Source organism: Methylobacterium carpenticola, from assembly GCF_042748905.1.
Taxonomy (GTDB): domain Bacteria; phylum Pseudomonadota; class Alphaproteobacteria; order Rhizobiales; family Beijerinckiaceae; genus Methylobacterium; species Methylobacterium carpenticola.
Window position 1 is genome coordinate 1,623,988 of sequence record NZ_JBHZEO010000001.1, and the last position, 225,381, is coordinate 1,849,368.

211 protein-coding genes, 4 pseudogenes and 2 riboswitches (2 of these 217 cut by a window edge) are annotated in these 225,381 nt (G+C 71.8%); of the genes and pseudogenes, 112 read left to right on the plus strand and 103 right to left on the minus strand.

Features of this window, described 5'->3' with window-relative positions; translation table 11 throughout:
• On the minus strand, positions 1–1,068 hold the 5' portion of the coding sequence (locus tag ACE101_RS07840) for an NAD(P)H-dependent oxidoreductase (RefSeq protein WP_379127586.1). 264 nt of this gene lie to the left of the window's left edge; 1,068 of the gene's 1,332 nt are visible here — the first part of the coding sequence; the start codon lies at positions 1,066–1,068; its stop codon lies beyond the left edge, outside the window.
• 766 nt (positions 1,069–1,834) lie between these two features.
• Complete coding sequence (locus tag ACE101_RS07845) at positions 1,835–2,467, minus strand: hypothetical protein (RefSeq protein ID WP_379127588.1); 633 nt, start codon at positions 2,465–2,467, stop codon at positions 1,835–1,837.
• A 171-nt stretch (positions 2,468–2,638) separates the two neighbouring features.
• Between ACE101_RS07845 and ACE101_RS07850 the strand changes: the two genes are divergently transcribed.
• The 7 genes from ACE101_RS07850 (at position 2,639) to ACE101_RS07880 (ending at position 9,292) form a co-directional block, all read left to right on the plus strand.
• The gene (locus ACE101_RS07850) at positions 2,639–3,106 is read left to right on the plus strand and encodes a transcriptional regulator GutM (RefSeq protein WP_379127589.1); all 468 of its coding nucleotides are present in this window, start codon (positions 2,639–2,641) and stop codon (positions 3,104–3,106) included.
• Between the two features lie 381 nt (positions 3,107–3,487).
• The gene (gene srlA / locus ACE101_RS07855) at positions 3,488–4,288 is read left to right on the plus strand and encodes a PTS glucitol/sorbitol transporter subunit IIC (RefSeq protein WP_441005375.1); all 801 of its coding nucleotides are present in this window, start codon (positions 3,488–3,490) and stop codon (positions 4,286–4,288) included.
• A 113-nt stretch (positions 4,289–4,401) separates the two neighbouring features.
• The gene (gene srlE / locus ACE101_RS07860) at positions 4,402–5,400 is read left to right on the plus strand and encodes a PTS glucitol/sorbitol transporter subunit IIB (protein ID WP_379127590.1); all 999 of its coding nucleotides are present in this window, start codon (positions 4,402–4,404) and stop codon (positions 5,398–5,400) included.
• 29 nt (positions 5,401–5,429) lie between these two features.
• Positions 5,430–5,810: a PTS glucitol/sorbitol transporter subunit IIA gene (locus ACE101_RS07865; RefSeq protein WP_379127591.1), complete on the plus strand. Its 381-nt coding sequence runs from the start codon at positions 5,430–5,432 to the stop codon at positions 5,808–5,810.
• Between the two features lie 51 nt (positions 5,811–5,861).
• Positions 5,862–7,817 carry a phosphoenolpyruvate--protein phosphotransferase gene (gene ptsP / locus ACE101_RS07870; protein ID WP_379127593.1) on the plus strand — a complete coding sequence of 652 codons (1,956 nt, stop codon included), beginning with the start codon at positions 5,862–5,864 and terminating at the stop codon, positions 7,815–7,817.
• A complete protein-coding gene (locus ACE101_RS07875) occupies positions 7,814–8,506 on the plus strand; it encodes an HAD family hydrolase (RefSeq protein WP_379127596.1) in 693 nt (230 codons plus the stop codon). The genes ptsP and ACE101_RS07875 overlap by 4 nt, the downstream gene beginning before the upstream one ends.
• 15 nt (positions 8,507–8,521) lie before the next feature.
• Entirely contained in the window at positions 8,522–9,292 is a 771-nt protein-coding gene (locus ACE101_RS07880; protein WP_379127598.1) for a hypothetical protein, read from the plus strand.
• 99 nt (positions 9,293–9,391) lie between these two features.
• On the opposite strand, the gene ACE101_RS07885 is transcribed toward ACE101_RS07880, so the two are convergent.
• Positions 9,392–10,903 carry a PAS domain-containing protein gene (locus tag ACE101_RS07885; RefSeq protein ID WP_379127600.1) on the minus strand — a complete coding sequence of 504 codons (1,512 nt, stop codon included), beginning with the start codon at positions 10,901–10,903 and terminating at the stop codon, positions 9,392–9,394.
• Between the two features lie 189 nt (positions 10,904–11,092).
• On the opposite strand from ACE101_RS07885, the gene ACE101_RS07890 reads away from it, so the two are divergent.
• From ACE101_RS07890 to atpC, 8 genes are all read left to right on the plus strand, one after another.
• On the plus strand, positions 11,093–11,494 hold the full coding sequence (locus ACE101_RS07890; RefSeq protein ID WP_379127602.1) for a response regulator: 402 nt from the start codon (positions 11,093–11,095) through the stop codon (positions 11,492–11,494).
• A 297-nt stretch (positions 11,495–11,791) separates the two neighbouring features.
• Positions 11,792–12,652: an outer membrane protein gene (locus tag ACE101_RS07895; RefSeq protein WP_379127604.1), complete on the plus strand. Its 861-nt coding sequence runs from the start codon at positions 11,792–11,794 to the stop codon at positions 12,650–12,652.
• Between the two features lie 334 nt (positions 12,653–12,986).
• On the plus strand, positions 12,987–13,961 hold the full coding sequence (locus ACE101_RS07900; RefSeq protein WP_379127606.1) for a phosphate acetyltransferase: 975 nt from the start codon (positions 12,987–12,989) through the stop codon (positions 13,959–13,961).
• A 2-nt stretch (positions 13,962–13,963) separates the two neighbouring features.
• The gene (locus tag ACE101_RS07905) at positions 13,964–15,223 is read left to right on the plus strand and encodes an acetate/propionate family kinase (protein WP_379127608.1); all 1,260 of its coding nucleotides are present in this window, start codon (positions 13,964–13,966) and stop codon (positions 15,221–15,223) included.
• Positions 15,224–15,327: 104 nt separating this feature from the next.
• Complete coding sequence (locus ACE101_RS07910) at positions 15,328–15,825, plus strand: hypothetical protein (protein ID WP_379127611.1); 498 nt, start codon at positions 15,328–15,330, stop codon at positions 15,823–15,825.
• A 100-nt stretch (positions 15,826–15,925) separates the two neighbouring features.
• The gene (locus ACE101_RS07915; protein WP_379127614.1) at positions 15,926–18,244 is read left to right on the plus strand and encodes a DUF3141 domain-containing protein; all 2,319 of its coding nucleotides are present in this window, start codon (positions 15,926–15,928) and stop codon (positions 18,242–18,244) included.
• A gap of 19 nt (positions 18,245–18,263) precedes the next feature.
• Entirely contained in the window at positions 18,264–19,046 is a 783-nt protein-coding gene (gene fabI / locus ACE101_RS07920) for an enoyl-ACP reductase FabI (RefSeq protein ID WP_379127617.1), read from the plus strand.
• 5 nt (positions 19,047–19,051) lie between these two features.
• A complete protein-coding gene (gene atpC, locus ACE101_RS07925; RefSeq protein WP_379127620.1) occupies positions 19,052–19,453 on the plus strand; it encodes an ATP synthase F1 subunit epsilon in 402 nt (133 codons plus the stop codon).
• A 169-nt stretch (positions 19,454–19,622) separates the two neighbouring features.
• Here atpC and ppk2 read toward each other — a convergent pair whose 3' ends face one another.
• The 6 genes from ppk2 to ACE101_RS07955 form a co-directional block, all read right to left on the minus strand.
• Positions 19,623–20,465 carry a polyphosphate kinase 2 gene (gene ppk2, locus ACE101_RS07930; protein ID WP_379127623.1) on the minus strand — a complete coding sequence of 281 codons (843 nt, stop codon included), beginning with the start codon at positions 20,463–20,465 and terminating at the stop codon, positions 19,623–19,625.
• A 34-nt stretch (positions 20,466–20,499) separates the two neighbouring features.
• Positions 20,500–23,685: an efflux RND transporter permease subunit gene (locus ACE101_RS07935; protein WP_379127625.1), complete on the minus strand. Its 3,186-nt coding sequence runs from the start codon at positions 23,683–23,685 to the stop codon at positions 20,500–20,502.
• Positions 23,686–23,689: 4 nt separating this feature from the next.
• Entirely contained in the window at positions 23,690–24,805 is a 1,116-nt protein-coding gene (locus tag ACE101_RS07940; RefSeq protein ID WP_379127628.1) for an efflux RND transporter periplasmic adaptor subunit, read from the minus strand.
• A gap of 98 nt (positions 24,806–24,903) precedes the next feature.
• Positions 24,904–25,473 (minus strand): hypothetical protein, encoded by a 570-nt coding sequence (locus tag ACE101_RS07945; RefSeq protein WP_379127631.1) that lies wholly within the window; start codon positions 25,471–25,473, stop codon positions 24,904–24,906.
• A 25-nt stretch (positions 25,474–25,498) separates the two neighbouring features.
• A complete protein-coding gene (locus ACE101_RS07950) occupies positions 25,499–26,185 on the minus strand; it encodes a helix-turn-helix domain-containing protein (RefSeq protein ID WP_379127634.1) in 687 nt (228 codons plus the stop codon).
• Positions 26,186–26,452: 267 nt separating this feature from the next.
• The gene (locus ACE101_RS07955; RefSeq protein WP_379127637.1) at positions 26,453–27,310 is read right to left on the minus strand and encodes a DUF4344 domain-containing metallopeptidase; all 858 of its coding nucleotides are present in this window, start codon (positions 27,308–27,310) and stop codon (positions 26,453–26,455) included.
• A gap of 198 nt (positions 27,311–27,508) precedes the next feature.
• On the opposite strand from ACE101_RS07955, the gene ACE101_RS07960 reads away from it, so the two are divergent.
• Together ACE101_RS07960 and ACE101_RS07965 are read left to right on the plus strand one after the other, a co-directional pair.
• A complete protein-coding gene (locus tag ACE101_RS07960) occupies positions 27,509–27,871 on the plus strand; it encodes a hypothetical protein (protein WP_379127640.1) in 363 nt (120 codons plus the stop codon).
• 205 nt (positions 27,872–28,076) lie between these two features.
• Positions 28,077–29,099 carry an AraC family transcriptional regulator gene (locus ACE101_RS07965; protein WP_379127642.1) on the plus strand — a complete coding sequence of 341 codons (1,023 nt, stop codon included), beginning with the start codon at positions 28,077–28,079 and terminating at the stop codon, positions 29,097–29,099.
• An 82-nt stretch (positions 29,100–29,181) separates the two neighbouring features.
• On the opposite strand, the gene rclC is transcribed toward ACE101_RS07965, so the two are convergent.
• From rclC to ACE101_RS07990, 5 genes and pseudogenes are all read right to left on the minus strand, one after another.
• Positions 29,182–29,820, minus strand: a complete 639-nt coding sequence (gene rclC, locus ACE101_RS07970; protein WP_379127645.1) for a reactive chlorine resistance membrane protein RclC — start codon at positions 29,818–29,820, stop codon at positions 29,182–29,184.
• A gap of 15 nt (positions 29,821–29,835) precedes the next feature.
• Complete coding sequence (locus ACE101_RS07975) at positions 29,836–30,183, minus strand: carboxymuconolactone decarboxylase family protein (protein WP_379127647.1); 348 nt, start codon at positions 30,181–30,183, stop codon at positions 29,836–29,838.
• 88 nt (positions 30,184–30,271) lie between these two features.
• The gene (locus ACE101_RS07980; RefSeq protein ID WP_379127649.1) at positions 30,272–30,598 is read right to left on the minus strand and encodes a hypothetical protein; all 327 of its coding nucleotides are present in this window, start codon (positions 30,596–30,598) and stop codon (positions 30,272–30,274) included.
• Between the two features lie 180 nt (positions 30,599–30,778).
• Positions 30,779–31,000, minus strand: a pseudogene (locus tag ACE101_RS07985) (response regulator); the annotation flags it as partial.
• An 81-nt stretch (positions 31,001–31,081) separates the two neighbouring features.
• Complete coding sequence (locus tag ACE101_RS07990) at positions 31,082–31,765, minus strand: response regulator transcription factor (RefSeq protein ID WP_379127652.1); 684 nt, start codon at positions 31,763–31,765, stop codon at positions 31,082–31,084.
• Positions 31,766–31,956: 191 nt separating this feature from the next.
• Here ACE101_RS07990 and ACE101_RS07995 point away from each other — a divergent pair, with 191 nt between their 5' ends.
• Positions 31,957–34,491: an MFS transporter gene (locus ACE101_RS07995; protein WP_379127655.1), complete on the plus strand. Its 2,535-nt coding sequence runs from the start codon at positions 31,957–31,959 to the stop codon at positions 34,489–34,491.
• 20 nt (positions 34,492–34,511) lie between these two features.
• Here the strand turns inward: ACE101_RS07995 and ACE101_RS08000 are convergent, their stop codons facing one another.
• The 4 genes from ACE101_RS08000 to ACE101_RS08015 all read right to left on the minus strand — a co-directional run bounded on the left by ACE101_RS08000 (position 34,512) and on the right by ACE101_RS08015 (position 39,072).
• Positions 34,512–35,318 carry an SDR family NAD(P)-dependent oxidoreductase gene (locus ACE101_RS08000; RefSeq protein ID WP_379127657.1) on the minus strand — a complete coding sequence of 269 codons (807 nt, stop codon included), beginning with the start codon at positions 35,316–35,318 and terminating at the stop codon, positions 34,512–34,514.
• Positions 35,319–35,352: 34 nt separating this feature from the next.
• Positions 35,353–37,656, minus strand: a complete 2,304-nt coding sequence (locus ACE101_RS08005; RefSeq protein WP_379127660.1) for a xanthine dehydrogenase family protein molybdopterin-binding subunit — start codon at positions 37,654–37,656, stop codon at positions 35,353–35,355.
• 11 nt (positions 37,657–37,667) lie between these two features.
• Positions 37,668–38,114, minus strand: coding sequence for a (2Fe-2S)-binding protein (locus tag ACE101_RS08010; RefSeq protein ID WP_379127663.1), 447 nt, complete (start codon positions 38,112–38,114; stop codon positions 37,668–37,670).
• A gap of 157 nt (positions 38,115–38,271) precedes the next feature.
• Positions 38,272–39,072 (minus strand): SDR family NAD(P)-dependent oxidoreductase, encoded by an 801-nt coding sequence (locus ACE101_RS08015; protein WP_379127666.1) that lies wholly within the window; start codon positions 39,070–39,072, stop codon positions 38,272–38,274.
• A gap of 116 nt (positions 39,073–39,188) precedes the next feature.
• Between ACE101_RS08015 and ACE101_RS08020 the strand changes: the two genes are divergently transcribed.
• Both ACE101_RS08020 and ACE101_RS08025 read left to right on the plus strand, forming a co-directional pair.
• Complete coding sequence (locus tag ACE101_RS08020; RefSeq protein ID WP_379127669.1) at positions 39,189–40,133, plus strand: GlxA family transcriptional regulator; 945 nt, start codon at positions 39,189–39,191, stop codon at positions 40,131–40,133.
• A gap of 164 nt (positions 40,134–40,297) precedes the next feature.
• A complete protein-coding gene (locus ACE101_RS08025; RefSeq protein ID WP_379127672.1) occupies positions 40,298–40,810 on the plus strand; it encodes a hypothetical protein in 513 nt (170 codons plus the stop codon).
• Positions 40,811–41,006: 196 nt separating this feature from the next.
• Here the strand turns inward: ACE101_RS08025 and ACE101_RS08030 are convergent, their stop codons facing one another.
• The 6 genes from ACE101_RS08030 to ACE101_RS08055 all read right to left on the minus strand — a co-directional run bounded on the left by ACE101_RS08030 (position 41,007) and on the right by ACE101_RS08055 (position 45,621).
• A complete protein-coding gene (locus tag ACE101_RS08030; protein ID WP_379127675.1) occupies positions 41,007–41,261 on the minus strand; it encodes a hypothetical protein in 255 nt (84 codons plus the stop codon).
• A 69-nt stretch (positions 41,262–41,330) separates the two neighbouring features.
• The gene (locus ACE101_RS08035) at positions 41,331–41,621 is read right to left on the minus strand and encodes a hypothetical protein (RefSeq protein WP_379127678.1); all 291 of its coding nucleotides are present in this window, start codon (positions 41,619–41,621) and stop codon (positions 41,331–41,333) included.
• Between the two features lie 80 nt (positions 41,622–41,701).
• On the minus strand, positions 41,702–42,193 hold the full coding sequence (locus ACE101_RS08040; RefSeq protein ID WP_379127680.1) for a Ros/MucR family transcriptional regulator: 492 nt from the start codon (positions 42,191–42,193) through the stop codon (positions 41,702–41,704).
• A 470-nt stretch (positions 42,194–42,663) separates the two neighbouring features.
• Positions 42,664–43,293: a GDSL-type esterase/lipase family protein gene (locus ACE101_RS08045; RefSeq protein WP_379127683.1), complete on the minus strand. Its 630-nt coding sequence runs from the start codon at positions 43,291–43,293 to the stop codon at positions 42,664–42,666.
• A complete protein-coding gene (locus ACE101_RS08050) occupies positions 43,290–44,270 on the minus strand; it encodes a hypothetical protein (protein WP_379127686.1) in 981 nt (326 codons plus the stop codon). The genes ACE101_RS08045 and ACE101_RS08050 overlap by 4 nt, the downstream gene beginning before the upstream one ends.
• Positions 44,257–45,621: an MBOAT family O-acyltransferase gene (locus ACE101_RS08055; RefSeq protein WP_379127689.1), complete on the minus strand. Its 1,365-nt coding sequence runs from the start codon at positions 45,619–45,621 to the stop codon at positions 44,257–44,259. The genes ACE101_RS08050 and ACE101_RS08055 overlap by 14 nt, the downstream gene beginning before the upstream one ends.
• Positions 45,622–45,856: 235 nt before the next feature.
• Here ACE101_RS08055 and ACE101_RS08060 point away from each other — a divergent pair, with 235 nt between their 5' ends.
• Complete coding sequence (locus ACE101_RS08060) at positions 45,857–46,402, plus strand: PaaI family thioesterase (RefSeq protein WP_379127692.1); 546 nt, start codon at positions 45,857–45,859, stop codon at positions 46,400–46,402.
• A gap of 45 nt (positions 46,403–46,447) precedes the next feature.
• On the opposite strand, the gene ACE101_RS08065 is transcribed toward ACE101_RS08060, so the two are convergent.
• Both ACE101_RS08065 and ACE101_RS08070 read right to left on the minus strand, forming a co-directional pair.
• Positions 46,448–46,939 (minus strand): Ros/MucR family transcriptional regulator, encoded by a 492-nt coding sequence (locus ACE101_RS08065; protein ID WP_379127694.1) that lies wholly within the window; start codon positions 46,937–46,939, stop codon positions 46,448–46,450.
• Between the two features lie 411 nt (positions 46,940–47,350).
• Complete coding sequence (locus ACE101_RS08070; protein WP_379127696.1) at positions 47,351–48,286, minus strand: SMP-30/gluconolactonase/LRE family protein; 936 nt, start codon at positions 48,284–48,286, stop codon at positions 47,351–47,353.
• A gap of 107 nt (positions 48,287–48,393) precedes the next feature.
• Between ACE101_RS08070 and ACE101_RS08075 the strand changes: the two genes are divergently transcribed.
• Genes ACE101_RS08075 through ACE101_RS08090 form a run of 4 tightly spaced genes read left to right on the plus strand, consistent with a single transcriptional unit; the run spans position 48,394 to position 51,891 of the window.
• Positions 48,394–49,221: an NAD-dependent epimerase/dehydratase family protein gene (locus tag ACE101_RS08075; RefSeq protein WP_379127699.1), complete on the plus strand. Its 828-nt coding sequence runs from the start codon at positions 48,394–48,396 to the stop codon at positions 49,219–49,221.
• A 49-nt stretch (positions 49,222–49,270) separates the two neighbouring features.
• Entirely contained in the window at positions 49,271–49,855 is a 585-nt protein-coding gene (locus tag ACE101_RS08080; protein WP_379127701.1) for a metallophosphoesterase, read from the plus strand.
• 56 nt (positions 49,856–49,911) lie between these two features.
• Complete coding sequence (locus tag ACE101_RS08085; protein ID WP_379127704.1) at positions 49,912–50,181, plus strand: helix-turn-helix domain-containing protein; 270 nt, start codon at positions 49,912–49,914, stop codon at positions 50,179–50,181.
• Between the two features lie 30 nt (positions 50,182–50,211).
• Positions 50,212–51,891, plus strand: a complete 1,680-nt coding sequence (locus ACE101_RS08090) for a SulP family inorganic anion transporter (protein WP_379127706.1) — start codon at positions 50,212–50,214, stop codon at positions 51,889–51,891.
• Between the two features lie 66 nt (positions 51,892–51,957).
• Here the strand turns inward: ACE101_RS08090 and ACE101_RS08095 are convergent, their stop codons facing one another.
• Positions 51,958–52,839, minus strand: coding sequence for an NAD(P)H-binding protein (locus ACE101_RS08095; protein WP_379127709.1), 882 nt, complete (start codon positions 52,837–52,839; stop codon positions 51,958–51,960).
• 78 nt (positions 52,840–52,917) lie between these two features.
• On the opposite strand from ACE101_RS08095, the gene ACE101_RS08100 reads away from it, so the two are divergent.
• The 3 genes from ACE101_RS08100 (at position 52,918) to ACE101_RS08110 (ending at position 55,671) form a co-directional block, all read left to right on the plus strand.
• The gene (locus ACE101_RS08100) at positions 52,918–53,346 is read left to right on the plus strand and encodes a winged helix-turn-helix transcriptional regulator (RefSeq protein WP_379127712.1); all 429 of its coding nucleotides are present in this window, start codon (positions 52,918–52,920) and stop codon (positions 53,344–53,346) included.
• Between the two features lie 127 nt (positions 53,347–53,473).
• Positions 53,474–53,573: riboswitch (glycine riboswitch) on the plus strand.
• A gap of 3 nt (positions 53,574–53,576) precedes the next feature.
• A riboswitch (glycine riboswitch) is annotated at positions 53,577–53,672 on the plus strand.
• 60 nt (positions 53,673–53,732) lie between these two features.
• Positions 53,733–55,013 carry a D-amino acid dehydrogenase gene (locus ACE101_RS08105; RefSeq protein WP_379127715.1) on the plus strand — a complete coding sequence of 427 codons (1,281 nt, stop codon included), beginning with the start codon at positions 53,733–53,735 and terminating at the stop codon, positions 55,011–55,013.
• Between the two features lie 391 nt (positions 55,014–55,404).
• Complete coding sequence (locus tag ACE101_RS08110) at positions 55,405–55,671, plus strand: hypothetical protein (RefSeq protein WP_379127717.1); 267 nt, start codon at positions 55,405–55,407, stop codon at positions 55,669–55,671.
• 44 nt (positions 55,672–55,715) lie between these two features.
• Here the strand turns inward: ACE101_RS08110 and ACE101_RS08115 are convergent, their stop codons facing one another.
• Entirely contained in the window at positions 55,716–56,393 is a 678-nt protein-coding gene (locus ACE101_RS08115; protein ID WP_379138537.1) for a sigma-70 family RNA polymerase sigma factor, read from the minus strand.
• Positions 56,394–56,789: 396 nt separating this feature from the next.
• On the opposite strand from ACE101_RS08115, the gene ACE101_RS08120 reads away from it, so the two are divergent.
• The 3 genes from ACE101_RS08120 to ACE101_RS08130 all read left to right on the plus strand — a co-directional run bounded on the left by ACE101_RS08120 (position 56,790) and on the right by ACE101_RS08130 (position 58,548).
• Positions 56,790–57,044, plus strand: a complete 255-nt coding sequence (locus ACE101_RS08120) for a hypothetical protein (protein ID WP_379127720.1) — start codon at positions 56,790–56,792, stop codon at positions 57,042–57,044.
• A gap of 101 nt (positions 57,045–57,145) precedes the next feature.
• On the plus strand, positions 57,146–57,607 hold the full coding sequence (locus ACE101_RS08125) for a VrrB protein (RefSeq protein WP_379127723.1): 462 nt from the start codon (positions 57,146–57,148) through the stop codon (positions 57,605–57,607).
• Positions 57,608–57,924: 317 nt separating this feature from the next.
• Positions 57,925–58,548 carry an FkbM family methyltransferase gene (locus tag ACE101_RS08130; protein WP_441005376.1) on the plus strand — a complete coding sequence of 208 codons (624 nt, stop codon included), beginning with the start codon at positions 57,925–57,927 and terminating at the stop codon, positions 58,546–58,548.
• 7 nt (positions 58,549–58,555) lie between these two features.
• Here ACE101_RS08130 and ACE101_RS08135 read toward each other — a convergent pair whose 3' ends face one another.
• From ACE101_RS08135 to ACE101_RS08150, 4 genes are all read right to left on the minus strand, one after another.
• Positions 58,556–59,221: a response regulator gene (locus tag ACE101_RS08135; protein WP_379127729.1), complete on the minus strand. Its 666-nt coding sequence runs from the start codon at positions 59,219–59,221 to the stop codon at positions 58,556–58,558.
• Between the two features lie 132 nt (positions 59,222–59,353).
• Positions 59,354–59,806: a secondary thiamine-phosphate synthase enzyme YjbQ gene (locus ACE101_RS08140; RefSeq protein ID WP_379127731.1), complete on the minus strand. Its 453-nt coding sequence runs from the start codon at positions 59,804–59,806 to the stop codon at positions 59,354–59,356.
• On the minus strand, positions 59,803–61,509 hold the full coding sequence (locus tag ACE101_RS08145) for a cisplatin damage response ATP-dependent DNA ligase (protein WP_379127734.1): 1,707 nt from the start codon (positions 61,507–61,509) through the stop codon (positions 59,803–59,805). The genes ACE101_RS08140 and ACE101_RS08145 overlap by 4 nt, the downstream gene beginning before the upstream one ends.
• The gene (locus tag ACE101_RS08150; RefSeq protein WP_379127736.1) at positions 61,506–62,591 is read right to left on the minus strand and encodes a ligase-associated DNA damage response exonuclease; all 1,086 of its coding nucleotides are present in this window, start codon (positions 62,589–62,591) and stop codon (positions 61,506–61,508) included. Before ACE101_RS08150 ends, ACE101_RS08145 begins: the two co-directional genes overlap by 4 nt.
• A 71-nt stretch (positions 62,592–62,662) precedes the next feature.
• On the opposite strand from ACE101_RS08150, the gene ACE101_RS08155 reads away from it, so the two are divergent.
• The 5 genes from ACE101_RS08155 (at position 62,663) to ACE101_RS08175 (ending at position 66,940) form a co-directional block, all read left to right on the plus strand.
• Positions 62,663–63,601, plus strand: coding sequence for a class I SAM-dependent DNA methyltransferase (locus tag ACE101_RS08155; RefSeq protein ID WP_379127738.1), 939 nt, complete (start codon positions 62,663–62,665; stop codon positions 63,599–63,601).
• A gap of 176 nt (positions 63,602–63,777) precedes the next feature.
• Positions 63,778–64,500, plus strand: coding sequence for a UMP kinase (gene pyrH, locus ACE101_RS08160; protein ID WP_379127740.1), 723 nt, complete (start codon positions 63,778–63,780; stop codon positions 64,498–64,500).
• A gap of 118 nt (positions 64,501–64,618) precedes the next feature.
• The gene (gene frr, locus ACE101_RS08165) at positions 64,619–65,182 is read left to right on the plus strand and encodes a ribosome recycling factor (protein WP_379127743.1); all 564 of its coding nucleotides are present in this window, start codon (positions 64,619–64,621) and stop codon (positions 65,180–65,182) included.
• 109 nt (positions 65,183–65,291) lie between these two features.
• Positions 65,292–66,065 carry an isoprenyl transferase gene (locus tag ACE101_RS08170; protein ID WP_379127746.1) on the plus strand — a complete coding sequence of 258 codons (774 nt, stop codon included), beginning with the start codon at positions 65,292–65,294 and terminating at the stop codon, positions 66,063–66,065.
• Positions 66,065–66,940, plus strand: coding sequence for a phosphatidate cytidylyltransferase (locus ACE101_RS08175; protein WP_379127749.1), 876 nt, complete (start codon positions 66,065–66,067; stop codon positions 66,938–66,940). Before ACE101_RS08170 ends, ACE101_RS08175 begins: the two co-directional genes overlap by 1 nt.
• A gap of 157 nt (positions 66,941–67,097) precedes the next feature.
• On the opposite strand, the gene ACE101_RS08180 is transcribed toward ACE101_RS08175, so the two are convergent.
• Positions 67,098–69,095 carry a methyl-accepting chemotaxis protein gene (locus ACE101_RS08180; RefSeq protein WP_379127752.1) on the minus strand — a complete coding sequence of 666 codons (1,998 nt, stop codon included), beginning with the start codon at positions 69,093–69,095 and terminating at the stop codon, positions 67,098–67,100.
• Positions 69,096–69,409: 314 nt separating this feature from the next.
• Between ACE101_RS08180 and dxr the strand changes: the two genes are divergently transcribed.
• The 8 genes from dxr to lpxB all read left to right on the plus strand — a co-directional run bounded on the left by dxr (position 69,410) and on the right by lpxB (position 79,509).
• Positions 69,410–70,573 (plus strand): 1-deoxy-D-xylulose-5-phosphate reductoisomerase, encoded by a 1,164-nt coding sequence (gene dxr, locus ACE101_RS08185; protein WP_379127755.1) that lies wholly within the window; start codon positions 69,410–69,412, stop codon positions 70,571–70,573.
• Between the two features lie 168 nt (positions 70,574–70,741).
• Positions 70,742–71,902, plus strand: coding sequence for an RIP metalloprotease RseP (gene rseP / locus ACE101_RS08190; RefSeq protein ID WP_379127757.1), 1,161 nt, complete (start codon positions 70,742–70,744; stop codon positions 71,900–71,902).
• A gap of 356 nt (positions 71,903–72,258) precedes the next feature.
• Entirely contained in the window at positions 72,259–74,793 is a 2,535-nt protein-coding gene (gene bamA / locus ACE101_RS08195; protein ID WP_379127760.1) for an outer membrane protein assembly factor BamA, read from the plus strand.
• Positions 74,794–74,943: 150 nt separating this feature from the next.
• Positions 74,944–76,002 carry a UDP-3-O-(3-hydroxymyristoyl)glucosamine N-acyltransferase gene (gene lpxD, locus ACE101_RS08200; RefSeq protein ID WP_379127763.1) on the plus strand — a complete coding sequence of 353 codons (1,059 nt, stop codon included), beginning with the start codon at positions 74,944–74,946 and terminating at the stop codon, positions 76,000–76,002.
• 130 nt (positions 76,003–76,132) lie between these two features.
• A complete protein-coding gene (gene fabZ, locus ACE101_RS08205; protein ID WP_379127766.1) occupies positions 76,133–76,597 on the plus strand; it encodes a 3-hydroxyacyl-ACP dehydratase FabZ in 465 nt (154 codons plus the stop codon).
• Positions 76,594–77,421, plus strand: coding sequence for an acyl-ACP--UDP-N-acetylglucosamine O-acyltransferase (gene lpxA / locus ACE101_RS08210; RefSeq protein ID WP_379127768.1), 828 nt, complete (start codon positions 76,594–76,596; stop codon positions 77,419–77,421). Before fabZ ends, lpxA begins: the two co-directional genes overlap by 4 nt.
• A 10-nt stretch (positions 77,422–77,431) precedes the next feature.
• The gene (locus ACE101_RS08215; RefSeq protein ID WP_379127770.1) at positions 77,432–78,277 is read left to right on the plus strand and encodes an LpxI family protein; all 846 of its coding nucleotides are present in this window, start codon (positions 77,432–77,434) and stop codon (positions 78,275–78,277) included.
• A complete protein-coding gene (gene lpxB, locus ACE101_RS08220; RefSeq protein WP_379127773.1) occupies positions 78,274–79,509 on the plus strand; it encodes a lipid-A-disaccharide synthase in 1,236 nt (411 codons plus the stop codon). The genes ACE101_RS08215 and lpxB overlap by 4 nt, the downstream gene beginning before the upstream one ends.
• Positions 79,510–79,650: 141 nt before the next feature.
• On the opposite strand, the gene gltA is transcribed toward lpxB, so the two are convergent.
• Positions 79,651–80,943 (minus strand): citrate synthase, encoded by a 1,293-nt coding sequence (gene gltA / locus ACE101_RS08225; RefSeq protein ID WP_379127776.1) that lies wholly within the window; start codon positions 80,941–80,943, stop codon positions 79,651–79,653.
• Between the two features lie 267 nt (positions 80,944–81,210).
• Positions 81,211–82,632 (minus strand): glutamate--tRNA ligase, encoded by a 1,422-nt coding sequence (gene gltX / locus ACE101_RS08230; protein ID WP_379138540.1) that lies wholly within the window; start codon positions 82,630–82,632, stop codon positions 81,211–81,213.
• Between the two features lie 139 nt (positions 82,633–82,771).
• Between gltX and ACE101_RS08235 the strand changes: the two genes are divergently transcribed.
• The 7 genes from ACE101_RS08235 to ACE101_RS08265 all read left to right on the plus strand — a co-directional run bounded on the left by ACE101_RS08235 (position 82,772) and on the right by ACE101_RS08265 (position 90,015).
• On the plus strand, positions 82,772–84,991 hold the full coding sequence (locus ACE101_RS08235; RefSeq protein ID WP_379127779.1) for a ComEC/Rec2 family competence protein: 2,220 nt from the start codon (positions 82,772–82,774) through the stop codon (positions 84,989–84,991).
• Positions 84,992–85,744: 753 nt separating this feature from the next.
• The gene (locus tag ACE101_RS08240; protein WP_379127782.1) at positions 85,745–86,158 is read left to right on the plus strand and encodes a hypothetical protein; all 414 of its coding nucleotides are present in this window, start codon (positions 85,745–85,747) and stop codon (positions 86,156–86,158) included.
• Between the two features lie 610 nt (positions 86,159–86,768).
• Complete coding sequence (locus tag ACE101_RS08245) at positions 86,769–87,071, plus strand: (2Fe-2S)-binding protein (protein WP_379127784.1); 303 nt, start codon at positions 86,769–86,771, stop codon at positions 87,069–87,071.
• A gap of 94 nt (positions 87,072–87,165) precedes the next feature.
• Positions 87,166–87,645 carry a response regulator gene (locus tag ACE101_RS08250; protein WP_379127785.1) on the plus strand — a complete coding sequence of 160 codons (480 nt, stop codon included), beginning with the start codon at positions 87,166–87,168 and terminating at the stop codon, positions 87,643–87,645.
• A gap of 111 nt (positions 87,646–87,756) precedes the next feature.
• Positions 87,757–88,884 carry a Ppx/GppA phosphatase family protein gene (locus ACE101_RS08255; RefSeq protein ID WP_379127787.1) on the plus strand — a complete coding sequence of 376 codons (1,128 nt, stop codon included), beginning with the start codon at positions 87,757–87,759 and terminating at the stop codon, positions 88,882–88,884.
• 68 nt (positions 88,885–88,952) lie between these two features.
• Positions 88,953–89,717, plus strand: coding sequence for an RlmE family RNA methyltransferase (locus ACE101_RS08260; RefSeq protein WP_379127790.1), 765 nt, complete (start codon positions 88,953–88,955; stop codon positions 89,715–89,717).
• On the plus strand, positions 89,692–90,015 hold the full coding sequence (locus ACE101_RS08265) for a hypothetical protein (RefSeq protein WP_379127791.1): 324 nt from the start codon (positions 89,692–89,694) through the stop codon (positions 90,013–90,015). Before ACE101_RS08260 ends, ACE101_RS08265 begins: the two co-directional genes overlap by 26 nt.
• On the opposite strand, the gene ACE101_RS08270 is transcribed toward ACE101_RS08265, so the two are convergent.
• From ACE101_RS08270 to ACE101_RS08300, 7 genes are all read right to left on the minus strand, one after another.
• Complete coding sequence (locus ACE101_RS08270; protein WP_379127794.1) at positions 90,003–90,236, minus strand: hypothetical protein; 234 nt, start codon at positions 90,234–90,236, stop codon at positions 90,003–90,005. The two genes, ACE101_RS08265 and ACE101_RS08270, sit on opposite strands and share 13 nt — an antisense overlap.
• A 198-nt stretch (positions 90,237–90,434) precedes the next feature.
• On the minus strand, positions 90,435–91,382 hold the full coding sequence (locus tag ACE101_RS08275; RefSeq protein WP_379127796.1) for a 2-hydroxyacid dehydrogenase: 948 nt from the start codon (positions 91,380–91,382) through the stop codon (positions 90,435–90,437).
• On the minus strand, positions 91,379–92,983 hold the full coding sequence (locus ACE101_RS08280; protein ID WP_379127799.1) for an ABC transporter ATP-binding protein: 1,605 nt from the start codon (positions 92,981–92,983) through the stop codon (positions 91,379–91,381). The genes ACE101_RS08275 and ACE101_RS08280 overlap by 4 nt, the downstream gene beginning before the upstream one ends.
• Positions 92,980–93,822 carry an ABC transporter permease gene (locus ACE101_RS08285; protein ID WP_379127802.1) on the minus strand — a complete coding sequence of 281 codons (843 nt, stop codon included), beginning with the start codon at positions 93,820–93,822 and terminating at the stop codon, positions 92,980–92,982. Before ACE101_RS08285 ends, ACE101_RS08280 begins: the two co-directional genes overlap by 4 nt.
• Positions 93,819–94,790, minus strand: a complete 972-nt coding sequence (locus ACE101_RS08290; protein ID WP_379127804.1) for an ABC transporter permease — start codon at positions 94,788–94,790, stop codon at positions 93,819–93,821. Before ACE101_RS08290 ends, ACE101_RS08285 begins: the two co-directional genes overlap by 4 nt.
• Positions 94,791–94,793: 3 nt before the next feature.
• Entirely contained in the window at positions 94,794–96,344 is a 1,551-nt protein-coding gene (locus ACE101_RS08295; protein WP_379127807.1) for an ABC transporter substrate-binding protein, read from the minus strand.
• An 81-nt stretch (positions 96,345–96,425) separates the two neighbouring features.
• Complete coding sequence (locus ACE101_RS08300; protein WP_379127811.1) at positions 96,426–97,184, minus strand: class II aldolase/adducin family protein; 759 nt, start codon at positions 97,182–97,184, stop codon at positions 96,426–96,428.
• A 119-nt stretch (positions 97,185–97,303) separates the two neighbouring features.
• On the opposite strand from ACE101_RS08300, the gene ACE101_RS08305 reads away from it, so the two are divergent.
• Both ACE101_RS08305 and ACE101_RS08310 read left to right on the plus strand, forming a co-directional pair.
• The gene (locus ACE101_RS08305) at positions 97,304–98,005 is read left to right on the plus strand and encodes a GntR family transcriptional regulator (protein WP_379127814.1); all 702 of its coding nucleotides are present in this window, start codon (positions 97,304–97,306) and stop codon (positions 98,003–98,005) included.
• Positions 98,002–99,027 carry a histone deacetylase family protein gene (locus tag ACE101_RS08310; RefSeq protein WP_379127817.1) on the plus strand — a complete coding sequence of 342 codons (1,026 nt, stop codon included), beginning with the start codon at positions 98,002–98,004 and terminating at the stop codon, positions 99,025–99,027. The genes ACE101_RS08305 and ACE101_RS08310 overlap by 4 nt, the downstream gene beginning before the upstream one ends.
• A gap of 85 nt (positions 99,028–99,112) precedes the next feature.
• Here the strand turns inward: ACE101_RS08310 and ACE101_RS08315 are convergent, their stop codons facing one another.
• Positions 99,113–99,505 (minus strand): response regulator, encoded by a 393-nt coding sequence (locus tag ACE101_RS08315; protein ID WP_379127819.1) that lies wholly within the window; start codon positions 99,503–99,505, stop codon positions 99,113–99,115.
• 315 nt (positions 99,506–99,820) lie between these two features.
• On the opposite strand from ACE101_RS08315, the gene ACE101_RS08320 reads away from it, so the two are divergent.
• Positions 99,821–100,612, plus strand: a complete 792-nt coding sequence (locus ACE101_RS08320) for a class II glutamine amidotransferase (protein ID WP_379127822.1) — start codon at positions 99,821–99,823, stop codon at positions 100,610–100,612.
• Between the two features lie 11 nt (positions 100,613–100,623).
• Here ACE101_RS08320 and ACE101_RS08325 read toward each other — a convergent pair whose 3' ends face one another.
• Positions 100,624–101,955, minus strand: coding sequence for an aminotransferase-like domain-containing protein (locus tag ACE101_RS08325; protein WP_379127823.1), 1,332 nt, complete (start codon positions 101,953–101,955; stop codon positions 100,624–100,626).
• Between the two features lie 111 nt (positions 101,956–102,066).
• Between ACE101_RS08325 and ACE101_RS08330 the strand changes: the two genes are divergently transcribed.
• Positions 102,067–102,279: a DUF1127 domain-containing protein gene (locus ACE101_RS08330; RefSeq protein ID WP_379127825.1), complete on the plus strand. Its 213-nt coding sequence runs from the start codon at positions 102,067–102,069 to the stop codon at positions 102,277–102,279.
• Between the two features lie 52 nt (positions 102,280–102,331).
• Here the strand turns inward: ACE101_RS08330 and polA are convergent, their stop codons facing one another.
• Positions 102,332–105,415: a DNA polymerase I gene (gene polA, locus ACE101_RS08335; protein WP_379127828.1), complete on the minus strand. Its 3,084-nt coding sequence runs from the start codon at positions 105,413–105,415 to the stop codon at positions 102,332–102,334.
• 261 nt (positions 105,416–105,676) lie between these two features.
• Between polA and ACE101_RS08340 the strand changes: the two genes are divergently transcribed.
• The 3 genes from ACE101_RS08340 (at position 105,677) to ACE101_RS08350 (ending at position 107,416) form a co-directional block, all read left to right on the plus strand.
• Positions 105,677–106,150: a hypothetical protein gene (locus ACE101_RS08340; protein WP_379127831.1), complete on the plus strand. Its 474-nt coding sequence runs from the start codon at positions 105,677–105,679 to the stop codon at positions 106,148–106,150.
• The gene (locus tag ACE101_RS08345) at positions 106,150–106,794 is read left to right on the plus strand and encodes a ribonuclease T2 family protein (RefSeq protein WP_379138543.1); all 645 of its coding nucleotides are present in this window, start codon (positions 106,150–106,152) and stop codon (positions 106,792–106,794) included. The genes ACE101_RS08340 and ACE101_RS08345 overlap by 1 nt, the downstream gene beginning before the upstream one ends.
• A 76-nt stretch (positions 106,795–106,870) precedes the next feature.
• Complete coding sequence (locus tag ACE101_RS08350) at positions 106,871–107,416, plus strand: SclB protein (protein WP_379127834.1); 546 nt, start codon at positions 106,871–106,873, stop codon at positions 107,414–107,416.
• Between the two features lie 10 nt (positions 107,417–107,426).
• Here the strand turns inward: ACE101_RS08350 and ACE101_RS08355 are convergent, their stop codons facing one another.
• From ACE101_RS08355 to bchF, 20 genes are all read right to left on the minus strand, one after another.
• Positions 107,427–107,558, minus strand: a complete 132-nt coding sequence (locus tag ACE101_RS08355) for a hypothetical protein (protein WP_379127837.1) — start codon at positions 107,556–107,558, stop codon at positions 107,427–107,429.
• Positions 107,555–108,604: a phytoene/squalene synthase family protein gene (locus ACE101_RS08360; RefSeq protein ID WP_379127840.1), complete on the minus strand. Its 1,050-nt coding sequence runs from the start codon at positions 108,602–108,604 to the stop codon at positions 107,555–107,557. The genes ACE101_RS08355 and ACE101_RS08360 overlap by 4 nt, the downstream gene beginning before the upstream one ends.
• Positions 108,585–110,111 carry a phytoene desaturase gene (locus ACE101_RS08365; protein ID WP_379127843.1) on the minus strand — a complete coding sequence of 509 codons (1,527 nt, stop codon included), beginning with the start codon at positions 110,109–110,111 and terminating at the stop codon, positions 108,585–108,587. Before ACE101_RS08365 ends, ACE101_RS08360 begins: the two co-directional genes overlap by 20 nt.
• Before the next feature lie 95 nt (positions 110,112–110,206).
• Positions 110,207–111,094 (minus strand): alpha/beta fold hydrolase BchO, encoded by an 888-nt coding sequence (gene bchO, locus ACE101_RS08370; RefSeq protein WP_379127845.1) that lies wholly within the window; start codon positions 111,092–111,094, stop codon positions 110,207–110,209.
• A 3-nt stretch (positions 111,095–111,097) separates the two neighbouring features.
• Positions 111,098–112,813, minus strand: coding sequence for a magnesium chelatase subunit D (locus ACE101_RS08375; protein ID WP_379127847.1), 1,716 nt, complete (start codon positions 112,811–112,813; stop codon positions 111,098–111,100).
• A complete protein-coding gene (bchI, locus tag ACE101_RS08380; RefSeq protein ID WP_379138546.1) occupies positions 112,810–113,784 on the minus strand; it encodes a magnesium chelatase ATPase subunit I in 975 nt (324 codons plus the stop codon). Before bchI ends, ACE101_RS08375 begins: the two co-directional genes overlap by 4 nt.
• A 600-nt stretch (positions 113,785–114,384) precedes the next feature.
• Positions 114,385–115,596, minus strand: coding sequence for a 5-aminolevulinate synthase (hemA, locus tag ACE101_RS08385; RefSeq protein WP_379127850.1), 1,212 nt, complete (start codon positions 115,594–115,596; stop codon positions 114,385–114,387).
• Between the two features lie 43 nt (positions 115,597–115,639).
• Positions 115,640–116,434, minus strand: coding sequence for a putative photosynthetic complex assembly protein PuhE (puhE, locus tag ACE101_RS08390; RefSeq protein WP_379127853.1), 795 nt, complete (start codon positions 116,432–116,434; stop codon positions 115,640–115,642).
• A gap of 6 nt (positions 116,435–116,440) precedes the next feature.
• Positions 116,441–117,502, minus strand: a complete 1,062-nt coding sequence (acsF, locus tag ACE101_RS08395; protein ID WP_379127856.1) for a magnesium-protoporphyrin IX monomethyl ester (oxidative) cyclase — start codon at positions 117,500–117,502, stop codon at positions 116,441–116,443.
• Positions 117,499–117,804 (minus strand): O2-dependent cyclase accessory protein, encoded by a 306-nt coding sequence (locus ACE101_RS08400; protein ID WP_379138549.1) that lies wholly within the window; start codon positions 117,802–117,804, stop codon positions 117,499–117,501. The genes acsF and ACE101_RS08400 overlap by 4 nt, the downstream gene beginning before the upstream one ends.
• Positions 117,798–118,250 (minus strand): photosynthetic complex assembly protein PuhC, encoded by a 453-nt coding sequence (gene puhC, locus ACE101_RS08405; RefSeq protein ID WP_379127859.1) that lies wholly within the window; start codon positions 118,248–118,250, stop codon positions 117,798–117,800. The genes ACE101_RS08400 and puhC overlap by 7 nt, the downstream gene beginning before the upstream one ends.
• Positions 118,251–118,307: 57 nt before the next feature.
• Positions 118,308–118,937: a photosynthetic complex putative assembly protein PuhB gene (gene puhB, locus ACE101_RS08410; protein ID WP_379127862.1), complete on the minus strand. Its 630-nt coding sequence runs from the start codon at positions 118,935–118,937 to the stop codon at positions 118,308–118,310.
• A complete protein-coding gene (puhA, locus tag ACE101_RS08415; RefSeq protein ID WP_379127864.1) occupies positions 118,934–119,719 on the minus strand; it encodes a photosynthetic reaction center subunit H in 786 nt (261 codons plus the stop codon). The genes puhB and puhA overlap by 4 nt, the downstream gene beginning before the upstream one ends.
• Before the next feature lie 100 nt (positions 119,720–119,819).
• Complete coding sequence (locus tag ACE101_RS08420; protein ID WP_379127867.1) at positions 119,820–121,232, minus strand: BCD family MFS transporter; 1,413 nt, start codon at positions 121,230–121,232, stop codon at positions 119,820–119,822.
• Positions 121,229–121,930 carry a magnesium protoporphyrin IX methyltransferase gene (gene bchM / locus ACE101_RS08425; RefSeq protein WP_379127870.1) on the minus strand — a complete coding sequence of 234 codons (702 nt, stop codon included), beginning with the start codon at positions 121,928–121,930 and terminating at the stop codon, positions 121,229–121,231. Before bchM ends, ACE101_RS08420 begins: the two co-directional genes overlap by 4 nt.
• Positions 121,930–122,838 (minus strand): ferredoxin:protochlorophyllide reductase (ATP-dependent) iron-sulfur ATP-binding protein, encoded by a 909-nt coding sequence (bchL, locus tag ACE101_RS08430; RefSeq protein WP_379127872.1) that lies wholly within the window; start codon positions 122,836–122,838, stop codon positions 121,930–121,932. The genes bchM and bchL overlap by 1 nt, the downstream gene beginning before the upstream one ends.
• Complete coding sequence (locus ACE101_RS08435; RefSeq protein WP_379127875.1) at positions 122,835–126,554, minus strand: magnesium chelatase subunit H; 3,720 nt, start codon at positions 126,552–126,554, stop codon at positions 122,835–122,837. Before ACE101_RS08435 ends, bchL begins: the two co-directional genes overlap by 4 nt.
• Complete coding sequence (gene bchB / locus ACE101_RS08440; protein ID WP_379127878.1) at positions 126,529–128,049, minus strand: ferredoxin:protochlorophyllide reductase (ATP-dependent) subunit B; 1,521 nt, start codon at positions 128,047–128,049, stop codon at positions 126,529–126,531. The genes ACE101_RS08435 and bchB overlap by 26 nt, the downstream gene beginning before the upstream one ends.
• Before the next feature lie 4 nt (positions 128,050–128,053).
• Positions 128,054–129,316 (minus strand): ferredoxin:protochlorophyllide reductase (ATP-dependent) subunit N, encoded by a 1,263-nt coding sequence (locus ACE101_RS08445; protein WP_379127881.1) that lies wholly within the window; start codon positions 129,314–129,316, stop codon positions 128,054–128,056.
• Entirely contained in the window at positions 129,313–129,813 is a 501-nt protein-coding gene (gene bchF / locus ACE101_RS08450; protein WP_379127883.1) for a 2-vinyl bacteriochlorophyllide hydratase, read from the minus strand. Before bchF ends, ACE101_RS08445 begins: the two co-directional genes overlap by 4 nt.
• 370 nt (positions 129,814–130,183) lie before the next feature.
• On the opposite strand from bchF, the gene ACE101_RS08455 reads away from it, so the two are divergent.
• From ACE101_RS08455 to ACE101_RS08485, 7 genes are all read left to right on the plus strand, one after another.
• Entirely contained in the window at positions 130,184–130,957 is a 774-nt protein-coding gene (locus tag ACE101_RS08455) for a cobalamin B12-binding domain-containing protein (RefSeq protein WP_379127885.1), read from the plus strand.
• A 79-nt stretch (positions 130,958–131,036) separates the two neighbouring features.
• The gene (ppsR, locus tag ACE101_RS08460) at positions 131,037–132,452 is read left to right on the plus strand and encodes a transcriptional regulator PpsR (protein WP_379127887.1); all 1,416 of its coding nucleotides are present in this window, start codon (positions 131,037–131,039) and stop codon (positions 132,450–132,452) included.
• Positions 132,453–132,585: 133 nt separating this feature from the next.
• Positions 132,586–133,476 carry a chlorophyll synthase ChlG gene (chlG, locus tag ACE101_RS08465; protein ID WP_379127890.1) on the plus strand — a complete coding sequence of 297 codons (891 nt, stop codon included), beginning with the start codon at positions 132,586–132,588 and terminating at the stop codon, positions 133,474–133,476.
• The gene (locus tag ACE101_RS08470) at positions 133,473–134,807 is read left to right on the plus strand and encodes a BCD family MFS transporter (RefSeq protein WP_379127893.1); all 1,335 of its coding nucleotides are present in this window, start codon (positions 133,473–133,475) and stop codon (positions 134,805–134,807) included. The genes chlG and ACE101_RS08470 overlap by 4 nt, the downstream gene beginning before the upstream one ends.
• A 38-nt stretch (positions 134,808–134,845) precedes the next feature.
• The gene (locus ACE101_RS08475) at positions 134,846–136,015 is read left to right on the plus strand and encodes a geranylgeranyl diphosphate reductase (RefSeq protein ID WP_379127894.1); all 1,170 of its coding nucleotides are present in this window, start codon (positions 134,846–134,848) and stop codon (positions 136,013–136,015) included.
• Complete coding sequence (locus tag ACE101_RS08480) at positions 136,012–136,512, plus strand: TspO/MBR family protein (protein WP_379127896.1); 501 nt, start codon at positions 136,012–136,014, stop codon at positions 136,510–136,512. The genes ACE101_RS08475 and ACE101_RS08480 overlap by 4 nt, the downstream gene beginning before the upstream one ends.
• Before the next feature lie 148 nt (positions 136,513–136,660).
• A complete protein-coding gene (locus tag ACE101_RS08485; RefSeq protein ID WP_379127898.1) occupies positions 136,661–136,945 on the plus strand; it encodes a hypothetical protein in 285 nt (94 codons plus the stop codon).
• 398 nt (positions 136,946–137,343) lie between these two features.
• Here the strand turns inward: ACE101_RS08485 and ACE101_RS08490 are convergent, their stop codons facing one another.
• The 13 genes and pseudogenes from ACE101_RS08490 to ACE101_RS08550 all read right to left on the minus strand — a co-directional run bounded on the left by ACE101_RS08490 (position 137,344) and on the right by ACE101_RS08550 (position 148,804).
• Positions 137,344–137,520, minus strand: coding sequence for a hypothetical protein (locus tag ACE101_RS08490; RefSeq protein WP_379127901.1), 177 nt, complete (start codon positions 137,518–137,520; stop codon positions 137,344–137,346).
• 242 nt (positions 137,521–137,762) lie between these two features.
• Positions 137,763–138,806: a photosynthetic reaction center cytochrome PufC gene (gene pufC, locus ACE101_RS08495; protein WP_379127903.1), complete on the minus strand. Its 1,044-nt coding sequence runs from the start codon at positions 138,804–138,806 to the stop codon at positions 137,763–137,765.
• On the minus strand, positions 138,803–139,783 hold the full coding sequence (pufM, locus tag ACE101_RS08500; RefSeq protein WP_379127906.1) for a photosynthetic reaction center subunit M: 981 nt from the start codon (positions 139,781–139,783) through the stop codon (positions 138,803–138,805). Before pufM ends, pufC begins: the two co-directional genes overlap by 4 nt.
• A gap of 49 nt (positions 139,784–139,832) precedes the next feature.
• The gene (gene pufL / locus ACE101_RS08505) at positions 139,833–140,657 is read right to left on the minus strand and encodes a photosynthetic reaction center subunit L (RefSeq protein ID WP_379127908.1); all 825 of its coding nucleotides are present in this window, start codon (positions 140,655–140,657) and stop codon (positions 139,833–139,835) included.
• Between the two features lie 214 nt (positions 140,658–140,871).
• On the minus strand, positions 140,872–141,051 hold the full coding sequence (gene pufA, locus ACE101_RS08510; RefSeq protein ID WP_379127911.1) for a light-harvesting antenna LH1, alpha subunit: 180 nt from the start codon (positions 141,049–141,051) through the stop codon (positions 140,872–140,874).
• A gap of 16 nt (positions 141,052–141,067) precedes the next feature.
• The gene (pufB, locus tag ACE101_RS08515) at positions 141,068–141,298 is read right to left on the minus strand and encodes a light-harvesting antenna LH1, beta subunit (RefSeq protein ID WP_379127914.1); all 231 of its coding nucleotides are present in this window, start codon (positions 141,296–141,298) and stop codon (positions 141,068–141,070) included.
• Between the two features lie 123 nt (positions 141,299–141,421).
• A complete protein-coding gene (locus ACE101_RS08520) occupies positions 141,422–141,637 on the minus strand; it encodes a hypothetical protein (RefSeq protein WP_379127917.1) in 216 nt (71 codons plus the stop codon).
• Positions 141,638–141,716: 79 nt separating this feature from the next.
• On the minus strand, positions 141,717–143,180 hold the full coding sequence (bchZ, locus tag ACE101_RS08525) for a chlorophyllide a reductase subunit Z (protein WP_379127919.1): 1,464 nt from the start codon (positions 143,178–143,180) through the stop codon (positions 141,717–141,719).
• 20 nt (positions 143,181–143,200) lie between these two features.
• Positions 143,201–144,622: pseudogene (bchY, locus tag ACE101_RS08530) on the minus strand (chlorophyllide a reductase subunit Y); the annotation flags it as partial.
• Positions 144,623–144,625: 3 nt separating this feature from the next.
• Positions 144,626–145,630: a chlorophyllide a reductase iron protein subunit X gene (locus ACE101_RS08535; RefSeq protein ID WP_379127922.1), complete on the minus strand. Its 1,005-nt coding sequence runs from the start codon at positions 145,628–145,630 to the stop codon at positions 144,626–144,628.
• Complete coding sequence (bchC, locus tag ACE101_RS08540) at positions 145,627–146,565, minus strand: chlorophyll synthesis pathway protein BchC (protein WP_379127925.1); 939 nt, start codon at positions 146,563–146,565, stop codon at positions 145,627–145,629. The genes ACE101_RS08535 and bchC overlap by 4 nt, the downstream gene beginning before the upstream one ends.
• Before the next feature lie 91 nt (positions 146,566–146,656).
• Positions 146,657–147,889: a methyltransferase gene (locus ACE101_RS08545; protein ID WP_379127928.1), complete on the minus strand. Its 1,233-nt coding sequence runs from the start codon at positions 147,887–147,889 to the stop codon at positions 146,657–146,659.
• A gap of 39 nt (positions 147,890–147,928) precedes the next feature.
• Positions 147,929–148,804 (minus strand): polyprenyl synthetase family protein, encoded by an 876-nt coding sequence (locus tag ACE101_RS08550; protein ID WP_379127931.1) that lies wholly within the window; start codon positions 148,802–148,804, stop codon positions 147,929–147,931.
• 83 nt (positions 148,805–148,887) lie between these two features.
• On the opposite strand from ACE101_RS08550, the gene crtD reads away from it, so the two are divergent.
• Both crtD and ACE101_RS08560 read left to right on the plus strand, forming a co-directional pair.
• Positions 148,888–150,414 carry a 1-hydroxycarotenoid 3,4-desaturase CrtD gene (crtD, locus tag ACE101_RS08555; protein ID WP_379127933.1) on the plus strand — a complete coding sequence of 509 codons (1,527 nt, stop codon included), beginning with the start codon at positions 148,888–148,890 and terminating at the stop codon, positions 150,412–150,414.
• A complete protein-coding gene (locus ACE101_RS08560; RefSeq protein WP_379138552.1) occupies positions 150,372–151,265 on the plus strand; it encodes a carotenoid 1,2-hydratase family protein in 894 nt (297 codons plus the stop codon). The genes crtD and ACE101_RS08560 overlap by 43 nt, the downstream gene beginning before the upstream one ends.
• 979 nt (positions 151,266–152,244) lie before the next feature.
• Here the strand turns inward: ACE101_RS08560 and ACE101_RS08565 are convergent.
• From ACE101_RS08565 to ACE101_RS08575, 3 genes are all read right to left on the minus strand, one after another.
• Positions 152,245–153,318, minus strand: coding sequence for an alpha/beta hydrolase (locus tag ACE101_RS08565; RefSeq protein ID WP_379127935.1), 1,074 nt, complete (start codon positions 153,316–153,318; stop codon positions 152,245–152,247).
• Between the two features lie 147 nt (positions 153,319–153,465).
• Positions 153,466–153,840 (minus strand): DUF1476 domain-containing protein, encoded by a 375-nt coding sequence (locus ACE101_RS08570; protein WP_379127938.1) that lies wholly within the window; start codon positions 153,838–153,840, stop codon positions 153,466–153,468.
• 194 nt (positions 153,841–154,034) lie between these two features.
• Positions 154,035–155,816, minus strand: coding sequence for a gamma-glutamyltransferase family protein (locus ACE101_RS08575; RefSeq protein WP_379127941.1), 1,782 nt, complete (start codon positions 155,814–155,816; stop codon positions 154,035–154,037).
• Positions 155,817–155,995: 179 nt separating this feature from the next.
• On the opposite strand from ACE101_RS08575, the gene ACE101_RS08580 reads away from it, so the two are divergent.
• A complete protein-coding gene (locus tag ACE101_RS08580; RefSeq protein WP_379127943.1) occupies positions 155,996–157,834 on the plus strand; it encodes a CocE/NonD family hydrolase in 1,839 nt (612 codons plus the stop codon).
• Positions 157,835–157,840: 6 nt separating this feature from the next.
• Here the strand turns inward: ACE101_RS08580 and ACE101_RS08585 are convergent, their stop codons facing one another.
• From ACE101_RS08585 to ACE101_RS08595, 3 genes are all read right to left on the minus strand, one after another.
• On the minus strand, positions 157,841–158,566 hold the full coding sequence (locus ACE101_RS08585; RefSeq protein WP_379127946.1) for a haloacid dehalogenase type II: 726 nt from the start codon (positions 158,564–158,566) through the stop codon (positions 157,841–157,843).
• A 106-nt stretch (positions 158,567–158,672) separates the two neighbouring features.
• Positions 158,673–159,917, minus strand: a complete 1,245-nt coding sequence (locus ACE101_RS08590) for a metal-dependent hydrolase family protein (RefSeq protein ID WP_379127948.1) — start codon at positions 159,915–159,917, stop codon at positions 158,673–158,675.
• A gap of 120 nt (positions 159,918–160,037) precedes the next feature.
• Complete coding sequence (locus tag ACE101_RS08595; protein ID WP_379127950.1) at positions 160,038–160,670, minus strand: isochorismatase family protein; 633 nt, start codon at positions 160,668–160,670, stop codon at positions 160,038–160,040.
• Positions 160,671–160,786: 116 nt separating this feature from the next.
• Here ACE101_RS08595 and ACE101_RS08600 point away from each other — a divergent pair, with 116 nt between their 5' ends.
• From ACE101_RS08600 to ACE101_RS08635, 8 genes are all read left to right on the plus strand, one after another.
• Positions 160,787–161,449 carry a TetR/AcrR family transcriptional regulator gene (locus tag ACE101_RS08600; RefSeq protein WP_379127952.1) on the plus strand — a complete coding sequence of 221 codons (663 nt, stop codon included), beginning with the start codon at positions 160,787–160,789 and terminating at the stop codon, positions 161,447–161,449.
• An 85-nt stretch (positions 161,450–161,534) separates the two neighbouring features.
• Entirely contained in the window at positions 161,535–162,398 is an 864-nt protein-coding gene (locus ACE101_RS08605) for an ABC transporter permease (protein ID WP_379127954.1), read from the plus strand.
• The gene (locus ACE101_RS08610; protein WP_379127956.1) at positions 162,398–163,471 is read left to right on the plus strand and encodes an ABC transporter ATP-binding protein; all 1,074 of its coding nucleotides are present in this window, start codon (positions 162,398–162,400) and stop codon (positions 163,469–163,471) included. Before ACE101_RS08605 ends, ACE101_RS08610 begins: the two co-directional genes overlap by 1 nt.
• Entirely contained in the window at positions 163,471–164,502 is a 1,032-nt protein-coding gene (locus ACE101_RS08615; protein WP_379127959.1) for an extracellular solute-binding protein, read from the plus strand. The genes ACE101_RS08610 and ACE101_RS08615 overlap by 1 nt, the downstream gene beginning before the upstream one ends.
• A 16-nt stretch (positions 164,503–164,518) precedes the next feature.
• Positions 164,519–165,346 (plus strand): ABC transporter permease, encoded by an 828-nt coding sequence (locus tag ACE101_RS08620; RefSeq protein WP_379127962.1) that lies wholly within the window; start codon positions 164,519–164,521, stop codon positions 165,344–165,346.
• Positions 165,347–165,384: 38 nt separating this feature from the next.
• Positions 165,385–167,004: an amidohydrolase family protein gene (locus tag ACE101_RS08625; RefSeq protein WP_379127965.1), complete on the plus strand. Its 1,620-nt coding sequence runs from the start codon at positions 165,385–165,387 to the stop codon at positions 167,002–167,004.
• Positions 167,001–168,026 carry a CobW family GTP-binding protein gene (locus tag ACE101_RS08630; protein WP_379127967.1) on the plus strand — a complete coding sequence of 342 codons (1,026 nt, stop codon included), beginning with the start codon at positions 167,001–167,003 and terminating at the stop codon, positions 168,024–168,026. Before ACE101_RS08625 ends, ACE101_RS08630 begins: the two co-directional genes overlap by 4 nt.
• 134 nt (positions 168,027–168,160) lie before the next feature.
• Entirely contained in the window at positions 168,161–168,538 is a 378-nt protein-coding gene (locus tag ACE101_RS08635; RefSeq protein WP_379127969.1) for a VOC family protein, read from the plus strand.
• 97 nt (positions 168,539–168,635) lie between these two features.
• Here the strand turns inward: ACE101_RS08635 and copM are convergent, their stop codons facing one another.
• Positions 168,636–168,914: a CopM family metallochaperone gene (gene copM / locus ACE101_RS08640; RefSeq protein ID WP_379138555.1), complete on the minus strand. Its 279-nt coding sequence runs from the start codon at positions 168,912–168,914 to the stop codon at positions 168,636–168,638.
• A pseudogene (locus ACE101_RS08645) lies at positions 168,912–169,685 on the minus strand (glutaredoxin family protein); the annotation flags it as partial. The gene copM and the pseudogene ACE101_RS08645, both read right to left, overlap by 3 nt.
• A 58-nt stretch (positions 169,686–169,743) precedes the next feature.
• On the opposite strand from ACE101_RS08645, the gene ACE101_RS08650 reads away from it, so the two are divergent.
• The 12 genes from ACE101_RS08650 (at position 169,744) to ACE101_RS08705 (ending at position 182,188) form a co-directional block, all read left to right on the plus strand.
• Positions 169,744–170,169, plus strand: a complete 426-nt coding sequence (locus ACE101_RS08650; protein ID WP_379127971.1) for a MerR family transcriptional regulator — start codon at positions 169,744–169,746, stop codon at positions 170,167–170,169.
• A 607-nt stretch (positions 170,170–170,776) separates the two neighbouring features.
• Complete coding sequence (locus tag ACE101_RS08655) at positions 170,777–171,733, plus strand: metallophosphoesterase family protein (protein ID WP_379127973.1); 957 nt, start codon at positions 170,777–170,779, stop codon at positions 171,731–171,733.
• An 18-nt stretch (positions 171,734–171,751) separates the two neighbouring features.
• Positions 171,752–172,147: a cupredoxin domain-containing protein gene (locus tag ACE101_RS08660; RefSeq protein WP_379127975.1), complete on the plus strand. Its 396-nt coding sequence runs from the start codon at positions 171,752–171,754 to the stop codon at positions 172,145–172,147.
• 238 nt (positions 172,148–172,385) lie between these two features.
• Positions 172,386–172,970 carry a sigma-70 family RNA polymerase sigma factor gene (locus tag ACE101_RS08665; RefSeq protein WP_379127978.1) on the plus strand — a complete coding sequence of 195 codons (585 nt, stop codon included), beginning with the start codon at positions 172,386–172,388 and terminating at the stop codon, positions 172,968–172,970.
• Complete coding sequence (locus ACE101_RS08670; protein ID WP_379127980.1) at positions 172,967–173,800, plus strand: anti-sigma factor family protein; 834 nt, start codon at positions 172,967–172,969, stop codon at positions 173,798–173,800. The genes ACE101_RS08665 and ACE101_RS08670 overlap by 4 nt, the downstream gene beginning before the upstream one ends.
• A 127-nt stretch (positions 173,801–173,927) precedes the next feature.
• Entirely contained in the window at positions 173,928–174,488 is a 561-nt protein-coding gene (locus ACE101_RS08675; protein ID WP_379127983.1) for a gluconokinase, read from the plus strand.
• 358 nt (positions 174,489–174,846) lie between these two features.
• Positions 174,847–175,974, plus strand: a complete 1,128-nt coding sequence (locus ACE101_RS08680; RefSeq protein WP_379127986.1) for an efflux RND transporter periplasmic adaptor subunit — start codon at positions 174,847–174,849, stop codon at positions 175,972–175,974.
• Positions 175,975–175,984: 10 nt separating this feature from the next.
• Positions 175,985–179,143, plus strand: coding sequence for an efflux RND transporter permease subunit (locus tag ACE101_RS08685; RefSeq protein ID WP_379127988.1), 3,159 nt, complete (start codon positions 175,985–175,987; stop codon positions 179,141–179,143).
• A gap of 51 nt (positions 179,144–179,194) precedes the next feature.
• Complete coding sequence (locus tag ACE101_RS08690) at positions 179,195–179,947, plus strand: DUF2092 domain-containing protein (RefSeq protein WP_379127990.1); 753 nt, start codon at positions 179,195–179,197, stop codon at positions 179,945–179,947.
• Between the two features lie 128 nt (positions 179,948–180,075).
• Positions 180,076–180,624 carry a hypothetical protein gene (locus ACE101_RS08695; RefSeq protein ID WP_379127993.1) on the plus strand — a complete coding sequence of 183 codons (549 nt, stop codon included), beginning with the start codon at positions 180,076–180,078 and terminating at the stop codon, positions 180,622–180,624.
• 25 nt (positions 180,625–180,649) lie between these two features.
• Entirely contained in the window at positions 180,650–180,895 is a 246-nt protein-coding gene (locus ACE101_RS08700) for a hypothetical protein (RefSeq protein ID WP_379127996.1), read from the plus strand.
• A 12-nt stretch (positions 180,896–180,907) separates the two neighbouring features.
• Positions 180,908–182,188, plus strand: coding sequence for a TAXI family TRAP transporter solute-binding subunit (locus tag ACE101_RS08705; RefSeq protein WP_379127998.1), 1,281 nt, complete (start codon positions 180,908–180,910; stop codon positions 182,186–182,188).
• A 3-nt stretch (positions 182,189–182,191) separates the two neighbouring features.
• On the opposite strand, the gene ACE101_RS08710 is transcribed toward ACE101_RS08705, so the two are convergent.
• On the minus strand, positions 182,192–182,869 hold the full coding sequence (locus ACE101_RS08710) for a GntR family transcriptional regulator (RefSeq protein ID WP_379128000.1): 678 nt from the start codon (positions 182,867–182,869) through the stop codon (positions 182,192–182,194).
• A gap of 97 nt (positions 182,870–182,966) precedes the next feature.
• On the opposite strand from ACE101_RS08710, the gene ACE101_RS08715 reads away from it, so the two are divergent.
• The 18 genes from ACE101_RS08715 to ACE101_RS08805 all read left to right on the plus strand — a co-directional run bounded on the left by ACE101_RS08715 (position 182,967) and on the right by ACE101_RS08805 (position 204,263).
• Positions 182,967–183,971: a TRAP transporter substrate-binding protein gene (locus tag ACE101_RS08715; RefSeq protein WP_379128002.1), complete on the plus strand. Its 1,005-nt coding sequence runs from the start codon at positions 182,967–182,969 to the stop codon at positions 183,969–183,971.
• A gap of 9 nt (positions 183,972–183,980) precedes the next feature.
• Positions 183,981–185,870 (plus strand): TRAP transporter large permease, encoded by a 1,890-nt coding sequence (locus ACE101_RS08720; RefSeq protein ID WP_379128004.1) that lies wholly within the window; start codon positions 183,981–183,983, stop codon positions 185,868–185,870.
• A gap of 12 nt (positions 185,871–185,882) precedes the next feature.
• Positions 185,883–186,221, plus strand: coding sequence for a cupin domain-containing protein (locus ACE101_RS08725; RefSeq protein WP_379128006.1), 339 nt, complete (start codon positions 185,883–185,885; stop codon positions 186,219–186,221).
• A gap of 52 nt (positions 186,222–186,273) precedes the next feature.
• Positions 186,274–187,257 carry an NAD(P)-dependent oxidoreductase gene (locus ACE101_RS08730; protein WP_379128008.1) on the plus strand — a complete coding sequence of 328 codons (984 nt, stop codon included), beginning with the start codon at positions 186,274–186,276 and terminating at the stop codon, positions 187,255–187,257.
• A gap of 634 nt (positions 187,258–187,891) precedes the next feature.
• The gene (repA, locus tag ACE101_RS08735; RefSeq protein ID WP_379128010.1) at positions 187,892–189,100 is read left to right on the plus strand and encodes a plasmid partitioning protein RepA; all 1,209 of its coding nucleotides are present in this window, start codon (positions 187,892–187,894) and stop codon (positions 189,098–189,100) included.
• Between the two features lie 50 nt (positions 189,101–189,150).
• Positions 189,151–190,095 carry a plasmid partitioning protein RepB gene (gene repB / locus ACE101_RS08740; RefSeq protein ID WP_379128012.1) on the plus strand — a complete coding sequence of 315 codons (945 nt, stop codon included), beginning with the start codon at positions 189,151–189,153 and terminating at the stop codon, positions 190,093–190,095.
• Positions 190,096–190,296: 201 nt separating this feature from the next.
• Positions 190,297–191,661, plus strand: a complete 1,365-nt coding sequence (repC, locus tag ACE101_RS08745; RefSeq protein ID WP_441005377.1) for a plasmid replication protein RepC — start codon at positions 190,297–190,299, stop codon at positions 191,659–191,661.
• Between the two features lie 59 nt (positions 191,662–191,720).
• Positions 191,721–192,338, plus strand: a complete 618-nt coding sequence (locus ACE101_RS08755) for a TetR/AcrR family transcriptional regulator (protein ID WP_379128014.1) — start codon at positions 191,721–191,723, stop codon at positions 192,336–192,338.
• Entirely contained in the window at positions 192,335–193,435 is a 1,101-nt protein-coding gene (locus tag ACE101_RS08760) for an efflux RND transporter periplasmic adaptor subunit (RefSeq protein WP_379128017.1), read from the plus strand. The genes ACE101_RS08755 and ACE101_RS08760 overlap by 4 nt, the downstream gene beginning before the upstream one ends.
• On the plus strand, positions 193,432–196,533 hold the full coding sequence (locus ACE101_RS08765; protein WP_379128020.1) for an efflux RND transporter permease subunit: 3,102 nt from the start codon (positions 193,432–193,434) through the stop codon (positions 196,531–196,533). The genes ACE101_RS08760 and ACE101_RS08765 overlap by 4 nt, the downstream gene beginning before the upstream one ends.
• Positions 196,534–196,894: 361 nt before the next feature.
• The gene (locus tag ACE101_RS08770; protein WP_379128023.1) at positions 196,895–197,167 is read left to right on the plus strand and encodes a hypothetical protein; all 273 of its coding nucleotides are present in this window, start codon (positions 196,895–196,897) and stop codon (positions 197,165–197,167) included.
• 307 nt (positions 197,168–197,474) lie between these two features.
• Positions 197,475–198,476: an ABC transporter permease gene (locus ACE101_RS08775; RefSeq protein ID WP_379128026.1), complete on the plus strand. Its 1,002-nt coding sequence runs from the start codon at positions 197,475–197,477 to the stop codon at positions 198,474–198,476.
• Positions 198,470–199,267, plus strand: coding sequence for an ABC transporter ATP-binding protein (locus tag ACE101_RS08780; RefSeq protein WP_379128029.1), 798 nt, complete (start codon positions 198,470–198,472; stop codon positions 199,265–199,267). Before ACE101_RS08775 ends, ACE101_RS08780 begins: the two co-directional genes overlap by 7 nt.
• Positions 199,268–199,301: 34 nt before the next feature.
• Positions 199,302–200,327 (plus strand): ABC transporter substrate-binding protein, encoded by a 1,026-nt coding sequence (locus ACE101_RS08785; protein ID WP_379128033.1) that lies wholly within the window; start codon positions 199,302–199,304, stop codon positions 200,325–200,327.
• A gap of 58 nt (positions 200,328–200,385) precedes the next feature.
• Entirely contained in the window at positions 200,386–201,402 is a 1,017-nt protein-coding gene (locus ACE101_RS08790) for an ABC transporter permease (protein ID WP_379128036.1), read from the plus strand.
• The gene (locus ACE101_RS08795) at positions 201,396–201,770 is read left to right on the plus strand and encodes a copper resistance CopC family protein (protein WP_379128038.1); all 375 of its coding nucleotides are present in this window, start codon (positions 201,396–201,398) and stop codon (positions 201,768–201,770) included. The genes ACE101_RS08790 and ACE101_RS08795 overlap by 7 nt, the downstream gene beginning before the upstream one ends.
• Positions 201,771–201,788: 18 nt before the next feature.
• Positions 201,789–203,615 (plus strand): CopD family protein, encoded by a 1,827-nt coding sequence (locus ACE101_RS08800; RefSeq protein WP_379128040.1) that lies wholly within the window; start codon positions 201,789–201,791, stop codon positions 203,613–203,615.
• Positions 203,616–203,762: 147 nt separating this feature from the next.
• The gene (locus ACE101_RS08805; RefSeq protein ID WP_379128043.1) at positions 203,763–204,263 is read left to right on the plus strand and encodes an Lrp/AsnC family transcriptional regulator; all 501 of its coding nucleotides are present in this window, start codon (positions 203,763–203,765) and stop codon (positions 204,261–204,263) included.
• Positions 204,264–204,329: 66 nt separating this feature from the next.
• Here ACE101_RS08805 and ACE101_RS08810 read toward each other — a convergent pair whose 3' ends face one another.
• Both ACE101_RS08810 and ACE101_RS08815 read right to left on the minus strand, forming a co-directional pair.
• Positions 204,330–205,250 carry an amino acid ABC transporter substrate-binding protein gene (locus ACE101_RS08810; protein ID WP_379128045.1) on the minus strand — a complete coding sequence of 307 codons (921 nt, stop codon included), beginning with the start codon at positions 205,248–205,250 and terminating at the stop codon, positions 204,330–204,332.
• Positions 205,251–205,252: 2 nt separating this feature from the next.
• A complete protein-coding gene (locus tag ACE101_RS08815) occupies positions 205,253–206,536 on the minus strand; it encodes a dicarboxylate/amino acid:cation symporter (RefSeq protein ID WP_379128047.1) in 1,284 nt (427 codons plus the stop codon).
• A 455-nt stretch (positions 206,537–206,991) separates the two neighbouring features.
• Here ACE101_RS08815 and ACE101_RS08820 point away from each other — a divergent pair, with 455 nt between their 5' ends.
• From ACE101_RS08820 to ACE101_RS08830, 3 genes are all read left to right on the plus strand, one after another.
• Positions 206,992–207,642, plus strand: coding sequence for an SWIM zinc finger family protein (locus ACE101_RS08820; RefSeq protein ID WP_379128049.1), 651 nt, complete (start codon positions 206,992–206,994; stop codon positions 207,640–207,642).
• A 416-nt stretch (positions 207,643–208,058) separates the two neighbouring features.
• Entirely contained in the window at positions 208,059–208,772 is a 714-nt protein-coding gene (locus ACE101_RS08825) for a Crp/Fnr family transcriptional regulator (RefSeq protein WP_379128051.1), read from the plus strand.
• 186 nt (positions 208,773–208,958) lie between these two features.
• Positions 208,959–209,234, plus strand: coding sequence for a hypothetical protein (locus ACE101_RS08830; protein ID WP_379128053.1), 276 nt, complete (start codon positions 208,959–208,961; stop codon positions 209,232–209,234).
• Positions 209,235–209,368: 134 nt separating this feature from the next.
• Here ACE101_RS08830 and ACE101_RS08835 read toward each other — a convergent pair whose 3' ends face one another.
• The 4 genes from ACE101_RS08835 to ACE101_RS08850 all read right to left on the minus strand — a co-directional run bounded on the left by ACE101_RS08835 (position 209,369) and on the right by ACE101_RS08850 (position 212,231).
• Complete coding sequence (locus ACE101_RS08835) at positions 209,369–209,983, minus strand: hypothetical protein (protein WP_379128055.1); 615 nt, start codon at positions 209,981–209,983, stop codon at positions 209,369–209,371.
• Between the two features lie 536 nt (positions 209,984–210,519).
• Positions 210,520–210,681 carry a hypothetical protein gene (locus ACE101_RS08840; protein WP_379128057.1) on the minus strand — a complete coding sequence of 54 codons (162 nt, stop codon included), beginning with the start codon at positions 210,679–210,681 and terminating at the stop codon, positions 210,520–210,522.
• 102 nt (positions 210,682–210,783) lie between these two features.
• Complete coding sequence (locus ACE101_RS08845; RefSeq protein WP_379128060.1) at positions 210,784–211,416, minus strand: ABC transporter substrate-binding protein; 633 nt, start codon at positions 211,414–211,416, stop codon at positions 210,784–210,786.
• Positions 211,417–211,619: 203 nt separating this feature from the next.
• Positions 211,620–212,231, minus strand: coding sequence for a PAS domain-containing protein (locus ACE101_RS08850; RefSeq protein WP_379128063.1), 612 nt, complete (start codon positions 212,229–212,231; stop codon positions 211,620–211,622).
• A gap of 193 nt (positions 212,232–212,424) precedes the next feature.
• On the opposite strand from ACE101_RS08850, the gene ACE101_RS08855 reads away from it, so the two are divergent.
• Positions 212,425–212,730 carry a hypothetical protein gene (locus ACE101_RS08855; RefSeq protein WP_379128066.1) on the plus strand — a complete coding sequence of 102 codons (306 nt, stop codon included), beginning with the start codon at positions 212,425–212,427 and terminating at the stop codon, positions 212,728–212,730.
• A gap of 94 nt (positions 212,731–212,824) precedes the next feature.
• On the opposite strand, the gene ACE101_RS08860 is transcribed toward ACE101_RS08855, so the two are convergent.
• From ACE101_RS08860 to garD, 3 genes are all read right to left on the minus strand, one after another.
• Positions 212,825–213,961: an L-talarate/galactarate dehydratase gene (locus ACE101_RS08860; protein WP_379128069.1), complete on the minus strand. Its 1,137-nt coding sequence runs from the start codon at positions 213,959–213,961 to the stop codon at positions 212,825–212,827.
• 80 nt (positions 213,962–214,041) lie between these two features.
• Complete coding sequence (locus ACE101_RS08865; RefSeq protein WP_379128072.1) at positions 214,042–215,361, minus strand: MFS transporter; 1,320 nt, start codon at positions 215,359–215,361, stop codon at positions 214,042–214,044.
• Between the two features lie 74 nt (positions 215,362–215,435).
• Positions 215,436–216,950: a galactarate dehydratase gene (gene garD, locus ACE101_RS08870; protein WP_379128075.1), complete on the minus strand. Its 1,515-nt coding sequence runs from the start codon at positions 216,948–216,950 to the stop codon at positions 215,436–215,438.
• 419 nt (positions 216,951–217,369) lie between these two features.
• On the opposite strand from garD, the pseudogene ACE101_RS08875 reads away from it, so the two are divergent.
• Positions 217,370–217,640 (plus strand): annotated as a pseudogene (locus tag ACE101_RS08875) (DDE-type integrase/transposase/recombinase); the annotation flags it as partial.
• A gap of 336 nt (positions 217,641–217,976) precedes the next feature.
• Complete coding sequence (locus ACE101_RS08880) at positions 217,977–218,786, plus strand: class I SAM-dependent methyltransferase (protein ID WP_379128078.1); 810 nt, start codon at positions 217,977–217,979, stop codon at positions 218,784–218,786.
• A gap of 204 nt (positions 218,787–218,990) precedes the next feature.
• Here ACE101_RS08880 and ACE101_RS08885 read toward each other — a convergent pair whose 3' ends face one another.
• The 7 genes from ACE101_RS08885 to ACE101_RS08915 all read right to left on the minus strand — a co-directional run.
• Positions 218,991–220,241 carry an NAD(P)/FAD-dependent oxidoreductase gene (locus ACE101_RS08885; protein ID WP_379128081.1) on the minus strand — a complete coding sequence of 417 codons (1,251 nt, stop codon included), beginning with the start codon at positions 220,239–220,241 and terminating at the stop codon, positions 218,991–218,993.
• Positions 220,238–221,383 carry a M24 family metallopeptidase gene (locus tag ACE101_RS08890; RefSeq protein WP_379128083.1) on the minus strand — a complete coding sequence of 382 codons (1,146 nt, stop codon included), beginning with the start codon at positions 221,381–221,383 and terminating at the stop codon, positions 220,238–220,240. The genes ACE101_RS08885 and ACE101_RS08890 overlap by 4 nt, the downstream gene beginning before the upstream one ends.
• Positions 221,384–221,388: 5 nt before the next feature.
• Entirely contained in the window at positions 221,389–222,159 is a 771-nt protein-coding gene (locus tag ACE101_RS08895) for an ABC transporter permease (RefSeq protein ID WP_379138561.1), read from the minus strand.
• A 2-nt stretch (positions 222,160–222,161) separates the two neighbouring features.
• Positions 222,162–222,995, minus strand: coding sequence for an ABC transporter permease (locus ACE101_RS08900; RefSeq protein WP_379128085.1), 834 nt, complete (start codon positions 222,993–222,995; stop codon positions 222,162–222,164).
• A complete protein-coding gene (locus ACE101_RS08905) occupies positions 222,995–224,146 on the minus strand; it encodes an ABC transporter ATP-binding protein (protein WP_379128087.1) in 1,152 nt (383 codons plus the stop codon). Before ACE101_RS08905 ends, ACE101_RS08900 begins: the two co-directional genes overlap by 1 nt.
• A complete protein-coding gene (locus ACE101_RS08910) occupies positions 224,143–224,520 on the minus strand; it encodes a RidA family protein (RefSeq protein WP_379128090.1) in 378 nt (125 codons plus the stop codon). The genes ACE101_RS08905 and ACE101_RS08910 overlap by 4 nt, the downstream gene beginning before the upstream one ends.
• A 122-nt stretch (positions 224,521–224,642) precedes the next feature.
• Positions 224,643–225,381, minus strand: the 3' portion of a protein-coding gene (locus tag ACE101_RS08915) for an ABC transporter substrate-binding protein (protein ID WP_379128093.1). It continues 329 nt past the right edge of the window; the window shows 739 of its 1,068 coding nt (coding positions 330–1,068); its start codon lies beyond the right edge, outside the window — the gene reads right to left on this strand; it ends in the stop codon at positions 224,643–224,645.

The following is a 225,381-nucleotide window of genomic DNA, read 5'->3' on the forward strand; positions in this document are numbered from 1 at the left end:
GTCGCGCTTGGCGACCGTGACGCATTCCGCCACCGGCCGGTCGAGCGGCTCCATGTCGGGCGCCCCCGCGATGACGGCGCGGATCGCCGAGAGCGGCACCTCGAGGCTGGTGAGGTGGTAAGGCCGGAAGATCGTGTAGCACGGACCCGGCCCGACCTTCAGGTCGGTCATCCGCTCCAGCACGCGCGGGTGGCGCGGCTTCACGATGCAGAACACGCCCGGGGCCACCCCCTTGCCGATCGAGTAGTCGACGACGCCAGGCCGGCTGAGGATGCCGCCATCCGCCCGGGTGCAGAGCACCTGGGCGAGTTCATCGCGTGTCGCCGCCGGGCCGTGCATGCCCGGCACGTCCGGGACGAGGCCGGTGGCGTTGGCGACCGCCACCATCTCGATCATCGTCTTCGAGCCGTCGACGAACTCGACCAGCATCCGGGCGTTCATGTCGCGCCGCCGGGCCTCCTCCTCGTAGTCCGCCGGCACGGCATCGAACTTCAGCGGGTTGTTCTTGCCCTTGCCGGCCGCGATCACGTCGAAGCCGAGCGCCTGGGCGAAGCCGACGATCTCGATCGTCGCTGCCGGCTCGTCCCCGGCGGCGCCCGTATAGACGACCCCGGCCCGGCGTGCCTCCGCCATGAGGTGGCGCCCGATGCAGATGTCAGCCTCGACGTTCAGCATCACGACGTGCTTGCCGGAGCGGAAGGCCTCGAGAGCGACGAGCGTGCCGACATTCGGGTTGCCGGTCGCGTCAATCACGACGTCTATCCGGCCCGCCGCGCACAGGGCCTTGTAATCCTCGGTGAGCGCGACGCCGCCGCCCTCGATCGCCGCGTCTACGGCCGTGCCGGAGGAGGCCGGGACGCCTTGGCGGTCGACGAGAGCAAGGGCGCGGCTGGCCGCCGCGAGGTTGAGCTCGGACACGGCTCCGAGCCGGACGCCCGGCATCAGCGCCATCTGCACGATCATGTCCGTTCCCATCTGGCCGGCACCGGCGAGACCGACGGTCACCGGTCCGTGCTTCTGGGCGTGCGCGCGCAGGCTCGCGGCGAGTCCGACTGGGGCGATCGACATGAGAAGCTCCTCCCGATAGCCGCGCACGTTCTCAGCTCGTCGCGACGTTGGCGTCTGCATGCCGAACATTTGTCTCTCTGTCAACATAAATGTCTGGGATGGCGGAGCGTCGCACGCGCCGTGGCGGCGCGCCGTCGACCTGCCGTATATTCTGTCTGGACCCCTCCAGGAGCTTGCGCGCATGAATCCGCCATGAGATCATTGCCGCCGTGTGGCACGATCCAGCGCCCGATCCGCGGTGAATATAGTCAAGAAGCCGTGGCGCCTTCTGGTATTCTTCTTTCTAAGATCGCAGCAGTAAGTTTTTTGGTTCGGCAACCGATCCGGCGAAGCATCGATTTCTTACTTTGGGCCCTGCTTGAGCGGCCGGAAATACTCGCCCGATTCAACCAACATTGTGGAAACCAATAGAGACCAGCACGCACAAGTATTTATTAGTAAATAAGAACGCTAAAATAATCAGTTTTAGCATCATCTACAATATGTTCGGATATCAAGAAGCTTCCCATAGCAAAATGATGTCATCATGCCTCGCGTTCTGACACCGGCTAGAAGAATTAGCCTCGATTTTTCAAACTGCCTCAGCTCTTCAAAATCCCAATCCTTGCGCTGAGACGTTCAACATCGCCCCTCGATGAATAATATTTCGATCGATAGCCATTCCGCAGGAATGGCTATCGACTTCAAGAAGCCGGGACAGTGGTGGTATCGGAACACGGCACGGCTCGTCCCGCTAGGCATAACGGGTCCGTCACCGGCGGCGCCGTCAATGTCTGATCCGCCGCGCGAGGCCGCGGATCGCCGGGCGGTCGGCAGCGAGGCAAGGCATGTCCCAGTTCGGCTCAGCACCCACGAACAAGTCGAGGAAGCCGATCGCCCGCGTCGGGTCTTCGAGGACGTTCTCGCGAAACGACCACCACGTCGCCGTCTCGGCGATCAGCGGGCTGAGATGAATCGGCTCCTCTCCCTCCTGGGCTAGAACTGTATCCAGCGTCGTGAGGCAGTATCCCGTGTAGAGGAGACCCTCCGGCCAAAATACCTCCAATCGCTTGACTTCTCCCGCACTCGCCAGAACATGTCCTTGATGCTGAAGGTCGAGTGACGCAGGACGATGGCGGACGAGGTTATACAGCATCAGCGCCGAACTAAAAATCATATAGTCTCGGCGGTTAATATCCGCGACCCTGCTCTGTCCGAGGAACTCGTCCCTCCAGTCGAGAAACGCGCGGGTCAGCAGCACCGGATCGACGACCACGGAGAGGCCAAGGCGGCCGGCGATCGCGTCGGCGTAGCTGAAAAATCCCTCCCGGAAGAAGCCGAGCTTGCGAACCTGATGGGAGAGATCCGGGCTCGGCGCGATTCCTTCCGCAAGGAGGGTCTCTGCGAGGTTCAGGGGCATGGCGTTCACCGTGATGCCGACAATCTATGGTGACGTTGTAGTAGGTGGCAGGGCCGCGCAAGCGGCTGTGCGAAGCCGAGACGTACAAATTGACAGACAGTCGTTCAAGTGTTCATATGCCTGGAACGACGCCCGTCGGCGGAGGCGTGACGAGCGAACCGGGAGGGTAGCGTGATCGATTGGCGCATGGCGTTGGTCGCCCTTGGCATCGCGTGGGTCCTGCAGGGGCTCTGTGGATGGTTGCATCTGCGCCGGTGCCGCGCCGTGCTCGGGGAGCTCGCGGCGAGCCGACCGGACGGCTGGCTCGCCACGGGATCGGCGAGGGGACGCCTGGGCCGCCGCGCCGTCGCGGTTCTGGTCGCCGCGCCAGACGGAACGGTGGACCGCGCGATGGCGATGACGGGCTGGAGCAGCACGGCCGCTTTCCAACCCATTCCGGATCTTGCAGGCCGCGGCCTGACGGGCCTCGCGGCGGAGAGCGCCGCCGGCCTCGTGCAGCGGGCCGTCGTGGATGCGGCCCGCCGCGCTTGCCGCCTGCGCGAGGAGAACAAGACGGCCGGTCGCGGGGCGTCGGCCCCATCTGAGGCAAGCTCCTGGACAAGCTCCGCGCCTGGGGGCCGCCCTCCACAAGATCGGTGAAGTGACGGAGACCGCGTGCCATCGGAGCGGATGACGAGGCTGAAGCACCCCCGAATTTGGCCTGGCATCGGTATCGAAGGCGCAAGTCTTCGTCGTGGTGCATGCTGCCACGCGACTTAACAGAAACGATCTCACATATCGGAGCAGCGATACCGCGACGCGAGCGACGTCCTCCAAATAAAAGAGCAAAAAACGGAGGCAACAACTTGCTAGATTTACATTTCAGTGTCTTTAATTGATCGGCATGGCGGGTTTGTTGGAAGTCATTTCCTGGAACCCAGCCGTCGGTGCAAGCATCGGGATCGCCGCGGCAGTGATCGTGGCAGGGACTCCAACCCGCGGGACTTTTGTCCTGCGCAATCATAACTTGAGGTGAGGAACATGGCCCTGAGCATCATTGCCGCGCAAGGCTTGCTCGATTTTGTTCACAGTATCGCCGGCGCGCATGTCGCCACCGGCTTTGATCACGCGCCGGCACTGGCCGCATCTCACGCCTTCGCCGACATGAATGCGGCGACGCCCCACACCCTGGTCGCGGCAGCTCAGGACATGGTTCCTGGCGGCGCGGCGATCTCGTCCGACGATTACGCCAAGCGGGTGCAGCAGCTGTCCGCGGGCCAGCGCGAGGAGCAGCTGGGCTGGCTCGCCACCGCCGGCCGCCACTTCATCGGCGTGTTCCAGAAGGGCGGCGAGGTCTTCGTCAGCTTCATGACCGGCATCGTCCCGACGCTGATCGCCCTGATGACGGCGTTCTATGCCCTGACCGGCCTCGTCGGCGAGAAGCGGATCCAGGCCGTTGCCCGGTTTGCCGGCCGCACCGCCCTGACCCGCTACACGCTGCTCCCTCTCATGGCGGTGTTCTTCCTCACCAACCCGATGGCCTACACATTCGGCACCTTCCTCGAGGAGAAGCATAAGCCCGCCTTCTACGACTCGGCCGTATCGCTCGTGCACCCTATCCTGGGCCTGTTCCCCCACGCCAATCCTGGCGAGTATTTCGTCTGGGCCGGAGTGCTGGCGGCTCTTCTGGAACTTGAGAAGCGTGGCGCTATTCCTGGCGGATATCACATTACTTTGGCTATTTATTATATCGCGGTCGGCATTGTCGTCTGCTTCCTCAAAGGCGTCTTGACGGAAAGGATTACCGCGATCATGGCGCGCCGCGAAGGCGTGACGCTCTGAACCTGATCCGCCGGACCGGTCTTCGGTCCGGCGGATGATGCACGGCGACCCTAACGAGACTGATCTCGCCGAGATCGGCCAAGAAGAACTTGCCAAGGTACAGGAACGGTCCGATGAGCAGGCAGTACAAGGCAGTGCGCGTCAAGCAGGGATCCGGCGGCTGGGGCGGTCCTCTGGTGATCCAGCCGACGCCAGATCGGGATAAGATCGTCGCGGTGACGGGCGGCGGCGTCCCGCCGGTAGCCGCGCGCCTCGCCGAACTCACCGGAGCGACGGTGGTGGACGGCTTCCGCAACCCGCCGCTCGAGAGCGAGATCGCCGCGGTGGTGATCGATTGCGGCGGCACGGCGCGCTGCGGAGTCTACCCGCGCAAGCGCATCCCGACCATCAACATGACTCCGGTGGGGCAATCCGGTCCGCTCGCCCAGTTCATCACAGAGGACATCTACGTCTCGGGCGTCACGGCGAACGACCTCATCCCCTTGGATGCCGCGGCCGCGGCGGCGGTGGCGACTCCGGCGGCCGAGACCGTCGCGCCAAACGCTCCCGTGCAGGACAACGCGCCCACCTCCGGGTCGCGCGGCCTCGTCGGCATGGTCGCCGCCGTTGGGCGGGTGATGGGCCAGACGGTCAGCATTTTCTTCAATGCCGGCCGACGGACGATCGACACGGTCATCCGCAACGTCCTGCCGTTCATGGCCTTCGTGACCATGCTGATCGGGCTGATCCTCTATACGGGGATCGGCGACGTGCTGGCCGCCCCGATGGGGCCGCTCGCCAACACCATCACCGGCCTGCTCGTGCTCGCGGCCATCTGCTCGCTGCCGTTCCTGTCACCGGTCCTCAGCCCCGGGGCGGTGATCGCGCAGGTCGTGGGCGTCGCCATCATCGGGCCGCAGATCGCCAACGGCACCATCGCGCCCGCCATGGCCCTGCCGGCCCTGTTCGCCTACAACGCCCAGGCCGGATGCGATTTCGTCCCGGTCGGCCTCGCCCTTGGAGAAGCGAAGCCGAAGACGATCGAGATCGGCGTTCCCGCTATTCTCATCAGTCGCCAAATCATGGGCCCGGTGTCTGTGCTCCTGGCCTGGGGTGCGACTTTCTTTCTTTGATGAAGACATCAGATCGATTGGAGATCGTCATGACGATTCTGCTGCGCAGCCGCATCACCGAAGTCGGGCCGGACGCGGCCGAGATGATCAGCGGAGGCGTGCTGATCCTCTTCGCGGACGGCGCGCCGCCCGAGCTCGCCGAGATCTCGGTGCTGCACAAAGTCGAGGATGGCCCGAGCGAAGCCGCCCCCGCCCCCGGCGCCGAGCTGACCATCGGCGCGGTGGGGACCGTACTGACGGGGGTGGGCTCCCGTGCCTGGGCCAAGATCCGGGACATCGGCCACGTCGTGGTGAACTTCAACGGCGAGGACGTGCCGGAGCGTCCGGGAGACCTCTGCGCCGCGCCGGTGAATACCGAGGCCCTCCTCGCCGCCCTCAACTCTGGCGCCGAGATCCGCATCTCGGCCTGACACCGGTCGGGCGGTCCCGAACTCGCCGCAAGAATATCAGGGAGGATCCACATGCAGTGTGAGCGCATCGTGACGGTGGGAGTGCGGGACGGCCTCCACGCTCGCCCGGCCACACAATTCGTCAAGCTCGCCAAGCAGTTCGGCTCGACGATCGAAGTCGGCTGCCGCGGCGTCCGGGCGAATGCCAAGAGTTCCGTGAAGCTGATGCTGCTCGGCATCAAGGAGCGCGAGGAGATCACGCTGCACGCCGTGGGAGAGGACGCCGCCCACGCCGTCGAGCGGCTGGCGGCCTTCATCGTCACCGAGGATGCCGGCCTCGAGATTCAGCGCGACGCGGCCCCGCGCATGGCCGAGCCCGAGTCGGCGCCGCTCGCCCCGCCGCGCCCGCCCACCGCCCCCGCCGGCACGCCGGCGAGCCGGGGCACGGCCCTGGGTCCGGCCCATCCGTTCTTCCCCCCGCCGCTGACCGAGATGTCGCGCGCGATCGTCGGCGCAGAGATCGAGCAGCACGTCGAGGCCTATCGCGCCGCGGTCGTCGAGGTCGGGGAGATCCTCCAGCGGCGGCGCAACGGCCTTCACATGCATCCCGAAGATGCCGAGATCATCGAGGCCTTGATCGACGTCGCGCGCGACGTCGAACTCGCCCAGGCGACCGAGCAGCTGATCCGCTCGGGCCTCGACGCGACCGCCTCGGTGCTGCGGGCAGGGACGGAATTGAGCGACGCCTTCGCGGCAGTCGAGGATCCCTACATCCGCGCCCGCGCCGAGGACATCCGCACGATCACCCGCCGCATCGCCCTGCGGCTCCTCGGGCGCGAGGAAGCGACGCTGACCGGGCTCCCGCCGGGCGCGATCGTTCTCGCCGACGAGCTCGGCATCCTCGACCTGGCGGAGGCCGACCTGTCGGCGGTCGGCGGCATCGTTTGCCGCCAGGGCACCGTGAACTCGCACATCGCCATCATGGCCCGGGCGCACGGCATTCCCCTGGTGGTCGGCTGCACCATCGGCGCGGATCGCCTGAAGGAGGCGCGGCAGGTTGCCCTCGACGGTGCGACGGGGGACGTGCACATCGATCCCGAACCGGACCTGGTCGCACGGATCGAGAGCACGCTCGCGGACGAGCGGGACGAGCGGGTGCGGCTCGAGGCCTATCGTCTGGTCGAGCCGATGACGCGGACGGGCCGGCGCATCGAGGTCGCGGCCAATCTCGGCTCACCGAAGGAAATCGCGGCCGCCCAGGCAGCGGGCGCCATGGGGGTCGGCCTCCTGCGCACCGAGTTCCTGTTCATGGAGCGTCGGAGCCCGCCCGACGAAAACGAGCAGATGCAGGTCTACCGGCGCTTCGCCGAGGCCTTCGCGCCCCACCCGGTGATCGTGCGCACCCTCGACGTGGGCGGGGACAAGCCGGTGCCGGGCGTGCCCTTCCCCAAGGAGGAGAACCCGTTCCTCGGCTGGCGGGGCGTGCGGCTCTGCCTCGACCGACCGGAACTGTTCAAGCCGCAGATCCGCGCGCTCCTGCGCGCCGCCACCATCGGCAACATCAAGGTGATGGTGCCGATGATCAGCGATGTCGGGGAGGTCCACCGGGTCCGGCAGCTGATTGAGGAGTGCCGGGCGGAGCTGGACCGCGAGGGCCTCGCCCACGGCCGCTTCGACCTCGGCATCATGATGGAGACGCCGGCTTGCGCGCTTCTCGCCGACGAGCTCGCCGGTGAGGTCGCGTTCTTCTCGATCGGCACCAACGACCTCACGCAATACGTGATGGCGGCCGACCGGCTGAACCCGCGGGTGGCGGCACTCAACCGGGCGGATCACCCCGCAGTGCTCCGGGCGATCCGGTTGATCTGCGAGGCAGCCGGGAAGGCCGGGATCCCGGTCGGGATCTGCGGCGAGGCTGCAGCGAATCTGGACCTAATCCCGACCTTCATCGGCTTCGGCGTCACCGAACTCAGTATGAGCCCCGGCGCGATCCTGCGGGCCAAGAAGTGCGTGACGGAAATCGGATGAAGCGGTCCATCGACCTGATCATCTTCGATTGCGACGGCGTCCTCGTCGATAGCGAGCCGCTCGCCGCAGCCGCGATGGCGGAGGTGCTAGGCCGGGCCGGCCATGCCGTTCCGCCGTCGATCATCCTGCGCTCGGTCGGCCGCAAGCAGGACGACATCATCCGGGACGTCGAGGGCTTCCTCGGCAGCCCGGTCGCTCCCGCGGCGCTCGCCGACCTCTGGCCGGCGACGCGGGCGGCGTTTCGCGGCCGGCTCCAGCCGACATCCGGCATCACAGCCTTCCTGCGCGAACTCCGGACCGCGCGATGCGTCGCCTCCTCGTCCAGCCACCAGCGGATCGCCTTCAGCCTCGCCGAGACTGGGCTCGCCGAGTTCTGTCCCCCGGAGGTGGTGTTCAGCGGGCATGACGTCGCGCGCGGCAAACCGGCCCCGGACCTGTTCCTCCACGCCGCCGCCTGCATGGGCGTCGCGCCGGAACGCTGCCTCGTAATCGAGGATTCCCGCTACGGCGTGCAGGGGGCGGTCGCGGCAGGCGCCCTTGCCGTGGGGTATACCGGTGGCAGCCATGCCCCTGACGCTGCGGCCCTGCGGGCAGCGGGTGCGACCTGGGCGGCCGGGTCGTGGACGGACATGGCGCGGCAGCTGGCGGAATATGAACTTGGCTCGCCGCGCGGAAACGCCGGCGCCTGACACCGGGAGGACGGGATGGCGGGGCGGCAAGAATTGGAACTGTTGCTCGGGGACGGCGAGACCCTGGTCCGCGACGGCTATCGCGGGGCTCGCCTGCTGCTGCGCACCGGGACGCGCCTGCTGCCGGACGGCGTCCCCCTCGCCCGCGGCGTGTCCCGCTTGGCGCGCCGGGTCGACGAGACCATCACCCGCGCCGAGACGATCGCCCTGTCCGTGCTGCGCCCGCATGCCGGTCGCGAAGGGCTCGCCGAACTTCTGCACGCCCTCACGACCTGCGCCGCCGACCGAGCGGAATTCGCGCGGGTCTTCGTGGAAGTGCAGTACCTCCTGATCGAGTCGGTTCTCCGGCACTGGGGCGCGAAGAATGTCTACATCTCGGAGCACCTGATCCGCCTCGCTCTGCGCACCGTCGAAGCGCGGCATGCCAGTCTGGTCACGCGCCTGCGCGATGGTCGTGAGCCGGATCCCGCCCTGATCGGCACCTTCGCGACCGCTGCGGCGCTCGCGCTGATTGGACGGCAGCCGATCCTTTACGTCTCGGCGGAGGACGGACCAACGCAGCGGCCGATCACGGCGGAGAGCTGCAACGTCCCGTGTTTCCTGGCGGCCGCACTCGCTTTGACCGGATATGCGCGCGAACCGAGTTCCGACTTGGCCCCCTACGTCATGGCCGCCGCCGACATCATCGATGCGCGCCACGAGCGTTTCACTGACCTTTGCCGCCGACCCGAAGCCTTGAGCTTGCTGGACGCTGAATTTTCGAGCATCGCCTCCGCGATGCCCTGAGAGATCGCGCGCGGCGAGACTCGCCGGCGCTGCGCGCAGGCCATCGGGCCGATCAGTGCGGCCGAATCGGATGATATGTCATGGCGCGGGGCGATCCTGCTATCGAGCCAGGTTCTCGATCGGCATGGTGATGCGCATCGTCAGTCCCTCCGATGCCCAATCGTGCTGGATCGTGCCGCCGAGCTGACCGACCGTGCTGCGGGCCACCATCAAACTCCCGAAACCCCGCCGTTGCGGCTGTCCGGGAACGGTCGGGCCGCCGCGCTCCCGCCAGAGCAGCGACAGCGCCGCGCCTTCGCGTCGGCTGTGGATCTCCACCCGTCCCCCCGTGGCCGAGAGGGCGCCGTACTTCACGGCGTTCGTGGCCTGCTCGTGGACGATCAGCGCGAGCGCCGTCGCCGCCTGCTCGCCGATCTCGGCGTCGTCCCCCGCGATCGCGATGCGCTCCCGCCCCTGATCCGCGTAGGGGGCCAGCAGCGTGCGCAGGAGCCCCTGGACGGTCTGGCTCTCGGCGACCGGCCCGTGCGGGCGGACGTAGTCGTGAGCCCGGGCGAGGGCCTGAAGCCGTTTCAGGAAACCCTCGGCGTAGTCCTGTGCCGCCGCGTTGCCCCGCGCCGTCACCGCGGCCAGCCCGCCGACCACCGCGAAGATGTTCTTGATCCGGTGCGACAACTCGCGGGTCAGAAGCTCGCGCGCCTCCTCGCCCGCCCTGCGCTGCGTGATGTCCCGGTGAGCCCCGATCAGGCGCGCGGCGCGGCCATCGGCGTCGCGCTCGATCTGCGCGATCGCGGCGATCCAGCGGACCTCCCCGTCGCTCGGCCGGATGATGCGGTACTCGGCCCGGTAGTCGCGGTCGCCGTTGCGGATGGCGTCCTTGAAATGGCGCTCCGTGGCCTCCCGATCCTCGGGATGGATGCGGCGCACCCAGGCCTCGTGGCTCTCCTGGGCGGCCTCCGGAGGAAGCCCGTGGATCCGCAGGTATTGCGGCGAGCGCCGGTTCCGGAAGCCGTCGCGCAGGTCGACTTCGAGCCCGCCCACGCCCGCGATCTCCTGCACCCGCTCCAGCTCGGCCTCCCGCTGCGCCAGGACGGCCAGGAGCCGGCGATGCTCGAGCTGCGTCATCACCTGACGGGACAGGGCCTGCAGCACCTCGGCCTGTCCGGCGCCGAGGCCATCCGGGCGAGGGGCATGGTCGAGCACGCACAGCGTGCCCAGCGGAAGGCCCTCCGCCGATCGCAGCGGGACGCCGGCAAAGAAGCGCAGAGGCGGGGCACCGGTGACGAGCGGATTGCAGGCGAAGCGCGGATCCTCGGTGGTGTCGGGAACCATGAGGAGATCATGCTGCAGCATCGCATGCTTGCAGACCGAGCCGTCGAGCGGCGTCTCCCGAAGGCCCAGGCCGATCTCGGCCTTGAAGAACTGGCGCGTATCCTCGATCAGGGTGACGACGGCGACGGGCGCTCGACAAACATGGGCCGCGATCTTGCAGATGTCGTCGAAGGCCGGCTCGGGGGGCGTGTCGAGCACGGCGTAGGAGCGCAGAACCGCCAGTCGCTCCGTCTCCGACCAAGGGCACGGAGCCTGTTGACGATCGACGCCGGTGTCCACCATGGGCCACCTCCTTGCGATCCGAGCGGCGCGACCCTCGTACCTTAGCAGGTCCACCATCGGCAATCTCGGCAATGAATCCCGGCCGAGACCGGGCAGCCGGCTGGTTCACGGCGCGATCCGAAGCGACGGACGGCCCATCGCTCACAAAGACGGCGCGAACTTTAACCTGGGTGATGTCGTTGATGGAGCATGCCGCGAACCCCACCCACCGTACTGATCGTCGAGGATGATGGCTTGGTGCGCCTGATGGCCGCCGATATGCTGGAGGATGCGGGCTTCGCCGTGCTCGAAGCCACCAATGCCGACGAGGCCCTGGCCATCCTGGAGCGCCGAGGGGATATCGGCACCCTCTTCACCGACGTGGACATGCCCGGCTCGATGAACGGCTTCGCGCTCGCGCAGCGCGTCGCCGAGCGCTGGCCGCGGATCCGTCTGGTCATCACCTCCGGACGCTTCAGCCCGGATCCGAGCGACGGGCCCGACCACGGCCGCTTCGTCGCCAAACCGTATCGGGCGGCCAGCGTCCTGCAGGCCATCGAGAGCGCGGTCGAGCCACGCCGCCGCGCGTCCGGCCGCGACGCCGGCCGGTGATCCCGGTCATCCTCTCCGCGTCCCCGCCGCGCCGGGCCGCCATCCGTTCCCTGGATTCCCGATCGTGACGTGGCGCGCCGCTCATCCCGCCGGATCGGTCGCCTCATCAGGCCGGCAGGGATTTATGTAGGAAGTCGTACAAACAATTGATAAGCAGATACCGCTTCTGCACACCTTCCTGCGCCGCTCGATTTGTTTTCGAAATCAGTGTTGCGATCTTGCACTTGTACTGCATACTAAGGCCAAGCTTTCTTGGTGCTCCGCCCTGCTGGGAAGGGCGCAGACAGGATCGTTCGAATGCTAAAGAAGCTTCTGCTCGCCACGGCAGCAGCAACCGCCTTGACGGGCGCTGCTTCGGCTGCCGATCTTCCGCGCCGGGCCGAGCCCCCGCCGGTCTTCACGCCGGTGCCGCTCTTCACCTGGACCGGATTCTACGCCGGTTTCAACGCCGGCTATGGCTTCGACACCCGGGGTGACAGCGGCCCGACCGTTCTCGGCCTCGGCCCGCGCACCGGCCTCGTCGTCGTCCCGACGGTCGTCGCCTTCCGGAACGAGAACAATCTCGACGGATTCACCGGCGGTGGCCAGATCGGCTACAACTACCAGTTCACGCCGGGCTCGGGCGTGGTGATCGGCATCGAGGCCGATGCCCAATACGTCGATTTCGGCCGTGACCGGAACCGCTTCATCGCCACCGGCCCGCTGGCGGCGCAGACGGTGTTCAACCCGGCGGGGATTTCCGGTCTCGACTTCTTCGGCACCGTGCGCGGACGCCTCGGCTACGCCTTCGACCGCGTGCTGTTCTACGGCACCGGCGGCTTCGCCTACGGGGCGGGCGGCGGCCGCAACTTCGGCCTGCCGAACAACGACGACTTCCAGACCGGCTGGACCGCCGGCGGCGGCATCGAATACGCCCTGCCCACCGACTCGTTCCTGAACTTCTTCCGGTCGAGTTCGGTGACGCTGAAGGTCGAAGGTCTCTACGTGAACCTCGACCGCGGCCGGGGGCTGAACGGCGCCTTCGCGGTCAACAATGCCGGCACCCTGATCACGGTGCTGAGCCCGGATGTGGTCGTGGTGAATGCGGGCCAGGTCCGCCGCAACACCGAGTTCGCGGTGGTCCGCGCCGGCCTGAACTACAAGTTCGGCACCTGGTAGTCCGGTGGCCGGTCACGGTTCGGCTTGAGCGTCCCCAGACCCCGATCAACTCTGGCCGCTTGGCCGAACGGCGCCCCGGGGCTCGCACCCCGGGGCGTCTGCCGTCGAGGCGCCGGCGGATGCGGCGCCCGTCACGCCGCCCGGCCCCGCTCCGCGGGCGGCAGGTTGATCCAGATCAAGGCTCGCGGCCGATGCCCGCGAGAGGATTTGGATGACGGTCCGGCGCTGTCCCGCCGGATCAAGCGGGGCGTCGGCGGCTCCCCGAGACTGACGGCGACGCGGGTCCGGCGGCTGCGTCCGTCCGCATCGTCCTGCCCGGCCAGGAGTGCATCGCGTGGAGATCGCGACGAGAGATCAGGCGCAAGCCGCCTCCCGCCCGCACGAGAAGTACGACCGCCTGATCGCGGCAGCCCAGGCGCGTCCGCGGCTCACGGTCGCCGTCGTCCATCCCTGCGACGAGGCCTCGCTCGGTGCGGCGCTGGAGGCGGCCTCCCTCGGGCTCGTCACGCCGATCCTGGTAGGACCCCGGGGCCGGATCGCGGCCGCGGCCAGGGCGCTTGACACCGACATCGCGGATCTGCGCCTCGTCGATGCCGCCCACAGCCACGAATCCGCCGCCAAAGCGGTGGCGCTGGCGAATGCGGGCGAGGCCGAGGCGCTGATGAAGGGCAGCCTCCACACCGACGAGGTGATGGCCGCGGTGGTGCGCCGCGAGGGAGGCCTGCGGACCGCCCGCCGCGTCAGCCACTGCTTCGTGATGGACGTGCCGAGCCACGCGGTGCCGCTCATCGTCACGGACGCGGCCATCAACATCGCGCCCACCCTCGAGGAGAAGCGCGACATCGTCCAGAACGCCATCGACCTCGCCCACGCCCTCGGGGTCGCCACGGTGCGGGTGGCGATCGTCTCGGCGATGGAGACCGTCAACCCGAAGGTTCCCTCGACCCTCGACGCGGCGGCGCTCTGCAAGATGGCGGATCGCGGCCAGATCACCGGGGCGGTCCTCGACGGGCCGCTCGCCCTCGACAACGCCATCGACCTCGGCGCGGCGGCCATCAAGAAGATCCAGTCCCCGGTCGCGGGCCGGGCGAACGTGCTCGTCGTCCCCGACCTCGAGGCCGGCAACATGCTGGCGAAGAGCCTGACCTTCCTCGCCCACGCGGACGCGGCCGGAATCGTGCTCGGCGCCCGGGTCCCGATCATCCTGACGAGCCGGGCCGATTCGCGCCTGACGCGGCTCGCCTCCTGCGCCGTCGCCTCCCTGTTCGCCGCGGCGCAGCGGGCGGCCCGGCCCCTGCCGGAGGTCTAGTCATGATCCCGGCCCTGCTCGTGCTCAACGCGGGCTCGTCGAGCCTCAAGTTCCAGGTCTTCGAGTTCCAAGTCTCCGAGTTTCAAGTCTTCGAGCCGCAAGCCTCCGAGCCTCAAGTCCTCGAGTCCGCGGCGCGCGGCGCGCCGCACCGCCTGTTCCGGGGCCTGGTCGAGGATCTCGGCGGGTCGCCGCGCCTGACCGTCCGCGACCGCGCCGGCGCCGTGCTGGCGGATGAGCGCCTCGGCGCGGGTGCCGGGCACGAGGACGCCCTGCTGCACCTCGCCGGCTGGCTGCGCGCGCATCGCGGCGGGCACGCGCTCGCGGCGGTCGGGCACCGGGTGGTGCATGGCGGCCTCGCCTATGGAGGCCCCGTCCGGGTCGACGAGGCCGTGTTGCGGGAACTGGAGCGCCTCGTGCCCCTCGCCCCGCTCCACCAGCCGCACAACCTGGAGCCGATCCGCATCGTCCGGCGCCAGTTCCCGGACCTGCCGCAGGTCGCCTGCTTCGACACCGCCTTCCACCGCGACCAGCCCGAGGTGGCGCAACTCTTCGCGCTGCCGCAGGAGATGACGGCCCGGGGCGTGCGCCGCTACGGCTTCCACGGCCTGTCCTACGCCTACATCGCCTCCGTGCTCGGCGCGTACGGTCCCGCGCTCCCCCGCAGCCGCGTCGTGGCCGCCCATCTCGGCAACGGCGCCAGCCTCTGCGCCCTCGACGGGGGCCGCAGCGTCGCCACCACGATGGGTTTCTCGGCCCTCGACGGGCTGCCCATGGGCACGCGCGCGGGCAGCCTCGATGCCGGCGTCGTCTTCTACATGCTGCGCGAGATGGGGCTCGACCCGGACGAGGCGGAACAGCTGCTCTACACCCGCTCCGGCCTCCTCGGCGTCTCCGGCCTGTCCAACGACATGCGCACGCTCCGCGCCCGCGCGGCGACGCATCCGGGCGCCCGCCGCGCCATTGACCTGTTCGTCTACCGCATCGGGCGCGAGATCGGGTCCCTGGTGGCGGCGCTGGGCGGGATCGACGCCCTCGTCTTCACGGGGGGCATCGGCGAGAACGACGCGGCCACCCGGGCCGAGGTGCTGCGCGCCGCCGCCTGGGCGGGCTTCACCCTCGACGAGGCCGCCAACGCGGCGGGGGGCCCGCGCATCACCCGCGGCCCCGGCCCCGCGGCCTTCGTCATCCCCACCGACGAGGAAGCCATGATCGCGCGCGGGGTGTGCGCGGTGCTCGATGAGGCGCGCCAGCCGGCGCTGTGAGCCTGGATGCGCGCGAGGCCGTGCCCGAGGCTCCGCGGTTTTTGTCGCAGGGTCCGGTCGGAGCGGCGCGCGGCGCTCGTCCGACGCCTGCTGAGGAGGTCACGATGGAAACCCTGACGACCAAGCCCGCCGCGGAACTCGGGAACGAGCCCTTCATGTTCGCCGCCGACCTCGATGCCTACTCGACCCGGATGAAGGCCGCCAAGGCCGTCCGGGAAATGGAGGGCCAGGACCGGGCCGGGCAGGCACGGGCGGAACTGATCAAGCGACTCTCCGAGCCGGTCGCGGTCACGCCCGAGAAGGTGCACGAGATCACCCAGACGCTGCTGCACAAGCTGCGCATCGCCGCCGAGCAGGGCCAGAAGGAGCTGCTCGTGATGCGCTTCCCGAACCTGATGTGCAGCGACAAGGGCCGGGCCATCAACAACGCGGAGGCCGGCTGGCCCGAGACCCTGACCGGGCGCCCGCGCCAAGCCTACGAGTTCTGGCGGGAGCGCCTGCACCCGGCCGGCTACGGCCTGAAGGCGATGATCGTCGACTGGCCGGACGGCGTGCCGGGCGATGTCGGCCTCTTCCTCACCTGGGAGCCGAAGCGCGGCTGATCCGGTTTTCGGACGAGCCGTGCGGAAATCGGCTGCCTTGGCAACCGCCGGGCAAGCAATCGGAAATCGCATGAGCCACGGCCGGCGCGGGACGATCGTCATGACGGATCCTCACACCTCCCCGTCCCCGGTGGACGACGGCCCGCCCACGCTGGCGCGGCTCCACGCACGCATCGCCGAGGTCTACGGGCGCCGCTGCACCGCGGCCCTGGAGAGCTACCTCGACGCGACGGATGCGGCGAACCGCGCCTGGAGCGCGGCGATGACGCCCCGTGCGCCGGCCCAGGCCTGGGACGACGCGGTCACCTACTGGACCGACTTCGCCCAGCGCTCGCTGCTGTTCTGGGACACGATCCGGCGGCGCGGCAACAACTGGCTGGCGCACGAGGCGGCAGGCAAGCCGCCCCTCCTCGCCTTCGACTGGGAGATGGTGGCCGATGCCCGCCGCTTCGAGCGGCCGGCGAACTACGCCCTCGTGCGCATCCTGCCGCCGCCGGAGGTGCGGACGGATCCCGAGAAGCGCCCCTACGTGATCATCGATCCGCGGGCGGGGCACGGGCCCGGCATCGGCGGCTTCAAGCCGGATTCGGAGGTCGGCGTGGCCCTGCGCGCCGGGCACCCGGTCTACGTGGTGATCTTCTTCCCCGAGCCGGTCGCGGGCCAGACCCTCGCCGACGTGGCGCAGGCCGAGGCCGCGTTCCTGCGCCTCGTGCGCGAGCGCCATCCGACCCGCGGCAAGCCGGTCGTCGTCGGCAATTGCCAGGGCGGCTGGGCCGCCATGCTGGTGGGCGCCCTCGACCCGGACGGGGCCGGGCCCATCGTGGTGAACGGCGCCCCCATGTCCTACTGGGCGGGCAACGACGCCGAGAATCCGATGCGCTACGCGGGCGGCATGCTCGGCGGCTCCTGGACGGCCCTGCTCGCCAGCGACCTCGGCGGCGGCACCTTCGACGGTGCCTATCTGGTCGACAATTTCGAGGCCCTGAACCCGGCCAACACGTGGTTCGGCAAGTCCTACAACCTGTTCGCCAAGATCGACACCGAGCCGGAGCGCTACCTCGACTTCGAGCGCTGGTGGGGCGGCTACTTCCTGATGAACCGCGACGAGATCCAGTGGATCGTCGACAACCTGTTCGTCGGCAACCGCCTCGCCGCCGGCACCGCCGCCTGGACCGGCGGCCGGACCTTCGACCTCAAGGCGATCCGCTCGCCGATCATCCTGTTCGCCTCGCTCGGCGACAACATCACGCCACCGCAGCAGGCCTTCAACTGGGTCGCCGACCTCTATCCCACCACCGCGGAGCTGAAGGCGAACGGGCAGGTCATCGTGGGCCTGATGCACCGGAGCATCGGCCACCTCGGCATCTTCGTCTCGGGAAGCGTGGCGCGGCGCGAGCACACCCAGATCGTCGACCTTCTCGACTACATCGAGCATCTGCCGCCCGGCCTCTACGGCATGCGGATCGAGGAGGAGCGCGTCGACGGGAGCGTGCGCTACGACGCCGTGCTGCGCGAAGTCGAGGTCGAGGACCTGCAGAAGCTGCAGACCTACGCCCGCAAGGACGAGGTGCCGTTCTCGGCCGTGGACGCGGTCTCCGGCTGGAACGCCGCCCTCTACGAGGCCTTCGTCCATCCGGTGCTGCGCGCGGTCGTCCCGCCCGCGGTCGGCCCCGTGGTGCGGGCCCTGCACCCGCTCCGGATGCGGCGCTGGGCCCTGTCGGACCTCAACCCCGCCCTCGCCCCCCTGGGCGCGTGGGCGGAGGCCGCCAGGGCCCACCGCGTGCGGCGCGACGAGGCCGGCCCCTGGGTCGCGGCCGAGCACCGGGCCGCCGCCGGGATCATGGCGGGGTTGGATCTCTACCGGTCCCTGCGCGACGCCGCGGTCGAGAACCTGTTCTACACGGTCTACGGCACGATGAGCGTCGTCGCCCCGCATCGGGCGCCGCGGGCCGCTGCCGCCCGGGCGGTCGCGGCTCCCGACACCGCCGCCCTGGCGCGAATCGACGAGGGCGGGTTCACCGACGCGGCCGTGCGGGTGGGCCTCCTCATGGCGCGGGTCGGCCGCCACGAGGGGCGGCTCTCGACCTTCAAGCGCATCCGCACGCTCGTCGGCCGGGAGGTCGGGCTCCTCGCCCTGCCCGCCGCCGAGGCGAGCCGGATCGTGCGGCGGCAGGCCGTCCTCGTCGATCGCGCCCCCGAGGGCGCCATGGCCGCCCTGCCGGCCCTCCTGCCCACAACCGAGGAGCGCGGGCGCCTGCTCGACCTGCTCGACCGGCTGGCGGCCCAGCTCGACCTCACGCCGGAGCAGCGGGACCTGATCCCGCGGTTCCGGGATCTCCTGGCACCCGCCCCCGACGCCATCCTGGCCGCCGACGCGGCGGCTGCCACGCCCAAGCCGCTCCGGCGCAAGGCCGGCTGAGGTTCCGAAGGATCGACCGATGACTCAGATTCCCGACGGCAACGCGCTCGCCGGCAAGCGGGCCCTGGTGCTCGGCGTCGCGAACGAGCACTCGATCGCCTATGGCTGCGCCCGGGTCTTCCGCCGGCTCGGGGCCGAGATCGCCCTGACCTACCTCAACGAGAAGGCGAAGCCCTACGTCGAGCCCCTGGCGCGCGAGCTCGACGCGCCGATCCTCATGCCCTGCGACGTCCGGCAGGAGGGCGACCTCGAAGCGGTGTTCGGGCGGATCGCCGAGAGCTGGGGCCGCCTCGACATCGCCCTGCACGCCATCGCCTTCGCGCCCAAGGCCGACCTGCAGGGCCGCCTCGTCGACAGCTCCGCCGAGGGGTTCGCGATCGCGATGGACGTCTCCTGCCACTCCTTCATCCGCATGGCCCGCCTCGCCGCCCCGCTGATGCCGGAGGGCGGCACGCTGCTCACCATGAGCTATCACGGCGCCAACAAGGTGGTGCCGAACTACAACCTGATGGGCCCCGTGAAGGCGGCGCTGGAGAGCGCGGTGCGCTACCTCGCCTACGAACTGGGGGACCGCGACATCCGGGTCCACGCCGTGTCCCCCGGCCCGCTCAAGACGCGGGCCGCCTCGGGGCTGAAGGATTTCGACCTGCTCCTCGCCGAGGCGGTCTCGCGCGCGCCGATCGGCGAACTCGTCGACATCGACGATGTCGGCCTCACGGCCGCCTTCCTGACGACGCCCTACGCGGCGCGGCTGACCGGCATGACCGTCACCGTGGATGGCGGCCTCAGCATCATGGCGTGAGCGCGATGGCCCGCCTCTTCGCCGAGCTGGTCTCGCCCGGGCGCGTGGTGTTCGCCGGCGAGGTCCGCTGCGTGCTGGTCCCGGGCGTCGAGGGGGACCTGACGGTGCTTCCCGGCCACGCGCCCCTCCTCACGCTGCTCCATGCGGGCCTCGTCTTCGCCACGGATGCCGAGGGCACCGGGCGGCGCGCCTACCTGCGCGGCGGATTCGCCGAGGTGACCGGCACGCGGGTCACCATCCTGGCCGAGCACGTGCTGCCGGTGGAGGAACTGACCCGCGACCGGATCGACGCGGAGATCCTGCATCTCCGGATGGAGCGGGGCCGCACCGAGGATCCGGAGCGCCGGGCGCAATGCGAGGTCTCGGTCGGCCGGCTGGAGGAGTTCAAGGGCAGCCTGGGGCTGTAATACGCAATCCGCTTGATCGAAGCGGATTGCGTATTAGCAAGCCCGCGCGGCGCTTGAGCGAAGCCGATTTCCGCATTGCGAAGCAATCAACCGGAAATCGTATAACGGGGAGCCGCCGGCTCCCCCCGAGCGGCTCGGCGCGTCCGGGGTTCGCCGATCCGACGAGACCTCAATATCGCTCCGGCACGAAGCGGCGGTCGCGCAGGGTGTCGTCGTAGGCTTTGGCCTTGCTGCGCTTGGGCAGCTCCACCGGTTCCGCCGTCAGCTCCTTGTAGGGGATCAGGTGGAGGAGATGCGCGATGCAGTTGAGGCGGGCCCGCCGCTTGTCGTCCGAGCGGACGATGGACCAGGGCAGCCTGTCGCTGTCGGTCGCCGTCAGCATGGCGTCTCGCGCGCGCGAGTAATCGTACCAGCGCCGGTAGGATTCGAGGTCCATCGGGCTCAGCTTCCACTGCCGGAGCGGATCGTTGATGCGGGCCTCGAAGCGGCGGCGCTGCTCGTGCCGGCCGACCTCCAGCCAGAACTTGATCAGCTGGATGCCGGCGCCGACGATGAAGCCTTCCACCTGCGGGCAGAGGTCGAGGAAACGGTCCTGCTCCGCCTCGCTGCAGAAGCCCATCACCGTCTCGACGCCGGCGCGGTTGTACCAGCTGCGGTCGAAGATCACGATCTCGCCGGCGGCCGGGAAGTGCGCCATGTAGCGCTGCATGTAGAGCTGGCCCTTCTCCCGGTCGGAGGGCGCCGGCAGGGCGACCACCCGGAACACCCGGGGGCTGACCCGCTCGGTGAGCGCCCGGATGGTGCCGCCCTTGCCGGCCGCGTCGCGGCCCTCGAACACCACGATGATCCGCGCGCCCGTCGCCTTGACCCAGGCTTGCAGGTGGCAGAGCTGCACTTGGAGCTTGCGCAGCTCGCGCTCGTAGACCTTGCGCTTCAGCCGGCCCGCCTCCGCATCCGGGAGCGCATCGTCGGTGGAAGGCTCGGCCAGAAGGGCTTGGTCGGTGTCGTCCATGGCGGCTCTCCCCTCCCCGATCGAGCCGGCCGGATCACTCGGCCGGCAGATGCCCCGGTGCCCCGGCCGGCGCGCCGGGCCGCGTCGCCGGAGGCTCCTTCCGGCCGCTCATCAGCCGCCAGGCCCGCTCGCGCAGGCTCTGGAACACGACGTAGAGCGGCGGGATCACGAAGATGCCGATGAAGGACGCGGCGATCATGCCGCCGAAGACCGGCGTGCCGACGTTGCGCCGGGCGAGCTGCGAGGCCCCCGTCGCGATGACGAGCGGCAGCAGGCCGAGGATGAAGGCGAAGGAGGTCATCATCACCGGGCGGAAGCGCAGCCGCGCGCCCTCGGTCGCCGCCTCCCGCACGGGGACGCCCTTCTCCCGCTGCTCCTTGGCGAACTCGACGATGAGGATGCCGTTCTTGGCGGCGAGCCCGATCAGCACCACCATGCCGATCTGCGCGTAGAGATCGAGGGTGATCCGGCCCCACACCATCGCCGCGTAGGCGCCCAGGATGCCGACCGTCACCGACAGCAGCACCGGCACGGGAATCGTCCAGCTCTCGTAGAGGCCGACGAGGAACAGGAAGGCGAACAGCACCGCGAAGGCGAGGATGATCGCGGTCTTGCCCTCCGCCCGCTTCTCCTGGAAGGCGGTGTCGGTCCATTCGCCGCCGAAGCCGGTCGGCAAGGTCCGGGCCGCCACCGCCTCCATGGCGGCGAGCGCCTGCCCCGAGGAGACGCCGGGCGCCGGGGAGCCCTGCACCGTCACCGCGCGCAGGTTGTTGTAGCGGATCACCGCGGGCGGCCCGACCACGATCCGCACCTCGGCGAGGCTGCGCAGCGGCACCATCTGGCCGTCCCGGTTGCGCACGTTGATGCGGTAGATGTCGTCGATCTGGGCGCGGTCGGCCGCCTCGGCCTGCACCTGGACCTGCCACGTGCGCCCGAACAGGTTGATGTCGTTGACGTAGTAGCCGCCGAGCGAGGCCTGCAGGGCCTGGAACACCGAATCGAGCGACACCCCGAGGATCTGGACCTTGTTGCGGTCGATGTCGAGGAAGACGGAGGGGTTCGTCGCCGAGAAGGTGCTGAACACCCGGTTGAGCTTCGGCTCCTGGTTCGCCGCCACGACGAGGCCGCGCAGGACCTGGGCGAGTTCCTTCGGATCGGCCCCGCGCAGATCCTCCAGCACGTAGGCGAAGCCGCCGCCGGTGCCGAGCCCGATGATCGGCGGCGGCGCGAGCGGCACCACCGTGCCGCCCGGGATCTCGCGGAAGCGCTGGCCGAGCCGCGCGATGAGCGCCGCCGCCCCGTCGCCCGCTCCCTTGCGCTCCTCGAAGGGCTTGAGCGTCACGACCAGGAAGGCCGCGTTGCTCTGCGAGTAGTTGTCGATGAAGTTGAGCCCGACCACCGCCGTGGTGTCGGCCACCGCGGGCTCCTCGCGCAGGATCGCCTCGGCCTTCGCCGAGACCTCCGAGGTCCGCACCACCGAGGCGCCCTCGGGCAGCTGCACCACGACGAAGAAGGCGCCCTGGTCGTCCTCCGGCAGGAAGCCGGTCGGGGTGATCCGCGACAGGGCGACCGTGCCCCAGGCCGCCCCGAGGGCGAGGACGAGGCCGATCACCGACAGGCGCACGATGCGGGCGACCGCCGCGCCGTAGCCGTCGCGCACCGCATCGATGGAGCGCATCACCACGCCGATGATGCCCCGCCGCGGCCCGTGATGGGGCTTGAGCAGCACGCCGCAGAGAGCGGGCGAGAGGGTGAGGGCGTTGATGGCCGAGAGGAACATCGACACCGCCACCGCCACCGCGAACTGGCGGAAGAGCTCGCCCGAGATGCCCGGCACGAAGGCCACCGGCACGAAGACCGAGAGCAGGACGAGGGTGATCGCGATGATCGGCGCGGTGATCTCCGCCATGGCGCGCTTCGTCGCCTCGCGCGGCGTCAGCTCCGGGTGCTCCTCCATCACCCGCTCGACGTTCTCCACCACCACGATGGCGTCGTCGACCACGATGCCGATGGCGAGCACCATGGCGAGCAGCGAGACGGAATTGGCCGAGTAGCCCACGGCCTTGAGCGCGATGAAGGTGCCGATCAGGCTCACCGGCACGGCGAGCGTCGGGATCAGCGTCGCCCGCAGGCTGCCGAGGAACAGGAACACCACGATCACGACGAGCACGAAGGCCTCGATCAGGGTCTTCTGCACCTCGTGCACGGTCTCGGTGATGAAGGCGGTGGGATCGTAGGTGACCTTCCATTCCAGGCCCTCCGGGAAGGCCTTGGCGAGGGTGGAGACCCGGGCCGTGACCTCCCTGAGGGTCGCGAGCGCGTTGGCGCCGGGGGATTGGTAGATGGCGATGACCGTCGCCGGGCTGCCGTTGAGCCGGGTCTCGCGGTCGAGATTCGCCGCGCCGAGTTCGACCCGGGCGACGTCGCCGAGGCGCAGGAGCGACCCGTCCGGGTTGGTGCGCAGCACGACGTTCCGGAACTGCTCGGCCGAGGTGAGCCGCCCCTGCGTCTGGATGCTGAGCTGGAGCTGCTGCTCGTCGGAGATCGGACGGGCGCCGATCCGCCCGACCGGCGCCTGGACGTTCTGCGCCGCGATGGCGTTGATGACGTCGCCCGTGGTCAGGTTGAGGCCGGTGAGCTGGTCCGTGCGCACCCAGGCCCGCATGGCGTAGTCCTGCGGGCCCCACAGGGTCGCGTCGCCGACGCCCGGCGTGCTCTTGATCCGGTCGAGCAGGTTGATGGTGACGTAGTTCGAGATGAAGAGCGGGTCCTGGATCGCCTTGGGCGAGTAGACGGCGAGCACGCCGAGCAGGGCCGAGGATTTCTTCTTGACCGTGACGCCCTGCTTGCGGACGTCCTCGGGCAGTTTGGCGAGGGCGATCTGGACCCGGTTGTTGACGTTGACGGCGTTGATGTCGGGATCGGTGCCGAGTTCGAAGGAGGCGGTGAGCGTGTAGCTGCCGTCGTTGCCGCTCACGCTCTTCATGTAGATCATCTTGTCGACGCCGACGACCTGCGACTCGATGGACTGCGCGACGGTGGTTTCCACCACGTCGGCGGAGGCGCCCGGATAGGTCGTGGTCACCGAGACCTGGGGCGGGACGATGTCGGGATATTGCGCTACCGGGATGCTGAGGAGCGCGAGCGCCCCCGCGATCGCGGTGACGATCGCGATCACCACCGCGAGCCGCGGCCGGTCGACGAAGACGGCGGAGAGCATCGGGTCAGGTCCTGCTGGACAGGGTGGTGGCCGGGGTCGCCCGCACCAGCACGCCCGGCCGCACGCGCTGAAGCCCGTCCACGATGACGAGTTCGCCGCCCGAGAGCCCCTCCTCGATCACCGCGTCGGTGCCGCTGCCGCCCGAGGCCGGCTTCACGCGCCGGACCACGGCCCTGCCGTCCTCCACGACGAAGACGTAGACGCCGCCCTGGTCGGCGATGAGCGCGGCCTGCGGCACCACCACCTTCTCCTCGGGCGTGCCGGTCTGGAGCGCGACCTGCACGAGCTGGCCGTCGCGCAGGGTCCCGGCCGGGTTCGGCATGCTGGCGCGCACCAGCACGGTGTCGGTGGTGCGGTCGACGCTGATGTTCACGAAATCGACCCGCCCGACCTCGCCGTAGACCGATCCGTCCGGGAAGCGGATCCGCACCGCGATGCGGCTGCGGTCGAGATTCGCCTTGCTCTCCTGGGCGCGCAGGAACTCGCGCTGGCTCACCGGGAAGGTGACGTACATGGGGTCCTGGCTGACGATGGTGGTGAGCACCCCGCTGTCGGGACCGACCACGTTCCCCTTCGTCACGCTGGTGCGGCCGATCCGGCCGGCGATCGGAGAGGTGATCTTCGTGTAGCCGAGGTTGATCTGCGCGGTGCGCAGGCTCGCCTCGTCGCCCGTGACCGCGCCCTTGGACTGGTCGAGGGCGGCACGGGCCTGGTCGCGGGCGACCACCGTGCCGGCGGAGCGGTCGACGAGTTCCTGCGCCCGCTGGAGCTGGATCGCCGCGAGGGTCTGGGCGGCTTGGCTGCGCTGCAACGCGCCTTCCGCCTCCTGCACGGCGGCCTCGAACAGGTCGGGCTCGATGCTGTAGAGGGGCGCCCCCGCCTGGACCGGGTCGCCCTCCTTGAACAGCACCGCGTCGAGGAAGCCGGTGACCCGGGCGCGCACCTCGACCCGGCTCACCGCCTCGACGCGGCCGACGAAGTCGAGCGGCCTGTCGATGGGCTTCTTCTGGGCGGTGACGGTGCCGACGGGCAGGGCCGGAGCGGGCTCGGTCTGCGCGTGGGCCGCGCCGGACAACCCCGCCACGGCGAGGATGAGGAGGATTCGGGGACAGCGGACCATGATCGTCCCTCGCCCCGTCGCGGATCCGACGGGATGGTGCCTCCATCCTGGCAGTTCGGGTCCGCACGGCTTGATCGGACGAGACAGCCCGGCGCCGCTCAATCCCGCCCGGGCGGGCCCGTGCCCGAGACCATCAGGGCCCGGAGCCGCTCGCGGCCGAGCACGCGGCCGAGTTCCCGGTAGGTGAAGTAGGGAACGAGCGCGATGGCCATGATCAGCGTGATCACCACGGGTCCGCGGACGCCCCCGCCGCCGATGGCCGGCAGGCTCCCGGCCAGGGAATGCCCCTTCCAGAGGCCGAGGAGCACCTCCTCCACCGTGTAGGCGCAGACGAGGAGCACCGCGAAGCCGGATGCCCGCACGGCGATCGGGAGGATCAGCGGCCGGCCCTCCCAGCGGGGCCGGACATCCAGGCTCTCGGCCACCAGCATGACCTTGGCGAGGATCCAGGCATTGATGAAGGCGAAGCCGTAGAACCGGACATCAATGCCGTGACGGGACAGCACCGTCGATTCGTGCAGCACCAGGACGCCGAAGACGACCCACAGATAGGCGTAGATCGCGGCCATCCGCCGGATCTCCTCGCCGAGCCGCCGCCCGAGACGCCGCAGGCGGCCGTCCTCCGGGGGAATGCTCTCGGTCATCGGCTGGGCGTGCGGGCCGCTCATCGGCGCGTTCCCGGCAGCGGTCGGATCAGTCGCACAGAACCTGGCGGATCGTCGCGCGGCAGAGCCGCATGCGCCGGGCGCCGGCCCGCAGGAGCGCCCCCTCCGCCTCCAGCTGCGTGACCACCCGGGACACCGTCTCGATCGTCAGCCCGAGGTAATCGGCGATGTCGCGGCGGGTCATGGGCAGCGCGAACCAGCCGGCCTCGCCGGACCGCCGCTCGATCTCCGCCAGGAAGGCCGCCACGCGCTCCAGGGCCGAGCGGCGCCCGAGCAGGAGGACGTGGGCCTGCTTGTGCTCCAGCTGGCGCAGGGCCATGGACCACAGCTCGCAGGCGAGATGGGCGTTGCCCTGCGCGATCGCCTCGAACTGACGGCGCGGATAGACCATCACCCGGGTCTCGACGATCGCCTCGGCCGATTGATGATGGGCCGGCCGCGTCTCCAGGCCGAAGATGTCCCCCCGCAGGTGGAAGGCGTTGATCTGCCGCCGGCCGTCGCTCAGGACGCTGTAGCTGCGCACGGCGCCGCTGACCACGCGGTAGACGCGATCGGCCTCCTCGCCCTCGCCGAAGATCTCCTGCTTGCGCCCGTAGACGGACGGCGAGCCGCTCAGATCCGGCGCGCTCGCCAGGATCGGCAGATCGGGTCTGGGGCGGATGGCGGGCCCGGGAGAGACGGGCGGGATCGGGGAGCGTATCGCCGCGAGCGCCATGAGCGTCCTCCTCGCACGGTCGGACAGGGCCCCCGATCGTCACCGGCGCGACGCCCGCAACCTTTGCACGGCTGTCTTGCTTCGCGCCGCGCCTGCCGGCGCACATGCAGCCGTTCCGGCAAACCGTTACTTTCTATCCGCAAATCGCCAGGCTTTCAAGGTTGAGGAGGAATAATCTCCTCGACATGGCGATGGCGCATCAAAGGTCGGGATGTCGGTTTCCGTCGCGAATACAATCCGACAAGGGCGTCGCGGCCGGCCCGAGGATCATTCGGAGACGGCGTCCCGCGTCGTGCCGCGATCGCGGAAGAGCCCGCGGAAGGCGCGGCGGATCTGCGCGCGCGCCATGCGGCCGCCGGGGAGATGGCCGCGGAACAGCCGCCCCATGGCGAAGGCCGCCTGATCGTACTCCGCCTCGCAATTCTGGGCCCGCATCCGCGGGAGGGAACCGCCATCGACCAGATAGGCGAAGGCGCGCCGGTCGGCGCCGTAGGCGAGGCACAGCAGGTTGTAGAGGCGCTGGAGGGGCAGGCCGTGATCGTCGGCCAGCATCTCCTCGTCGATCCCCTCGTCGGCCGCGCGGCTCCGGAACAGATGCGTGCTGCCGTCGATCACGCGCCGCGCCTGGGCGGGCGGCAGTTGCAGGAGGACGAGGGCGGCGAACTGGTCGGCCGCATCCTCCTCCCGTCCGAGCAGCGGGACCGCGAGCAGGTCGAACAGGGCGTGCCCGGTCTCGTGAAGGAACACCTGCACGATGGGGCCGACGATGGCGTCCTGCCGGGCGCCCCCCGGCGCATCCGGCGGGGCGCGCTGCCGCAGATCCTGGATGTACTCGTAGCAGACGGTGACGGTCCGGTTCTCGGGCGCGTACCAGGCATTCGCCTCGCCGGCGCAGGCTCCCAGCCGCAGGGTGAGCGAGCGCGGCAGGCGCACGCCGCCGACGATCGCGCGGACCCCTTCGAGAAGGCGGCGCGCCTTCAAGGCCCGATGGATCTCGGATGCCTGTGCATCCCGCGGACGCTCGTAGGCGATGCGGATGCGGCTCTCCCGCGCGCCTTCGGCCCAGCCCGGCGCCGTGCACAGGATCGACGCCAGCACCGCCGCGAGACCCGCCGCCTTCCCCATGGCCCGATCCCGTGTCCCCGCTCGTCAGTGTAGGTCCACGGCGGGCCGCCGCTTGATCAAACGAGACCGCCCCGGGCCGCGGCGCGCGACGAATTCCGAGCGTGCTCGCGCCCGGAGAGCGCCGATGTTTGACGCAGATCAAAATTGTCCGATGCCAAACTTGGTAGTTCTTCACCAACGAAACCGAGGGAGGCGACGATGGATGCTGCTTATCGTCACCAGCAAACCCATCAGGCGAGAGGCCGTGCGGATCCGGCTGCCGGGCTCCTGTCGGCCGCCAATCCCATGACCAATGCCATGAGCGCCATTCCCCCGGGTGCCAAGGCGCTCGAACCGTCGCTGCGTCTCGCGGCCGAGATCCTGAGCTTCACCGGCCGGCGCCTGCTCGCGCAATCCGAGCACATGCTCGCTGCCAGCAAGTGCAGCTCGCTTCCCGAGCTGCACCGTCTCAACTCCCTCTACATGGCACAGTTGTTTTCCGATTATCAGTCGGGGATCTCCGAGATCACCAACAGAATATCCGACGCGAGCACGCCGCCGGCGCCCAAGGCCTCGACCTGATGCCTTCGACCTGATGCCTTCGGCCTGACCCGGCCGGTCGCAGCGCGCCGCCTCATCGCCGGTGATCCCATGGGTTGCGGCGCGGCCGCCCCCCGTTCCGTCCGGAGCGCAGCCCTGCACGACGCCGCATGGAGGCAGCGGAATGGCCTGCTCTGGTTTTCACGGGCGAGCATCCGCCTCGGGCGCGATGATCCGCCGCGACCGGATGGGAGATTGCCGGCACGCGAACCCGGTCGACTTCGTCCACATCCAGGCCGCTCAGGGGATCTGCGAGGCGCTCGCCGCGCTGGGCATCGATCCCGCCCCCCTCCTTGAGGAGACCGGGATCGGCGCGCCGCACCTCGACCCGACGGGCGCCATCAGCTTTTCCGCCCTCGGCCGCCTGACGGCGCTCGCCGCCATCCGCAGCGGCCGTCCCGATTTCGGGCTTCTCGCCGGCCAGCGCACCACGCTGGCATCGCTCGGCCTGCTCGGCGTGCTGATGCGGAATTCCGCGACCGTCGGCGATGCCCTGCTGGCGCTGGAGGCGCATCAGGGCCTGCTCAACCGCGGCGCGGTGATCGGCATCGCGGCGAACGGCGCCCTCGCCATCGTCAGCTACGCGCCCTACGAGCCCGGCGCCGAGGGGGTGGCGCTCCATTGCGAGCGCGCGCTCGCGGCGATCATGAGCGTGCTGCGGTCCCTGTGCGGCGGTGATTGCGCCCCCGAGGAGGTGCTGCTGGCGCGGCGCGCGCCCTCGGACACCGCGCCCTATACCGGCTTCTTCCGCGCGCCCGTCCGGTTCGAGCAGGAGATCGCGGCCCTGGTCTTCCCGAAGGCGCTCCTGCAATGCCCGATCGCGGATGGGAACCCGCTGCTGCGCCGGATCGTGGAGCGGCGTATCGGCCGGCTCGAATCGGAGATCCCCTCCGACGTCACCGACGCGCTGCGCCGGCGCCTGCGCGCCACCCTGACCCACAAGCAGCTCAGCGCGCAGCAGGTGGCGCAGACGATGGCGATCCACCGCCGCACCTTGAGCCGCCGCCTGAGGGCCGAGGGCACGAGCTTCCGGTCGGTGGCGACCGAGACCCGCCTCGGCGTCGCCAAGCAATTGCTGGCGGATACCGACCTGAGCCTCGCGCAGATCTCCGCGACGCTCGAATTCTCGGAGCCGGCCGCCTTCACCCACGCGTTCCGGCGCTGGACCGGGACGACGCCGAGCGCGTGGCGGCGGGAGAACCGGGCCTGAGCCTTGGCCCGGCCGGCGGCCGCCCCGTAACCGGAACGGCCCGCGGCGCCGACGCCGCGGGTCGTGTCGGTCGAGGCCGGGTTCAGCGCGTGCCGGCGAGAGCCCGGACCGCGGCGGGCGCCGCGACGAGGCCGGCGCGGGCGCCCCGGTTCTCCAGCACCGCGCGGGCGCTGTCGACGAGGACGAGCCAGGCTCCCGCCAGGAGCGCCACATCCTTGAGCACGAGCCGGCCGGCGCCCGAGAGATACGGGAAGCCGTGCTGCGCGTCGCCGAGCGCCGGGACCCAGGCCTCCGGGGTCGTCGCCAGGAAGGAGAGCGTGACGATCGGCGTGAGGAAGGCGAGCGTGGCGCCCGCGAGCCCGAGGCGGCGCGAGACGAGGCCGAGGAGGGTCAATCCGCCGATCAGCAGTTCCACCACGCCGAGCCCGTTCGAGAAGCGGTAGGTGCCGTTGGCCTCCTGCCACGCGCGCTCGTCCGGCTTCAGCTCGCCCTCGCGGGTCATGTGGGCCTTGTAGGCGTCGGGATGGGCGTAGAACATCCGCATCACCGGGTTGTTGGCCACGAAGGGCGTGATGCTGTCGGCCTCGTAGGCCGCGAACTTCACGCCGCCGATCCAGAGGAAGATGATCGCGATGGCGATCCGCATCCCGTGCAGGCCGATCCGCTCGGAGCGCGCGCTCGCCACGAGCCCCAGCACGGAGCGAAGGCTGAGATTCGTCATGACCGTGCCCTCCCCTCAGAGCGACGCCGAGGCGTCGTAGGCGTCGAGCGCCCGCGTCGAGTAGGTGACCGCGGCCCCCGCATTGACGCTGACCGCCACGCCGAGCGCCTCGGCGATCTCCTCCTTGGTCGCGCCGAGCCGGCGTGCCGCGTCCGTGTGCACGGTGATGCAGCCGTCGCAGCGCAGGCTGATCGCCACCGCCACCGCGATGAGCTCGCGGGTCTTGGCGTCGAGACGGCCGGTCTTCTGCCCGGCGCTGCTCAGGGCGCCGTAGCCGCGGACGGTCTCCGGACTCAGCTTGGCGAAGCCGCCGACGCCGTCCAGGAGCTGCTTGCGGTAGGTGTTCCAGTCGAACATGGGCATGGTTCGTGTCTCCGGCGGGGGCCGCGCGACCCCGGTGCCGGCGGCAGCCGGCAGGGTCGCGGCGCGAGGGTCTGAGGGCGGGGGCCGATCAGCAGATCGGGCAGGACCACCACTGGCCGGGGCGCAGCTCGCCGCGCGGCGCGACGGAAGCGGGCTCGGCCGGGGCCGGCGTCGCGGCGGCGGGCGCGAAGCGGACGTAGCCCCGCGACGGGCGGGAGAGGGCGCCGGTCGTCGGAACCGCCTCGGCCTGCGGCGCACCCGCGAACAGGCCGCCCGGGCCCTGGACGGGAACCCGGAAGTCCTGCCCCCAGGCATTGATCGTGCGCGTCACCGGGGCCGGGCCGGCATCCTGGGCCTGGGCCGAGGCGGTAACCCCGGCCAGCGCGGCCAGGGCGATCAGCAACGTGCGGGTCATGATGATCTCCATCGGATCGTTGGCGCTTCGATTGACTTGCGCTGATGGAGATATCTTAGCTTCAGGCTCTATTCTGGATATTATGGCCTGGTTTTATTTATGACATACTGTCGTTTAGGCGGATATACGAAGGTTTGTGGTTGCGGCCCGCTCACGGGCGAGCCGGATGGGCGGCAAGCCTCAGCGGCCGAGGGACTCGTCCAGGCAGCGGATGAGGTCGTCCGCCATGATCGGCTTGCGCAGCAGGTCGACGGCGCCGCCGGCCAGGGCGCGCCTGCGGATGGTCTCGTCGGTGAGCGCGGTCATCATGACGACCGGCAGAGCCGGATGCCGGGAGCGCAGGATGTGCTGCAGGTCGAGCCCGCTGAGGCCGGGCATGTTCACGTCCGTCAGCAGGCAGGCGACCTCGGCCTGGCCGTCGTACTCAGACCAACGTTCGGGGTCCCGCGGGGAAACCCGCCGCGGGGAAACCCGCCGCCGCGGTCAGCCCTGCGCGCGGGCCTTCAGCAGCTCGGCCTTGCGGACGAGGTCGGCGACCGATCCGGCCTTCATCTTGCGCATGACGTTGCCGCGATGGATCTTCACCGTGATCTCGGACAATCCGAGATCGTAGGCGATCTGCTTGTTGAGCAGGCCCTTGACCACGGCGGCCATGATCTCCGTCTCGCGCGGGGTCAGGGTCGCGGCGAGTTCGGCCACCTCGTCGGCAGCGGCCCCGGCGCGGCGGCGCGCCGCATCCCGCTCGATCGCGGCCGCGACCGCGTCCAGCATGTCCTGGTCGTTGAAGGGCTTCGTCAGGAAGTCCAGCGCGCCCGCCTTCATGGCCCGCACGCTCATCGGCACGTCGCCGTAGCCGGTCATGAAGATCACCGGCATCCGGTTGCCCATCGCGGCGAGCTTGGCCTGGAGGTCGAGGCCGCTCAGCCCGGGCAGGCGCACGTCGAGGACGAGGCAGCCCGGCCGGTCCGGCAGCGTCGCGGCGAGCAGCTCGGCGGTGCTGGCGAAGGCCCGGGTCTCGAGGCCCACGGAGGCGAGGAGGTCCCCCAGCCCGTCGCGCACGCCCGCGTCGTCCTCGACGATCAGCACCAGGGGCGCGGTGCCCGCGGCCGTCTCGGCCGGCTTGCGGGACGCACCCGGCGGCCGACGGTCGCTCGCTGCCGTTGCCATCCGCCCCGCCTCCCGCTCGATCCGACAGGCCATGCCCTCGAAGCATATCGGCGCTGTTTCGCCGACCTAACACGCGGCTTTGTCTCGAACAATCAGCCAAGCTAAGCACGGGCGCGGCGCGGAGCCCGGGATCCATCAATCCACGGCGAAGCGGCGGCCGGGAAAGACGCGGGACGGAGAGAATGCGGGCGATGACGGGGATTGTCGTGCGATCCGCCGGCGGGGCGCCGGGGGCCTCCGGGCGCAGGGACGGGGCGCGGGCGCGGGCGCCCGGGCAGACCACCGCGCGCGTGCTCCTGGCGAGCCTGATCGGCACGGCGGTCGAGTTCTACGACTTCTACATCTACGCCACGGCGGCGAGCCTCGTCTTCGGCCCGCTGTTCTTCCCCGCCTCGCTGCCCTCCGCCGAACTGATCGGCGCCTATGCGAGCTTCGGCATCGCCTTCATGGCCCGGCCTCTGGGCGGCGCAGTGTTCGGCCATTTCGGCGACCGGGTCGGCCGCAAGACGACGCTGGTCGCCTCGCTCCTGCTGATGGGCGCCTCGACCGCCGCCATCGGCTTCCTCCCCACCTTCGCGGTCGCCGGATGGCTCGCGCCGCTGCTCCTCTGCCTGCTGCGCTTCGGGCAGGGCCTCGCGCTCGGCGGCGAATGGACCGGGGCGGCGCTGCTCGCTCTCGAGAACGCGCCGGCCGGCTGGCGGGCGCGCTTCGCCATGTTCGCGCCGCTCGGCGCGCCGGTCGGCTTCATCCTGGCGAACGGCCTGTTCCTGCTCCTCACCGTCCTCCTCACCCCCGAGCAGTTCAAGGAGTGGGGCTGGCGCGTGCCGTTCCTGGCGAGCGCGCCCCTGGTCTGGATCGGGCTCTGGATCCGGCTCAACCTCGTCGAGACCGAAGAATTCGCCGCGGCGCTGGCCGAGGCGCAGCCGCCGCGCGTGCCGCTCATCGAACTCCTGCGGACCCATGCCGGCCAGGTGCTCGCCGGCACGTTCGGCGTGGTGGCGTGCTTCTCGCTCTACTACACAGCGACGGCCTTCGCCCTCGGCTACGGCACCTCGATCCTGGGCTATCCGCGCGCCGCCTTCCTCCTGATCGAACTCGGCGCCATCCTGTTCATGGCCGCCGCCATCGTGGCAGCGAGCTGGCTCTCCGACCGGCTCGATCCAGAGCGGATCCTCATCGTCGGCTGCGTCGGGACCATCCTCTCCGGCATCCTGCTCGCGCCGATGCTGGGGAGCGGGTCGCTGTTCGTGATCTTCCTGTTCCTCGCCTTCGCGCTCACGGTGATGGGCTTCGTCAACGGCCCCCTCGGCGCGTGGCTGCCAAGCCTGTTCCCGGCCCGGGTGCGCTACACGGGCACCTCCGTCGCCTTCAACATCGGCGGCATCCTGGGCGGCGCCTTCTCGCCGATGATCGCGCAGGCGCTGGCCGAGCGCAGCGGATTGCCGGCCGTCGGCTTCTACCTCGCGATCACGGGCGGGATCAGCCTCATCGCCTTCGACGTCAGCGCCCGCCGGCGCGCCCTCGGTGCGCTGGTGCAGAGCGAGCGGCGCTACCGCTCGCTGTTCGAGCAGACCCACGTCTCCCTCTGCGAGGTGGACCTCTCGCCCCTGCGCGAGATCCTCGCGGAGGGGACCGGCCGGCCGGACCTCCTGCCCGCCGCGGCGGCCCGGATCCGGCTCGTCGACGTCAACGACGCGACCGTCCGGCTCCTCGGTGGCACCGCGCGGGATCAGGTGCTCGGGCCCCTCGGCCGCTTCCTGCCGGACCGCGACGCGATCCTCCGGCCGATCATCGAGAGGATCCGGGCGGGCGGGGGCCGGTTCGAGACGCAGGTCCCGCTCACCACGCTCGGTGGGCAGTCCGTCACGGTGATCCTCGTCGCGGCCCTGCCGGAGGACGCGGCGGCCTTCGACCGGGTGGCGGTGGCGATGGTCGACGTCACCGCGCGCGAGCAGGCCAAGGAGGCGCTGCTCGCCGCGCAGGAGGAGCTCGCCCGCGCCGGACGCGTCTCGACGGTGGGGGCGGTCTCGGCCTCGATCGCCCACGAGGTGAACCAGCCGATCGGCGCCATGGTGATGAGCGCCCAGGCCTGCATGCGCTGGCTCCGGCGCGACCCGCCGAACATCGAGGCCGCCGCCACCGCCGCCGAGCGCGCGGTCCGGGACGGCCTGCGCGCGAGCCAGATCGTCCAGCGGACGCGCGAGCAGCTCCGGCAGCAGCGCCGGCACCCGGAGCGGGTGGATCTGCGCCACGCGGTCCAGGACGCCGTGGCCCTGCTCGACCGCGACCTGCTCCTCGCCGCGACCGCCGTCCAGCTGGATTTCGCGGCCGATCCGGCGCCGGTGATGGTCGACCGGGTCGAGATGCAGCAGGTGGTGGTCAACCTCGTGACGAACGCCGTGCACGCCATGGCCGGCCGGCCCGAGGCGGAGCGCCGGCTGTGGATCGGTCTCGACACGAGCGAGCCCGGCATGGTCCGGCTCGCGGTGCGCGACCACGGCAGCGGCATCGACCCGGAGCACCTCCCGAAGCTGTTCGACCCGTTCTTCACCACCAAGCGGGAGGGCATGGGAATCGGGCTCGCCATCTGCCGGACGATCGTCGAGGCGCATGGCGGGGCGCTGCGCGGGCGCAACCACGAGGCGGGCGGCGCCCTCTTCGAGGTCGAGCTGCCGGCGGCGGAGCCGCTAGCCGCGGAGCGGATGCCGGATCCGACCCCGGCCTGAAGCGGGCGGCGGCGATCGCCTCAGGCCGCCGCCGTGCTCCCGTAGCGGGCGGCCGGCCGCTTGTGGGAGAGGTTCGGGGCAAGGCGCAGGCGCGCCGCCTCGAAGGCCTGCCAGTCCGCCGCCTCCGGCAGCGAGGGGATCGTGACGAGTTCCCCCGCATCCAGCCCCGCCAGGGCCGCCCGCACGAGGTCGTCCGCCTCCATGATCATCGCCGCGGGGATCCCCGACAGGTCGGCGCCCGCGCGCTCGAAGATCTCCGTCCGGGTGATGCCGGGCAGCACCGCCTGGAACCGCACGCCCTTGCCGCCGACCTCGCTCGCCAGGGCCTGCGTGAGCGCCAGGACGTAGGCCTTGGTCGCCACGTAGGGCGCGTTGAAGCGCTCGGGCACCAGCGCCACCACCGAGCCGAGATTCACGATCGTGCCGCCGCCCCGCGCCGCGAAGGCCTCGGCCGCCGCAAGGGTGAGGTGCTGGAGCGCCACGACGTTGAGGGCGACCATGGCGTCGTAGCGCTCCGGCGCGCCGCCGAGTGCCGGGCCGGACGGGCCGAGCCCCGCCGCGTTGACGAGGAGCCGGATGGCCGCGTCCGCGGCGAGCCGCCGGCTCACGGCGTCGCGATCCGCCCCCAGGGTGAGGTCCGCCGGGAGGATCTCGACGCGGATGCCGGTCTCGCCCGAGAGCCGGGCCGCCGCATCCGCGAGGCGCGCGCGGTCGCGCGCCACCAGGATCAGGTCGTGCCCCCGGCGGGCGAGCGCGGCCGCGTAGGCGGCGCCGATGCCGGAGGAGGCACCCGTGACGAGGGCGGTGCCGTGCGGGGATGAGGTCATGACGGGCTCCGTTCCGATCGGAAATCGGCTTCGCTCAGGCGCCGGACAGCTTGGTGTTGGCGATCGGCAGGGCCCGCACGCGCTGGCCGGTGAGGGCCGCGACGGCGTTCGCCACGGCCGGGGGCACGCCGGGCAGGCCGGGCTCGCCCACCCCGCCCATCGGCGCCCCGCTCTCGACGATCCGCACGTGAACCGCCGGCATGTGCTCGCGGCGCAGGATCGGATAGGCGTCGAAGTTGCGCGCCTGCCGGACGCCGTCCTGGTAGACCACCTGCTCGAACAGGGCGGAGGACAGGCCGAGGGCGGCAGCCGATTCCACCTGCGCCTTGACGATGGCCGGGTTAACCACGCTGCCCGGATCGAAGGCGATCCAGAGATTGTGGACCCGCGCCTCGCCCTCCGCGACCGAGACCTCCGCGATGGTCGCGGTCTCCGAGCCGAAGGGCGAGGCCATGGCGACGCCGCGGGCGCGCCGGCCCCCTTCCGCCGCGTAGGGTCCCGGCTTCCAGCCCCCCGCGAGATCGGCCACCGCCTCCAAGAGCCGGCGATGGCGCGGCTGGTCCTTCAGCAGGGCCATCCGCAGGGCGAAGGGGTCGTGGCCGCCCGCCTGCGCGATCTCGTCGAGGAAGCCCTCGTAGAAGAAGTCGTTCATCGAGTGGCCGACCGAGCGCCAGAAGGCGATGTTCACCGGATGCGCGAGCTTGGTGAAGGTCATGCGCCGGTTCGGGATCGCGTAGGGCTTGGCGATGATGCCCTCGACCGCCGAGGAATCGACCGGGCTCTTGAACAGCGCACCGAACCAGCGGCCGATGGGGCCCTCGCCCACGGTGCGCACGGTGATCGCGGTCGGCTGCCCGTTCGCGTCGAGGGCGGCGCGGAAGCGGCTGGCGGAGAGCGGACGCAGGGCGTCGTTGAGGAACTCCTCCTCGCGCGACCACAGCACCTTGACGGGCCGGCCGGTCGCCTTGGCGAGGCGGATCGCCTGCGGATAGGGGTTGCCGGGTCCGTAGGCGAAGTGGCGGCCGAAGAAGCCGCCGAGCATCGGCGAGTGGATCCGCACGCGGTCGGGCGTCAGTCCGGCGGCCTGCGCGGAGAGCGCCTGGAACAGCTCCGGCATCTGGTTCGGGGTCCAGACGTCGAGGGTGCCGTCCGGGTTGAAGCGGGCGATGGCGGAGGGCGGCTCCAGCTGCGCATGGGCGAGATAGGGGGCGTGATACTCCGCCTCAATCACCCGGGCCGCCTGCGCGAAGGCCCCGGCCGGGTCGCCCTCCGCCTCCGCCACATGGGCCTCCCCTCCATGGGCCTCCCCCCCATGGGCCTCGGCCATCTCGGCCTTGAGGGCGGCGAGCATGCCCTCCGACGAGAAATCGGCCGCCACCGTGTCGAGGCCGCGGGGCTTGGGCGCGCTCCAGCGGACGCTCAGCGCCTCCACCGCCTTGCGGGCGCGCCACCAGCTGTCGGCCGCCACCGCGACGGCGCCGGGCAGGCGATGGACGGAATGCACGCCCGGCATCGCCCGCACCGCCGCCTCGTTCTCGAGGCCCTCCGGCTCCGTCCCGAAATGCGGCGCATGCTGCACGGCGGCGTAGAGCATGCCCTCGACCTTCTGGTCGATGGCGTAGACGACCCGCCCGGTCGACTTGTCGCGCACGTCGAGCCGCGCCACGGGCTGGCGGATGTAGCGGAAGGTCTTCGGATCGCGCAGCGCCGCGCTCTCGTTGGGCTTGAGCGCCAGGGCGTCGGCCGCGAGGTCGCCGTAGGGAATCGTGCGGCCGGAAGCGGCGTGCGCCACGCTTCCGTCGCGCGTGGTCAGCTCGGCCTCGCGCACCTTGAGGCGTGCGGCGGCGGCGCGGATCAGCATGTCGCGGGCGGTGGCGCCGAGCTGGCGCATCACCGCGTAGCTGGAGCGGGTGGAGAAGCTGCCCCCGGTCATGCGCAGGCCGTTCACCACGGCGTAATCGGGGCCCGGCGGCGCGCATTCGACCACGAAGCGGGCCGGGTTCACGTCGAGTTCCTCGCCGACGATCTGCGCCATGCCGGTGGCGATGCCCTGGCCGCCCTCGACGAAGGGGCTGAGCAGCCGCACGGTGCCGTCGCGGCGGATCTCCAGGAAGGCCGGCACCCGGGTGCCGGGCTTGGGCGCCACGGCGCCCGCTCCCTCGGCGGGTCCCTGCGCCTCGGCGCGCGGGCCGCGGATCGGCAGCGCCACGCCGAGCACCAGGGCGCCGGCGGCGGTGCCGAGGAAGCGCCGCCGCGAGAGGTTGGTGACGCCCGCGGGCGCCACGGCCGGGATCGGGGCGGCCGGAGAGGCGAGGTCGGAGCGCAGATGGTCCATCATGCCCGTCTCCCTCAGGCCGCCGCCTGCCGCACGGCAGCGGCGATGGCGTTGTAGGTGCCGCAGCGGCACAGGTTGGTCATCGCGGCGGCGATGTCCGCGTCGGTGGGCTTGGGCGTCTCCTTGAGGAGGGCGGTCGCCGCCATGACCTGCCCGGACTGGCAGTAGCCGCATTGCGGCACCTGCCCCGAGACCCAGGCTTCCACGACCTTGCGGCCGACCGGATCCTGCTCCACCGCCTCGATGGTCTCGACCTTGGCCGTCCCGACGCTGTCGATCGGCACCTGGCAGGAGCGCGTCGCCTGACCGTCGAGGAGGACCGTGCAGGCGCCGCACTGGGCGATCCCGCAGCCGTACTTGGTGCCGGTCAGGCCGAGCGTGTCGCGCAGCACCCACAGCAGCGGCGTGTCGGGCTCGACGTCGACGCGATGGTCGTGGCCGTTGATCGTGACCTGGAACATCGGATGCTCTCCAATCGTGCCGTCTGATGCCGCCTGATGACGAACGAAGACTATGACATGAGGCGCCGTTCGATAGTATGATCCGGTTTTTGCAAGATCATACTTTGTCTTCGGGTGCCCATACGAAGGTTTGTATGGCGGACCGTGCGGTCCGCGGTCAGGCGGTCCGGCGGTAGCGCGCGGCCGGCTCGGCACGGGAGAGGTTGGGCAGCATCGCTTGTCGGGCGGCCTCGTAGGCCTGCCACTGGGCGGCGTCGGGCAGGGCCGGGATGGTGACGACCTCGCCCGCGTCGAGGCCGGCGAGCGCCGCATCCACCATGTCGGTGGCGCGCATCACGATCTCGCCCGGCAGGTGCTCGACCGGGGTTCCGGCGATGCCCCAGAAATCGGTCGCGGTGGCGCCGGGCAGCACGGCCTGCACCCGCACGCCCTTCCCGGCCAGCTCGTGATGCAGCGACTGGCTGAAGGCGAGCACGAAGGCCTTGGCGCCGCCGTAGACGCCGTTGAGGATCTCCGGCCCGATCGCCGCGATCGAGGCGATGTTGACGATAGTCCCGCGGCCGCGCGCGGCGAAGGCGGGCGCCGCCGCGTAGGTCAGGCGCATCAGCGCCGTGACGTCGAGGTCGATCATCGCCTCCATGGCGTCGACATCGGCGGCGAGCAGCGGCGCGGTGGCGCCGACGCCGGCATTGTTGACCAGCATCGCGATACTCGCATCCTCCGCGAGCAGCCGCTCCACGGCGCGGAGGTCGGCCGCGTCGGCGAGGTCGGCCGCGACGATCTCGACCGAGCGCCCGGTGCGATCGGCGATGCCGGCGGCGAGGTCGGTGAGCTTGCCGCGGCTGCGGGCGACCAGGATCAGGTCGTGGCCGCGGGCGGCGAGGCGGTCGGCATAGACCGCGCCGATGCCGGAGGAGGCGCCGGTGACGAGGGCGGTGCCGTGGGGGGACAGGGTCATGGGACTGCTCCGCGGGGCGGGTCGGCGGGCTGCCGGTGCGGAGAGGGTTACGCTCCCTGGTTCATGGCTCATATGTCGTATATCCCTCGTTTCGGGACGGGCGACGAGAGGGCGCGATGCGGATCGGATTCGTGATCTTCCCGGGCTTCCAGATGATGAGCCTGGCCGCCGGCTCGGTGTTCGAGTTCGCCAATGTCTGCACCGGCAGGGCCGTGTACGACCTCGCGACCGTGTCCGAGCGGGGCGGCGCGGTGCCGAGTTCGACCGGCCCGGAGGTGAGCAGCCGGCCGATGGCCGGGGAGAGCTTCGACACGGTGCTGGTCGGGGGCGGGATCGACGTGCCGCAGCCGAGCGCGGGGCTGACGGCCTGGGTCGCGACCCGCCTGCCCGCGGTGCGCCGGCTCGGGGCGATCTGCACGGGCGCCTTCGTCCTCGCCGAGGCCGGCCAGCTCGACGGGCGGCGGGCGACGACGCACTGGGCCGTCGCGCGCGCCCTCCAGGGCCGCTTCCCGCGGGTGCAGGTGGAGGAGGACCGCATCTTCATCGTCGACGGCCCGGTCTGGACCTCGGCCGGGATGACGGCGGGCGTCGACCTCGCGCTGGCGATGGTGGAGAAGGATCTGGGCGGAGAAGTCGCGCGGTCGGTGGCGCGCAAGCTGGTGATGTATCACCGCCGGGCGGGCGGCCAGACCCAGCATTCCGAGCTGCTCGAACTCGCCCCCAAGTCGGACCGCATCCAGGCGGCCCTGAGCTTCGCCCGCCAGAACCTGCGGCGCCCCCTGTCGGTGGAGGAACTCGCCGCGGCGGCGGCGCTGAGCCCGCGCCAGTTCAGCCGCGCCTTCCGCGCCGAGACCGGCCAATCCCCCGCCAGGGCGGTGGAGCAGCTGCGCGTGGAGGCGGCGCGGCTGATGCTGGAGCAGACCCGCCACCCCGTCGAGATCGTGGCGCGGGAGACGGGCTTCTCCGACCCGGAGCGGATGCGCCGGGCCTTCCTGCGGGCCTTCGGCCAGCCGCCGCAGGGGCTGCGCCGGGCCGCCCGCCCGCTGGCCGCACCGGCCTGATCCTCAGCCGGGCCCGTCGCGGTCTCCGCGCCGCCACACTCCCGGGTGAGTCCTGCTCGGGCGATTCTTGCCCGCGCGAGTCTTGGCGGTGACTCCTGGCACCGCGGCGCATCCCGCGCCGTGCCATCACCGCCCTGACGGGCTTCCCCCATCCCGGAACGGCCATGCCTCAGCCTCGATCGTTGCCCCTGCGTCTTCTCCTCGGCCTCGCCGACATCACGGTCGCCGCCTTCGTCATCGGCGCGGAACTGGCGCGCCCGCTCTACCGCCCTCTCTACGAGGCGCTCTCGCGGCTCGCCCTGGTGCGGCGCCTGGAAGCGGGAATCGCCCGCCTGCCGCGCTTCGCGATCCTGGCCCTCCTCGCCGTGCCCTTCCTCGGCGTCGAGCCCCTGAAGGTCCTCGGCGTGATCTGGATGGCCGAGGGGCATCTGTGGCGCGGGCTGGCGCTTCTCGGCGGCGCCTATCTGGTGAGCTTCGTGCTGGTGGAGCGCATCTATCACGCCGGGCGCGACAAGCTCCTCACTATCCGGTGGCTCGCCGTCGCGATCGGCTTCTCCGTCCGGATCCGCGAGGCGCTGCTGGCTTACGCCCGCGCCACGCGCGCGTGGCAGACCGCCGTGGCGGTGGCTGGCCGGGCTCGCGCCCTTGTGCGGCGGCTGATCGCGCGCGCCGCCTGAGCGCGCCATGGCCCCGATCCGGTCGGTCCGTTCGGAATGACGGAATCGGGCTCCGCTCCAGCGGGCGCAGAGCCGTGCTCCGCGCCGCGCCTCATACGGTTTCCGGATGATCGCTTCGCGATGCGGAAACCGGCCTCGCTCAGGCGCCGCGCGGGCTCGTGATACGGTTTCCGAAAGTGATCGTCCGGAAACCGTATCAATCCTCCGGCTCGGTGCAGGATTTCAGGAAGGTGGCGCGGTCCTCGCCCCTCAGCCGCTTGCCGTCCGCCTCGGTCCGGCATTGCGCGAGCACGGCGGGATCGACGCCCGGCATCGCTTCCTCGGCGGCGGCCGGCCGGGCCGGCTCGGGGGATGGCTTGGTGACCGCCGGCCGCGGCGGATCCTTCGCGGCGGCGGGAAGCGATAGGCTTGCCAGGAGCGCGGTGGCTCCTGCCAGGAGAGCGTGTTTCATCGCCCGGCTCCGAACTGCTTGGCCGGCACTCGTCGGCTCTCTTCGTGGCGAAGGTTCGGCGCCCGCCGGTTACGGCCTCGCGATCCAGGCGATCTCGGATGCCGGCATCGTGCTCGCCTGTGCGGTGTTCCCTTGCGCCGTGCCTGCTGGCGCCGTGCTGCCTGGCGCCCGCGTCCTCGCCCGGCCGTCGCCCGCGGGCGTCGGCGGCGTGACCGCCATGAGCAGCACGCAGAACAGGCCGACGGCGGTGACGCCGAGAACGCCGCCGACGAGGTTGGCCCATCGCTCCAGCCGGGTGATGACGAACAGGCCGGCCGCGAAGACGGCGGTGACGATCAGCGGGAGCAGCGGAGACGACACCAGGCGAGACCTCCGAAAGCGAGAGGGAGCGTGGAAACGCCTCCGCCGGCTCGGGGATCCCGCCGGGCGACGATCTGACCTTATTCCGCCGCGAGGGCCGGGGCGTGGTCGCCCCCGGCGGCTTCCCGCGCGGCCCGCCGCTCCGCCGCCCGCTGGCTCCGGAACTGGCCGAGGCCGAGCGTCCGGGCGAGGTCGGAGCGCCGCTGCGCGTAGGTCTCGGCCACCATCGGATAGGTCGCGGGCAGCCCCCACTTCTCGCGGTACTGCTCCGGGATGAGCCCGCGGGCGGTGAGGTGCCGCTTGAGCGACTTGTAGGGCTTGCCGTCCTCCAGGCTGATGATGGCGTCCGGCGTCACCGTCTTGCGGATCGCGACCGGCGGCACGGGAAGGGCAGCCTCGGCGGGCGGCGGCACGGTGAGCCGCTCCAGCGCGGCATGCACGTTCCGCACGAGATCCGGCAGGTCCGCCACCGGCAATGCGTTGCTTTTCACGTAAGCCGATACGATGCCGGTGGTCAGATCGATCAGGGATCCGTCGCAGGATCGCGAAGGAGCGTCGCTTCTCGTATTCATTTCTGAGACCCCGCTTGCTCGTTGATTGTTTGCTCGGTGAATATCTCGACGTCAATGCTTGGGCGATCGAAACCGCGGCGACCATATCGATCGATCTAGTGATTTAGTCCGATCGATATAGATCGATTGTTCTTCTGGCGGTGGCCGCGGACAGTGCGCCCGGCGGCGCGCCGAGCCCGTGAAGCCAGGGGGCTTCGCGTCTCATACGGTTTCCGGATGATCGCTTCGCGATGCGGAAACCGGCCTCGCTCAGGCGCCGCGCGGGCTCGTGATACGGTTTCCGAAAGTGATCTTCCGGAAACCGTATCACCCCCCCTGCCGGCATGGCCGCCGCGATCCGGCATCGACACCGCTGCCGATGGGGCTCCTGCGCCCCCGCGGGCGCGGTGCCCGCGATCGGGGCGACGGCGTCCGGTGCAGGACGGTGCGGCCGCGCTCGGCCCGAAACAGCACCCGGCGCGACGTCCGGATCACCCGCTTGCCGGCGGCTGCGCCGGGCCGCGCGCCCCGTCCCCCAGCAGCCCGGCGAGGGCCGAGCCGAGCCGGGCATAGCCCGCCTCCGAGACGTGCAGGCGGTCCGCCAGCAGGGCACGGGCCGCTCCCGCCTCCCCGCCGAGCAGCCCGGCCGCATCGAGGAGACGGCCCTCGCGGGCGAGCCCGGCAATGCCGTGATTGACCGCGTTTCGGTCGGCGACCGGGCGCCCGGGGAGCGGCGCGCGCCAGGGCAGCGTCGCCATCACCAGCGTGGCGCCCGGCCAGAGGCCGTGCAGTTCCTCCGCGAGCGCCGCGAGCCCCGCGAGGATCGCCGCCACCGGATCGCCGTCGCCGAGATTGTTGGTGCCGACCCACAGCAGGGCCGCCCGCGGATGCAGGGCTGCGAGATCGACGCGGCGCAGGCGCCAGCGCGTGGTCTCGATGCGGTCGCCCGGCAGGCCGAAATTGAAGCTCGCCGCGGGGAGCCGCGCCGCGGGCCAGCCGGCCGCGAGGGAATCCCCGAGGAGGACGAGATCCGCGGCCGGCGGCAGGCTCGCGGCGAGCCGGGCGTGCCGGCGCAGCCCCGAGGGCTTGGCGGGCGGCGCGAGGCCGAGCGGATCGGTCACGGTGCCCCCGGCCGGCGCAATCCCAAGCTCTCGAGCACGAGGCGCCCGATCAGCGGCGTGTAATGCAGGTTGTCGAGCCAGAACGGCGTCGATCCGGCCTCGGGATCGAACGGATAGCGGGCGCCGAGTTCGGTCAGGTCGCGGACGCTCACCCCGTGCCGGGCGCCGACCGCGATCACCGCCGCCCGCCAGCGCTCGAAATCCTCGCGCAGCCCGAGATCGGCGAGAACCCGGCGCTGGGCGTCGTTCACCGGCGACAGGTAGGCGTCGATGCGCCGGCCCGCGAGCCGGTCGAGGACGCGGTCGAGGCTCTCCAGGGTCTCGGGCCGGAACGGGGCGGTGCTGCGGCGGCGCGCGGCGTCGTTCTCGCGCGTCAGGGCGGGGGGCAGCGGCGGCGTGACCCGGAACCCGTCCCGGGTCCAGTGGCCCGGATCCTCCGCGCCCGCCACGGCGTCGAGGCGGCTGTCCATCAGGGCGTAGCGGCCGAGCACGCTGCCCATCAGGGTGGTCAGCCGCCCGGTCGCGCTCGCGAGGGCGGGATCGAGATGCACCGGCACGCTCGGCCGCGAGAACATGTAGTAGTCGAGCCCGATCACCACCCGGGCGACGCCGCGGCGCGAGGCCACCACGCTCGCCACGAGCGGCAGTTCCTCGGCGATGATCGCCGAGATGCCGGCATTGAAGATCGGGCCGGGCGCATCCTCGACGTCGCGCGGATCGAGCCCGTGATAGACCGTCGAGCTGCCGATCAGCGCGGTGGCGTAGGGCCGGGTGAGGGCCTGGAGCACCTTGGCGCGCCGGGTCTGGCGGTCGAGGAGGCGGCTCGCCCCGCCCGTCGCCGCGCGCCAGGGTGGATCCTCCCGGAAGACCCAGTAGGCATCGAACCACACCACCCGCGCGGCGACGAGGGCGAGGAGCCCCGCGACGGTCAGCCCCGCCAGGGCGAGGAAGCGCCGGGCCGGCTCAGAACTGCGCATAGATGAAGGCCTGGTTGGCGTCGTTGCCGACTTGGAGCAGGAGCGCGGCGAGCAGGAGGGCGGTGGCCGCGGCGAGCGGGCCCGAGAGCCGCAGCCGCGCCGTGAGGTCGTGGGCCGTCGGCCCGGCCAGGGCGAGCGCGCCGGCGAGCGCCGCGAGGGGCCAGAAGTCCGGTGCCGCGCCGGCCGTCCCGCCGCCGAGGCCGAGGAGGCCGCGATAGACCGCGAGCGCCGTCGCGAAATCCGGCGCCCGGAACGGCACCCAGGCGAGGACCACGAAGGCGAAGGTGGCGACCCAGCCGGCCAGCGGCGGCAGGGCGAGGCCGGCGCGCCGCCACAGCACGTGGAGGCCGAGGGCGATCCCGTGCGCCGCCCCCCAGGCCACGAAGGTGAGCCCCGCCCCGTGCCAGAGGCCGCCCAGCGTCATGGTGGCGAGGAGCGCCCCGAGCTGGCGCGCCAGCCCGTGCCGGCTCCCGCCGAAGGGGATGTAGAGATAGTCGCGCAGGAAGACCGACAGGGTGATGTGCCAGCGCCGCCAGAAATCCTGGATCGACACCGCCCGGTAGGGCGCGCGGAAGTTTTCCGGCAGCCGGATGCCGAGCATCAGGGCGAGGCCGAGCGCCATGTCGGTGTAGCCCGAGAAGTCGAAATAGAGCTGGAAGGCGTAGCCGAGCACGGCCTGCGCGGCCGCCTCGGGCGCGAGTCCGGCTCCGGCCCCGGCCCAGAGCGGATCGATGGCGGCGGCGAGCCCGTCGCCGAGCACCACCTTCTTGGCCAGCCCCGCCGCGAACAGCAGGAGCCCGCGCGCGGCGAGATCGGCCCAGGGCGGATGCGCCTGCCATTGCGGCTGGATCTCGGCCGCCCGCACCAGCGGCCCGGCGATCACCCGCGGGAAGAAGGCGACGTAGAGGGCATAGTCGGTGAGCGTCATCGGCGGCGCCGTCCCGCGCCGGAGATCGACCAGATAGGCGATGTGCTGGAAGGTGAAGAACGAGATGCCGAGCGGCAGGACGAGGTCGGGCGCCGAGAATCCGGCCCCGGTCGCGGCATCGATCAGCCCGGCGAAGAAGCCCAGATACTTGAACAGCCCGAGGAGCCCGAGATCGAGCGCGAGCATGAGCGCGATCAGCGTGCCGCGCCCCGAGTGCCGGTAGGCCTCCCCCACCCACCAGTTCGCGCCGATCGAGGCGAGGAGCAGCGGCAGGGCGCGCCAGTCCCACCACGCGTAGTAGGCGAGCGAGAGGCCGGCGAGGAGCGGCACCCGCCAGACCGGGCGCCGCGCCACGCAGAGGGCGTGCAGCCCGAGGGCGAGCGGCCCGAACAGCAGCAGGAAGGTGAGCGCGTTGAAGGGCATCGCGGGCCGCTCCGGCATCCGCCGCGCATCTGGCGGTTCCCGGGCGGACCGGTCAACCGGCCCGAGGGAGCAGCACAGGAAGCGTGCGAACCAAGGGGCCATCGCTTCAGCGGCCGCCCGCGAGTGAACCATCCCATTGTCCGCGTGCGGCGTGTCGATTAGCGTCGCGTCCCGCGGATCCGGAGCCGCCGCCGAGCACGCGGACGAGCGGTCTCCCGCCGGGAGGACGAGAGTGATGACGAGCGAGCCCCGCCCGACCGAGGAAGCCGCTCCGCGGCGGCGCGTCGTCGAGTGGAGCGATCCGCGGATCACCGCACGCTCCGCACGCGGCCGCACGGGCCTCGACTTCCTGCGGGCACTGATGACGGACGACGTGCCCAAGCCCCCGATCGTCAGCCTGCTCGGCATGGAGATGGTCTCGGCCGAATCCGGTCAGGTGATCATGCGGATGGGCGCGGGCGAGCACCTCTACAACCCGATCGGCACCGTGCATGGCGGGGCGCTCGCCACGCTCCTCGACAGCGTGATGGGCTGCGCCGTGCATTCCGTGCTGCCGGAGGGGCGCGGCTACACAACCCTCGAGATCAAGGTGAACTACCTGCGGGCGGTCACGGAGGCGTCGGGCGTGGTCACGGCCGTCGGCGAGGTGGTGCATGCCGGACGCCAGCAGGCGGTGGCCGAGGGCCGCGTGACCGACGCGGAGGGCCGCCTCTGCGCGACGGCGAGCACCACCTGCCTGCTGTTCGACCTGCCCGAGACGCCGCGCCTCGTCACGGCCTGACCGGGCGCGCGTCGTCGCCGGCGTCGCGGACGATCCGGAGCCCGATCAGGCCGCCGGCTCCTTGCGGGGGCGGCCGCGGCGGCCAGCGGGCGCCGCCGCTTCCGCGGCGGCCCGCTGCTGCGCCGCGTGGTCGCGCCGCATCTGGCCGAGGCCGAGGCTCTTGGCGAGTTCGGAGCGCTGGGCCGCGTAAGTCGCCGCCACCATCGGGTAATCCGGCGGCAGGCCCCACTTCTCGCGGTACTGCTCCGGCGTCAGGCCCCGGCCCGACAGGTGCCGCTTGAGCGACTTGTAGGGCTTGCCGTCCTCCAGCGAGATGATCGCATCCGGCGACACCGTCTTCCGGATCGGAATCGGCGGAACCGGCTTCTCCGGCGCCGGCGGCGGCGGCGCGGTCAGGACGCTCAGCGTCTCGTACACGGTCCGCAGGACAGCGGGCAGTTCCGCACTCGCGACGCGATTGTTGGATACGTAAGCGGCGACGATGTCGCTCGCGAGTTCCGTCAGATTGGTCACGTTCTCGTCGCTCGTTGCACGCATGGGACTACCCTACCGCACCATCACGCAACCCTTCTCGCGGTCCTGCTGTCCCGTCAATCGATCGAACTCGCGTCTCTTGCAATAATCACAGCTCTGACGAATGATTTTCGCGTCAAATCGACCTATAGTTGCCGTTCGTTTTCCTGATCCCCGGCTTGCGTGCAGAATCTGATATAGAGCGGATATAGACATGCCATTGCGACACGGCCGGCAACGAGGGTGCCGACACGATGCCGCCGTGTCGTTACCGGGCCGGCCGCGAGTGATGCCCGCTCCGACCTGGAATCGCATGGGGCCCGGTTCCGTGCCGGGGGGGACGGCGTGCGACTTCGCCCTCCGGCCGGGGCCGGGCTTCGTTCGCCGAGGCGGTCACCGGCTCGGCGGCGACGATGATGCCGAAGGCATTCCCGCTCAGCCGCCCGGGCAGCCCTGCGTGTCGACGTAGAGGGCATAGAGCGACTGGCTCGCCGCCATGAACAGGCGGTTGCGGTGACGCCCGCCGAAGCAGAGGTTGGCGCAACGCTCCGGCAGGCGGATGCGGCCGATCGGGCGGCCGTCGGGGGCGAACACCATCACGCCGTCGAGATCCGCGTCCATGCCCCAGCCGCACCAGAGATTGCCGTCGACGTCGCAGCGCAGGCCGTCCGGCGCGCCCGGGCCCGCATCGATATGCACCCGCCGGTTGCCGAGCCGGCGCCCCTCCGCCACGTCGAAGGCGAGGATCCGCCGGGTCGGCTCCGCCCGCGATTCCACGAGGTAGAGGATGCGCTCGTCGGGGGAGAAGCAGAGGCCGTTCGGCCCCGCGAGATCCGTCGCCACCGCCTCCAGCTCGCCCGTCGCGCCGTCGATCCGGTAGAGGTTCTGGGGCAGTTCGGGCGCGGCCCGCTCGCCCTCGTAGAAGCCGCCGATGCCGAAGGGCGGATCGGTGAACCACACCGCTCCGTCCGAGGCCACCACCACGTCGTTGGGGGAGTTCAGGCGTTGGCCCGCGAACCGGTCGGCCAGCACGGTGATCGATCCGTCGTATTCCGTGCGCGTGACGCGCCGCCCGCCATGCTCGCAGGTGACGAGCCGGCCCTGCCGGTCGCGGGTGTTGCCGTTGGCGTTGTGCGAGGGTTGGCGGAAGACGCTCACCGCGCCGGTCTCCTCGTCCCAGCGCAGGATGCGGGCGTTCGGGATGTCGCTCCACAGGAGATAGCGCCCGTCCCCGAACCAGACCGGCCCTTCCGACCAGCGGCAGCCCGTGGCGAGCCGCTCGACGGCGGCGTTGAACACCCGGTAGCGGGCGAAGGCCGGATCGAGGATCTCGATGGCGGGATCGGGATAGGATGCGCTCGGCGTCCACACGGGGCAGGTCTCCTCGCCATTCGTCTCGTTGGACCTTGATCGTCGCTGGCGGAGGGCGCAGGGGCAAGGGCAAGGCAAGGGTGCTGGAGCAGGCGCGGAGGAAGACCATGGCCGGAATCGCGCTCTCGGGAGCGGGCGGGCAGATCGGGGGCGTGCTGCGGCCGCGCCTCCTCGCGGCGGGCCACGTCCTGCGCTCGGGCGCGGGCTTCGCGGTCCTCGCGCCCCTCTCCGAGGCCGAGACGGTGGTGCCCGGCGACCTGCGCGACCCGGACACCGTCGACCGCCTGCTCGCCGGCACCGAGGTGCTGGTGCACATGGCGGGCACCAGCGTCGAGCGGCCGCTCCCGGAGGTGGCCGAGAACAACCTCGCGGCGCTCCACGCGGTCTACGAGGGCGCCCGCCGCCACGGCCTGCGCCGGGTGGTGTTCGCGAGTTCCAACCACGCCTTCGGGATGTACCCGGTGACGGAGCGGCTCGGGGAGGACGCGCCCTTCCGGCCGGACGGGTTCTACGGCCTCAGCAAGGCCTGGGGCGAGGCGATGGGCCGGATGTACTGGGACAAGCACGGCATCGAGGGCGTGGCCCTGCGCATCGGCAGCGCCCTGCCCCGCCCCACCGAGCCGCGCCACCTCGCGACCTGGATCGGCCACGACGACCTCGCCGACTTGGTGCTCTGCGCGGCCACCGCGCCCCTGCGGGGCTACCGGGCGGTCTGGGGCGTGTCGGACAACAGCCGCTGCTACTGGGACACGAGCAGCGCCGCCGCGATCGGCTACCGGCCGCGGCAATCGGCGGATGCCTTCGCGGACGCGATCCTGGCGGGCGCCGACCCGCGCGACCCGGTGGCGCGCCGGTTCCAGGGCGGCAGCTTCGCGGCGATCGACTACACGCCCGAGGAGGAACGCCCCGGCGGCGCGCCGCCGGAGCGGGCGTGACGGCGCGCTCCCCTATCTGCGCAAGGGTCCGTCCCCGCTCCGGATCCGCATGGCCACCTTCTTCACCGCCGACACGCATTTCGGCGACGCGCGCATCCTGCGCCTGCGCCCCCGCTTCGCCTCCCTGGAGGAGCACGACGAGACGCTGATCCGCCTCTGGAACGAGGCCGTCTCGCCCGCGGACGAGATCTGGCATCTCGGCGACTTCGCCGCCGGGGCGAGCCGCGAGCGCTGCCGCGCCATCTTCGCCCGGCTCAACGGCACCAAGCGGCTGATCCGCGGCAACCACGACACCAACCGGGTGCTCTCGCTGCCCTGGGCCGAACCGCCCGCCGAGAGCGCCCGCCTGCGCCTCCCCGACGAGACCGGGGCCGAGTGCCGCTTCTTCCTCGCACATTACGCCCACCGGGCCTGGCCCGGCCTGTGGCGGGGCACGCGCCATCTCTACGGGCACACCCACGGCACCATCCCGGACACGCGCCGCTCCTGCGACGTCGGCGTCGATGCCTGGGCCGACCGGCCGGTCGGCATCGCGGCCCTCGTCGCCCGCCAGCAGGCCGCGCGGCTCCTGCCCGACGAGTTGCAGCGCGACGCGGCGCGTGCCCGCAATTCACGTCCCGAGATGCAGGAATGATGTTATATACATCACTCGTGATGCATGATACGGCTGTCACCCGCGAAGGAACCGAGATGATCACCGCCGCACAGATGCGCGCCGCTCGGGCGCTGCTCGGCATCGACCAGCGCCAGCTCGCCGAGATGTCGGGCGTGTCGCTGCCCACGATCCAGCGGATGGAGGCGAGCGAGGGCAACGTGCGCGGCGTCGTCGACACCCTCACCAAGGTGATCGAGGCGCTCAACCGGGCCGGGGTCGAACTCATCGGCGACAACGCGATCAGCCGGGAGGGCGGCCGCGGCGTGCGGCTCGTCAGCCCCAACCCGCCCGGGCCGCCGCGGTGAAGAGCGGCGCCCAACCCTGGAAGACCAGCCATGATCGCAGAGCGGCGCGCGCCCGGCTTCGCGGATCTCTATACCCCTAAGCTCGTCACCATCCTGCGCGAGCGCTACCGCCTCGCCGACCTCAAGGCCGATGCGGTGGCGGGCCTGACCGTCGCCATCGTGGCGCTGCCCCTCTCGATGGCGATCGCCATCGCCTCGGGGGTCACGCCGGATCGCGGCCTCTACGCGGCCATCGTGGGCGGTTTCGTGGTCTCGGCCCTGGGCGGCAGCCGCTTCCAGATCGGCGGCCCGGCCGGCGCCTTCATCGTGCTCGTCGCCGCCACCGTCGAGCGGCACGGGGTCGACGGGCTGCTGCTCGCCACCCTCCTGTCGGGGGTGATGCTGCTCGCCATCGGCTTCCTGCGGCTCGGCACCTTCATCAAGTACATCCCCTACCCCGTCACGGTCGGATTCACGGCGGGCATTGCCGTGATCATCTTCGCCAGCCAGATCAAGGATCTGCTCGGCCTGACGCTGGCCGGCAAGGAGCCGGGGCCGATCGTCCCGAAGGTCGAGGCGCTGGCCGCCGCCCTGCCGAGCCTCAACGGCGCCGCCCTCCTCGTCGCCGCCCTGGCGATCGGGTCGATCCTGGCCCTGCGCCGATTCCGGCCGCACTGGCCGGCCTTCCTCATCGCCGTGGCGGCGGCCTCGCTCCTCGCCTGGGCCCTGCACCTGCCGGTGGAGACGATCGGCAGCCGCTTCGGCGGCATCCCGCAATCGCTGCCGGCACCGCACCTGCCCGCCTTCTCGCTCGCGACCGTGACGGAGGTGCTGCCCGCCGCGCTCGCCTTCGCCCTGCTCGGCGGGATCGAGAGCCTGCTCTCGGCGGTGGTGGCCGATGCGATGAGTGGGCGCCGGCACCGCTCCAACTGCGAGCTGGTGGCGCAGGGCGTCGCCAACATCGCCTCGGCCCTGTTCGGGGGCATCTGCGTCACCGGCACCATCGCGCGCACCGCCACCAACGTGCGCTCGGGCGCGCGCGGGCCGGTCTCGGGCATGCTGCACGCGGTCTTCCTGCTCCTGTTCATGCTGGTCGCGGCCCCGCTCGCCAGCTTCATTCCCCTGCCGGCCCTCGCGGCGGTGCTGGTGGTGGTGGCCTGGAACATGGCCGAGAAGCACGAATTCGCGGTGCTCCTGCGCGCCTCGCCGGGCGATGCGGTGGTGCTGCTCGCGACCTTCGGGCTGGTGGTGTTCCGCGACCTGACGGAGGGAATCCTGGTCGGGTTCGGGCTCGCGGCGCTGCTGTTCCTGCACCGCATGGCGCAGGCGGTGGACGTGGAGCACCGGCCGCTCGTCGCCGAGGACGCGGCCGACGCAGCGGATGAGCGCGCGCCCTACGATGCCCGCCTCGCCAGCGACCCGGACGTGATCGTCTACCGGATCTCGGGGGCGTTCTTCTTCGGGGCGGCCGGGGCGGTGGGCGCCGCCCTCGACCGGCTCGGCGAGCGGCCGAAGGCCTACGTCATCGACCTCTCGGAAGTGCCCCTCCTCGACTCGACCGCCGCCGCGACCATCGCGGGCTTCGTCCGCAAGGCCGAGCGGCAGGGGGCGTCGGTCACCCTCGCGGGCGCCCGCCCGGCGATCCGGCGGGTGCTGCTGACCCACGGCGTGAGGCCGCCGCAGGTGCTTTTCGCGGCGAGCGTGGCGGAGGCCGCGCGGCCGGCCGCCTGAACTCCCGGCTCCCGCTATGACGCGCGTCCCGTCGCCGAACCGGGATTCACTTCGGCGGGACGCGCTCTATCCCCGCACGGCCGCCGCGATGGTGACCGCGGCCGGGGTGGTCGGCCGGCCGATCAGGCGGCTCAGGCTGTGCGAATCGTCGAACAGCGCGCCCGTCGCGGCTCCCGCATCGGAATCGGCAAGCAGGGAGGCGAAGGCCTCCGGCAGGCCCGCCTCGACCAGGGCCGCGCGGAAGGCCGCCTCCGGCAGGTCGCGGTAGGTCACCGGCTGCCCCGAGGCCCGGGCGATCTCGGCGGCGAACGCGGCCAGCGTGTAGGATTCGTCGCCCGCGAGTTCGTGGATGCCCGCCAGAGCCGTCCCGGCGCTCAGCACGGCGGCGGCGGCCTCCGCGTAATCGGCCCGGGCCGCCGAGGCGATGCGCCCCTCCCCGGCGCTGCCGAGGAGGACGCCGTGGGCGAGGGCCGCCGGGATCGAGGCGGCATAGTTCTCCGTGTACCAGCCGTTGCGCAGCACGGCGAAGGGCAGGCCGGATTCCCGCAGGAGCGCTTCCGTCGCCCGATGCTCCCCCGCCAGCCCGAGCGGCGAGGTCTCGGCGTGCAGGAGGCTCGTATAGGCGAGGAAGCCGATCCCCGCCGCCTTGGCCGCCGCGATGACGTTCGCGTGCTGCGCCACCCGCTGACCGATCTCGCTCGACGAGATCAGGAGCAGGCGGTCGATGCCGGCGAAGGCCGCGGCCAGCGTCTCCGGCCGCGCGTAATCGGCCCGGCGCACCTCGACGCCCTCGGCGCGTAGGGCCTCGCCCGCCTCGCCCTCGGGGCTGCGCAGGCCCGCGACGAGGTGCGCATCGGGCGCCCGGCGCCGCAGGGCGGCGATGACGCGGCGGCCGAGCTGGCCGCTGGCGCCGGTGACGAACAGGCGCGGCTGGGACGACGAGGCCATGCGATGGCTCCCCTGTGGGTCTCTTTCCGATACGTGGTACTTATGCGAGACCGATCATCGGCGGAAGGAGGCAGTTTCATGGGACAGGGTGACGTCGAGGGAACCGACCTGGGCGCCCGCACCGCCCTCGCGCAGGCCTTCGCGTCGTGGACCGAGGCCGCCCTCGACCCGGCCCGCTGCCCGGTCCGCGACGTGCTCGACCACATCGGCGACAAGTGGACGACGCTGATCCTGATCGCGCTCGCGGCCGCGCCGCGCCGCTTCAGCGAACTCGCCCGCAGCGTGCCCGACATCTCCAAGCGCATGCTCACCCAGACCCTGCGCGACCTGGAGCGGGACGGGTTCGTGACGCGCCACGTCTTCCCGACCAAGCCGCCGAGCGTGGAATACCGGCTGGCCCCCCTCGGCCTGTCCGTGCTGGAGCCCGTGGCCGCCCTGGTCGCCTGGGCCGAGCGCAGCCATCCGGCGATCCGCGAGGCCCGGAACCGCTTCGATGTGGGTGCGTGAGGGCGCGGCGCTTCCCATGCGTCAGAGAAGGGCGCACCTGCCCGGTTTTTGACCCAGTCGTGAGAGGATTTTGAGCACCGCACCGCTTGCGGCCCACCCCCCACGAAGGTACATCTCCGGCGTCCAAACACGCGATGCGGGAGAGATCGAGGGGCGTCACCGCCGCCTCGGCGCCGACGGAGCAACCGCCCCGGAAACTCTCAGGCACCAAGAACCGTGTCGCCAGGACGATCTGGAGAGAGGTGGCTGAAACAGGCCATCCACCGAAGGGGACGTTCGCCCACGCTCGCGCGTGGCGAATCAAGCTCTCAGGTACCGTGACAGATGGGGCGCAGGGACCGACCGGAATCGGCTCTCTGCCAACTCATGCTCACAGGACCAGATCGATGACCCATATCGCTGTGATCGGCGCCGGCATCACCGGCGTGACGACCGCCTATGCGCTGGCGGAGCGCGGCTACGACGTCACCGTCTTCGACCGCCAGCGCTACGCCGCGATGGAAACCTCCTTCGCCAATGGCGGGCAGCTCTCGGTCAGCAACGCCGAGGTCTGGAACAAGCTCTCCACCATCGTCCAGGGCTTGAAGTGGATGATGCGGCGTGACGCGCCGCTGCTCGTCAACCCGAAGCCGAGCTGGCACAAGTATTCGTGGATGGCGGAATTCGTGGGCCAGATCGGCCGGTACAAGGCCAACACGATCGAGACGGTGCGGCTGGCGCTGGCCTCGCGCGAGCACATGTTCGCCATCGCGGAGCGCGAGAAGATCGACTTCAACCTCGAGAAGCGCGGCATCCTGCATTTCTACCGGGACAAGGCCGGGTTCGAGAAGGCGATGACGGTCAACGCGCTGTTGCGCGAGGGTGGCCTCGAGCGCGACCCGATCACGCCCGAGGAGATCCGGCAGATCGAGCCGACGCTCCAGGGCGCCTATTACGGCGGCTTCTTCACCCCGTCCGACTCGACCGGCGACATCCACAAGTTCACCCGCGGCCTCGCCGAGGCCTGCGCCCGCAAGGGCGTCACGTTCCGCTACGACGCCGCCATCGCGGCGATCGTCCCGCAGGCGGAGGGCGGCTACCGGATCAGCTGGCAGCCGGCGGCGCGGGTCGACGGCGCCCCGGCGGCGGCCGCGGAATCGATGCCCGTCGACAGCGTGGTGATCTGCGCCGGCTGCGCGAGCCGCACGCTCGCCAGCGCGCTCGGCGACCGCGTCAACATCTACCCGGTGAAGGGCTACTCGATCACGGTGCACCTGCAGACGCCCGAGAGCCAGGACGCCGCTCCGACCGTCAGCATCCTCGACGACGCCACCAAGATCGTCACGAGCCGGCTCGGCCGCGACCGCTTCCGGGTGGCCGGCACCGCGGAGTTCAACGGCTTCAACCGCGACATCCGCCACGACCGCATCGAGCCGCTGGTGCGCTGGACCCGCGAGCAGTTCCCGGGCGTGGCGACCGACCGCGTGGTGGCCTGGAGCGGCCTGCGGCCGATGCTGCCGGGGATGCTGCCCCGCGTCGGCCCGGGTCGCCTGCCGGGCATCTTCTACAACACCGGCCACGGCCATCTCGGCTGGACGCTCTCGGCCGCCACCGCCCAGCTCGCCGCCGACGCCGTCGCCCTGAGCCTGCCCGCCGAGCGGCACTACCCGACGGCCCGCGCCGCCTGAGGCCCGCGCAGCCCGTTTCCCGTCAGGGGCGCGACCGGGGCCGATGGCCTCGGTCCGCGAGGGTCTTTGAAGTCCAAAGAGCCCCAACCGAAAGAGCCCCAACCGAACGCCTCTCCAAATCTTTCCGGATGAGGCGGCGGTCTCCTCTCCCCACGAGCGGGGCGAGGCGATGCTCACGACCCGACATGCCAATCCGAAAGCCGGAGCGGGAGAGGAGATCCCGCGTCCAGGCCGGAACTCGCGAGCCAGACCGCAAACCCGGCGATCGCCGGCCCGATCCTGCGCCGCGGGCCGGATCTGCCATGTCCGGAGAACGGAACGGTCGCCCGCGGACGTCCGTTGTGAGGGCCTGCCCGCTCGCGGGCACCCCGATACCGGAAGGGAGACCATCATGAAGCGTGCCTTGTCCGTCGCGACCGCCTTGGCGCTCCTCGGCACCGCCGCCGTGGCGCAGACCCGCGCGACGAACCCGCAGAACGAGCCGCCCGGCCAGCGGATGCAGGAGCGCGGCAGCGTCAAGGGGACCACCGGCGCCTCCGGCTACACCCCCGGCCACGAGATGCAGAGCACCGGCAGCGTGAAGGGGACGTCCGGGGCCTCGGGCTACGCGCCGGGCCACGATCCCGCCGCGTCGCGGAACACCGGCACCGGCCGCTGAGCACCCCGGAATGAGGCCGGGCGGGCGCATCCCGCCCGGCTCTCTCACCGCAGGGCGTTCTCGAAATAGACCTCGGGACCGCCGAGGGCCTCGACCAGCGCGGACCGGGCGCGGCTGACGCGGCTCTTCACCGTGCCGACCTGGCAGTGCATCAATTGGGCGGCGGCCTCGTAGGTCAGCCCCCGCACCGCCACGAGGAGCAGGGCCTCCCGCTGGAGCGGCGGCAGGCACGCCACCTGACCCCAGACCTCGCGCAGCGCGATCCCCTCCTCCTGATCCGGCAGGGCGATCATCCGCGCGGCCGCGGCATCGTCCACATCCTCCACCTCCCGGCGCCGCTTGCGCGCGACCGTGTAGAACTGGTTGCGCAGGATCGTGAACAGCCATGCCTTGAGGTTGGTGCCGGCCTCGAACCGGTGCTGGTTCTGCCAAGCCCGCAGCAGCGTCTCCTGCACGAGGTCGTCCGCCTGGGCGACGGTAGTGGTGAGCGACAGGGCGAAGGCGCGCAACGCCGGCAGCGTCGCGAGAAGCTCGTCGCGGAAGGAGAAGGCGGGCCTGAGCGCCGCCAGCGCCGCATCCAGGCGTCCGACGAGGTCGACGAGCGGCATCGGCTGCGGCTCGGCGAGCAAGGCCGCGTAGCAGGCCCGGAGATGCAGGCCGAGGTGGTCCCGCAGGAAGGGCGGCAGGTCCGGCCGCGCGTCGAGCGGGCCCTCGGTCGTCAGAAGCGCGGCGGCCCGGGCGGTGGTGGCGAGTCCATCCTCGATGGACGGAACGTGGCTGTCGGTTCGCAAGTGGCTCTACCCCCGGCTTTTGCGTCGGCCAAGCTGTTCGCCAGGAATGTCGTCAGACTGAAACCGTTCCAATCAGGATTGCCATTTTTTCCCGGGCAACCGGTCATATGCAGTCGATCTCCCATGCGGCGGAAGGCAACCGCAGAACTTGTTGTCATAAATGACAATTGACGCGGTCCGGGTGCTCGGGAGAGGGGTTCGATCACGCCGCATAGTCATTAAATTGTGCCCTATTTGATTGCCTTTATCCATCACGGAGCGACCGGAACTGGTCGCTCGGGGGTGGCGTTGAGGGGCCGTCTCTGAACACGACAAGGAGATCGACCGATGCGTCAGACCCTGCTCGCCCTCACCGCTCTCGCTGCCGTCACAGGAATTTCCTCCGTCGCCCTGGCCGAGGAGACCACGGTCATTCGCCGGGACGGTCCGGCGGACACGGTGGTGGACCGCTCCACCACCGGCACGGTCGAGAAGAAGACCGTGACCCGCTCCTCGGACGGCATGGGCTGCGGCTCGAAGACCGTTCACAAGGAGAACGACCTCGGCGAGTCCAAGACCGTGCACAAGGAAGGCTGCGACTGAGGCCCGGCCGCGCCGGCCCCGTCCGGCGGGCCGGCGCGGAACCAACCACGCGGCCTCCCGTTCCTGGCCTCTCCCGCAAGGAGGTCTGCAAGGAGGTCTGAATGCGTCTTGGACGCCTGCTCTTCGCCCTGATGTTGATCTGCGGCTTCGGCTCCGCTCTGCGGGCCGAGCCGATCGCCGACCGGGTCCCGGCGGCCGCTCCCACCGCCTGGACCGGCTGGCATGGCGGCCACGGGTGGCACGGCGGGCGCGGCTGGCACGGGCGCCACCTCGGCTGGCACCGGCACGGCTACGGCCGGCCCTTCGCCTCCCGCACCCTGCGCTACGGCTACCGCCCGGTCGGCTATTATCCGGCCCGCTACGGCTACCGGCACCGCCACTGGCGGCACTCCGGCTGGCACCATCGTCCGCATTGGCGGCACTACGGCTGGCATCACCGGCCGTCCTGGCGCCATGCCGGCTGGCGCCATCGCCACTTCGGCTGGCGCCACCATCACTGGCGGCATCACGGCTGGCATCGCGGCCATCACCACGGCTGGCGTCACGTCCGCTTCGGCTATTGATGCGGGAGCGGCCGGTCCGAGGGACCGGCCGCTGTCCGGTCGCCGGTACGGCTGCCTGGATTGCCGAGCCGGATCACCATGTTTCCATTGTGCGCGCATCGACCGTGCCATATCAGGGGCGGCGCATCGGGAAATGACCGCGGCAAGTCATGGTTCACAGGCAGAACGGCACGATCGTCTCCTTCAATCATGACGGGGAAACGATCCGTTTCTTTGTCAAGGACCCCGCTGAAGAGATCCAGAAATATCATTACCGGGGTGAGTTCTACGAACTCGACGAGCTCAGGATCATCGAGCGGTATTATGAGAGGGGAACCGTGTTCGCCGATATCGGCACGAACATCGGCAACCATGCGATCTTCGCCGAGCGGATCCTCAAGGCGCCGGAAGTGATCGTGTTCGAGCCGAATCCGGTCGCCATCGATTACATGAACATCAACTTCGCCCTCAACGAGTGCCGCAACATCAACCGGCAGTATCTCGGGCACCCGATCTCGGACGTGACCGGGAAGGCGATGCACATCACGCTGTCGCCGGAGAACAACCTTGGGAACACGGTGTTCGGCCTCGACGAGGAGGGGCCGTTCCGGACGATCACCGGCGACCATGCGCTCGCCAAGCGCCCCGTGGGCTTCATCAAGATCGACACGGAGTTGATGGAATTCGAGACCCTGCGGGGCCTCGAGCGCACGCTGGAGCGCTGGCGGCCGACGGTGTTCGTGGAGGTGATGGAGGAGCGCGAGGGCGAGCTCGCCGCCTGGGCGGCCGCGCGCGGCTACCGGATCGCCGAGAGCCAGAAGCGCTACCTGCTGCTGCGCAACTACGTCCTGGTGCCGGTCGATCCCCTCATCCGGCAGGTCCGGCAGCGCCGCCGCAAGGCCCGGATCGGCGCGGCGATGGCGCGGCTCCGCAAGCAGGCGCTGGCCCGGCTCCGGGGCTGAGCGCGCCTCAAGCCACCCCGGCGGGGGGCTTCAGCGTCGCGCCGATGCGCGAGGAGGCGATGACCGCCTGGGTGCGGCTCTCGACCCCGAGCTTCTGCAGGATCGCCGAGACGTGGGCCTTCACGGTGGCCTCGGAGACCGACAGCTCGTAGGCGATCTGCTTGTTGAGCAGCCCCTCGGACAGCATCATCAGCACCCGCACCTGCTGGGGCGTCAGGGTCGCGAGGCGGCGCATCAGGTCGGCGGTCTCCTTGTCCTCGGAGGCCGACAGCGCGATGTCGGGAGGCGACCACGTCCCGCCCGCCAGAACCTGCCGGATGGCCTCGCCGATCTCGTCGATGTCGAGGGATTTCGGGATGAAGCCCGCCGCGCCGAAATCGAGCGCCCGGCGGATCACCACCGGATCCTCGTTGGCCGAGACGATCACCACGGGAATCGCCGGGTGCTGCGCCCGCAGGTAGATCAAGCCGGAGAAGCCCTGCACGCCCGGCATGGTGAGGTCGAGCAGGATGAGATCGACCGCGTCGTCACGGTCGAGATGCGCCGTCAGCGCGTCGAGACCGTTCGCCTCGACGATCCGGGCGTCCGGCAGGATCGTGCCGACCGCCCCGCGCAGGGCGCCCCGGAACAGCGGATGGTCGTCGGCGATGACGATGGTGGTCTCGGAACTCAAAGCGGTACCTCCCGCCTCCGCGCGAAGGAGCCTCGAACCCGGCGACCGGCGGCCCTCTTTAGAAGGACCTTAAGACCTTGCGGCCCTGCCGACAATTTCGGCGCGCTGCGGATTCGTCGCTGTCCCGCCCGATCACGCGCCGAGACAATGCAGGATCACCTCGCGGCGATGCGCGCGGTCGCGGTGCTCGACCAGGTAGAGGCCCTGCCAGGTGCCGAGGACGAGGCGCCCTTCCGCCACCGGCACGGCGAGGCTCGCGTCGGTCAGCATGGTGCGGATATGGCCCGGCATGTCGTCCGGGCCCTCGGCATCGTGCACGTAGGCCGCGTGGCGCGGGGCGAGCCGGTCGAGGGCGGTGAGCAGGTCGGTGCGCACGTCCGGGTCGGCATTCTCCTGGATCGTCAGGGAGGCCGAGGTGTGGCGGCAGAACACGGTGAGCAGCCCGTGGGCGAGGCCGCTCTCGCGCACGAAGGCGGCGGCATCGGCGGTGATCTCGGTGAAGCCCGGCCCCTGCGTGGTGACGGTGAGCCGGCCCGTCGCCTGCCGCGTCACCGCCCCCTCCGCGATCCGCTCGATGCGCCTCATGACACCATCTCCCGTCCCGGCATCACCTCGCGCTCGCCGCGTGCCAGGATCTTCTCCAGGGTCTCGATCCGGTCGGCCTCGGCGGGGGGCTTGTCCCAGCGGATCCGGTTCACCCGGGGAAACCGCATCGCCACCCCCGACTTGTGCCGGGTCGAGCGTTGCAGCCCCTCGAAGGCGATCTCCAGCACCAGCCCGCGGACCGGGCCGTACTCCACCTCGCGCACCGGGCCGAAGCGCTTGACCGTGTGGTTGCGGACGTAGCGGTCGAGCTTCGCCAATTCCTCGTCGGTGAAGCCGTGATAGGCCTTGCCCACCGGAACCAGCTCCTCGCCGCCCTCCGGCGCCTCCCGCCAGACCCCGAACGTGTAGTCGGAATAGAAGGAGGAGCGCTTCCCGTGGCCGCGCTGGGCGTACATCATCACCGCGTCGACGAGGTAGGGCTCGCGCTTCCATTTCCACCACGGGCCCTTGGGCCGGCCGGGCACGTAGGCGCTGCTGCGGCGCTTGAGCATGATGCCCTCGATCGCGTCCGCATCCGCCCCCGCCCCGACCGCGGCCGGGTCGGCCCGGGCGGCGGCCAGCTCGGCCCAGTCGCGGAAGGGCACCAGGGGCGAGAGGTCGATCCGGGCATGGTCGAGCCCGCCCACGAAGGCTTCGAGCCGCGCCCGGCGCTCCGCGAAGGGCAGCGGGCGCAGATCCTCCCCGTCGAGGGCGAGGAGGTCGTAGGCCCGCACATGGGCGGGAAAATCCTGGAGCAGCTTCGGCGTCACCGCCTTCCGGTTCAGCCGCTGCTGGAGGACGTTGAAGCTCTGCACCCGCCCCTCCCGCAGGATCAGCAGCTCGCCGTCGAGGGCGCCCGCGAAGCCGATCGCCTCGGCGAGGTCGGGGAACGCGCCGGAGATGTCCTCGCCGGTGCGGGAATAGATCCGCGCGACCGGCTGGCCGGCGCGGTCGCGCCCGCCGACGAGCTGCACCCGGATGCCGTCCCACTTCCACTCGGCTGAGAAGGCTTCGGGGTCGAGCTTGGCGAAGTCGCTCTCCTCGTCGATCGGGTGCGAGAGCATGGCCGGCCGGAACGGGGCCGGGTTGAGGGTCTCGGGCCGCTCCGCCCGTCCCTCGACCCAGGCGAAGAGCGGCCGATAGGGGGCTTTCAGCCCGTGCCAGACCTCCTCGACCGCATCGGCCTCGAGCCCGCCGAGGCTTGCCACCGCGGTCTTGGCGAGCCGGGCCGAGACGCCGACGCGCAACTCGCCGGTGATGAGCTTGATCAGCGCCCAGCGGCCGGTCTCGTCGAGGACGTCGAGCCAGCCCGCGAGGCGCGCGGGCAGCTCGCCCTTGCCGATGGTGGCGAGCGCCTCCACCACCTCGCCGAGGCTCGGCACGCTGGGCGGGGGATTGTTGTGGCCGATTCCCCCGGCCTGCGGGGCCTCCGGCGCGGGCCAGATCAGCGCCGTCGTCTCGGCGAGGTCGCCCACGTAGTGGTAGGACATCCGGAACAGCACCGGATCGACCCGCTCCTCCACGAGGCCGCGGATCAGGTTGGGCTTGGCCTCCCGGAAGCTCAGCGCCCCCGTCATGGCGGCGAGTGCGTAGCCGCGGTCCGGATCCGGCGTATGGGCGAAGAAATCCTGCAGGAGCCTGAGCTTGGCGTTGCGGCGGGGCTCGTAGGCGAGGCGGTCGAGGAGATGGGCGAAGTCGTTCACGCGGCGCCCTCGGTCGCGGAGCTTCCCTCCGGCGCGGGCTCCCGGGCGGGCTCCTGCTCGGCCTCGCCCTCGTCGCCGTAGCCTAGCATGTGGAGCGGGCGGGCCGCGATGCCTTGCGTCGCGCACCAATGCACCAGAGCGTCCTCCTGGCCGTGGGTGACCCAGACCTCGCCCGCCCCGGTCTCCCGGATGGTGCGGCAGAGGTCGTCCCAGTCCGAGTGGTCGGAGACCACCAGGGGCAGCTCCACGCCCTTCTGGCGGGCGCGGGCGCGCACCCGCATCCAGCCCGACGCGAAGGCGGTGACCGGATCGGGAAACTTGCGCGACCACAGGTCCTGGATGGCGGAGGGCGGGCAGAGCACGATAGCCCCGCCGAGCTTCGGGCGGTCCGCGGCGGCCACCTTCGGCGTCTCGCCGAGGGGAATGCCTTCGCGCTTGTAGAGTTCGGTGAGCTTCTCGAGGGCGCCGTGCAGGTGGATCGGCGCGTCGTAGCCGGCCTGCCGCAGGAGCGCCATCACGCGCTGGGCCTTGCCGAGGCTGTAGGCGCCGACGATGTGGGTGCGCTCGGGGAAGAGCCGCACGGAATCGAGCAGGCGGGCGACCTCCGCCGCCGCGTCCGGGTGCCGGAAGACCGGCAGGCCGAAGGTCGCCTCGGTGATGAAGACGTCGCAGGGCACGACCTCAAAGGGCAGGCAGGTCGGGTCGGCGGCGCGCTTGTAGTCCCCCGAGACCACGATGCGGCGCCCCCCCGCCTCGATGGCGATCTGGGCCGAGCCGAGGACGTGGCCGGCGGGCGCGAAGCGCACCGTGACGGAGCCGGAGCCGGAGCCGAGGCGGATCGCCTCCCCGAGCCGCGCCTCCTGGCGGGCGCCGCAGAAATCCTCGCCGTAGCGCACCGCCATGATGCGCAGGGTCTCGGGCGTCGCCAGCACCCGTCCGTGGCCGGCGCGGGCATGGTCGGAATGGCCGTGGGTGATCAGCGCCCGCGGCACCGGGCGGACCGGATCGACGTGGAAGTCGCCGAGGGGGCAGTAGAGGCCCTCGCGGGTGAGGGTGAGGATGTCGCCGTCTGTGCGTGCCATGCTGGTCCGGGAAATGCGCGACACCGTATATAGGCGCCACGCGTCCCGCTTCCCGTTTCCGCAGCCACCCGATGTCCGTGCCCCTCCGCTCCTCCGGCGACCTCCTCGCCGACCGCCGCTACGTCTGGGCCGAGGCCGCCCTGGCCGAGGGCGACGCCGCCGCCGCCGCCGACCTCGCCGAGCAGGTGATCGAGCGCGTGCCCGGCTACGGGCCGGCCTGGCTGCTGCTCGGCCGCGCTCGCGAGATTCTGGCGGGCGACGACCCGGAGGCGCGCGCGGGGGCCCGGCACGCCTTCGCCCAGGCCCTCGACCTCGATCCGGACGACGCGCTGGGCGCGCGCCTGCGCCTCGCCCAGCTCGGGGCGCCGGACGACGCGGCGGCCCTCTCGCCGGCCTATGTGCGGGCCCTGTTCGATGCCTATGCGGGGCGCTTCGAGCGGCACCTCGTCGAGGGCCTGGGCTACCGCGCCCCGGCGATGATCCGCGCGGCCCTGCTCGCGGCGGCGCGGGGCCGCCCCCTGCCCTTCCGGCGCGCCCTCGATCTCGGCTGCGGCACCGGGCTCGCGGCCCGGGCGCTCGACGACCTCGCAGAGACGATCGAGGGGGTGGATCTCTCGCCCGGCATGCTGGCGCAAGCCCGCCGCCTCGGCCGCTATGCGGCCCTGCACGAGGGTGACCTGACTGCTTTCCTCGCCGGGCAGCCGGAGGGGAGCGCCGACCTCGTGGTGGCGGCGGACGTCTTCGTCTATGTCGGCGACCTCGGGCCCGCCTTCGCGGGCGTTGCCCGGGCCCTGAGCGCGGACGGGCTGTTCGCCTTCACGCTGCAGGCGCAGGCGGGCGAGGGCGCGGTGCTGGGGCCGGACGGGCGCTACGCCCACGCGGAGGCGCTGGTGCGCCGGGAGACCGCGGCGGCCGGGCTGGCCATCGTCACCCTGGAGGCCGCATCGACCCGGCGCGAGCGCGGCGAGGACGTGCCGGGCTGGCTCGCGGTGCTCGCCCCGGCGGCATGAGGCAAGTCTGCCCGGCATCCTGATGTCTGGCGTGTGCCGCGATCGCGATCGGGCGCGTCCGCGAGGCCGCGACGACGCTCCCGCGGATGGGGCGCGATCGCGCCTCGACGGGTCCGGGGTCGCGGGGTAGAACCCGCCCCGCATTCGATTCTTCGATTTCCCTGTCAGGAGGCTCCATGTCGGAGACCACGCCGTTTCGTCGCGTGCTCGTGAAGCTCTCCGGCGAGGCCCTGGCGGCCCCGGACGGCTACTGGCTGCATCCGCCGACGCTCGCGGCCCTCGCCGATGATATCGCCCGCACGGTCGCGGCGGGCTTTCAGGTCGCCCTCGTGGTCGGCGGCGGCAACGTGATCCGGGGCGCGCGGGTCTCCGCCGCGGGCTGGATCGACCGGGCGACCGGCGATTCCCTCGGCATGATCGCCACGGTGATGAACTCCCTCGCCCTGGAGACGGCGCTCAACGCCGCCGGCGTCACCGCCCGCACCATGTCGGCGGTGTCGATGCCGACGATCTGCGAGACCTATGCCCGCCAGCCGGCGCTCCATCACCTCGACAAGGGGCAGGTCGTGGTGCTGGCCGGCGGCACGGGCAACCCCTACTTCACCACCGACACCGCCGCGGTGCTGCGCGCCGCCGAGCTGCGATGCGACGCCGTGCTCAAGGCGACGCAGGTCGACGGCGTCTACTCGGCCGATCCCAAGACCCATCCGGACGCCGTGCGCTACGACCGCCTCACCCACGACGAGGCCATCGCTCGCGACCTCAAGGTGATGGACACCGCCGCCTTCGCGCTCGCCCGCGAGAGCCGGCTCTCCCTGGTGGTCGGCTCGGTCCATCCGCCGAGCTCCGTGACGGCGATCCTGACCGGGGAGGCGCCCGCCACCCGCGTGGTCCCCTGAACCATTTGTCGGCGGAGCCATTTGCGGCAGGTGCGGTTTTGGTCCATTGAAGCCCAAACGGGAGACGGGCTCGGGCGCCCGTCCCCCCGACGCATGGTCCGTCTCGGGAAGAGCAGGAATGGCCACCCCCACCTTCGATCTCGCCGACCTCAAGCGCCGCATGCAGGGCGCGGTGAATTCGCTCAAACACGACCTCGGCTCGCTGCGGACCGGTCGGGCGAGCCCCACCCTGCTCGACCCGATCCAGGTCGAGGCCTACGGCGCCGCGATGCCGATGACCCAGGTCGCGACGATCAGCGTGCCCGAGCCCCGGCTCCTCAGCGTCGCGGTCTGGGACCGCGGCATGGTGAGCGCCGTCGAGAAGGCGATCCGCGAATCCGACCTCGGCCTCAACCCGATGACCGAGGGCCAGACCATCCGGCTGCGCATCCCCGAGATGAACGAGCAGCGCCGCAAGGAGATGGTCAAGGTCGCGCATAAATACGCCGAGGAGGCCCGCGTCGCCGTGCGCCACGTGCGCCGCGACGGGCTCGACCTGCTCAAGAGGCTGGAGAAGGACGGCGCCATCAGTCAGGACGACGAGAAGCGCCAGGCGGATCAGGTGCAGAAGATCACCGATCAACACATCGCCGAGGTGGATCAGACCTTGGCAGCGAAGGAAAAGGAGATCATGCAGGTCTGACCCGGATCGGCATGATTCTTCGGGAGTGCAAGATTCTTCGGAGTCGCAAGATTCTTCAGAGTCGAGAGCAGCGCGGGCCCTGAGGCCCGCGCGCAGGTTTGGGGCCGGAATGGCGGGCGACAGCAAGACGGCACTCCTCGCGGGCGCGGCCAGCGCCGCCGGCTCCGAGCGCGGGATTCCCGCGCATGTCGCCATCATCATGGACGGCAACGGGCGCTGGGCCGCCCGCCGCGGGCTGCCGCGGGCGGAGGGACACCGCCGGGGCGTCGAGGCGGTGCGCCGGGCGGTGCGCGCGGCCATCGACCTCGGCGTGCAATACCTCACGGTCTACAGCTTCTCCTCGGAGAACTGGCGCCGGCCCGCCGCCGAGGTCGCAGACCTGATGGGGCTGCTCAAGCTCTTCGTGCGCCGCGACCTCGCCGACCTGCACGCCAACGGCGTGCGGGTGCGCATCATCGGCGAGCGGCGGGGACTCGCCGACGACATCGCCGCCCTCTTGCGCGAGGCCGAGGAACGCACCGCGCAGAACACGCGGCTCACCCTCGTGGTCGCGTTCAATTACGGCGGGCGCCAGGAGATCGTCCGCGCCGTGCAGGCGCTGGCCCGGGCGGTGCAGGAGGGGCGCCTCGCCCCCGAGGCCATCGACCTCGCCGCGGTGGGCACCGCCCTCGACACCCACGACATCCCCGATCCGGACCTCGTGATCCGCACCTCGGGCGAGCAGCGGGTGTCGAACTTCCTCACCTGGCAGACCGCCTACTCGGAATTCGTGTTCATCCCCGACCTGTGGCCGGACTTCGATCACGCCGCCTTCGCGGCGGCGGTCGGCGAGTACCGGAGCCGCGAGCGCCGCTTCGGCGGGCTCAGCGTGCAGGTCAGCTGATGGCGCCGCGCGGGGACGCCCCCGTCTCCGCCCCACCCGGGCGGCATGCCCCGCCGGAGCGGCGCCGGCCCTGGCCGGCGAGCGAACTCGGGATGCGGGCGGTGTCCGGCGTGGTGCTGGGCCTGCTCGTCCTGGCGGCGACCCTCACCGGCGGTTGGCTCTTCGCGCTGATCTGGCTCGCGGCCGGGCTCGCGGTGGTGGGCGAGTGGCTCGCCATCACCCGCACGGGGCCGCACCGGCTCCTCCTCGCGCTCGCCGGGCTGGTGCTGGCGGGCCTCGTCGCGGGGGCGCGCCTCGCCTATCCGGTGCTGCCGCTCCTGGGCCTCGGCCTCGGCGGCGCAATCCTGCTGGCGCTCCTGGCCCGGCCCCGGGCGGGGCGGCTCTGGGCTCCCTTGAGCCTCGGCTGCGCGGCGGTGGTCGCCCTGGTGCCGGTGCTGCTGCGGGACGATCCCCGCATCGGGCTCGCCGGCCCGCTCTGGCTGTTCGGCGTGGTCTGGACCACCGACATCGCCGCCTACTTCACCGGACGCACCCTCGGCGGCCCCAAGCTGTGGCCGGCGGTGAGCCCGAAGAAGACGTGGTCGGGCTTCGGCGGGGGCCTCCTCGGCGCGACCCTCGTCGGCGGCGCCGTGGCGGCGGGCGCCACGCATCTCGGTGCGGCGCAGAGCCTGCCGGTGGGCCCCGCCCTCCTCCTCTCCGCCCTCGGCTCCGTGCTGAGTCAGGGCGGCGACCTCGCCGAATCCGCCCTCAAGCGGGCCTACGGCGCGAAGGATTCGGGCCGCCTGATCCCCGGCCACGGCGGGGTGATGGACCGCCTCGACGGCTTCTTCGCCGCCGCCCTGCTCGCCGGGCTCCTGCTCGCCGCCGGGTTCTGAGCGCCTGGTCGGCGGCTCTCGGCAGCCCCCACATAATCCTCGTATCGAGCGCTTCGCGCAGGCAGGCGCCGCCGGTTTGGCGGGCCCCGCCGGCCGTCGCCCCGGCTGATCCGGGCCCGAGCGGGCGGCCGGGGGGCAATCCCGGCCGCCGCGCCCGTCACGCCGCCTGGATCTCGGCGAGGAACCGGTCCACCTCCTGCTTCACCGTGAGCGACTGGGTGGCGAGTTCGGCCGCCGCGGACAGGACCTGCCCGGCGGCGCTGCCGGTCTCGCCCGCGGAACTCAGCACGCGGGCCACGTTCGCCGAGACATCCACCGTGCCGCGGGCCGCCTCGCTGGCGTTGCGGGAGATCTCGTTCGTCGCCGCCGTCTGCTGCGCCACCGTCTCGGCGATCGCCCCGGTGATCTCGTTGACGGAGACGATGGTGCCGCCGATCTGCCGGATCGCCGCGGTCGCCTGACCCGTCGCCGCCTGGATCGCGGCGATCTGGCCGGCGATCTCGTCGGTGGCCTTGGCGGTCTGGGTGGCGAGTTCCTTGACCTCGGCCGCCACCACGGCGAAGCCCCGGCCCGCCTCGCCGGCCCGGGCCGCCTCGATCGTCGCGTTGAGCGCCAGCAGGTTCGTCTGGCCGGCGATCGAGGAGATCATCGTCACCGCCGTGCCGATGCGCTCCGCCGCCTCGCCGAGGCTGGTCATCGCCGCGTCGGTGGCCGCGGCCTCGCCCGCCGCCGTGTTCGCGACCTCGTTCGAGCGCACCACCTGCCGCTCGATCTCGCGGAGGGACGAGACCATCTCCTCGGCGGCCGTGGCGACGGTGCGGACATTGGCCGCCGTCTCCGCCGCGGCGGCGCTCGAGGCGGCGGCCTGATGGCTGGTGGTATCGGCCACGCTCGTCATCGACCGGGCGGTGGCGTCGAGCTCGGTCGCCGCCGAGGTGACGATGTCGAGGGAGCGGGCGACGGTCTGCTGGAAGCCGCGCACCAGCTGGTCGACCCGGTCCGCCCGGCGCTGGCGGGCGGATTGCTGCTCGGCCTGCGCGGCTTCGAGGGCGATGCGCGCGAGGGCGTTCTGACGGAAGACCTCGACCGCCCGGGCCATCCGGCCGATCTCGTCGGTGGCCTCCTGCGACGGCACTTCGACCGCGGTGTCGCCCTCCGCCAGCCGGCGCATCGCGGCCGTCATGCCGGAGACCGGGCCGATGATGCTGCGCGCGATCAGCATCGCGAAGGCCGCCCCGAGGAGGACGGCCGCGGCGATCATGGCGATCTGGACTGAGCGGGCGAAGGACACCACCGACGCCGTCTGCTCCGCGAGGCCCGCGGCGGCCTGCCGGCTCTTGCCGATGGCCTCCCGCGCCCCGGCCGAGATGGCGGCCGTCCGCGGCTTGATGCCGGTCTCGTACACGCCGCCGGCTTCGGCCAGCGCGCCGGTCGTCGCCTGGAAGGCCGCCACATAGGTGCCGAGCGCCTCCTCCACCGCCTTGATCGGCTCGGCGAACCGCCGCTCCGGATCGCGGGCGCGCAGGCTGCGCAGGGCGAGCTTGGCCTTGCCGGAATGGATCGCGAAGGTGGACGGCCCCTTGGCATCGAGCGTGGCGAGGTAGCGCCAGTTCGCCACGCGGGTCAGGAGCACCGCGGCTTCGACGAGCGCGCCCTGGGCGATCTGCGCCTCCTCGCCGTGCGCCCGGATCTCGCCGAGGAGCCCGTCGGTCGCCCGGGTGAGGTCGTCCCCGCCCTTGAACAGCAGCGCCCGCTCCGAGAGGATGGAGGCCCCGGCCGCCGCGAGGCGCTTCAGATCGCCTTCGAGCGCCCGGGCCTCGTCCCGCATGCGCTGGTAGATCGGCCGCCCCTCGGCCAGATTGGTCTCGACGAGCATCGTCTCGGCGATCGCCTCGGTGGCGCGGCGGACCTCCTCCATTTCGGCGACCGTCTCGGGGCTCCAGGTGCTCCGGTAGATCTCGGACAGGCCGGCGAGGCGGCTCGCCTGCCGGTCGGCATCCGCGACGATCGCCGCGCGGCGGTCGAATCCCGCCCGCTGCTCGAACTGCGCGGTGATGGAGGCCTGCTGGGTCAGCGCGAACCCGCCCAGACCCGCGGCGAGGAGAACCAAGCCACCGAAGCCGGCGTAGAGGCGAGCGCGAATTCCGATTCTCATCATGGCGTGTCCGTGGCTAGCACGGCCCGGCATGACACAGCACGACACCTAACATATCGTTAGTTCGCGAGGGTTATTTCGGTGATAAACTGAAACGACAGCCGGTCGTGCCGCCCTCACGGCCATCGAAGCCTTTCGGATGCTGCGGAAGGAGCGTGAAAAGACCTGCGTGATCGTGCCCAGAACTGAGGCGCGGTGCCCGTTCCGCAGGCAGGGCATGCCGGGCGGGTGGGCGCTCGCGCCGGGGCCGGACGGATTGCCCATCGCCCCCCGGCTTGGATATGGCTGGGCACGAACAACGAGGATTCTCGACTTTGACGTGCACCGTCACCGTGCTCGGAGCCACCGGCTCCATCGGGCGCTCCACCGCCGACCTCCTCGAGCAGCACCGCGACCGCTTCCGGGTGGCGGCCGTCGCCGGGGGCAGGGACGCCGCGGCGCTGGCCCGCGTCGCGCGCGAACTCGGCGCCGAATTCGCGGCGATCGCCGATCCGGATGGCGGTCCGGCTTTGCGGGACGCGCTCGCGGGCAGCGGCATCGCCTGCGGGGCCGGACCCGGGGCGGTGATCGAGGCGGCCAGCCGGGAGGCGGATCTCGTCGTCGCGGCGGTGAGCGGGGCGGCGGGCCTCGCCCCCACCCACGCGGCGATCCGCCTCGGGCGCACGGTGGCGCTCGCCAACAAGGAGAGCCTCGTCTGCGCGGGCGACGCCTTCATGCGCGACGCCGAGCGCCACGGCGCCCGCATCCTGCCGATGGATTCCGAGCACAACGCCCTCGCCCAGGCCATCGGCGAGGGCCGCATCGACGACATCACCCGCATGACCATCACGGCCTCGGGCGGGCCGTTCCGCACCGCGCCGCGCGAGCGGATCGCGGCGGCGAGCGCGGCCGAGGCCGCCGCGCATCCGACCTGGTCGATGGGGATGAAGATCAACATCGATTCGGCGACCCTGATGAACAAGGGCCTCGAACTGATCGAGGCGCATCACCTCTTCGCCATCGATGCGGGCCGGCTCGACGTGGTGGTGCATCCGCAATCCATCGTCCACGGCCTCGTCACCTGGCGCGACGGGGCGGTGACGGCCGGGCTCGCCATGCCGGACATGCGGGTGCCGATCGCCCATTGCCTCGGCATCGGCGAGCGGCTCAGCGTCGCGCGCGGCCGCCCGGTCGATCTCGCCGCCACCGGCAGCCTCACCTTCGAGCGGCCGGACGAGGAGCGCTTCCCCTGCCTGCGCATCGCCAAGGCGGCGCTGGCGGCGGGCGGTGCGCAGCCGACCGTGATGAACGCGGCGAACGAGATCGCGGTCGCCGCCTTCATCGCCGGGCGGATCGGCTTCTACGACATCGCCGCCCTGGTCGAGCGGGCCTGCGAGGCCTTCGCGCCCCGCTTCCCCGACGCCCCCGCCGATGTCGAGGAGGCGCTCGCCATGGACGACGAGGTGCGGCGCTGGAGCACCCGGGCGCTCGCCGCCTGAGGCCGGAGCGACCTGAGGCCAGAGTTAACCGAACCTGACCGCGGGACGGATGGCCCCACCTCCGCGCCCTGTCATCGGGCGCGGGCCCGCGCTATGACTGTCGGATGGCGTCCTGCGGCCGGACCGCGGCGCCCGAGAGGAACCGGCTTTCGCCGGACGAGACCGCGCATGACCTTTCTCAGCACCCTGACCGAGACGACCGGCAGTCTGCTCTATATCGTGCCGTCGTTCCTGTTCGTGCTGACCGTGGTGGTCTTCATCCACGAACTCGGCCACTTCCTGGTCGGCCGCTGGTGCGGCGTCGGGGTGACGAGCTTCTCGATCGGCTTCGGGCCCGAACTCGCCGGTTTCACCGACCGGCACGGCACCCGCTGGAAGCTCTCGGCCATCCCCCTCGGCGGCTACGTGAAATTCGTCGGCGACCAGAACGGCGCCAGCGTGCCGGATCCCGACAGCATCGCGCGGATGAGCGCGGCCGAGCGCGCGGTGAGCTTCCACACCCAGAACGTCTGGAAGCGCATCGCCATCGTGGCGGCCGGACCCATCGCCAACTTCCTCCTCGCCATCGCGGTCTTCGCGGGCTCGATCTACGCGGTCGGGCGCCACGAGGTGGCCCCGCGCGTCTCCGGCGTGCAGGCGGGCAGCGCCGCCGAGCGGGCCGGCTTCCAGGTCGGCGACGTGGTGCAGGCCATCAACGGCAGGGCGGTGACGAACTTCGCCGACATGCAGCGCATCGTCTCGGGGAGCGGGGGCGAGCGCCTGGTCATCCGGGTCGACCGCGGCGGCGCGCCGGCGACGATCGAGGCCGTGCCCGATACGGTGCAGGAGAAGACGCCCTTCGGCACCCATCGCCTGGGCCGCCTCGGCATCCAGGGCCCGCGCGACGCCGCCGACGTGAAGCTCGTGCGCTACGACGCCCTCGATTCCCTGCGCATCGGCACCGCCGAGACCTATTACGTGGTCGAGCGCACCTTCGACTACATCGGCAAGCTCGTCACCGGCCGCGAATCCGCCGACCAGCTCTCCGGCCCGATGGGCATCGCCCGCGTCTCGGGGCAGGCCGCCAAGGTCGGCGGCCTCGCCGCCGTGGTCGGCCTGATCGCGGTGCTCTCGGTGTCGATCGGATTGATCAACCTGTTCCCGGTGCCGCTCCTCGATGGCGGCCATCTGATGTTCTACGCGATCGAGATCCTGCGCGGGCGGCCGCTCAGCGAGCGCGCTCAGGAGATCGGCTTCCGCATCGGCCTCGCCCTCGTGCTGATGCTGATGCTGTTCGCCACCTGGAACGACATCGTGCAGATCGGCGCCTCCTGGACCCGCGGGACCTGAATCCCGCCCGCCGGATACAGTCAATTCGAGCGATCGGGTTCAGCCTTCCCGAACGGGTCCGGACATAAAACCGTCCGGATCCGCTGCATTCTCTTGCCGGAATCCCGATCTGGGCCTGCGCACGATCGTGCTCCTTCAGGGCTTGCTCACCCTGCCCTGTGAAAAGCCTGGGCGGAGCCCGTGACAGGAAGGCCACGTCCCCCCAAAATCCCCACCTGCCGCGAGCTTGGCGTTTGCTTCGTGGGGGATTCTCAGTAGAAGCGGGCGAGGACCAGATGGTCGCCGCCCCCTCTCGCGAGGGTCTCGGAGACCCGCGGGTGCGAACCCGGACCGATAATAATGAGACGGGCCTATTGATGATGTCGATGACAGGGAAGCGCGCGCGCGTGTCGGCCACTGGCGCCATCGTGGTGGCTGCCGGCCTGGTCGCGGGTAGCGCCCAGGCGCAGCAGGTCGTCGTGCAGGGCAACAGCCGCGTCGATGCCGACACGGTTCGGTCCTACGTGACGGGCGTCTCGCCCGAGGAGGCCCGGCGCAACCTGATCGCCAGCGGCATGTTCTCGGACGTGCGCGTCGCGCAGAGCGGCGGCCGCACGGTCGTGACGGTGCGCGAGAACAACACGATCAACCGCGTCGTCTTCGAGGGGAACAAGAAGGTCGAGAAGTCCACCCTCGAGAGCATCGTCGAGGCGAAGTCCCGGGCCGGCTTCAACCCGACCCTCATCCAGTCCGACGTCGAGCGGATCCGCGAGGTCTATCGCCGCTCCGGCCGCGGTCTCGCCAAGGTGACGTACCGCACGGTCGACCTGCCCAACGGCAGCGTCGACGTGATCTACGTCATCGATGAGGGCGACAAGACCGGCATCAAGGAGATCCACTTCGTCGGCAACGAGGCCTATTCCGAGAGCCGGCTCCGGGATCTGATGAGCTCGACGGAGATGAATCTCCTCAGCTTCATCAAGACCTCGGACGTCTACGATCCCGACCGGATCGCCAACGACCTCGACCTCGTGCGCCGCTACTACCTGAAGAACGGCTATGCCGACTTCCGGATCGTGTCCGCGGATGCGCGCTTCGACGAGGGCGCGGGCGGCTGGATCATCACCGTCACGGTCGAGGAAGGCCGCCAGTACCGCGTCGGCGCGGTGGCGGTGGATTCGCGGCTCGGCGGCGTCGACGGCGGCACCCTGCGCGGCGAGATCCGCACCGAGGTCGGCGACGTCTACAACGCCGAGGACGTGGAGAAGACGCTGACGGGCGTGACCACCGAGGTCGCCCGCCGCGGCTATCCCTTCGCGCAGGTGCGCCCGACCGGCGAGCGCGACCGCGCCTCCGGCACCGTGTCGCTCGGCTTCATCGTCGAGGACGGCCCGCGCGTCTACATCGAGCGCGTCAACGTCCGCGGCAACACCCGCACCCGCGACTACGTGGTGCGGCGCGAGCTCGATTTCTCCGAGGGCGACGCCTACAACCGCGTCCTCGTCGACCGGGCCGAGCGGCGCCTGAACGGCCTCGGCTTCTTCAAGAAGGTCCGCTTCTCGAACGAGCCCGGCTCCGCCCCCGACCGCGTCGTCGTCAACATCGACGTCGAGGATCAACCCACCGGCTCCTTCTCGGTAGCGGGCGGCTACTCGACGGCCGACGGCGTCATCGGCGAGGTCTCGGTCTCCGAGTCGAACTTCCTCGGCCGCGGCCAGTACGTGCGCCTCGGCGTCTCGGCGGGCCAGTACACCCGCGGCGTCGACTTCTCCTTCACCGAGCCCTACTTCCTCGGCTACCGGCTGGCGGCGGGCTTCGACGTCTTCAGCAAGTACAGCGACCTGACCCGCTACTCGCGCTACGTGACCGACGTGACCGGCGGCCAGCTCCGCCTCGGTCTGCCGATCACCGAGGAGTTCGGCCTGACGCTGCGCTACTCGATCTACAACACCGACCTGAAGATCCCGAACACCCTCAAGCGGCCCTACAACGACTGCTCGGTGCCGATCCCGGGCTACACCGAGACTTGGCCGGCCGGCACGGTCATCGGTGGGCAGAATGTCAGCGGCCTCGCCAAGTATCCGAACTGCGCCTATGACGGCGAGGCATCGATCGCGCTCAAGGAATCGGTCGGCTCGACGCTGACGTCGCTCGCCGGCGTCACCCTCGCCTACTCGACCCTCGACAACCTGCAGCTGCCCCGCAACGGCTTCTACGGCGAGCTGAAGCCCGAATTCGCCGGTCTCGGCGGCGACTCGAAGTTCTTCCGCGTCACCGGCGAGGCCCGCTACTACAAGGAGCTGTGGGAGGACGTCGTCGGCTTCGTGAAGGTCCAGGGCGGCCACATCATGCCGACCGAGGGCAACAGCCTGCGGATCACCGACCAGTTCTTCCTCGGCCCGTCGCTGGTGCGCGGCTTCGCCCCGAACGGCATCGGCCCGCGCGACGTCGGTTCGCAGGATTCCCGCTCGAACGCGCTCGGCGGCACCACCTATGTGGGCGGTACGGTCGAGGTGCAGTTCCCGATCTGGGGCCTGCCGCGCGACATCGGCCTGAAGGGCGCCGTCTTCGCCGATGCCGGCACGCTGTTCGGCTACAAGTCCAAGCGCGCCTTCGACGTGAACGGCGACAGCATCATCAACGGCTTCGGTCCCGGCGGCTGCAGCTTCAACACCTTCACGGTCGGCGTCGAGCCGGAATGCGTGAACGTGCGCGACAAGCCGACGATCCGCTCCTCGGTCGGCGCCTCGATCCTCTGGAACTCGCCGCTCGGTCCGATCCGGTTCGACTACGCCTACGCGCTCAGCCGCGACGAGGGCACCAAGGTCTTCGCCACGGACGGCACCTATCTGGGCAAGGTCGGCAAGGATCAGACCCAGGCCTTCCGCTTCTCGGGCGGCTCGCGCTTCTGACGGCGCGACCCTCGCGGGATCTTCAAGGCCGGCTCCTCACGGAGCCGGCTTTTTTCGTTTGTCCCCTCCCCCACGAGCGGTTAGGTCGGGCGCCCATCCAGGCGGCGGCGGGCTCGTCCCGGCCCGCCGCAGGTCCCGCGAGCGCCGAGCATGTCCGACCCGGTCTTCTTCCCCTCCGCCGGCCCGATCGCCCTGAGCGAGGTCGCGACCCTCGCGGGCGCGACCCTGCCCGAGGGCGCCGATCCGGACCTCGCGATCCGCGGCACCGCGCCCCTGGAGAGCGCGGGCCCGGAGGATCTCGCCTACATGGACAACGCGAAATACGCCGAGGCCCTCGGGCAGTCGCGGGCCCGGGCCTGCCTCGTCTCCCCGCGCTTCGCCGCCCGGGTGCCGGAGGGCACGCTCGCCCTCGTCACGCCCCAGCCCTACCGGGGCTTCGCCAAGGTGCTGGCCCGCCTTGTCCCGAGCGCCGCGCGCCCGGCCTCCCTGTTCGGGGCGACCGGGGTCTCGCCGGGCTCCTTCGTGCATCCGGAGGCCCGCCTGGAGCCGGGCGTGGTGGTCGATCCCGGCGTGGTGATCGGGCCGGGGGCCGAGATCGGCACCGGGACCGTGCTGGCGGCGGGCGCGGTGATCGGCCCGGGCACGCGGATCGGGCGGCACTGCGCGGTCGGCCCCGGCGCCTCGCTGCTGCACGCGCTGATCGGCAACCGGGTCATCATCCATGGCGGCGCGCGGATCGGCCAGGACGGCTTCGGCTTCGCCATGGGGGCGGGCGGGCACCTCAAGGTGCCGCAGGTCGGCCGGGTGATCATCCAGGACGATGTCGAGATCGGCGCCAACACCACCATCGACCGGGGCGCCAGTCGCGACACCATCGTCGGCGAGGGCACCAAGATCGACAATCTCGTGCAGATCGCCCACAACGTCGTCATCGGGCGCCACTGCGTGATCGTCGCGCAGGTCGGCATCTCCGGCTCGACCACGCTCGAGGATTACGTGGTGCTGGGCGGGCAGGTCGGCGTCGTCGGCCACCTGCGCATCGGCATGGGTGCGCAGATCGCGGGCTCCAGCAACATCAACAAGGACGTGCCCCCGGGCGCCCGCTGGGGCGGCACCCCGGCCAAGCCCGTCCGCGAGTGGTTCCGCGAGATGACCACCCTCAAGCGGATCGCCGCCCGCGAGCGCGGCGCGGAAGAGACGGCCGAGTAGCCACCGCCGCCGTGCTGCCGCAAATCCCTTGCATCGGCCCCCCGTCTCGCCAAAGACGAGATGACGACCGGTCCCTGCGCCGGCCGGCGACACCCTCTGCCCCTCCGGGCCGTGCATGGAGCCTGACGCGATGACCGAAACGCCCACCGAACTGGGCACGGCCGACATCATGCGGGTGATGGAGCTTCTGCCCCATCGCTATCCGTTCCTGCTGGTCGACCGCATCACCGCGATCAACGGCGACGAGAGCTGCATCGGCATCAAGAACGTCACCATCAACGAGCCGCAATTCACCGGGCATTTCCCGGCCATGCCGGTCTTCCCCGGCGTGCTGCTCGTCGAGGGCATGGCCCAGACCGCGGGCGCGATCTGCTGCGCCCACCGGCTCTCGCAGGACACCAAGCCGAACCGCGTCTACCTGATGACCATCGACAAGGTGAAGTTCCGCAAGCCGGTCGTGCCGGGCGACACCGTCGAGTATCACATGAAGAAGATGAGCAACCGTCGCTTCATGTGGTGGTTCCGCGGCGAGGCCAAGGTCAACGGGGCGCTGGTGGCGGAAGCCGAGATCGGCGCCATGCTGGTGACCGAATGACGACGCCGGCGGACCCGGCCGAGACCCGGATCCATCCGAGCGCGGTGGTCGAGGACGGCGCCGTGCTGGGCGCGGGCGTGCGGATCGGGCCGTTCTGTCACGTCGGGCCGGAGGCGAGCCTCGGCGACGGCGTCGAACTCGTCAGCCACGCGGTGGTGGCGGGCCGCACCCGCATCGGCGCGCGCACCCGGATCTTTCCCTTCGCTTCGATCGGCCATCCGCCGCAGGACCTCAAGTATCGCGGCGAGCCCTCGACCCTGGTGATCGGCGCGGATTGCCTGATCCGCGAGGGCGTGACCATGAACCCGGGCACCGCGGGCGGCGGCCTGGAGACGGTGGTCGGCGACCGCTGCGCCTTCCTGGCCAACAGCCATGTTGGGCACGATTGCCGCATCGGCAACAACGTCGTGTTCTCGAACAACGTGATGCTGGCGGGCCATTGCAGCGTCGGCGACTACGCGATCCTGGGCGGTGGCGCGGCCGTGATCCAGTTCGCCCGGGTCGGCGCGCACGCCTTCGTGGGCGGCCTCTCGGGGCTGGAGAACGACCTCATTCCCTACGGCATGGCGCTCGGCAACCGGGCCTACCTGTCGGGGCTCAACATCATCGGCCTGCAGCGCCGCGGCTTCTCGCGCGAGGACATCCACGCCCTGCGCCGGGCCTACCGGCTGCTCTTCGCCCAGGAGGGCACCTTGATGGAGCGCGTCGAGGACGTGGCGGCGGAATTCGAGACGCATCCCATCGTCCAGGAAATCCTCGCCTTCATCCGCCAGGGCGGCAAGCGCTCGGTCTGCACGCCGCGCGAGACGCCCGGACCGGCCTGAGGTCAGCGCGATGGCCGGCGGCACCGTGGCGATCGTGGCCGGGGCGGGACGTCTCCCGCTCCTCGTCGCGGCGGCCCTCGAAGCGGCGGGGCGCCCCTTCCGCATCCTGGCGATCCGCGGCTTCGCGGATCCGGCCACGCGGCGGCGCGCCCACGCCACCGTGGACCTCCTCGACGTGCGCGGGGCGCTGGCGCGGCTCGATGCGTGGCATCCCTCCGGGGTGACGCTGGCCGGCGCGGTAGCCCGGCCGAGCCCGGCGGCCCTCCTCAACACGCTCGCGGCCCTGCGCAACCGCGACGAGCTGCGCTCCCTCGCGCAGGGAGGGGACGACCACCTGCTGCGCGGCGTGCTGGCGCTGCTCGAAGAGCACGGCCATCACATCCTCGGCGTGCACGAACTCGCCCCCGACCTGATGGCGAAGACCGGCCTCCTCGGTTCCCGCCGCCCGGACGCGGCGGCCGAGGCCTCGATCGCCGCCGGGCGGGCGCTGCTCGCCAGCCTCGCGGTCCACGATGTCGGGCAGGCGGCCGTGGCGGCGAACCGGCGCGTGCTGGCGATCGAGGGCCCGGAGGGCACCGACCGCATGCTGGCCCGAGCGCGCGGCCTCGCCCGGCGGCCCCTCGGCCTCGGGCGCCCGCCCGCCGGCCTCGTGCTCGTGAAGCTCGCCAAGACCGGGCAGGACCTGCGGGTGGACCTGCCGGCGGTGGGCCCGCGCACCGTGCGGGCCGCGGCGGCGGCGGGCTGCGCCGGGATCGCGGTCGGGGCGGGCGACACCCTGATCCTCGACGCGCCCGAGACCGCCGCCCTCGCCGACCGGCTCGGCCTCTTCCTCCTCGGCCTGGAGGCCGCCGCGTGACCGAATCCCGATGGCCCGGCGGCACTCCGCTCAGCATCTGGCTCGTGGCCGGCGAGGAATCCGGCGACCAGCTCGGCGCCAAGCTGATCCGCTCCCTGCGCGGCGCCCATTCCGGGCCGCTCACGCTCGCCGGGGTCGGCGGCGACGCCATGGCGGCGGCGGGCCTGCCCTCGCTGTTTCCTCTCGAGGACGTGGCGGTGATGGGCTACCTCGCGGTGGCGGCCCGCCTGCGGCTGCTGATGCGGCGCATCCGCGAGACCGTGCAGGCCTGCGTGGCGGCCCGGCCCGACGTGCTGGTGATCATCGACAGTCCCGGCTTCACCCACGCGGTGGCGAGCCGGGTGCGCAAGCGCCTGCCCGGCCTGCCCGTCGTCGACTACGTGAGCCCGAGCGTCTGGGCGTGGCGGCCGTGGCGGGCGAAGAGCATGCGGGCCTATATCGACCACGTGCTGGCGCTCTTGCCCTTCGAGCCGGAGGCGCATCGCCGCCTCGGCGGCCCCGCCTGCACCTATGTGGGCCACCCGCTGATCGAGCGCCTCGCCGAGCTGCGCCCGGATGCCGGGGAGGCGCGGCTGCGCGAGGCGGAGGAGCCGGCGCTCGCCGTACTGCCGGGCTCGCGCCGCTCGGAGATCGAGCGGCTGATGCCGGTCTTCGGGGCGACGCTCGGGCGGTTGCGGGCGGAGGGCGCCCGCTTCACCGTGGAACTGCCGGCGGTGACGCGCCACCGGGCGCTGATCGGGCAGCTCGCCGCCGCGTGGCCGGTCCCGGTGCGCCTCGTCGAGGGCGAGGCGGACAAGCTCGCGACCTTCCGCCGGGCAAGGGCGGCGCTCGCCGCCTCCGGCACGGTGACGCTCGAACTCGCGCTCGCGGGCGTGCCGATGGTGGTGGCCTATCAGGTGCCGAAGATCGAGGAGGTGATCGTCCGCCGCCTGATCCAGGTGCCGACGATCGTGCTGCCGAACCTGATCCTGGGCGAGAACGCGATTCCCGAACTCATCCAGGCCGATTGCCGGCCGGACCGCCTCGCCGCCGCCCTCGGCCCGCTCGTCGCGGGCGGTGCGGCCCGGGAGGCGCAGGACCGGGCGCTGCGGCGGCTCGACGCCGCCATGCGGCTGCCGGACGGGGACGACCCGAGCCGCAGCGCCGCGCGCATCGTGCTGGCGGCCGCCCGCCGGGACGAGGCCGTCTTGCGCATGGATGGCGGCCCACGGGCCGCCGGCGCGAAGGGCTGAGGCTCGGGAGACGCCGTCGACCGCCGCACCGGACGATCGGCCTCCCTGCCCGCCTCGCGCCGCGGGCGGCATCCGCAGCGGATTGTCCCGAAAATTCCCCGCGCCCGAGGGAGGGCGCGGGGCTTTGCCAGCGTCGTGCCGTCAGCCCCGCTGGGACATCGACACGTAGTCGCGCTTGGCCGGGCCGACATAGAGCTGGCGCGGACGGCCGATCTTCTGCGACGGGTCCTCGATCATCTCGGCCCATTGCGCGATCCAGCCCACCGTGCGGGCCAGCGCGAACAGCACCGTGAACATCGAGGTCGGGAAGCCCATCGCCTTGAGGGTGATGCCCGAGTAGAAGTCGATGTTCGGGTAGAGCTTCTTCTCGACGAAGTACTCGTCCTTGAGGGCGATCTGCTCCAGCTCGATGGCCACGTCGAGCAGCGGGTCGTCCTTGATGCCGAGTTCGGCCAGCACCTCGTGGGTGGTCTTGGCCATGATGCGGGCGCGCGGGTCGTAGTTCTTGTAGACCCGGTGGCCGAAGCCCATCAGGCGGAACGGATCGTTCTTGTCCTTGGCCTTGGCGATGTATTCCGGGATGCGTTCGGGACGGCCGATCTCCTCCAGCATCTTCAGCGCCGCCTCGTTGGCGCCGCCATGGGCGGGGCCCCACAGGCAGGCGATGCCGGCCGCGATACAGGCGAAGGGGTTGGCGCCCGAGGAGCCCGCCAGACGCACCGTCGAGGTCGAGGCGTTCTGCTCGTGGTCCGCGTGCAGAATAAAGATGCGGTCGAGGGCGCGCGCCAGCACCGGATTGGCGTGGTACTCCTCGCACGGGACCGCGAAGCACATCCGCAGGAAGTTCGACGTGTAGTCGAGGTCGTTCTTCGGGTACACGAAGGGCTGGCCGATGGAGTACTTGTACGCCATCGCCGCCAGGGTCGGCATCTTGGCGATCATGCGCATGGAGGCGACCATGCGCTGCTTCTCGTCCGAGATGTCGGTGGAGTCGTGGTAGAAGGCCGAGAGGGCGCCGACGCAGGCCACCATGATGGCCATCGGGTGGGCGTCGCGGCGGAAGCCCTGGAAGAACCGGTTCATCTGGTCGTGCACCATGGTGTGGCGCGTGACCCGGTAGTCGAAATCGGCCTTCTGGGCCGCGGTCGGCAGCTCGCCGAACAGCAGGAGGTAGCAGGTCTCCAGGAAGTCGCCGTGCTCGGCGAGCTGCTCGATCGGATAGCCGCGGTAGAGGAGGATGCCCTCGTCGCCGTCGATGTAGGTGATCTTCGATTCGCAGGCGGCGGTCGAGGTGAAGCCGGGATCGTAGGTGAACATCCCGGTCTGGGCATAGAGCTTGCCGATGTCGACGACGCTCGGTCCGATCGTGCCGTCCTTCTGCGGCAGGTCCACCTGGCGGCCGTTCACCGTGAGGGTGCTGTTGGGGAAGCTCATGGGGTTTTGGACCCTTTCTTCAACGGAATGAGCGTCGGGGCACGGGGCCGGGAACCCGGCGCGGTTCGCGGGCGCGGGCGCTGCGGCGGGGGCTTTGCTGCAAGTGCTCACTCGCCGACCGGGTTAGCGGATCGACGCTGCGTCTTCAACTGGACCGCCCGAACCGGGTTACAAAATTCACGCTCTGTTCATAGTCCCCCCGGGGCCGGCCTGCGGCGAGCCGGGATTCGGGCGGGGCCGGCCCCGCCCGGACGGGCTTGTGCGCGATCAGGCCGCCTGATCGCGCAGGCGCCCCAGGCTCTCCTCGCGGCCGAGCACCGCCATCACGTCGAACAGGCCCGGCGAGGTGGCCCGGCCGGTGAGCGCGGCCCGGAGCGGCTGCGCCACCTGCCCGAGCTTCACGCCCGCGGCCTCCGCGAAGTCGCGCACCGCCTGCTCGGTGGCGGCGGCGCTCCACTCGGTGAGGGCCTCCAGGCGCGGCAGCACCCGGGCGAGGCGCTCGCGCCCGCCATTGCCGAGGAGCCCCGTGGCCTTCTCGTCGAGGGCGAGCGGGCGCGGGGCGTAGAGGTAATAGGCGCTGTCGAGGAGTTCGATCAGGGTCTTGGCCCGCTCCTTCAGTCCCGGCATCGCCGCGAGCAGGCGCGCGCGCAGGGCCGGATCGAGGCTCGTCGGCAGCCCGCGCGGCGGTCCCTGCACCGGCAGGATCGCCGCGATGGCGTCCACCAGCTCCGCATCCGGGGTCGACCGGATGTAGTGGCCGTTGAGGTTCTCGAGCTTGGCGAAATCGAAGCGCGCCGGCGAGCGGCCGATCTGCTTGAGGTCGAAGGCCCGGATCATCTCCTCGGTGGAGAAGATCTCCTGGTCGCCGTGGCTCCAGCCCAGCCGCACGAGGTAGTTGCGCAGCGCGCTCGGCAGGTAGCCGAGATCCCGGTAGGCATCGACCCCGAGCGCCCCGTGGCGCTTGGAGAGCTTCGCCCCGTCCGGCCCGTGGATGAGCGGGATGTGGGACATGCTCGGCACGCTCCAGCCCAGCGCCTGGTAGATCTGCGTCTGGCGCGCCGCGTTGGTGAGGTGGTCGTCGCCCCGGATGACGTGGGTGACGCCCATGTCGTGGTCGTCCACCACCACGGCCAGCATGTAGGTGGGCGTGCCGTCCGAGCGCAGCAGCACGAGGTCGTCGAGATCCTTGTTCTGCCAGACCACCCGGCCCTGAACCTCGTCCTCCACCACGGTCTCGCCCTCGGTGGGCGCGCGCAGGCGGATCACCGGCTTGACCCCGGCGGGGGCCTCGGCGGGATCGCGGTCGCGCCAGCGGCCGTCGTAGCGCAGGGGCCGGCCCTCGCGCCGGGCGGCCTCGCGCATCTCGGCGAGTTCCTCCGGCGTCGCGTAGCAGTGATAGGCCTTGCCCGCGGCGAGCAGGCTCTCGGCCACCTCCCGGTGCCGGGCGGCCCGGGCGAACTGGTAGATCACATCCCCGTCCCAATCGAGGCCGAGCCAGGACAGGCTGTCGAGGATCGCGTCGATGGCGGCTTGCGTCGAGCGTTCGCGGTCCGTGTCCTCGATGCGCAGCAGCATCCGGCCGCCGGCCTTGCGGGCATAGAGCCAGTTGAACAGCGCCGTGCGGCCTCCGCCGATGTGGAGGAAGCCCGTGGGCGACGGGGCGAAGCGCGTGACGACGGAGGACATCAGCAACGAGAACCGATCATTCAGGTGGGGACGGATGCCGGACTGGAGACACAGGCCCGGTCGACCCGCCGACGAGGCGTCCTGTAGCATGCGCGCGACCGGGCGTTAAGGAATCCGCAGGATCCCGCCATAGGACCCAGCCATGACGCGCGGAGAGGCAAGGCTCGCGGTGCGGGGAGCGGGCCTGCCGGCCCGGCTCGCCCCGCGCGCCCTCGCCCTCCATCTCGGGAGCGGCGCGGCCGCCTGCCTCGCGGAGGAGGCGGCGCAGCGCCGGCTCTTCCCCTGGCTCGCGGTCGCCTTCGGGGCGGGCATCCTGCTGTTCTTCGCCGGCGTCGACGGCCGGCCCTCCCTCGCCGCGCCGCTGGTGGCGGCCGGCCTCTGCGCCGGCGCGGCGGCGGCCTGCCGGGCCCGCCCGGGCGCCCGCGCCGCCGCGCTCGGCCTCGCCGCCCTGTTCCTCGGCTTCGCGGCGGCGACGTTCCGGGTCGCGGACGTCGCCGCCCCGGTCCTCGCGCGCATCACCATCGCTCCCCTCGAAGGCTTCGTGGAATCCCTCGACGAGCGCGAGGAGGGCGCGCGGATCGTGGTTCTGGTGCACCGCCTCGGGGACCTCGCCCCGGCCGAGCGCCCGGCGCGGGTGCGCGTCTCCTACCGCCGGGCCGCCCCCCTGCGGCCCGGCGACTTCGTCGCCGCCAAGGCGCGGCTGCTGCCGCCCCCGGAGCCTGCCCGGCCGGGCGGCTACGATTTCGCCCGCGACGCCTATTTCCGCGGGATCGGCGCGGTGGGCTCGCTCCTCGGCGCCGTCACGGTGCGGGCGCCCCCCGAGCCGCCGCCGCTCTCGATGCGGGTCGCCGCCGCCATCGACGATGCCCGCAACGGTCTCACCCGGCGCATCACCGACGCCAATGGCGGCCAGGCGGGCGCCGTCGCGGCGGCCCTCGTCACCGGCAAGCGGGGGCTCATCGATGCCACCACCAACGACACCCTGCGGGCGGCGGGCATCTACCACGTGGTCTCGATCTCCGGCCTCCACATGGTGCTGGCGGCGGGCGTGGTGTTCTGGATCGCCCGGGCGCTCCTCGCCCTGGTCCCCGGCCTCGCCGTATCCTGGCCGATCAAGAAGTTCGCCGCCGGCCTCGCGATGGTCGGAGTGACCGCCTATTGCGTGTTCTCCGGCTGGGACATCGCGGCGGAGCGCTCGCTGGTGATGACCCTGATCATGCTCGGCGCGATCCTGGTCGACCGGCCGGCGCTCAGCCTGCGCAACCTCGCGCTGGCGGCCCTGATCGCCCTCGCCCGCGAGCCCGAAGGGCTGCTCGGGCCGAGCTTCCAGATGTCCTTCGCGGCGGTGGCGGGGCTCATCGCCTGCGCGCGCCTCCTCGACGGCCGCGTGGTCCGGGCGGAGGGAGCGGGCCCGCTCGGCCGGGCCCTGGGCTGGGCGGCGGGCGCCCTTCTGGGCACGCTCGCCACCACCCTGGTGGCGCAGGTCGCCACCGCGCCCTTCGCCACCTACCACTTCCAGACCGTGCAGCCCTTCGGGGTGCTCGGCAACGCGCTGACCCTGCCCCTCGTCTCCGTGGTGGTGATGCCGGCGGCCGTGCTCGGCATCCTCGCCTATCCGTTCGCCCTCGACCGGCCGGTCTGGTGGGCGATGGGCCTCGCGGTGCGCGGCATGCTCGACATCTCCGCCTGGATCCGCGGCTTCGACCACGCGACCCTGGTGCTGCCGGCCTTCGGCAGCGGCGCGCTCCTCGTCCTCACCCTCGGCCTGCTCCCGCTGACGCTGTTCGCCTCGCGCCTGCGCTGGCTCGGCCTCGCACCGGTGCTCGCCGGCATCGCCCTCGCGGCCCACCCCCGGCGTCCGGACCTCTACGTCGACCGCGAGGGCGCGGGCGCGGCCCTGCGGGTGGCGGACGGGCGGCTCGCCACCCTCGGCCGGCCGCCGGCCTTCGGCCTGGAGCAATGGCTGAAGGCGGACGGCGACGGCCGCTCCCGGGGCGACCCCGATCTGGCCCGGGCCGAGCGCTGCGACGCCCTCGGCTGCGTCGCGACGGCGCGGAACGGCTGGCGCGTGGCGCTCGCCCGGGACAAGCGCGCCCTGGAGGCGGATTGCGCACGGGCGGACATCGTCATCACCCGCGCGGTGGCGCCGGCGCCCTGCGCGGCGCGGCTCGTCATCGACCGCGCCTTCCTCGCCGCCCACGGCGCCACCACGGTGCGGTTCGCCCCCGAGGGCCCGGCCGTCACCACCGCGCGCCGCCCCGGCGAGCGCCCCGCCTGGCGGCTCCCGCCTTCGGCCCCGCCCCCTGCACCGCCGGAAGCGGTGCCGCCGACCGAGCCCGACGGGGCGGAATGGGAGCCGTGACCCGTTTCGGGACGGTGTCCGGGATTTTTCCCTTGCAAAAATCACTCGGCCTGCCAACGGCATAGCTTGGCCCGGCGGCGGCGCGGCACGGCTCTGCCCGCCGCACGGGGTTGCTCCCCGGGCTCAAGCTGCTAAGCTTCCGTTCACCGTACCGTGAGCCCGCAGCCAGCGCGCGACCGGCGGCCGTCGCGCGGCCGTCCGGACGGCATCGGCCATTTGCACCACCGATCGTGGTGCGCACCACAAAACGTGGTGCCTGCCTCCCTGCACCCGGATCGGCGTGGGGAGCCCTTCTCCATCCTGTGCGTCGAGGGCAGGCCGTGGGAGCCGGCCCCGGCGCCGCTCAGACCGGATCGCGCGCGGGCCTCCAGCACCCGCGCCATCCCCTTTGCGCGAGAGGACACGCGATGATCGATCACGAACGCCGCCTGCTTAGCAAGGCCGCCCAGACCACCGAGGGCCGCATCTCGGTGAAACGCGACCCGGACCGGTCCTGGCCGGGCGACCACAGCCGGCTCTGCGCCCTGGAGAACGAGGGCCACCTGCTCTTCGTGGGCGAGCAGGCCGGCCCGCATATCGGCGGGACCTTCGCGATCTGGCAGATCACCGACAGCGGCCGTGCCGCCCTGCAGGTGAAGGAGGCGCGCCGCCGCGTCCCCCCCGCGACGCGGTGCCGTTTGGGGCCGCGGCGCAGGGGCGTTAACATGGAGGGGCCGTCCCTCGCCGGGGGCGGTCCTTCACCGCGGGGGAGCGATGGAATTCGTCTGCGACGCCGACGGCGGCAAGGCCTGGTTCCGCATCGAGACCGAGGCGGAGGCGATCCGCGAATCGGCCCTGATGGGGCACGCCGTCGAGAAGCATTTCCGGCAGGCGGAGGCGCGCGCGCGGGCCTCCTACGTGCCGCCGCCAGGCCCCTTCATCGAGCAGGAGATCGGCCTCAAGGGGCATGTCGAGCGCACGATGCCCCGCTTCTTCACCCTCCGCGACGCGGAGGGCGGGGGGCTTGCCACCGCCATGGTGCCGCTGCGCGAGGATGCCTGCCCGATCATCGTCGGGAGCGGCAACCAGGACCCCTACATCGCGCACGCGGCAGCGATCCGCGCGCTCGGCCACCATCTCGGCCGCGAGCTCGACCGCACGCGCTGCTATCCTTACGGCCGGGGCTGAGGGCCTCGGGCGGACCTGCATGAGTTGGGCGCCGCGGCTGCGTCGACCTTCGGATGACGGCCGCGGCGGCCTTGCCGATCGTCCTGACGGATCCGGCTCGCAAGTTCCGATCCGGGCGCGGGATCCCCTCTCCCGGGTGGGAGAGGCGGGCCGTGGCGGAGCGGCGAATGGATGCGCCGCGCGGCGTCTCTCCCTGCGGATGAGCACGATCAGAGAGCTGGCGCGGAGAGTTGGCGAAGCCGTCGAGTGAAGCGCTGTCGCAACCCGGCCGCGATCGGGCAGCACCTCGCCCGCATCCGGCGGGTGCGGCCTCATACGGTTTCCGGATGATCGCTTCGCGATGCGGAAACCGGCCTCGCTCAGGCGCCGCGCGGGCTCGTGATACGGTTTCCGAAAGTGATCGTCCGGAAACCGTATCAGCCCCCTCCGGCCCGCCCTCGGCGCCGAGGCGCCCATGCGCTACCCCGCCGCAGCCCTGCCCGGACCGCTTGCGAATTCTCGCCATGGGCCATAACTTATTGAAAGTGCTTTAGTTTTCAAAAGTTCTAATCTACGGAGGGTCGGGCGCCAGCGCCGGATGCTCCACGAACCGGGTGCCTCGATCCTCAGCATGATCGTCTGTTCCTGCAACGTCTTCTCCGACGGCCAAGTGCGCGCGTGCCTCCATCCGGGTCCGGGTTGCCCCCGCACGCCGGCCCAGGTCTATGCCTGCCTGGGCTGCAGCCCGAAATGCGGGCGCTGCGCGCGCACCATCCGCGGCATCCTCTCCCGGGCCCTCGCCGAGGCGCACGACAGCTGCACCACCGCCTGCAGCACCGCCTGCCCGCTGAGTGCGGAGCGCACGCATGGCGCAGAGCGCACGCATGGCGCGGAGCACAGGCACGGCGCGGAGCACGCGGCCGAGGCTGCCTGACCGGCTCCCCGCCCCTCGGCGGCTTTGCGGTGATCGCGTTAGGGGAACCGTAGGGAGGCGGTTCTAGGATCGGGGCGTCTCACCCCGGCCCGCCATGATCGCCACCCCGACCTTCCCGGACCTCTCCGCCCTGGTGGTCGATGAGAGCCTCTATCTCCGCCGCATCGTGCGCGACATGCTGATGCGGGTGGGGATCAAGCGGGTGCTCGAAGCGCCGGACGGCGCCGAGGCGCTCGGCGTGCTGGCCGAGAGCAAGCCCGATCTCGTCGTGCTGGACTGGGATCTCGCCATCCTCTCGGGCGAGGAGTTCATCCGCCTCGCGCGCACCCCCGCCACCTCCCCGGCGCCCACCGTGCCGATCATCCTGATGCTGGCCCAGCCCCGCCGCAACATCGTCGACCGGGCGGTCAACCTCGGGGTCAACGAGATCATCGCCAAGCCCTTCTCGCCCAAGATCCTGTGGTCGCGCCTCGACGAGGTGATCAACCGCCCGCGCCCGTTCTCGCAGGTCAAGAGCCTGCTGCGGCCGCTGCCGCGGGTCGCCTTGTCGATGAATCCCAAAGTGGTTGCCTGACATCCGGAATCGGGTGCAACGACGCATTGCGTTCCCAACCGGGCGACGTAAGCTTGGGTCATGACAGCGCTGCCCATGCAACCGTCATGGGCTGGAAGGATTGTTGGCGTCGTGAGGGACGAGACTGCCGCCCCCGTGCCGGCGCGCGCCGCGGAGCGGGCGGAGCCTGCGCGCCAGAGCGTGCTGCTGCGCGAGGCGCGGTCGGCCGGCTACGCCACGTCCCGTCCCGCCGCCGTGTCTCCCGCGCGCCGGCGCCCCTATGCGGCCCTCGACCTCGGCACGAACAATTGCCGGCTCCTGATCGCGGAGCCGGCGCCCTACGGCTTTCGCGTCGTCGACGCCTTCTCGCGCATCGTGCGGCTCGGCGAGGGCCTGGGCAGCACCGACCGCCTCAGCGACGAGGCCATCACGCGCACCGTCGAGGCGCTGAGCGTCTGCCGCGCCAAGATGGAGGCACGCGGCGTCCTCCGCTCCAAGGTCATCGCCACCGAGGCCTGCCGGCTGGCGGTGAACGGGCCGGATTTCGTGGCGCGGGTGCGGCGCGAGGTCGGGCTCGATCTCGAGATCGTCGACCGGCGCACGGAGGCCTATCTCGCGGTCACCGGCTGCGCGGCCCTCGCCGACCGGCAGGCGGAATCGGTGGTGATCTTCGACATCGGCGGCGGCTCGACGGAGATCGTCTGGCTGCACGGCAGCGCGGCGCTCGCCCGCAGCACCGACCCGACCCTGCGCATCCGCGCCTGGGATTCCCTGCCGGTGGGCGTGGTGACCCTGGCGGAACGCTACGGCGGCAGCGACGTCACCCCGGCGATCTTCGAGGGCATGGTCGAGGAGGTCTCGGCCAAGCTCACCAAGTTCGCCCTGATGGCCGGCGCGGCGGCCCACGCGCCGCATTTCCACCTGCTCGGCACCTCCGGCACGGTGACGACGCTGGCCGCCATGCATCTGCGCCTGCCCCGCTACGACCGGCGGCGCATCGACGGGCTCTGGATGAGCGACCGCGAGGTCTCGACGGCGATCGGCGACCTCCTCGACACGCGCCTCGCCGAGCGGGCGCGCAACCCCTGCATCGGGCGCGACCGGGCCGACCTCGTGCTGGCGGGCTGCGCCATCCTGGAGGCGATCCGCCGGGCCTTCCCCTCGGAGCGCCTGCGCATCGCCGACCGGGGCCTGCGCGAGGGCCTGCTCATGAACATGATGCGCGAGGACGGCGTCTGGCGCCGGGGCGGACGGGGTTGAGATCCGCATGACCCTTGCGGTGCCGGCCATTCGGCGTCATTGCCACGGGCAGGTGCGGGAGTGAGGCGATGAGCGATCGGCGGGGCGGGCCCCGGGGCGACCTGAAGCAGCGGGTGCGGACCGCCCGCGGCCGCACGGTCTCGTCCAAGCGCTGGCTGGAGCGGCAGCTCAACGATCCCTACGTGGCCCGCGCCAAGCGCGAGGGCTACCGCTCGCGGGCCGCCTACAAGCTCCTCGAGATGGACGAGCGCTTCCACATCCTGAAGCCCGGTCAGCGGGTTGTGGATCTCGGCGCGGCGCCCGGGGGCTGGTCGCAGGTGGCCGCCGCGAAGGTCGGCGCGCATCCCGGCGCGTCCGGGCCGCGCGGGCGCGTCGTCGGCATCGACCTCCTGGAGATCGAGCCGATGCCCGGCGTCGATTTCATCACCCTCGACTTCCTCGATGCGAGCGCGCCGGCCCGGCTGATCGAGCTGCTCGGCGGACCGGCCGACATCGTGATGTCCGACATGGCGGCGAACGCCACCGGGCACAAGAAGACCGATCACCTGCGCATCATGGGCCTCGCCGAGACGGCCGCCGCCTTCGCCCGCGAGGTGCTGGCCCCGGGGGGCGCCTACCTCGCCAAGGTGCTCCAGGGCGGCACCGAGGGCGGGCTGCTCGCCGACCTCAAGCGCGACTTCGCCACCGTGCGCCACGTGAAGCCGGCGGCGAGCCGGGCGGATTCGAGCGAGCTCTACGTGCTGGCCACCGGCTACCGGGGCGGGCCGGACGAGGCCGGGACGCCCGACGACGAGGAGCCGGAGGAGGATGCGGCGCCGGCTTGGCGGCCCTGACCGCCTGACGCCGCGGGCGGCGCGGGCCCTGGCGTGCGACCTGCTCGTGGGGCACGGCTTCGCGCCCGTGGCCGAGGGCGCGCGCAGCGGCAGCCTCTACCTGCGGGCGCCGGGCGGCCCGCATCAGGTTCGTATCGCCGATCACGCCCGCACGCCGAAGCGGCGGCAGCAATACCCGCAGGTGGTGGCGAGCCTCGTGATCGCGGATCCGCTCTCGGAGGCCGCGGTGCGGGAGCGGGTCGCGTCCGCGCTCCGCGCCGTGGCGGCGGCGGAGCGGGTGGAGGATCAGCCGGTATAGACGGAGGCGGCGACCGGGGTCGCGGGAACGCGGCCCGCATGGGTGCTGCTCCAGATCGCCCAGACGGCGAGCCCCGAGCAGGAGAGCATGACGAGGCCGCGGAGGTAACGGCCGCGATGGATGTCGCGCACCGCGTAGACCGGCAGCAGCATCGCCTTGGCGATGTTCCGCAGCGCCAGAACCATGAGGATCATCAGGAAGGCGGAAACCGTGCCGAGCATGCGTATCGCCCCTTGGATCTGATTCGCCGGACCGAGTGTGGACCCGCAACGCGGCGAAACGAAGTCGCGTCCCGGGGCCGGAGAGCGGCGGCGGATCCGGGCGCCGCCGTGCGTAAGGTTAACTCTGCGGCCGGGATGGTTAACGAATGGCTGCGCGGGGAGCCGCCTGCTTGCCGAATCCGCCGGGACCGCCGATCCTCAGTAGCCCCGCCCCCGGTCCACGGCGTGCGGGATCGGCTCCCCCGCCCGCAGGGCTGTGGCGGTGGCCCGCAACATCGCGGCGACCGCCTGCGGGCTCGCGTCGCAGGCCTCGTGGGGCGTGACCACGATCTTCGGATGCCGCCAGAACGGATGCGCCTCCGGCAGCGGCTCGACCGCGAACACGTCGAGGGCCGCCGCGCCGAGGGGGCCGTCGTCGAGGGCGGCGAGGAGATCGGCCTCGACCAGATGGGCGCCGCGCCCGACCTGCACGAGGGTCGCGCCGGGCTTGAGCCGCCGGAACAGCGACGCGTCGAGGATGCCCTTCGTCTCGGGCGTGAGCGGCAGCAGGTTCACCAGCACGTCGGTGCGCGCCAGCAGCGCCGCGAGGCCCTCCGCCCCGTGATGATGCGCGACCGCCGCCTCGGGCGGCCGCTCGCTCCGGCTCCAGGCCAGGACCGTGAAGCCGAGCGCCGCGAGATCGGCCGCGACCTGCGCCCCCATTCGCCCGTAGCCGAGGAGCCCCACGGTGATCTCGCCGGCCGGGCGCTGGCCCAGCGGCCGCCACGCGGCCCGCGCTTGGTTCTCCGCGTAGGTGCGGAAGCGCCGCTGGTGCCCGATCACGTGCCAGAGCACGAAGCAGGACATGGCCCGGGCCTGATCGGGATCGACCACGCGCACGACGGCGACGTCCGGCGGCAGGCCCGGGCAGGCGAGCAGGCTGTCGACCCCGGCGGCGATGGAGCAGACGGCCCGGAGGTTCGGATACTGCGCGAAGGCGTCCGCGGGCGGGAACCACGCGAGCGCCATCGGCACGTCCCCTGCCCCCTCCGCCACCGGGTGGGGCACGGCCTCGATGACGTCGGCGACCTCCGCGAGAACCGGGCCGAAATGGCGCGCGAGGTCGAGGGTCGTGCTGAGCAGCACGCAGCGCAGGGGCGTGGTCATGCGGCGCTGCGGGTCCGGCCCGGCACGGCGTCGAGGAGGGCGCGCGTGTAGGGGTGCTCGGGATGGGCGAAGAGGGCGGCGGCGGGCTTCAGCTCCACGATCTCGCCCCGGCGCATCACCGCGATGCGGTCGCAGATCTGGGCCGCCACCCGCAGGTCGTGGGTGATGAACAGCATCGAGAGGCCGAGCCGCCGCTTCAGGTCCTCCAGGAGCGCCAGCACCTGCGCCTGGACCGAGACGTCGAGGGCCGAGACCGCCTCGTCCGCCACCAGGATCTCGGGCTCCAGGGCGAGCGCCCGGGCGATGCCGATGCGCTGGCGCTGGCCGCCGGAGAATTCGTGCGGGAAGCGCTCGAAGGCGGACGGATCGAGCCCGACGAGGCTCAGGAGTTCCCGGGCGCGCGCCGTGGCCTCGGCCTCCGGCACGCCGTGGGCGCGGGGGCCGTCCGCGATGATGCGCCCGACGCTGCGCCGCGGGTTGAGCGACGCGAAGGGATCCTGGAACACCATCTGGATCCGGCGCCGGGCCCGGCGCAGGGCCTCGCCCGAGAGCCGGGTCAGGTCGGTGTCGCCGATCCGCACGCTGCCGGCATCGGGCTCGACGAGGCGCATCACCAGCTTGGCGATCGAGGACTTGCCGGAGCCCGATTCGCCGACGAGGCCGAGCGTCTCGCCCTTGTGGAGGGCGAAGGCGACCGCGCGCGCGGCCTCGACCCGGCGGGGCTTCTGCCACCAGCCGCCGCCCGTGACGTAGGTCTTGGAGAGGCCTGCCACCTCGACGGCCTTCGCGCCCGCGACCGGCGGCCGGGAGGGCGGATCCATCGAGGGCACGGCGGCGAGCAGGGTGCGGGTATAGGCCTGCTGCGGGCGCCCGAGCACGGCAGGGGCCGGGCCCTCCTCGACCACGCGGCCGTGGCGCAGAACCAGCACCCGGTCGGCGATCTCCGCCACCACGCCGAAATCGTGGGTGATGAACAGCACCGCCATGCCGTGGCGGCGTTGCAGGTCGCGGATCAGGCCGAGGATCTGCGCCTGGGTCGTCACGTCGAGGGCGGTGGTGGGCTCGTCGGCGACGAGCACCGCCGGTTCGAGGGCGAGCGCCATGGCGATCATCGCCCGCTGGCGCTGGCCGCCGGAGAGCTGGTGCGGATAGGCCCGCACGATGCGCTCCGGCTCCGGCAGCCCGACCTCCGTGGCGAGCGCCACCGCGCGGGCGCGGCGCTCGGCCGGGGTGAGGAGGCCGTGGGCCTCGTACATCTCGGCGATCTGGTCGCCGATGCGCATCAGCGGGTTCAGGGCCGTCATCGGCTCCTGGAAGATCATGCCGATGCGCCGGCCGCGGGTGTCGCGCCAGCCCGCCGCGTCCTGGCCGAGGAGGTCGGTCGCCCCGAAGCGGATCTCCCCGCCCACGGGCCGCACCGCCTTCGGCAGGAGGCCCATCAGGGCGTGGGCGCACATCGACTTGCCCGAGCCCGATTCGCCGACGAGGCAGAGGATCTCGCCCGCCGTGAGGTCGAAGGAGACCCCGTCGACCGCGTGTTCGCGGTCGGCGCCCGCCGGCAGGGCGAGCCGCAGGTTCCGGACGGAGACGACGGTGCTCATCTTCCCTCCCGGGACAGGCGCGGGTTGAGGGCGTCGTTGAGCCCCTCCCCGATCAGGTTGAGGGCGAGCACGGTGAGCAGGATCACGAGGCCCGGCAGGGCGGTGATCCACCACGCCTGCCGGATCACCGTGCGGCCGGCCCCGACCATGAAGCCCCAGGACATCCGGTTCGGATCGCCGAGCCCCAGGAAGGACAGCGAGGATTCGAGCAGGATCGCGGTGGCGACCATCAGCGAGGCCAGCACCACGATGGGCGAGAGGGTGTTGGGCAGGATCTCGCGCCGCAGGATGGTGAAGGTGGTCTGGCCGGTGACGACCGCCGCCTGCACGTAGTCGCGCGAGCGCAGGGAGAGCACCTCGCCGCGCACCAGCCGCGTCACCGGCGGCCAGCTCACCAGCGCGATGGCGAGGATCAGCGAGGACAGGGCCGGCTGCAGGATCGCCACCAGCACGATGGCGAGCGCGAAGCTCGGGATGGTCTGGAACAGCTCGGTGAAGCGCATCAGCGCGTCGTCGACCCGACCGCCGAAATAGCCGGCGAGCGCCCCGATCGGCACGCCGATCAGGAGGGCGGCCAGCGTCGAGACGAGACCGACCATCAGCGAGACGCCCGCCCCGTGCATCAGGCCCGCGGCGATGTCGCGCCCGAGCGCGTCGGTGCCGAGGGGCACCCGCTCCAGCGTGAAGGGCGGCACGAAGGGCCGCTGCACCATCCGCCAGGGCGAGGTCGGGTAGAGGACGGGCGCGAGGATCGCCGCCGCCACGACGAGGAGCAGGATCACGATCCCGATCACCGCGCCCGGGTGGCGCAGGAAGGTGGCGAGGGCGCCGCGTCTCATCGGGCGGCCTCGATGCGCGGATCGACCACGCGGTAGATCACGTCGGTGGCGAGGTTGAAGATCAGCACCATGGCGGAGGAGACCACGAAGACGCCGAGGAGCAGGTTGTAGTCGCGCTGGAGCAGAGCCTCGTACATGAGCCGGCCGATGCCCGGCCACGCGAACACCGTCTCGGTGAGGATCGCGCCGCCGACGAGGGTGCCCGCCTGGAGGCCGGCCAGGGTGACGACCGGCAGCAGGGCGTTGCGCAGCACGTGGCGGCGCTGGATGACGCCCTCCCGCAGGCCCTTGGCCCGGGCGGTCTTCACGAAGTCCTGGCCCGCCACCTCCAGCATCGAGGCGCGGGTCATGCGGACGTAGACCGCCATGAAGAACAGCCCGAGGGTCAGGGACGGCAGGACGAGGTGGAGGGCGATGTCGCCCGCGCGGGCGAGGCCCGTATAGCCCCCGCCCACCGTCTCGAAGCCGAAAGCCGGCAGCCAGTCGAGCCGCACCGAGAACACGATGATCGCCATCAGCGACACCCAGAACAGGGGCGTGGCGTAGAACAGGAGCGCGAGGCCCGTGATGGCGGTGTCCGACCAGCGCCCCGCCCGCCGCGCGGCGAGCGCCCCGAACAGCACGCCGAGGCCGAGCGAGACCAGGAAGGCGGTGCCGGTGAGGAGCAGGGTCGCCGGCAGCCGGTCGAGGATGAGCTGGCCCACCGGCATCTGCTGGCGCACGGAATAGCCGAGATCGAGGGTGAGGATGTTGCCGAGATAGAGCCCGAGCTGGGTCGGCAGCGATTGGTCGAGCCCGAACTTCTCCCGGAGCTGCGCCACGTAGGCCTGATCGCCCGCCCCGGCCTCGCCCGCCATCACCAGGGCGGGGTCGCCCGGGGCGAGGCGGATGAGGAAGAAGTTGAGGACCACGATGGCGAGGAGCACCAGGAGCCCCTTGCCGATGCGGCGCGCGAGGAAGAGGGCCACGCGTCAGCGCTCGATCCAGGCGTCGCGGAAGCCGTCGTTCACGCCGATGCCGGTGGTGACGAGGTCGTGCACCTTGCAGCGGGTGATCGTCGGGAACTGGAGTTCGAGCAGCCACGCCACCGGCGCGTCCTCGATCAGGGTCTTCTGCACGGTGTCGTAGATGGCCTGCCGGTCGGCGGCCTGGACCGCCACCGCGCCGTCCGCGAAGCCCTTGTCGACGGCGGGGTTGGAATAGCCCTCGACGTTGTTCCAGGGCGAGCCCTTGGCGATCTGCGAGGAGACGTAGTTGCGCGCGACGCCGAGCGCCGGGTCGCCGTACTGGTAGAGGTAGGTGAAGGCGATGTCGTAGTCCCAGTCGGCGGTCTTCTGGTTCCAGCCGGCGACGTCGGTGGCGACCAGCTCGGTCTTGATGCCGACATCCTCCAGGTTCTGCTTCACCGCCTCGGCCCAGCGCTGCCAGGTCTCGCCGTAGGGCAGCGGCAGCAGCCGCACGGTCTCGCCCTTGTAGCCGGACTCCTTCAGCAGGGCCTTGGCCTTGGCGGGATCGTAGGAGTACTTGGCGAGCTTGCCGTTGTGGAAGCGGGTCGACGAGGAGATCGGGCCGGTCGCCGGATTGCCGAGCCCGTTCCAGACCACGTCCTTGGCGAAGTCGCGGTCGAGGGCGTAGGACACCGCCTGCCGGAAGGCCTTGTTCGCGGTCGGGCCCTGGCGGTTGTTGAGCCACAGCCAGGAATGCGGGCCGAAGAACTCCCAGCCCTTGCCGGTCACGCAGGCGCCCTTCATCTTCGACAGGCGCGGCACGTCGAAGTTCTCGACCGAGCCGCCCGGCAGCACGTCGACCTTGCCGGTCTCGAAGGCCACCGCCCGCGACGCCGCGTCCGGGATCACGTGCCAGTAGATCTCGTCGAGGTAGGGCTTGCCCGCGACGTGGTAGTTCGGGTTCTTCACGAGCCGGATGTACGAACCCTTCTTCCATTCCTTGAACATGAAGGGGCCGGTGCCGACCGGCGTGTTGTTGGCCGGGTTGGTCTTGTAGTCCGTGCCCGCGTAGAGGTGCTTGGGGATCATCGGCAGCGAGCCGACCTCGAAGATGCCGAGGAAGGGCCCGAAGGGCTCGGAGAGCGAGAACACCACCGTGTGGGCGTCGGGGGCGGTGATGCTCGTCACCTTGGCCATGTTGGCCTTGGCGCGCGGATGGGTCTGGCGCAGGAACTCGACCGAGAACAGCACGTCGTCGGCGGTGAAGGGCTTGCCGTCGTGCCAGGTGGCGGTCTTGACGAGGTGGAAGGTGTAGGTCCTGCCGTCCGGGCTCGCCTCCCAGCTCTCGGCGAGGCCGGGCTGCGGGTCCAGGGCCTCGTTGTAGCGCAGCAGGCCCTCGTAGATGTTGCCCGCCACCATCTGGGTCGGGCCGTTCTGGAGCAGGCCCAGCATCAGCCCCGGGGGTTCGGGCTGGATGACCACGTTGGCGACGCCGCCGGGCTTCGGCGCCTGCGCGAAGGCCGCGCCCGCCAGGGTGAGAAGCAACGCCGTGCCCGCCGCGAACCGCCTGATCATCTGCACCCTCTCCGCCGCTTCGGTTGTTGTGCCAGCCATGGTCGTCATCGGGCGCGGGGGGGCTGCCCCGCGCCGTCCGGATCAGTTCCTGTAGTCGGGGTCGCTGCGCTCCAGCATCCGCTTGAACGCCTCCCATTCGGTGTCGGCCAGCGCGCCCGAGGCGACCTTCTCGCCGAAGGTGGCGTATTGGCCCGCCGTCTTGCGGGCGATGGCGGCGGAGGGCCGGACCAGGGGGGCGCCCGCCGCCTGGATCGCGAGCTGCGCCCGGCACGAGCGCTCCATGTTGTGCATCAGCTTGAACGCCTCGCCGACCGTGCGCCCGCAGGTGAGCAGGCCGTGGTTGCGCAGGATCATCACGAACTTGTCGCCGAGATCCGCCACCAGCCGCTCGCGCTCGTCGAGATCGAGGGCGATGCCCTCGTAGGCGTGGTAGGCGATGCGGTCCGTGAACTGCATGGACCACTGGTTGAGCGGCAGCAGCCCCTCCTCCTGGCAGGAGATTGCGACGCCCGCCACCGTGTGGGTGTGCAGGACGCAGGTCGCGTCCTCCCGCGCCGCGTGGATGGCGCTGTGGATGGTGAAGCCCGCCGGGTTGATGCCCTTGCCGTAGGGATCGTCGACCACCTTCCCGTCGAGGTCGACGGTGACGAGGTTGCCGGCCGTCACCTCCTCGAAGCGCAGACCGTAGGGATTGATGAGGAAGCGGTGCTCCGGTCCCGGCAGGCGGGCGGAGATGTGCGTGTAGATGCTGTCGTCGAGGCCGAGCCGGTGAATGAGCCTGTAGGCGGCCGCGAGGTCGGCGCGAATGGCGGCCTCTTCGGCGGTACGGGGTGACGGCATGGTCGAACCCTCCTTCGACGATCGGATGTCCGGAGAGTGACGCGGCCCCCGCACGGGATCAAGCCGAAACTGTCGACAATCGACGCTTACTCGGTGCACACTCTGCCGCCGGAGATGCCATGCGCCCGTTGTCCCCCCCCGTCGGCCTGCCCGTCCTGTCCGATAGCGATCTCGTGCGGCAGGTCGCCCGCCGCCTCACGGACGCGATCACCAGCGGCCGGCTCGCCCCCGGCTCCAAGGTGGTGGAAGCGGCGGTGGCGCGGGAACTCGGCATCAGCCGGGCGCCGGTGCGCGAGGCGGCCCGCCTGCTGGAGAGCCAGGGCCTGCTGCGCGCCTGCCCCCGGCGCGGCTTCTTCGTGCGCGAGATCTCGCCCGCGGATCTCGACGAGGTCTACGACCTGCGCCTCTGCGTCGAGCGCCACGCCGCCGTCGAGGCGTCCCGCCGGCTCACCCCGGCCGCCCGCGCGACCCTGCGCGGGCATCTCGACGCGCTCTACGCCGCGGCGGAGCGCGACGACGACGCCCACATCGTCGAGGCCGATTACCGATTCCACCGGGCGATCTGCGAGATCGCCGACAACGGCCGGCTGCTGCGGGTCTTCGACGGCCTCGCCTCGGAACTGCGGGTGGTGATCGGCCTGATCGGCCGGCTCTACGACGACCCCGACGAGATCGCCCGCACCCACGAGCCGGTGCTCGCCGCCATCGAGGCGGGGCACCCCGAGCGCATCGTCGCGCAGATCGACCACCACATCGGGGTGGCGTGGCGCGAGGTGGGCCGGCTGGCGCGCACTCTCTCCCCGAAACCGGAGGCCCCATGAAAGCCGTCTACACCGAGGATCACCGCAGCCACGATCCGCAGTTCTTCCTCGTGCGGGGGCGCGTCACGCGCACGACCGAGCAGCCCGAGCGGGCCGACCGCCTGCTCGCGGGCCTGCGCGCGGGCGGCCATTCCCTGGTCGCGCCGCAGACCTTCGGGCACGATGCCCGGGCGCGGGTGCACGGCCCGGACTACCTCGCCTTCCTGGCCGAGGCCTGGGATGCCTGGACGGCGCTCGGCGATCCGGCCCCCGAGATGGTGGCCAACATCCATCCGATGCGCGACGACGCGACCTATCCGGAGCACATCATCGGCCGGCTCGGCTGGCACACGGTGGACACCGCCTGCCCGATCGGCCCCGGCACCTACGCGGCGGCCTGCGCGGCCACCGACGTGGCGGCGAGCGCCGCGCAGCTCGTCCTCGACGGGGAGGATGCGGCCTACGCCCTGTGCCGTCCGCCGGGCCACCACGCCTATCGCGACCGGGCGGGCGGGTTCTGCTTCTTCAACAACAGCGCGGTGGCGGCGGCGCTGCTGCGCACGCGCCACGAGCGCGTCGCGATCCTCGACGTGGACGTCCACCACGGCAACGGCACGCAGGGCATCTTCTACGCCGATCCCACGGTGCTGACGGTGTCGATCCACGCCGACCCGGCGCGGTTCTACCCCTTCGTGTGGGGCTACGCGCACGAGCGCGGCGAGGGTGCGGGCCTGGGCGCCAACCGCAACCTGCCGCTGCCGCTGGGCACGGGCGACGACGGTTACCTGGCGACCCTGGACGAGGCGGGCCGGATCATCCGCAGCTTCGCGCCGGGGGCGCTCGTGGTGGCGCTCGGCCTCGACGCCTCGGTCCACGATCCGCTCGCGGGCCTCGCGGTCAGCACCGAGGGCTTCACCCGCATCGGCGCGGCGCTCGCCCGGTTCGGGCTGCCGACCGTGCTGGTGCAGGAGGGGGGCTACCTCTCCGAGCATCTCGGCCCCAACCTCGCGGCGGTGCTGGAGGGCTTCGAGGCGGCGCGCTGAGGCGCGCAGAGACGTCGGTGCGGTCCGGGGACAAGGCGGGATCGGGAACCCCCTCTCCCACTCGGGAGAGGGGAGGAGCTGCGTCTCAGGCGACGCGGGCCGTCGATTCCACCGTCGCCCGCTCGGCCTGGACCAGCACGTCGAGGGGACGCCAGGGCTTGCGCATGTAGACGGCGTGGTCGGGCAGCGGCTGCGTGCGGCCGTCCTCCGAGGTGACCACCACCCGCACCTCGGGCCATTCCCGATCCACCGTGCGGGCGAGCGTCGCCCCGTCCATCGCGCCTCCGAGCCGGACCTCCGTGAACACGAGCGCGACCTCGTCGGGATGCGCGCGAATCACGCTCAGAGCATCCTCGGCAGTCTCGCACGCGATCACGTCGAGGTCGGTTTCCTCGAGGATCGCGGCCGCGAAGTCGCGCGTGGACGCGTCGTCCTCCACCACCACGGCGATCGGACCGGGGGACGCAGCTCTGCCCATGATGCCTCCTGTCAAGTCATGAAAATATTCCACCGTCGCGGACGGCACGGCCAAGTTTCGGGAAGAGGAAGGGCCGTCGCGGCGGCGCATTGAAGGTCGGAAGACCGACCGGAATCAACGAGCCATTCGTCCGATTGATCCCGCCCCCCGCGCGCGAAAGCGCGGGCCGCCCGGATGCTGCCGTTTTCGGCGTCATGCTGCGGCGCATTAACGGGCTGTTCACCTTGGCAGCCGGAATGTTACGGTTCGATGAAGGCGTCCGGCGGCGCGGCGAGAAGCAGGCGCAGGGCGTCTCAACCCACGGGTGCTCGGGCGATGTGCCGTTTCCTCGCCTATCACGGCGAACCAGTCTATCTCGACGACCTCGTCTGCACGCCAGCCCATTCCCTGATCCACCAGTCGTTGCACGCCGCCGAGGCGGTGACCGGGACCAACGGCGACGGTTTCGGCATCGGCTGGTACGGCGAGCGCCCGGAGCCCGGCCTATTCCGCGACGTGCGGCCGGCCTGGTCCGACGAGAACCTGCGCAGCCTCACCCGGCAGATCCGCGCCCGCACCTTCATGGCCCATGTGCGCGCCTCCACGGGCACCGCGACGACGCGGGCGAACTGCCACCCCTTCGCGCATGGCCGGCTGCTGTTCATGCATAACGGCCAGATCGGCGGCTACGGCCGGATCAAGCGGCGCCTGGAGGCGCTGATCCCCGATCACCTCTACGAGGCCCGGGCCGGCTCGACGGATTCCGAAGCTCTGTTCCTGCTCGCCCTGGCGAACGGCCTTGAGGCGGACCCGGTCGGGGCGATGGCCGAGACGGCGAGGATCGTGCGGGACCTGATGCGGGCGGCCGCCATCGAGGAGCCCCTGCGGCTCACCGCGGTGCTGAGCGACGGCGAGAGCCTGACCGCCTTCCGCTGGGCCTGCGACGGGCACCCGCCGAGCCTCTACTGGCGCGAGACGCCGACCGGCGTCGTCGTCGTCTCCGAACCCATCGACGGCTGCCGCGAGGGCTGGACCGTGGTGCCGAAGGGCGGAACCCTGATGGCCCGGACCGGGGCGCCGACCCGGGTCATCGTTGCCGAGGCCGCTTCAGGCCGCATCGCCGCCTGAGGGGCTCGAGGCTACTCGACCGCCGGCTCGTCGCTCGTGAAGGCGAGGCGGCGCAGGCTGTGCAGGGCGCGGGCGAGTTCGCTCAGAGGCGGGGCCGCCAGGGCCATGCGGACCGCGTTCGGCGCATGGCCCGGCGTGACGGCGAAGGCGGAAGCCGGCGTGAGCGCGATGCCGCGCCTCAGCGCGGCCGCCACGTAGGCTTCGGCCCGCCACGTCTCGGGCAGCTCCATCCAGAGATGGTAGGCCCCCGCGTGGCCGCGGATGGGCAGGTCGCCCAGGCAGTCCCGTGCCACCGCCTGACGCGCCCGCGCATCGGCCCGCTTGGCCACGGCGAGCCGGTCGACCGTCCCATCGGTCATCCAGTGCAGGCCCGCCGCCAGCGGAACCCCGGTCGCGGACCATCCGCCCTGCCGGATGGAGGCGGCGAGCCGGTCGGTCCAGTCCGGAGGAGCGGCGATCAGCCCCAGCGTCAGGCCCGGCATGACGCGCTTCGACAGGCTGTCGACCAGGATGGTCCGGTCCGGCGCCCGGGCGGCGAGCGCCTCCTCGTCCGCCAGGACGCTGTAGACCGCATCCTCCACGGCCACGAGCCCGGTGGCCGCGAGCACCCGGGCGATCGCGCCGCGGCGGCCGGCCCCCATGGTCAGGCCGAGCGGGTTCTGCAGGGTCGGCTGGATGTAGAGCCCGCTCAGCGGCGCGGCGCGATGCGCCTGGAGGATGGCTTCCGGCAGGATCCCCTCGTCGTCGACCGCGAGCGGCACGAGGGCGATCCCCAGGCGGGCGGCGATTCCCTTCGCGACCGGATAGGTCAGCGGCTCGCAGCCGATCCGCTCGCCGGGCTTGGCCAGCGCCGCCAGGGCCGCGGCCAGGCCCTGGCGGCCATTGCCGGTGAAGAGGATGTCGTCGGGATCGGGCGCGCGGCCATGCCGGGCGAGGAAGCGCGCCGCCACCGCCCGCGCCCGCGGCGTTCCGTGGGGGCCCACTTGGTCCAGGGCCGTGCCCATGGCGCCGGTCCGGGCGAGGGCCGCCAGCGCGTCGGCCAGCGCCGCCTCCTGCTCCGGCAGGGCCGAGAGCGTCCGCTGGAGATCGATCGCGGATTGCGGCGGCTCCGGCAGGATCGGCACCGCGGCGCCGAGATCCGACCGCACGTAGGTTCCCCGCCCGACCTCGCCGAGCACCAATCCCCGGCGGGTCAGCTCGGTATAGACGCGGCTCGCCGTCGAGACGGCGATGCCGCGCGCATAGGCGAATTGCCGCTGCGGCGGCAGGCGCTCGCCGGGCTTGAGGTCCCCGGCCGCGATCTCGGCCGCGACGGCATCGGCGATGACGCGGTAGTCGGACATGGGCGAAATTGCTCCGAGTTCAATGTTCAGATTGCACTGAGTGGAGCCTCGGAGCAATGCTGCGCGGGCAATCCCGGCCGGACTGCCTCCTCTCCCTTCGGAACATCGACCATGGCCGTCGTCGTCCTTCGCGCGTCCCGCCGCTCCGCCGTCGCGCAACCCAGTCCGCCCCGTCCCGGGCGGCCCGCCATCTGGCGCCTCTGGCTCTGGCGCAGCCGGACCCGGCGCGAACTCGCGGATCTCAGCCCTGAGCAGCTGCGGGATGTCGGCCTGTCTCCCGCGGCCGTGCGCGCCGAGCTGCGCAAGCCCTTCTGGCGGCCGTAGGGCCGCGCCGGACCGGCGGCCGTGGGCCCCGTCCTCCCACGAGGGGGCGCGCTCAGTGCGCCTCCTGCCAGTTCGTCGCGGCCTTGGCCTCGACGGCGAGCGGCACCTTCAGCTCCACGGCCGGGTGGGGCGCCTCCTCCATCACCCGGGCGATGATCGGCAGCGCCCGCTCCACCTCGTCGTCGGGAGCCTCGAAGACGAGTTCGTCGTGCACTTGCAGCAGCATGCGGGTGGTGAGGCCCTCCGCCGCCAGGGCCCCTTCCATCCGCACCATCGCCCGCCGGATGATGTCGGCGGCCGAGCCCTGGATCGGCGCGTTGATCGCCTGACGCTCCACCGAGGCCCGCTCCTGCGGGTTGTTGGAGCGGATCTGCGGGTAGTGACAGACGCGCCCGAACAGGGTCGTCACGTAGCCCTTGTCCCGGCAGATCTTCTTGGTGTCGTCGATATAGGCGCGGATGCCGGGGAAGCGCTCGAAATACTGCTTGATGAAGGCCGAGGCCTCGCCCTGCGGGATGCCGAGCCGGTCGGCGAGGCCGAAGGCCGAGATGCCGTAGATGATGCCGAAATTGATGGTCTTGGCCCGGCGCCGCAGGTCCGGCGTCATCTGGTCGAGGGGCACGCCGAACATCGCCGAGGCGGTGGCCGCGTGGATGTCGATGCCGTCCGCGAAGGCTTGGCGCAGCTGCGGGATGTCGGCGATGTGGGCGAGCAGCCGCAGCTCGATCTGGCTGTAATCCGCCGAGATCAGCTTGTGCCCGGCATCCGCCACGAAGGCCTGCCGGATGCGCCGCCCCTCCTCGGTGCGGATCGGGATGTTCTGGAGATTCGGGTCCGAGGAGGAGAGCCGCCCGGTGGTGGTCGCGGCGAGCGCGAAGGAGGTGTGGACGCGGTCCGTCGCCCGGTCGGCATGCTCCTGCAGGCTGTCGGTGTAGGTGGATTTCAGCTTCGAGAGCTGACGCCACTCCAGGATCTTCTTCGGCAGCTCGTGGCCCTGGCCGGCGAGTTCGTCGAGGAGCGTCGCGGGCGTCGCCCACTGGCCCGAGGGCGTCTTCTTGGCCCCGGGCAGCCCGAGCTTGCCGAACAGGATGTCGCCGATCTGCTTCGGCGAGGAGACCGAGAAGGTCTCCCCCGCCATCTCCTGGATCTCGGCTTCCAGCCGCGCCAGCGACTGCGAGAAGTCGCCCGAGAGCCGGCTCAGCATCCCCCGGTCGACCCGGATGCCCTCGCGCTCCATGCGGGCGAGCACGGGGACGAGGGGCCGCTCCAGGGTCTCGTAGACCGTGGCGCGCCGCTCGGCGGCGAGCCGCGGCTTCATGAGGCGCCAGAGGCGTAAGGTCACGTCCGCGTCCTCGGCCGCGTAGGCGGTGGCCTTGTCGAGGGGCACCCGGTCGAAGGTGATCTTGGCGCGGCCGGTGCCGGCGACGTCCGCGAAGGTGATCGGCTGGTGGCCGAGATGGCGGCGCGCCAGTTCGTCCATGCCGTGCGAGCCCTTGCCGGCATCGAGCACGTAGGAGATCAGCATCGTGTCGTCGTAGGGGCGCACCTCGATGCCGTGGCGGGCGAGCACCAGCCAGTCGTACTTGATGTTCTGCCCGACCTTGAGCACGGCCGGGTCCTCGAGGAGCGGCTTCAGGGACGCCCGCACCGCTTCCCAGGGAAGCTGGTTCGGCAGCAGGCCCTCGCCGAACAGGTCCTCGCTGCCGCGATGGGTGAGCGGGATGTAGGCGGCCCGCCCCGGCCCCGTGGCGAGGGAGACGCCGACGAGGTCGGCCTTGTTCGCGTCGAGCGCGGTGGTCTCGGTATCGACCGCGACGACGCCGATCGCGGTGGCCTCCTCGACCCAGGCCGTCAGCCGCTCGAGGGTGGTGATCGTCTCGTAGGACCCGGTGTCGAAGGGCTTCACCGCCTCGGCGGCGCGGGCCGCGACCAGGCTCCCGGGCGTCGCCTCGGCGGGGCCGCGGGGCTTCGCGGGACCGCGGGACTCGGCGGGGGCGTCCGGCAGGCCGAGATCGGCGAAGGGATCGGCCTCGGGGGCGGGCGCGTCCGTCGCCGCGTCGCCGAAGAACGGCGTGGCGTCGCTGCCCCCCTTCTCGTTGGCGTAGGGCGCAGCGCCCCCCGGCAGCAGCGACGGATCCGGCCTCACCGCCTCGGGATCGACGTGGAGCAGCGAGGCGATGCGCCGCGTCAGGGTGTTGAACTCCATCGCCTTGAGGAAGCCGACGAGCCGCTCCGGATCGGGTCGGCGCAGGCGCAGCGCGTCGAGGGGCACCGGCACCGGCACCGCCTCGTCGAGGGTGACGAGCTGCCGCGACAGGCGCGCCTGATCGATGTTGGCGAGCAGCGTCTCGCGGCGCTTGGGCTGCTTGATCTCGGCGGCCCGCTCCAGAAGCGCCTCCAGGCTGCCGAACTCCTTGATCAAGGCCGCCGCGGTCTTGAGGCCGATGCCCGGCACGCCCGGCACGTTGTCCGAGGTGTCGCCGATCAGCGCGAGCGCGTCGCCGATCTGGGCCGGGGTCAGGCCCTCCCAGCGCTCCACGATGGCCGCGGCGTCGAGGTTGCGCTCGGGCCGGTAGCCGGGCTTGCCCTTCTGGCCCGACTCGAAGTCGTAGAACCGCACGAGGTCGCCGACGAGCTGCATCAGGTCCTTGTCGGAGGACACGATGATCACGCCCGCCCCCCGCGCCTCCGCCTGCCGGGCGTAGGTGGCGATCAGGTCGTCCGCCTCGTAGCGCTGCAATTCGATCGGTTCGAGGCCGAAGGCCCGCACCGCCTCGCGCATCAGCGGCATCTGCCGCTTGAGATCCTCCGGCGCGTCCGGCCGGTGGCCCTTGTAGTCCGGAAAGATCTCCTTGCGGAACGAGCCCTCGGACTTGTCGAAGACGATGCCGAGATGGCTCGGCGTCACCCCGGCCGCGCCCTCCTGCACGAACTGGGCGATCTTGGCGCAGAACAGCCGCACCGCGCCGGTCGGCATCCCGTCCGAGGGCCGGAAGTTGTAGCGCTCCGGCTGGTTGATCGACTGGAAATAGGCCCGGAAGATGAAGGAGGAGCCGTCGACCAGGAGCACCTGATCGCCGGGGCCGACGGGCTTCGTCTCGAGCGCGGAGGCCTCGGGGGCGGGATCGGCGGTCATGCGGGGCGGCTCGGTTCCTGACACGGCCGTCTTCCATAGAGCAGGTCCGGCCCCGACTGAAGCGAGGGCGATCCGCTGCGCCACCGCGGCGCGGTGTGGTGCCGGCACACCAGGGCGCCGGAAAGCGGCTGGCGGCGGCCGCGCCAGCTTGACTTGAGCCGGCCCGGCGGCTTCGTCTGGACCCCAAACGACGCTCTTCATCCGGAGCGCGCGGACTTCCCTCTTGGGAGAGGCCGGGCGCCCGCACCCCAAGGTCCGGCCATGCGCCCATCCGCTCTCCTCGCCTCGTTCCTCGCCGGCCTCGCCCTCTCCGCCGCGGTCTCGTCGGCCGAGGCCCGCTCGGCCCGCCAGGAGGTCACCCCGGCCGAGGAGCGCGAGTTCCCGTACGACGCCGACATCCCGGGCTGCCAGGATCCGGACATCCTGGCGAAGATGTCGTCGCAATTCGCCGAGAAGGAATCCAAGTTCTGGAATTCCTCGCTCACCATCCTGGGCTACGACCGGATCGAGCGGACGGCGTGGCGCCCCTGGGGTCTCGACTACGTGCCCCGCCGCTTCTGCACCGCGGTCGCCACCACCTCGGACGGCGTGCGCCGCCGGGTGGATTACTCGGTGCGCGAGAGCCTGGGCATCATCGGCTCGGTCTGGGGCGTCGAGTTCTGCGTGCAGGGCCTCGACCGCAACCTCGCCTACGCCTACGCCTCGGCCACGTCCTGCCGGGAGGCCCGGCCCTGATCCGGCGGGCGCTTCTCGCCGGGGCCCTCGCGCTCGCGGCCTGCGGTGCCGCCGCGCAGGATCGCGGCGGCACGCCTGGCCGCTTCGACTTCTACGTCCTCGCCCTGTCCTGGTCGCCGACCTTCTGCGCGCTCACCGGCGAGCGTCGGGGCGATGCGCAATGCGATCCGGGCCGCGGCCTCGGTTTCGTGGTGCACGGCCTCTGGCCGCAATACGACCGCGGCTATCCGAGCGAGTGCGGGGCCTTCCCCCGTGCCCCGTCGCGGCCGGCCCTCGCCGAGGCCGAGGGCGTCTTCCCCACCGAGGGGCTCGCCCGCTACCAGTGGCGCAAGCACGGCACCTGCTCGGGCGAGGATCCGGCGAGCTACTTCCGCCTCACCCGCCGCGCCCGCGAGGCGGTGAGCATCCCCGACCGCTTCAAGGCGGGCGCGGAGCAGCGCGTCGCGCCGATCGACGTCGCCCGGCTGTTCGTCGCGAGCAACCCGGGCCTGCGTCCCGACATGATGGCGGTGACCTGCCGCGCCGGGCGCCTGGAAGAGGTACGGATCTGCTTCGCGAAGGATCTCCGCTCCTTCACTTCCTGCCCCGAGGTCGCACGGCAGAACTGCCGGGCCGGCGAGGTCACGGTCGAAGCCGGGCGCTGACGCGCCGGGAACACCCGCACCTCCCCGGGCTTTGATCCCTCCCGAGGCCGGTCCGGCCCCGAGCAGGAGGGCATCCATGCCGAACGACCCCAGCGAGCGCGAAGCCCCGGTGCCCGGCGGCGGTGTCTCGCCTCAGACCGGAGCCGCGGGAGCGGGGCGCGGCGACGTGCTGACGCCGGAGGAGCGGCGCGCGCTCGATCAGCGCCTCGCCCGTCCGGAGGGACCGCGGGCCGATGCGGGCCGCGCACCCGATCCCGGCGACCTGCCGGGCGAGACCGACGACGTGCGCGCGGCGTTCGGCACGGCCGGTGCTCCGGCCGCTCCCGGCGGACACGGCTCCGGCGGCATGGGCGGCGACGGGACCGCGCATTCGGGGATCCTGAGCGCGCCGGGCGGCAGCGAGGCGAGGCCGGTGCGGGTCGACGACGTGCCGCCCTCCGAGCGGGGCAACCCGGACGAGCTCGCCGGCCGCGACGACGACCGGTCCCGCACCCCGCGCCGGCGCGAGGATACGGGGCCGGGCGGGCACACGGTGTTCTCGAACGCCGCCCGCCAGGGCAGCGAATCGCCGCGCGATCCGCTGCCCTCCCCGGCCGATCGGGCCGGCGCGAAGCGGGGGTGAGGAGGCCGCATCACGCCTCCGGCGGCGCATCGCCCCGCGGGCGGGCCTCCCGGCGCAGGCGCCAGAGCTGCCACGGGGCGAGACCCGGCGCGGCCCCGAAGACGAGCCCGGCATCGAGGACGGCGGACAGCGTCTCGCTCACGAGGGCGCAGGCCCCCCGACGCTCTCGCGCTCGCGCAGCACCGCGATGAGATCGAGGACCCGCACGGCCTGCCCGCCGAGATCCCACCAGGCCGGGAGCGGCAGGGGCGCCGTGCGGGCCGCCACCGCCTCGACCAGGAACGCCGCCTCGGGCAGGGGCGGTTGATCGACGGGGCGCCGCGATGGCGCGAGCACGGCGCGGGCGAGGAGCTGCGCCTTGCGCGAGCCCGCCACCCGGGCCCGGCGCGAGACCGGATCGAGCCCGTCCTGCTCGAGGGTCCGGCCGATCTCGGCGTAGATCAGCCGCGCCGCCCGGATGGCGGGCCGGCAGGAGGCGGGCAGGAGCGCGATGCCGCTCTCCGCCCGGGCGTAGAGGAGATCCGCCGCCGCCAGCAGCCGCGCCACCACGGCGGCGAGGGCGGGGCCCGGCGCGGGCCGGGCCAGGAAGGCGTCGGGATCGAGCCCCGCCTCGCGCAGCCAGGCCTCCGGCAGGTAGAGGCGGCCCGCCCGGGCATCCTCGCCGACGTCGCGGGCGATGTTGGTGAGCTGCATGGCGATGCCGAGGTCGCAGGCCCGGGCGAGCGCCTCGGGCGCGCGCACGCCCATCACGAGGGTCATCATGGCCCCGACCGAGCCGGCGACCCGGGCCGCGTAGGCGGCGAGGGCCGGCAGGTCGGCGTAGCGCCGTCCGGCGGCGTCCCAGGCGAGGCCGTCGAGGAGGGCCGCCGGCAGAGCCTCGGGGATCGCGTGGCGGGCGAGGATCTCGGCGAGGGCCCGGTCGGCGGGCGCGTCGAGGGGCCGGCCCGCATGGGCGCGCGCCAGCCGCTCGCGCAGCAGCGGCACCGCGTCGGCCGGCGCGCCGCCCCCGTCCACCGCGTCGTCCGAGAGCCGGCAGAAGGCGTAGAGCCCGTAGGCGTCCCGGCGCACCCGGCGGGGCAGCAGCCAGGAGGCGGCGTAGAAGCTGCGCGAGCCCGTGCGGATCGCGGCCCGGCAGGCGGCGTGATCGGCGCGGCCGGCGGGCGGCGCATCAGGCGAAGACAGCGGCATCCGGCACCACCCGATCGAGGATCTTCGAGGAGGAGAGCACGCCGGGCAGCCCCGCCCCCGGATGGGTGCCGGCGCCGACGAGATAGAGGTGGCGCACCGATCCGCTGCGGTTGTGCGGCCGGAAATAGGCGCTCTGCGTCAGGATCGGTTCGAGGCCGAAGCCGGAGCCGCGATGGGCCAGGAGGTCGTCGCGGAAGTCGCAAGGAGTCGTCACCCGCGAGGTGGCGAGGGCGCGCGACAGGCCCGGCAGCACGGTCGCCTCCAGATGGGCCGCGATGCGCTGGCGGTAGGGCTCGGCGAGGGCGGCCCAGTCCTGGCCGCCCGCGAGGTTCGGCACCGGCGACAGCACGTAGAAGGCGTCGCAGCCCGGCGGCGCGAGGCCCGGATCGGTGGCGGTGGGGCGGTGCAGGTAGAGGCTGAAATCCTCGGCCAGGACCTTGCGGACGAAGATGTCGGCGAGGAGGCCCCGGTAGCGCGGCCCGAGCAGGATCGTGTGGTGGGGCAGGTCCGGATAGGTGCGCCTCGTGCCGAAATACCACACGAACAGGCCCATGGAGGAATGCGCGCGGGCGAGCCGCCGCTCGCGCCAGCCGCGGGCGGAGGCGGGCAGGAGGTTGAGGGCGGTCCAGGCCGAATCGGCGTTCGACACCACCAAGGCGGCCGGGATGCGCGTGCCGTCCGCGAGTTCGACGCCGCGCGCGGTCCCCTCCTCCACGAGGATGCGGCTCACCGTGGCGTTGCAGCGGACGCGGCCGCCCTGACCCTCGATCAGCCGCACCAAGCCCTGCACGAGGCGCCCGGTGCCGCCCATCGCCGAATGCACGCCCCAGCGCCGCTCCAGGGCGGCGATCAGGCAGTAGATCGCGCTCGCCCGGAAGGGCGATCCGCCGATGAGCAGCGGGTGGAAGCTGAACACCGTGCGCAGGCGCTCGTCGCGGAAGAAGCGCGAGACCAGCCCGTACACGCTGCGGTGCCCGCCGAGCCGCAGCAGGTCGGGGGCGATGCGCAGCATGTCGGCGGCCCGGCCGAACGGGACGTGGCCGAGCTGCTCGAAGCCGATCCGGCAGATCTCGTCCGAAGCCGCCATGAAGCGGTCGTAGGCCCCGCCCTCGCCCGGGGCGAGCCGCTCGACCGCGGCGCGCATCGCCTCCGCGTCGCCGCTCACGTCGATGCTGGCGCCGTCGTGAAACCGGATGCGGTAGAAGGGCCGCATCGGCACGAGGGTGACGTCCTCGGCGAGGGTTCGGCCGCAGAGCGCCCACAATTCCTCGAACAGGAAGGGCGCGGTGACGATGGTCGGCCCGGCATCGAAGGTGAAGCCGTCCTGGCGGTGGACCCGCGCCCGCCCGCCCGGCTGCGCGAGGCGCTCCAGCACGCTCACCCGGTAGCCCCGCGCGCCGAGGCGCACCGCCGCCGCGAGCCCGCCGAAGCCGCTGCCGATCACCACCGCATGGGGCCTGCGCCCGGCCGGGACGGCCCGCGGCGGAGCGACGTCGAGTGTCAACATAGGTTGACACTATCGTCGCGTGCGATCCTCAACGCAAGAGCGATCCATCAAGCGCGATCGATCAAGAGCGATCCGGGGGGCGGGCGGCCCTGCCGTCAGTCGAGCGCACCCTCGCGCCGGGCCGCCGCCGTGATCAGCGCGGCCACGGCCTCCGGCCTTTCCTCGTGGGCGAGATGGCCGAGGCCGCGCAGCAGCTCCACCCGCGGCCGGCCGCCGAGCCGGTCCGCGACCCCGAACGAGACCTCGGGGACGATGGTGCGGTCCTCGGCGCCGACGACGAGCAGCAGCGGCACGGCGAGCCGGGGAAGGTCCCGGTCGAGGCCGGTGAGATCCCAGTTCGCCATCATGCCGAGGGCTCCGGCGATGTGGGCGGGCTTCCGGAACAGGCGACGGTAGAGATCGAGGCCGGGCCGGTCGATGGTCGAGCCGGTTCCGCGGATGAGCCGTTCGACGGAGCGGCGGTCGGCCGACCACGCGAAGACGCGCGGCGTGACGGGGTTGAGGAACAGCACCCGCGCCATGGCCGGGAAGATCAGCCCGGCCATGCCGGGGAAGGGTTTGAGCGCCGCGTTGAGCCCGACGAGGAGCCGGGGCGCGAGGGCGCCGTCGAGGCAGAGCCGCACCAGGATCGCCGCCCCGGCCGAGTGGCCGACCACCACCCGCGGCGCCGCACCGAGGCTTCCGAGCAGCCCGGCGAGGGCGCGGGCGATCCGGGGCAGCGAGGGGGTCGGCAGCGGGTCGGTGAAGCCGTGCCCCGGCAGGTCCGGCGCGAGGACGCGGAAGTCGCGGGCGAGGAGCGGCATCAGCCGGCGCCAGGAATGCGTCGCCGCCCCGGTGCCGTGGAGGAGGAGGAGCGTCGGCCCCTCCCCCGCCTCCTGCAGGTGCCAGGTCAGGCCGCCCGCGGTCACGAAGCGGCTCGCAGCCCGGTTCGGCCAGTCCCGGCCCTCCCGGTCGAAGACGGGCCTGTCGTCGGAGAGGAGCATGCGTCAGCCTCGCGGGCCGGCCTCCCGCACGGCCCGCGTCAGGCGCGCGGCGTCGGCCTGCGGCATCGGCAGGTAGCGCGCCGCCATGGCCTCGGCGAGGCGGCGGGCCTCCTCCTGGGGGCGGGCGGCGGTGTCGATCAGGAGGGCGCGGGTGCCCCCGGTTGCGAGTTCCCGTGCAGCGGCGAGGGCGTCGGCGGCGGCCTGCGCCCGGCCGGGCGCGCCCGAGCGCGCGACATTCGCCCGGCCATCCGTGAGCAGGAGCACGACCGGGGTGCGGCCGCCGCGGCGCTCCGCCGCCGCGAGACGTGCGGCCGCCTCGATGCCCGCCGCGAGCGGCGTGCCGCCGCCCCCGGGCAGGGCCGCGAGCGCTCGCTTGGCGCGCACCAGCGAGCGGGTCGGGGCGAGGAGCAGGTCCGCCCCGCAGCCCCGGAAGGCGAGGAGCGCCACCCGGTCGCGGCGCACGTAGCACTCGGCGAGGAGATGCTCGACCGCGCCCTTGGCCTCCGCCAGCCGCTCCAAGGCGGCGGAGCCCGAGGCGTCGACGGCGAAGATCGTCGTCGTCTCGCGCCGCTGGACGAGGCGGCGGATGCGGATGTCCCCGGGCGCGACGCGGATCCGGGCATCCGCCGCGTCCGGGCCCCGCCGCAGCCGCTGCCAGGGCGCGGCCTCCCGCAGGGTCTCGACGAGGGCGAGGCGGCCGCGCCGCGGATCGCCGGGCCGGGCACCGCAGGGGCGGCCGCGATGGCCCGGCGCGGCGGCTCCGGCCCGTCCATCCGTGGCGGCGCGGGCCCGCGGCTGCCGGCCCGCGCCCAGCCCGGCGAGCAGGCCGGGCGGCAGGGCCGCGGCCGCGGCGGCGAGGATCCGGTCCTGATCGGCCGCCGGGGCCTGCGCCTCCTCCGGGACGGCCTCTTCGGCGGGCTCGGCCGGGGCCGCCTCCGGCGGCGTCTCCGGCCAGACGGTCGCGCGCGGGGCGAGCACCAGGGCCGTCGCGAGGGCGAGGTCCTCCTCCTCCACGGCCGCCCGGCCGGCGAGCGAGGCGTGGAGCCGCGCGACCCGCAGCGCCAGGAGGGGTGCCCGCAGGGACGGGATGCCGAGCCGCGCGGCGATCCCGCAGAGCGCGTCGAGAGCCGCCTCGTCCGTGGCCGGGGAAGGGCGGTCACGGATCGCCGCGAGGTCCGGGAGCGGGGCCGAGCCGGCGAGCAGGCCGGGCGCGAGCGCGGCGAGGTCGAGATGCAAAGCCGCCCGGTCGGTGAGGGCGGCGGGGGGCGGCGGGTCGTCGTCCTCCCCCTCGTCGAGGAGCACGATGCCGAAGCGGGCGGGAAGCCGCATCGCGACGCCGTCCCGGGCCAGCGCGACCGCGCCGGTATCGAGGGCCTGCGCGATCCGCGCCGCCGCGCCCGCCCCGAGGCGCTCGGCCATCGGCACCACCACGACGCCACCGTCGGCGCGGGCGAGCAGGCCGGGCCGCAGCACCGGGCGCCCGGCCCGCAGGGTGGCCGGAAGGTCGAGGCCGCCGAGGAGCGCCTCGTCGGCGATGCCGGCCGGCAGGCGCAGGAGCGGGACGCCCGCCGGCAGCCCGACCCGCAGGCGATCGAGCCACGCCTCCCGCACCGGGCCCAGCCGGGCGCGCAGGACGACCCCGCCGATCCCCGCCGGATCGAGCGCCGCGAGGGCCGCCGCCCGGCAGGCGCGCGCCCAGGCTGCCGGCGCGGCGCTCACCCGAGCACCTCGGCGACGGCGCGGGCGACGCGGGCCTCGGAGCCGGCCTCGTCGAGGGGGTTGCGGCGCAGCCGGTGGCCGAGGGCGGCGGGGGCGATCCGGCGCAGGTGCTCCGGGGTCACGCGCCGCTCGCCGTCGAGGCTCGCGAGCGCCCGGGCGGTGCGCATCAGGGTGAGTTCGCCGCGCAGGCCGTCGGTGCCGAGGACGAGGCAGAGCCGCGCGGCCGCCTCCAGCACCGCGTCCGGAACGGCGACGCGGGCGAGCCGCGCGCGCGCCTCCAGGATCGTCCGGGCAAGCCGCGCCTCCTCGTCCGCCCAATCGGCCGCGAAGGCGGCGGGGTCGCGCTCGTAGGCGTCGCGCCGCCGTACGATGGCGATGCGCGCCGCGAGATCGGTGGGCGTCGTCACCGCGACGGCGAGGCCGAAACGGTCGAGGAGCTGCGGACGCAGCTCCCCCTCCTCCGGGTTGCCGCTGCCGACGAGCACGAACCGGGCCGGGTGCCGGATGCTGAGCCCCTCGCGCTCGACCGTGTTGATCCCGGAGGCCGCCACGTCGAGCAGGAGATCGACGAGGTGATCCTCCAGCAGGTTGACCTCGTCGATGTAGAGGAAGCCGCGGTTGGCGCGGGCGAGCAGCCCGGGCTCGAAGGCCTTCTCCCCCGCCGCGAGGGCGCGGCCGATGTCGAGGGCGCCGACGACCCGGTCCTCGGTGGCGCCGAGCGGCAGATCGACCACGGGCACCGGCACGGTCTGCGCGGTGAGGCCCTGCGGCAGGCGGCTGCGGCAGCCGGGGCAGAGCCCCGCCTCCTCGGCGGGGTCGCAGGCATAGGGGCAGCCCGCCACCGCCCGCATCGGCGGCAGCAGGGCGGCGAGCGCGCGCACGGCGGTGGATTTCCCGGTGCCGCGGTCGCCGAAGACCAGGACGCCGCCGACCGCGGGATCGACCGCGGCGACGAGGAGCGCGCGCCGCATCTCCTCCTGGCCGACGATGGCCGTGAACGGATAGGGCGCCCGGGCAGCGGGCACCGGCCGCACCGCCGACGGGAGCGGCACGGAACCCGGCTTCAGGGCCCGCCGGGACAGGGCCGAATCGGTGAGCGCCACGACGTCTCCTGAAGCCTGGAGGCCCGTATCCGGGCCGGGACCAGCATTCACCGGGACAAGCCGAATGTCCAATGAAAGTGACAATTTCGATGTCTGGTTTATTGGACGCTTCCGATCAGCGCCGACAGACGGCAGAGTGCGGGGACCCCTTCTCTCAGGAACCAGCGGATGCACGGGGTCGTGCGTCTCCTCGCCTCGCCAGCGGTCCGGCTGTGCAAGGAAGCGGTGGGGCGCCTCTCCCACTCGGGAGAGGGGAGAGGCGCCCGTATCGTCCCGGGCAGCCCTGCGTAACCGAGGCGAGAGACATCCGCGCCTCATCTGGCAAGGGGTGACGGTCTCAAGTCCGCGCGGGAGAGAGCCCCCTCATACGGTTTCCGGATGATCGCTTCGCGATGCGGAAACCGGCCTCGCTCAGGCGCCGCGCGGGCTCGTGATACGGTTTCCGAAAGTGATCTTCCGGAAACCGTATCACGCCGCCCGGGCGAGGCCGATCCGGGCCCAGATCGTCCCGAGCGCCGCCGCGAGATGCTCGATGTCGGCGTCGCTGTGCAGCGGCGAGGGGGTGACGCGCAGGCGCTCCGTGCCCCGCGCCACGGTCGGGTAGTTGATCGGCTGGACGTAGATGGCGAACTCGTCGAGCAGGGTGTCGCTGATCGCCTTGCACAGGACCGGATCGCCGACCATGACCGGGACGATGTGGCTGTCGTTGTCCATCACCGGGATGCCGGTGGCCGCGAGGCGGCGGCGCACGGCGGCGACGCGGTCCTGGTGGCGGGCGCGCTCGGCCCCGCTCGCCTTGAGGTGGCGGATGCTCGCGAGCGCCCCCGCGGCGATCGCGGGGGGCAGGGAGGTGGTGAAGATGAAGCCGGAGGCGAAGCTGCGCACGAAGTCGCACAGCGCCGCCGAACCGGCGATGTAGCCGCCCGACACCGCGAAGGCCTTGCCGAGGGTGCCCTCGATCACGGTGAGGCGGTGCATCAGCCCCTCCCGCTCGGCGATGCCCCCGCCGCGCGGCCCGTAGAGGCCCACCGCGTGCACCTCGTCGAGATAAGTCATGGCGCCGTGGGCCTCGGCGACCTCGCAGAGTTCGGCGATGGGCGCGATGTCGCCGTCCATCGAGTAGACCGACTCGAAGGCGACGAGCTTGGGCGCGGCGGGATCGGCGAGGCGCAGCTTGCGCTCCAGATCCGCGGGGTCGTTGTGGCGGAAGATGTGGCGCTCGGCCCGGCTGGAGCGGATGCCCTCGATCATCGAGGCGTGGTTGCCCTCGTCCGAGAACACCACACAGCCCGGCAGCTTGGCGGCGAGCGTGCCGAGGCCGGCCCAGTTCGAGACGTAACCGGAGGTGAAGAGCAGCGCCGCCTCCTTGCCGTGCAGGTCGGCGAGTTCCCCCTCCAGGCGCACGTGATCGTGGTTGGTGCCCGAGATGTTGCGGGTGCCGCCCGCCCCGGTGCCGCTGCGGTCGATCGCCTCGTGCATCGCCCGCATCACCGCCGGGTGCTGGCCCATCCCGAGATAGTCGTTCGAGCACCAGACCGTGACCTCGCGCGGGCCGCCCGCACCGTGGTGGAGCGCGCGCGGGAAGCGCCCGGCCTGCCGTTCGAGATCGGTGAAGACCCGGTAGCGGCCCTCGCGGCGCAGGCCCTGCAACGCGGCGGCGAAGAACGATTCGTAGTCCATGAGGCTTCCCCCTCGGGTGCGGCGGGTCGTCGGTCGTCCGCGGTCAGGGCGCCGTCGCGCGGTCGGTGTCGGGGGCGCTCCGGCGGGCGGGCAGGCCCCAGCCCCAGAGCGCGGCGGAGGGGAGCGGCAGCATCAGGAAGCCGTGCTCCAGGATGGCGAGCGCCATCAGGGTCGCCATCATCGTGTGGCCCGCCTGCTCGAAGGCGGAGGCGCTCTCGGCCACCGCCGGGTGCAGCAGCACCAGGAGGATGCCGGTGGCCAGGATCATCGCGACGGGGAAGAGCGGGTTCATCGGCGCGCGCCGGAAGAAGCTGCCGAGATAGCGCAGGTGCTCGGGCAGGAACTCGGCGTTGAGGTTGCGCACGCCGAGGAAGAGGTTGAGCCGGGCGCTGAGGTTCATCCCCCAGAGCACGAGATAGGTCCAGAGCGCGACCCGGTTCGGGCTTTCCGCCGTGAGCCACGCGACGACGAGGGCGCCGAGGATGATCGCCGCCTCGTGCCAGAGATTCGTCGCCGCCGCCGCCCCGAACCGGGCCAGTCCCCGCACGCTCGGCGCGCCGGGCGTGCGGCGCGGGCCGGCGAGGTAGCCCATGTAGAAGGCCATCTCCTGCCAGCCCCAGACCACCAGCGCCGCCGTGAAGGCCGCGTAGGCGCCGGCCTCGCTCCGCGCCCCGGCGCTCCAGGCGATGACCCAGAGGGCGCCGAGGAGCGCGAGGCTCGTCGCCCCGAAGCTCCAGGCATGCGTGCGCCGGGGCCGGTGGTTCAGCCAGAGGATCACCCCGGTGAGGAACCACCAGATCAGGACGGCATAGAGGATCGGGGCGGCGTAGGCGGACATGCGGCGCTACCAGGCGGGGCTGAGCCGGACCCGGGCGGGCATCCGGTTGGCCTTGGCCGGCAGCAGCATCAGGCGCCCGAAGGTGAGGGCCGCCCGCGCCGCGAGGCCCGCATGCCGCAGCCGGCCCGAGAGGCCGCCCCGGGCCTTGGCCTCCGCGATGCCGCGGGCGCAGGCGAGCAGCCGGTCGAGGCCGGCCTTGAAGCGGGGATCGTCGAGGTCGAGCGTGAGCGGGAAGACCTGCCGCGAGATCTCCGAGGTGATCCGGAACACCGTGAAGTCGTACTGCGTCGGATCGATCCCGAGCGCCGCGTGGAAGGCCGGCCGGCAATGGTCGCGCACGTACATGGTGCAGAACACCGCCAGCAGGAAGAACTTGATCCAGTAGGCGTTGATCCCGGAGAGCAGCTTCGGGTTGGCGCGCATCAGCAGCGCGAAGGCCTCGCCGTGGCGGAACTCGTCGTTGCACCACTTCTCGAACCACAGGAAGATCGGGTGGAAGCGGTGCTCGGGATGCCGCTCCAGCTCGCGGAAGATCGTGATGTAGCGCGCGTAGCCGATCTTCTCCGAGAGGTAGGTCGCGTAGAAGATGAATTTCGGCCGGAAATACGTGTACTTCTTGGCCCGCGTCAGGAAGCCGAGATCGACGCCGACGCCGAAATCCTTCAGGGTGTCGTTGATGAAGCCGGCGTGGCGGGCCTCGTCGCGGCTCATGAAGCCGAACAGCTCGCGGATGTCCTTGTTGCGGGCGCGCTTGCGCATCTCGGCATAGAGGACGCAGCCCGAGAACTCGGCGGTGATCGAGGAGACCAGGAAGTCGAGGAATTCCTTGCGCAGCTCCGGGTCGAGGCCCGAGAGATCCTGGTCGAACGCGTCGGTCCGCACGAAGTGGCGCCGGTTCGGGTCGCTGCGCATCTCGGCGATAAGCACGTCCCACTCGGCCCGCACCGGCTCGACATCCGTGCGGTCGAGCTCGTCGAAGTCGGTGGTGTAGAAGCGCGGGCTGAGGAAGGTGGTCGCCTGCGCGGAGCGGGTGCTCGCATTCTGCGTCGGGAGGGCCGTCGCGCTCATAGCCTCGTCCTTTCCGAGAAGCTGACCTCGTAGAGTTCGGTGAGTTCGAAATGCCCCGCGAGGCGCGTCCACAGCCGCTCGACGGCGCTCGCGCGCACCACGGTCGCGGTGCGGCGCACCACGATCCGCCCGCCATACGGGACCTCGGTGGGCGCGTCGTGCACCGTCACCTCGTCCCCCGGCCCGATGGCGAGCCCGCCATCGAGGGTGACGTGGGCATGCAGGCTCTCGGCCGTCTGCTCGATCTCGACCGTGCAGGGCACCTCGATGCGGGTCTTGCCGCCCAGCCAGCGTGTCACGATGCGCCCCTCCCCTGGTCGAGCAGCCGCGCGAAGGCGGCCGCGTTGGTGAAGCCGAAGGCTTCGAGGTTGACGCGCCGGCCCGACGCCACGTCGTCGAGCGACAGCGTGCCGTTGTCCCAGCGCACGAGCCGGAAGGGCGGATCGCGCGGCAGCCCCTCGCGCAGGCGCGCCTGGGCCATCACCCGCAGGGTCGCCCGCAGGAAGCCGTCCTCGCCCGGCCGCACCACGGCGACGAGGCGCCCGTCCCGCGCATCCGTGAGCGCGATCGCGCCATCGTCGCGGTCCTGCACCGCGAGGTCGAGGATCGCGACCGGCCGGGCCTCCGGCATGCGCGTGGTGCCGACGTCGCCGACCCGGCCGATCGCCACGGCGCCGATCGCGAAGGCAACGAGCAGGGCGGCGGCACGGATCTGTCCGCGGGGCACCGGGAGGTCGGGCTCGGACATCGGCATCGGCTCCTGAGGCGGGTTGCGGATGGCGTGGCTTGCGGTCGAACCGGTTCTTCAGCTCTGGCCCGCCGCCGCGAGGCGGCCGGGCAGGCTCGGGCGCGCCGCCGCGGGGGCGGGCGCGAGAGCGGGGGCGCTCTGCCCCTGCGCGGCGGCGAGCGCCGCGGCGATCCGGCCCGCGACCGCGTCGGCCTGCGGCAGCGCGCGCAGCATCGGCTCCGGCCGCGTGAGCCGCCAGGGGCGCACATGCGGCCACAGGTGCAGGTAGGCGAGCCGCGTGCCGGCGGTGAGGCGCAGCGGCAGGTCGCCGCTGCCGTCGCCGAAGCGGCGCAGGGAGGCGGCCTCGATCTCCCGCAGCGGCAGGTTCACGGTCACCGGCAGGGCGATGCCGATGCGCAGCATCAGGCGCCGGTCGGTGAGGCTGTAGACCGTGGTGCGGCGGGCGGCCCAGGCGAGGGCGACGAGGAGGACGAGGGCGAGCGCCCCGGCGCCCAGGACCGGCAGCGCCGCCGCGGGCCGGCCGGCGGAGAGGGCCGCCCCGAGGCCGAGCAGGCCGAAATAGGCCGCCACGAGGTCGGCGTGGAAGGCGCGTCGGGCGAGCCCGAGCAGGGCCGGGCGCCCCTGCCAGAGCAGGCGCTCGCCGGGCGGCAGCGGGCCGGGCAGGCCCGGCAGGAGGGGGGGCGTCACAGCAGCGGCTCCTGGCGGGCGGGCGTCGCGTAGAGGGTGCCGGCGCCGTAGAAGGCCACGATGCGGTCCTCCTCCCGGATGGTGACGCTGTCGGCCTCGCGCCGCGGCGGGACCTCCGCGAACTGCCGGGCGAGCAGCGCCTCGACCGCCACGGTGCGGTGGCTGCCCTGGACGTCCGCGAACACGACCGGCACCAGCACGCTCGTCCCGGGCCGGGCGGCGAGGTCCACCTCGTAGTAGCGGGGCAGCGACTCGCCGCGGTCGATCCAGATGTCGGTGACCGTGCCGGCGACCGCCTGATCGGCGCCCACCACCCGCATGCCGCGCGGATCGTGGTCGCGGTCCGAGACCACGAACTCGGTGGCGATCCGCATCGGCACGATGCGGTGCTTGCCCTCCCAGGTGAGGTCGGGCGTGTCGGTGCGCCGGGCCCAGGATCCGGGGCCGACGCCGTCGCCGAGGCGCGCGTCGGTGCGGGAGGTCGGCTCGAGGGGCGCGCCGGGCCAGATCTCGCGCTTCTCCGCCTTGAGCGGGCCGCTCGGCCCCTCCTCGGGACGCGGCACCAGGACCGTCTTGCCGTCCGCCATCACGAAGGCCTTGGGCGTGGGCAGGAACAGCCAGTCCCATCCCTTGAGGCCGCCGCGGGTCTCGGATTCGAGGGGATAGCCCTCCCGGCGGTCCTCCCGGCGCAGGTAGAAGACCAGCCCGGCGAAGAAGATCCAGAAGGCGTAGAGCACCAGCTGGGCGACGTCGATGTAGCTCGTGATGGCACCCTTGGGCATGGCGGCCTCCTTCAGGAGCATCGTCCGACGAAACGGATCCCGGTTCGTCGAAGACAATGCGGCAAAATCAAACACCTAGAGCCGCGCGACCGCCGCCGCTCTAGGAGAGGACCGGGCGGGCGGGGAGAGCGGGCAGATCGGGCCGCCGCACCAGCGGCCCGATGGCGATCAGGGTGGCGAAGAGCAGGGCGATCTCGATGTGGTAGACGACGAGGTAGCCGGTGGAGGCGTCGTTGAGCGCCTCGCCGAGGCGGCCCGCGACGGCGAGCGCGGAGCCCGCATCCCGCACGATGCCGCTCGCCGCGATGGCGAGGCCGGCCGCGCCCGCCTGGACGGCGCCCCAGGCGCCGAGGGCGAGGCCCGCCTGCTGCGGGCCGGCCCCGGCCATGGAGGCGGTGAGCGTGCCGTGGGCGAAGAGCCCGCCGCCGACGCCGATCAGCGCGACGCCGGCGGCGAACAGGCCGCCGGAGCCGAGGGGGGCGGCGAAGACCACCGCCGAGAAGGCCGCGATGCCGACCACCGCGCCCGCCGCCGCGACCCGGAACGGGTCTCCGCCGCGGTTGAGCCAGCGCGCAGCGGCGAGGAGGCCGGCGCCCCCGCCGACCGCGAGCACCGCCGTGAGCGCGGTCGTCGCCGCCACCGGCAGGCGCAGGATCTGCCCGCCATAGGGTTCGAGCAGGATGTCCTGCATGCTGAACCCCGCCGTTCCGAGGCCGGTGGCGAGGAGCCGCCGGCGGGCGCGGGGCTGCGCCGCGTAGGCCGCCCAGGCCCGGCCGAAGCCGTCGGCAGAATCCTGGACGGACGCGCCGGAGGGCCGGCGCGGCTCCTGCTTCCAGAGCGCCACGCCGTTGAGGACCAGGGTGGCGAGGGCGGCGCCCTGGATCACCTGGATCAGCCGGATGGCGGAGAAGTTCGCGAGCGCGAGACCGAACACCACCGCGCTCGCCATCATGCCGAGGAGCAGCATGGCGCAGAGCAGGGCCACCACCTTCGGCCGGGCATGGGCCGGCGCGAGGTCGGTGGCGAGCGCGAGGCCGACCGTCTGCGTGGTGTGGAGGCCCGCCCCCACCAGCACGAAGGCGAGCGCCGCCGCGCCCTGCCCGATCGCGACCGGGCCCGTCGTGTCCCCCGACAGGATCAGGAGGGCGAAGGGCATGATCGCGAAGCCGCCGAACTGCAGCAGCGTGCCGAACCACAGATAGGGCACCCGCCGCCAGCCCAGGACCGAGCGGTGCCGGTCCGAGCGGAAGCCGACGAGGGCCCGGAACGGCGCGGCGAGGAGCGGCAGCGACAGCATCACCGCGACGATCCAGGCCGGCACGCGCAACTCGACGATCATCACCCGGTTGAGCGTGCCGATCAGCAGCACCGCCGCCATCCCGACCGTCACCTGGAACAGGGACAGGCGCAGCAGCCGGCCGAGCGGCAGCTCCGCGCTCGCGGCATCCGCGAAGGGAAGGAGGCGGGGTCCGAGCCGCGTGAGCGCCCGGACGAGGCTGACGGCCTCGCTCATCGGCGCGCGAGCTCCAGGGCCTGCGAGAGATAGAAGCCGCGGGCGATCCGGCGCGACCGCGCGACCGCGAGGGGCGCCAGCGCCGCCTCGCGGGCGATGCGGCGGCGCAAGGACCCCTCGGCCACCGGCTCGATCGCAGGCGCGCGGTCGCCGCGGGGAAACAGCCGGCCGACCGCGTGCATCAGCGTCAGGAGCGGGGTGCGCGGGGCGACCGTGAACAGGAGCGAGCGGTCGGTGCGGGCGGCGAGCTGCGCCAGCGCCCGCACGATGTCGCCGCTGCGGTAGTGGATGAGCGAATCCATCGCCACCACGTGGTCGAAGCGGCCGAGCGCCGCGTCGAGCATGTCGCCGACCCGGAAGTCGAGGCGGCCGGGCAGCCCCGGATCCGCGGCCCGCGCACGGGCGAGCCCGATCAGCGTCGGCGAGACGTCGACCGCGACGACCTCGGCCCCCCGCCGCGCCGCCTCCAGGCTGAAGGCGCCGGTGCCGCAGCCCGCATCCAGGATGCGCCGCCCGGACAGGTCCTGCGGCAGCCAGGAGAGCAGCTCGGCCCGCATCGCCTCGCGTCCCGCCCGGACGGTGGCGCGGATGCGGCTCACGGGCGCGTCGGAGGTCAGGCGGGCCCAGGCCTCGACGGCGGTGCGGTCGAAATAGGTCTCGAGCTCGCTGCGGCGCGAGGCGTAGGTGGCGCTCGGCATCAGTCGAATCCCAGGAATTCGAACAGGTCGCGGTCCTTCATCGGCCGCGCGTCGAGGGGCTCGACCCCGGCCCAGAGCGCCTCGGCGAGGTGCAGGTACTCGGCCTGCACGGCGGCGAGTTCGGGCGAGGGCTCCATCTCGAACAGGGTCGCCTTCTTGAGGCGCGAGCGGCGCACCACGTCGAGGTCGCGGAAATGGGCGAGGCGCCGGAGGCCGGTGGCGGCGTTGAAGCGGTCGATCTCGTCGGTGGCCGCCGAGCGGTTGGCGATGACGCCGCCGAGGCGCACGCCGTAATTCTTCGCCTTGGCGTGGATCGCCGCGACGATGCGGTTCATGGCGAAGATCGAGTCGAAGTCGTTCGCCGCGACGATCAGCGCCCGGTCGGCGTGCTGGAGCGGCGAGGCGAACCCGCCGCAGACCACGTCGCCGAGCACGTCGAAGATCACCACGTCGGTGTCGTCGAGCAGGTGGTGCTCCTTGAGGAGCTTCACGGTCTGGCCGACGACGTAGCCGCCGCAGCCGGTGCCGGCGGGCGGTCCGCCCGCCTCGACGCAGCGCACGCCGTTGTAGCCCTCGACCACGAAATCCTCGACGCGCAGCTCCTCCGCGTGGAACTGCACCGCCTCCAGCGCATCGATGACGGTGGGCGCGAGGCGCTTGGTCAGCGTGAAGGTCGAATCGTGCTTGGGGTCGCAGCCGATCTGGAGCACGCGCTTGCCGAGCTTCGAGAAGGCGACCGAGAGGTTCGAGGAGGTCGTGCTCTTGCCGATCCCGCCCTTGCCGTAGACGGCGAAGACCTTCGCGGTCTCGATGCGGATGTCCGGATCGAGGGCCACTTGGACGCTTCCGTCCTGGCGCCCGTCGGGCACGGGCCTGGCTGCGACGGGGTTGCGGATCGCGATGGTCATGCGGCGGCCTCTGCGCTGATGCCTTCGAGCCGGTCCTCCAGGGCCTCCTCGGCCCGGTCGAGGGCGGCCCGCGTCTCGGGGTCCGGGTTCCAGAATCCGCGCTGGTGCGCCTCGATCAGCCGCTGGGCGACCTTGGCGGAGGCCGCGGGATTGAGGGCGGCCATGCGCTCGCGCATGGCGGCGTCGAGCACGTAGGTCTCGGTGATGCGCTGGTAGATCCAGGGGGCGACCTGATCGGTCGTCGCCGACCAGCCCACCGTGTTGGTGAGGTGCTGGTCGATCTGGCGCACGCCCTCGGAGCCGTGGCCGAGCATGCCCTCGACCCATTTGGGATTGAGCATGCGGGTGCGGGTCTCCAGCGCCACCTGCTCGGCGAGGGAGCGCACCCGGCCCTCGCCCCTCGTCTGGTCGCTGATGTAGACCGGGACCGACCCGCCCCGGGCGCGGGCCACCGCGCGGGCCATGCCGCCGAGCCCGTCGAAGTAGTGGTCGACGCTGGTGACGCCGACCTCCACCGAATCGAGGTTCTGGTAGGCGAGGTCGACGCCGGCCAGCACCGCCTGCATCAGGGCGCGCCGCGGCTGCGGCCGGCCGTTGCGGCCATAGGCGAAGCTCTTGCGCCGCGCGAAGGTCTCGCAGAGGTCGGCCTCGTCCTCCCAGCGCCCGCTCTCGACGAGGTGATTGAGATTCGCCCCGTAGGCCCCTTCGGCGTTGCTGAAGACGCGCAGGGACGCCGTCTCGAGATCGATGCCCTGCGCGGCCTGGAGGGCGAGGGCGTGCTTGCGCACGAAGTTGCGCTCCGGCGGCTCGTCGGCGCTGGCCGCGAGGTAGGCGGCCTCGGCGATCAGGCCCGTCTGGAGCGGCAGCAGGTCCCGGAAGATCCCCGAGAGGGTGGCCACCACGTCGATGCGCGGCCGCGCGAGGTCCGCGAGCGGGATCAGCGCCGCGCCGCAGAGCCGGCCGAACCCGTCGAAGCGCGGGACCGCGCCCATCAGGGCGAGGGCCTGCGCCACCGGGGCCCCCTCGCTCTTGAGGGTGTCGCTGCCCCACAGCACCAGCGCGACGCTCTCCGGCAGGGGGGCGCCGTCGGCCGCGTGGCGGGCGAGCAGCCGCTCCACCTGCGCGCGGCCGTCCGCGAGAGCGAAGGCGCTCGGGATCCGGTAGGGGTCGAAGCCGTGCAGGTTGCGGCCGGTGGGCAGGAGCGCGGGCGTGCGCAGCACGTCGCCCCCGGCCACGGGCGGGATGAAGCGCCCGTCGAGGGCGCGCAGCAGCGCGGGGATCTCGTGGTCCTCGGCGAGGAGCCGGTCCGTCTCGGCGAGCGCCCGGAAGGCGGCGCGGCTCGCGGCGTCGGCGGGAAGGCCCGCGGCGGCGATCGCCTCCTCGGGGGACGCGCCCGCGACCAGCCGCGCGATGCCCTCCCGCGCGGGCTTCAGCCCATGCGCCGCCTCGGCGAGGGCGAGGAGGAGGTCGGCGCGCTCGGGCGCCGGGGTCCCCTCCCCCACCACGTGCAGGCCGTGCGGGATCAGCGTGTGTTCGAGTTCGACGAGCCCCGCCGCGAGGCCGGCGATGGCGGCCTCCGCGTCCTCCCCCCATTCCGTCCCGGCCGGGACGAGGTCGAGGGCCTCGGCCTGCACGCGGATCAGGGCGCCGAGCCGGCCGCGCTCGGCCTCGTCCTCCGGCGGCAGGGCGCGCCAGCGCTCGACCGAGGCCTTGAGGTCGACGAGCCCGCGATAGAGCCCGGCCTGGGCGAGGCTGGGGGTGAGATAGCTCACGAGCGTCGCGGCGGCGCGGCGCTTGGCGAGAGCCCCCTCCGAGGGGTTGTTGGCGGCGTAGAGGTAGATGTTCGGCAACCCGCCGATCAGCCGCTCGGGCCAGCAGGCGGCGGAGAGCCCGGTCTGCTTGCCGGGCATGAATTCGAGGGCGCCGTGGGTGCCGAAATGCAGCACCGCGTCCGCGCCGAAATCCTCGCGCAGGTAGCGGTAGAAGGCCGAGAAGGCGTGGGTCGGCGCGAAGCCCGTCTCGAACAGCAGCCGCATCGGGTCGCCCTCGTAGCCGAAGGCGGGCTGGATCCCGACGAGGACGTTGCCGAAGCGGGCGCCGAGCATGAGGAGGGCGGAGCCGTCGCTCTGCTGGCGCCCCGGCGCCGGCCCCCATTGCGCCTCGATCTCGGCGAGGTGGGGCTCGCGCCGCACGTGCTCCTCCGCCGGGATGCGGTGGACGACGTTGGCCGGCGTGCCGAAGCGGGCGGCGTTGCCCTCGAGCACGCGGCGGCGCAGGGCCTCGGCGCTCTCCGGCACCTCGACGGAGTAGCCGTCGGCCGCCAAACCCGCGAGCACGCGCTGGAGCGATTCCCACACCGACAGGAAGGCGGCGGTGCCGGTCGCCCCCGCATTCGGGGGGAAGTTGAACAGCACCACGGCGATCCGCCGCTCCGCCCGGGGGCGCTCGCGCAGCCGCACGAGGCGCTCCACCCGCTCGGCGAGGCGGGCGGCGCGCTCGGGCTGCACGATCATGTCGCGGGCCGTCTCCGCGCCCGGCCGGCCGGAGCGCCCGCCGAACACCATCGGGGCGGTGGCCCCGTCGAGTTCGGGGATCGCCACCATCATGGTCGCCTCGACCGGCGACAGGCCGCGGTCGGAGGCCTCCCACTGCTCCAGGGTCTGGAACTCCACCGCCTGCGCGGCGAGGTAGGGCACGTCGAGGCGCGCCAGCAGGGCCGCGGCCGCGGCGGCGTCGTTGTAGGCCGGGCCTCCGACGAGGGAGAAGCCGGTGAGGGAGACGAGGGCGTCGATCGCCGGGCGGCCGTCGCGCAGGAAGTAGCGCTCCACCGCCGGGCGGTTGTCGAGCCCGCTCGCGAAGGCCGGCACCACCGCCAGCCCCCGCGCTTCGAGGGCCGCGATCACGCCGTCGTAATGCGCGGTGTTCCCCGCGAGCACGTAGGAGCGCATCAAGAGGAGGCCGATCCGCCCGCGCGCTCCCGCGGGCGCGGGCAGGCGCTCGGCCCGCTCGCCGACGCGCCCGGCGAGGCCCGGATGGTAGAGGCCGGTCTCCGGATAGGCGAGCGGCTCGGCGGCGGTCAGGCGCCCGCGCCAGGCCGCCCGGGGGCCCGCCGCGTAGCGGGCGGCGAGGAAGTGAACGAGGTTGACGACGTTCTCCTCCGAGCCCGCGAGCCAGTATTGCAGGGTGAGGAAATAGGCCCGCACGTCCTGGGCCGAGCCCGGGATGAAGCGCAGGATGCGGGGGATCTGGCGGATCAGCGCCATCTGGCGCGCGCCGCTGCCCTGCGGTCCGCCGCGGCCGCGCAGGCGCTTGAGGATGTCGAGGGCGCCGCGCTGCGTGCCGTCCATGGAGAAGCGGTTCATCCGGGTGGTGCGCACCACCTCGGCCGCCGAGAGGCAGCCGATCATCGCGTCGCAATGCGGGCGGCGCGCGAGGAGCGCCGGCAGCACCGCGCGCACGTGCTCGTCCATGAACAGCATGGCCGAGAGCACGATGTCGGCCCGGCCGATCTCGGCGAGGCAGGCCTCCCGCGCTTCAGGGTCGCCCTCCCACTCGGCCGCCGCATGGAAGCCGAGCACGAGGCCGGGCGCCGTGCGGGCCAACGTCCGGCGCGCCCGCTCGACCGCCCCGGCGAGGTGGTTGTCGAGGGTGACGATGACGACGCGCAGCTCCGGCAGCGCGGCCGCCGCCTCACCGGCTGAAATGCGCTTTGGCATCGTACAGGGTCTCGACGGTGATGTGTGCCAGCGCCCGCTCGCGGGCGAAGCGCTCGGTGTTGCTGCGGGCCTTGGCCCGCACGAAGAACGGCACCTTGCGGAGTTCGCGCTCGGCCTCCGCGGACCAGAGCGCCGCCTCCGCGGGCGGGGGCACGGGCGCGGGAGCCGCCCGCGGCCCGCCGCCGAGATGCGAGGGGGCCGCCCCGTCGTGGAATTCCGGATCGTCCCGGAACATCGCGAGCAGGTGCTCCTCCAGGCCCATCATCAGCGGGTGGACGAAGGTGTCGAACAGGACGTTGGCGCCCTCGAAGCCCATCTGCGGCGCGTGGCGGGCCGGCACGTCCTGCACGTGCATCGGCGCCGAGATCACCGCGCAGGGGATGCCGAGGCGCTTGGCGACGTGGCGCTCCATCTGGGTGCCGAGCACGAGGTCCGGCTGGGCCGCCGTGATCGCGGCCTCGACCGCCAGGGTGTCGTCGGTGATCAGGGCCTCGATCCCGTGCCCCTCCGCGGCGGCGCGCACCTCGCGGGCGGATTCGCGCGAATAGGTGCCGAGCCCGGCGAGGGTGAAGCCGATCTCGGCCGTGGCGACCCGGGCCGCCGCCACCGCATGGGTCGCGTCGCCGAAGACGAAGACGCGCTTGCCGGTGAGGTAGGTCGAATCCACCGAGCGCGAATACCAGGGCAGGCGCGAGCCTTCCGCGGCCAGGACCGGGGCCGGATCGACGCCGGCGAGCGCCGCCACCGCCTCCACGAAGGCGACGGTCGCCCGCACGCCGATGGGCGCGATCTCGACGAAGGGCTGGCGGTGCGTGCGCTCCAGCCACTGCGCGGCGGTGCGCGCCACCTCCGGGTAGAGCACGACGTTGAAGGCGGCCTGCCCCAGCCGCCCGAGATCCGCGGGCGCGGCGCCGAGGGGCGCCACCACGTTCACGGCGATGCCCAGCCGGTCGAGCAGGCCGCGCACCTCGCGCAGGTCGTCGCGGTGGCGGAAGCCGAGCGCGGTCGGCCCGAGGATGTTGCAGCGGGCGGCCTCGGCCGGACGCGGCGCGGGCGGGCCGGCGAGCGCCCGCACCAGCCGGTAGAAGGTCTCGGACGCCCCCCAGTTCTCCTTCTTCTGGTAGGCCGGGAGTTCGAGCGGGATCACCGGGATCGGCAGGCCGAGGGCGCGGGAGAGCCCGGCCGGATCGTCCTGGAGGAGTTCGGCGGTGCAGGAGGCGCCCACGATCATCGCCTGCGGGCGGAAGCGCGCATGGGCGGCGGCGACCGCCTCCTTGAAGAGCGCGGCGGTGTCCGCGCCGAGGTCGCGGGCCTGGAAGGTCGTGTAGGTCACCGGCGGGCGCGTGTCGCGCCGCTCGATCATGGTGAAGAGCAGATCGGCGTAGGTGTCGCCCTGGGGGGCGTGCAGCACGTAGTGCAGGCCCTGCATCGATGCGGCGATGCGCATCGCGCCGATATGGGGCGGTCCCTCGTAGGTCCAGAGCGTGAGCTGCATCGCCTCAGACCTCCAGCCGCGCGCGCCGCACGAGGGGGCGGGTGAACAGGGCGGCGAGGTCGCCGGCCTGCTCGTAGCCCTGGATCGGCGTGAAGATCAGCTCGATGGACCATTTGGTGGCGAGCGCCTCCGCCTCGAGCGGATTGGCGAGGCCGAGCCCGCAGATGGTGAGGTCGGGCCGCGCCGCCCGGCAGCGGTCGAGCTGGTCGTCGAGGCTCTGCCCCTCCGTCACCGCGACGCCGTCCGGCAGCAGGGCGAGATCCTCGGCGAGGTGGGCCCGGTGGAGATAGGGCGTGCCGACCTCGATCAGCGCCGCGCCCAGCTCCCGCGACAGGAAGCGGGCGAGCGGCACTTCGAGCTGCGAATCGGGGAAGACGAACACCCGCCGGCCGGCGAAGCGCTCGCGATGGGCCGCGAGGGCCCGGCCGGCCCGGGCGCGGGCCGGAGCGGTGACGGACGCGCTGCGCGCCGCGGGCACGCCGAAGGCGCGGGCGGCGGCGTCGAGCCAGAGCGTCGTCCCCTCCGCCCCGAGCGGGAAGGGCGCGGGGATGCGCCGGGCGCCGCGCTCGTCGAGGGCGCGGGCGGTCCCGGCCAGGAAGGGCTGGGCGAGGAGGTAGCGGGTCCGCGGGCCGACCGGCGCCTGCTCCGCCGCCCGCCGGCCCGGCAGGAACCGCACCGGCCCGATGCCGAGATCGGCGAAGAGCCGCGCGAACTGGTCCTCCACCACGTCGGCGAGGGCCCCGACGACGAGGAGCGAGGCGGCCTCGTCCCGCGGCAGCTCCGGCACCAGGGCGGCGAGGCAGGCATCCTCGCCCTCCGTGAAGGTCGTCTCGATGCCGCTGCCCGAGTAGCTCAGCACGCGCACTCCGGGGGCGAGGTCCGCCGACAGGCGGGCGGCCGCCCGCCCGAGATCGAGCTTGATCACCTCGGACGGGCAGGAGCCGACGAGGAACAGGAGCCGGATGTCCGGCCGGCGCTCCAGCAGCCGCCGCACCACGCGGTCGAGTTCCTCATGCGCGTCGGCGAGGCCCGCGAGGTCGCGCTCCTCGATGATCGCCGTGGCGAAGCGCGGCTCGGCGAAGATCATCACGCCGGCCGCCGACTGGACCAGATGCGCGCAGGTGCGCGAGCCGACCACGAGGAAGAAGGCGTCCCGGATCTTGCGGTGCAGCCAGACGATCCCGGTGAGTCCGCAGAACACCGCCCGCTGGCCGCGCTCCTGGCGCAGGACCGGCCCGCAGGGGACGGGGGCGGCGAGCGCGCTCATCGGGCCGCCCCGACGAGGCCTGCGGAGCCGCTCGGCCTCTCCGCCCGGGCGGCCCGCAGCTTGAGGAGGAACTGCGCGGCGTTGACGAGGTAGGCCGCGTAGGCCGCGAGCGCGAGCAGCATCAGGGCGGCGGTGCCCAGCGCCCCCGTCGCCAGGGCCGCCAGATAGGCCGTGTGCAGGGCCAGCACCACCATGCTGACCGCATCCTCCCGCGCGAAGGCGGGGGCGAACAGGTAGCGGCCGAAGACGTCCTTCTCCCACAGGGAGCCGGTGACCATGATCGCGTAGAGGGCGATGGTCTTGGCCACCACCGACGCGTTCGCCAGCGCCGCCCCCTCGCCCGTCGCGAGGGTGCGCAGGACCAGCCCGAGGCTGACGAGGAAGATCGCGAACTGGATGGGGGCCAGGATCCCCTGCACGAGGGTCCAGGGCGAGGCGTCCCGGCGCCGCCGCTCGGCCTCGCTGTACAGAACCGGCCGATCCGTGGACTTCGCCATCGCGTCCGCCCCGCCTGGTTTCCGCCCTGCGCCCCGCGGTGGCCGCAGGGTGTCGTTGGGGTCAGCCTAGGACCAGCGGCGCGCGAGTGTCAACTCATGTTGACACCAACTCAGGATGACATTCAGGGGATGACGATACGATTGTGACTTGCGGCAACGCGCCAGATGGGTATCTTGGCTAGAATTCGGGCCGCGTCGTCCCACGAGGGCGGTCCCAATTCAGAAGATGTTGCTGTAAGCGCAAGCAAATCCGAACTTCCTGCGCATCGGGGAGGTGCTGATGGGAGATCAAGCGCAACCCAGCGTCTTGCCCGGCAGCGTATCCGCGCCGCGGGAGTCCGCCCGCGGCGCCTGCGAGATCGGCCGGCGCGTGCGGTGGCGGGACGATCTCGCGAAGGTGGTCGAGGCGGAGATCATCCCCCGCCTGATGCTCGCCCATCGCGCCGGGCCCCCGCCGCGCCGGCTGCCCACCCGCCACCCCCGGGCCGAGGACATCGCCCGCCTCAGCGACCTGATGCTCGCATTGGGGGACGGCGACTCGATGGCGGAGATCCGCGGCCTGCTCGATGGCGGGCTGAGCCTGGAATCCCTGCTGATCGAGGTCCTCGCCCCGACCGCCCGGCACATCGGCCGCCTGTGGGAGGAGGACGAGTGCGACTTCGTTCAGGTGACGGTGGCGATGGCGCGCCTGCGCCGCATCGTCCACGACCTCGAGATGCTCTGCCTCGATGCGCGGCCGGTCGATCCGGCGAGCCGCCGCATCCTGCTGATGCCGGCGCCCGGCGAGACCCACACCTTCGGGCTGACGCTCGCGGCCCACTTCCTGTCGGAGGCGGGCTGGGACGTGGTGACGAGCCTCGACGGTCCCCTCTCCGAGGCGCTGGGGCGCCTGCGAGCCGAGTGGTTCGACGTCGTCGGCCTGTCCCTGTCCTGCAACGTCTATCTCGACGGGTTGGTCGAGGCCGTCCCGGTGATGCGGCGCGCCTCCCGCAACCGGGATCTCGGCATCCTCGTCGGCGGCCCCGCCTTCCTCGACCGGCCCGACCGGGTGCGCTGCGTCGGCGCCGATGCCGCGGTGATGGACGCCCGCGCCACGCCGGATATCGCACAAAGCTTGCTTGATCTGCGGGTTAGAGCCTGCTGAAGTTCTGTTCGGTGCGGTCGACGTGCAGTGGTGACCCTTGAACAGACCCCTGAGCCCTGCTGCGAAGGAATCTTTCGCGGTGCTTCGAGACGCCGTCTCCCGCCTCGACCCCCGGACGACGGGCGCCCTCCTCGCCGCGGCGAGCGACGTCTCGCTGGTGGTGGACGGCGACGGCGTGATCCGCGACGCCGCCTTCGGCGCGGAGGGGCTGGCCGCGGAAGCCGGCGAGCGCTGGCTCGGGCGGCCCTGGATCGACACGGTCACGGTGGAGAGCCGTCCGAAGATCGCGAGCCTCCTCGAAGATGCGACACCCGGGGCGGTGACCCGCTGGCGGCAGGTGAACCATCCCTCGGCCAACGGCGGCGCCGACGTGCCGATCCGCTACTCGGCCCTGCGCATCCCCGACGACGGCCGGATCATCGTGATCGGGCGCGACCTGCGCGCGCTGGCGGCCCTGCAGCAGCGCCTCGCGGAATCGCAGCAGGCCCTGGAGCGCGACTACGCGCGCCTGCGCAGCGCCGAGACCCGCTACCGGGTGCTGTTCCAGCTCGCGGGCGAATCGGTGCTGATCGTCGACGCGGCGACCCGGCGCATCAGCGAGATCAACCCGGCCGCGGCCCGGCTTCTCGGCCGTGCGGCCAAGCGCATCGTCGGGCGCGACCTCGTCGACCTGTTCGAGCCCGAGGCCGCGCGCGCCGTGCAGGCGCTCGTCGTCGGGCTGCGCCTGACCGGGCAGGCGGAGGATCTCACGGCCCGACTCGCCCATCGCCGCGGCGAGGCGCGCCTCGCCGTCGCCCTGTTCCGGGAGGATGCGGGCACGAACATCCTCGTGCGCCTCTCCCCCCTCGCCCCCGCGGCGGCGAGCCCGGCGGCGGCCCGCTCCGGCGCCCTCGACGTGATCGAGGCCATGCCCGAGGGCTTCGTCGTCACCGACCGCGACCGGCGCATCATCGGCGTCAACGCCGCCTTCCTCGACCTCGCGCAGCTCGCCACCGAGCACCAGGCGAAGGGCGAGACCCTCGACCGCTGGCTCGGCCGCGAGGGCACCGATCTCGGCGCCCTGTTCGGCACCCTGGTGGAGCACGGCTCGGTCCGCCACTTCGCCACCGTGATGCGCGGCGAGTTCGGGGCGGTGGAGGAGGTGGAGGTCGCGGCGGTCTCGGTGCCGGGCGGCGAGAAGCCCTGCTTCGGCTTCACCCTCCGCAGCCTGCCCCGGCGGGTCGCCACCGCCGCACCGGGCGGGCGCGAGCTGCCGCGCTCCGTCGAGCACATGACCGAACTCGTCGGGCGGGTCTCGATGAAGGCCCTGGTGCGCGAGACCACCGACCTGATCGAGCGCCTCTGCATCGAGGCGGCGCTGCGCATCACCAACGACAACCGCGCCTCCGCGGCCGAGATGCTGGGCCTCAGCCGCCAGGGCTTCTACGCCAAGCTGCGCCGCTACGGGCTCGGCGACCTCGACGGCACGGAGGAGGCCGAGGGCGGGGAGACCTGACGGGATCCCGCGCCCCGCTCTCGCGGCGCTGACGCAGGCGGACGCGGACGAATGCGTGAGCGGATCTCGCCCTCATCCACCCCACGTGTAAAGTTTACTTGACACTCGGAACGGCGCGTCCCACCCTCCTGGCATGACGACGACGCCCCTGGCGGTTCCCGCGCCCCGCGCGCTCCTGGAACTGCTCAAGCCGATCACGTGGTTCGCGCCGATGTGGGCCTTCGCCTGCGGGGTAGTGTCCTCGGGCGTCGGCCTTCAGGGGCGCTGGCCGCTGGCGCTCGCCGGGATCCTGCTCGCCGGCCCCCTGGTCTGCGCCACGAGCCAGGCGGTGAACGACTGGTTCGACCGGCACGTCGACGCCATCAACGAGCCGCAGCGGCCGATCCCTTCCGGCCGCATCCCGGGCCGCTGGGGGCTCTACGTGGCCGCGGGCTGGACGCTCGTCTCCCTGGCGGTCGCCGCCCTGCTGGGGCCCTGGATCCTCGGCGCGGCCCTGGTCGGGCTGGTCCTCGCCTGGATCTACAGCGCCCCGCCCCTGCGGCTGAAGCGGAACGGCTGGTGGGGCAACACCGCGGTCGGGCTCTGCTACGAGGGGCTGCCCTGGTTCACGGGCGCCGCCGTGATGGCCGCCGCCCTGCCGGACGCGCGGGTGATCCTGCTCGCCCTGCTCTACAGCCTCGGCGCCCACGGCATCATGACCCTCAACGACTTCAAGTCGGTGGAGGGAGACCGGCGCATGGGCATCCGCTCGCTGCCCGTGCAGCTCGGCACCGCGTCGGCGGCCCGCCTCGCCTGCCTCGTCATGGGCCTGCCGCAGGCCGCGGTCGCGGCGGCGCTCCTCGCCTGGGGCCGTCCCTGGCATGCCGGCCTCGTCGCGCTCCTGCTCGCGGGCCAGGGCCTGCTGATGCGCCGCTTCCTCGCCGATCCGCGCGGGCGGGCCGCGTGGTACAACGGCACCGGCACGCTTCTCTACGTCCTCGGCATGCTCGCCGCCGCCGTCGCGCTGCGGGGAGGCGGGGCATGAGCGCGCCCGCCGCCTTCGGCTGGGGCGCCATCCTGCGCCTCGGCCTCGTGCAGACCGCGCTCGGCGCCGTCGTCGTGCTGATGACCTCGACCCTCAACCGGGTGATGGTGGTGGAACTCGCCCTGCCGGCCGCGGTGCCGGGCGCCCTCGTGGCCCTGCACTACGCCGTGCAGGTGCTGCGGCCGCGCTGGGGGTACGGCTCGGACGTGGGCGGACGCCGCACGCCCTGGATCGTCGGCGGCATGGCCCTGCTCGCCCTCGGCGGGGTCGGCGCGGCGCTCGGCACGGCCCTCGTCGCGACCCATCCGGTCCCGGGCTTCGCGCTCGCGATCCTCGCCTTCCTGTGCGTCGGCATCGGGGTCGGCGCCGCCGGCACCTCGCTGCTCGTGCTCCTCTCCACCGGGGTCGCGCCCCGGCGCCGGGGGGCGGCCGCGACCATCGTCTGGATCATGATGATCGCCGGCTTCGCCGTCACGGCGCCGCTGGCGGGGCATTGGCTCGATCCGTTCTCGGGCGCGCGGCTCGTCGCGGTCTCGGGCGGGGTGTCGCTGATCGCCTTCGGGCTGGCGTTCGCCGCGATCCGAGGGGTCGAGCCGCCGCGGGTGGTCGCCGCCGGCCCGGACGCTCCCCGCCGGCCCTTCGGCCGCGTGCTGGCCGAGGTCTGGGCCGAGCCGGCGGCGCGCCGCTTCACGGTCTTCGTCTTCCTGGCGATGCTCGCCTACAGCGCCCAGGAGCTGATCCTCGAACCGTTCGCGGGCCTCGTCTTCGCGATGACGCCGGGGGCCACGACCAAGCTCGCCGGACTCCAGAACGGCGGCGTGCTCGCCGGGATGGTCCTCGTCGCCCTGGTGACCCAGGCGGCCCGGGGCTCACGGCTCGGCTCCCTGCGGGCCTGGACGGTGGCCGGCTGTGCCGGCTCGGCCGCGGCGCTGGCGGGAATCGCGGCCTGCGGCCTCGGCGGCTCCGGCATGCCGCTGCGGGCCTGCATCGCCGCGCTCGGCCTGTTCAACGGCATCTTCGCGGTCTCGGCCATCGGCTCGATGATGGCGCTCGCCGGAACCGGCGGAGCGCCGGACGGCGAGAGCCGCCACGGCACGCGGATGGGCGTCTGGGGCGCCGCCCAGGGCGTCGCCTTCGGGCTCGGCGGCTTCCTCGGGGCCGCGAGCGTCGATCTCGCCCGCCTCGCCCTCGGCGCCGTGGTGCCCGCCTACGTGACGGTGTTCCTCGCCGAGGCCGTGCTGTTCCTGCTCGCCGCGGGGCTGGCGCTGCGGATCGGGACGCCGGAACGCGGGGAGCCCCTCGGCCGCCTGTCGATGAGGCCCGCCTTGTAGGCCCCCTGAAGATCGGACGAGGACCGGGAGACACGGCCATGGACGAGGTCGATGCGGTGGTGGTGGGCGGCGGGCCGGCCGGGGCGACGGCGGCGACCGACCTCGCCCGGCGCGGACGCCGGGTGCTCCTCCTCGACTGGGCCGGGCGCATCAAGCCCTGCGGCGGCGCGATCCCGCCGCGCCTCATCCGCGACTTCGCGATTCCCGACGATCTGCTGGTGGCCCGCATCCGCGCGGCCCGCATGGTCTCGCCGAAGAACCGCGCGGTCGACATGCCGGTGGGCGAGGGCTTCGTCGGCATGGTCGATCGCGGGCCGTTCGACGAGTGGCTGCGCGCGCGCGCCGCGCGCGCGGGCGCCGAGCGGCGCACCGGCACCTTCCTGCGCCTGACCCGCGGGGGCGAGGGCGTCACGGTCCATTACCGCGGCGCGGACGGCGCGGCGGGTGCGGCGCGCACCCGCTTGGTCGTCGGGGCGGACGGCGCCGCCTCCACGGTCGGGCGCCAGGAGATCCCGGGCCATGCCCGCCTGCGGCAGGTCTTCGCCTATCACGAGATCGTCCGCGCGCCGGAGGCGGGCGCCTTCGACGGCGCGCGCTGCGACGTCTACTACCAGGGCGTCCTGTCGCCGGACTTCTACGCCTGGATCTTCCCGCACGGCGACACGCTCAGCATCGGCACGGGCAGCGCCCGGAAGGGGTTCTCGCTGCGGGGCGCGGTGGGGCGCCTGCGCGCCGCGACCGGGCTCGACGCGGGCGAGACCCTGCGCCGCGAGGGCGCTCCCCTCCCGCTCAAGCCCCTGCGCCGCTTCGACAACGGCCGCGACGTGCTGCTCACCGGCGACGCCGCGGGCCTCGTCGCCCCGGCCTCCGGCGAGGGCATCTACTACGCCATGCTGGGCGGGCGCCTCACGGCCGAGGCCGCCGACGCCTTCCTGGAGAGCGGCGATGCGCGGGCCCTGGCGAGCGCGCGCCGCCGCTTCCTGGCCGCGCATGGCCGGGTGTTCTGGATCCTGCGGCTGATGCAGACGGTCTGGTACCGCAACGATGCTCTGCGCGAGCGCTTCGTCAGCATCTGCCGCGACCCGGACGTGCAGTCGCTCACCTGGGACGCCTACATGAACAAGGAGCTGGTGCGGGCCAAGCCCGCCGCCCATGCGCGGATCTTCATGAAGGACCTCGCGCATCTGTTCGGGTGGGTGTCGCCGTGAGCGGCGGGCGCTGGGGTCCGGTGATCGTGGCGGCTGCCGCGGCGATCGTGGTGGCGGGAGCCGGCGCGTGGCTCACCGCCATCGGCCCCTGGTACCGGAGCCTGCGCGTGCCGCCCTGGAAGCCGCCCGACTGGGCGTTCGGGCCGGTCTGGACCGTGATCTACACCCTGACCGCCATTGCCGGGGTGCTCGCCTGGAACGCCGCGCCGGAGGGTCCGGAGCGCAGCTGGCTCCTCGTCGCGATCGGCGTGAACGCCGTTCTCAACATCGCCTGGAGCGGCCTGTTCTTCCGCCTCAGGCGGCCGGACTGGGCCTTCGTCGAGGCGCTGGCGCTCTGGCTCTCGGTGGCGGCGCTCCTGCTCGTGGTCGCACGGCACAGTAGCCTCGGCGCCCTCCTGCTCGTGCCGTACCTGCTGTGGGTGGGCCTCGCGGCCGCCCTCAACCGGGCGATCGTGACGCGCAACGGGCCGTTCGGGCCGCCGGTCGCGCGGGAGTGATACGGTTTCCGGAAGATCACTTTCGGAAACCGGATCACGAGCCCGCGCGGCGCCTGAGCGAGGCCGGGTTCCGCATCGCGAAGCGATCTTCCGGAAACCGTATGATGCCCGGGATCCTTGGCGGCCCGCGGGCGGGAGGACGGGACGCGTGTCGGATCTGTTCGCGGATGGCCGCATCGTCGATGCCGTGCTCCTCCTCGTGGCCGCCGAGGCGGTGGCGCTGGTCCTGTGGCGCCGCCGCGCCGGGCGCGGCCCGGGCACCGGGGCGCTGCTGGTCAATCTCGCGGCGGGCGCCTGTCTGATGCTCGCCCTGCGCGCCGCCCTCACCGGTGCCGCCTGGACATGGCTCGCCCTCGCGCTCGCTGCCGCCGGCGGCGCCCACGCAGCCGACCTCTGGCTGCGGCTCCGGCCGGACCGGTCCGCGCCGCCCTGATCCGTCCCGGCCGCGTCCCGCGGCAACCGGAGGAAGCCCCATGCGTCGCAGCACGGCCCTGGCCCTCGGGTCCAGCATGCTCGCGGCGACCGCCGCGTCCCTCGTGGCGGCCGGGGGCTCGCGGCAGCCCGGCCGAGCCCGGCAGGGATGTCGCGGGATTGCCCCACCCAACTCAAGCACCTCTCCAGGCCTGCACGGATTGGAGCGTCGGCGGAAGGAGATCCGGAGACCCAGCACAGGGACATGCCGCGCACCGGCGCCGTCTTTGGACCGTCGCGGACGAGCGGTCGCTTCGCGACCGTCCGTGCTGGGTCCCGGGTTGCATTGCGCTGACGCCGCATGCGCCCGGGAAAGAGGGAGGCGGGAGCGATCAGCGCGGCGGCACGGCCGGCCGCGACCTATCGCGGATCGATGCCCTGCTGCGGGCGCGGCGGGCCGCCGTGGTGATCCGTGAAGGTCGACCGCTCGCCGGTCTCCTTGGCCCGCTCGACCCGCATCCGCTGCCAGATGAGGACCAGTACCACGAGCGCGAAGGTCGTGAAGGCGAGCATGTAGATCAGGCCGGAATCGCCCATGGGGTTGCCTCCGTGTGGGCCGCGAGTGTCGGAGGCACCGCGGACGCTGCTTGCGAAACCGGCGGTCGCCCGGGCGAACCGGGCGCCGCCGCACTTGCAGAGCCAACTCGCGATGCTGCGCATTCGAGCGATGCGGCAAATCGCCGTTTCACCGATCGACGATCAGACCAAGCAGCGGAGCCGTGTCCGGCGGATCCGCTCCAATTGAGCGACAACAAACCGCCGGTGACGGGACCGGCGCCTCACGGCTTCGGCGCCGCCCCTCCGGCCAGTTCGGGATAGTCCTTGAGCATCGCGGCCCCGTCGAGCGGCTTGACGAGACCCTGGTGGCAGGTGGTGCAGTTGGCCTTGGGCGGGTCGCCCTCCGGACCGAGCCGCACCTCCGGCAGCACCGGGGTGAGGGGCTCGATGAAGTTGCCGTTGATGTCGCGCACCATGCGGATGCCGTGCCAGGCCGTCACGCGTTTGGGCGTGCTCTGGTCCCAGGCCGAGAAGGCGCGGCTGTTGTGGCAGTAGGTGCAGTTGACCCCGAGCGCCTCCGACATGTGGATCATCAGCGCGTAGGTCTTCTCCGTCGTCTGGAGCGGCTTGCCGGGGCCGGTCGGCAGCGCGGTGCGCGACGCGACGCGCACGGCGTTGCCGTCGACGTCCTTGTCGCCGAGCAGTTCCCGGTAGGGATCGTAGTTCATCGCGGTGAGGCCGGCCTGCAGGCTCGGGTGGTTCTGGCCGCCGTCCCGGGCGGCGAAGCCCATGGCGTGGGGCGGCCCGGGATTGTTGTGCCAGACGTTCAGCGGGACCGGGTTGCCGCGGTGGCAGGTGTAGCAGGTGACGCCGGTCTCGCCGACGTGGTTCTTCCAGGCGCCGTTGAGGTGGCGGACCATGCGCAGCATCGAGCGCGACACCGTCTTCGCGTAGACGCTGTCATCCGCCATGTTCTCGACGTTGTGGCAATAGGCGCAGCCCTGCTCGGGGGAGACCCATTCGGTCATCGAGACCATGAGGCGGTTGAACTGGTCCGTCGTGAGGTCGGTGAGCACCTGCACGTTCTGGTAGGTCTGCGTCGCCGGCTCCCCGTCCGCGGGGGCGGGATCCTGCGGGGCCGGGGCGACGTTCGCCGCGCGCCGGGCCGCGAGCGCGCGCGGGTCGTAGACCTGCTCCATGCCGGTGCCGCGGAACCCGACCTGCTCGGAGGTCACGGGCGGATGGGTCCAGCCCGCGCCGCCGAGCATCGCACCGGTGAGGAGCACGGCGACGACCACGCCGAGGAGTTGCAGGGCGAGTCTCATGGCGCACCTCCCGGCAGGGCCGCCGGATCGACCACCGGCCCGTAGATCAGCGGATATTGCGGGGCGACGCCGTGCTTGACGGCCCAGAGATACCAGTTGTCCACGACGGTGCCGGTGAGGAGGATGCCGATGCCGCCGGTGAGCGTGGTGAGCACCGCGAACCACCACGCCCAGCGGTGGACGGATTCCATGGTAGCGTTGAAGCCCATGGTCCAGCGCCAGAACAGGGCGGCGCGCTCCGTGGCGGTGCCGCGGTCCACGATCTGCTCGATCTCGCGCTCGGCGCCGTAGCGGCTCGTCGCCAGGATGGTGGCGCCGTGCATGGCGAACAGCAGCGTCGACCCGTACAGGAAGACGATCGAGAGCATGTGGAAGGGATTGTAGAACAGGTTGCCGTAGCGCAGCGAGAAGGCCGCGGTCCAGTCGAGATGCGGGAAGATGCCGAAGGGCACCGCCTCGCTCCAGCGCCCCATCAGGATCGGGCGGATGAAGCCGAGCACGAGGTAGAGCCAGATCGCCGAGGCGAAGGCCCAGGGCACGTGGTAGCCGAGGCCGAGGGCCTGGGCGCGCCGGAACATGCGCAGCCACCACAGCAGGATCGACGCGGTCAGGAAGAAGCCCGCGAGCAGCCACCAGCCGCCCTCGGCCAGCGGCGGCAGGATCTTGAGCCCGTATTCGGGGCGCGGCGGTTCGAGGGCGAGCCAGGGGAGCTGGCGCAGGAACTGGACCGGGTCCCAGTTCACCGAGGCCCACATGTTGAGGCCGATGATCTCGAAGGCGATGAACCCGCTCGCCAGCGACAGCGTGCCGAGGGTGCCGAGATAGATCGGCCCGACCTGCGCATTGCCGATCAGGCCCGCGAGGTAGCTGAAGCCGCCCCGGCCGACGCGCTTCTCGATCTGCGGGATCGTCACCCCGGGCTCGGGCCGGCGCGGATGGACCTGCACCTGCGTGTAGATGTTCTGGTAGTACCCCATGGCGGCGGATGCCTTCTGCAGGGTGGCGTCTCGATCGAGGGAACCGGCGTCAGCGCCAGACCGGCAGGTTGAGCCACCAGCCCCACCATTCGGGCCAGCCGCGGGTCCAGAACGGGCCGCTGATGACGATGCAGACCGCGCTCCAGAAGCCCGCCGAGAGGGCGAGGAACAGGCCGAGGCGGTGGATGCCGAGCGTGCCGATCGAGTAGCCGATCGTGTCGCGGAAGTAGGTGTCCTCGTGCTCGGGCGTCTTCACCACCTCCCCGGCGCCGGGATTGGTGGCGGACAGGATCAGCGAGCCGTGCAGCGCCAGCGCGAACGTCGTCGTGAAGAAGAACGACACGGCGAGCATGTGCGCCGGGTTGTAGTGGAAGTGGAGATACTGGTAGCCGACGTTCGATACCCAATCGAGGTGGCTGAGGATCCCGTAGGGAAAGCCGTGGCCCCAGGCGCCCATGAGCAGGGGGCGGACCACCACCAGGGTGACGTAGGCGAGGATCGCCACCGCGAAGGCGACCGGCACGTGGTAGCCGATGCCGAGCTTGCGGCAGATCTCGACCTCCCGCAGGGCCCAGGACACGAAGGCCCCGATGGCGCAGACGGTGATGAGCTGCCACAGCCCGCCCTCCCGCAGGGGTGCGAGCGCGAGCCCGTATTTGAGATCCGGCGGCGCGATGTTGATCTGCCAGATGTTCCAGGTCGGCCCGAGCGCCGCGCCCCAGACGATCAGCCCGGTGCCGAGCAGGCTGAAGAACAGCGTGGTGACGCCGAAGAAGCCGACGAAGAAGGGACCGACCCAGAAATCGAAGAGGTCGCCGCCGACGAGAGTGCCGCCGCGGATCCGATATTTCCGCTCGAAGTTCAGCATGGCCATGGGCGGCCCTCCCCGGTCCTCGGCAGGCGACGCAGCGTCGCGTTGTTCATCGGCCGGCGACGCGCAGCGTCGCGCCATTCGTCGGCCCGCGACGCGCAGCGTCGCATCATCCGCGGATCTCCGACGCGACCCGTCGCGTCTCCCGCGGGCGGTGCCCCGGTTCCCCGGGCCGCCGTCCGCGGTGTGGAGCGCGCGGCCGCGCTCCGGTGGGCCGTCAGGCCGGCAGCGCCCGCACGAGCGCGATCTCGGCCTTCTTCGCCACCGGTCCCTCCAGCCAGTTGAACCGGTTGGTGCTGAGCAGGATGAAGTGGATCAGCAGGGCGAGGACGAAGAGGAAGGTGAACAGCGCCACCAGCGTGCGGCGCGGATCGAACAGCAGCCAGATCTTGTGCATGACGAGACGTCCTTCCTCAGGCGATGAAGGGCAGGAGGCCGTGAGCGGCGTAGGAGACGCCGTCCGTCAGCGCGGAATAGCCGTTCGGCCCCGGCAGCCAGGGCCGCCACAGCCAGACGAGGAAGTGCGCGACGACCGCGATCGCCGTGAAGATGATGAAGCTGGTGACGAAGATTCCGTGGAATTCCTTCGCCTCCGCTTCGGTGAGCCCTGACAGGGTGCTGGGTTTGTCGAGTCCGTTGTCCATTGCCGAACCTCCGGATGCGGGGCCGCGCGGGGGGGTCCCGCGCGGCGGGGGCGCCCCGTCCCGCCGCGCGGCGGGACGGGACGGTCACTCCGTCGCCTTCCAGCGGCGGAACCTGTCCGCGCCTCAGCCCATGAAGGCGAAGGGGATGGCCGAGAGGGCCATCGCCCGCGCCTCGCCGAACACGGAGCGCCGCGGCCCGAGGGGGGCGGCGCGGCGGCCGGGATGGATGCGCTGGAGGACGGCCGCGGCCAGGAAGACCGGGTAGGTCGCCGCGAGGATGACGCGGAACTGGACCTGCTCCGAGCGAAACCGCGAGACCGTAGCGAACGGACGGGGCATGGCGTCTGGTCTCCTCCTCGCGCCGGATGGCGCGCATTCTGTCCAGGGGCCTTGGTCCGGAGCCTTGGCCCCGCGGCCCTCAGGCTGCCAAGGCGAGCGCGACCCGGGCGCGCTCGACGCAGAGTTCGGTGACGTGGTCGGATCCGGCCCGGCGGGCCTCGCGCTCGGCGGCGTCGCGCAGGCGCTTGGCGACGGAGATCCGCACCAGCACCGGGCTCGCCGCCACGGAGGCGTCGAGATGCGCGCGCGCCTGCGCATCCCAGGGCAATTCCCGGTGCGCCCGGGCCGGTGTCGCCTCGACGGCGTCGAGGTCGCGGGCGAGCGGCAGGACGTGGAAGAGCGCGTCGAAGAGCGCGTTGCAGACCTCCTGCACGAGGTAGGTCGCGCCGGAGAAGCCCATGAAGGGCGTGCCGGGATGGCGCCGCACCAGGGCGCCCGGGAAGGAGGCCGGGATGAAGGCCGCCCGTCCCCCGCTCTCGGCGAGGTACATGCGCTCGTTGAAGGAGCCGAACAGCACGAGCGGCGGCGTCTCGCGGATGGCCTTCTGCACGGCCGCGTTGTCGGGCTTGCACCCGGCCGTGCGCGCGACGCTGAAGCGGCAGGGCAGCCCCATCTCCTCCTCCAGGAAGTGGCGCAGGCCCCGCGCGTAGGTCTCGGTGGCGACGACGCCGAAGCTCGCCGAGGCGAAGAAATCCTGCGTCACCGAGCGCCAGAGGTCCCAGATCGGCTTCAGCGTCGTCTGCTTCTCCCGCGCGATGAACGGCTCGGGGTCGAGATCGAGGATCGCGCCGAGCGCCTGCAGGAACTTCGTGGTGCTGTGCACCCCGATCGGCGCCTGGAGGTAGGGCCGGTCGAGGGATTCGCAGAGGAGCCGGCCGAACTCGCGGTAGAGGCAGATATTGGCGTCGGCCTCGACGAGCCGCGGGATCTCGGAGAGGTGGCAGCCGAGCGGGAAGACGCAGTTGACCTCCGCCCCGATGCCCTCGACGAGGCGCCGGATCTCGGCGAGGTCGGAGGGCATGTTGAAGCTGCCATAGGCCGGCCCGATCAGGTTGACCCGCGGCTTCTCCCCCGGCCGGCGCGGCGGCCGGGGCGGGATCGCGCCCTTCCGGGCGGCCTTGCGCAATCCGTATTCCTGCCAGAGCCAGGACAGGGCGCGGTCGGCCGCCTGCCACTGGTCCTCGTCGATGGTGCGCGGCAGGAAGCGCTGGAGATTCGTGCCCTCGGGCGTCACCCCGCCGCCGATCATCTCGGCGATCGAGCCCGTGACGACGACGCTCGGCTGCGCGGGGTCGAGGGTGGCGTGGGCGCGCCGCAGGGCCGCCTCGGTGCCGTGGCGGCCGAGTTCCTCCTCGGCGAGGCCCGTGACCACGATCGGCAAGTCGTGCGGCGGCAGCGCGTCGGTGTAGTGCAGCACCGCGGTCACCGGCAGGTTCTCGCAGCCGACCGGGCCGTCGATGACGACCTGAAGGCCCTCCACCGCGGTGAAGACGTAGACGGCGCCCCAGTAGCCGCCGGCACGGTCGTGGTCGAGGACGAGCATCAGACCGTCTCCCCGGCCGGCGCGAGGCCCGCATCGCTACCGGCGAAGAACGCGCGCATCGCGGAGAACCGCTCCCGTTGCGCGAGGGCGGCGTTGATCACCTGCGCCAGCGACCCGGCACCGGCGACGCCCATCAGCGGGCGTGCCGAGATCAGGTTGGTGAAGTAGAGGGCGGGGATCGCCCGCTCCTTGGCCCTCTGCACGACGGGCGTCGTGCCGATCGCGAGATCGGGCCGGTACGCGTCGAGCGCCGCGAGGTCCTGTTCCAGGGAGGCGCGGAACTGCACCTGCACGCCGTGCGCCTCCAGCCAGTCGCGGTCCGCCTCCGAGAAGCGGGTGCGCGGGCAGGCGGTGCCGACATAGGGCAGCTCCGCCCCGCTCTCGACGAGGAGGCGCGCGACGAGGAGTTCCGAGCCCTCGTAGCCGGTGAGCGTGATCCGGCCGCGGATCGGATGGGCGGCCAGCGCCGCGCGGATGGCGGGCAGGATCCGGTTCTTGGCCGCCTCGACGGTGGGGCGCGCGACGCCGCAGGCCGCCCCCACCGCGTCGAGCCACGCGGCCGTGCCGTCGTGCCCCACGGGAGCGGAGCCGAAGACGGGCCGACCCGCCGCCTCGAACTCGCGGGTCGCAGAGATGTAGAAGGGATGGAGCGCCGCCACCGCGGCGCAATCGAGGGCGCCGTAGAGCTCCCGCCATTCCCGTGCCGGCACCACCGGCCCGGGGCTCAGGCCGAGGGGTTCGAGGAGCGCGCCGATCTGGACCGGATCGGCAGGGAAGATCTCGCCGAGCAGCGTCACGGTCGGGCGGCCGTCCCGCCCCTGGCGGGGCGCCGCGACCGGCCCCTGCTCGGCCTCCCGCCGCGCGACCCGCAGCATCGCGCCCGCGAGCACGTCCTTCGCCTCCGCATGGGTCGGCACGCCGAAGCCCGGCACGTCGATGCCGATGATGCGCACCCCGTCGATCTCCCGCGGCAGCAGACGCAGCGGCACGCCGGAGGCGGTTGGCACGCACAGGTTGATCACCACGACCGCGTCGTGCTGCGCGGGATCGGCGAGCGTCCGCACCGCCTCGCGGATGTCCTCGAACAGCCGGCCGGTGACGAGGGTCTCGGAATTGAAGGGCACGTAGCCGACCGTCCGGCGCGCGCCGTAGAAGTGCGCGGTGAAGGTCAGGCCGTAGACGCAGCAGGCGGAGCCCGACAGGATCGTCGCCGTGCGGCGCATGCGCAGGCCCACCCGCAGCGAGCCGAAGGCCGGGCACATGCTCTGGGGCTGGTCGTGGGGGCCGGCCGGGTAGTCGCGCTTGAGCGCCCGGACCGTCTCGCCGAGGCCCGCCACCGCGGCGGCCTCCTGCATCGCCGCCTTGCCCGCGTGGCAGCCGGTGCCCGGCGGGGGGGCCTCGCGGCGGGCGCGCAGCGCCCCGAGATCGAGGGAGGCAGCCATGGCTCAGACCGTGTCGTAGACGACTTCGAGGGAGGGCCGGGGCTGCGGGGCCGCGCCGCGCATGTCCGCCTCGCTCGCCGCCTCCAGCACCACGCCGCGGCCGACCGCCTCGCCCTTGAAGAGGCCGAGCAGCGCGTCCTGGCTCAGGGGCCGCGGCTGGTGCGGCAGGGCGCCCGCCACGTTCTCGGCGAGGCCGGCGAAGAGCGGCCCCCAGCGGTCGCCGGGCCGGCCGATGATCTCGTAATTCGCGCTCTTGCGCCGGATGTCGTCGTCGGCCGGGATCGCGGCGAGGACCGGGATGCCGACGCTCTCGGCGAAGGCCTGCGCCTCGCCCGTCCCGTCGTCCTTGTTGATGACGAGGCCGCCGACGCCGACATTGCCGCCGAGCTTGCGGAAATACTCCACCGCGGAGCAGACGTTGTTGGCGACGTAGAGGGATTGCAGGTCGTTCGAGCCGACCACGATGACCTTCTGGCACATGTCGCGGGCGATCGGCAGGCCGAAGCCGCCGCAGACCACGTCGCCGAGGAAGTCGAGCAGCACGTAGTCGAAGCCCCATTCGTGGAAGCCGAGCTTCTCCAGGAGTTCGAAGCCGTGGATGATGCCGCGCCCGCCGCAGCCGCGCCCGACCTCGGGCCCGCCGAGTTCCATGGCGAAGACGCCGTCGCGCTTGAAGCAGACGTCGCCGATGGCCACGGCCTCGCCCGCGAGCTTCTTCTTCGTCGAGGTCTCGATGATGGTCGGGCAGGCCCGGCCGCCGAACAGGAGCGAGGTGGTGTCGCTCTTCGGGTCGCAGCCGATCAGCAGCACGCGCCGGCCCTGCTGGGCCAGCATGTAGGAGAGGTTGGCGAGGGTGAAGCTCTTGCCGATGCCGCCCTTGCCGTAGATGGCGATCACCTGCGTCTCGCGGGTGGCGCCGGTCGGGACCGGGTCGGGCGGGATGGCGGCCTCGGCCCGCAGCAGGGCGGCGGCGAGGGGGAGCGCGGCTTCGCGCGTCGCGAGGGTCATGAGCGGGCGCTCCAGTCGAGGACCATCTTGAGGCAGGCGGGATCGCCGAAGGCGGTGCGGTAGGCCGCCTCGGCCTCCGCCGCCGGCCGCCGGTGAGTGATGAGCCCGCCGAGGTCGAGACTCCCGGCCGCTGCGAGTGCCGTGACCGCGTCGAGGTCGCCGGGCCGCCACTGCGCCGAGACCCGGATGCGCGCCTCGCGCAGGAAGGCGGGCGGGAAGGCGAAGCTGAGCGGCGCCGCGTAGAAGCCCGCGAGCACCACCTCGCCGCCGGGGGCGAGACGGGCGATGAGCGCGTCGAGGAGCCCGGCATCGCCGCTCGCATCGGTGATGCGGGCATAGGCCGTGCCCTCATCCGCGGCGGGGTCGAGCACCGCGTAGCCGTGCGCGCCGCTCCGGCGCGCCGGGTCGCGTTCCCAGACCACGGGCTCGGCTCCGGACAGGCGGGCGAGGCGGGCGATCAGCCGCCCGAGCACCCCGTGGCCGACGATGAGCTGGCGCCCGCCTCCCTCCTCGCCCGAGAGGGCGTGGTAGGCGGTGGCGGCGAGCGCCAGGAGCACCCCGCGCTCGCCCAGGGTGTCGGGAATCGGCAGGAGGCGCCGGCCCTCGACGACGAGGTGCGAGGCGGCGGCGCCGAACAGGCCGCGCACCGTGCCGAAGCAGCGGGCGCCGGGGACGAAGACGGTCTCGCCGACGCTCCGGCCGGAATCCGGCCCGGCCGCGATCACGCGCCCGACCGCCTCGTAGCCCGGCACGAGCGGGTAGCCCATGCCCGGGAAGTCCGGCATGCGGCCCGACCAGAGCAGGCGCTCGGTGCCGGCGCTGATGCCGCTCCAGGCCACCTCCACCACCGCGTCCGCCGCGCCGGGGGCGTCGAGCGCCAGCCGGTCGAGGCCGATCCGTTCGGGTCTGTCGAGGATCACGGCCAGCGCGTGCATGTGCGCCCCTCCCCCCGCGTCGGCGCGGGCCGGTGCCGTCTGGTGCGGCAGATGTCATCTTAGATGGACGCTCTTGTACGTCAAGTTGAGTTTACACTCGTGAGACGATTCCCGGGGCGGGCGCCCGCTCTGCCGTCAGGAGGCGGACGAGGAGGGGCCGCCGCGTCGGGCGCTCGCGGATCGCGACGAAGCCCGCCGCGGCGAGCAGGCCGCGCAGCTCGGCGGCGGTGCGGGGCCGCCCGCTGCCCATGGCGAGGAGGTAGAATCCGAAATAGGCGTCCCCGACCGGCTCCGCGCCCGGCGTGCCGGCCATCGGCTCGGCGAGGAGCAGGGTGCCGCCGGGCGGGAGCGCCGCGTGCGCGGCGCGGAGCAGAGCGGCGGCCGGCCCGTCGTCGTGGTCGTGGACGACCCGCACCAGGGAGAGCGCGTCGGCACCGCGCGGCAGCCCGTCGTGGAAGCTGCCGCCGAGCGTGGCGGCGCGCTCCGCCAGCCCCTCGGCCGCGAAGCGGCGGGCCGCCCGGGCCGCCACCGGCGGCAGGTCGAACAGGGTGACGCGGAGCTGCGGCGCGCGCCGCGCCGCCGCCACCGCGAAGGCCCCCTCCCCGCCGCCGACATCGAGGAGCCGCGCGTGCCGGGCCAGCGGATAGGCGTCGAGGATGTCTCCGGCGACGAGCGCCTGCGAGGCGTCCATCAATGCGCCGTAGGGAGCGACCGTCCCCTCGCCGAGGCCGGCGGGGTCGTCCGCTCCCGCATAGGCCCAGTAGGCCGACAGGCGGGTCGGCCCGGCCTCGCCGCGCAGGAGGGCGACCGGATCGCGCAGGTCGTCGTAGAGCATGGCGTGGTGGGCGACCATGGCGGCGACCGAGGGGTTGCCGAGGAGCGCCGCCCCGAGGTCGCCGAGGGCGAAGCGCCCGTCGCGCAGGGCGGTGAGGAGTTCGAGCGAGGCGGCGGCGCGCAGGAGGCAGCGTGCCCGCTCCGGCGGCAGGTCCAGGCGGCGGGCGAGGGCCTCGGGGGTGAGCGGCCCCGCGGCGAGCAGGGTGAACAGGTCGAGCCGGAGGCAGGCCGCCAGCACCTGCGCGTAGACGAACCCGGCGCAGAGGTCGAACAGCGCGCGGGTCCGGCGCCGCGCGAGGCCGCGGGTGAGGGGGAAGGCGGCGGCGGCCCGCTGGAAGCGCGGGCTCGCGACCAGGCGGTGGCGGAGCGCCAGCCAGCGCTCGCGCCAGCCGGCGGGGGGTGCGGGCAGGCTTCCGGGAGCGAGCTGCTCCACGGCCTCGCCCGAGCGGAACCGCCCCGCGCGATTCCGCCGATCATCCTGCTCCTGCATCGTCGTCTCCGCCGAACCGGTGACCCGTGCGGCGGAGGCTCAGGCCATCAGGCCCTGCTGCGCGATGCGGGCCGGCAGGAACAGGCGCGTCTGCGCCTGGATCTCGCCCCGCAGGCCCTGCGCGCCGGGACAATCCGGGATCACCGCCACGGCCTCGTGGGCGAGGTCGGCGAGGCGGCGCAGGGCCCCGTCCATCCCGAGCAGCGCCGCGGCGTTGGGCCGCCCGAGGGTGGCGTCGCGCCCGACCGGCTTGCCGACCTCCTCCTGGCGGCAGGCCACGTCGCGCAGGTCGTCGGCGACCTGATAGGCCTCGCCCAGATATTCGCCGAGGAGGCGCCAGGGCTTCGGCTCGGCGCCGGCCGCGGCGGCACCCGTGACCGTGGCGGCGGCGAAGAGCGCGCCGGTCTTGGCCTGCTGGTAGACCGAGAGCCCGACGCTCGGCTCCGATTCCCAGGCCTGCCCGGCGACGATGCCGGCCGGCGAGCCCGCCGCGCGGGCGACGAGCCCGACCAGGGCCGCGAGCCGCGCCGGCACCCGGGCGGCGCCCCGCGCCAGGGTCTCGAAGGCGAGCACGATCAGCGCGTCGCCGGCGAGCAGCGCGACCGGCTCCCCGAAGGCGACGTGGACCGAGGGTTTCTGGCGGCGCATCGCGGCGTCGTCGAAGCAGGGCAGGTCGTCATGGACCAGGGAGGCGCAGTGCAGGAGTTCGATGGCCGCCGCCGCCGCGTCGGACGCCGCCGGATCGTCGTCCCCGCAGGCGCGCGCCACCGCGAGGCAGAGGCGCGGGCGGATCCGGTGGCCGCCCGGGAAGACGGCGTAGCGGATCGCCTCCGCCAGGAGCGGGGGCGCGCCCGGCGCCTCCGCATGGGACACGGCCACGTCCAGGGCCTGCTCGATGCGCCGACCGTCGTCCATGCGTCTCTCCCAGGAACGTCATTTTGTTTGAACACTCGAAAGTGTCCACTATAATTGACACTATCGCGGCGGGAGATCAACGCGTGCCTCACGAGCGGGTGGTGGTGATCGGGGCGGGGATCGGCGGACTCGTGGCCGCGCTCGGTCTCGCCCGGGCCGGCCTGCCCGTCACCGTGGTCGAGAAGGCGTCCGCGCCCGGGGGCAAGATGCGGCAGGTGGCGGCCGGGCCCTGCCGCGTCGAGGCCGGCCCCACGGTCTTCACCATGCGCTGGGTGTTCGAGGAGATCTTCGCCGAGGCCGGCGCCGACCTCGCCGCCCGGGTGCGGCTCGCGCCGGCCGAGATCCTGGCGCGCCACGCCTGGAGCGGGTCCGAGCGCCTGGACCTGTTCGCGGACCCGGCCCGCTCCGAGGCCGCGATCGCGGATTTCGCGGGTCCCCGGGAGGCGGAGGGCTTCCGCCGTTTCCGCCTCGGCGCCGGCGAGGTCTACCGCACCCTCGAAGCGCCCTTCATCCGCGGGCAGCGCCCGAGCCCGGCCGGCCTCGCACGGCGGGTCGGCCTGCGGGGCCTCGGCGACCTCTGGCGCATCCGGCCCTTCGCGACCTTGTGGACGGCGCTCGGCGAACATTTCCGCGACCCGCGCCTGCGGCAGCTCTTCGGGCGCTACGCCACCTATTGCGGCGCCTCCCCCTTCGCGGCGCCCGCGACCCTGATGCTCGTCGCCCATGTGGAGCAGGCGGGCGTCTGGACCATCGCGGGCGGCCTGTCGCGGCTCGCCGCCGCGGTCGCGGATCTCGCGGCCGAGCACGGGGCCGACCTGCGCTACGGGGCCGAGGCGACGGGGATCGCCGTCGCGGGGGGCCGGGTCGCGGCGGTGACGCTCGCGGACGGCACGCGCCTGCCCGCGACCCGCATCGTCGCCAACGCGGATGCGGCGGCCCTCGGGGCGGGCCTGTTCGGGCCCGCGGCGGCCCGTGCGGTCGATCCGGTGCCGGAGGCCGCGCGCTCGCTCTCGGCCGTGACCTTCGCGGTGGCGGGACGGCCGGCGGGGTTCCCGCTCGTGCGGCACAACGTGTTCTTCTCGCCCGACTACGCGGACGAGTTCGCCGACCTCACCCGCCGGGGCCGCCTGCCGCGGGACCCGACCGTCTACGTCTGCGCCCAGGACCGCGGCGACGACGGCGTGGCGGCGGCCGCGCCCGAGGCCCTGCTCTGCCTCGTCAACGCGCCCGCCCGCGACCGCCCGATCCACCCCGAGGAGATCGCCCGATGCCACGCCTCGATGAGCCGACGCCTGTCCGCCTGCGGCCTGACGATCACCGAAGAGGCGCGGGAGACGACGGCGCCGCCGGATTTCGCGCGGCTGTTCCCGGCGACGGGCGGGGCGCTCTACGGCCGGGCCCCGCACGGCTGGATGGCCTCGTTCCGCCGGGCGGGGGCGCGCACGCGCCTGCCGGGCCTCTACCTGGCGGGGGGGAGCGTGCATCCGGGCCCGGGGGTGCCGATGGCGGCGCAGTCGGGCCGGCTCGCGGCGGCGAGCATCCTGCAGGACCTCGCTTCGACCTCGCCATCCCGCGCGGCGGCTACGCGTGGTGGTATGTCGACGGCGTGAGCGACGACGGGCGCCACGGCCTCACCGTCATCGCCTTCCTCGGGAGCGTGTTCTCGCCCTATTACGCCTGGAGCGGGCGCCGCGACCCGCTCGACCACAGCGCGATCAACGTGGTGCTCTACGGCGCGCCCGCGCGCTGGGCGATGACCGAGCGGCGGCGGCGCAGCGTCGCGCGCGACGCCACCTCCCTGGCCATCGGGCCGAGTTCCCTCGCCTGGGACGGCAGCGGGCTGACCATCCGGGTGAACGAGGTGACGGCTCCCCTGCCCTCGCGGATCGCCGGCACGATCCGGGTGCGGCCGGAGGGCATCACGCCCGAGTGCTTCGCGCTCGATGCGGAGGGCCGGCACCGCTGGTGGCCGATGGCGCCGACCGCGCGCATCGAGGTGGCGCTCGACCGCCCGGCCCTGCGCTGGCAGGGCCACGCCTATTGCGACACCAATGACGGCGACGTCGCCCTGGAGGATTCGTTCCGCAGCTGGACATGGTCGCGCTCGACCCTGCGGCGCGGCACGGCGATCCTCTACGACGTGCTGCGCCGGGACGGCAGCCGTCAGGACCTGTCCCTCCGCTTCGATCCGGACGGCACGCCGCGCCCCATCGATCCGCCGGTTCCCGCGCCGCTGCCGCGCACGCGCTGGCGCCTGCCGCGCGCCACCCGCAGCGACGACGGCGCGGCCGCGGTGATCCGCCGCTTCGAGGACGCCCCGTTCTACTCCCGCTCCCTGCTCTCGGCCCGGATCTGCGGCGAGGCGGTGCAGCCGGTGCACGAGGCGCTCTGCCTCGACCGCTTCAGCCACCCGCTCGTGCGCCTGATGCTGCCCTTCCGCATGCCCCGCGCCTTCGGATGAGGTGCGCCGCGCAACGGATCCGCAGGAGCAGGGAGGCGCCGCCTTGGCCGACGACGCGCAGGAGGGCGGACATCTCACCCGGCCATCCGCCGTCATCGTCCTCCTGCCGAGCACGCGAGCGAGTGGTCGCCGCAGAAGGAGGCACCGTTCCGCGCCTCGATGACCGAACTCGGCGTGCCCGCGCTGCTGACCATCACCATGGTGGTGTCGATCGTCCTGCTGCACCGCGCCCGCGACGACGACCGGCCGGCGGGGATCGAGGAGGACGCGCCCGCCCGTTCCGGGGCTCCATGCAACCGGCGGCGGATCGCGGCGGTTATGCTGTGTCGATCATCATCGGATACGGGAGTCTTGCTATGGGCTTGCTGTTCTTCCTGGTCTTCGTCTGCCCGTGGATGGCGGTCGCAGCCTATAGCGGCTTCGCTCAGGCGAAGGCGAAGCCCTTCTGACCCGCGGCAGGGCGGCCCGACGGATGCACATCTCGGGTCGTGAGCAGGCCCTCGCCTCGCATTCGGCGATCTCCGGCCGCCCGGTGAAGGCGCGGGCGGCCTTCGGCGCGCTCATCGCCGCCCCGGTGCGGAACTGCTGAAGCGGGTCCGCTCCGCCGGGGCGAGGCCCAGCGGAGCAGCGCGGCGCGTTCGACCTCCGGCAGGGTCGGCAGGTCCGGACCATGGTCCGATCCGGTTTGCGGAGGATCGACTCCGGCAGCCGGAATTCACGCGCAGGATCCGATGAGTTCAGCGCCCATGGCACCCCGCCCGCTCCTCAGGGCGGCGACCCCGGGGCGCCGCCTTCCGGCTCCCGCGGCTCGCCTCCGTCCAGTTCCGGCGCCGGCGGGAGCTTGGGCGGCGGAACGCGCCCGGGACTCGGCGGCGTCGGCAATCCCGCATCCTCGTCGGCGGGCGGGAGCGGCTCGTCTGGTCCGGGCATCGTCGTCTCCCTCGATCGGGCGCGCCGGGCGGCGTCGCCGTGCCACGTGTCAGCGCCCCAGGTGCCTGTCGAAGAACCAAGCGATCTCCTCGAACACCTTGCGGGTCTCCGGAGCGGTGTCGTCGCGGATATAGTGGGCGTGCGACTGGCCCTCGCCCACCTGGAGATACGCCTCGACGCCCGCATCCCGCAGCCGGCGGTGCACCCGGACGGTGTTCGAGAGCAGCAGGTCGCGCGTGCCGGTGGTCAGGATGGTCGGCGGGAAGCCGCGCAGGTCGCCGTAGACCGGAGAGAGCATCGGATCCCGGAGGTCGTGCCCGGCGGCGTAGACCTTGGCGCCGTCGTCGCAGAAGCCGTCCGGCGAGACGAGCACGTTGTCGAGCATGGCGTTGGTCACGAAGCTGTCGCCGACCTTCGTGGTGTCCGACATCGGCGTGCCGGGGGCGATCGCGGCCGGGAGCGGGAGACCCTCCTGCTTGGCGCGCAGCACCATCGCGAGCGTGAGCGCGCCGCCCGCCGAGGTGCCGAAGATCCCCATCTTCCTCGGATCGGCCATCCGCGTGGCCGCCTTCCAGACGGTCACGGCGTCGTCGTGCGCGGCCGGGTAATAGGCTTCGGGCGGCATGCGGTAATCGACCGAGATCACCTTGAAGCGACCGAAGCCGGCCATGAAGATCGCTTCCGGCAGGCCGGCCTCGCCCGGATTGAGCACGTAGCAGCCGCCGTGGACGTGCACGAGCAGCCGGTCGCGGTTCTCCGGCGGGATCGTCTCGGGCGTCAGGATGAACGCCCGCACCCCGTCGATCGTCGTGCGCTCCGCCCTGACGTGCAGGCGTTCCAGCATGCCGGGCACCAGCTTGCCGAGGGCGGCCGCACCCGCCTCGGCCACGGGCTTCCATTCCTCGCCGGTCTTCGGATGGATGTTCCAGTTGGCGCGCAGCGGGGCGCCGATGATCTTCGCCATCTGCGGGCTGACATCGGCCGGCACCGGCACGCTCTTGGCCGGCACCTGGAGCGCAGGCGCCTCCTGAGCACCTGCGGACTCGCGGGCGGCCGTGGCGCCGATCAGCGCCCCCAAGAGCGCGCAACTCCAGCGGCCGAGCCGGCGTGAACCAGCGAGCATGAGCGTCTCCTCTCCCGTATCCCGCCCCTGGTTGTGATGATGCGAGGCGGCTCGATCAGTGTAGGGCGCTCGTCGCCGAAGGGGATGCCGGCTCCCCGTGAGGAGAGCGCGGCGGATCGGGCGCGTGGAAGCCGCGGGCGGCCTCGGTCAGGATCGGGAGGCGGGCCGGTTCCGCTCCCGCCGCGCCAGATGGGCCGCCATCAGGCCCGTGGCGCCGGCGGTGCGGGCGGTCGATCGCATCATTTCGACACGAAGTTCCGCCAGTGAGACGTGGACGCCGTTCGCGGACAGGTCGGCCTGAACACGCTCCAGCAGAGCGTCGTCGTCGCCCATGTTCCCGATCATGTCGGCGATCAGTACGCGCGCGTACGCTTCAGATGTTTGACCGTCGACGCCGAGCTTGCTCATCGCATAGCTCGCGAGAGAGCGGACGGCATAGCAATGCGCCGCGAAACGCATTTCTTCAGCTCTGACAAAAAGAAACTCGGCTGCTCTCTCTCGCTCCTCGAACACTTTCAGCATATCTATCCTCCCGGAATGAGGCATAGGTTCCGGCGAGGAACGACTTGATCGCAATGACATTTGTTATGTCGTCGTCCGGCTCGACCCGGGACGGCGCCGTCGTCAGCTTGATGGCGACGGGCCGGTCGGTTCGGCGGATCTTGGGCCCGTCGACCGGCGGCACGCGATGAAGGGGGATCCGCCCCGACCGAGGCTCAGCGGCCGACCGCGTAGGCCTGCATCAGCCGGGGCGTCGCCGCCGCCACGATGAAGCCGTCGCGCAGGCCGGCCGCGCAGACGCGGCCCAGCGACCAGGGCGGCTCGATGCCGAGGTCGTGGCCGCGCCGGCGCAGATCGGCGAGCGCATCCGCGCCCAGCCTTTCCTCCACGAGCAGCCGGGCGGGCTCGAACAGGCGCGGATAGAAGCTCTGCGGGAAGTGCTTGCTCGTGAAGAGCGGCAGGTCGATCGATGCCTGCAGGTCGAGACCGTGATGGAGGTGGCGCAGCAGCACCGCGAGGGTCCACTGGTCCTGCTGGTCGCCGCCCGGCGTGCCCATCGCCAGGTAGCCCGCGCCGTCGCGGGTGACGAGGGTCGGCGTCAGCGTGGTGCGCGGCCGCGCCCCGGGCCGCAGCGTCGAGGGATGACCGGGTTCGAGCCAGCACATCTGGCCGCGCGTGGTGATCGCGAAGCCGAGGCCCGGCACGGTGGGCGAACTCTGCAGCCAGCCGCCGGAGGGCGTCGCCGAGACCATGTTGCCGTGCCGGTCGACCACGTCGAGGTGGACGGTGTCGCCCCACTCCACCGGGAGCGGCGCGAAGGTCGGCTCGCCGTGGCCGATCCCGACCGGCGTCTCACGGCCCGCCATGGCGAGCACGCGGGCGATCCGCTCCCGCGCTCCGGGCAGGTCGCCCGGCACGAGGTCGCGCGAGGCCTGCTCGGTCACGAGCCGGCGGCGCTCGTCCGCGTAGGCGTCCGACAGGAGCGTGCCGAGGGGAACGTCCACGAAGTCCGGATCGCCGTAGAAGGCCTCGCGGTCCGCATAGGCGAGCTTCATGCACTCGACCAGGGTGTGGACGAAGGCGGGCCCGGCCGGGTCCATCGCGCCGAGATCGAAGCCTTCGAGCAGCGCGAGGGTTTCGAGCAGGGCCGGCCCCTGCCCCCACGGCCCCGTCTTGTGCACCGTGACGCCGTGGTAATCGCGCGAGACCGTCTTCTCCTCGCGCGCCGCGAAGCGGGCGAGATCGTCCCCGGTGAGGAGGCCACCGTGGTGCCGGCCGCTCGAATCGATCAACTCGGCCGTGCGGTAGAACCGGTCGACGGCCTCGGCCACGAAGCCGCGGTAGAAGGCGTCCCGCGCGGCCTCGATCTGCCGCTCGCGGCTGCCGCCCGCCGCCTCGGCCTCCGCGACGATCCGGCGATAGGTCGCCGCGATGTCCGGCGAGCACAGCCGCGCGCGGGGGCGCGGCACCGCGCCGCCGGGCAGCCAGGCGGCGGCCGAACTCGGCCACTCGGTCGCGAACAGGGTCTCGGCCGCCAGGATCGAGGAGGCGACGCGCGGCAGGACCGGAAAGCCGTTCTCCGCGTAGCCGATCGCCGCTTCGAGCACCGCGCCGACGCTCCAGGTGCCGTAGTCGCGCAGCAGCAGCATCCAGGCGTCGAAGGCGCCCGGCACCACCGCCGGCAGGAGCCCGGTGCCCGGCACCTGTGCGAGGCCGAGCGCGGCGAAGCGCTCGAGCGTCGCCGCCATCGGGAAGCCGCCCTGGCCGCAGATGACCACCGGCTCCGGAGCCGCGGCCGGCTTGAGGATGATCGGCACCTCGCCGCCCGGCCCGTTCAGGTGCGGCTCGACGATCTGGAGCACGAAGCCGGTCGCCACGGCGGCATCGACGGCATTGCCGCCCCGCTCCAGCACCGACATGCCGACGGCACTCGCGATCCAATGCGTGCTCGCGACGGCCCCGAAGGTGCCGCGCAGTTCCGGGCGGGTGGTGAACATCGGGGCGTCCAGGTGGCGGGAGCGGGGATGCGGCGCTCGTGCCGCAGGGTGCATGCTTAAGCCAGTCCCGGCCGGGACGCGACCGGCGGGGTCCCATCCCCGCGCAGGGCTGCCGGTCGGCCGGCGCGGCCCTCCGGCCGCCTCGCCTCGCTATAAGGACGGGACGAACAGGAGCGAGCATGTCCGCACCGTCCCCGGCCGGTCCCTCCGCGTGGCGCGTCGCGCCGGATGCCTATCTGGCGCAGCGCCCGCCCGGCTTCGCCCTGCCGGCGCGGCCGGACTCCCGCTACGTCGCGATGCGCGACGGCTGCCGCCTCGCGGTGGACGTCCACCTGCCGCAGCCGCTCCCCGGCGCGAGCAGGCCCGAGCGATTCCCGACCATCCTGCTCTTCACGCCCTATTACCGCCGCTTCCGGCTGCGGGCCGGCGCGACCGGCGAGGCGAACCCGAACTCGGGCAAGTTCCGCGACCTGTTCGTACCGCGCGGCTACGCGGTGGTGATCGTGGACGTGCGCGGGACGGGGGCGAGCTTCGGCACCCGCGACAGCTTCCGCTCGCCGAAGGAGCGGGAGGACAGCCGCGAGATCGCCGACTGGGTCGTGGCCCAGCCCTGGTCGAACGGGCGCGTCGGCGCCACGGGGGTGTCGTATCTCGGTGCCGCGGCCGACTTCCTCGCCAGCACCGGCCATCCGGCCGTGAAGGCGATCGCGCCGCTCTTCTCCGTCTGGGACACCTACAGCGACAACTACTTTCCGGGCGGCATCGCGCTCAAGGAGCTGACGCGGGTCTACGACGAGCTGATGGTCGGCCTCGACCACGACCGGCGCGAGCTCCTGAAGAACTACGTCTACTACGCCAATCCGGATTTCGAGGGCCCGCAACCGGTGGACGAGGATCCGGACGGGGTCCTGCTCGCCGAGGCGATCCGCGAGCATCTCGGCAATTTCCGTCAGACCGAGTTCATGCCCGAGTTCCGGTTCCGCGAGGAGCCGCTGCCCTACGACCCGGATTTCAGCTCGGCCTCCTTCAGCCCGTACTCGGTCTCGGGCGGCGTCCGGCCCGACGTGGCGATCCTGTCCGTCTCGGGCTGGATGGACGGGGCCGGCTACATGAACGGCGCGATCGCCCGCTTCCTCACCCTCGACCGCAACCCGCGCCATCTCCTGCTCGGGCCGTGGGATCACGGTGCGCGCATCGACGTCTCGCCCTGGCGGCGATCGCAGGAGGCAAGCTTCCCGTATCTCGGCGAGGTGCTGCGCTTCTTCGATCACTACCTCGCCGAGCGCGACACCGGCCTCGACGCCGAGGCGCCGGTCCACGTCTACGCGATGCATGCGGAGGAGTGGCGCGCCGCCACGTCCTGGCCGCCGGTTCCGGAGACGACGGTGCTGCACCTCGCGGCCGGGGCCCGGCTCCTGTCGGCCCCCGGCGCGGCGGGCACGGCCGAGCACCGGGCCGACTTCTCGGCCGGGACCGGCCACGGGACGCGCTACGAGCGCATCGCGGGGATCAACAGCACGCTCTACTACGCGGATTGGGCGGGGCGTACCGACCGCATGCTGAGCTTCACCTCGGAGCCGCTGACGGCGGATCGCGATCTCGTCGGCCATCCCCTCGCCGATCTGTGGCTCGCGAGTTCGGAGCCGGATGCCGGGCTGTTCGTCTACCTGACGGAGATCGAGGCGGACGGTGCGGAGCGCTACGTCACCGAGGGGCTGCTGCGCGCCCTGCACCGCAAGGAGGCTCGGGCACCCGAGACCTACCGGACGACCTGGCCGTTCCGGAGCTTCCGGCGCGAGGACGCGGCCCCTCTGGTGCCGGGCCGGGTGGAGCGGATCCGCATCCCGCTCCTGCCGACCGCGTGGCGCTTCAAGGCCGGCAGCCGCATCCGGATCTCGCTCGCGGGCGCCGATGCCGACCATTGCGGGCAGATCCCGCACGGCCGCCCGCCCCGCCTGAGCCTGTCCTTCGGGCCGGACGCGCCCTCGCGGATCGAGCTGCCGCTCGCGGCGGGCTGATCGTCTTCAGCCGCCCGCCCGCTCCCGCCGGTGGGCCTCCGCCAGCGCCGCCATGCTGGTGAAGCGCAGGTCGTAGCGGGGCGTCCGACCGGGATCCATCGTGGCGCCGAAACCCTCCTCGGCGTGGCGGCGGTGGATCCAGCACGAGGCGAGGCCGATCGCGTTCGCCGGACCGTGGTCGTGGAACAGGCTCTCGGCCGTGTGCAGGATCGACTCCTTGCCGATGCCCCGGGCCGCGAGCTTGTCCAGCATGTAGTGGAAGCCCGACAGACTCGGCTTGTAGGCGCCCGTATCCTCGGCCGTGAAGACGGCGTCGAACACGATGCCGAGCCGGCGGTTGCTCGCCGCGAAGGATTGGTTGTCGACGTTCGACAGGATGACGAGCGTGTAGTGCTGCTTGAGGTAGGCGAGCGCCTCGGGCGTGTCCGGGAAGGCCGGCCAGTCGCCGACGGAGAGTCCGTAGCGCAGACACTCGTCCCAGGTGGCGGGCACGCCCCATTCCTCCGCGAGGCGCTTGTACACCACCGCCAGGAGGTCCCGGTACGGCTTGGCGGGCGTCTGGCGCTGCTGCTCGGATTCGTGCCGCGCATGCGCCTGCAGGATCGCGTTGCGCGACAGCGGCGCGGGGAGCCGGTCGGTCAGCGGCGTCAGCGCCGCGATCATCCCGCTCTCCCAGTCGATCAGGGTGCCGTAGCAGTCGAAGGTGAGGGTCGTGACGTCGGACAGCTTCATCGTCGGCCTCGCATCAGCGCCTGTTCGATCGGACGATCCCGCCCGCGCCCTCGGGACGGGGCGCGGGCGGGAGCCGTCGCATCCCGCCACGATGCGCCGAACGGGCTCAGGCGGCGAGGTCGTTCTTCACGAACCGCCCGGCCATCATGATCGCCGGCATGTGCCGGCCCTGGCCGGTGAGGAGCGACAGGTCCGCGAGCGGGTCGCCGTCCACCACGATCAGGTCCGCATGCGCCCCGGGCGCCACGATTCCGACCTTGCCCTCCAGGCGCACGACCTTGGCGGCGTTGACGGTCGCCGAGCGGATCACCTCGATGGCCGGCAGGGCGCGGCCGCGGATCACGAACTCCTCCGACTGGTGCCGGTGCATCTCGCCGAGGAGGTCGGTGCCGTAGGCCATCATCACCCCGGCCTCGCGCAGGGTCTCCAGGGCGGCGAGGCCGGCCTCGCGCACGTCCTCGATCTTGGCGACCGAGGCCGGCGGCAGGCCGAGCGAGGCGCCCTCCTTGGCGAGCGCGTCGAAGGTCACGTTGGTGGGCACCACGAAGGCGCCCTTCTCCCGGATGAGCCGGGCCGTCGCGGGCGTCACGAGGTTGCCGTGCTCCACCGAGAGCACGCCGCACTCCACCGCCCGGCGGATCGCCTCGTCGGTGTAGAGGTGCCCCGCCACGTAGGTCTGGGCGTTGTTCGCCTCCTCGACGATGGCGCGGATCTCCTCGACCGAGTAGCCGAGCGAGGCGATCGGATCGGTGGGCGAGGAGACGCCGCCATTCGCCATGATCTTGATGAAGTCGGCGCCGGCCTTGATCTCCTCGCGGGCGACCCGGCGCACGGCGTCGACGCCGTCGCAGACCCGGCCCATCGCGCCGAGCTTGGTGGCGTAGTGGCCGACGTCCCGGGAATGGTAGCGGCCGCGGTAATCCGTGTGGCCGCCCGTCTGCGACAGCGCCTTGCCGCAGATGACGAGGCGCGGGCCGGCTATCAGCCCCTCCTCGACCGCCATCACCAGCCCGTAATCGGCCCCGCCGAGGTCGCGCACCGTCGTGAAGCCGCGCATCAGCATGCCGCGCATGATCTTCGCCGCGCGCAGGGCCACCAGGGCGTCGGGCAAGTCGGCATTGGCCCCGAGATCGGGGATCGTGGCGATCACGTGCACGTGGCAGTCGATCAGGCCCGGCATCAGCGTGCGGCCGGCGAGGTCGACCACCCGGGCCGAGGCGGCGGTGAGCGGGCGCTCCGAGACCTCGCGGATCGTGCCGCCCTCCACGAGCACGTCGTGCCCGTCGAGGCCCGTGTCATGGCGGCCATCCAGCACGCGCGCGTTGCGGAACAGGACGAGGTCGGCGCTCATGGGGATGTCTTTCCGTTCGTGGGATTTGGGGGCGGGCCGCCCCCACGCCGTTCGTTGGGATTGGGGGCGGGCCGCCCCACGCCGTTCGGTCGGAGGGGGCGGAGGCGCCCCCGCGGGCGCTCAGGCGGCGTTCTGGCGGTGCCAATCGTCGAGCCACGCGAGCACGGTGGCAAGGTCGGTGACGTCGACGTAGCGGCGCCCGAGATCGCGCAGGTTGTCGCGATGCGGCCCCTCCTCGATGTCGCCGACGCAATCCTCCGGCACGATCGTCCGGTAGCGATAGCTGAAGCTGTCGATGGAGGTCGCCCGGATGCAGCCGCTCGTGTTGCAGCCGGTGACGATCACGGTGTCGACCCGCTCCTTGGTGAAGTAATCGGCCACGCCCGTGCCGAAGAAGATCGACGGCCCCTTCTTGGTGACCGCGAGATCGTAGTCCGCCCGGTAGATGCGGGTATCGAGTTCCACGCTCGGATGGTCGTGCAGGAAGGTCTCGCGCACCGCCGTGATCTTCCAGTACGGCATCTCGCGCTGGTTCATGTAGGCCGTGTTGCAGACCGCGACCGGCACGTCGTAGCGGCGGGCCACCTCCAGGAGCTTCGCCGTGTTCTCCACCGCCCGCGCCACCAGCGGGGCGCCGCCGAGGGGATATTGCGGATCGGTGAAGCCGACCTGGAAATCGACGACGACGATTCCGGGCTTGCGGCCGAAGCCGACCGGGATCTCGCCGTAGCTGCGGTTCGCGTAGTCGTCCATCCGGCCCTCCCACAGGGTGTGCATCGCAGGCCGGGCCAGACTGGACAACGCTAAAAAAACAGGCAAGCTTGTTTTTATAACAGGCGCAGCCGGCGCCGGGAGCGGTCGAGGGGGCGGTGTCGCAGGCGGGACGTCAGCAGCAGGCCAGGAGCGTGGCGACGCGCGACCGGCTGATCCGGGCGGCCCTCGACGAGATCTTCGAGGTCGGCTACCACGCGGCCACCACGCACCAGATCGCCGAGCGCGCCAGCGTCTCCCGCGGCGCCCTGCTGCACCACTTCCCGGCGCGGGCCGACATCATCCTGGCCGCGATGGAGACCCTGCTGGAGGGCGGCACGGCCGAGATCAAGGCCGCCTCGCGGCAGGTCCAGGCCGGGACGCTGCCCCTGTCCGACTTCGTCGAATTCCTCTGGCAGCTCTTCTCCGGCCGCTTCTTCTACCTGTCGATGGAGATGATCATCGAGGCCCGCAACGATTCGGCGCTGAGGGACCGGCTGATCCCGGTGGTCCAGCGCTTCCACGCCGCGCTCGACGCGATCTGGGTCGAGTTCTGCGATGCCGAGACGCGGCCGCCCCGCGAGGCGCGGATCATCCTGAACCTCACCGTCAACCTCATGCGCGGCATGGGCGTCCAGACGGTGCTGCGGCCCGACCCCGACTATTTCCGCGACATGATCGAGGCCTGGAAGGCCGTGCTGCCGCTTCTCATCGGGGGACCGGCCGGCGATGCGGCCTTCGCGGCGCCGCGTTTCCGCGCGCGGCCCGAGGCTGTATCATGACCCGCAGCCCCGGCCCGATGTCCCGGCCCCTGACCGGCGCCCGTCCTGCGGCTGGCATCCATTTTGCGGAAGGCGCGGCATTCCCATGAGCGTCGTGTCCCTCTCCCCCGCCTCCGTCCCGGCCGAGACCTCGAAGCCGGGCCTGTCCGTCGCGATCGGCCGCATGGCCTTCCGCGCCGCCGTGGCGCTGGCCTATGCGATCATCTTCGCGCCGATCGTGATGGTGATCGTGATCTCCTTCTTCGATCAGGAGATCGTCTCGTTCCCGCCGGGCGCGCTGACCCTGCGCTGGTACGTCAATGCCTGGGCGCAGCGCGACTTCGCCCGCGGCTTCGTCACCTCGCTCCAGATCGCGCTGGCCGCGACCGCGATCGGCGTGCCGGTCGGAACCGCCGCCGCGCTGGCGCTCGTGCGCGCCAAGCTGCCCGGGCGGGGCCTCGTCAACACCTTCCTGCTCGCGCCCCTCGCCGTCCCGGCGATCGTCGCGGGCTCGGCCCTCTACATGTTCTATCTGCGGGCCGAGGATTGGCTCGACATGGACATCAAGGCCACGTTCGGCGGCCTCGTCGCCGCCAACGTGCTGATCACCATCCCGTGGACGGTCCGCCTCGTCAGCGCGAGCCTGTCGGGCCTCGACCGGGCGGCCGAGGAGGCGGCGGCCAATCTCGGCGCGCGGCCGCTCACGGTGTTCCGCCGCATCACCCTGCCGATGATGCGCCCCGGCATCGTGGCGGCGGCCCTGTTCTCCTTCGTGTCGAGCTTCGAGAATCTCGAACTCAACCTGCTCCTCGTCGGGCCGGGCCGCACGACCCTGCCCGTCGCCATGCTGAGCTACCTGGAATTCCGCATGGACCCGACCCTCGCGGCGGTGGCGACCGCCCAGATCCTGATGGTGACGATCCTGATGCTGGTGACCGACCGTTTCGTGAAGCTGTCGCGGATCGTCTGATGGGCACGCTCCTCCTCGACGGCCTCTCCAAGCGCTACGGCGAGGCGACGGCGGTCCAGCGCGTCGACCTCTCCATCCCCCAGGGCGAACTCGTCGCGCTGCTCGGCCCCTCGGGCTGCGGCAAGACCACGACCCTGCGGATGGTCGCGGGCTTCATCGAGCCGAGCGCGGGCCGGGTGGTGATCGGCGGGCGCGACGTGACGCGGCTGCCGCCCTACGCCCGCGACACCGGCATGGTGTTCCAGTCCTACGCGCTCTTTCCCCACATGAGCGTCGCCGACAATGTCGGCTTCGGGCTCGAGATGCGGAAGGTGGGACGCGCCGAGCGCGACCGCCGCATCGCCGAGGCCCTGCGCCTCGTGCGGCTCGACGCCCTCGCCGACCGGCTGCCCCGGCAGCTCTCGGGCGGGCAGCAGCAGCGCGTCGCGCTCGCCCGGGCGCTGGTGGTCAGCCCGGCCGTGTTCCTGCTCGACGAGCCGCTGTCGAACCTCGACGCGAAGCTGCGCGCCGAGGTGGGGCTCGAGATCCGCGACCTCCAGAAGCGCCTCGGCCTCACCACGCTGATGGTCACGCACGACCAGGACGAGGCGCTCACCATGGCCGACCGGCTCGTCGTCATGGAGCAGGGCCGCGTGCTGCAGGTGGGCAGCGCCGAGGATCTCTACGAGCGCCCGGCCAACAGCTTCGTGGCGGGCTTCGTCGGCCGCTGCAACCTCCTGCACGGGGCGGTCGAGGGGGCCGGCACGTTCCGGCTGAAGAGCGGCGCGGCGGTGCCCTGCGAACCGGACGGCGCCCATCGCAGCGGCGTGCTGGCGGTGCGCCCCGAGCGGGTCGCCATCTCGCCGGGCCTCGACGGCGACGGCTCGCCCGGGGCGCTCAAGGCCGTGACCTATCTGGGCGCGCTCACCGAGTATCACCTCGATCTCGGCGGCGAGACGATCGTCGCCGTGGCCCCCACCCCGCCCGCCGCCGATCCGCGTCGGCGCCTCGCCGCCGGCGATGCCGTGCGCATCAGCTGGTCGGCCGATGCGGCGCGCGTCATTCCCCCCGATACCGCAGGAGTCCCCGCCTGATGATCACCCGTCGCACCATGCTGGCCGGAGGCGGGGCGCTCGCCCTGGCCGGCACCCGTTCGCTCCCGGCACGGGCCGCCTCGTCCTCCATCGTGGTCGGCACCTGGGGCGGCGATTACGGCGCGCTCCTCCAGCAGAACATCGACATCCCGCTCCTGAAGCCCCTCGGCATCGAGGTCTCGCAGGACATCGCCAACAACGATCCGCGCCGCACCAAGCTGATCTCCGAGAAGGCCAGCCGGCGCGGCAGCATGGACGTCGCCTGCATCAACGACATCGACAGCTACGTGCTGAACCAGCTCGGCGTGCTGGAGACCGTCCCGGCGAGCGAGGTGCCGCGGCTCTCGGAGGTGCTGGACGTCTTCAAGAAGCCGCACTCGATCCCGCACATCTACTCGGCCCTGGTCGTCCTCTACAATCCGAGCAAGGTCACCACGCCGCCCAAGCGCTACGCCGACATCTTCGACCCCAAGTACAAGGGCCGGGTCGGCTTCTCGGACATCCTCTACAGCTACAACATGGCGGGCGCGAATATCGGCGCCGGCGGCACGATGGGCGACTTCGCCAAGGGCAAGGCGGCCCTGATGGACCTGAAGAAGCTCGACCCGAAGGTCTATCCCTCGAACGAGGCGCTGGCGGCGGCGCTGAAATCCGAGGAGGTGTGGATCTCGACGATGTGGCTGGCGCGCGGCTTCATGTGGAAGCAGGCCGGCATCCCGGTCGAGATGGCGGTGCCGGAGGAAGGCGCGGTGCCGATCCTGTTCGAGGCCGGCGTGCCGAGGAACTCGCGCGCCAAGGACGGCGCCTTCAAGTACCTGAACGCCATGCTGGATCCGAAGGCCCAGATCGCCTTCGCGGCCAAGATGGGCTACGTGCCGACCGTCAAGGACGCCAAGCTGCCGGACGATCTCGCCGAGCAGATCAGCCTGACCGAGGCCCAGCAGGCCAAGCTCCACCCCCTCGATTACGGCTACATGCAGGCGCAGCAGGCGGCCTTCACGGACTTCTGGAACAAGGAGTTCAAGGCGTGACGACGGACGCCCGGCCGTGACCGCCCTCGTCCTGCCGGCGGTGCTCGTCGTCACGGCCCTGCTGGTCGGGCCGATGGTGCTGCTCGCGCGCATCTCGCTCAACGAGTACAGCCCGACGCAGCTGATGATCGAGGCGACGACGGCGCAGAACTACATCAACGCCGTCGCCGATCCCTATTACCGCACCGTGATGGCGACGACCCTGGTCGTCGCCCTCGCCTGCACGGCGCTCACGCTGGCGCTCGGCTTCCCGGCGGCCTACCGGCTCGCCCGGATGGAGAGCCGGTGGAAGAGCCTCGTCACCGTCCTGACCCTGATCCCGCTCCTCGTCGGCAACGTCGTGCGGGCGGCGGGATGGATGGGGCTGCTCGGCAATGACGGTCTCATCAACGCCACGCTGATGGGGCTGCGCATCACCGCGGAGCCGCTGAAGCTGCTCTACACGCCGGGCGCGGTGGTGGTCGGCACGGTGGCGGTGGTGCTGCCCTACATGATCCTGACCCTGTCCTCCGTGATCGAGAGCATCCCGCGCGCGGTCGAGGAGGCGGCGGCGAATCTGGGGGCGAGCGCCATCACGGTGTTCCGCCGGGTCGTGTGGCCGCTCGCGCTGCCCGGCACGGTGGCGGGCTGCGTCCTCGTCTTCATCCTGTGCATGAATACCTACGCGACCGCCGTGCTACTCGGCGGCTCGCAGTTCAAGATGATGGCGCCCGCCGTCTACGACCAGTTCTCGAAGGGCATGAACTGGCCGTTCGGCGCCGCCCTCGCCTTCATCCTGCTGGCCGCGACCCTGGTCCTGACGGTGGTCGGCACCGCGCTGCTCGGCCGCCGCTACGCCCGATGAGACTCCTGTAGGCCCGCTGAGACCCCTGTGAGGACATGATGAGCGACGAGGTGATCCCGGCGGGCGTCGAGCCCGGCAACGAACTCGCCGTCGAGCGGGCCAAGGCGGGCCAGCCGCCCCTCGTCCCGGCGACGTCGCGCGACCGGGGGCTCGGCCCCTACAAGCGCTTGGTGCTGCGCGGCGCGACCGTCATCGACGGCACCGGCGCGCCGCCGATCGGCCCCACCGACATCGTGGTCGAGGACGGCCGCATCACCCTCCTGAAGAAGGTGACGGGCAACCTCGCCACCGGCGCCAACCGGCCCGGCCCCGGCGACCACGAGATCGATTGCCGGGGCAAGTGGGTCACGCCTGGCTTCGTCGATTGCCACGCGCATGCGGGCGTCGCCTATCACGCGGCGAACGGCTGGGTGCCGCCGGTCGAGTACGTCTACAAGCTCTGGCTCGCCCACGGCGTCACCACGGTGCGCGAGATGGGCTCGTTCAACGGCCTCGACTGGATGCTCGACCAGAAGAAGCGCTCGGCCGAGAACACCATCGCGGCGCCGCGGCTCCTGGCCTACAGCTACTTCCCGGCCGTCAACGACATGCTGAAGCTCGTCCACACTCCCGAGGAGGGGCGGGCATGGCTGCGCCGGCTGAAGGCGCGCGGCGCGGACGGGGTGAAGTTCTTCGGCGCGCCGCCCGCCATCATGGAGGCGGCCCTCGACGAGTGCCGCAAGCTCGGGCTGAAGTCGGGCTGCCACCACGCCCAGATGGCGGTGACGCGCATGAACGCGCTCACCACCGCGCAATGGGGTCTCACCAGCGCCGAGCACTATTACGGCCTGCCCGAGTCCCTGTTCGAGGACCGCGTGGTCCAGAACTTCCCGCTCGATTACGACTACAACGACGAGTATTTCCGCTTCTCGGTCTCCGGCCAGATGTTCCGGCAAGGGGCGGAGCCGGGCTCGAAGAAGTGGAACGAGGTGCTGGAGCGGTTCCTCGAACTCGGCTTCACCTTCGTGCCGACCTTCACGATCTACGACGCCAACCGCGACCTGATGCGGGCGCGCCAAGCCGACTGGCACAAGGAATACACCTGGAAGTCCATGTGGGACTACTTCACGCCGCAGCGCGGCGGGCACGGCTCGTACTGGTATCGCTGGTCGACCCAGAACGAGATCGAGTGGAAGGAGAACTACCGGCTCTGGATGGCCTTCATCAACGAGTACAAGAATCGCGGCGGCCGGGTCTGCACCGGCTCGGATTCCGGCTTCATCTACCAGATCTTCGGTTTCGGCTACATCCGCGAACTGGAGCTTCTGCAGGAGGCGGGCTTCCACCCGCTGGAGGTGATCCGCTCGGCGACCGCGCAGGGCGCCGCCCTGTGCGGGCTGGAGGACGAGATCGGCACGGTCGAGGTGGGCAAGCGCGCCGACCTCCTCGTCCACGACCACAACCCGCTCACCGATTTCAAGCTGCTCTACGGGACCGGCGCGATGCGGCTCGACGAGGCGACGAACAGGGCCACCTGGGAGCGCGGGCTCAAATACACGATCAAGGACGGGGTGATCTACGACACCGCCGAATTGCTCGCCGATGTCCGGGCCCTCGTGAAGGCGACCTGGGAGGAGGAGGTCCCGGGCCAGTACGCGCAGCCGGCGGCGGCCTCGTGACGGAGGCGCTCGACTTCGTCGTCCTGACGGGCTTCCTCGGCTCGGGCAAGACCACGCTGCTGCGCGATTTCCTCGGCCGCCCGGAGGCGGCCGACACCGCCGTCATCGTCAACGAGGCCGGCGAGATCGGGCTCGACGGGATGATCCTGCGGGAGACCGGCGGCGACGTGCCCATGACCATGCTGTCGAACGGCTGCGTGTGCTGCCAGATGACGAGCGACCTCGCGCGGACCGTCGAGGCCCTGCTCGCCGCCGAGCGGCCGGAGGCGACCGGGCCGCTGCGCCGCATCGTCCTGGAGACGAGCGGGCTCTCGAAGCCGGGTCCGGTGCTGCGCCAGCTCGCGAGCCTCGCCGCGCACCGGATGCGGGTGGCGGTGGTGGCCACCTACGATGCCGTGCGGGGGATGGAGATCGCGTCCTTCGCGGAGGCCGCGGCGCAATGGGCCGCCGCCCACCGCATCGTCCTGACGAAGGTCGATGCGGCGCCCCCGGAGCGCCTCGCAGCCGCGCGGACCGAGATCGCCGGCCTCAACCCGCTCGCCGAGACGGTGGGCGATCCCGACCGGAGCGCCGCCGTCGCGGCGGCCTTCGCGCCGCTCTCCGGTGGGCCGGGCCTGATGCCGCCGCCGACGGACGGCACGGCGCATCCGCGCGTGGCGGTGCGGCTCGCGCGCCCGGCCGGTCCGCTCGCCTACGACGACCTCGCCGCGTGGCTCGACAACCTCGCGGGGCGGCTCGGCGAGCGGCTGCTGCGGCTGAAGGGGCTGGTGCGGGTCACCGGGAGCGACCGTCCGGTGCTGGTGGAGAGCGTCGGCACGCTGTTCTCGCCGCCCCGCCCGTTCGGGCGTCCCGGCGAGGCCGGATCGCCCTTCGTCGTGATCATCGCCCGCGACCTCGTCGCCGCCGAACTCGACGACGTCGCGCCCGCCGGCCTGTTCCGGTTCTCGCGGTGGACGGAGGGGGATCCGTTCCGACGTGCGGTGCCCTCCGGTCCCGTGCGGGCCGAGCAGGTCGGGCCCTGAACCTGCGTGGATTGGCGCCGGGCGGACATCGCGCCCCCGGCTCCTTCGGATCGGGCTCGCCGCTGCGCGGTCGAGATGTGAGCGAAGCGCGGCGCCGGGCGTTGTGGTGGCACCGGACGGGAGCGAGGCGTGCCATGATCCACCACGTGTCATTCGGAACCAGCGACATCGCGAGGGCGGCCGCCTTCTACGATGCCGTCCTCGCGGTGCTGGGCTTGCGGCGGATCAAGCAGGATGACGGCGGCATCCACTACGGCACGAGCGACATCCTGTTCAGCGTCGTGACACCCGTCGACGGGCAGGCCGCGTCGCCGGGAAACGGGGTGCACGTGGCCTTCCAGGCGAGGGACCAGGGCATGGTCCGGGCGTTTCACCGAACCGCCCTCCTGCACGGAGGGAGCGAGGACGGAGCGCCCGGGCTCAGGCCGGAATACAACGCCAACTACTACGGTGCCTTCGTCCGCGATCCGGACGGCAACAAGATCGAGGCGGTCACCCATTCCGCTGCGTAGCCGGTCGGTGATCGTCGGCGGAGCCGGCCGATTCCGGAGCCGCATCTCGACCAGCTCGGCTGTCCTCAGGCGCGCGCCCTGCTCTCGGCTGTGCCGCTCATTGCTTCGCCAGCCAGGTTTTCAGATCGGCGATCTCGCGGTCCTGCGCGGCGACGATCGCCTGGGCCATGCTGCGGAGCATCGGGTCGCGGCCGTGTCGCAACTCGACCTTGGCCATGGCGACGGCACCGGCGTGATGCGGGATCATCATGGTCGCGAAATCCCGGTCGGCGTCGCCGCTCATCGGCGCGCTCATGTCCCGGCTCATGCGCTCCAGGCCGAACGCGTAGGCTTGCGCGGCCGGGCTGGCGACATGGCCGCCGGACATGCCCGGCATCGCGGGCCCCGCCTGTGCGCCCAGGGTCATGGCCAGCATCCACAGCGCCATGGCAACCATCATCACGTTCTCGGTCAGCGACACGAACCCGAGCGGGACGCTGCTGCCGCCGCCCACACAGGCGCACTTCAACTCCCGCCGCTCGATATAGACGGCCTTGACCACCGACGCCGCGCCGACCGTGCCGATGAACAGGGCGATGGGAATGCTGAGCCAGTTCAGCGCGCCCGCGATCATCAGCACGCCGGCCAATCCCTCGGCGAAGGGATAGATGTAGGAGTATGGCACCCAGCGCTTCGCCAGCAGGTCGTAGCTCAGGAACATCGTGGCGAAGCTCTCGACGTTCTGGAGCTTCAGCAGCGCGAGCACGGCCATGCTGAAGGCGATGAACCACTCGGCCGCGCGGACCGTGAAGGGCGCGCCGTAAGCGGCGGAGCTGGCGGCGAGCGCCATCAGCGCCGTCATGCCGAACAGCGCGATGACGGGCTTGTAGGTGGTGGCCTTCGGGTCGGCGACGGCCTTCCCGAAATGCCGCCGCAGGTCGTCGTAGCCGCCGATGCGCGCGCCGTTGATGAAGGTCTGCGGGGTCGTCCTGACGCCATGCTCGGCCTTGAACGCGTCGGTAGCCTCCCGGGTCGTCAGCCACTTGTCGTCGACCGTGAAGCCCTGGCGTTGCAGCAGGTCTTTGGCTTTCAGGCCATAGGGGCAGACGTGCTCGTCCATGACCATGCGGTAGAGCGTGGCCTGTCGGGATAAGGCTGAAGAAGCCATGACGGCAGCTTTCCTGTTGGATTGGTCTTGGTGCTGCCGCTGGTATAGAGTCCGTACCATGGTACGGAGTCAAGCCGTGCAGGAGATGACCATCGCGGGTCTCGCCCGCGCAGGGGGTGTCGGCGTGGAAACGGTCCGCTACTACCAGCGGCGCGGGCTGCTGGAGACGCCGGAACGCCCCGACAGCGGGGGGCACGGCGGCAGCGTCCGGCGCTACGGTGAGCAGGATGTGCGCCGGTTGCGCTTCATCCGTTCCGCGCAGGGGGCGGGGTTCACGCTGGAGCAGATCGCCGAGCTGATCGCCTTGGATGCAACGGATGACCGAGCGCGTGCCCGGGAGCTTGCGATGGAGCGCATCGGCGCGCTGGATGCGAAGATCGCCGAGCTGAAGGCTGCGCGGGAAGCCCTGTCGCGCCTCGCGCGGGAGTGCGGCAGCGGGTCGGCCGGGCCCTGCCCCATCATCACGGCATTCGCCGGCCCGTAGGCCGGGGCGCCCGCGCGAGGTCCGTTTCAGGCGTGGGAGGGGCGGATTGCCGCCGGTTCCGTGGACGCCGGTCGACGCGCATCCCGGGCGCGGATCACGGCATGACCGGCGAGCGGGTGACCAGTGCCGTGGCGCCTGCGGAGGATTCACGAGCGGCGTGAGCCCGTCCGGTCTGATCCGCCATCCGCTTTGATCGGGCGGATGGCGGATCAGCAAGCCCGCGCGGCGCCTGGGCGAAGTCCAAATCTGCCATCCGGCAGCGGTGGCGTTCGCAATCGCCGAGGGATCACGCGGATTTGGTATGATACGGTTTCCGGACGATCACTTTCGGAAACCGTATCACGAGCCCGCGCGGCGCCTGAGCGAGGCCGGTTTCCGCATCGCGAAGCGATCATCCGGAAACCGTATGAGGCATGACTCGGACCGTCTGGGTGATTCCGAGTGCCGGCGATCCGGCGTCGGCCGGCATCGCGTCCGTCGTCACGATCAGCGGGTAGCTCGCCCTGGCCGTGCAGTCTCGGCATCTGCGTGGGAATAAATGATCCTCCGCCGCGGTCCTTGTCGATGAGGGCGCCCTCTGCCGCCCTCGCGACGCGAGGACTTCGCGATGACCCAGCACATCGACCGCCATGAGCCCGTCCGCGACGCGGACGGCATCGACCGGCGCGGCTTCCTGGAGTGCATGACCTGGGCGGGAACCGGCCTCCTGTGGTCCGCCGCGGGCGGCCTGCCGCGCGCGATCGGCCTGTCCCAGGCCCTTGCCGCCGAGGCGCCGGCATCCGGCCTCGCCTTCCTCCAGATCAGCGACAGCCATGTCGGCTTCGACAAGGCCGCCAATCCCGACGCTCTCGGCACGCTGCGCGAAGCGGTCGCGCGGATCGGCCTGCTGCCGGTGAAGCCCGCCTTCATTCTGCATACCGGCGACATCAGCCACCTCTCGAAGGACCGCGAGTTCGACGATGCCGATCAGATCCTGAAGGAGACCGGGATTCCGGTGTTCTTCGTGCCCGGGGAGCACGACCTGCTCGATGACGGGCGCGCCTATCTCGACCGCTACGGCCGCGGCACGCGCGGCGCGGGCTGGTACAGCTTCGACCGCGACGGCGTCCACTTCGTCGGCCTCGTCAACGTCGTCGACCTGCGGGCGGGGGGCCTGGGCAACCTCGGCGCGGAGCAGCTCGCGTGGCTGGAGGGCGACGTCGCGGGGCTGTCCTCCTCGACCCCGGTCGTGGTGTTCGCCCACATCCCGCTCTGGAGCGTGTATCCCGAATGGGGCTGGGGCACGGAGGACGGCGCCCGGGCGCTGGGCTATCTGCGGCGCTTCGGCTCGGTGACCGTGCTCAACGGCCACATCCATCAGGTCATGCAGAAGGTCGAGGGAACGGTGGCCTTCCACACCGCCCGCTCGACGGCCTTTCCGCAGCCGGCCCCGGGCATGGCGGCCTCGCCGGGCCCGATGAAGGTCCCGGCGCATGACCTGCGCCGCCACCTCGGCATCGCCAGCGTCGCCTTCGTTCAGGGCAGCCAGCCGCTGGCGATCATCGACACGCCCCTGCAAGCCTGAGCCGGATGGGAGCGCGTCATGATCAGCCCGTTCCCACGGCATCGACCGCCCGGCCGCATCCCGCGCGCCGTCGCCGCCGTGCTCCTCATCGGTCCGGCCATCGCTCCGTCCCCCGCCCGCGCGGCCGAGCCGCCCGCGGCGGAGATCCGGATCGACAACTTCACCTTCTCGCCCGCGACGATCACCGTCGCCGCCGGCACGCAGGTGACATGGATCAACGGCGACGACATCCCGCACACCGTCGTCGCCGATGATCGAAGCTTCCGCTCCCGGACGCTCGACACGGAGGACCGCGTCAGCATCACCTTCAGGACGGCGGGCACCTACCGCTACTTCTGTTCGCTGCACCCTCACATGGTGGGCACGGTGGTGGTGCAGGCCGCGCCCGATGCCCCGGCGGGGCCGGCCCCGTGAGGCCCCGGCCGCGGAGCCCGCGCGCGGGCTGGTCGGCGGGCAGTGCGTCGTCCTACCATCCGGGCAACCACGTCGTGTCGCGCGCCGACGCCGTCGCGGGTCTCGTGTTCTACGCGTGCCTGCTCGGGGCCCTCGCGGCCATGCCGGGGCGGGCCGCCCCGCTCGCGACGGCGACGATCCGCGAGGTCCCGGCATCGCCTCCTGGCGGAGGCGCGGGGAAGCGGGAGGCTGGGTGCTGATGGCGGATGCGGCAGCCCGGTTCGAGGAGGTGGTGCTGCCGCACCTCGACGCGGCCTACAATGTCGCGTGCTTCCTCGCGCGCGACCGGAACGTCGCCGAGGACATCGTTCAGGAGGCTGTCCTGCGGGCGTTGCGCGGCTTCGATGGCTATGCGGGCGGCGCCCCGCGGGCGTGGTTGATCGCCATCGTGCGCAACTGCTTCCTGACCTGGGCGGCGGCGCAGCCGGGATCCGGGCGCGCCCGCCACTCGCATCGTTGCCATGACGGGCCGGAGGACGAGCCGCCCGGCGACCCCTGGGACCGCGAGCCCGAGACGCCGGAGGCCGCCCTGCTCCAGCACGACGAAACCGCCGCCGTGCGCAGACTCGTCGAGGAGCTTCCGGAACCGTTCCGGGAAGCCCTCGTCCTGCGCGAGATGGAGGATCTCTCCTATCGTCAGATCGCCGAGATCACGGGTGTGCCGGTCGGCACGGTGATGTCGCGCCTCTCGCGAGCCCGCAGCCTGTTCGAGGTGTCGTGGCGCCGCCGCTTCGGGGAGGCGGCCGCCGAACCTGATGCGCGGAAGGAGCGCGAGTTGCGATGACGACACCCGCGATCCGCGAACCCTGCGCCGATCAGGACCTCCTGCTGCACGGGCTCCTCGACGGCGAACTCGACGCGTCGAACACCCTGCGCGCGGAGGCGCATCTCAGGGAGTGCCGCGCCTGCGCGGCATTCTACGAGCGGCTGAAGGCGGGCCGGCAGCGGAGGACGAGCGGGGTCCGGCACCGCGCATCCGACGCCTTGCGCGAGCGGGTGCGGGCCGCCCTCGCGGCGGAGGTCGCCTCCGGGGCGGAGCCGGCCTGCGCGGCGATCCCGTCTCCCCCCGCCGAGGCGGTTCCCGTCCCGGCCCGGCGCCGAAGGATGGTGGAGCGCTGGCCGGTGGCCCTCGCGCTGGCCGCATGTCTGGCCATGGCCGCGATCCTGCCGCGGGTCGGCGACCGCGCTGGATCGGCACTGCCCGACGAACTCGTGTCGGGCCATGTGCGCTCGCTCCTCGCCAGCCACCTGACCGACGTGACGACCTCCGACCAGCACGGCGTCAAGCCGTGGTTCTCGGGCAAGATCAGCTTCGCGCCGCCGGTGGTCGACCTCTCGGAGCGGGGCTTCGCCCTCGTCGGCGGACGGCTCGACTATCTCGGCGGTCGGGTGGTGGCGGCGCTCGTGTACAAGCGGCGCGAGCACGTCATCAACCTGTTCATCTGGCCGGAGACGCCCGCGCAGGATGGTGACCGATCGGTCCGCATGTCCCGCGAGGGCTACAGCCTGCTCCGCTGGACGCAGGCCGGACTGACCTTCTGGGCGGTGTCGGACCTGAATCCCACGGAGTTGCAGGAATTCGAGCAGGACTTCGCGGACCGGGTGCCGTCCTGATCGCGATCGGATGGTGGATAACCCCGGCGCCCGCTCACGCAGGCGCGGCTCCGCCATTCGCTCTCGCCATGGCCTTCCCGTCGCCCCGGTCCGAGAATGCCGGCAGGCTCAGGGAGGAGGAGCGGCCATGCGCGAAGCGGAGATCGGCGGAGACCGGGGCCCGACCCCGGCGGTCGTCGTGGTGATGGGCGTATCGGGTTCGGGCAAGACCACGGTGGCGAGTCTGCTCGCTGGCCGCCTCGGCTGGGAGTTCGCGGACGGCGACGACTTCCACCCGGAAGCCAACGTCGCGAAGATGCACGGCGGCACGCCGTTGACCGATGAGGACCGCCGGCCCTGGCTCGAAGCCATCGCCGCCTGGATCGACCGCACCCGGGCGGGCGGCGGGCGGGGCGTGGTGACCTGCTCGGCGTTGAAGCGGGCCTACCGGGCGATCCTGATCGGCGGCCGGCCCGACGTGCGCCTCGTCTATCTCCAGGGCGACCGCGACCTGATCGGCCGACGCATGGCGGCCCGCCATGACCACTTCATGCCGGCGCGCCTGCTCGACAGCCAGTTCGCGACCCTGGAGGAGCCGATGCCCGACGAGAACCCGATCGTGCTCTCGGTCGGCGCGACGCCGCAGGCCATCGTGGCCGAGGTCGTGGTGGCGCTCGGGACGCCGGTCCGACCCTCAGAACCGATTTGAGGGCTTTCGCCGCCCCTCATCCCACCCTCGGCCCCAGGATGAGGCCGAGGATGGAATGACTGCAAAGCCGGCACGCAGGCTCCCGGAGAAGCCAGCCGGCCCTGCCCGCTCGCAGAACACCTCGATCCGACTCTGCGCCAACCAGCCCCGCGCCAACGGTCGAGTTTGCGCCGACAACAAATGATGATTTGAATTGCACAACTCAATCGAAGCATAATATTAGTATTCGCATTGACGACGACCCCTGTCACGGTTACCGTGAAGTTGTCTGAATAAAGCAGGCCTCTTGCCGATGGAGGTGTGCTTGCGGAAGCTCGCGCCTCGCAGGGCTCCGGGACGGTGGCGTCCAGGCCTGCTCTTGACCGTTCCGCTCGCGGCGCTGGGGGCGGGCTGCGACGCGCCGCCTCCCGCGGGGCCGCCGGCGCCGCGCGTCACCGCCGCCCCGCCGCTCGCCGCGCCACTTCAGGACGGCATCGTCCTGACCGGCCAGACGGCGGCCGTCGCGACGGTGGACCTCGTCGCCCGCGTGCCCGGCTTCCTGCGCGAGGTCGGGTTCGCCGACGGCGCCGACGTGCAGAAGGGGCAAGTCCTGTTCCGGATCGAGGACGAGCCCTATGCCGCGCAGGTCGATCTCGCGCAGGCGGCCCTCGATCAGCAGCAGGCCAGCCTCAGGAATACCGAGGCCGAGTTCTCGCGCCAGGATGCCCTGCGCAAGCAATACGTCGCGACGCAGACGAATTACGACAACGCCCTCGCCGCCCGGGACACGGGGCGCGGGGCCGTCTCGGCCGCGCAGGCGAACCTGAAGACGGCGCAGATCAACCTCGCCTACACGCGGATCGAGGCGCCGTTCACGGGCCGGATGGGGCGCCGCCTCGTCGATCCCGGCAACCTCGTGGGAGCGGGCACGCCGACCAAGCTCGGCACCCTGTCCCAGATCGACGCGCTCTACGCGACCGTCACCATCAACGAGCGCGACCTGCGCCGCCTCCGGGCGGCCGTGCGGGAGCGCGGCATGACCCGCGAGGCGCTGCGGCGCGTGCCGGTCCAGGCCGGCCTGTCGGACGAGCCGGACCTGCCGCATCCCGGCCACCTCGACTTCATCGATTCCGGGCTCGATGCGACCACCGGCACGCTCCAGGCCCGCGCCGTCCTCGACAATCCCGGCCGGCAGCTCGCCCCGGGATTGTTCGTGCGCGTGCGGATCCCCCTCGGGCCGCCGAAGCCCGCCCTGTGGGTGCCGGCCGCCGCGATCGGCGTCGATCAGGCCGGACCGACCCTGCTCGTGGTGGACGAGGCCGGGAGCGTGGCCCTGCGCCGGGTCGAGCTCGGTCCGGTGCGGGAGGGCCTTCAGGTGATCACGGCGGGCCTGCGGCCGGCCGACCGGGTCGTGACCGAGGGCGTCCAGCACGCCGTGCCGGGGCGCCCCGTCGCGGTGTCGCCCGGCGCGATCACCGCGCCGGCCGCCTGGGCCCGGGCCGATTGAGGGCGCGCGCATGAACACCGCCACCTTCATCGAGCGGCCGATCCTCGCCAACGTGATCGCGGTCCTCGTCTGCGTGGCCGGGCTCGTGGCGATCCTGTTCCTGCCCGTCGCGCAGTATCCGCCGATCACGCCCCCCACCGTGCAGGTCACGGCGCGGTTTCCGGGCGCCGACGCGCAGACGGTGATCGACACCGTGGCCCTGCCGATCGAGCAGCAGGTCAACGGCGTCGAGAACATGCTCTACATGCAATCGACCTCGGCGAATGACGGCAGCTACACGCTGATCGTCACTTTCGCGGTCGGCACCGACCTCGACCAGGCGCAGGTCCAGGTCCAGAATCGTCTCTCCGCCGCCATCGCCCTCCTGCCCCAGGCCGTGCAGGCCCAGGGGGTGACGAGCAAGAAGAAGAGCACGGCGATCCTGCAGATCGTCACGCTCACCTCGCCCGACCGCTCCCGCGACGGCCTCTTCCTGAGCAACTACGCGGCGATCAGCCTCAAGGACCGGCTCGCCCGCATTCCGGGCGTCGCCGACGCCTCGGTGTTCGGCGCGGGCCAGTACGGCATGCGGATCTGGCTCGACGCCGATGCCATGCGGGCGCGCGGGCTGATGCCGGGCGACGCCGTCGCGGCGGTCCAGCAGCAGAGCCAGGCGGTGGCCGCCGGGCAGGTGGGGGCCCCGCCCGCTCCCGCGACGCAGCCGTTCCAAGTGACCCTGGACCTGCGGGGCCGCTTCGCCGAGGTGGCCGAGTTCGAGGCCATCGCCCTCAAGACCGCGCCGGGCGGCGCCATCACCCGCATCCGGGACGTCGGGCGGGTCGAACTCGGCGCGCAGACCTACAGCCAGTTCCTCACGCTCGACGGCGCGCCCGCGGCCGGCATCGCGATCTTCCAGCTGCCGGATGCCAACGCGCTCGCGGTGGCGGCTGCGGTGCGGGCGGAGATGGCACGACTCTCGGCCGGGTTCCCGGCCGGCATCGCCGCCGGCATCCCCTTCGACACCACCCGCTTCGTCGAGGCCTCGATCCACGAGGTCTATTGGACGCTCGCCGAGGCGGCCGTGCTCGTCCTCCTGGTGATCCTCGTGTTCCTGCACGATTGGCGCGCCACCCTGGTCCCGGCCACCACCGTCCCGGTCACCATCATCGGCGCCTTCGCGGGCCTCGCGCTCCTCGGCTTCAGCATCAACCTGCTCACGCTGTTCGGGCTCGTCCTCGCCATCGGCATCGTGGTCGACGACGCCATCATGGTGGTGGAGGCCGCTGCCCACCACGTCGAGGCCGGGCGGCCGCCCAGGCAGGCCGCCATCGCGGCGATGGGCGAGCTGTTCCGGCCGATCCTCGCCATCACCCTGGTGCTGCTCAGCGTCTTCCTGCCGGCCGCGCTCCTGCCCGGCATCGTCGGCCAGCTCTACCGGCAATTCGCGCTCGTCATCGCGGTGACGGCGGTCCTCAGCGCCATCAACGCGGCGACGCTGAAGCCGGTCCAGTGCGCCCGCTGGCTCCGGCCCCGCCCCGCCGAGCGGGATGCCGGCACCGGGAGCGCCTTCCGCCGTGGCTTCGAGGCGGCCTATGGGCGGCTGGAGGCGGCCTATCTGGGGATGACGGCGCGCCTCGTCCGGCATGCCCTCCCCTCCTGCCTCGCGGCCCTCGCCCTGGTGGCGCTGGCGGTTTGGGGCCTCACCCGCCTGCCCACCGCCTTCATCCCGACCGAGGACCAGGGCTACCTGATGGTGGCGGTCCAGCTCCCCGACGGCGCCTCGCTGGAGCGCACCGCCCGGGTCATGGATCAGGCGACGCAGGCGGCCAAGGAGGTTCCGGGCGTCGAGCGCGTCGTCGCCATCGGGGGCGTCTCGCTCCTCGACAACAACGCCTCCCTCGCCAATGCGGGCGTCGCCTACGTGATCCTGCGGGACTGGAGCCGACGCGGCGCAGGCGAGACTCTCCGCTCGATCTATGCCGGCCTGCAGGCGCGTCTGGCCGCCCTGCCGCAGGCCCGCTTCACCGTGGTGCCGCCGCCGCCGATCCAGGGGCTCGGCCTCGCCGGCGGCTTCCAGATGCAGGTGCAGCTCGCCGATGGCAGCTTCGGCTACCGCCGGCTCCAGCAGGAGGCGGACCTTCTGGTGGCGGAGGCGGGCGCGCAGCCGGGCCTCGTGCGCGTGATGACCCCGTTCCGGGCCGGCGCCCCGCACCTGCGGGTCGATCTCGACCGGCGCAAGGCCGAGACCCTCGGGGTCAATGTCGGCGACGCGCTCCAGACCATCCAGACCTATGTCGGCTCGACCTATGCGGGCCAGATCACCCGCTTCGGCCACACCTTCCCGATCTTCGTCCAGGCCGACGCGGCCTACCGCCTCTCGCCCGAGGCCGTGGGCAACCTGACCGTGCGCAATGCGGGCGGCGGCGCGGTGCCGATCGGCGTGCTCGCCGCGCTCACCCCCGGCCTCGGCCCGGCCCTGGTGCCGCTGTTCAACCTCGCGCCCTCGGCGACGATCAGCGGGGCGGCCGCACCCGGCACCAGCTCGGGCCAGGCCCTCGCCCTGATGGCCCGGCTGGCGGAGAGCAGCCTGCCCCCGGGCATGCGCCACGACTGGGCCGGCATCTCCGACCAGGAGGCGCGGCTCGGCCATCAGGCCTACGGCGTGTTCGGCCTCGCCCTGCTCCTCGTCTTCCTGGTGCTGGCCGGCCAGTACGAGAGCTGGACGGCGCCGCTCGCGGTGATCCTGGCGGTGCCGATGGCGCTCCTCGGCACCGTGGCGGCCCTCGCCCTCGCGGGGGCGGACAACAACATCTACACGCAGGTCGGTCTCGTGCTGCTGATCGCCCTCGCCGCCAAGAACGCCATCCTGGTGGTCGCCTTCGCACGCGACCTGCGGCTGAGCCAGGGGCTTGCCATCGAGGAGGCGGCGCTCGCGGCGGCGCGCCTGCGCCTGCGCCCGATCCTGATGACCTCGCTCGCCTTCATCCTCGGCGTCCTGCCGCTCGTCTTCGCCACCGGGGCGGGGGCGGCGGCCCGGCGCTCGATCGGCATCACCGTGTGCAGCGGGATGACGGCCTCGACCTTCGTGGCGGTGTTGTTCGTGCCGCCGCTCTTCGTGGTGCTCCAGCGCTGGTCCGAGCGCGGGCGCAGGGCCGCCGGGCCCGCTTCGGCGCTGCCGGCGGAAGGCTGACCGCACCGGCCCTCAAGGCCGGTGCGGGGAACGACACGGGAGGACGCCGCGATGAGACGACACGCCCTGTCGGCCGGGCTCCTGGCCGCCTTCCTGAGCGGGAGCGCCGTCCCGGCCGCCGCGCAGGACCCCGGCCCGGCGATCGAGCCGGCCGCGCTCGCGCTGCTGCGGGGGGCCGGCGCGGCCCTCGCACAGGCGCAGAGCCTGAGCTTCACCGCCACCGCCCTGCACGACGTGCCGAACGCGGAGGGCCAGTCGGTGCTCTACACCGTGCAGAGCCGTGTCGCCCTGCGCCGCCCGGACCGGCTGCGCGTCGACACGGCGGGTGACGGCGCGCCGGCGACCTTCGTCAGCGACGGCCGGACCATGACCCTGTTCCGGCCGCTCGCCCGCACGGTCGCGACGGCGCCGGCGCCCTCCGGCATCGAGGCGGTGCTGAAGGCCGAGATCGCCGCCGCGGGGCAGAGCCAGGCCTTCGCCGACATGCTGCTCGCCGATCCCGGCCAGAGCCTCACGGCCGGGCTGACCCGGGCCTTCGTGGTCGGCCGCTCGACCCTGGTGGGCGGGGTCGAGACCGAGGTGGTCGCCTTCGCGGGACCGGACGCGCAGGGGCAGATCTGGATCGGTGCGCAGGACCGGCTGCCGCGCCAGCTCTGGGTGACCGAGACCGGCGCGCCCGGCCGGCCCCGCAGCGGCGTGACCTTCAGCGACTGGCGCCTCGATCCGCCCCTCGACGAGCGGACCTTCTCGGCCGCCGACACGGAGGGCGCCGCCCCGGTGCCCTTCGCCAAACCTGCCCTCTGATGCGGTTTCCGGACGATCCGTCCGGAAACCGCATCGGAAGCCCGCGCGGCGCCGGGCAAGGCTCCGCGCACGGCCGAGCGGTGCGGGAACCGTATGACCAAGCCTGACTCTGACCGAGGGAGGATGCGATGAGACGGATCGGCGTGAGCCTGCTGGCGGCAACGATCGGCATCGGGGCCGCCTGGCCCGCGGACGCGTTCTGGATCGCGCGCGGCTGGCGCGGCGTGGCGGTCGGCGGGGTCCGGGCGCCCCTCGTCGCCCGCGAGGCCTTCCTGGCGCGCTGCTGGCGCTGCGCACCGGCGCTGGCGGCCGCCGCCGGTGTGGTCGGTGCGGGCGCCGTCGCGGCGGCTCCGGCTGCCCCCGCGGCGGCCGCCCCGGCCGGGGGCGCACCCGACACGACGGGCTCGGCGAACAAGCCCGCCGCGCCCGATCCCGCCGCGCCCATGCAGGTCGCCCAGGCGAACAGCGCCTCGACGCATTGCGCCGCCGGCCTGCCGGCGGATTCGAAGATGATCTACGACGCCGCGCTCCGGAACATGAAGAGCCTGGAGACGCTGCGCGACACCGTCGTCGCCGAGACGCGCTCCCTCGTGGAAGCGGGCCGGCTCAACGAGGCCGAGGCCCGCCCGGCCGCCGAGAAGGCCGGCACCTGCCTGCGCCTCCTCGCCCACCCGTGACCCCCATCGGACAAGGACATCTGTCATGACACAGATTCGGATCCTGCCGCACGTGCTGCTCCTCGCCGGCCTCGTCGCCGGCTTCGTCGCCCTGACGCCGAGCCCGGCCGATGCCGTGGTCTGCGCCCGGGGCGTCTACCGGGCCGGCTGCGTCGGCCCGCGCGGCGCGGTCGGCGTCCGCCGGGGCGTCGTCGCCCCGCGGCGCGTGGTGGTGCGGCGGGGCTATGGGCCGCGTACGGTGGTGGTCCGGCGCGGCTACCGCCGCTGGTGAGGCGGGGCCGCCGTGCTTCTCCGGGCGACCGCGGGGCTCTTCGGTCTCGCGGGGCTGGCCGTGGCGGCGCTCTATGTCGGGCTCACCCATGCGGAGCTGCGCGTCACCACGGGCCCGCCCGGCAGCGCCCTCCACCGCCTGATCGCGACCTTCGCGACGGCGAATGCCCGGCTGCATCCGCGGGTTCGGCTCGTCCTGGTGGAGGAGCCGAGCCTCGCGGCGAATGCCGAGGCCCTGGAGGCGGGGCGGGTCGACCTCGCGGTCATCCGCAGCGACCTGTCCCCGCCCGCGAACGGCCAGACCGTGGCGATCCTGCGCCGCGACGTGGTCGCCGTGGTGCTGCCGCCGCACAGTCCCGTCACAAGCCTCGGCCACCTCGCCGGCCGGGCGGTGGCGATCCCGACGGGGCCGTTCCAGGACGACGATTCCCGGCTGCTCGACACCCTGCTCGACTATGTGGGCGTGCCGGCCGCCCGGGTGGAGCGGCTCTTCCTCGATCCCGCCGCCCTCGGCCCGGCGATCCGGGAACACAGAGCGGCGGCGGCGTTCGCGGTCGGGCCGATCGGTCCCGGGGCGGCGGTCGATGCGGTGGCGGCCGTCGCGCGGGCGACCCGGGGCACGCCGACGCTCCTCGCCTTCGACGAGGGCGAGGCGATCCACCGCCGCCATCCGGGCCTGGAGACCATCGAGGTGCCGGTGGGCGCTTTCCGGGGGCAGCCCGCGGTGCCGGCCGACAGCGTCAACAGCCTCGTCGTGACCTACCGGCTCGTCGTCGGGCGGGGCATGCTCGACATCGTGGCGGCGGCGGTCGCCCGCTCCGTCTTCACCGCGCGCTCCACGCTGACCGCCGCAACCCCCTTCGCCGGCCAGATCGAGGCGCCGGATCTCGACGAGAAGGCGCCGCTGGTGCCGGTCCACCCGGGGGTCGCGGCCTATCTCAACAACGGCGACCAGAGCTTCTTCGACACCTCGCAGAACTACCTCTATCTCGGCGGCATCGGCCTCAGCCTCGCCGGGTCGGCGCTGGCGCTGGCGGTGAGCCATGGCCATCGCCGCCGGGCGGCGCGGGAGCGGCGCGTGATCAAGCGCCTCGTCGAGATCGCGGACGCCGCCGGCAGCGCGGACCAGGCCGGGCTCGACGCCCTGTCCCGCGACCTGCGGGGCCTCGTCGGCGCGGCGCTGCGGGAGCAGATCCTCGCCGATGGCGGCTCGGCCTCCCTGATGGGCACCGCCGTCGCCCATGCCCGCGAGGCGATCCGGGACCGGCACGGGGAACTCCGATCGGCACCTTGAGTGCTACTCGAACAGGTGGGGATGCTCGGCCTCGATCCGGGGCAGGGCGCGCAGGATCTCCGAGAGATGATGCTGCATCGACCCGGCGGCCGCGTCCGGATCGCCCGCATCGATCGCCGCGACGATGGCCCGGTGCTGCGCGACGAGGGGCAGCATCGCGGCGGCGTTCGGCAGGGTGAGCTGGCAGGCGCGGTCGAGATGCGCCTTGACGTCCTGCACGGCCTCCCAGGCCAGGGCGCATCCGGCCCCCTCGGCGAGGGCGGCATGGAACAGCGCGTCCGCCCGGCGGAAGCCCGTGTGGTCGCCGCGGGCGGCGGTCTCGGCCTGCAAGGCGAGCAGCTCGTCGAGCCGGCGGCGGATCGTCGGATCGAACATCGTGCAGGCGCGGCGGACCACGGCGGTCTCGATCGCCTCCCGGACGAAGCGGGCCTGCATCAGCCGCGACACCGAGATCTTCGAGACCACGGTTCCCCGCTGCGGCCGCACCTCCACGAGCCGCATGCGCGAGAGGCCGATGAAGGCCTCGCGCACCGGCTGGCGCGAGACGCCGTGCCGGGCCGCGATCTCCTGCTCGGACAGGCGCGTCCCGGGCGGGACCTCCAGGGCGATGATCGAGCGCCGGAGCGCCGTCTCCACCCGCTCCGCCGCGGAGCCGACCGGCTCCGTCGCCACCTCAAGCATCTTTCATCCTTCACAGCCCCGGCGAGTTGTGCATACACTACCATACCAGCCTGATGCCCCACCAGAAGGGCACGGGCCGATCGTGGAGGAAACAGCTGTGATTCAGGCTCGCCCCACCCGCCGCGCCGTCGCGCTGGGCCTCGGCTCCCTCGGAGCCGGCTTGGCCCTTCGCCCCGCCGCCGCCGCACCCGTGACGCTCCGCCTGTCGTCCTCCCTGCCGGCGGACCCGAACTCCGCCCATTGGCTCTGGTACGACCGGTTCGCCGCGAGCCTGAAGGCCAAGGCGGGCGACGCGGTGCAGGTGCGCTACTTCCCCGACAACCAGCTCGGCAAGGAATCCGATGTCGTCGGCTCGGTGAAGCTCGGCGTCGTCGACATGATGATCTCCGGCAGCTCGATCTGGTCGACGCTGGCGCCGGAGATCGGCGTGCTCGACCTCGGCTACGTGTTTCCGACCATGGACAGCGCCGGCCGGGTCCTCGACGGGCCCGCGGGGGCGCAGCTCGGGCGGCTGTTCGCCGACCGCATCGGCGTGAAGGTGCTGAGCTGGGGTTACAGCCTCGGGGCCCGCAACGTGACGGCCCGCGATTCCGCCGAGAGCCCGGCGGCCCTGCGCGGCAAGAAGATCCGCGTGCTGCCGGTGGCGAATTTCGTCGCCACCCTGCGGGCCATGGGAGCCTCGCCGACCCCGATGTCGCTGGGCGAGGTCTACACCGCGCTCCAGACCGGCGTGATCGACGGCCTGGAGCACGACGCGCCCACCATCCTGGCTCTGAAGGCCTACGAGGTCGCCCGGCACGTCTCGCTCACGCAGCACATCTGCAACCCGCAGACCATCGTGATCGGCAACCGCGCCTTCAACAAGATCCCGGCCGAGCACCGCGACGCCGTCCTGGCCGCCGCCGCCGAGGCGACGGAGTTCCAGCGCAGCCAAGCCGCCACCATCGAGGCCAAGGCCCTCGCCACCCTGAAGGCCAACGGCGTCGGCGTTCACGAATGCGACCGGGCCGCCTTCCGGACGCTGGTCACGCCGCTCTGGGACGAGTTCGTCAAGGCCTACCCGGTCACGAAGCCGATCCTGTCCGCGATCACTCAGGCCTGAGGTGCTCCGGTGCTGGCTGAAACCCGCCCGGCGGTGTCCGGAACCGCCCTCCCCTCCCCTCCGCCCCTGCTGACGGCCGCCACGGCGAGCCTCCTGCGTACCGTGCAGGTGCTGGCGGCGGCGGCCCTCGCCGCCGACCTCGTCGTCGTCGCCGCGGCGGTGCTCTGGCGCTTCGCCTTCCGCGATTCCCTCGAATGGGCCGACGAGGTGGCCCGCATGCTCCTGACCGTGGTGGCCTTCCTGGGCGGCGCCGCGGCGGTGGCGCATGGCCAGCATGTCGGGATCCGCATCGTCCGCGATGCGGTGCCGGAGCGCGCGCGCCGGCTGCTCGAGGCCGGGGGCCTGATCGTCGAGTTCGGGGTCTCGGCGGCGCTCGCCGCCTGCGCGGTGTCCTACGCGGCCACGGCGGCCACGCAGGTCACGCCCTTCGGCCTGCCGCAGAACCTGTTCATCTATCCCGTCGTGATGGGCGGCGCCTGCATGGCGGCTTTCATCGCCGCGCGGCTCGCCGCGTGCCGGGCCCCCGACGTGGCCGGGGCGGCCCTGGGCCTCGCCCTCCTCGCGGGCGGGGTCTGGGGCTGGTCGGCGGCCCTGCCCGGCCTCGCCCCGAGCCCGCTCGCGCTGCTGATCCTCGGCTTCGCCCTGGCGCTCGGCTCCGGCATCCCGATCGCCTTCTCGCTCTCGGCGGGGGCGCTGATCTTCCTGACGGCGGACGGCTCCATCGACCTCGCGGTCTTCTCCCAGCAGGCGTCGAGCGGCATCGACAATTTCGTCCTCCTCGCCATCCCGTTCTTCGTGCTCACCGGCCTCGCCATGGAGGTGAACGGGATGTCGGTGCGCCTGATCGAGCTGCTGCGCCGGGCGATCGGCGAGCGCCGGGGCGGGCTCGGCATCGTCACGATCCTCGCCATGGTGCTGTTCTCGGGCATCTCGGGCTCGAAGCTGGCCGACGTGACGGCGGTGGGCACCGTGACCATCCCGGCCATGCGGCGGTCCAACCAGGATCCCGCGGACGGCGTGGCCCTGCTCGCCGCGAGCGCCGTGATGGCGGAGACGATCCCGCCCTGCATCAACCTCATCATCCTCGGCTACGTGGCCAACCTGTCGATCGGAGGGCTGTTCGCCGCCGGCATCCTGCCGGCCGTGCTGATGGCGGCGGCCCTGATCCTCGGCGTCGTGGTCTTCTCGGCCCGCGCGAAGCCCGCGCCGGTCGAGCGCTCGCACCACTCGCTGCGCCACCTCCTGTGGTCCGGCGCCGTCAGCCTCGGCGTCATCGTGATCATCTTCGGCGGCTACCGGTCGGGCTTCGCGACCGCCACCGAGATCGGCGCCTTCGCGGTGGTCTACGCGCTCGTGGTCGGCCTCCTGTGCTTCCGCGAACTCGACGGGCGCGCCCTGGTCGCGCTGTTCGTGCGCTCGGCGACGCTCGCGGGCATGATCCTGTTCGTGGTGGCGGCGTCGCAGACCGTCGCCTTCTCGCTCACCATCGATCAGGTGCCCCACGCCCTCGCCGAGGCGATGATCGCCCTCAGCCATGGCGGCGGCGCCTGGATCTTCCTCCTCGTCTCGATCGCCCTGCTGATTGTGATGGGGGCGGCGCTGGAGGGCGCGCCGGCGCTGATCATCTTCGGCCCGTTGCTGCTCCCGGTGGCGCAGGGCTTCGGCATCGCGCCGCTGCATTACGGGATCGTGCTGATCATCGCCATGGGGCTCGGCCTGTTCGCGCCCCCGCTCGGCCTCGGGCTCTACACGAGCTGCGCGGTGGGCGGCGTCTCGCTCGAATCGACCGTGCGGCCGATCGGCAAGTACCTGCTGCTGCTGTTCGGCTGCCTCGTGCTGATCGCCTTCGTGCCGGAGATCACCCTGGCGCTGCCCCGCGGCCTCGGCTTCGTGAAGTAAGGACACCCCACCATGTCGCGACGCGGACAGATCTTCACCCGGGGCGCCGCCTCGCCCTGGGAGCCGGCGGGCGAGGGCGTGCGCCGTCAGGTCCTGTCGTACGACACGGGCGTGATGCTCGTGCGGGTGGCCTTCGAGGCCGGCGCGGTCGGGCCGGCCCATTCCCACCCGCACCTGCAATGCACGCTCGTCGAGAGCGGCGTGTTCGACGTCACGATCGCAGGCGAGACGGCCCGCCTCGTCGCCGGGGACAGCTTCCTGGTTCCCTCGGGCGCGGTCCATTCCGCCGTCGCGGTCGAGGCGGGGGCCCTCACCGACGTGTTCACGCCGATGCGCGAGGATTTCGTCTGAACAGGGGGACAAGCGGTCCACACCGCCGGAACCCGATCGGGAGCGCGAGTCGATGAGGATCCTGCTGACCGCGACCCCGGCCATGCGCGAGAACTACTACGGCGCCCGCGCCCTCGCCCGACTCCGGGAGATCGCGGAGGTCATCCTGCACGAGGATGCGGCACCGCTGACGGCGGACGGGCTCGTCGCGGCGGCCGCCGACGTCGCGGCGATCGTCACCGACCGCCTGACGCCGGTCCCGGCCGGGATCTTCTCCCGGCTGCCGCGTCTGACGGCCGTCCTGCGCTGCGCGGTCGACATCCGCAGCATCGACGTCGCGGCGGCGAGCGCGGCCGGCGTGCTGGTGACGCGGGCGCAGCCCGGCTTCGTGGACGCCGTCAGCGAGCTGGCGCTCGGCCTCCTGATCGACCTGTTCCGGGGTGTCTCGGATGCGACGGGCGCGTACCGGGCCGGGCGCGTGCCGGAGGCGCGGATGGGGCGGCAGCTCGCGGGCAGCACCATCGGCATCGTCGGCTACGGCGCGATCGGCCGCCGCCTCGCCGACCTCGCCCATCATCTGCGGATGACGGTTCTGGTCGCGGATCCCCACGTGACCGTCGCGGATGCCCGCCTGCGCCAAGTTCCCTTGCCGGTCCTCCTGGCGCAGGCCGATGCCGTGGTGTGCCTGGCCGTGGCGAGCGCGGAGACCGAGAACCTGATCGACGCGGCGGCGCTGGCCCGCATGCGGCGCGATGCGGTCTTCATCAACCTGTCCCGCGGCGATCTCGTGGACGAGGGCGCCCTCGCCGACGCCCTCCGGGCCGGACGCATCGCCGGCGCGGCCCTTGATGTCGGCCGCGCCCCCGATCAGATGCCCTCGCCTCCCCTGGCGCGGCTGCCGAACGTGATCGCGACGCCGCATATCGGCGGCCTGACGCCAGCCGCGATCGAGGCGCAGGCCCTGGAGACCGTCGAGCAGGTGCGCGCCATTCTGACGGGCGCCGTGCCGATCGGCGCGGTGAACGCGGACAGCTGGTCCCGCCGCCCCCGCGCGTGAGGCCGGCGGCCGCGACGGTGCGGCCCCCCTCCCCTCTCCGGCGGTGCCCGGTGCCGGCTACGCTTCGTCGTCGTGCCGGTCGCGATATCCGGCCGGCATGTCATGGCGTCCGGACGATCCATCGCGGCAACCCGGCGTCGGGCATGAATCGATCGGCACAGCGTTCATGGCTTCCCCCTCAGCATGAGGAGCGATGCGGCGTCGCGGCCGTCACGACCGGCAACCCTGACCCCCTCGAACGGCAACCGTATCAGTCGCGATGCCCGCGCCCTCACCTCGTCGGTCGCCGGAACCAAGACCATGGCCGAAGGCGAATCGCGCCCCACCGGGCGCGTCGCAGCACGCCGCAATCCGGCGATTCCCGGCCGGAGACGCGCATCGCCAAGCCAATGAGCAGCTTCCGTAACGTCGCGCGGGCACCGGATCCGCAACCCGCACGGCACGCATTGACAGCCGTGCAGATCGGAAAAAAGGGCATTGATGGCAGCGTGTTGCAGCCATCTGGCCTGCCTCGCCGGCACGCGCCGAGTCGGCGGGCTGCACCGCCGAAACCGCTTGCTCAAGCTTGTGAATCATCCATAATTCCCGCTTGGAATCGGGAATGGTCCCAAAAAGCGTTATTCGGGATTCGCAGATGGATGTGGCGGCGGCCGAGGACATGCAGGCGTTCAGCTTCCATGAGACGATCCTCGAACAGGGAGGATTGATCTCCGACAAGCTGAACATGCTGCGGCTTGAGCATTATCCGCCCAACGCCACGAAAGGCCTGCGCCAGTTCCCGCTGGCCGAGGTCGCCTACTTCCTCGGGGTCACGCCGTCGAACGTCAAGAAACTCCATCTCGACGGCAAGGGGCCGACGCCGACCACCTCGCCCTCGGGGCGACGGACCTACACCGCCGAGCAGATGCTGGAGCTGCGGCACTATCTCGACCGCCACGGGCGCTCGGAGGTGAAGCGCTATGTCCCCCATCGCCGGGCCGGGGAGCCGATGCAGATCATCTCCTGCGTCAACTTCAAGGGCGGCAGCGGCAAGACCACCACCACGGCCCATCTGGCGCAGTACCTCGCCCTGACCGGCCACCGGGTGCTCGCCATCGACCTCGATCCGCAGGCCTCGCTCTCGGCACTGCACGGCATCCAGCCCGAACTGGACAAGGCACCGTCCATCTACGAGGCGCTGCGATACGACGAGAAGAAGCGCCCGCTCTCCGCGGTGATCCGGCCGACGAATTTCCCCGGCCTCGACATCGTGCCGGCCAGCCTCGACCTGCAGGAATACGAGTACGACACGCCGCTCGCCGCCTCGAACAGGAACCCGGAGGGGCGGACCTTCTTCACGCGCATCACGAACGCGCTGAAGGAGGTCGACGACCGCTACGACATCGTGGTGATCGATTGCCCGCCGCAGCTCGGCTACCTGACCCTGACGGCCCTCACCGCATCGACCTCCGTCATCATCACGGTGCATCCGCAGATGCTGGACGTGATGTCGATGAGCCAGTTCCTGCAGATGCTGGGCGGGATCCTGAAGTCGGTGGCGGATGCCGGTGCCGCGGTGAACATGCGTTGGTTCCGCTACCTCGTCACCCGCTACGAGCCGACGGACGGGCCGCAGGCCCAGATGGTCGGGTTCATGCACGTCCTGTTCCCGAAACAGATGCTCAAGCACCAGATGCTGAAATCCACCGCCATCTCGGATGCGGGGATCACCAACCAATCCCTCTACGAGATCGAGCGCGGCCAGATGATCCGGTCGACCTACGATCGCGCCATCGAGTCGGTGAATGCCGTGAACGAGGAGATCACCAGCCTGATCCACCAGGCCTGGGGGAGGCGGGTTTGACAGCCGTGCAGAACGCCGAATTGACTTCGTAACTCAACGGGATAGCCGGGATGCGCAAGAATCTGCTCGCCAATGTCCTCGATGCGCCGAGCGAGGCGCGGCCGAACCCGCCGCGGCGCGGGGCCTACGGGTCGATGATCGCGTCGATCGAGGAGATGGCGGAGAACTCCAAGCGGATGATCGAGGGCGAGGCGATCGTCAGCCTCGATCCCGCCCTGGTCGACGCCTCCTTCGTGTCCGACCGGATCGACGAGGACGAGGAGGAGTTCGCCCAGCTCAAGGCCGCGATCGCCGCCACCGGCCAAGCGACGCCGATCCTGGTCCGCCCGAAAGGCGACCGCTACATGGTCGTGTTCGGGCACCGGCGGTTGCGCGCCTGCCGGGAACTCGGGCGCCCGGTCAAGGCCGTCATCCGCAACCTCGAGGACATTGCCCACATCCTCGCCCAGGGCCAGGAGAACACGGCGCGTGCGAACCTGTCCTTCATCGAGAAGGCGCTGTTCGCCCGGAAGCTGCTCGACATGGGGCAGTCGAAGGAGACGGTCAAATCCGCCCTGACCGTCGACGATACCCTGCTGTCGCGCATGGTCTCCGTCGTGGAGGGCGTGCCGATGCCCGTCATCCAGGCCATCGGCGCCGCCAAGACGGTCGGCCGCGACCGCTGGGAGGATCTCAAGAAGCTCCTCGCCCATCCGGCGAAGGCCGCCCTGGCGCTCGACATCGTCCGGTCCGAGGAGTTCCTGAGCCAGGAAGGGGCAGGGCGCTTCACGCACCTCCTCGCCCAGGTGAAGGCCGGCCGGAGGCCTGCACGCCGCAGCGCGACCCCGGAGCGCTGGGCGCGGGAGGGCATCGACGCGAGCTTCCGGAACACCGGCAAGACCTTCACCCTGTCGCTGAGCGCGAAGGATGCGGGAGCGTTCGGGTCCTATCTCTCGTCCAATCTCGATCGCCTGTACGAGGCGTTCAAGGCCGGTCAGGGGAGGGGAGACGCATAGGACGGCTCGCACCCGCGCTCACCCGAAGACGAAGAACCACTCCAAGACGATACGGCAAAAGAAAAAGGCCCCCAGAACGTTACGTCCCGGAAGCCCTTCTCCAGTTTGGCGACCAGAGAATCGCACTTCCGCCCGTGACCGTCAAGAGTCGGACGCCGTTCTGGCGAGCGGATTTCCTTTGCCTGCAGCAGGGCAAAGAGGATGGAGCAGCACAAACCGACGACGCCCTTCGGGCGGCGGCCGCTGGCGCTCGCCCATGTGGCGAGCGAGGCGGTTGCGAACGCGCGTCCGCCCGAGAAGGCGGCGCATAAATGGGACGTCTTCCGGGCGATCTGCGCGGCGCGGGAGCGCATCGGCGTGTCCGCGCGCGCCCTCGCCGTGCTGGACGCGCTGTTGAGCTTCCACCCCGAGACCGTCCTGACGGGCGAGAGCCTCGTGGTGTGGCCGTCCAACCGGCAGCTCGCCCTCCGGGCGCACGGCATGGCGCCGGCGACGCTCCGGCGTCACCTCGCGGCCCTGGTCGAGGCCGGGCTGATCCTCCGTCGCGACAGCCCCAACGGCAAGCGCTACGCCCGCAAGAACCGGGGAGGGGAGGTCGCCCTCGCCTTCGGCTTCGATCTCGGGCCGCTCGTCGCCCGGGCCGAAGCGTTCGAAGCCTTGGCGGCGGAGGTGGAGGCGGAGGCGCGGGCCCTGCGGCTGCTGCGCGAACGCATCTCGCTGTGCCGCCGGGACATCGCGAAGATGATCGCGACCGGGATCGAGGAGGGGATCTCCGCCCGCCGCCCCGCCGGCTGGGCCGAGATCGACGCGCTCTATCGCGGCCTTGTGGGGAGGATTCCGCGCTCGGCCGACCGCGCCGCCCTCGAGCCGATCGCGGAGGATCTCTCCGGGTTGGCGGGCGAAGTGCTGAACCTGTTGAAGGATCACGCGAAAACACGGTTCTTGGGCGCCAGTGAGTCCCAGGATGAGCGCCACAAACAGAATTCAGACTCCGAATCTCCGGTTGAATCGGAACCGGGCTGTCGGGGCGGGCGGGTCCGTGAGCCGCATCCGCGTGGTCCGGCGGCCGGGATGCCGGAGCGGAGCTATCCGCTCGACTTGGTGCTGTGCGCCTGCCCGGACATCGCCACCTATGCCAAGGGCGGGATCGGCACCTGGCGCGACCTCGCCGCGGCGGTGGCGCTCGTGCGGCCCATGCTGGGGTCAGCGCCGATGCCTGGGACGAGGCGCGGGCCGTCATGGGCGACACGGCCGCCGCGATCACGGTCGCGGCCATCCTGCAGCGCGGCAGCGAGATCGGGTCGGCCGGCGGCTACCTGCGCGCCCTGTCCCGCAAAGCCCGGACCGGTGAGTTCTCGCTCGGGCCCGTGCTCGTGGCGCTGGTCGGCCGGCACATGCGGGCGGAGGTCGGGCGGGCGGCATCGCCCCGACCCGCCGGGACGAGATCGGGATAGGCGATCGGACGGTGGGGCGACGTGTGAGCCAAGCCCGGGTTTCCCTCTCGCGAGGAGAGGGGAGGGGAAGCCCGCGGCCACTCTGGCAGGCGCGGCGCGGAAGGGCGGATAGCGGCGCTTGCATCGTTTAATGAACGCGTATACTAAACTAGTACAGTGAATGGAGGCCGCATGCCGCGCCAAGCCCTGAGCGATGTGCAACTCGCCGAGACCCGGGCCCGCATCGTCGCGGAAGCCGGCCGGATCGTGCTGAGGGAGGGCTACGCCGCGCTCTCGATGCGCAGCCTCGCCAAGGCGGTCGGCCTCACCGCCGGCGCGCTCTACCGCTACTTCCCGACCAAGCAGCACGTCCTGATGGGCTATTGCGCCGACGCGCTCGACGCGCTGACGGAGCAGCTCCGCCGGATCGAGACCGAGGAGGGGGAGCCGCTGCGCGCCATCGAGCGGATGATGGTCGAGTACGGCACCTTCGCCCTCTCCGATCCCGACCGCTTCCGCGTGGTCTTCCTCGATCCCGAGGTCGGCAGGATCGAGCTCACCGATCCGAAGACCCTCGACGGCTACCGCGTGCTCCAGGCCGCGGTCGACCGGGCGCAGGGCGCGGGCCTGTTCCGCCCCATGGCGGCCGACGACATCGCGCGCCTGCTCATCGCCAGCGTCCACGGCATCGTCGTGATGGCGGTCACCATCCGCGAGATCGACTTCAGCGATGCCGGGACCCTCGTCGCCGCCGCCGCGCGCACGATGCTGCGCGGCCTCGCCGTCGCTCCCGACGAGGTCGGACGATGACCCGCCGGTCGGGCCCCGCGCCGCTCTGGGCCGGCATCCTCGGGGTCCTGGTGGCCCTGGGCGGCTGCAAGGAGGAGGAGCGCAAGGCCGAGGCGCCGCGCCCGGTCCGGACCATCCTCGCCAAGCCCGCCGCCATCGGCGAGGAGGTCGTGCAGACCGGCGAGATCCAGCCCCACATCGAGACGGATCTCGGCTTCCGCATCGACGGGCGCGTCGCGAGCCGGACCGTCGAGGTCGGCGCCCTCGTCGAGAAGGGGCAGCTCCTCGCGACCCTGAATCCCGAGGACGTGCAGAACGAGGTCCGGGCCGTGGAGGCCGACCTCAAGAGCGCCGAGGCGGCGGAGGCGCTGGCCAAGTCGACCCTCGACCGGCAGCGGATGCTCTTCGAGCGGGAGATCGTGGCGCTGGCCCGGGTCGAGGAGGTCGAGGCCAACTGGCGCAGCGCGAGCGCCCGCCGCCGGGCGGTCCAGGCGAATCTGGAAACCGTGCGCAACAAGCTGAACTACACCGCGCTGCGCGCGCCCGATGACGGCATCGTCGGCGCTGTCGGCGTCAATCCCGGCCAAGTCGTCAATGCCGGCCAGATGGCGGTGAAGCTGGCCTCGACCCGCGAGAAGGACGCCGTCTTCAACGTCTCCGAGCGGCTGATGAACGCGCTTCCCGCGGATGCCCGGGTCGAGGTCGCCCTGACCTCCAACCCGGCGGTCAGGATCGCCGGCCCGGTCCGCGACGTCAGCCCGATCGCGGATGCGACGACCCGGTCCTACCGCGTCCGCATCGCGCTGCCGGGCGCGCCACCCGCCATGGCCTTCGGGGCCACGGTCACCGGGCGGCTCGTGGTCTCCGGCGCCCCGCTGATCGCCCTGCCGGCCTCGGCGGTGACGAGCGAGGGTGAGCGGCCGGCGGTGTTCGTGGTCGATCCCGCGCGGCAGGAACTCGTGCGCAAGCCGGTCGTCGTCGCCCGCTACAGCGCGGCGCAGGTGCTGGTCGCCTCCGGCATCGCCGAGGGGGACGCGGTGGTCACCGCCGGGATCAGCAAGCTGCGCCCGGGCCAGAAGGTCGCCTCCGGCACCGGCGGCGAGGCAAGCGCCCGATGAGCCCGCGGAACCGCACTCCCGAGGCCGCGGGCGGCTTCAACCTCTCGGCCTGGGCGCTCGCCCAGAAGCCCCTGATCCTCTTCCTGATGCTGGTGACCCTCGCGGGGGGCGTCCTGAGCTACGCGCGGCTCAGCCGCAACGAGGATCCGCCCTTCACCATCAGGACCATGGTGGTCTCGGCCCTGTGGCCCGGAGCCACGGTCGCCGACACCACGAAGCTCCTCACGGACCGGCTCGAGCGCAAGCTGGAGGAGGTGCCCCATCTCGACCGTCTCGACAGCTACACCCGTGCGGGCGAGACCGTCATCATGGTCAACCTGCGGGACGATGCGCCCGCCCAGGCGGTCGGCAATGCGTGGTATCAGGTCCGCAAGAAGGCGGCCGACATCGTCGCGACCCTGCCGAGCGGCGTCCAGGGCCCGTTCTTCGACGACGAGTTCGGCGATACCTTCGGCCAGATCTACGGCTTCACCGCCGAGGGATTCTCCGAACGCGAGCTGCGCGACCACCTCGACCGGGTGCGCGCCGAGATCCTGCGCGTGCCCGATGTCGGCAAGGTGCAGCTCCTCGGCGTGCAGGAGGAGCAGATCGTCATCGAGTTCTCGCCGGGCCGGCTCGCCGCCTACGGCCTCGACGAGCAGGCGGTGCTCCAGTCGCTCAAGGCGCAGAACGCGGTCGAGCCCTCCGGCACGATCCGCCTGCCCGGCGAGCGGATCGCGCTGCGGGTGAGCGGCGCCTTCGCCTCCGAGGCGGCGCTCAAGGGCGTGACGCTGCGCGCGGGCGGCCGCTTCGTGCCCCTGACCGAACTCGCCAGCATCCACCGCCGTCCGGTCGATCCGCCGGCCCCGCTCTTCCGCGTGAACGGCGAAGCCGCGATGGGGCTCGCCATCTCCATGGCGCCCACCGGCAACCTGCTCAGCTTCGGCCAGGCCGTGAAGGCGCGCATGGCCGAGGTCGAGGCGACGCTGCCGCACGGCATCACGATCACGCCGGTCGCCGATCAGTCGACCGTGGTCAGGGAGGCGGTCGACGGCTTCGTGAAGGTGCTCCTCGAAGCCATCGCCATCGTGCTCGGCGTGTCCTTCCTGTCGCTCGGCCTGCGGGCGGGGCTGGTCGTCAGCGTCTCCATCCCCTTCGTCCTGGCGATGACCTTCATCGGGATGGACCTGACCGGGATCGGCCTGCAGCGCATCTCGCTCGGCGCGCTCATCATCGCGCTCGGCCTTCTCGTCGACGACGCCATGATCACGGTCGAGGCGATGGTGGGCAAGCTGGAGCAGGGCTGGGACCTGAGGCGCGCGGCGAGCTTCGCCTACGAATCGACCGCCTTCCCGATGCTGACCGGCACGCTGGTGATGATCGCGGGCTTCATCCCGATCGGCTTCGCCCAGTCGAGCTCGGGGGAATACTGCTACTCGATGTTCATGGTGGTGCTGATCTCGCTGTCGGCCTCGTGGATCGTCGCCGTGCTGTTCTCGCCGCTGCTCGGCACCCTGATCCTGCCGAAGGCGCTGCCGCATCACGGCCCCGGCAAGGGCCGGATCATGCGGGCCTACGAGGCCGTGCTGTCCTGGGTCCTCGGCCATCGCCGGGCGACGGTGGCCGCGGCGCTCGCCGCGCTCGCCGCCGCCGTCTGGCTGTCCTCCTACCTGGAGGAGCAGTTCTTCCCACCCTCCGACCGGCCCGACCTGCTGGTGAGCCTGACGCTGCCGCAGAACGCCTCCCTGGAGGCGACCCGGCGCGAGGCCGCCCGGCTCGAAGCGCTGCTCAAGGACGATCCCTCGATCGAGCGCTTCTCGACCTATGTCGGCTCGGGCGCGATCCGCTTCTACCTGCCGATGGACGTGCTCCTCGCCAACGAGAACGTCACCCAGACCGTCGTCGTGACCAAGGGGCTGAGGGAGCGCGACGCCCTGCGCGCGCGGCTCGAAGCGGCGTTCCGCACGGAGTTTCCGGACCTGATCGCCCGGGCGACGCCGCTCGAACTCGGGCCGCCCGTGGGCTGGCCGCTGAAGTACCGCGTGACCGGGCCCGATCCGGCCCGGGTCCGCGACGTCGCCGGGCGCCTCGCCAACATCGTCGCCGCGAACCCGGAGGCGCGCGACGTCCACCTGAATGCCGGCGATCCCGAGCGCAGCGTCGAGGTGAAGCTGGACCAGACCCAGGCGCGTGCGCTCGGCCTGTCCTCGCAGGACGTTGCCAGCGCCATGGCGGCCATCTTCTCCGGGATCACGGTGACGAGCGTGCGCGACCAGGACCGGCTCGTGGACGTGGTGGCGCGGGCCGCGACCGGCGAGCGGACGGACCTCGCCACGCTCGCCAATCTTCAGATCCGCGGGCCGGAGGGGCGCAGCGTGCCCCTGCGCCAGATCGCGGATCTCGATTACGGCGTGCAGGAGCCCATCGTCTGGCGGCGCCAGCGCCTCGCGCTGATCACCGTGCAGGCCGACATCCGCGAGGGCGTGCAGCCCGCCACCGTCGTCGCGGCGCTCGACCCGGCCGTGACCGCCTTCGCGGCGGGCCTGCCGACCGGCTACCGGGTCGAGGTCGGCGGCGCGGTGGAGGAGGCGGCCAAGGGCAACGCCTCGATCATCGCGGTCCTGCCCTTGACGCTCCTCGTGATGCTGGCGCTGCTGATGGTGCAGCTGCGCAGCTTCTCCCGGATGGCCCTCGCCCTCGCGATGGCGCCGTTCGGCCTGATCGGCGTGGTGGCGGCGATGCTGCCGACCGGCACGCCGATGGGCTTCGTCGCCCAGCTCGGCGTGATCGCCCTCGCCGGCATGATCATCCGCAACGCGGTCATCCTGATCGAGGAGGTCGACGCCAACGTGGCGGCAGGGGAGGGCGCCCGCGCGGCGATCGTCCACGCCGCGACGCACCGCGCGCGGCCCATCATGCTGACCGCCTGCGCGGCCGTTCTCGGCATGATCCCCATCGCGCCGCAGGTGTTCTGGGGGCCGATGGCCTACGCCATCATCGGCGGGCTCACGGCCGCCACCGCGCTCACCCTGACCGTGCTGCCCTGCGCGATCTCCCTGCTGCTGCAACTGGAAGAACGACGCGAAGCCACCGCGCATGACGCGGCGGTCTCCGGGTAGCGACCCGTTTCCGGGGGCGGCTTCCGGACCCGCCCCCGACCGGATGCCGGTTCCATCGCCTCCACCCCCTGGGAGACGGCGCCGGCCGACCCGCCAAGCAAACCGCTTGGCGGGTCCCCCCGATCGCAAGGCCGCGCGACCGAACGACATCCGATGCCGTCCCGCTTTCCGCACGAGGCGCGCCGCCTCGCGGTCGAGACCTTCATCAGCATCCATCTCGACCGCATCGAGGAGGCCCGCCAACGGGTGGTGAGCCACCAGCGTCCGATCTTCACCCCGTCGCCGGGCTCGCGCGCGGGCGTGCTCGCGCTCCCCGGCGCTTTTCGGGGCACGGGGCGCGGCCTTCGATGCGCTCCATGGGGTGCTCGGCGCGGCGCTCCTGTCGGCCCTGGCTCCCCATGAGGCCGCCACCGACGCCGCATCGGTCCTGCGGAACCCCTTCCCCAATGCCGCCGCCGCAATCGACGGAATAATCCGGGACGACGACATCGACGAGAATGGGATCCGGCCGAATCTCTACCGGGTGCCGGGGATGCGCCTGGAGCGGCAGCCGATGCCCGGGGCCGGCTCGCCCGCCGGCACGGCGCTGCCGATCCTCGGCATCCTGACCGCGGGCTGCTCGTTCCGCGCGTGAGGCGCCGCCGACGCGGGGGCGATGCACCCGTTCTCCCGCTCCGGGCCTCCATGATGGCATCGTTCCATCAACGCGCCCGCTTGCCGAAACATCATCCCAAAGGTCATTTCATGTCGTCGGCAGTGATGGTCCGCTCCCGAAAGAACGAATTTCCGAGCGGCTGAATTCTGGCAGAACCTGCCGCTTGCGCATTGCACAAAAGAATTCTCATCCACTTGCTCCGACGGGACCCGGATGCAAGTCTGCCTTGGCGGTTTCGGCGCTGATCGCCGCGAAATCATCGACATTTCACGAAGGTTCCCACGACATGCGGACGGCGACGTCGGCACCAGCCGATCCTGCGGCAGCGCAACAGCCGGGGAGACGCTCCCCGATCCTCATCGGTCTCGCGGCCGCGCTGGCGTGGTCGGCGGCAGCGATCTCGGCCGTCGCCTGGGCGGATGTCGGCGACTGGGTCGAGACGGGCAGCTTCGCGGTCGGCACCGCGATCCTCGCGGCGACCTGCGCGGTTCTCCCCCTGCTCGGGCGCTGGCTGCCGCGCGGCGCGGCCCGGATCGGCCAGGCCGGGCCCTGGCTGATCGTCTCCGGACTGTTCCTGACCGCGTGGCAGCTGGGTTCGGCCAAGTTCGGCTGGCTGCCCCTGCCGTTCTTCCCGCCACCGCAGGCGCTCCTCGAAGTCTACGTCGACGACTTCGCGCCGCTCGGCCAGCATCTCCTGGCTTCCGCCCGGCTGCTGATCACCGGCTTCGGGCTCGGCGCCGGTTTCGGCTTCCTCGCCGGCGTCGCGATCGGCTGGTCGCGGCGGGCCGGCTACTGGGTGCACCCGGTGCTGCGCTTCATCGGCCCGCTGCCCGCGACGGCGTGGCTGCCGATCGCCTTCTTCGCCTTCCCGTCGAGCTGGAGCGCCAGCGTCTTCCTGATCGCGCTGGCGAGCGGCTTCCCGGTGACCGTGCTGACGTGGTCGGGCGTGGCGAGCGTCAACGGCGCCTATTACGACGTCGCCCGGACGCTCGGCGCCAAGCCGTCCTTCCTGATCCTCCGGGTCGCGATCCCGGCCGCGCTGCCGCACGTCTTCGTGGGCCTGTTCATGGCGCTCGGCACCTCGTTCTCGGTGCTGATGGTGGCCGAACTCATCGGCGTGAAGGCCGGGATCGGGTTCTACATGCAATGGGCCCAGGGCTGGGCCTCCTACGGCAACGTCTACGCGGCGCTCGTGGTGCTCGCCCTGCTGTGCTCGGGCTCGATCACCCTGCTCTTCAAGATCCGCGACCGCGTTCTCTCCTGGCAGAAAGGTCTCGTCGCATGGTAGCCGTCGCCACCCGGCCGGAGGCGCTCGCCCCCGCCGCCGGAGCCTCCCTCGACATCGAGGCCGTGAGCCATGCCTTCGATCTCGACGGCGCCCTGCTCGACGTCCTCGACGGGATCAGCCTGCGGGTGGAGCCCGGGGAGTTCGTCGCCCTGCTCGGCCCCTCGGGCTGCGGGAAATCGACCCTGCTGCGCCTGATCGCCGGGCTGGAGCGTCCGCGGCGCGGCCTCCTGAAGGAGGACGGACGGCCCATCACCGGCCCGCATCCCTCCCGCGTGGTGGTGTTCCAGGATCCGACCCTGTTCCCCTGGCGCACCGTCCGGGACAACGTGGCCCTCGGGCCGGCGGCGCAGGGCACGCTGAGGCAGCAGCGCGCGCGCATCGACGCGGCGCTCGACCTCGTGGGGCTGGCCAAGTTCGCCAACGCCTATCCGCACCAGCTCTCGGGCGGCATGGCGCAGCGCGTCGCCCTGGCGCGGGCGCTCGTCAACGATCCGGACATCCTGATCCTCGACGAGCCCCTGGGGAAGCTCGATTCCCTGACGCGCCTGACCATGCAGTCGGAACTCGCCGCCCTGTGGCGCGACAAGGGCTTCACCGCGATCCTGGTGACGCATGACGTCGAGGAGGCGCTCTTCCTCGCGACCCGCGTGGTGGTGTTCAGCGACCGGCCGGCCCGGATCAAGGCCGATTTCAAGGTCGACCTGCCCTTTCCGCGCCATCGCGGCGACCCGCATCTGGCCGACCTGCGCCGCCGAAGCCTCGGCCTGCTCGGCCTCGACGCGAGCTGGTAGCGCCCACGCCCCATCCCCCCAAGGAGTCAACACCATGTCAGACGCGAACGACGCTGCCCCGCTTCTCTCCCGCCGCGCCGTGCTCGGCGGCGCCTCCGCGCTCGCGCTCGGCGCGCCCCTCGGCCTCGCGCTCCCCTCCCTGGCCCAGCCCGCCGCCGGGGCGCAGAAGCTCCGGCTCGGCTGGAGCGGCACCGGCATCTGCCTGATCTCCGTGCCCGTGGCGCAGGAGAAGGGCTTCTTCACCAAGCACGGGCTCGACGTGGAGATCGTCAAGTTCGGCTCGAACTTCGACGGCAGCCTGGAGGCGGTCGCCTCCGGCAAGATCGACGCCACCGTCAACTTCATCCTGCGCTTCCTCAAGCCGCTGGAGCAGGGCGTCAACATCCGCTTCACCGGCGCCCTGCACGGCGGCTGCATCCGGGTGATCTCGGCCACCGGCTCCGCCGAGGCCGACTACGCGTCGCTCAAGGGCAAGTCGATCGGCGTGGTCGACATGGCGAGCGCGGGCAAGAACTTCCTGTCGGTGCAGCTGTACAAGGCCGGCATCAACCCGGCGAACGAGGTCGACTGGAAGGTCTATCCCGTCGATCTCCTCGGCGAGGCGATCCGGAAGGGCGAGATCCAGGCGGCGGTGGACGCCGATCCCGGCATCTACCTCGTGCTCAAGAACAACGAAGGCAGGCTTCGCGAGATCGGCGGCCTGATGAGCGGGGTCTACAAGGACCTGTCCTGCTGCGGGATCGCCGTGCGCAAGGACTTCGCCGAGGGCAACCGCTCCGCCAGCGCCGCCCTGACCCGCGCGCTCCTCGATGCGGCGGAGTGGGTGCAGCACAATCCGGACGAGTCGGCGCAGATCTTCACCGCCTACAGCCCGATCGCGCGGCCGATCCTGGCCGAGATCATCCGCAGCCACACGCACGAGCACCATTTCGGCACCGGCGCGCGGCTGAAGCAGGAGGTCTCGCTCTACACCGAGGATCTGCGCTCGGTCGGCATCATCCGGCCGCGCACCGACCCGAAGGCGCTCGCCGAGCGCGTCGTCGTCGACGTGCTGAGCTGAGGCCACCCCCGCCCCGCCCTGCCTGCTCCGGCCGGCGCCCGAACCCGAGGTATCGAGGTTGAGTCATCCTGCAATCGCCCGGTCCGGGGCGGATTTCCGGCCCGCCGCGCCCCGCGGCGTCGCGGTCGTCCCCCGGGAGGACCTGCGTCTCGTCTCCGCCGCCCTCGCCTGGGGAGCCGCGGGCGCCATCACCCTGTTCTGGCCGAATCTCCGGGCGGCGCCCTTCACCGCCGATCTCGCGGTGGGCCAATGGGGAATCGGCCTCCTGCTGCTCTGCGCCTTCGGCCTGAACGTCCGACTGGGCGGGGTCTGGCGCTGGCTGCGGGCGAACGGCCCCTGGCTGATCGCCCTGCCGGTGATCCTGTCGGTCTGGCAGGTCGCCTCGGCCAAGACCGGCCTGTGGCCGCAGCCGTACTTTCCGCCCCCGCAGGGCCTGATCGAGGCCTACGCCACCGACACCCGGCGGCTCGCGGAGAGCGTCGGCGCCTCGCTGGTCCTGCTCGGCGCCGGGGTCGCGCTCGGCGCCCTCGCGGGCTTCCTGACCGGGCTCGCGACCGGCTGGTCGCCGGGCATCGCCTATTGGACGAAGCCGGTCCTGCGCCTGATCGGACCCGTGCCGACGACGGCACTGATCCCGCTGGTGCTGTTCCTGTTCCCCTCGAGCTTCAGCGGCGGCGTCTTCCTGGTCGCGCTCGCCACGTGGTTTCCGGTCGCGATCCTGACGTGGTCGGGCGTGGCGGGCGTCGACAAGGCCTATTACGACGTCGCCCGGACGCTCGGCGGGAGCGAGCGCTTCCTCCTCCTCCGGGTGGCGGTCCCGGCCTCGCTGCCGCACGTCTTCGTCGGCCTGTTCATGGGGCTCGGGCACGGCATCGCCGTGCTGGTCGTGGCGGAGATGATCGGGGTCAAGGCCGGCCTCGGCTACTACGTCGAATGGGCCCGGGGCTGGACCGCCTACGGCCACCTCTATGCCGGGCTGGTCGTCATGGCCCTGCTGTTCTCCCTCCTGACGACGCTGCTGTTCCGGATCCGGGACCGCGTCCTGACTTGGCAGAAAGGTGTCGTGCAATGGTGATGGGTCGGACGATGCACGGGGTCGCGGGCCTCGCGCTCCTCACGCTCGCCGGGATCGGCCCGGCCTCGGCCCACGCGCATCTGGCCTCGGCGGTACCCGCCGTCGACGGAACGGTGCGCAGCGCGCCGGCGGAGGTCAGCCTCGCCTTCACCGAGAAGCTGGAGGAGACGCTGTCCCGGATCGTAGTGCGCGACGCCGCCGGCCGGCAGGTCGACAAGGGCGACACCCACTTCGTGGGGCGCGACCCCAAATCCCTCGCCGTCGGCCTCGGCGCCCTGGTGCCGGGCACCTACACGGTGACGTGGACGGCGCGCTCGGTCGACACCCATCAGACGACCGGGACCTTCACCTTCATCGTCAAGCCGTGAGCGGCCGGGCCGGGCGGGATGGACGGAGGGCTCCTGCTGCTGCGCCTGCTGCGCGGCGGCGAACTCGCGGCGTCGCTCGCGCTCTTCGGCACGCTGCTCGTCGCGGCGCTGATCGTGCTGCCCCTGGCACGGACAGGGGAGGGCTCCCGCCCGGCCTGCCTGAGGCTGATCCGCGCGGCCCTCGCCCTGAAGCTCGCCGCGACGCTGGCGTGGCTGCCCGCGCAGGCGGCGCGGATGGCGGCTCCCGACGAGATCCGGGGGCTGCCCGAGCTTCTGGCCCTGGTCGCGGGCGGCACGACCTTCGGGCAGAGCCTGCTCCTGCGCACGGCCCTGTTCGCCGGCGCCGTCTGGCTGGCGGGTGGGGTGACGGCGAGGCCGCGGGTGGCGGCGGCGGCCCTGCTCGCTGCGGCGGCGCTCGGCCTCCAGCCCTGGCTCGGCCATGCGGCGGCGGATGGCGGAGCCCGGTTACCGCTCCTCGTCGCACTCCACGTCCTCGCCGCCGGGGCGTGGCTCGGCGGGCTCGTGCCGCTCGCGCTCCTGATCCGGAATGCGTCGGGCGCCGTGGCGCAGGCCGCCGCGCGGCGCTTCTCCTGGATCGGGCTCGTCGCCATCCTGACCCTCACGGCGACGGCGTGGCTCCAGTCCCTCGACCTGATCGGCGATGTGGGCGGCTGGTTCGGCACGCCCTACGGGCTCATCGCCCTCGCCAAGACCGGCGGGCTCGTCGCGCTCGCGGCGATCGCCGCGCTCAACAAGTTCGTGCTGACGCCGCGCCTGCAGGGGATCCGAGCCCGGCGGGCGCTCGGAATCAGCATCGGGATCGAGACCGCGATCGGCCTCGCCGTCGCCGCGGCGGCGGTCGCTCTGGCCACAATGCCGCCGGCCGCCCACGAGCAGGCGGTCTGGCCCTTCGCCTGGCAGCCCGATCTCGCCCGGATCGCGGAGCCCTACTACGCCAAGGAACTCTGGCGCGCCGCCGCGCTGGTGGGGGCGGGGGTCCTCGGGACGGCGGCCTTGCTGTGGCGTCGCACCCGGCTCCTGGGGCCGCTCGCGGCCGCGGCCGCGATCGGGTTGCTGCCGGGTCCCAACCTGCGCCTGCTCACCAAGCCGGCCTCGCCGACGAGCTTCCAGCGCTCCGAGACCGGCTTCACCGTCGCGTCGATCGCCCGCGGCGAGGCGCTGGTGCGCGCCCTCTGCACGCCGGACTGCTTCCGGCCGGACGACGACCCGTCGGATCTGACGCCCTACGCCGTCTGGACGCGGCCGGACGGCGACTTCTACGGCTGGCTCACCGACGTCCTCGACCGGATCGGGCACAGCCCATTCCCCTACGGCACGATCGCGCGGCTCCCGCCGCGGCAGCGCTGGCAGCTGATCGATTATGTCCGGGCGCGGGCGGCGGGCAGCGCGGTCCGGCGCACCGGGACGTGGCACTCCCCCGTGCTGGCGCCGGAGGTGGTGCTCGATTGCCCTTCGGGCCGAAGGCCGCTCTCCGACTTCAGGGGGCAGGTCGTCGAGGTGATCGCCGGCGGCGCGGCTGCGCCCGCCGAGCCGCCCGTCGCCACCGTGCTGCTCACGCGCGAGGCGGCGGCCGGGGATGCACGCCCCACCTGCCGGACCGCCCTGCCGGATGCCTGGACCGCCTTCGCCCTGATGGCCGGGCTCGATCCGGAGCGCCTCGATGGCACCCGCTTCCTCATCGACGCCAATGGCTGGCTGCGCAGTCGCCTCCTTCCCGAGACTTCCTCCGCCGAAGGCGGCCTCGCGCGCGTGCGGCGCGAGGAGCTGACCCGCATCGCGGCGGCGCCCTTCGCTGCGGCCGGCATCGGCACCCACCGGCACTGACCCTGCCCGCCCAGCCGCCTGGTGCCGCCAGCGCAAAAAATCATATACTCCATAAAAATACTGTATTATGACGCGCCATCCATCGGCTTCGAGACTGGCCTGACGGATCGTCGCACCCCCGGGGTGCAACCTGAGAAGAGTGACCCCTTGGACGCCATCGACCTGAAGATCCTCGCGCTCCTCCAGACCGACGCGACACTCTCGATCGCCTCCATCGGCGAGCAGATCGGGCTGTCGCAGACGCCGTGCTGGAAGCGCATCCAGCGGCTCGAGGCCGAGGGCGTGATCGACCGCCGCGTGGCCGTGCTCGATCCGGACAAGCTCGGGCTCGGTCTCACGGTCTTCGTCTCGATCGAGACCGCGGACCATTCCAAGGACTGGCTCGGGCGCTTCGCGGAGCAGATCGCGGCGATGCCGGAGGTGCTGGAACTGTACCGGATGGCCGGCGACGTCGACTACATGCTGCGCGTCGTCGTCGCCGACATGGCCGCCTACGACACGTTCTACAAGACGCTGACCGCGGCGCTGCCGCTCAAGAACGTGACCTCGCGTTTCGCCATGCAGAAGGTGAAATCGACCACGATCCTGCCCCTCCCGGCTCCCCCGCCCCGCAAGCGGCCCCCACGGCTCGCCGCGGTCGGGCAATAGGAAGCGGCCTGCGCGCAGGATCGCGGCCGCCTCGGCGTTCCCGGATTCCGGGCGCGCCGCGGGCACTCACTCATCAAGGCCGAGGACTTGGAAGCTGGTGCGCAGCTCGTCCGACATCGGCACGTTGAGCCGCGTCCCGTTCGGCAGGCGCTTGAGGAACCACTTCTCGTAGGTCCAGCGCAGTTCCCGGTTCTCGGCGAGGCGCGCGAAGGTCGCGTTGACCACGCCGGCGAGAGCCGGGTCGTCCTTGCGGAACATGATGCCGTAGGGCTCGAAGGAGAGCTTGTCGGGAAGCACGGTGAAGCCCCGGCCCGCCTCGCCCGCACTCGCGATCAGCCCGTAGAGCAGCACGTCGTCGAGGGCGAAGGCGTCGGCGCGGCCGTCGCGGACCATGGCGAAGGATTCGGCGTGATCGCGCCCGGTCAGGATCTGGGCTTCGAGCTTGAGGCGCGCGAGGAGCCCGCGCAGGGCCGCCTCGTTCGTGGTTCCGGCCGTGACCACCACGCGCTTGCCCGCGAGGTCCCGGTAGGAGGCGATCGCGGAGCCGCGCGGCACGAGGAGCTTGGTCGCGCTCACGAAGGTGACCGGCGAGAAGGCGACGCTCCGCCGCCGCTCCGCATTCGCGGTGGTCGAGCCGCATTCGAGATCGATCTGTCCGGAGACCACCGCCGGGATGCGGTTCTCCGAGGTGACGGGCTCGTAGCGGATCCCGAGGTCGTCGCGGCCGATCGCCTTGCCGATGTCGTCGACGATCTCCAGGCAGAGGTCGATGGCGTAGCCGATCGGGTGCCCGTCGCCCCGCCCCTCCTCCACGTAGGAGAAGGGGATCGAACTCGTCCGGTAGCCGATGACGACCGTGCCGCTCGCGGCCGCCTTCCGGAGCGTGCCGGTCAGCACCTCGACGGCGCCGGCCGGGGTGGCGGGCGAGGCGGCGGCAAGGAGCGCCGCGAGGAGCGCCGCGAGGGCGGGACCGCGCACCGGGCCCATGGCTACTCGGCCGGTTCGGGGAGGGGGCTGACGTCCCGGTCGAGGCGCTGGTCGGTCATGGTGAGCTGGCCCTCCCACTTGGCCACCGCGACCGTGGCGACGCTGTTGCCGAGCACGTTCGTGGCCGAGCGGCCCATGTCGAGGAACTGGTCGATGCCGATGATCAGGAGCAGGCCGGCCTCCGGGATGTGGAAGGTCGACAGGGTCGCCGAGATCACCACCAGCGAGGCGCGCGGCACGCCCGCCATGCCCTTCGAGGTCACCATCAGCAGGAGCAGCATGGTGAGCTGCTGGCTCCAGGTGAGCGGGATGTTGTAGGCCTGCGCGATGAACATCACCGCGAAGGTGCAGTACATCATCGAGCCGTCGAGGTTGAACGAGTAGCCCATCGGCAGCACGAAGCTGGTGATGCGGTTGGGCACGCCGAAGCGCTCGAGATTCGAGAGGGTCTTCGGGTAGGCCGCCTCGCTCGACGCGGTCGAGAAGGCGAGGACGAAGGGCTCCTTGATGAGGTTGAGGAGGCGCCGGATCCCGCCGCCGCCGACGAGGGCGAAGCCCGCGAGCACGAGGAGCCCCCAGAGCACCGCGAGGCTCAGATAGAACTCCACCATGAACTTGCCGTAGGTGACGAGGACGCCGAGGCCCTGGGTGGTGATGGTGGCGGCGATGGCCGCGAAGACCGCCACGGGGGCGAACATCATCACGTAGCCGGTGATCTTCAGCATCACGTCGGCGAGGCTCTCGACGCCGTGGGCGAGCGCATGGCCCTTCTCGCCCAGCGCCGCCAGCGCCACGCCGAAGAAGATCGAGAACACCACGATCTGCAGGATCTCGTTGTTGGCCATCGCCTCGATGGCGCTCTTCGGCACGAGGTGGGTGACGAATTCCTTGAGCGAGAGCGAACTCGCCTTGAGATTGGTGGCGGCTCCCGCATCCGGCAACGGCAGGTTCAGGGCGTCGCCCGGGCGCAGCAGGTTGACCATGACGAGGCCGAGCAGCAGCGAGCACAGCGAGGCGCCCACGAACCAGAGCAGGGCCTTGCCGCCGACGCGGCCCACCGATGCCGTATCACCCATGTGGGCGATGCCGACGACGAGGGTCGAGAACACCAGCGGCGCGATGATCATCTTGATGAGCCGGAGGAAAATGTCGCTGATGAGCGAGATATAGCCTGCGATCTCCTTCGAGGTCTGGGGGTCCGGCCAAGCGACGCTGCACAGATAACCGACCACGATGCCGAGCAGCATGCCGATGAAGATGAACGTCGTCAGGCGTGAGGATCGCATCGGGCCCCTCCGCTGCCGCCAGAGCGCGGCGCATCGCGTTACTTCAACAGAGAGTTGAAGCACAAAATAAGCCGGCCGCAAACGGCGGTACTCCTTGGCGCCGCCGCCGGCCCGCCGGCCTCGCCATTCCGGCCCGCGGGCGCGGGACCGGGACCGGCGCAGGCACCCGGGCGGGGCGGGCCGGGCGGTCCCCGGATGATCTTCCAATCATCCGGCCGCCCGGTATCGTCACTGAATTGTTCGCCCCAATGCGCGGACCATCCGCGCCCAAACCTCTATTATCGCCACCGCATTTAGGAATTTTGCAGAACACATCGTGATATTTGATAGCGATAGTCTCTTGAACTCCTCCAAATGACGCCGAAACGTCGAGGAAAGGGGTTGCCTGACGCGCAATATCATCTACGTTGCGCGACCCGAGAGACCGCCCGATGGAACAGGACTGCTCGCTTCGCATGAGCCTGACCACTGCCCAGATCCTCGATCTCGCGCCCGATGCGCCGAGCCGCAAGGCCGGGCAGGATCAGGCGAAACCGGCGAAATGGAGCGGCCTCGGCCGCACCGGCACCGTGATCTGGGGAGAGATCAAGGGAAGCGGGGCGAGCCCCTACCGGACGGTGGCCGACCTGTCCGGGCCCGCCTCGAAATGCACCTGCCCGAGCCCGAAATTCCCCTGCAAGCACGCGCTGGGCCTGATGCTGGTGGATGCGGCCTCGTCCCTGCCCGCGGGCGAGCCGCCGGATTGGGCGGCCGCCTGGTCCAGGGGCCGGGAAGCCCGCGCCGCCGCGGCCGAGACGCGGGCGCGGGAGCCTGCCAAGCCCGTCGACGAGAAGGCGCAGGCCAAGCGCCGGCAGGCCCGCGAGGACCGCGTCTCCGCCGCCCTCGACGAACTCGACCTCTGGCTGCGTGACCTGATGCGGCGCGGGCTCGCGACGGCGCGGGGCGAGCCCGACGCCTTCTGGGACCGCATGGCTGGCCGCCTGGTCGACGGGCAGGCCGCCGGCCTCGCCCGCCGGGTGCGGGCGCTGCCTGGCCTCGTCGCGGTCTGGGCGGCCGCGGCAGGCATCGCGGCCGTACCGGCCGATGGCGGCCGGCCTCCGGCGTGACGGTGCTGCGGGCGGCCACTGGCGGACGCTGCGCGGGCGGGTGCGAGGTAACGTCATATCGGCCGTCGAGGCGCGGCCATGCCGTCATTCCAAACCAGCGGAGCGGGTCTCGTGAGGTCTCCGGCGGCCACGATGCCCCGCGCCCGGCTCATCATCCGGCGCGTGTATTGGGATGGACGGAAGCGATCGGCCTAACTCCGATGAGCGATACGATCCCTACCATCGATGAGCTTCCCGGCAATCGATGGGATCTGATAGCTTGACCGTCCGCGGTGTGAGGCAGCTCCATCGGCACCGACAAGGATCGCCGGGAACGATAAGGATGGGGCCTACTTGGTGCGCAAGTGAATCGTCGTCTTGCTTATTGGGACGTTTTGATAAAAAATATTTGACCCGACTCTCTTGGAGGCGACCGAATGCCCGATGTTTTCGTCCGGAAGTTGGGGCACATCAGCGAACTGATGGATGATGATATTGCGCGGCTCTCCGAACTTACATCGTGCACTCAAATCATCAAGCCGCACACTGTGCTTATCCAAGAAGGAGAGTCTTGTAGAAGCGCGCAGATTTTGCTGAGCGGATTTGCATGTTGCTATAAGCGCCTGCACGACCGTGGACGACAGATCGTCGCCTACCGGGTGCCGGGCGATGCGGAAGGTCTCCATGGCGGACCTGCCCGCGTGGCCGATTATTCTCTCGTCACGGTGACGCCCTGTATCGGGGCAACCATCGACCGCGAGACGATCGACGACTTGATCGAGCATCATCCCCGCATCGCGCGGTCTTTCTGGCAATCCGTCCTGGATGAAAGGAGGCTGCTCTGCGAATGGCTGATGAATGTCGGACAGCGCCCCGCTCCGCAGCGCGTGGCGTATCTGATCCATGAGTTGTTCGAGCGCCTTGAGACGGTCGACCTGACCCGCGGCAGCAGCGTCGAGCTACCTCTGACCCAGCAGGATCTGGCCGATACGGCGGGCCTGTCTCACGTCCACGTGAATCGCGTACTGCATAGTTTGAAACATTCCAGGATGATCGACTTCAACGGCAGGACGATCATCATCCACGACGCGGCCCGTCTTAAGCGCTTTGCCGACAGCTGCGCCTCGTTTCCGAGCAGACCCGCCGCCTGACATCGGCAGATCGACTTTCATTCAGTTTTGGACTTTCATTGGTCTCTTGTGTTTTTGAATGTCGTAAAGTGTCGCAGGGCCTGTCATCAGTTTTGCAATTTAGCGCCCGTGCTACATAATCGGTCGAAACGAGGCGGCGCACGAAGCAACCGGACGCGAGAGCGGCCGGTGCGGAACAATTTAAGCATGTATTTTCCCGCCAGAACCCAATCCGTCACCGTCAACACAGGAAGTGGGGGAGAAGACGGCGTCCTCGTGTTCGTCGAGGACCAGTTGGTTGCGGTCCTCGTCGAGATCATTGACCGGCAGGATGCCGGAGACGAGCCTTCACGCCCCTGGTTCCTTGAGGCGGGTTTCGGTCCGTGCAGGGACTGGAACAAGGGACAGACATTCCGCAGCCAGGATGAGGCCATCGCTTGGGTGGTCGACAAAATCTCCCAAGACGAGGTGGCTTTCGCCTGACGTGCAACGTCCCGGACCGGCTGGCGCTGCGACCATCACGCCGCGATCTGCACGACTTGCGCGGAGCGGATCATGCATCCCCGAACGGAGCGCCCCGGCCGGAGAGTTGGCCGGGGCGCTCCGCCGGGCGCGCCTCAATACGCGGTGCCGTAATAGGCATTCTCGCAATAGGCCGGCAACGGCAGGCCGTAGCTGATCCGGTACGCGCAATCGTCGGCGCCCTCGTCATAGCTGCCCAGCCCGTAACCCGTCGCGAGCCCGAGACCCACGCCCAGAGCGCCGTAGCCGACCGCCCGGCCGTAGCCGCGATGACGGCCATAGCCCCCCGCGACACCGTCGCGACCGTGGAAGCCGCGTCCGATGGTCGGCCCGCGGTTCGCCCCGGCAGCCAAGCCCGCACCGCTCCCGATGCCCGCACCGCGGAAACCGCCCGCGCCGACGCCCGCCGCCGGAACGGCACGATTGCCCAGGCCGGCCGCACCGCCCATCCCGGTCCGGGCCCCGCCGACGCCGAGGCCAGCTCCGCGGAAGCCGCCGCCGGAGAAGCCGGCGGATCCTGCTCCCGGCCCGCGGAAGCCGCCGCCGCCGAACTGGCCGGCTCCGAGGCCGCCGCCCCGGAAGCCGCCACCGCCGAATCCGGCACCGCCGCCGCGAAAGCCGCCGCCCCCGAGGCCGCGAGCCTCGGCGGCGATGGGCGCCAGGGCGAAGGCGGCAACCAGCGCACCCGACAGCAGAGTCAGCTTGGTCATCCCATTCACTCCGAGGTTGCTTGGTGCGAATCGTGAATGGTTAACGATGCTCGCGGCCCGCCCGTTCGACCGGGTCCGGTGCGGCAGCGTCGCATGCCCGCCGCGGCGCCCGGGACCGGCCCGTCAGCGCGGGGGAGGGGGGCGTGTCCGGCGTCCGGGCGCCCGCGGACCCCTGCGATCGCGAGAGGGCGCAACCCGGGCCGCGGTGGGAGTCCGGGCGGGCGTGGCGGCCGGCGGCGGGGACGGTTGCGCGCCGACGATGCCGCTCGGCTGGCCGACCGTGCTGCCGGGCCCGAACGGATTGCCGATCGCCGTCTGGGCCGCTGCCGGCAGCGCGAGCGTGGCCACCATGGTCATCACGGCCAAGCAGGATTGCCCGATGCAAGTCTGCTTGGCTTCCCGGTTCCGCATCGGTGTCGCTGCCGAACCGGTGACCACCTCAGTGAAGGATGCCAAGCGCATGGCAGGTGCCTCCGGTGGGCGCCCGGACGGAGCCGGGCGGGTTTCGCGGGCGAAACGCCTGTCGTTTTGCCGGTCTACTTGCCGCCGGCGCCGCCCCCGGCGGAGTTCGAGGTCGGCTTGTTGTTCTCCTCGGCATTGCTCGCGGCTCCGGCCGAGCTGTTGGCCGGACGGCCCTGCGCCAGGGCCGGGCCGGCCAGAACGATCAGTGCGGCCGTCAGGGCTGCGGCTTTCCTCATGGCGATCTCCCATCCGTCGCCGGCCCCGGGCCGGCTCTTCACGACGGGAGCAACGTATGTCCGGGCGAAATTGTTCGATGATCGCGCGTCGCCTGCCACCCTTCATTCGACGACCGCGTCGGCCTGCGCGAGAATCGAGGCCGGGACGGAGAGACCGAGCGACCGCGCGGTCGCCAGGTTGACGACGAGTTCGAGCTTGTCGGATTGCTGCACCATCGGCAGATCCGAGACTTTCGCGCCGGACAAGATCCGCCCCACATAGATGCCGACCTGGTGGAATGCGCCGGACAGGCTCGAGCCGTAGCTGATCAGGCCGCCGATCAGGACGAAGTCCTTGAAGAAGTACGTCGTCGGCAGCCCGTGGCGGGCGACCGCCGATGTGATCAGCTGCTGGCGGGCCAGGAAGTAGGGATCGCCCGCGATGACGAGGGCACCGGCCGCGGCCCGGGCGCTCCGGAGGGCGGCTTCGATGCCATCGTCGTCACTGGCCTCGACCAGGAGCAGATCCAGGCCGAGGGCGCGCGCCGCGGCCTGCATCTCGTGGGTCTGAACCGAGACGTTCGGGCGGCGCGGATTGTTGAGGAAGGCGATGACCCGCGCCTGCGGAACGACGTCATGCATCAATTCCAGCCGCTTGCCGACGAGGGCCACCACCAGCTGGACGACGCCCGTGAAGTTCCCGTCGGGCCGGCTGATGCTGCCGGACAGGCCGAGCGCGGGGGGCGACCGAAGCATGCCTCAACGCGGCTTCGCGGTGGGCGGCGGGCCGGGCAGTGAATGGGGGCTGATCCCGGCCCGCCGGTGATGCTGGCAGCGAGGTAAGCCGCAGAAATCGCTGTCGGCATCACGGGTTCACTATGTCGGCGCCCGGCCTCGGGCTCCACGGCGCTTCCGGGCTACCGCTGCGGTTCTTCCGGTTCGCCGCCGGCCGAGCCGGTTCAGTTGAGGCGCCGGCGCCGATCCGTCCGTGCCAGCCGGCTCAGCTCCCGGCCGAGCTCCAGCAGCAGCATGTCGGTGAGCTTCACCAGAAAGGGCCGGCCGGCCTCGAGGATCGCCTCGCGCGCCGACAGGCAGAGGTCGGCCGCATGTTCCAGCTGTTCCAGCGGGTGGCCGGCCCGCGGCGTCAACTCGCCGGCGAAGCCGTGCCCATCGAGCTTGCGGTTGGTGATGTCGACCATGATGCCCCAGCTGCGGATCGGCCGGCCGGCCGCGTCGTGGTAGAATTGTCCGCGCGCCAAGACCCAGCGCACATCGCCGTCGCGCGGGCAGGTGCGGTATTCCGCAATCCACAACCCGGATTGTTTGATGGCGTTGGCAACGTACGGCAGCAGCCACTCGCGATCCTGCGGATGAATGCTCGCGGCGTACTGCTCGAACGGGAGCCCGGTTTTAGCCTGATCCAAGTCGACGCCGTACAGGCGCGCCAGCACGTCATCGATGTAGAGGCGGTTGGCCTGGATATCCCAATCCCAGGTGCCGATTGCATCCGACGACATCAGCTCGCTGAGCGAGCCAGATCCCGCGTCGAGTGTGTGATCCGAGCCCGGCATACATGATCCTTCGATCTCGCCTTGGCTCAACCGCGGATCGTCTCGATGCGTTCACGAGCTTGACCATCATCGCCGATGCGCGAGTTCGTTAAATAGCTTTGCATAAAAGCCATCTCGGATCCTGCCACGCCACACCAATGTTATCGAGGCCGGACCCGCTGCGGACTAGCCTGGACGCGATGGGGAGACAACAATGACCAAGCGCGAGCGTTTCCCGGGCATGCAGGACCGCCAGTTCGGTGCAGCCGCCCAGGACGATCAGCCGTTGCTCAAGACGCATCCCGCGGACCGGCAGCGGCGCATCGAGGAGGTGCTGGGCGTCCGGATCGGCTCCCATTCCGCCGAGGCGCCGACGGGCGGCGCGGCATCCCCCATGAGCTTGGAGCTGCAATCCGTCGAACTCGTGCGCGCCTTCGGCCGGATTCGCGATGCGGAGATGCGCCAGCAGCTGCTCGATCTGGTCGCGGCCACGGCCGAGCGGCTCGACGGGCGGGACTGAGCATCGATCGCCGGATACCGGGCACCCGGCCGGGCCCTGCCTGGTCCGGTCGCGGCCGGCCTCGGCTTCCTCCCCGCGCCGCGTCGGCGAATCCTCAGGCCCTGCGGCCGAATTCCGCGGTCTCGCGGGTCCAGGCCCGGGCCTGCTCGCTCATGCTCACGCCGAGGCCCGGACGGGTCGGCACGATCATGCGGCCCGCCGCGAGTTCCAGGCGCTCGTTGAACAGCGGTTCGAGCCACTCGAAATGCTCGACCCACGGCTCGCGCTGCATCGCCGCCGCGAGGTGGATGTGCAGCTCCATCGAGAAGTGCGGGGCGATCGTGAGCCCGGCGAACTCGGCGAGCGCGGCGACCTTCAGGAAGGGCGTGATGCCGCCGACCCGCGGCGCGTCCGGCATCAGGTAATCGGCGCCGTTCTGGCGGATGAAGTCCCAGTGTTCCGCCACGCTCGTCAGCATCTCGCCCGTGGCGATCGGCGTGTCGAGCTGCGCGGCCAGGGCGGCATGGCCGGCCGCGTCATGGCAATCGAGCGGCTCCTCGATCCAGACGAGGTTGAACGGCTCGAAGATGCGGCCCATCCGCTGCGCGGTCGGGCGGTCCCATTGCTGATTGGCATCGACCATCAGCGGGAAGGCATCGCCGAGATGCTCGCGCACCGCCGTCACGCGCTTGACGTCGAGCGCCCAGTCCGGCTGCCCGACCTTGAGCTTGATGCCGCCGATCCCCGTCTCGCGGGAGCGCGTCGTGTTGACGAGAACCTCGTCGAGGGGCGTGTGCAGGAAGCCGCCGGAGGTGTTGTAGCAGCGCACGGAATCGCGGTGCGCGCCCAGGAGCTTGGCGAGGGACAGCCCGGCCCGCTTGGCCTTCAGGTCCCAGAGGGCGACGTCGAAGGCGCCGATCGCCTGAACGGCGAGGCCGCTGCGGCCGACCGAGGCGCCCGCCCAGCACAGCCTGTCCCAGGCCTTGGCGATGTCGTTCGGATCCTCCCCGAGCAGGGCCGGGGCGATCTCCCGGGCATGCGCGAACTGCCCTGGCCCGCCCGCTCGCTTCGCGTAGCTGAGCCCGAGGCCCCGGTGCCCGGCGCTGGTCTCGACCTCGCAGAACAGGATGGCGATCTCGGTCATCGGCTTCTGGCGGCCGGTGAGCACCTTGGCGTCGCTGATCGGCGTCCTCAGCGGCAGATCAACCGCGTGCAGCTTGATCCAGCTGATCGTCTCTGTCGGGTTCGGCATCGTCGTCTCCGGCGGGGTAGGGGGTGGGCGGAGGCGCCGTTCCCACGCGGTCGTCGGCGGGAGCGGCGGCCGGAGGCGGCTCAGGTCGGAAGGGCGGCGACCTTGGGGGCGTGGCGCACGCGGGACGGCACCGTCACCAGGGCGAGCAGCGCCGAGGCGACCGCGCAGGCCGTGAGGAAGCCGAGGGCGGCCCCGAACCCGCCGGTCACATCCCGGATCCAGCCGACCACGAAGGGGCCGACGAAGCCGCCGAGATTGCCGATCGAGTTGATCATGGCGATGCCGCCCGCGGCCGCCGTGCCGGTGAGGAACTCGCTCGGCATCGTCCAGAAGGCCGGCTTGCACCCGTAGAGCCCGATCGAGGCGATGGCGATTGCCACCACGGCCATCATGGTGCTGCCGAGGAATCCCGCGACGGCGAGGCCGCCCGCCCCGAGCAGGCAGGCCACGATGTAGTGCCACTTGCGCTCGCGCATGCGGTCGGACGACCAGCTCCACACGAGCAGCCCGATCGTGCCGACCGTGTAGGGTGCGGCGCTGATCAGGCCGACCTGGAGATCGGAGCCGCTGAACCCCTTGACGATCTGCGGCAGGAAATAGGTGATGCCGTAGGTCGCCGTCACGATCGTGAAGTACATCAGGGCGAGCGACAGCACCCGGGCGTCCGTGAAGACGCGGCCCAGGGTCATGTGCCCGCGCTCCTGTTGCAGCAGCTCCTGCCGCTCCTTCTCGATGGTGGCGCAGAGCCACGCCTTCTCGTCAGGCGCCAGCCAGTCGGCGACGGCGGGCGTGTCCGTGAGGTAGCGCAGCACGACGAAGGCGAGGAGCACGGCCGGGGCCGCCTCGATGAGGAAGAGCCACTGCCAGCCCGCGAGACCGAGCAGGCCGTCGAGGCCGAGCAGCACGCCGGAGAGGGCCGCGGTCACCGCATTGGCCACCGGAACCGCGACGTAGAGCGAGGCCAGGACCCGGCTGCGATAGGATTTGGGGAACCAGTAGGTGAAGTAGAGGATCACGCCCGGGAAGAAGCCCGCCTCCGCCACGCCGAGCAGGAAGCGCATGACGACGAAGCTGGTCGGCCCCCCGACGAAGGCCATCGCCCCCGCGACGATCCCCCACGAGATCATGATCCGGGCGATCCAGCGCCGGGCCCCGGCCTTCTCCAGCAGCAGATTGCTCGGGACCTCGAACAGGAAGTAGCCGAGGAAGAAGATGCCGGCACCGAAACCGAAGTCCTTCGCGGACAGGCCGAGCGCACTCGACATCCCGCCCGTCGCCGCGAAGCCGACATTCGTCCGGTCGATATACGCGACCAGGTAGATGACGACGATGAGCGGCAGGATCCGCCAACAGACTTTGCGGATCGTCCTGGATTGCAGTTCCATATCGGCGTGATTCATCGTTTCCTCCTCGTTGGAAACAGGAGATCTGTTTTTGTGGTTGTCTGTCTTCGCGGAGCCGGCAGGGTGCCGGCTCAGGTCACCGGGGCCGGGTTGAACAGCGTGAGGTCGTTGTAGAGGCCCCAGTGGTCCGACCACGGCTTCCTGCGCCCGCTCGCCACGTCGAGGATCAGCCGGAACAGCTCCCAGCCCATCTCCTCGATCGTCGCCTCGCCCGTGGCGACCCGGCCCGCATCGAGATCGATGAGGTCCGACCAGCGCTCGGCCAGCTCCGTGCGGGTCGCCACCTTGATCACCGGCGCCTCGGCGAGGCCGTAGGGCGTGCCGCGACCCGTCGAGAAGACCTGCAGCGTGATGCCCGAGGCGAGTTGCAGCGTGCCGCAGACGAAGTCGCTGGCCGGGGTCGCGGCGAAGATCAGGCCCTTCCCGCGCACCCGCTCGCCCGGCGCCAGCACGCCCCGGATCGCGCTGGTGCCCGACTTCGCCACCGAGCCGAGCGCCTTCTCGACGATGTTGTTGAGCCCGCCCTTCTTGTTGCCGGGAGAGGGGTTCGCGCTGCGGTCGGCCTCGCCGCGGGCCAGATAGGCGTCGTACCACGCCATCTCGCGGATGAGCGCGCGGGCCACCTCCTCGCTCTCCGCCCGGGGGGTGAGGAGGTGGATGGCGTCGCGCACCTCCGTGACCTCGGAGAACATCACGGTCGCGCCGGCGCGCACCAGGAGGTCGGCGGCGTAGCCGAGCGCCGGGTTGGCGGTGACGCCCGAGAAGGCGTCGCTGCCGCCGCATTGCAGGCCCACCACCAGATCGGCGGCCGGACAGGTCTCGCGCCGCCGCCGGTTCAGCACCGCGAGCCGCGCCTCGGCCATGGCCATGATGCTGTCGAGCATCATGCCGAAGCCCTGGTGGCGCTCGTCCTGGAGGCGCACCACGCCCCCGCTCTGCCCGTCCGGCAGCAGGCGCTCGGAGACGAGCTTCTCGCAGCCGAGGCCCACCACCATCACCTCGCCGCCGAAATTCGGGTTCTGCGCGAGGCTCTGGAGGGTGCGGATCGGGATCACCGCCTCGGGGGCGTTGATGGCGACGCCGCAGCCATAGGCGTGGGTGAGGCCGACCACGTCGTCGACGTTGGGGTAGCGCGGCAGCAGCTCCGCGCGGATGCGCCGGATGGCGACGTCGAGGGTGCCCGCGACGCATTGCACGCTGGTGGAGATGGCCAGGATGTTGCGGGTGCCGACCGAGCCGTCGGGGTTGCGGTAGCCCTCGAACGTGTGGCCGTCGAGGGGCGGCAGCGGCGCGGGCACCCGGGTGGCGAGTTCCAGAGCGTCGAGGGACGGGGCGGGCGGGGTGCGCACGCGGGTTTCCTCGACCCAGCCGCCGCGCGGGATGTCCACGAGGGCGACGCCGATGACCTCGCCGTAGCGGCGGATGATCCCGCCGGCGGGGATGTCGGCGAGCGCCACCTTGTGGCCCTGGGGCACGAACTCGGTGAGCACCAGTCCGTCCGGAAACACGGTGCCGGCCGGCAGCCCGAAGGCGTTCACCACGATCGCGACGTTGTCCGCGTCATGGACCCGGATGGTGCGGGGCACGTCGCCGGTTCGGTTCAGGTCGGTCCTTGCCTCTACGAGCACCGAATCCTCCCATGGGGTGACTGGCAGTCTCGGACCATGATCCCGCAGGTCGATGCTAGGAGCTGATGGACCGCCTTCTCGGCGCGGGCAGTTGCCCGGCCTTATTTTGTGTCAGTCGTACCCGCTCAACTCATCCAAGACCAACACTTTGTCGGCATTGATCGATGCGGGAATTGGATCGACGGACCGGCAGCGCACGGGATGGGCTTGTCGCAAACGCGAGCGTGCCGTCGTTCGCGGGTCGTTACGCGGAACCGCCCGGCTTGCCGTCCCCGCCACGGAGCCGGCCCATGATCCTCAACGCCCTCGCCCGCACGCGGAAGCGACAGGCCCCGCCTGCGCCGGTTCCGCAAGCCGCACGGCGCTCGCCGGGAACCCGCAAGGAGGGCCTGTTGCCACGCACGCCCATCCACCCCGTCACCAAGCACATGCCGCAGGGGATCGAGAGCGACCATTTCGGCGTGAAACGGCCGATGCCACGGGCGGGCGGGTTCCGGTCGTTCAACACGGCGCGGTGCAGGATCCAGGGCTTCGAGGCCATGCTCTGGTTGCGCAGGGGCTTTGGCCTCTCACGGACGTGGACCGTCCGAGAGCAGAAACCAGCTGCTCGCCTGCTGCTTGGGACTTCCCGTCGCGAACACGGCGTGAAAGCGGGGCGTGAAAGCGGGGACGGAGAGCCCATTCTGCGGACTGCTCCTCAGTTCGCGACCCGCCCTCCTGCCGGGCCCGGCGATCTGCGGTCAATCCGCCGCGGCGGGCCCGGTTCCGCGAGCCCCGGCCCCTCGGCCCGATCAGCCACGAGATCGGCCGCGTGCCGATCAGATCAGCGCCCGTGCATCGATCGACGTAACAAGCATTGATTTGACGTCGGCCGATTTACTTGCTTTCATTCACCGGCGTGATCAAGAACCGGCTCTTGTGGACTTTCCTGCGGTCGAGGCGGCGGCACCCTGGATGCGTGCTCCGCGCGGACGGGAGGCGGCCATGAGCAACGAGATTCAACCGCATAATGCCAAGCCGGCCAGTATCTGGAATTCCGGCGGCGGCCGCTACAACGAGGTCAGCCGGGGCATCGCCGACAGCATCGAGCATTGCGTGCTGCGCCTCGACCCGCAACCGGGCGAGCGGATCCTCGACCTCGCCACGGGGACCGGCTGGACCTCCCGCGTGGTCGCCCGGCGCGGGGCGCGGGTGACCGGCGTGGATATCGGTCCCGACCTGCTCGCCTTCGCGGCCGAGCAGGCCAGGGCCGAGAACCTCGCCATCGACTACCGGCTGGGCGATGCCGAGAGCCTGCCCTTCGCCGACGGCGCGTTCGATGCGGTGATCTCCACCTGCGGCGTGATGTTCGCCAGCCGGCCGGAGGCCGCCGCCGCCGAGCTGGCGCGGGTCTGCCGCACAGGGGGGCGCATCGCGCTCACCACCTGGCTGGCCGACAGCAACCTGTTCAAGATGTTCATGGTGATGAAGCCCTACATGCCGCCACCGCCCAGCCCGGCCCCACCCTCGCCGTTCGAGTGGGGCCGCACGGAGCGGATCACGGACTTGCTGGGCCGGGACTTCGATCTCGCCTTCGAGAAGGGCGTCTCGTTCTACCGCGAGCCGAGCGCGGAGGCCGCCTGGGAGACGTTCTCGACCGGCTACGGCCCGACCAAGGCCCTGGCCGCCTCGCTCGACGCGGACCGCCGGGCCGATCTGCGCCGCGACTTCATCGCCTTCCACGCGCAGTTCCCGACGCCGCTCGGGATCTGCGTGCCGCGCGAATACTGGGTGACGCGCGGCATCCGCCGCTGAGGCCGCGGGCGGTTGGATCGCAGCGTCGTGGAAGGACGCATCCGGACGCCGATTCAACCGACAACCGATGGAATCCGCGCCGCTGCCGATCGAAGGCGTCTCCAACTCTTTGATTGGACCCGCCATCAGGAAGCGGCGCCACGTCGTGCATCGCCGGTCGGACGGCACGCCCCATAGTGCAGTCCCGGACCGGATCGTCCGCGGTCACGCCCCGAAGCGGCTGACGCTGTAGGGTGCCGGATCGATCGGGGCCGGGCGCCGCGCGACGAGGGCCGCCACCAGACGCCCGCTCGGCGGGCCCGCGGTCATGCCGTAATGGCCGTGCCCGAAGGCGAGGTGCAGCCCGGGCCGGGACGGCACCGGGCCGAGCACCGGGAGCGTGTCGGGGAAGGAGGGGCGGAACCCCATCCACAGCCGCGGCTCGCCGTGGGTGAGGCCGGGGAAGAGCGCGCGGGCATGCTCGGCCAGGAGCTTCGCCCGGGTCTCGTCCGGCGGGGCGTCGAGCCCGGCGAACTCGACCGTCCCGGCCGCGCGCAGGCCGCCCTCCATCGGCGTCACGCCGAAGCCGCGCGACTTGTAGCTGATCGTGTAGCGCGGCTCGATGGAGGGCGAGGGCAGCATGGCGTGGTAGCCCCGCTCGGTCTCCAGCGGCACGCGCACGCCGAGCGGATCGAGCAGCGCCTTCGACCAAGCCCCGCCCGCGACCACGACGTGGTCGGCCGTCCGGTTCGCCACGTTGGTCCAGACCATGAAGCCGCCGCCCTCGCGCGGCACGAGCGTCATGGCCCGCTCGGCCACGATCGTGCCGCCCTCCTCGCGCAGCCGCTCCGCCAGGGCGCCGACGAGCCGGGCCGGGCTGACCGTGTAGCCGTTGCCGGGCACGAGGAGCGCGCGCCTCACCGAGCGCGCGATGCCGGGCAGCATCTGCTGGAGGTCGTCGGCGCCGAGCACCTGCGCCTCGATCCCGTGCCGCTCCCGGATCAGCCGCTCGACGGCGGCGCCGCGGCTCTCGCCGTCACCGTCCCAGACCTGGATCTGGCCGCTGCGCCGGACGAGGTCGCCGAAGAGGCGCGGTCCGACGAGATCCTGCCAGCAGGCGAAGGAATCCTTGTGCAGGGCCCGCAGCGCGTCCGAGATCGCGAGGACGCGGTCCATCCGGCCCTCCCGGATCCAGCGCAGGAGCCAGGGGAGGGCGGCCGGAAAGTAGGACGGGCTGACGACGAGCGGCCCCTTCCGGTCGCGGAGCCAGCCCGGCACTTGCCGCAGCATGCCGGGGATCGCGATCGGCGAGGCCGTGTCGGCGCTGATCATGCCGGCATTGCCGAAGGAGGCGCCGCCGCCGGGCGGCAGCGGATCGATCACGGTCACGTCCCGGCCGGCCCGCCGGAGATAGAGGGCGGTCGACAGGCCGACCACGCCCGCCCCGAGCACGATCGCGGTGGTCTCGGTGCTCATGTGGCGTCTCCGGCACTCAACAGGGTTCGGGGCGTCCGGGTCAGGATCTCGGGACCGGATTCGGTGACGAGGACGGTCTCGCTGAACGAGACCCCGGCGGCGGACGCGTAGATGTGGAACACCATGCCGGGTTCGAGCCGCCACGCGGCCTCCGGATGGAAGATGCGGGTGAAGTCGCTCGTATGCGTGGTCGCGTGCGAGTAGAAGCCGAGCGTGTAGCCGGTGATGTTGTCGAAGCGCTCGCGCAGCCCCGCCGCGACGACGCCCTCGCGCAGGATCCGGTCGACATCGCGGGCGACGGCCCCGGGCCGCATGGCGGCGATCTGGCGGTCCTGCAGGGCCGCGAGCGTCGCGGCGGCCTCCGCCAGCGCCGGCGCGGGCTCGCCCACGGCGACGCAGCGCATGATCCGGGCCGAGTAGCCGAGCACGCGCGGGATCAGCTCGATATGCACCACGTCCCCGGGGGCGAGCGCCGCCTCGGTCATGTGGCCGTGGAGGAAGTCCCATCCGCGGCCCGCCGAGATCGGGCCGGGAGCGCCCGGCTCGGCTCCGAGCTCGATGAAGGCGGCCGTGGCGGCCAAGGCCGCGTCGCGCTGCGATCCGCCCGCCCGGCACGCGGCGGCGGCGCGGCGGAGCGCCGCGTCGGCGATGCCCGCGGCGGTCCGGATGAGGGCGATCTCGGCGGCGGACTTGATCAGCCGCAGTTCGGCCACGAGCGGCCCGAGATCGGTGATCCGGGCCCGCGGCAGCGCGGCCTGGGCCTGGGCGAAGCGCCGCGCCGTGAAGGAGGGCGAGCCGTAATCGAAGCCGACCGGCCCCTCGGCCCATCCGCGCTCGGCGAGCATCCGGGCGAGGATCGGGAGGGGTGCCTCCCAGTCGAGGAAGGTCCCGATCTCGGTCACCGCGCTGCGCTCGCGGCAGGGCGCCGCGTCGAGCGCCCGGATCAGGATGAACGGCTCGCCCTCGACCGGCACGACGACGCAGCGCCACCGGTTCTCCGAATTGCCGTAGCCGGTGAGCCACGCCATCGACTCGCATTCGTCGAAGATCCCGACCGCGACGCCCCGGGCGGCGAGCGCGGCGCGCGTCCGCCGCAGGCGGTCGGCGAATTCCGCCGGGGCGAAGGCAGGATGGGCACCCATGGCGGTCACACTCCCCGGCGGCGGCGAAGCAGCGCGTCGGCCGCGAGGACGAGGCCGGTCACGCCGATCAGGAAGGTGCTGACGGCCGCGATCGTCGGCTCGACCTGAAGATGCAGGCTGTTCCAGATGCGCACGGGCAGGGTCTGGCTCGCGGCGTTGGTCAGGAAGAGCGAGATCACGAGTTCGTCGAAGGAGGTGAGGAACGCGAACAGGGCGGCCGAGACGATGCCCGGCGCGGCGATCGGCACGACCACGGTGCGGAGCGTCCGGGCGCGGCTGGCGCCGAGGCTCAGCGCCGCCCGTTCGAGGCCGGGATCGACGGATTGCAGCGCCGACAGCAGGATCAGGAGCACGACCGGGAAGGCGATCACGGCGTGGCAGAGCCCGACCCAGACGACGTTGCCGACCAGCTTGAGCTGCGCGGACGCGTAGTACATCGCGATCGCCGTGACGACGGTGGGCGAGACGATCGGCAGGAGCGACAGGGACAGGATCAGCTTCTTGGCCGGGAAGGCGCCGCGCACGAGCGCGTAGGCCGCGAAGAAGCCGACGCTCGTCGCCACCACGCAGGCGATCAGCCCGATCGCGAGGCTGGACCAGAGCGCGGCGCGCCATTGCTCGTCGCCGAGGAACGCCGCGAACCAGCGCAGCGACAGGCTCTCGGGCGGGAAGCGGAGGAAGGTGCCCCCGCTGAACCCGAGCACCACCACGATGGCGATCGGCATGATGAGCAGGAAGCAGGCGAGCCCGACGAAGAGCGGCAGCGCGACCCGCATCGTCAACCCCCCATCATCCGGCGCATGTCCGTCACCCGGCCGTAGACCGAGAAGAGGATCAGGGTCGCGGCGAGCAGGACCACCGACATCACGGCGGCGCTCGGCCAGTCGATCAGGATCTCGATCGCCCGCTCGATGAGCATCGCGACCGTCACGTCGCCGGGGCCGCCCATCAGTGCGGGCGTGATGAAGAAGCCGAGCGCCAGGATCAGGACGATCAGCGAGCCCGACACGATCCCCGGCCAGGACAGCGGGAGATAGACGCGCCGGAACAGGTAGGGGCCGCTCGCCCCGAGCGCGCGGCCGGCCCGGAGCAGCGTGGGGTCGATCCCCTTCATGGTCGCGAACAGGGTCAGCACCATGTAGGGCAGCAGCACGTAGGTCATGCCGACCACGATCGCGAAGGTGTTGTAGAGGAGCGGCAGCGGCGCCCCGATGAGTCCCACGGCACGCAAGCTCTCGTTGACGATTCCGGCCCTGCCGAGCAGCACGGTCAGCGAGTAGGTCCTGACGATGACGCTGGTGAAATAGGGCACGATCACGCAGAACACGACGAGCGCGGCGCGCAAGCCGCGGCGGTTGGCCAAGTAGAAGGCGATCGGGTAGCCGATCGCCAGCGTCGCGAGCGTGACGAGGACGGAGATCCAGAGCGTCGTGAGCGCCGCGACCTGCATCGGCCGCGAGGTGAGGACATCGACGAAGAGATCCGGCACCTCGGCGGGGGCGGTCTCGACGAAGAGGGTCCGGACCAGGAACCAGATCAGCGGCGCGACGAAGAGACCCCCGAGCATGCCGAGCGCGGGCAGGAGCAGGAGCCATGTCCGGTCCCGCCGCATCAGGGCGCGTCCGGCGGCAGGATGGCGGTGTCGGCCGGGGACCACGCGATCAGCGCGCGCTCGCCGGGCTCGGGATGGTGGCGCGCCGACATGTTCGGGGCATCGACCGTCACGAGGGCCCCGCCCGGCGTCTCGACCGCGTAGCGCACGACGTTGCCGAGGAAGGAGGTGCGCCGCACCGTGCCGGTGAGACGGTTCATGCCCTCGCCCGGCGGATCATCCTCCCGCCGCAGGGTCAGCTTCTCGGGCCGGACGAAGAGCTGGCCGCTGCCCGCCGCGCGCGGGCCCGGCCGCCCGGTGCGCAGCAGCGTCCCCTCCGCCAGCCGGAACGCGGCGCCATCCGCCTGCGCCGTCACCACCTCGCCCGGCAGCAGGTTCGCCTCGCCGAGGAAGCGGGCCGTGAAGGCATTCGCCGGGTGCTCGTAGACGTCGCGCGGCGCGCCGACCTGCTCGATCCGGCCGCGGCTCATGATCGCCACGCGATCGGACAGGTTCATCGCCTCCTCCTGGTCGTGGGTGACGTAGAGGACCGTCATGCCGAGGCGCTGCTGGATCTCCTTGATCTCGACCTGCATCTCGTAGCGGAGATTCTTGTCGAGGGCCCCCAGCGGCTCGTCCATCAGCACGACCGGCGGCTGGAACACGATCGCGCGGGCGATGGCCACGCGCTGCTGCTGCCCGCCCGAGAGCTCGCGGCTGTAGCGCTCGGCCAGGTGGCCGAGCCGGACGAGGTCGAGGGCGGCCGCGACCTTCTCCCGGACCAGAGCCTTCGGCGCGCCCCGCGCCCGCAGCGGAAACGCCACGTTCTCGAACACGTTCAGGTGCGGGAAGATGGCGTAGTTCTGGAAGACCATCCCGAAGCCGCGCCGCTCCGGCGGCACGGCGGCGAGGTCGGTGCCGTCGACCAGGAGCTGACCCGCATCGATCGCGGCGAAGCCCGCCACCATCATCAGCGTCGTGGTCTTGCCCGAGCCCGACGGGCCGAGGAGGGAGAAGAACTCGCCGGCCCCGATCAGGGCCCTGAAATCCTGAACGACCGTCTCCGATCCGTAGATCTTCGTGAGGCCCCGGAGATCCAGCGCCCGTCCGGCCGGTCCGGTCCTGCCCGGCGAGGCGTGGTCGCGCACGGCGCTCATCGCGTGCGCGGTCATTCGATCCAGGCCTGAGCCTGAAGCTCGATGCGCGCCTTGCCGCCGATGAGTTCCTTCACCACCACGGTGGCCCGCGTCGGGTAGGGCTCGGCGAAGTATTCGCGGTAGACCGCATTCATCGCCTCGAACTCGGACGCATCGGTCAGGAAGATCAGGACCGACACGACGTCCTTGAGCGAGCCGCCCGCCGCCGCCAGCGCCATCGTCAGGTTGTCGAACAGCCGGCGTGCCTGGACGTCCATGCTGCCCTCGACGATCTCGCCGGTCGTCGGGTCCTTCGGCACATGGGTCGTGAACACCCGGCTCCCGGCCTTCACGGTTCCGTTCACCGGCGCCTTCGAGCGCGCGATCCCGGCATCGATCACCTCGAACATGGCGATATGGCCTCGCTGTATCGGTTCAGAGCGCGCCCCGCCGAAGGGGATTCCGGTTTAGCCGGACGCGGTCGATCAAAGACTGAGAACCGCGCCCGATCGCAACGCGATCGGACGTTGCCCTAGAGGACCCAGTTCGACCAGGCGCGGCTCACCTTGGTGCGGTTGGCCGACCACCAGTTGATGTCGTTCATGAAGCCCTTCGACACCGTCCAGGGCGTGCCCGTGGCCGGGTCGATCAGGAGCTTGGAGGTGTGCGGATAGACCTTCTTGTTGACCGGGATGGCCTTGTACTCGGCGAGCCAGCGCTTCTGCACCTCCTCGCTGATCGAGTAGTCGATGAACTTGAGCGCGGCCGCGGGCGCCTTGGAGCCCTTCGGGATGGCGTAGGACTGCACCAGGATCTGGTTCTGGTTCCACTGGATCCCGAGCGGCGCGCCGCCGTCGATGGACGCCTGGGCGCGCGTGTTCCAGAGCACGCCGAGCACGGCCTCCTTGTCGGCCATCATCTGCGCCGAGAGGGCGCCCGTGTCCCAGAACTTGGAGACCGCGGGCTTGATGCGGCTCATCGACTTGAAGGCGCGGTCGATATCGACCGGATAGACCTTGTCCATCGGCACGCCGTCCGCGATGAGCGCGATCTCGAGATTCGGCGAGCCCGATTCCATCCCGGCCAGCGTGCGCGGCCCGGGAAAGGCCTTGGTGTCCCAGAACTCCGCCCAGTTCTTCGGCTCCGAGCCGGGCCGGAACACGTCGGTCCGGTAGCAGAGCACGAAGGCGTAGACGAAGGAGCCGACCTGATACGGCAGCTTCAGGCTGGGCTCGATGTCCTCGACCTTCGTGTACCGGAAGGCGCCGTAA

Coding starts and splice junctions, on each gene's coding strand:
- ACE101_RS07845 (WP_379127588.1), bottom strand. CDS start 2,467: ATGCCCCTGAACCTCGCAGAGACCCTCCTTGCGGAAGGAATCGCGCCG.
- srlA (WP_441005375.1), top strand. CDS start 3,488: ATGGCCCTGAGCATCATTGCCGCGCAAGGCTTGCTCGATTTTGTTCAC.
- srlE (WP_379127590.1), top strand. CDS start 4,402: ATGAGCAGGCAGTACAAGGCAGTGCGCGTCAAGCAGGGATCCGGCGGC.
- ACE101_RS07865 (WP_379127591.1), top strand. CDS start 5,430: ATGACGATTCTGCTGCGCAGCCGCATCACCGAAGTCGGGCCGGACGCG.
- ptsP (WP_379127593.1), top strand. CDS start 5,862: ATGCAGTGTGAGCGCATCGTGACGGTGGGAGTGCGGGACGGCCTCCAC.
- ACE101_RS07875 (WP_379127596.1), top strand. CDS start 7,814: ATGAAGCGGTCCATCGACCTGATCATCTTCGATTGCGACGGCGTCCTC.
- ACE101_RS07880 (WP_379127598.1), top strand. CDS start 8,522: ATGGCGGGGCGGCAAGAATTGGAACTGTTGCTCGGGGACGGCGAGACC.
- ACE101_RS07885 (WP_379127600.1), bottom strand. CDS start 10,903: ATGGTGGACACCGGCGTCGATCGTCAACAGGCTCCGTGCCCTTGGTCG.
- ACE101_RS07890 (WP_379127602.1), top strand. CDS start 11,093: ATGCCGCGAACCCCACCCACCGTACTGATCGTCGAGGATGATGGCTTG.
- ACE101_RS07895 (WP_379127604.1), top strand. CDS start 11,792: ATGCTAAAGAAGCTTCTGCTCGCCACGGCAGCAGCAACCGCCTTGACG.
- ACE101_RS07905 (WP_379127608.1), top strand. CDS start 13,964: ATGATCCCGGCCCTGCTCGTGCTCAACGCGGGCTCGTCGAGCCTCAAG.
- ACE101_RS07910 (WP_379127611.1), top strand. CDS start 15,328: ATGGAAACCCTGACGACCAAGCCCGCCGCGGAACTCGGGAACGAGCCC.
- ACE101_RS07915 (WP_379127614.1), top strand. CDS start 15,926: ATGACGGATCCTCACACCTCCCCGTCCCCGGTGGACGACGGCCCGCCC.
- fabI (WP_379127617.1), top strand. CDS start 18,264: ATGACTCAGATTCCCGACGGCAACGCGCTCGCCGGCAAGCGGGCCCTG.
- atpC (WP_379127620.1), top strand. CDS start 19,052: ATGGCCCGCCTCTTCGCCGAGCTGGTCTCGCCCGGGCGCGTGGTGTTC.
- ppk2 (WP_379127623.1), bottom strand. CDS start 20,465: ATGGACGACACCGACCAAGCCCTTCTGGCCGAGCCTTCCACCGACGAT.
- ACE101_RS07935 (WP_379127625.1), bottom strand. CDS start 23,685: ATGCTCTCCGCCGTCTTCGTCGACCGGCCGCGGCTCGCGGTGGTGATC.
- ACE101_RS07940 (WP_379127628.1), bottom strand. CDS start 24,805: ATGGTCCGCTGTCCCCGAATCCTCCTCATCCTCGCCGTGGCGGGGTTG.
- ACE101_RS07945 (WP_379127631.1), bottom strand. CDS start 25,473: ATGAGCGGCCCGCACGCCCAGCCGATGACCGAGAGCATTCCCCCGGAG.
- ACE101_RS07950 (WP_379127634.1), bottom strand. CDS start 26,185: ATGGCGCTCGCGGCGATACGCTCCCCGATCCCGCCCGTCTCTCCCGGG.
- ACE101_RS07955 (WP_379127637.1), bottom strand. CDS start 27,310: ATGGGGAAGGCGGCGGGTCTCGCGGCGGTGCTGGCGTCGATCCTGTGC.
- ACE101_RS07960 (WP_379127640.1), top strand. CDS start 27,509: ATGGATGCTGCTTATCGTCACCAGCAAACCCATCAGGCGAGAGGCCGT.
- ACE101_RS07965 (WP_379127642.1), top strand. CDS start 28,077: ATGGGAGATTGCCGGCACGCGAACCCGGTCGACTTCGTCCACATCCAG.
- rclC (WP_379127645.1), bottom strand. CDS start 29,820: ATGACGAATCTCAGCCTTCGCTCCGTGCTGGGGCTCGTGGCGAGCGCG.
- ACE101_RS07975 (WP_379127647.1), bottom strand. CDS start 30,183: ATGCCCATGTTCGACTGGAACACCTACCGCAAGCAGCTCCTGGACGGC.
- ACE101_RS07980 (WP_379127649.1), bottom strand. CDS start 30,598: ATGACCCGCACGTTGCTGATCGCCCTGGCCGCGCTGGCCGGGGTTACC.
- ACE101_RS07990 (WP_379127652.1), bottom strand. CDS start 31,765: ATGGCAACGGCAGCGAGCGACCGTCGGCCGCCGGGTGCGTCCCGCAAG.
- ACE101_RS07995 (WP_379127655.1), top strand. CDS start 31,957: ATGACGGGGATTGTCGTGCGATCCGCCGGCGGGGCGCCGGGGGCCTCC.
- ACE101_RS08000 (WP_379127657.1), bottom strand. CDS start 35,318: ATGACCTCATCCCCGCACGGCACCGCCCTCGTCACGGGTGCCTCCTCC.
- ACE101_RS08005 (WP_379127660.1), bottom strand. CDS start 37,656: ATGATGGACCATCTGCGCTCCGACCTCGCCTCTCCGGCCGCCCCGATC.
- ACE101_RS08010 (WP_379127663.1), bottom strand. CDS start 38,114: ATGTTCCAGGTCACGATCAACGGCCACGACCATCGCGTCGACGTCGAG.
- ACE101_RS08015 (WP_379127666.1), bottom strand. CDS start 39,072: ATGACCCTGTCCCCCCACGGCACCGCCCTCGTCACCGGCGCCTCCTCC.
- ACE101_RS08020 (WP_379127669.1), top strand. CDS start 39,189: ATGCGGATCGGATTCGTGATCTTCCCGGGCTTCCAGATGATGAGCCTG.
- ACE101_RS08025 (WP_379127672.1), top strand. CDS start 40,298: ATGCCTCAGCCTCGATCGTTGCCCCTGCGTCTTCTCCTCGGCCTCGCC.
- ACE101_RS08030 (WP_379127675.1), bottom strand. CDS start 41,261: ATGAAACACGCTCTCCTGGCAGGAGCCACCGCGCTCCTGGCAAGCCTA.
- ACE101_RS08040 (WP_379127680.1), bottom strand. CDS start 42,193: ATGAATACGAGAAGCGACGCTCCTTCGCGATCCTGCGACGGATCCCTG.
- ACE101_RS08050 (WP_379127686.1), bottom strand. CDS start 44,270: ATGCGCAGTTCTGAGCCGGCCCGGCGCTTCCTCGCCCTGGCGGGGCTG.
- ACE101_RS08055 (WP_379127689.1), bottom strand. CDS start 45,621: ATGCCCTTCAACGCGCTCACCTTCCTGCTGCTGTTCGGGCCGCTCGCC.
- ACE101_RS08060 (WP_379127692.1), top strand. CDS start 45,857: ATGACGAGCGAGCCCCGCCCGACCGAGGAAGCCGCTCCGCGGCGGCGC.
- ACE101_RS08065 (WP_379127694.1), bottom strand. CDS start 46,939: ATGCGTGCAACGAGCGACGAGAACGTGACCAATCTGACGGAACTCGCG.
- ACE101_RS08075 (WP_379127699.1), top strand. CDS start 48,394: ATGGCCGGAATCGCGCTCTCGGGAGCGGGCGGGCAGATCGGGGGCGTG.
- ACE101_RS08080 (WP_379127701.1), top strand. CDS start 49,271: ATGGCCACCTTCTTCACCGCCGACACGCATTTCGGCGACGCGCGCATC.
- ACE101_RS08085 (WP_379127704.1), top strand. CDS start 49,912: ATGATCACCGCCGCACAGATGCGCGCCGCTCGGGCGCTGCTCGGCATC.
- ACE101_RS08090 (WP_379127706.1), top strand. CDS start 50,212: ATGATCGCAGAGCGGCGCGCGCCCGGCTTCGCGGATCTCTATACCCCT.
- ACE101_RS08095 (WP_379127709.1), bottom strand. CDS start 52,839: ATGGCCTCGTCGTCCCAGCCGCGCCTGTTCGTCACCGGCGCCAGCGGC.
- ACE101_RS08100 (WP_379127712.1), top strand. CDS start 52,918: ATGGGACAGGGTGACGTCGAGGGAACCGACCTGGGCGCCCGCACCGCC.
- ACE101_RS08105 (WP_379127715.1), top strand. CDS start 53,733: ATGACCCATATCGCTGTGATCGGCGCCGGCATCACCGGCGTGACGACC.
- ACE101_RS08110 (WP_379127717.1), top strand. CDS start 55,405: ATGAAGCGTGCCTTGTCCGTCGCGACCGCCTTGGCGCTCCTCGGCACC.
- ACE101_RS08120 (WP_379127720.1), top strand. CDS start 56,790: ATGCGTCAGACCCTGCTCGCCCTCACCGCTCTCGCTGCCGTCACAGGA.
- ACE101_RS08125 (WP_379127723.1), top strand. CDS start 57,146: ATGCGTCTTGGACGCCTGCTCTTCGCCCTGATGTTGATCTGCGGCTTC.
- ACE101_RS08140 (WP_379127731.1), bottom strand. CDS start 59,806: ATGAGGCGCATCGAGCGGATCGCGGAGGGGGCGGTGACGCGGCAGGCG.
- ACE101_RS08150 (WP_379127736.1), bottom strand. CDS start 62,591: ATGGCACGCACAGACGGCGACATCCTCACCCTCACCCGCGAGGGCCTC.
- ACE101_RS08155 (WP_379127738.1), top strand. CDS start 62,663: ATGTCCGTGCCCCTCCGCTCCTCCGGCGACCTCCTCGCCGACCGCCGC.
- pyrH (WP_379127740.1), top strand. CDS start 63,778: ATGTCGGAGACCACGCCGTTTCGTCGCGTGCTCGTGAAGCTCTCCGGC.
- frr (WP_379127743.1), top strand. CDS start 64,619: ATGGCCACCCCCACCTTCGATCTCGCCGACCTCAAGCGCCGCATGCAG.
- ACE101_RS08170 (WP_379127746.1), top strand. CDS start 65,292: ATGGCGGGCGACAGCAAGACGGCACTCCTCGCGGGCGCGGCCAGCGCC.
- ACE101_RS08175 (WP_379127749.1), top strand. CDS start 66,065: ATGGCGCCGCGCGGGGACGCCCCCGTCTCCGCCCCACCCGGGCGGCAT.
- ACE101_RS08180 (WP_379127752.1), bottom strand. CDS start 69,095: ATGAGAATCGGAATTCGCGCTCGCCTCTACGCCGGCTTCGGTGGCTTG.
- rseP (WP_379127757.1), top strand. CDS start 70,742: ATGACCTTTCTCAGCACCCTGACCGAGACGACCGGCAGTCTGCTCTAT.
- bamA (WP_379127760.1), top strand. CDS start 72,259: ATGATGTCGATGACAGGGAAGCGCGCGCGCGTGTCGGCCACTGGCGCC.
- lpxD (WP_379127763.1), top strand. CDS start 74,944: ATGTCCGACCCGGTCTTCTTCCCCTCCGCCGGCCCGATCGCCCTGAGC.
- fabZ (WP_379127766.1), top strand. CDS start 76,133: ATGACCGAAACGCCCACCGAACTGGGCACGGCCGACATCATGCGGGTG.
- lpxA (WP_379127768.1), top strand. CDS start 76,594: ATGACGACGCCGGCGGACCCGGCCGAGACCCGGATCCATCCGAGCGCG.
- ACE101_RS08215 (WP_379127770.1), top strand. CDS start 77,432: ATGGCCGGCGGCACCGTGGCGATCGTGGCCGGGGCGGGACGTCTCCCG.
- gltA (WP_379127776.1), bottom strand. CDS start 80,943: ATGAGCTTCCCCAACAGCACCCTCACGGTGAACGGCCGCCAGGTGGAC.
- ACE101_RS08235 (WP_379127779.1), top strand. CDS start 82,772: ATGACGCGCGGAGAGGCAAGGCTCGCGGTGCGGGGAGCGGGCCTGCCG.
- ACE101_RS08240 (WP_379127782.1), top strand. CDS start 85,745: ATGGAATTCGTCTGCGACGCCGACGGCGGCAAGGCCTGGTTCCGCATC.
- ACE101_RS08245 (WP_379127784.1), top strand. CDS start 86,769: ATGATCGTCTGTTCCTGCAACGTCTTCTCCGACGGCCAAGTGCGCGCG.
- ACE101_RS08250 (WP_379127785.1), top strand. CDS start 87,166: ATGATCGCCACCCCGACCTTCCCGGACCTCTCCGCCCTGGTGGTCGAT.
- ACE101_RS08260 (WP_379127790.1), top strand. CDS start 88,953: ATGAGCGATCGGCGGGGCGGGCCCCGGGGCGACCTGAAGCAGCGGGTG.
- ACE101_RS08265 (WP_379127791.1), top strand. CDS start 89,692: ATGCGGCGCCGGCTTGGCGGCCCTGACCGCCTGACGCCGCGGGCGGCG.
- ACE101_RS08270 (WP_379127794.1), bottom strand. CDS start 90,236: ATGCTCGGCACGGTTTCCGCCTTCCTGATGATCCTCATGGTTCTGGCG.
- ACE101_RS08275 (WP_379127796.1), bottom strand. CDS start 91,382: ATGACCACGCCCCTGCGCTGCGTGCTGCTCAGCACGACCCTCGACCTC.
- ACE101_RS08280 (WP_379127799.1), bottom strand. CDS start 92,983: ATGAGCACCGTCGTCTCCGTCCGGAACCTGCGGCTCGCCCTGCCGGCG.
- ACE101_RS08285 (WP_379127802.1), bottom strand. CDS start 93,822: ATGAGACGCGGCGCCCTCGCCACCTTCCTGCGCCACCCGGGCGCGGTG.
- ACE101_RS08295 (WP_379127807.1), bottom strand. CDS start 96,344: ATGATCAGGCGGTTCGCGGCGGGCACGGCGTTGCTTCTCACCCTGGCG.
- ACE101_RS08300 (WP_379127811.1), bottom strand. CDS start 97,184: ATGCCGTCACCCCGTACCGCCGAAGAGGCCGCCATTCGCGCCGACCTC.
- ACE101_RS08305 (WP_379127814.1), top strand. CDS start 97,304: ATGCGCCCGTTGTCCCCCCCCGTCGGCCTGCCCGTCCTGTCCGATAGC.
- ACE101_RS08310 (WP_379127817.1), top strand. CDS start 98,002: ATGAAAGCCGTCTACACCGAGGATCACCGCAGCCACGATCCGCAGTTC.
- ACE101_RS08315 (WP_379127819.1), bottom strand. CDS start 99,505: ATGGGCAGAGCTGCGTCCCCCGGTCCGATCGCCGTGGTGGTGGAGGAC.
- ACE101_RS08320 (WP_379127822.1), top strand. CDS start 99,821: ATGTGCCGTTTCCTCGCCTATCACGGCGAACCAGTCTATCTCGACGAC.
- ACE101_RS08325 (WP_379127823.1), bottom strand. CDS start 101,955: ATGTCCGACTACCGCGTCATCGCCGATGCCGTCGCGGCCGAGATCGCG.
- ACE101_RS08330 (WP_379127825.1), top strand. CDS start 102,067: ATGGCCGTCGTCGTCCTTCGCGCGTCCCGCCGCTCCGCCGTCGCGCAA.
- polA (WP_379127828.1), bottom strand. CDS start 105,415: ATGACCGCCGATCCCGCCCCCGAGGCCTCCGCGCTCGAGACGAAGCCC.
- ACE101_RS08340 (WP_379127831.1), top strand. CDS start 105,677: ATGCGCCCATCCGCTCTCCTCGCCTCGTTCCTCGCCGGCCTCGCCCTC.
- ACE101_RS08350 (WP_379127834.1), top strand. CDS start 106,871: ATGCCGAACGACCCCAGCGAGCGCGAAGCCCCGGTGCCCGGCGGCGGT.
- ACE101_RS08360 (WP_379127840.1), bottom strand. CDS start 108,604: ATGCCGCTGTCTTCGCCTGATGCGCCGCCCGCCGGCCGCGCCGATCAC.
- ACE101_RS08365 (WP_379127843.1), bottom strand. CDS start 110,111: ATGTTGACACTCGACGTCGCTCCGCCGCGGGCCGTCCCGGCCGGGCGC.
- bchO (WP_379127845.1), bottom strand. CDS start 111,094: ATGCTCCTCTCCGACGACAGGCCCGTCTTCGACCGGGAGGGCCGGGAC.
- bchI (WP_379138546.1), bottom strand. CDS start 113,784: ATGCGGCGCGCGCTCCTCGTCGCCGCGGTCGATCCCGCGGTCGGCGGC.
- hemA (WP_379127850.1), bottom strand. CDS start 115,596: ATGGACTACGAATCGTTCTTCGCCGCCGCGTTGCAGGGCCTGCGCCGC.
- puhE (WP_379127853.1), bottom strand. CDS start 116,434: ATGTCCGCCTACGCCGCCCCGATCCTCTATGCCGTCCTGATCTGGTGG.
- acsF (WP_379127856.1), bottom strand. CDS start 117,502: ATGAGCGCGACGGCCCTCCCGACGCAGAATGCGAGCACCCGCTCCGCG.
- puhC (WP_379127859.1), bottom strand. CDS start 118,250: ATGTCCGAGCCCGACCTCCCGGTGCCCCGCGGACAGATCCGTGCCGCC.
- puhA (WP_379127864.1), bottom strand. CDS start 119,719: ATGCCCAAGGGTGCCATCACGAGCTACATCGACGTCGCCCAGCTGGTG.
- ACE101_RS08420 (WP_379127867.1), bottom strand. CDS start 121,232: ATGAGCGAGGCCGTCAGCCTCGTCCGGGCGCTCACGCGGCTCGGACCC.
- bchM (WP_379127870.1), bottom strand. CDS start 121,930: ATGCCGAGCGCCACCTACGCCTCGCGCCGCAGCGAGCTCGAGACCTAT.
- bchL (WP_379127872.1), bottom strand. CDS start 122,838: ATGACCATCGCGATCCGCAACCCCGTCGCAGCCAGGCCCGTGCCCGAC.
- ACE101_RS08435 (WP_379127875.1), bottom strand. CDS start 126,554: ATGCCAAAGCGCATTTCAGCCGGTGAGGCGGCGGCCGCGCTGCCGGAG.
- bchB (WP_379127878.1), bottom strand. CDS start 128,049: ATGCAGCTCACGCTCTGGACCTACGAGGGACCGCCCCATATCGGCGCG.
- ACE101_RS08445 (WP_379127881.1), bottom strand. CDS start 129,316: ATGAGCGCGCTCGCCGCCCCCGTCCCCTGCGGGCCGGTCCTGCGCCAG.
- bchF (WP_379127883.1), bottom strand. CDS start 129,813: ATGGCGAAGTCCACGGATCGGCCGGTTCTGTACAGCGAGGCCGAGCGG.
- chlG (WP_379127890.1), top strand. CDS start 132,586: ATGACGACGACGCCCCTGGCGGTTCCCGCGCCCCGCGCGCTCCTGGAA.
- ACE101_RS08470 (WP_379127893.1), top strand. CDS start 133,473: ATGAGCGCGCCCGCCGCCTTCGGCTGGGGCGCCATCCTGCGCCTCGGC.
- ACE101_RS08475 (WP_379127894.1), top strand. CDS start 134,846: ATGGACGAGGTCGATGCGGTGGTGGTGGGCGGCGGGCCGGCCGGGGCG.
- ACE101_RS08490 (WP_379127901.1), bottom strand. CDS start 137,520: ATGGGCGATTCCGGCCTGATCTACATGCTCGCCTTCACGACCTTCGCG.
- pufC (WP_379127903.1), bottom strand. CDS start 138,806: ATGAGACTCGCCCTGCAACTCCTCGGCGTGGTCGTCGCCGTGCTCCTC.
- pufM (WP_379127906.1), bottom strand. CDS start 139,783: ATGGGGTACTACCAGAACATCTACACGCAGGTGCAGGTCCATCCGCGC.
- pufL (WP_379127908.1), bottom strand. CDS start 140,657: ATGGCCATGCTGAACTTCGAGCGGAAATATCGGATCCGCGGCGGCACT.
- pufA (WP_379127911.1), bottom strand. CDS start 141,051: ATGCACAAGATCTGGCTGCTGTTCGATCCGCGCCGCACGCTGGTGGCG.
- pufB (WP_379127914.1), bottom strand. CDS start 141,298: ATGGACAACGGACTCGACAAACCCAGCACCCTGTCAGGGCTCACCGAA.
- ACE101_RS08520 (WP_379127917.1), bottom strand. CDS start 141,637: ATGCCCCGTCCGTTCGCTACGGTCTCGCGGTTTCGCTCGGAGCAGGTC.
- bchZ (WP_379127919.1), bottom strand. CDS start 143,180: ATGCTCGTCCTCGACCACGACCGTGCCGGCGGCTACTGGGGCGCCGTC.
- ACE101_RS08535 (WP_379127922.1), bottom strand. CDS start 145,630: ATGACCCTCGCGACGCGCGAAGCCGCGCTCCCCCTCGCCGCCGCCCTG.
- bchC (WP_379127925.1), bottom strand. CDS start 146,565: ATGCACGCGCTGGCCGTGATCCTCGACAGACCCGAACGGATCGGCCTC.
- ACE101_RS08545 (WP_379127928.1), bottom strand. CDS start 147,889: ATGCAGGAGCAGGATGATCGGCGGAATCGCGCGGGGCGGTTCCGCTCG.
- ACE101_RS08550 (WP_379127931.1), bottom strand. CDS start 148,804: ATGGACGACGGTCGGCGCATCGAGCAGGCCCTGGACGTGGCCGTGTCC.
- ACE101_RS08565 (WP_379127935.1), bottom strand. CDS start 153,318: ATGCTCGCTGGTTCACGCCGGCTCGGCCGCTGGAGTTGCGCGCTCTTG.
- ACE101_RS08570 (WP_379127938.1), bottom strand. CDS start 153,840: ATGCTGAAAGTGTTCGAGGAGCGAGAGAGAGCAGCCGAGTTTCTTTTT.
- ACE101_RS08575 (WP_379127941.1), bottom strand. CDS start 155,816: ATGTTCACCACCCGCCCGGAACTGCGCGGCACCTTCGGGGCCGTCGCG.
- ACE101_RS08580 (WP_379127943.1), top strand. CDS start 155,996: ATGTCCGCACCGTCCCCGGCCGGTCCCTCCGCGTGGCGCGTCGCGCCG.
- ACE101_RS08585 (WP_379127946.1), bottom strand. CDS start 158,566: ATGAAGCTGTCCGACGTCACGACCCTCACCTTCGACTGCTACGGCACC.
- ACE101_RS08590 (WP_379127948.1), bottom strand. CDS start 159,917: ATGAGCGCCGACCTCGTCCTGTTCCGCAACGCGCGCGTGCTGGATGGC.
- ACE101_RS08595 (WP_379127950.1), bottom strand. CDS start 160,670: ATGGACGACTACGCGAACCGCAGCTACGGCGAGATCCCGGTCGGCTTC.
- ACE101_RS08605 (WP_379127954.1), top strand. CDS start 161,535: ATGAGCGTCGTGTCCCTCTCCCCCGCCTCCGTCCCGGCCGAGACCTCG.
- ACE101_RS08610 (WP_379127956.1), top strand. CDS start 162,398: ATGGGCACGCTCCTCCTCGACGGCCTCTCCAAGCGCTACGGCGAGGCG.
- ACE101_RS08615 (WP_379127959.1), top strand. CDS start 163,471: ATGATCACCCGTCGCACCATGCTGGCCGGAGGCGGGGCGCTCGCCCTG.
- ACE101_RS08625 (WP_379127965.1), top strand. CDS start 165,385: ATGAGCGACGAGGTGATCCCGGCGGGCGTCGAGCCCGGCAACGAACTC.
- ACE101_RS08635 (WP_379127969.1), top strand. CDS start 168,161: ATGATCCACCACGTGTCATTCGGAACCAGCGACATCGCGAGGGCGGCC.
- copM (WP_379138555.1), bottom strand. CDS start 168,914: ATGCCGGGCATGTCCGGCGGCCATGTCGCCAGCCCGGCCGCGCAAGCC.
- ACE101_RS08650 (WP_379127971.1), top strand. CDS start 169,744: ATGGTACGGAGTCAAGCCGTGCAGGAGATGACCATCGCGGGTCTCGCC.
- ACE101_RS08655 (WP_379127973.1), top strand. CDS start 170,777: ATGACCCAGCACATCGACCGCCATGAGCCCGTCCGCGACGCGGACGGC.
- ACE101_RS08660 (WP_379127975.1), top strand. CDS start 171,752: ATGATCAGCCCGTTCCCACGGCATCGACCGCCCGGCCGCATCCCGCGC.
- ACE101_RS08665 (WP_379127978.1), top strand. CDS start 172,386: ATGGCGGATGCGGCAGCCCGGTTCGAGGAGGTGGTGCTGCCGCACCTC.
- ACE101_RS08670 (WP_379127980.1), top strand. CDS start 172,967: ATGACGACACCCGCGATCCGCGAACCCTGCGCCGATCAGGACCTCCTG.
- ACE101_RS08675 (WP_379127983.1), top strand. CDS start 173,928: ATGCGCGAAGCGGAGATCGGCGGAGACCGGGGCCCGACCCCGGCGGTC.
- ACE101_RS08685 (WP_379127988.1), top strand. CDS start 175,985: ATGAACACCGCCACCTTCATCGAGCGGCCGATCCTCGCCAACGTGATC.
- ACE101_RS08690 (WP_379127990.1), top strand. CDS start 179,195: ATGAGACGACACGCCCTGTCGGCCGGGCTCCTGGCCGCCTTCCTGAGC.
- ACE101_RS08695 (WP_379127993.1), top strand. CDS start 180,076: ATGAGACGGATCGGCGTGAGCCTGCTGGCGGCAACGATCGGCATCGGG.
- ACE101_RS08700 (WP_379127996.1), top strand. CDS start 180,650: ATGACACAGATTCGGATCCTGCCGCACGTGCTGCTCCTCGCCGGCCTC.
- ACE101_RS08710 (WP_379128000.1), bottom strand. CDS start 182,869: ATGCTTGAGGTGGCGACGGAGCCGGTCGGCTCCGCGGCGGAGCGGGTG.
- ACE101_RS08725 (WP_379128006.1), top strand. CDS start 185,883: ATGTCGCGACGCGGACAGATCTTCACCCGGGGCGCCGCCTCGCCCTGG.
- ACE101_RS08730 (WP_379128008.1), top strand. CDS start 186,274: ATGAGGATCCTGCTGACCGCGACCCCGGCCATGCGCGAGAACTACTAC.
- repA (WP_379128010.1), top strand. CDS start 187,892: ATGGATGTGGCGGCGGCCGAGGACATGCAGGCGTTCAGCTTCCATGAG.
- repB (WP_379128012.1), top strand. CDS start 189,151: ATGCGCAAGAATCTGCTCGCCAATGTCCTCGATGCGCCGAGCGAGGCG.
- repC (WP_441005377.1), top strand. CDS start 190,297: ATGGAGCAGCACAAACCGACGACGCCCTTCGGGCGGCGGCCGCTGGCG.
- ACE101_RS08755 (WP_379128014.1), top strand. CDS start 191,721: ATGCCGCGCCAAGCCCTGAGCGATGTGCAACTCGCCGAGACCCGGGCC.
- ACE101_RS08760 (WP_379128017.1), top strand. CDS start 192,335: ATGACCCGCCGGTCGGGCCCCGCGCCGCTCTGGGCCGGCATCCTCGGG.
- ACE101_RS08765 (WP_379128020.1), top strand. CDS start 193,432: ATGAGCCCGCGGAACCGCACTCCCGAGGCCGCGGGCGGCTTCAACCTC.
- ACE101_RS08775 (WP_379128026.1), top strand. CDS start 197,475: ATGCGGACGGCGACGTCGGCACCAGCCGATCCTGCGGCAGCGCAACAG.
- ACE101_RS08780 (WP_379128029.1), top strand. CDS start 198,470: ATGGTAGCCGTCGCCACCCGGCCGGAGGCGCTCGCCCCCGCCGCCGGA.
- ACE101_RS08785 (WP_379128033.1), top strand. CDS start 199,302: ATGTCAGACGCGAACGACGCTGCCCCGCTTCTCTCCCGCCGCGCCGTG.
- ACE101_RS08795 (WP_379128038.1), top strand. CDS start 201,396: ATGGTGATGGGTCGGACGATGCACGGGGTCGCGGGCCTCGCGCTCCTC.
- ACE101_RS08800 (WP_379128040.1), top strand. CDS start 201,789: ATGGACGGAGGGCTCCTGCTGCTGCGCCTGCTGCGCGGCGGCGAACTC.
- ACE101_RS08810 (WP_379128045.1), bottom strand. CDS start 205,250: ATGGGCCCGGTGCGCGGTCCCGCCCTCGCGGCGCTCCTCGCGGCGCTC.
- ACE101_RS08815 (WP_379128047.1), bottom strand. CDS start 206,536: ATGCGATCCTCACGCCTGACGACGTTCATCTTCATCGGCATGCTGCTC.
- ACE101_RS08820 (WP_379128049.1), top strand. CDS start 206,992: ATGAGCCTGACCACTGCCCAGATCCTCGATCTCGCGCCCGATGCGCCG.
- ACE101_RS08825 (WP_379128051.1), top strand. CDS start 208,059: ATGCCCGATGTTTTCGTCCGGAAGTTGGGGCACATCAGCGAACTGATG.
- ACE101_RS08830 (WP_379128053.1), top strand. CDS start 208,959: ATGTATTTTCCCGCCAGAACCCAATCCGTCACCGTCAACACAGGAAGT.
- ACE101_RS08835 (WP_379128055.1), bottom strand. CDS start 209,983: ATGACCAAGCTGACTCTGCTGTCGGGTGCGCTGGTTGCCGCCTTCGCC.
- ACE101_RS08840 (WP_379128057.1), bottom strand. CDS start 210,681: ATGAGGAAAGCCGCAGCCCTGACGGCCGCACTGATCGTTCTGGCCGGC.
- ACE101_RS08845 (WP_379128060.1), bottom strand. CDS start 211,416: ATGCTTCGGTCGCCCCCCGCGCTCGGCCTGTCCGGCAGCATCAGCCGG.
- ACE101_RS08850 (WP_379128063.1), bottom strand. CDS start 212,231: ATGCCGGGCTCGGATCACACACTCGACGCGGGATCTGGCTCGCTCAGC.
- ACE101_RS08855 (WP_379128066.1), top strand. CDS start 212,425: ATGACCAAGCGCGAGCGTTTCCCGGGCATGCAGGACCGCCAGTTCGGT.
- ACE101_RS08860 (WP_379128069.1), bottom strand. CDS start 213,961: ATGCCGAACCCGACAGAGACGATCAGCTGGATCAAGCTGCACGCGGTT.
- ACE101_RS08865 (WP_379128072.1), bottom strand. CDS start 215,361: ATGAATCACGCCGATATGGAACTGCAATCCAGGACGATCCGCAAAGTC.
- ACE101_RS08880 (WP_379128078.1), top strand. CDS start 217,977: ATGAGCAACGAGATTCAACCGCATAATGCCAAGCCGGCCAGTATCTGG.
- ACE101_RS08885 (WP_379128081.1), bottom strand. CDS start 220,241: ATGAGCACCGAGACCACCGCGATCGTGCTCGGGGCGGGCGTGGTCGGC.
- ACE101_RS08890 (WP_379128083.1), bottom strand. CDS start 221,383: ATGGGTGCCCATCCTGCCTTCGCCCCGGCGGAATTCGCCGACCGCCTG.
- ACE101_RS08895 (WP_379138561.1), bottom strand. CDS start 222,159: ATGCGGGTCGCGCTGCCGCTCTTCGTCGGGCTCGCCTGCTTCCTGCTC.
- ACE101_RS08900 (WP_379128085.1), bottom strand. CDS start 222,995: ATGCGGCGGGACCGGACATGGCTCCTGCTCCTGCCCGCGCTCGGCATG.
- ACE101_RS08905 (WP_379128087.1), bottom strand. CDS start 224,146: ATGACCGCGCACGCGATGAGCGCCGTGCGCGACCACGCCTCGCCGGGC.
- ACE101_RS08910 (WP_379128090.1), bottom strand. CDS start 224,520: ATGTTCGAGGTGATCGATGCCGGGATCGCGCGCTCGAAGGCGCCGGTG.